This window comes from Streptomyces sp. NPDC055025 (assembly GCF_053608565.1).
Genome location: NZ_JBSGVS010000001.1, coordinates 112,952 through 343,167, shown reverse-complemented (window position 1 = coordinate 343,167; position 230,216 = coordinate 112,952). Strand labels below are relative to the sequence as shown.

General features: G+C 68.8%; 147 protein-coding genes and 19 pseudogenes. 71 read left to right on the top strand and 95 right to left on the bottom strand.

From position 1 onward, the window contains the following. Window positions 1–1,219: 1,219 nt before the first annotated feature. On the top strand, window positions 1,220–2,164 hold the full coding sequence (locus ACWGDX_RS01350) for a hypothetical protein (protein WP_453620986.1): 945 nt from the start codon (window positions 1,220–1,222) through the stop codon (window positions 2,162–2,164). Further along, window positions 2,164–2,439, top strand: coding sequence for a hypothetical protein (locus ACWGDX_RS01345; RefSeq protein WP_453620984.1), 276 nt, complete (start codon window positions 2,164–2,166; stop codon window positions 2,437–2,439). The genes ACWGDX_RS01350 and ACWGDX_RS01345 overlap by 1 nt, the downstream gene beginning before the upstream one ends. 101 nt (window positions 2,440–2,540) lie before the next feature. Here ACWGDX_RS01345 and ACWGDX_RS01340 read toward each other — a convergent pair whose 3' ends face one another. Together ACWGDX_RS01340 and ACWGDX_RS01335 are read right to left on the bottom strand one after the other, a co-directional pair. Continuing rightward, window positions 2,541–2,885, bottom strand: coding sequence for a hypothetical protein (locus tag ACWGDX_RS01340; protein ID WP_453620982.1), 345 nt, complete (start codon window positions 2,883–2,885; stop codon window positions 2,541–2,543). Between the two features lie 257 nt (window positions 2,886–3,142). Then, complete coding sequence (locus ACWGDX_RS01335) at window positions 3,143–4,540, bottom strand: hypothetical protein (protein ID WP_453620980.1); 1,398 nt, start codon at window positions 4,538–4,540, stop codon at window positions 3,143–3,145. 1,075 nt (window positions 4,541–5,615) lie between these two features. Here ACWGDX_RS01335 and ACWGDX_RS01330 point away from each other — a divergent pair. Further along, window positions 5,616–6,131, top strand: a pseudogene (locus ACWGDX_RS01330) (HNH endonuclease family protein); the annotation flags it as partial. Window positions 6,132–6,348: 217 nt separating this feature from the next. On the opposite strand, the gene ACWGDX_RS01325 reads toward ACWGDX_RS01330, so the two are convergent. Beyond that, a complete protein-coding gene (locus ACWGDX_RS01325) occupies window positions 6,349–6,798 on the bottom strand; it encodes a lamin tail domain-containing protein (RefSeq protein WP_453620978.1) in 450 nt (149 codons plus the stop codon). Between the two features lie 474 nt (window positions 6,799–7,272). On the opposite strand from ACWGDX_RS01325, the gene ACWGDX_RS01320 reads away from it, so the two are divergent. Then, window positions 7,273–7,878, top strand: a complete 606-nt coding sequence (locus ACWGDX_RS01320) for an 8-oxoguanine DNA glycosylase OGG fold protein (protein WP_453620976.1) — start codon at window positions 7,273–7,275, stop codon at window positions 7,876–7,878. Further along, window positions 7,832–8,077 (top strand): 8-oxoguanine DNA glycosylase OGG fold protein, encoded by a 246-nt coding sequence (locus ACWGDX_RS01315; protein WP_453621036.1) that lies wholly within the window; start codon window positions 7,832–7,834, stop codon window positions 8,075–8,077. Before ACWGDX_RS01320 ends, ACWGDX_RS01315 begins: the two co-directional genes overlap by 47 nt. A gap of 52 nt (window positions 8,078–8,129) precedes the next feature. On the opposite strand, the gene ACWGDX_RS01310 is transcribed toward ACWGDX_RS01315, so the two are convergent. Both ACWGDX_RS01310 and ACWGDX_RS01305 read right to left on the bottom strand, forming a co-directional pair. Continuing rightward, complete coding sequence (locus ACWGDX_RS01310; protein ID WP_453621034.1) at window positions 8,130–8,819, bottom strand: class I SAM-dependent methyltransferase; 690 nt, start codon at window positions 8,817–8,819, stop codon at window positions 8,130–8,132. Between the two features lie 114 nt (window positions 8,820–8,933). Further along, window positions 8,934–9,386: a hypothetical protein gene (locus ACWGDX_RS01305; RefSeq protein WP_453620974.1), complete on the bottom strand. Its 453-nt coding sequence runs from the start codon at window positions 9,384–9,386 to the stop codon at window positions 8,934–8,936. 231 nt (window positions 9,387–9,617) lie between these two features. Here ACWGDX_RS01305 and ACWGDX_RS01300 point away from each other — a divergent pair, with 231 nt between their 5' ends. Next, complete coding sequence (locus ACWGDX_RS01300; RefSeq protein ID WP_453620972.1) at window positions 9,618–10,862, top strand: helix-turn-helix domain-containing protein; 1,245 nt, start codon at window positions 9,618–9,620, stop codon at window positions 10,860–10,862. 36 nt (window positions 10,863–10,898) lie between these two features. On the opposite strand, the gene ACWGDX_RS01295 is transcribed toward ACWGDX_RS01300, so the two are convergent. The 8 genes from ACWGDX_RS01295 to ACWGDX_RS01260 form a co-directional block, all read right to left on the bottom strand. Further along, complete coding sequence (locus ACWGDX_RS01295; protein WP_453620970.1) at window positions 10,899–13,394, bottom strand: Helicase associated domain protein; 2,496 nt, start codon at window positions 13,392–13,394, stop codon at window positions 10,899–10,901. Window positions 13,395–13,522: 128 nt separating this feature from the next. Beyond that, complete coding sequence (locus ACWGDX_RS01290; protein ID WP_453620968.1) at window positions 13,523–14,152, bottom strand: hypothetical protein; 630 nt, start codon at window positions 14,150–14,152, stop codon at window positions 13,523–13,525. Continuing rightward, a complete protein-coding gene (locus ACWGDX_RS01285; RefSeq protein ID WP_453620966.1) occupies window positions 14,149–15,150 on the bottom strand; it encodes a hypothetical protein in 1,002 nt (333 codons plus the stop codon). The genes ACWGDX_RS01290 and ACWGDX_RS01285 overlap by 4 nt, the downstream gene beginning before the upstream one ends. Further along, window positions 15,131–16,270 carry a nucleoid-associated protein gene (locus ACWGDX_RS01280; RefSeq protein ID WP_453620964.1) on the bottom strand — a complete coding sequence of 380 codons (1,140 nt, stop codon included), beginning with the start codon at window positions 16,268–16,270 and terminating at the stop codon, window positions 15,131–15,133. Before ACWGDX_RS01280 ends, ACWGDX_RS01285 begins: the two co-directional genes overlap by 20 nt. A gap of 590 nt (window positions 16,271–16,860) precedes the next feature. Beyond that, on the bottom strand, window positions 16,861–17,994 hold the full coding sequence (locus tag ACWGDX_RS01275; protein ID WP_453620962.1) for a hypothetical protein: 1,134 nt from the start codon (window positions 17,992–17,994) through the stop codon (window positions 16,861–16,863). Next, entirely contained in the window at window positions 17,991–22,607 is a 4,617-nt protein-coding gene (locus ACWGDX_RS01270; protein ID WP_453620961.1) for a hypothetical protein, read from the bottom strand. The genes ACWGDX_RS01275 and ACWGDX_RS01270 overlap by 4 nt, the downstream gene beginning before the upstream one ends. A 3-nt stretch (window positions 22,608–22,610) precedes the next feature. Next, the gene (locus ACWGDX_RS01265) at window positions 22,611–23,387 is read right to left on the bottom strand and encodes a hypothetical protein (RefSeq protein WP_453620959.1); all 777 of its coding nucleotides are present in this window, start codon (window positions 23,385–23,387) and stop codon (window positions 22,611–22,613) included. A gap of 46 nt (window positions 23,388–23,433) precedes the next feature. Continuing rightward, window positions 23,434–24,915, bottom strand: a complete 1,482-nt coding sequence (locus tag ACWGDX_RS01260; RefSeq protein WP_453620958.1) for a hypothetical protein — start codon at window positions 24,913–24,915, stop codon at window positions 23,434–23,436. Window positions 24,916–26,010: 1,095 nt separating this feature from the next. Between ACWGDX_RS01260 and tap the strand changes: the two genes are divergently transcribed. After that, a complete protein-coding gene (tap, locus tag ACWGDX_RS01255; protein WP_453620957.1) occupies window positions 26,011–28,254 on the top strand; it encodes a telomere-associated protein Tap in 2,244 nt (747 codons plus the stop codon). A gap of 15 nt (window positions 28,255–28,269) precedes the next feature. Further along, the gene (gene tpg / locus ACWGDX_RS01250) at window positions 28,270–28,827 is read left to right on the top strand and encodes a telomere-protecting terminal protein Tpg (RefSeq protein ID WP_453620956.1); all 558 of its coding nucleotides are present in this window, start codon (window positions 28,270–28,272) and stop codon (window positions 28,825–28,827) included. Here tpg and ACWGDX_RS01245 read toward each other — a convergent pair. From ACWGDX_RS01245 to ACWGDX_RS01220, 6 genes and pseudogenes are all read right to left on the bottom strand, one after another. Further along, window positions 28,746–29,052: pseudogene (locus ACWGDX_RS01245) on the bottom strand (hypothetical protein). The gene tpg and the pseudogene ACWGDX_RS01245 sit on opposite strands and share 82 nt — an antisense overlap. A gap of 212 nt (window positions 29,053–29,264) precedes the next feature. Then, window positions 29,265–30,107, bottom strand: a complete 843-nt coding sequence (locus ACWGDX_RS01240) for a hypothetical protein (protein WP_453620955.1) — start codon at window positions 30,105–30,107, stop codon at window positions 29,265–29,267. Then, window positions 30,104–31,015, bottom strand: coding sequence for a sigma-70 family RNA polymerase sigma factor (locus ACWGDX_RS01235; protein ID WP_453621032.1), 912 nt, complete (start codon window positions 31,013–31,015; stop codon window positions 30,104–30,106). Before ACWGDX_RS01235 ends, ACWGDX_RS01240 begins: the two co-directional genes overlap by 4 nt. Window positions 31,016–31,017: 2 nt before the next feature. After that, window positions 31,018–31,245: a hypothetical protein gene (locus ACWGDX_RS01230; protein ID WP_453620954.1), complete on the bottom strand. Its 228-nt coding sequence runs from the start codon at window positions 31,243–31,245 to the stop codon at window positions 31,018–31,020. A gap of 873 nt (window positions 31,246–32,118) precedes the next feature. Next, window positions 32,119–33,039, bottom strand: a complete 921-nt coding sequence (locus tag ACWGDX_RS01225) for a hypothetical protein (RefSeq protein WP_453620952.1) — start codon at window positions 33,037–33,039, stop codon at window positions 32,119–32,121. A 340-nt stretch (window positions 33,040–33,379) separates the two neighbouring features. Then, window positions 33,380–33,859, bottom strand: a complete 480-nt coding sequence (locus ACWGDX_RS01220; protein WP_453620950.1) for an IMP dehydrogenase — start codon at window positions 33,857–33,859, stop codon at window positions 33,380–33,382. 127 nt (window positions 33,860–33,986) lie between these two features. Between ACWGDX_RS01220 and ACWGDX_RS01215 the strand changes: the two genes are divergently transcribed. Further along, window positions 33,987–35,588 carry an ISL3 family transposase gene (locus ACWGDX_RS01215; RefSeq protein ID WP_453620948.1) on the top strand — a complete coding sequence of 534 codons (1,602 nt, stop codon included), beginning with the start codon at window positions 33,987–33,989 and terminating at the stop codon, window positions 35,586–35,588. 120 nt (window positions 35,589–35,708) lie between these two features. Here the strand turns inward: ACWGDX_RS01215 and ACWGDX_RS01210 are convergent, their stop codons facing one another. Further along, window positions 35,709–36,434, bottom strand: coding sequence for a DUF6193 family natural product biosynthesis protein (locus ACWGDX_RS01210; protein ID WP_453620946.1), 726 nt, complete (start codon window positions 36,432–36,434; stop codon window positions 35,709–35,711). A 173-nt stretch (window positions 36,435–36,607) separates the two neighbouring features. On the opposite strand from ACWGDX_RS01210, the gene ACWGDX_RS01205 reads away from it, so the two are divergent. Continuing rightward, window positions 36,608–37,207: a Wadjet anti-phage system protein JetD domain-containing protein gene (locus ACWGDX_RS01205; RefSeq protein ID WP_453620944.1), complete on the top strand. Its 600-nt coding sequence runs from the start codon at window positions 36,608–36,610 to the stop codon at window positions 37,205–37,207. Here ACWGDX_RS01205 and ACWGDX_RS01200 read toward each other — a convergent pair. From ACWGDX_RS01200 to ACWGDX_RS01185, 4 genes are all read right to left on the bottom strand, one after another. Continuing rightward, window positions 37,126–38,055: a peptidase dimerization domain-containing protein gene (locus tag ACWGDX_RS01200; protein WP_453620942.1), complete on the bottom strand. Its 930-nt coding sequence runs from the start codon at window positions 38,053–38,055 to the stop codon at window positions 37,126–37,128. The genes ACWGDX_RS01205 and ACWGDX_RS01200 overlap by 82 nt on opposite strands. A 134-nt stretch (window positions 38,056–38,189) precedes the next feature. After that, a complete protein-coding gene (locus tag ACWGDX_RS01195; RefSeq protein WP_453620940.1) occupies window positions 38,190–38,954 on the bottom strand; it encodes a thioesterase II family protein in 765 nt (254 codons plus the stop codon). 9 nt (window positions 38,955–38,963) lie between these two features. Then, window positions 38,964–40,610: an AMP-binding protein gene (locus ACWGDX_RS01190; RefSeq protein ID WP_453620938.1), complete on the bottom strand. Its 1,647-nt coding sequence runs from the start codon at window positions 40,608–40,610 to the stop codon at window positions 38,964–38,966. 18 nt (window positions 40,611–40,628) lie between these two features. Then, on the bottom strand, window positions 40,629–48,320 hold the full coding sequence (locus ACWGDX_RS01185) for an amino acid adenylation domain-containing protein (protein WP_453620936.1): 7,692 nt from the start codon (window positions 48,318–48,320) through the stop codon (window positions 40,629–40,631). A 640-nt stretch (window positions 48,321–48,960) separates the two neighbouring features. Between ACWGDX_RS01185 and ACWGDX_RS01180 the strand changes: the two genes are divergently transcribed. The 3 genes from ACWGDX_RS01180 (at window position 48,961) to ACWGDX_RS01170 (ending at window position 52,860) form a co-directional block, all read left to right on the top strand. Further along, entirely contained in the window at window positions 48,961–51,135 is a 2,175-nt protein-coding gene (locus ACWGDX_RS01180; RefSeq protein ID WP_453620934.1) for a heavy metal translocating P-type ATPase, read from the top strand. Between the two features lie 140 nt (window positions 51,136–51,275). Continuing rightward, window positions 51,276–52,640, top strand: coding sequence for an MFS transporter (locus tag ACWGDX_RS01175; protein ID WP_453620932.1), 1,365 nt, complete (start codon window positions 51,276–51,278; stop codon window positions 52,638–52,640). Window positions 52,641–52,686: 46 nt separating this feature from the next. Next, window positions 52,687–52,860 carry a hypothetical protein gene (locus ACWGDX_RS01170; RefSeq protein ID WP_453620930.1) on the top strand — a complete coding sequence of 58 codons (174 nt, stop codon included), beginning with the start codon at window positions 52,687–52,689 and terminating at the stop codon, window positions 52,858–52,860. An 84-nt stretch (window positions 52,861–52,944) separates the two neighbouring features. Here ACWGDX_RS01170 and ACWGDX_RS01165 read toward each other — a convergent pair whose 3' ends face one another. From ACWGDX_RS01165 to ACWGDX_RS01145, 5 genes are all read right to left on the bottom strand, one after another. Next, entirely contained in the window at window positions 52,945–53,376 is a 432-nt protein-coding gene (locus tag ACWGDX_RS01165; RefSeq protein WP_453620928.1) for a MerR family transcriptional regulator, read from the bottom strand. Between the two features lie 99 nt (window positions 53,377–53,475). Beyond that, the gene (gene ahcY / locus ACWGDX_RS01160; protein ID WP_453621030.1) at window positions 53,476–54,915 is read right to left on the bottom strand and encodes an adenosylhomocysteinase; all 1,440 of its coding nucleotides are present in this window, start codon (window positions 54,913–54,915) and stop codon (window positions 53,476–53,478) included. Between the two features lie 146 nt (window positions 54,916–55,061). Then, window positions 55,062–55,751, bottom strand: a complete 690-nt coding sequence (gene merB / locus ACWGDX_RS01155) for an organomercurial lyase (RefSeq protein ID WP_453620926.1) — start codon at window positions 55,749–55,751, stop codon at window positions 55,062–55,064. After that, window positions 55,744–57,234 carry an APC family permease gene (locus ACWGDX_RS01150; RefSeq protein ID WP_453621028.1) on the bottom strand — a complete coding sequence of 497 codons (1,491 nt, stop codon included), beginning with the start codon at window positions 57,232–57,234 and terminating at the stop codon, window positions 55,744–55,746. Before ACWGDX_RS01150 ends, merB begins: the two co-directional genes overlap by 8 nt. A 480-nt stretch (window positions 57,235–57,714) precedes the next feature. Further along, complete coding sequence (locus ACWGDX_RS01145; RefSeq protein ID WP_453620925.1) at window positions 57,715–58,182, bottom strand: MerR family transcriptional regulator; 468 nt, start codon at window positions 58,180–58,182, stop codon at window positions 57,715–57,717. 300 nt (window positions 58,183–58,482) lie between these two features. On the opposite strand from ACWGDX_RS01145, the gene ACWGDX_RS01140 reads away from it, so the two are divergent. The 3 genes from ACWGDX_RS01140 (at window position 58,483) to ACWGDX_RS01130 (ending at window position 60,044) form a co-directional block, all read left to right on the top strand. Continuing rightward, the gene (locus ACWGDX_RS01140; RefSeq protein ID WP_453620923.1) at window positions 58,483–59,226 is read left to right on the top strand and encodes a class I SAM-dependent methyltransferase; all 744 of its coding nucleotides are present in this window, start codon (window positions 58,483–58,485) and stop codon (window positions 59,224–59,226) included. A gap of 110 nt (window positions 59,227–59,336) precedes the next feature. After that, on the top strand, window positions 59,337–59,657 hold the full coding sequence (gene fdxA, locus ACWGDX_RS01135; protein WP_453620921.1) for a ferredoxin: 321 nt from the start codon (window positions 59,337–59,339) through the stop codon (window positions 59,655–59,657). Window positions 59,658–59,666: 9 nt separating this feature from the next. Then, window positions 59,667–60,044, top strand: coding sequence for a MerR family DNA-binding protein (locus tag ACWGDX_RS01130; protein ID WP_453620919.1), 378 nt, complete (start codon window positions 59,667–59,669; stop codon window positions 60,042–60,044). 75 nt (window positions 60,045–60,119) lie between these two features. Here ACWGDX_RS01130 and ACWGDX_RS01125 read toward each other — a convergent pair whose 3' ends face one another. Next, the gene (locus tag ACWGDX_RS01125; protein WP_453620917.1) at window positions 60,120–60,458 is read right to left on the bottom strand and encodes a hypothetical protein; all 339 of its coding nucleotides are present in this window, start codon (window positions 60,456–60,458) and stop codon (window positions 60,120–60,122) included. On the opposite strand from ACWGDX_RS01125, the gene ACWGDX_RS01120 reads away from it, so the two are divergent. From ACWGDX_RS01120 to ACWGDX_RS01100, 5 genes and pseudogenes are all read left to right on the top strand, one after another. Continuing rightward, window positions 60,457–61,188 carry a MerR family transcriptional regulator gene (locus ACWGDX_RS01120; RefSeq protein ID WP_453621026.1) on the top strand — a complete coding sequence of 244 codons (732 nt, stop codon included), beginning with the start codon at window positions 60,457–60,459 and terminating at the stop codon, window positions 61,186–61,188. The two genes, ACWGDX_RS01125 and ACWGDX_RS01120, sit on opposite strands and share 2 nt — an antisense overlap. 36 nt (window positions 61,189–61,224) lie before the next feature. After that, on the top strand, window positions 61,225–61,560 hold the full coding sequence (locus tag ACWGDX_RS01115) for a YnfA family protein (protein WP_453620915.1): 336 nt from the start codon (window positions 61,225–61,227) through the stop codon (window positions 61,558–61,560). A 68-nt stretch (window positions 61,561–61,628) separates the two neighbouring features. Further along, window positions 61,629–62,315 (top strand): annotated as a pseudogene (locus tag ACWGDX_RS01110) (IS701 family transposase); the annotation flags it as partial. A gap of 162 nt (window positions 62,316–62,477) precedes the next feature. After that, a complete protein-coding gene (locus ACWGDX_RS01105; protein WP_453620913.1) occupies window positions 62,478–63,584 on the top strand; it encodes a hypothetical protein in 1,107 nt (368 codons plus the stop codon). 492 nt (window positions 63,585–64,076) lie between these two features. Beyond that, window positions 64,077–65,315 carry an MFS transporter gene (locus ACWGDX_RS01100; protein WP_453620911.1) on the top strand — a complete coding sequence of 413 codons (1,239 nt, stop codon included), beginning with the start codon at window positions 64,077–64,079 and terminating at the stop codon, window positions 65,313–65,315. Here the strand turns inward: ACWGDX_RS01100 and ACWGDX_RS01095 are convergent. The 5 genes from ACWGDX_RS01095 to ACWGDX_RS01075 all read right to left on the bottom strand — a co-directional run bounded on the left by ACWGDX_RS01095 (window position 65,234) and on the right by ACWGDX_RS01075 (window position 69,366). Continuing rightward, a complete protein-coding gene (locus ACWGDX_RS01095; RefSeq protein WP_453620909.1) occupies window positions 65,234–66,640 on the bottom strand; it encodes a TfuA-like protein in 1,407 nt (468 codons plus the stop codon). The two genes, ACWGDX_RS01100 and ACWGDX_RS01095, sit on opposite strands and share 82 nt — an antisense overlap. Continuing rightward, the gene (locus ACWGDX_RS01090; RefSeq protein WP_453620907.1) at window positions 66,637–67,809 is read right to left on the bottom strand and encodes a YcaO-like family protein; all 1,173 of its coding nucleotides are present in this window, start codon (window positions 67,807–67,809) and stop codon (window positions 66,637–66,639) included. Before ACWGDX_RS01090 ends, ACWGDX_RS01095 begins: the two co-directional genes overlap by 4 nt. A gap of 102 nt (window positions 67,810–67,911) precedes the next feature. After that, entirely contained in the window at window positions 67,912–68,076 is a 165-nt protein-coding gene (locus ACWGDX_RS01085; RefSeq protein WP_266361575.1) for a hypothetical protein, read from the bottom strand. Between the two features lie 34 nt (window positions 68,077–68,110). Beyond that, window positions 68,111–68,731, bottom strand: coding sequence for a hypothetical protein (locus tag ACWGDX_RS01080; RefSeq protein WP_453620905.1), 621 nt, complete (start codon window positions 68,729–68,731; stop codon window positions 68,111–68,113). After that, window positions 68,731–69,366, bottom strand: a complete 636-nt coding sequence (locus tag ACWGDX_RS01075) for a hypothetical protein (protein ID WP_453620903.1) — start codon at window positions 69,364–69,366, stop codon at window positions 68,731–68,733. The genes ACWGDX_RS01080 and ACWGDX_RS01075 overlap by 1 nt, the downstream gene beginning before the upstream one ends. A gap of 229 nt (window positions 69,367–69,595) precedes the next feature. Between ACWGDX_RS01075 and ACWGDX_RS01070 the strand changes: the two genes are divergently transcribed. The 4 genes from ACWGDX_RS01070 to ACWGDX_RS01055 all read left to right on the top strand — a co-directional run bounded on the left by ACWGDX_RS01070 (window position 69,596) and on the right by ACWGDX_RS01055 (window position 79,453). Further along, entirely contained in the window at window positions 69,596–70,846 is a 1,251-nt protein-coding gene (locus ACWGDX_RS01070; protein WP_453620901.1) for a transcriptional regulator, read from the top strand. A gap of 1,312 nt (window positions 70,847–72,158) precedes the next feature. Further along, complete coding sequence (locus tag ACWGDX_RS01065) at window positions 72,159–72,749, top strand: RNA polymerase sigma factor (protein WP_453620899.1); 591 nt, start codon at window positions 72,159–72,161, stop codon at window positions 72,747–72,749. A gap of 938 nt (window positions 72,750–73,687) precedes the next feature. After that, window positions 73,688–78,433: a DUF6531 domain-containing protein gene (locus tag ACWGDX_RS01060; RefSeq protein WP_453620897.1), complete on the top strand. Its 4,746-nt coding sequence runs from the start codon at window positions 73,688–73,690 to the stop codon at window positions 78,431–78,433. A 9-nt stretch (window positions 78,434–78,442) separates the two neighbouring features. After that, the gene (locus ACWGDX_RS01055) at window positions 78,443–79,453 is read left to right on the top strand and encodes a hypothetical protein (RefSeq protein ID WP_453620895.1); all 1,011 of its coding nucleotides are present in this window, start codon (window positions 78,443–78,445) and stop codon (window positions 79,451–79,453) included. 230 nt (window positions 79,454–79,683) lie between these two features. On the opposite strand, the gene ACWGDX_RS01050 is transcribed toward ACWGDX_RS01055, so the two are convergent. The 3 genes and pseudogenes from ACWGDX_RS01050 to ACWGDX_RS01040 all read right to left on the bottom strand — a co-directional run bounded on the left by ACWGDX_RS01050 (window position 79,684) and on the right by ACWGDX_RS01040 (window position 81,088). After that, window positions 79,684–79,881, bottom strand: coding sequence for an IMP dehydrogenase (locus ACWGDX_RS01050; RefSeq protein ID WP_453620893.1), 198 nt, complete (start codon window positions 79,879–79,881; stop codon window positions 79,684–79,686). A 463-nt stretch (window positions 79,882–80,344) separates the two neighbouring features. Further along, window positions 80,345–80,628 (bottom strand): annotated as a pseudogene (locus ACWGDX_RS01045) (restriction endonuclease); the annotation flags it as partial. A gap of 331 nt (window positions 80,629–80,959) precedes the next feature. Then, on the bottom strand, window positions 80,960–81,088 hold the full coding sequence (locus ACWGDX_RS01040) for a hypothetical protein (protein WP_453620891.1): 129 nt from the start codon (window positions 81,086–81,088) through the stop codon (window positions 80,960–80,962). 288 nt (window positions 81,089–81,376) lie between these two features. Here ACWGDX_RS01040 and ACWGDX_RS01035 point away from each other — a divergent pair, with 288 nt between their 5' ends. Next, a complete protein-coding gene (locus ACWGDX_RS01035) occupies window positions 81,377–81,925 on the top strand; it encodes a hypothetical protein (RefSeq protein ID WP_453620889.1) in 549 nt (182 codons plus the stop codon). A gap of 61 nt (window positions 81,926–81,986) precedes the next feature. Here ACWGDX_RS01035 and ACWGDX_RS01030 read toward each other — a convergent pair whose 3' ends face one another. Next, complete coding sequence (locus ACWGDX_RS01030; RefSeq protein ID WP_453620888.1) at window positions 81,987–82,607, bottom strand: VanZ family protein; 621 nt, start codon at window positions 82,605–82,607, stop codon at window positions 81,987–81,989. Window positions 82,608–82,707: 100 nt separating this feature from the next. Between ACWGDX_RS01030 and ACWGDX_RS01025 the strand changes: the two genes are divergently transcribed. Then, window positions 82,708–82,833: a hypothetical protein gene (locus ACWGDX_RS01025; RefSeq protein ID WP_453620886.1), complete on the top strand. Its 126-nt coding sequence runs from the start codon at window positions 82,708–82,710 to the stop codon at window positions 82,831–82,833. A 1,978-nt stretch (window positions 82,834–84,811) separates the two neighbouring features. On the opposite strand, the gene ACWGDX_RS01020 is transcribed toward ACWGDX_RS01025, so the two are convergent. The 6 genes from ACWGDX_RS01020 to ACWGDX_RS00995 form a co-directional block, all read right to left on the bottom strand. Next, complete coding sequence (locus tag ACWGDX_RS01020; RefSeq protein WP_453620884.1) at window positions 84,812–85,486, bottom strand: HNH endonuclease family protein; 675 nt, start codon at window positions 85,484–85,486, stop codon at window positions 84,812–84,814. Window positions 85,487–85,774: 288 nt separating this feature from the next. Beyond that, a complete protein-coding gene (locus ACWGDX_RS01015) occupies window positions 85,775–87,232 on the bottom strand; it encodes a UvrD-helicase domain-containing protein (protein ID WP_453621024.1) in 1,458 nt (485 codons plus the stop codon). A 134-nt stretch (window positions 87,233–87,366) separates the two neighbouring features. Then, window positions 87,367–88,242 carry a DUF6083 domain-containing protein gene (locus ACWGDX_RS01010; RefSeq protein ID WP_453620882.1) on the bottom strand — a complete coding sequence of 292 codons (876 nt, stop codon included), beginning with the start codon at window positions 88,240–88,242 and terminating at the stop codon, window positions 87,367–87,369. Window positions 88,243–88,411: 169 nt separating this feature from the next. Next, a complete protein-coding gene (locus ACWGDX_RS01005; protein WP_453620880.1) occupies window positions 88,412–88,675 on the bottom strand; it encodes a helix-turn-helix transcriptional regulator in 264 nt (87 codons plus the stop codon). A gap of 1,451 nt (window positions 88,676–90,126) precedes the next feature. Beyond that, complete coding sequence (locus ACWGDX_RS01000) at window positions 90,127–91,182, bottom strand: Dyp-type peroxidase (RefSeq protein WP_453620878.1); 1,056 nt, start codon at window positions 91,180–91,182, stop codon at window positions 90,127–90,129. Between the two features lie 575 nt (window positions 91,183–91,757). After that, window positions 91,758–99,683, bottom strand: coding sequence for an RHS repeat-associated core domain-containing protein (locus ACWGDX_RS00995; RefSeq protein WP_453621022.1), 7,926 nt, complete (start codon window positions 99,681–99,683; stop codon window positions 91,758–91,760). Between the two features lie 881 nt (window positions 99,684–100,564). On the opposite strand from ACWGDX_RS00995, the gene ACWGDX_RS00990 reads away from it, so the two are divergent. Next, window positions 100,565–100,939: a helix-turn-helix domain-containing protein gene (locus tag ACWGDX_RS00990; RefSeq protein WP_453621020.1), complete on the top strand. Its 375-nt coding sequence runs from the start codon at window positions 100,565–100,567 to the stop codon at window positions 100,937–100,939. A 269-nt stretch (window positions 100,940–101,208) separates the two neighbouring features. After that, window positions 101,209–101,931: a helix-turn-helix domain-containing protein gene (locus ACWGDX_RS00985; RefSeq protein WP_453620876.1), complete on the top strand. Its 723-nt coding sequence runs from the start codon at window positions 101,209–101,211 to the stop codon at window positions 101,929–101,931. Here ACWGDX_RS00985 and ACWGDX_RS00980 read toward each other — a convergent pair. Beyond that, window positions 101,865–102,887, bottom strand: a pseudogene (locus tag ACWGDX_RS00980) (IS5 family transposase). The gene ACWGDX_RS00985 and the pseudogene ACWGDX_RS00980 overlap by 67 nt on opposite strands. Window positions 102,888–103,089: 202 nt before the next feature. Between ACWGDX_RS00980 and ACWGDX_RS00975 the strand changes: the two are divergent. The 4 genes from ACWGDX_RS00975 to ACWGDX_RS00960 all read left to right on the top strand — a co-directional run bounded on the left by ACWGDX_RS00975 (window position 103,090) and on the right by ACWGDX_RS00960 (window position 108,878). Continuing rightward, window positions 103,090–103,413, top strand: a complete 324-nt coding sequence (locus ACWGDX_RS00975; protein WP_453620874.1) for a hypothetical protein — start codon at window positions 103,090–103,092, stop codon at window positions 103,411–103,413. A 1,782-nt stretch (window positions 103,414–105,195) separates the two neighbouring features. Then, window positions 105,196–105,522 carry a hypothetical protein gene (locus ACWGDX_RS00970; RefSeq protein ID WP_453620872.1) on the top strand — a complete coding sequence of 109 codons (327 nt, stop codon included), beginning with the start codon at window positions 105,196–105,198 and terminating at the stop codon, window positions 105,520–105,522. 141 nt (window positions 105,523–105,663) lie between these two features. Beyond that, window positions 105,664–106,689 (top strand): hypothetical protein, encoded by a 1,026-nt coding sequence (locus ACWGDX_RS00965; RefSeq protein WP_453620870.1) that lies wholly within the window; start codon window positions 105,664–105,666, stop codon window positions 106,687–106,689. Between the two features lie 239 nt (window positions 106,690–106,928). Continuing rightward, window positions 106,929–108,878, top strand: a complete 1,950-nt coding sequence (locus tag ACWGDX_RS00960) for a hypothetical protein (protein WP_453620868.1) — start codon at window positions 106,929–106,931, stop codon at window positions 108,876–108,878. A gap of 144 nt (window positions 108,879–109,022) precedes the next feature. Here ACWGDX_RS00960 and ACWGDX_RS00955 read toward each other — a convergent pair whose 3' ends face one another. Further along, entirely contained in the window at window positions 109,023–109,697 is a 675-nt protein-coding gene (locus ACWGDX_RS00955) for a hypothetical protein (protein WP_453620866.1), read from the bottom strand. 1,605 nt (window positions 109,698–111,302) lie between these two features. Between ACWGDX_RS00955 and ACWGDX_RS00950 the strand changes: the two are divergent. The 5 genes and pseudogenes from ACWGDX_RS00950 to ACWGDX_RS00930 form a co-directional block, all read left to right on the top strand. Beyond that, a pseudogene (locus ACWGDX_RS00950) lies at window positions 111,303–111,518 on the top strand (transposase); the annotation flags it as partial. Beyond that, window positions 111,518–112,194: pseudogene (locus ACWGDX_RS00945) on the top strand (IS256 family transposase); the annotation flags it as partial. The pseudogenes ACWGDX_RS00950 and ACWGDX_RS00945, both read left to right, overlap by 1 nt. Window positions 112,195–112,456: 262 nt before the next feature. Further along, window positions 112,457–113,215 (top strand): TnsA-like heteromeric transposase endonuclease subunit, encoded by a 759-nt coding sequence (locus ACWGDX_RS00940; RefSeq protein ID WP_453620864.1) that lies wholly within the window; start codon window positions 112,457–112,459, stop codon window positions 113,213–113,215. Continuing rightward, the gene (locus tag ACWGDX_RS00935; RefSeq protein WP_453620862.1) at window positions 113,212–115,617 is read left to right on the top strand and encodes an integrase; all 2,406 of its coding nucleotides are present in this window, start codon (window positions 113,212–113,214) and stop codon (window positions 115,615–115,617) included. The genes ACWGDX_RS00940 and ACWGDX_RS00935 overlap by 4 nt, the downstream gene beginning before the upstream one ends. Window positions 115,618–115,662: 45 nt before the next feature. Further along, window positions 115,663–116,706 (top strand): ATP-binding protein, encoded by a 1,044-nt coding sequence (locus ACWGDX_RS00930; protein WP_453621018.1) that lies wholly within the window; start codon window positions 115,663–115,665, stop codon window positions 116,704–116,706. A 72-nt stretch (window positions 116,707–116,778) separates the two neighbouring features. Here ACWGDX_RS00930 and ACWGDX_RS00925 read toward each other — a convergent pair whose 3' ends face one another. Further along, window positions 116,779–119,121 carry a Helicase associated domain protein gene (locus ACWGDX_RS00925; RefSeq protein ID WP_453620860.1) on the bottom strand — a complete coding sequence of 781 codons (2,343 nt, stop codon included), beginning with the start codon at window positions 119,119–119,121 and terminating at the stop codon, window positions 116,779–116,781. Window positions 119,122–119,371: 250 nt separating this feature from the next. On the opposite strand from ACWGDX_RS00925, the gene ACWGDX_RS00920 reads away from it, so the two are divergent. After that, window positions 119,372–120,535: a hypothetical protein gene (locus ACWGDX_RS00920; protein ID WP_453620858.1), complete on the top strand. Its 1,164-nt coding sequence runs from the start codon at window positions 119,372–119,374 to the stop codon at window positions 120,533–120,535. An 18-nt stretch (window positions 120,536–120,553) separates the two neighbouring features. On the opposite strand, the gene ACWGDX_RS00915 is transcribed toward ACWGDX_RS00920, so the two are convergent. Both ACWGDX_RS00915 and ACWGDX_RS00910 read right to left on the bottom strand, forming a co-directional pair. Further along, window positions 120,554–123,310 (bottom strand): Helicase associated domain protein, encoded by a 2,757-nt coding sequence (locus ACWGDX_RS00915; protein WP_453620856.1) that lies wholly within the window; start codon window positions 123,308–123,310, stop codon window positions 120,554–120,556. 589 nt (window positions 123,311–123,899) lie between these two features. Further along, entirely contained in the window at window positions 123,900–124,034 is a 135-nt protein-coding gene (locus ACWGDX_RS00910) for a hypothetical protein (protein WP_453620854.1), read from the bottom strand. A 356-nt stretch (window positions 124,035–124,390) separates the two neighbouring features. On the opposite strand from ACWGDX_RS00910, the gene ACWGDX_RS00905 reads away from it, so the two are divergent. Together ACWGDX_RS00905 and ACWGDX_RS00900 are read left to right on the top strand one after the other, a co-directional pair. Next, on the top strand, window positions 124,391–125,419 hold the full coding sequence (locus ACWGDX_RS00905; protein ID WP_453620852.1) for a hypothetical protein: 1,029 nt from the start codon (window positions 124,391–124,393) through the stop codon (window positions 125,417–125,419). A 663-nt stretch (window positions 125,420–126,082) separates the two neighbouring features. Then, complete coding sequence (locus tag ACWGDX_RS00900) at window positions 126,083–126,235, top strand: hypothetical protein (RefSeq protein WP_453620850.1); 153 nt, start codon at window positions 126,083–126,085, stop codon at window positions 126,233–126,235. Window positions 126,236–126,894: 659 nt separating this feature from the next. Here ACWGDX_RS00900 and ACWGDX_RS00895 read toward each other — a convergent pair. Continuing rightward, window positions 126,895–127,419, bottom strand: a complete 525-nt coding sequence (locus ACWGDX_RS00895) for a hypothetical protein (RefSeq protein ID WP_453620848.1) — start codon at window positions 127,417–127,419, stop codon at window positions 126,895–126,897. Between ACWGDX_RS00895 and ACWGDX_RS00890 the strand changes: the two genes are divergently transcribed. Beyond that, complete coding sequence (locus ACWGDX_RS00890; RefSeq protein WP_453620846.1) at window positions 127,387–127,740, top strand: pentapeptide repeat-containing protein; 354 nt, start codon at window positions 127,387–127,389, stop codon at window positions 127,738–127,740. The genes ACWGDX_RS00895 and ACWGDX_RS00890 overlap by 33 nt on opposite strands. A 379-nt stretch (window positions 127,741–128,119) precedes the next feature. On the opposite strand, the gene ACWGDX_RS00885 is transcribed toward ACWGDX_RS00890, so the two are convergent. After that, window positions 128,120–128,428: a hypothetical protein gene (locus tag ACWGDX_RS00885; protein WP_453620844.1), complete on the bottom strand. Its 309-nt coding sequence runs from the start codon at window positions 128,426–128,428 to the stop codon at window positions 128,120–128,122. A gap of 84 nt (window positions 128,429–128,512) precedes the next feature. Continuing rightward, entirely contained in the window at window positions 128,513–129,997 is a 1,485-nt protein-coding gene (locus tag ACWGDX_RS00880; RefSeq protein ID WP_453620842.1) for a replication-relaxation family protein, read from the bottom strand. A 286-nt stretch (window positions 129,998–130,283) separates the two neighbouring features. Here ACWGDX_RS00880 and ACWGDX_RS00875 point away from each other — a divergent pair, with 286 nt between their 5' ends. The 5 genes from ACWGDX_RS00875 to ACWGDX_RS00855 all read left to right on the top strand — a co-directional run bounded on the left by ACWGDX_RS00875 (window position 130,284) and on the right by ACWGDX_RS00855 (window position 132,829). After that, window positions 130,284–130,625: a hypothetical protein gene (locus tag ACWGDX_RS00875; RefSeq protein WP_453620840.1), complete on the top strand. Its 342-nt coding sequence runs from the start codon at window positions 130,284–130,286 to the stop codon at window positions 130,623–130,625. A 69-nt stretch (window positions 130,626–130,694) separates the two neighbouring features. Continuing rightward, a complete protein-coding gene (locus ACWGDX_RS00870) occupies window positions 130,695–131,261 on the top strand; it encodes a DUF6233 domain-containing protein (RefSeq protein WP_453620838.1) in 567 nt (188 codons plus the stop codon). 282 nt (window positions 131,262–131,543) lie between these two features. Further along, window positions 131,544–131,732, top strand: coding sequence for a hypothetical protein (locus ACWGDX_RS00865; protein WP_453620836.1), 189 nt, complete (start codon window positions 131,544–131,546; stop codon window positions 131,730–131,732). Window positions 131,733–132,291: 559 nt separating this feature from the next. After that, window positions 132,292–132,501 carry a DUF6207 family protein gene (locus ACWGDX_RS00860; protein WP_453620834.1) on the top strand — a complete coding sequence of 70 codons (210 nt, stop codon included), beginning with the start codon at window positions 132,292–132,294 and terminating at the stop codon, window positions 132,499–132,501. Between the two features lie 100 nt (window positions 132,502–132,601). Beyond that, window positions 132,602–132,829: a hypothetical protein gene (locus ACWGDX_RS00855; protein ID WP_351413975.1), complete on the top strand. Its 228-nt coding sequence runs from the start codon at window positions 132,602–132,604 to the stop codon at window positions 132,827–132,829. A gap of 51 nt (window positions 132,830–132,880) precedes the next feature. Here ACWGDX_RS00855 and ACWGDX_RS00850 read toward each other — a convergent pair whose 3' ends face one another. After that, window positions 132,881–133,177: a hypothetical protein gene (locus ACWGDX_RS00850; protein ID WP_453620832.1), complete on the bottom strand. Its 297-nt coding sequence runs from the start codon at window positions 133,175–133,177 to the stop codon at window positions 132,881–132,883. Window positions 133,178–133,474: 297 nt separating this feature from the next. On the opposite strand from ACWGDX_RS00850, the gene ACWGDX_RS00845 reads away from it, so the two are divergent. Continuing rightward, window positions 133,475–133,900 (top strand): hypothetical protein, encoded by a 426-nt coding sequence (locus ACWGDX_RS00845; RefSeq protein ID WP_453620830.1) that lies wholly within the window; start codon window positions 133,475–133,477, stop codon window positions 133,898–133,900. 324 nt (window positions 133,901–134,224) lie between these two features. Here ACWGDX_RS00845 and ACWGDX_RS00840 read toward each other — a convergent pair whose 3' ends face one another. Both ACWGDX_RS00840 and ACWGDX_RS00835 read right to left on the bottom strand, forming a co-directional pair. After that, a complete protein-coding gene (locus ACWGDX_RS00840; protein WP_453620828.1) occupies window positions 134,225–134,530 on the bottom strand; it encodes a hypothetical protein in 306 nt (101 codons plus the stop codon). A gap of 66 nt (window positions 134,531–134,596) precedes the next feature. Further along, window positions 134,597–134,983 (bottom strand): replication-relaxation family protein, encoded by a 387-nt coding sequence (locus ACWGDX_RS00835; protein WP_453620827.1) that lies wholly within the window; start codon window positions 134,981–134,983, stop codon window positions 134,597–134,599. Between the two features lie 504 nt (window positions 134,984–135,487). Between ACWGDX_RS00835 and ACWGDX_RS00830 the strand changes: the two genes are divergently transcribed. Next, window positions 135,488–135,916, top strand: a complete 429-nt coding sequence (locus tag ACWGDX_RS00830) for a hypothetical protein (protein ID WP_453620825.1) — start codon at window positions 135,488–135,490, stop codon at window positions 135,914–135,916. A gap of 1,007 nt (window positions 135,917–136,923) precedes the next feature. Here the strand turns inward: ACWGDX_RS00830 and ACWGDX_RS00825 are convergent. Then, window positions 136,924–137,124: a hypothetical protein gene (locus tag ACWGDX_RS00825; RefSeq protein ID WP_453620823.1), complete on the bottom strand. Its 201-nt coding sequence runs from the start codon at window positions 137,122–137,124 to the stop codon at window positions 136,924–136,926. Beyond that, window positions 137,121–138,779, bottom strand: a pseudogene (gene mobF, locus ACWGDX_RS00820) (MobF family relaxase). The gene ACWGDX_RS00825 and the pseudogene mobF overlap by 4 nt, the downstream one beginning before the upstream one ends. Before the next feature lie 314 nt (window positions 138,780–139,093). Here mobF and ACWGDX_RS00815 point away from each other — a divergent pair. From ACWGDX_RS00815 to ACWGDX_RS00795, 5 genes are all read left to right on the top strand, one after another. Next, window positions 139,094–139,381, top strand: a complete 288-nt coding sequence (locus tag ACWGDX_RS00815; RefSeq protein WP_453620821.1) for a hypothetical protein — start codon at window positions 139,094–139,096, stop codon at window positions 139,379–139,381. 9 nt (window positions 139,382–139,390) lie between these two features. Next, entirely contained in the window at window positions 139,391–139,642 is a 252-nt protein-coding gene (locus ACWGDX_RS00810; protein ID WP_453620819.1) for a hypothetical protein, read from the top strand. A 36-nt stretch (window positions 139,643–139,678) separates the two neighbouring features. Beyond that, window positions 139,679–140,884 carry a tyrosine-type recombinase/integrase gene (locus ACWGDX_RS00805; protein ID WP_453620818.1) on the top strand — a complete coding sequence of 402 codons (1,206 nt, stop codon included), beginning with the start codon at window positions 139,679–139,681 and terminating at the stop codon, window positions 140,882–140,884. Continuing rightward, window positions 140,877–141,092, top strand: a complete 216-nt coding sequence (locus ACWGDX_RS00800; protein ID WP_453620816.1) for a hypothetical protein — start codon at window positions 140,877–140,879, stop codon at window positions 141,090–141,092. Before ACWGDX_RS00805 ends, ACWGDX_RS00800 begins: the two co-directional genes overlap by 8 nt. Before the next feature lie 148 nt (window positions 141,093–141,240). Then, window positions 141,241–143,298, top strand: a complete 2,058-nt coding sequence (locus tag ACWGDX_RS00795; RefSeq protein ID WP_453620814.1) for a tyrosine-type recombinase/integrase — start codon at window positions 141,241–141,243, stop codon at window positions 143,296–143,298. A 104-nt stretch (window positions 143,299–143,402) separates the two neighbouring features. Here ACWGDX_RS00795 and ACWGDX_RS00790 read toward each other — a convergent pair whose 3' ends face one another. Continuing rightward, on the bottom strand, window positions 143,403–143,888 hold the full coding sequence (locus ACWGDX_RS00790; RefSeq protein ID WP_453620812.1) for a hypothetical protein: 486 nt from the start codon (window positions 143,886–143,888) through the stop codon (window positions 143,403–143,405). Window positions 143,889–144,015: 127 nt separating this feature from the next. On the opposite strand from ACWGDX_RS00790, the pseudogene ACWGDX_RS00785 reads away from it, so the two are divergent. From ACWGDX_RS00785 to ACWGDX_RS00775, 3 genes and pseudogenes are all read left to right on the top strand, one after another. Continuing rightward, a pseudogene (locus tag ACWGDX_RS00785) lies at window positions 144,016–144,834 on the top strand (integrase); the annotation flags it as partial. 199 nt (window positions 144,835–145,033) lie between these two features. Next, window positions 145,034–145,372: a hypothetical protein gene (locus ACWGDX_RS00780; protein ID WP_453620810.1), complete on the top strand. Its 339-nt coding sequence runs from the start codon at window positions 145,034–145,036 to the stop codon at window positions 145,370–145,372. 102 nt (window positions 145,373–145,474) lie between these two features. After that, window positions 145,475–147,379 carry a tyrosine-type recombinase/integrase gene (locus tag ACWGDX_RS00775; RefSeq protein ID WP_453620808.1) on the top strand — a complete coding sequence of 635 codons (1,905 nt, stop codon included), beginning with the start codon at window positions 145,475–145,477 and terminating at the stop codon, window positions 147,377–147,379. A 75-nt stretch (window positions 147,380–147,454) separates the two neighbouring features. On the opposite strand, the gene ACWGDX_RS00770 is transcribed toward ACWGDX_RS00775, so the two are convergent. The 5 genes and pseudogenes from ACWGDX_RS00770 to ACWGDX_RS00750 all read right to left on the bottom strand — a co-directional run bounded on the left by ACWGDX_RS00770 (window position 147,455) and on the right by ACWGDX_RS00750 (window position 151,859). Beyond that, entirely contained in the window at window positions 147,455–147,673 is a 219-nt protein-coding gene (locus tag ACWGDX_RS00770; RefSeq protein ID WP_453620806.1) for a hypothetical protein, read from the bottom strand. 483 nt (window positions 147,674–148,156) lie between these two features. Further along, window positions 148,157–149,323, bottom strand: a complete 1,167-nt coding sequence (locus ACWGDX_RS00765; protein ID WP_453620804.1) for a hypothetical protein — start codon at window positions 149,321–149,323, stop codon at window positions 148,157–148,159. 217 nt (window positions 149,324–149,540) lie between these two features. Further along, window positions 149,541–149,633 (bottom strand): annotated as a pseudogene (locus ACWGDX_RS00760) (NADP oxidoreductase); the annotation flags it as partial. Window positions 149,634–149,705: 72 nt separating this feature from the next. Further along, window positions 149,706–151,190 carry an alpha/beta hydrolase gene (locus ACWGDX_RS00755; RefSeq protein ID WP_453620802.1) on the bottom strand — a complete coding sequence of 495 codons (1,485 nt, stop codon included), beginning with the start codon at window positions 151,188–151,190 and terminating at the stop codon, window positions 149,706–149,708. A gap of 462 nt (window positions 151,191–151,652) precedes the next feature. Beyond that, window positions 151,653–151,859: a hypothetical protein gene (locus ACWGDX_RS00750; RefSeq protein WP_453621016.1), complete on the bottom strand. Its 207-nt coding sequence runs from the start codon at window positions 151,857–151,859 to the stop codon at window positions 151,653–151,655. A gap of 117 nt (window positions 151,860–151,976) precedes the next feature. Between ACWGDX_RS00750 and ACWGDX_RS00745 the strand changes: the two are divergent. Further along, window positions 151,977–152,471: pseudogene (locus tag ACWGDX_RS00745) on the top strand (amidohydrolase family protein); the annotation flags it as partial. A 41-nt stretch (window positions 152,472–152,512) separates the two neighbouring features. On the opposite strand, the gene ACWGDX_RS00740 reads toward ACWGDX_RS00745, so the two are convergent. Then, window positions 152,513–153,124, bottom strand: coding sequence for a TetR/AcrR family transcriptional regulator (locus ACWGDX_RS00740; protein ID WP_453620800.1), 612 nt, complete (start codon window positions 153,122–153,124; stop codon window positions 152,513–152,515). Window positions 153,125–153,280: 156 nt separating this feature from the next. Here ACWGDX_RS00740 and ACWGDX_RS00735 point away from each other — a divergent pair, with 156 nt between their 5' ends. After that, window positions 153,281–154,774 carry an MDR family MFS transporter gene (locus ACWGDX_RS00735; RefSeq protein ID WP_453620798.1) on the top strand — a complete coding sequence of 498 codons (1,494 nt, stop codon included), beginning with the start codon at window positions 153,281–153,283 and terminating at the stop codon, window positions 154,772–154,774. A 409-nt stretch (window positions 154,775–155,183) separates the two neighbouring features. On the opposite strand, the gene ACWGDX_RS00730 is transcribed toward ACWGDX_RS00735, so the two are convergent. From ACWGDX_RS00730 to ACWGDX_RS00710, 5 genes are all read right to left on the bottom strand, one after another. Continuing rightward, complete coding sequence (locus ACWGDX_RS00730; RefSeq protein ID WP_453620796.1) at window positions 155,184–155,435, bottom strand: hypothetical protein; 252 nt, start codon at window positions 155,433–155,435, stop codon at window positions 155,184–155,186. Beyond that, window positions 155,436–155,732, bottom strand: a complete 297-nt coding sequence (locus tag ACWGDX_RS00725) for an LLM class flavin-dependent oxidoreductase (RefSeq protein WP_453621014.1) — start codon at window positions 155,730–155,732, stop codon at window positions 155,436–155,438. It abuts the gene before it with no gap. A 25-nt stretch (window positions 155,733–155,757) separates the two neighbouring features. After that, window positions 155,758–156,264 carry an LLM class flavin-dependent oxidoreductase gene (locus ACWGDX_RS00720; RefSeq protein ID WP_453620794.1) on the bottom strand — a complete coding sequence of 169 codons (507 nt, stop codon included), beginning with the start codon at window positions 156,262–156,264 and terminating at the stop codon, window positions 155,758–155,760. A 580-nt stretch (window positions 156,265–156,844) separates the two neighbouring features. Further along, complete coding sequence (locus tag ACWGDX_RS00715; protein WP_453620792.1) at window positions 156,845–158,452, bottom strand: protein kinase domain-containing protein; 1,608 nt, start codon at window positions 158,450–158,452, stop codon at window positions 156,845–156,847. Window positions 158,453–158,867: 415 nt separating this feature from the next. Beyond that, window positions 158,868–159,365, bottom strand: a complete 498-nt coding sequence (locus ACWGDX_RS00710; protein WP_453620790.1) for a WhiB family transcriptional regulator — start codon at window positions 159,363–159,365, stop codon at window positions 158,868–158,870. A gap of 251 nt (window positions 159,366–159,616) precedes the next feature. Between ACWGDX_RS00710 and ACWGDX_RS00705 the strand changes: the two are divergent. Together ACWGDX_RS00705 and ACWGDX_RS00700 are read left to right on the top strand one after the other, a co-directional pair. Then, window positions 159,617–159,847 (top strand): annotated as a pseudogene (locus ACWGDX_RS00705) (transposase); the annotation flags it as partial. Window positions 159,848–160,070: 223 nt separating this feature from the next. Beyond that, on the top strand, window positions 160,071–160,433 hold the full coding sequence (locus ACWGDX_RS00700) for a hypothetical protein (protein ID WP_453621038.1): 363 nt from the start codon (window positions 160,071–160,073) through the stop codon (window positions 160,431–160,433). A 127-nt stretch (window positions 160,434–160,560) separates the two neighbouring features. Here the strand turns inward: ACWGDX_RS00700 and ACWGDX_RS00695 are convergent, their stop codons facing one another. Then, window positions 160,561–160,785, bottom strand: coding sequence for a hypothetical protein (locus ACWGDX_RS00695; protein WP_453620788.1), 225 nt, complete (start codon window positions 160,783–160,785; stop codon window positions 160,561–160,563). Window positions 160,786–160,961: 176 nt separating this feature from the next. On the opposite strand from ACWGDX_RS00695, the gene ACWGDX_RS00690 reads away from it, so the two are divergent. Beyond that, window positions 160,962–161,120: a hypothetical protein gene (locus ACWGDX_RS00690; RefSeq protein ID WP_453620786.1), complete on the top strand. Its 159-nt coding sequence runs from the start codon at window positions 160,962–160,964 to the stop codon at window positions 161,118–161,120. A 440-nt stretch (window positions 161,121–161,560) separates the two neighbouring features. Beyond that, window positions 161,561–161,965, top strand: coding sequence for a type II toxin-antitoxin system PemK/MazF family toxin (locus ACWGDX_RS00685; protein WP_453620784.1), 405 nt, complete (start codon window positions 161,561–161,563; stop codon window positions 161,963–161,965). 311 nt (window positions 161,966–162,276) lie between these two features. On the opposite strand, the pseudogene ACWGDX_RS00680 reads toward ACWGDX_RS00685, so the two are convergent. The 6 genes and pseudogenes from ACWGDX_RS00680 to mhpA form a co-directional block, all read right to left on the bottom strand. Continuing rightward, a pseudogene (locus ACWGDX_RS00680) lies at window positions 162,277–162,543 on the bottom strand (IS701 family transposase); the annotation flags it as partial. Window positions 162,544–162,597: 54 nt separating this feature from the next. Beyond that, entirely contained in the window at window positions 162,598–162,903 is a 306-nt protein-coding gene (locus tag ACWGDX_RS00675; RefSeq protein WP_453620782.1) for a transposase, read from the bottom strand. A gap of 499 nt (window positions 162,904–163,402) precedes the next feature. Continuing rightward, window positions 163,403–163,699: an ISL3 family transposase gene (locus ACWGDX_RS00670; protein WP_453620780.1), complete on the bottom strand. Its 297-nt coding sequence runs from the start codon at window positions 163,697–163,699 to the stop codon at window positions 163,403–163,405. A 220-nt stretch (window positions 163,700–163,919) separates the two neighbouring features. Next, a pseudogene (locus ACWGDX_RS00665) lies at window positions 163,920–164,042 on the bottom strand (transposase family protein); the annotation flags it as partial. Between the two features lie 114 nt (window positions 164,043–164,156). Beyond that, window positions 164,157–164,471, bottom strand: a pseudogene (locus ACWGDX_RS00660) (transposase); the annotation flags it as partial. A gap of 126 nt (window positions 164,472–164,597) precedes the next feature. Then, window positions 164,598–166,244: a bifunctional 3-(3-hydroxy-phenyl)propionate/3-hydroxycinnamic acid hydroxylase MhpA gene (gene mhpA, locus ACWGDX_RS00655; protein WP_453620778.1), complete on the bottom strand. Its 1,647-nt coding sequence runs from the start codon at window positions 166,242–166,244 to the stop codon at window positions 164,598–164,600. Between the two features lie 192 nt (window positions 166,245–166,436). Between mhpA and ACWGDX_RS00650 the strand changes: the two genes are divergently transcribed. The 6 genes from ACWGDX_RS00650 (at window position 166,437) to ACWGDX_RS00625 (ending at window position 171,855) form a co-directional block, all read left to right on the top strand. After that, window positions 166,437–167,192, top strand: coding sequence for a thioesterase II family protein (locus tag ACWGDX_RS00650; protein ID WP_453620776.1), 756 nt, complete (start codon window positions 166,437–166,439; stop codon window positions 167,190–167,192). 627 nt (window positions 167,193–167,819) lie between these two features. Then, window positions 167,820–168,263: a type II 3-dehydroquinate dehydratase gene (locus ACWGDX_RS00645; protein WP_453620774.1), complete on the top strand. Its 444-nt coding sequence runs from the start codon at window positions 167,820–167,822 to the stop codon at window positions 168,261–168,263. Further along, window positions 168,260–168,439 carry an alpha/beta fold hydrolase gene (locus ACWGDX_RS00640; protein ID WP_453620772.1) on the top strand — a complete coding sequence of 60 codons (180 nt, stop codon included), beginning with the start codon at window positions 168,260–168,262 and terminating at the stop codon, window positions 168,437–168,439. Before ACWGDX_RS00645 ends, ACWGDX_RS00640 begins: the two co-directional genes overlap by 4 nt. Window positions 168,440–168,581: 142 nt before the next feature. Continuing rightward, window positions 168,582–169,940, top strand: coding sequence for a crotonyl-CoA carboxylase/reductase (ccrA, locus tag ACWGDX_RS00635; RefSeq protein ID WP_453620770.1), 1,359 nt, complete (start codon window positions 168,582–168,584; stop codon window positions 169,938–169,940). 2 nt (window positions 169,941–169,942) lie between these two features. Next, a complete protein-coding gene (locus tag ACWGDX_RS00630; RefSeq protein WP_453620768.1) occupies window positions 169,943–170,980 on the top strand; it encodes a 3-oxoacyl-ACP synthase III family protein in 1,038 nt (345 codons plus the stop codon). 8 nt (window positions 170,981–170,988) lie between these two features. Further along, on the top strand, window positions 170,989–171,855 hold the full coding sequence (locus tag ACWGDX_RS00625; RefSeq protein ID WP_453620767.1) for a 3-hydroxybutyryl-CoA dehydrogenase: 867 nt from the start codon (window positions 170,989–170,991) through the stop codon (window positions 171,853–171,855). A 257-nt stretch (window positions 171,856–172,112) separates the two neighbouring features. Here ACWGDX_RS00625 and ACWGDX_RS00620 read toward each other — a convergent pair whose 3' ends face one another. The 16 genes and pseudogenes from ACWGDX_RS00620 to ACWGDX_RS00545 form a co-directional block, all read right to left on the bottom strand. After that, the gene (locus ACWGDX_RS00620) at window positions 172,113–172,631 is read right to left on the bottom strand and encodes a MarR family winged helix-turn-helix transcriptional regulator (protein ID WP_453621012.1); all 519 of its coding nucleotides are present in this window, start codon (window positions 172,629–172,631) and stop codon (window positions 172,113–172,115) included. Between the two features lie 166 nt (window positions 172,632–172,797). Further along, window positions 172,798–173,727: an ROK family protein gene (locus ACWGDX_RS00615; protein WP_453620765.1), complete on the bottom strand. Its 930-nt coding sequence runs from the start codon at window positions 173,725–173,727 to the stop codon at window positions 172,798–172,800. Window positions 173,728–173,732: 5 nt separating this feature from the next. After that, complete coding sequence (locus tag ACWGDX_RS00610) at window positions 173,733–174,431, bottom strand: HAD-IA family hydrolase (protein ID WP_453620763.1); 699 nt, start codon at window positions 174,429–174,431, stop codon at window positions 173,733–173,735. Beyond that, entirely contained in the window at window positions 174,428–175,528 is a 1,101-nt protein-coding gene (locus ACWGDX_RS00605) for a Gfo/Idh/MocA family protein (RefSeq protein WP_453620761.1), read from the bottom strand. The genes ACWGDX_RS00610 and ACWGDX_RS00605 overlap by 4 nt, the downstream gene beginning before the upstream one ends. After that, complete coding sequence (gene rifK / locus ACWGDX_RS00600) at window positions 175,525–176,685, bottom strand: 3-amino-5-hydroxybenzoate synthase (protein ID WP_453620759.1); 1,161 nt, start codon at window positions 176,683–176,685, stop codon at window positions 175,525–175,527. The genes ACWGDX_RS00605 and rifK overlap by 4 nt, the downstream gene beginning before the upstream one ends. Window positions 176,686–176,906: 221 nt before the next feature. Then, on the bottom strand, window positions 176,907–177,740 hold the full coding sequence (locus tag ACWGDX_RS00595; RefSeq protein ID WP_453620757.1) for a shikimate dehydrogenase family protein: 834 nt from the start codon (window positions 177,738–177,740) through the stop codon (window positions 176,907–176,909). Next, entirely contained in the window at window positions 177,737–178,384 is a 648-nt protein-coding gene (locus ACWGDX_RS00590; protein ID WP_453620755.1) for a 3-deoxy-7-phosphoheptulonate synthase, read from the bottom strand. The genes ACWGDX_RS00595 and ACWGDX_RS00590 overlap by 4 nt, the downstream gene beginning before the upstream one ends. Beyond that, window positions 178,381–179,451, bottom strand: a complete 1,071-nt coding sequence (locus tag ACWGDX_RS00585) for a 3-dehydroquinate synthase family protein (RefSeq protein ID WP_453620753.1) — start codon at window positions 179,449–179,451, stop codon at window positions 178,381–178,383. Before ACWGDX_RS00585 ends, ACWGDX_RS00590 begins: the two co-directional genes overlap by 4 nt. A gap of 201 nt (window positions 179,452–179,652) precedes the next feature. Then, window positions 179,653–180,420, bottom strand: coding sequence for an arylamine N-acetyltransferase family protein (locus ACWGDX_RS00580; protein ID WP_453620751.1), 768 nt, complete (start codon window positions 180,418–180,420; stop codon window positions 179,653–179,655). Window positions 180,421–180,607: 187 nt separating this feature from the next. Continuing rightward, the gene (locus tag ACWGDX_RS00575; RefSeq protein ID WP_453620749.1) at window positions 180,608–185,923 is read right to left on the bottom strand and encodes an SDR family NAD(P)-dependent oxidoreductase; all 5,316 of its coding nucleotides are present in this window, start codon (window positions 185,921–185,923) and stop codon (window positions 180,608–180,610) included. Window positions 185,924–185,956: 33 nt separating this feature from the next. Then, window positions 185,957–191,350, bottom strand: a pseudogene (locus tag ACWGDX_RS00570) (type I polyketide synthase); the annotation flags it as partial. A 79-nt stretch (window positions 191,351–191,429) separates the two neighbouring features. Beyond that, complete coding sequence (locus ACWGDX_RS00565; RefSeq protein WP_453621010.1) at window positions 191,430–196,892, bottom strand: type I polyketide synthase; 5,463 nt, start codon at window positions 196,890–196,892, stop codon at window positions 191,430–191,432. Window positions 196,893–197,075: 183 nt separating this feature from the next. Continuing rightward, on the bottom strand, window positions 197,076–208,028 hold the full coding sequence (locus ACWGDX_RS00560) for a type I polyketide synthase (RefSeq protein WP_453621008.1): 10,953 nt from the start codon (window positions 208,026–208,028) through the stop codon (window positions 197,076–197,078). Window positions 208,029–208,120: 92 nt separating this feature from the next. Continuing rightward, window positions 208,121–225,415 (bottom strand): type I polyketide synthase, encoded by a 17,295-nt coding sequence (locus ACWGDX_RS00555; protein ID WP_453620747.1) that lies wholly within the window; start codon window positions 225,413–225,415, stop codon window positions 208,121–208,123. A gap of 323 nt (window positions 225,416–225,738) precedes the next feature. Next, window positions 225,739–226,203, bottom strand: a complete 465-nt coding sequence (locus tag ACWGDX_RS00550) for an alcohol dehydrogenase catalytic domain-containing protein (protein WP_453620745.1) — start codon at window positions 226,201–226,203, stop codon at window positions 225,739–225,741. 349 nt (window positions 226,204–226,552) lie between these two features. Continuing rightward, the gene (locus ACWGDX_RS00545; RefSeq protein WP_453620743.1) at window positions 226,553–227,185 is read right to left on the bottom strand and encodes an FMN-dependent NADH-azoreductase; all 633 of its coding nucleotides are present in this window, start codon (window positions 227,183–227,185) and stop codon (window positions 226,553–226,555) included. 347 nt (window positions 227,186–227,532) lie between these two features. On the opposite strand from ACWGDX_RS00545, the pseudogene ACWGDX_RS00540 reads away from it, so the two are divergent. Both ACWGDX_RS00540 and ACWGDX_RS00535 read left to right on the top strand, forming a co-directional pair. Next, window positions 227,533–227,784: pseudogene (locus ACWGDX_RS00540) on the top strand (metallophosphoesterase); the annotation flags it as partial. A gap of 7 nt (window positions 227,785–227,791) precedes the next feature. Next, window positions 227,792–228,380 (top strand): annotated as a pseudogene (locus ACWGDX_RS00535) (TetR/AcrR family transcriptional regulator). 371 nt (window positions 228,381–228,751) lie between these two features. Here ACWGDX_RS00535 and ACWGDX_RS00530 read toward each other — a convergent pair. Together ACWGDX_RS00530 and ACWGDX_RS00525 are read right to left on the bottom strand one after the other, a co-directional pair. Next, window positions 228,752–228,951 (bottom strand): annotated as a pseudogene (locus ACWGDX_RS00530) (IS5/IS1182 family transposase); the annotation flags it as partial. Beyond that, window positions 228,894–230,063, bottom strand: coding sequence for a helix-turn-helix transcriptional regulator (locus ACWGDX_RS00525; protein WP_453621006.1), 1,170 nt, complete (start codon window positions 230,061–230,063; stop codon window positions 228,894–228,896). The gene ACWGDX_RS00525 and the pseudogene ACWGDX_RS00530, both read right to left, overlap by 58 nt. Between the last annotated feature and the right edge of the window lie 153 nt (window positions 230,064–230,216).

Below are 230,216 nucleotides of genomic sequence, written 5' to 3'. Positions count from 1 at the left end.
GGGAGGGTGACACTTCGTCAATCCCCGTGCGTTGCACGGAGATTGACGAAGTGTCACCCTCCCCGCTGCGCGGGGAGGTCCGGCTCTGCGCTGCGCTTCGAGCCGAGAGTCCCTTTTGCTGCGCTTCAGGGACTTGTGAGCCTGCTAACGCAGGCTCAAGCGGCCCCGGTTCCCAGGGGCTTGAGGTCCGTCCGCTGCGCTCCCGGACCGGGGCCCGCTCCGCGGGCGGCTGGTTGTGAAGGGGCGGGTGAAGTGTTTCCTTCGTGGAGAACTTTCCGGGAATCCGGATTTGGGGTTAGTGCCTCCCCGGGTTGGAGATCGTGATGTTGCTGCGGAGTGTGTGCGAGTGGCGGTGGTGGGGGCGAAGGCTGCGGCGAGGGCGAGGATGGCGGTGATCGCGCCGAGTGCGGCGGTGGGAACGATCAGGAGGGCCGCCAGGTCACCGGGGTGGTGGAGGGCGGCGGTGATGAGGAGGGTGAGGGCGGTGGCCGTTCTGGTGCGGGTTCGGTGGTCCGGGGTCATAGTCGGGCGGTTTCCTCGGGGTTGACGGGGTGCCGGATGGTGCTGGTGACCAGTGAGCCAGAGACCGAATTGTTTGAGAGAGGGTACTTCTCGGGGTTGTAATGGGGTGTGGCACGAGGGGCGCCGGGTCCGGCTGATCTGCAGGTGGTTCGTGAACTCGCCAAGCGGGGCGTGGTGGTGACGGTCAGCTCAGTTGGAGAGCTGACGGCGGGCGGGGGTGCTGCCGTGTCATCGGCGGGCGGGGCCGAGGATCGGTGGTGGACGCGGTCGATCCGGTGGTGGTGGAGAGCGCGGCGGCGCTGGCGCGCGGCATCTTCGGCAGGGACGTGATCGGCGGCTGGCGGTGCTGGAGTGGTTCGCCGAGGCCGGCATGCCCGGGCAGCCGGGGGCGGTGCGTTGGGGACGATCCAGGCGACATCCGTGTCCGTCAGATGTTGAACCGCCGGCTACTTGGACGAGCACAGGGCCGACAAGATCTCGTGCCGGATGGTCCGGCCGGTCCTGCCGCTGTGGCCCTATCGACGCTCCAGACCGGCACCGGTCGGTTCTTACGAATCGAAGGGCGGTCGACTCCCACGAGTTCTGAGGCCTCGCGCTGCCGTGATGTGGATCACAGGAAGATTCGGGGGGTGCGTTGTCGGATCGGGCCCGTGCCGGGACCGAGAGGAGAAGGATTTTCCCCGACAAGGAGACGCCCATGGCCACCGAAGACCTGACGCCTACGCCCAGTTACACCATGGTCGAGGATGACGGCTCTGTCCACACCGACTTGGCGGAGCGGATCAGCCAGTTCAACTGGGATTCGCGTACCGGCGCAGCGGTCATGGCCTTGTTCCCGGCCCACTGGAGCGAGAACACCGGCGATACCGTGACCCTCCGGGAGGACGGAAGCGTCGCTCTCGACGTGGACGGCACGTTCGACCTTCCGGAGCCGTTCGACCGTGTCGCCCCTCCCATGATGATCACCACCACCACCGGCGTGGCGGTGCTCAAGGCCGGCCACCCGGCCAACCAGACCATCGAGTCCGGGTTCCGGTCTCTGAACATGCCGGTCCCTGAGGTGATCCAGGCGCTGAGCGCCCGCGAGGCCGCGCTCGTCGGTGACGGAACCACGATTCGCTCCTTCACGTCGGAGGTGCTGGAGAGGTGGAGCGGATGGAATAAGCCGGTCTCCACCGCCTTGCTCGGCAACTGGGCGGACCCTCTCTACGACCAAGGTCACCTGACCCCTGATGCCTTGGAGAAGCTGAAGTCAGAGGCCAGCGTCATCCACCGGCAGCTCACCCCGGTCTGGCGCCGCAAGGTCAACCACTCGCGGCTGCTGCTGCTTGACACCCCACTCGGCGACGGGCTGACCCTGTACGACTTGGTCTCCGGGCAGGCCGTCCCCGGCACCGGAGTCGAGGTCGGCTTCGAGGACCCGCGCTTGAACACGATCTTGAAGGCCCTCTCCCCGGCCGAGCGAGCGGTGACTCTCGCCCTCGCCACCAATGGAGTCACCACCTGGGCCGAAGCAGCCATGGCCGTTGGTGCTACGCAGCCGGAGATCCAGGGCGAGAAGGTCCGCCGGAAGGTGAAGCGGCTCGCTGCGCGCAGCACCGGCCGCGCTGCGGCGGCCGAGGCGATCACGGTGAGCGACTGATGAGCGCCCGCAACTCCGTCTCAGCCAGCCCGCCCCGGGGTCGGGAGGTGGTGTTGCGGATCGCCCTGCCCAGCGTTCCGGCCTGCACCGCGGTACTCAGCACCGGCAGTGTCGGCGCGGCCCTGGTCCACGGCACCATCCCGTCCCCGCTCGTGTGGCCGCTCGTGGTCCTCGCCCTCGGCGCGATGGCGTACGACGTCGGGCTCCGTGCCCTGCCCGCCGCGTCGGCCGACCGCGCTGCCGGACGGCAGCGCGTTCCTTTTCGGCCTGAGTGAGTCCGGCCCGCGCCGCGCCTACCACGCCCGGGCCCGGCGCTCGCGACGTGTTCCTCGAGCCCGCGGAGAACATCGCGCTCAGCATCGAGCTGGCGCCGTCGTCAGCCGCCGTGGCGAGCGATCCGCCGGCCGATGCCGGTCCAGACCGGCTCGGCCGCTTCCTCGGGCACGGCGCCGGTGAGGCCGTCGAGGTGCTCGACGGCCTCACGGGTGATGTAGCGGTCAGGGTCGGGGGATTGCAGGTAGCGGCGCAGCAGGTCGGCGTCGAGGTCCTGGCGCTGGAGATACGCGGCGAGGGTGCCGACCAGGAGGTGGTTGTGGGCGAGGGCGTCGGTCAGGGCGTACAGGACCAGGCGCTGCCACTGCTTCATGCTGTCGCCGTGCAGGGTCTTCAGGTGCTGGGCGCGGGCGAGGTAGGCGTTGATGTAAGGAACCGGTACCGCCACCGCACCCCTCCCCGCGCGGTCCATCAGCACGCGCGAGGCGTGGGCCAGCCGGTGGTCTCCGACCAACCACCACCGTCCGACGCGCGGGCGGAGCACCGGCGTTCCGGGGGCACAGCCCCCGCAGTCGACGACGATCAGGCGGACATATACGCGGCACCGGCGACAAGAGCCAGCCGCCTCCAACTGCCCTGCCTCGCAGCGGCGGTTACAGCGCGCGATGACGTCGGCTGCGGCAACGGGCGGCTCCTTGACGGCTCTCAGGCCCGGATGCCGTCCTGGGGCGGCGATTCCTGGAAGAAGGCGCGCAGGGGCTCGTCGATGGCGCGTGCGCAGCTGGTGCAGTCGGCTGCGGCGTCAAGACGAGGGGCGAGGTCTTGCGTGTTGCAGGGGGTGAGGATGAGCCAGCGCAGGACGACCTGCCGGACGAGCAGCCTGAGCTTACGCAGTTCGGCGCGCTTCTCTGTCTCCTCCTGGTCTGCGAGCAGGTCTCCGTGTACGTATCTTGAGCGCGCGTTGTACGCCTTCTGGACTCTGCTCTCGACGGGCTCGCGCAGTGAGGTGGGAAACAGGGTGGCTGTGCGGGTCCGGATCCTTTTGCTGATGCCCTCGTTCTTGTCGTCGGGGCTGACCATCAGGGCTTCCAACGCAATGACGTAGTCCAGGTGCAGCTCGTCTATCTCTTGTTCCCACACGCCGTCGTCGTGGTAAGTGCGCTGGTAGGCCTGCAGCAGGTGGCGGGCGGCTCGCTCAAGGCGCCGGGCGCGCTGCTTGGGCAGGCGTCGGCTGCTGGTAATGCCGTCCATGACGGCATCGATCTTCGCTGTCACTGCGGAACAGAAGGCCTGCAGCCGAGGGAGGTCAGCCGAAGCGATGTAGAAGCTTCCTGTATCGCGGACTTCGACTTCTTCCGGACTGCCGTGGCGGTCCTCGTAGACCTGGATGGTGGTGGGCACCTGGTTTCGGTTCAGATCGAAGTACCGGCTGCGCTCGACGCCGAACACCGCGTCGACATGCAGCAGGCCCTCGCTCCACAGGAGCAGTGGCAGCAGCGCCCTCCAGTGCCGTGTTTCCGGTCGCGGACCGGAGAAATCAAACCAGCCCGGGCCTCTGCGGTCCGGCGCGCGTTCGGGGTTCGGTGCGTGGATGAACGGTGCGCCGGCCAAGAGATCGAGGTCGAGCCCGCCCGGTTGGAGTCCCTGGAGGACAGGCATGGGCCCCAGCTGCCTCAGTTCGTCGGCTGTGAAGGCTTGCAGAGTGTGGCTGCCCAGCGGGATCCGTGTCCCCTCGGGGAGTTCGCCGGTCAGCAGAAGCCAGCGCTCCACTGCGGGTGCGGGGGCCGTGCAGAAGGCAACGAAACTGTCCGCGGCCTCCTCCACCGGCACCGGCGCGCCCTGGGCGACCAGACGGGTCGCATCCCCCAGCCTCGATCCTCCCAGCAGCGTGGACCATCGGGGCAGCCAGTCACCGTCGGTCTTGCCGTACAGGTCGCGGTGCTCGGATTTCGGCGCGGCGTTCACCACCGCGTTGATGACGGCTTCGAACGCCGGCTGCGTCGACAGTGCTGTATCGGTGATGGCCTGGGGTATGGAGGGCAGATCGCGCGCCTGCTCGAGCCAGGTAAGGACAGCCTGCCGCAGCTGGGAAATGTCTTCCATACGGCACGAAACTAGCTCACCTCCGCCAGTCACGAGATCCATAGCTGCGGCACCGCACCCTCAGTCCGAGGTCAGCTCCTGCACCAGTTCGGCGCGGGCGCAGGGTTGTCGACGTCTGATGTCCGGCGATCAGCGTAGGTTGATTCCTGCACCGCGGGCCTTCGTTCTGCCCTTAGGACAGAGGGAGTTGGGCGTAGGCGGGTGCGTCGCCGGCGCTTGCCGGCGGCGCACCCGCTCCTGGCTAGACGGCGCTGGAATGCTGCAGGGCTTGACCCTGTGCATAAGAGCGGCTGGCACCCGTAGACGGCGCGTGTCCGGTCCTGACGGACTGGACATCGGCCGACGGGGAACGTTCGATCCTGGCGGACCGAACTGACCAGCAACTCGCTGGCTGCCGTGGAACGCCGGTCGGCACGGGATGTCACGGCGTGGGAGCCGTTGATGGAGCGTGACGGTGCACGCCGCCCCTGGGGACGGCGCGCAGTGGAAGCAGAGGCTCATGCGCTCCTGCTGCGCGACGATGCCAGGAAGTGCAGGACCATGACTTCATCGGACAGTTTCGCTGGCCTGGACGGGCCCGAGCCCGACGATGGGCTCCCTCCCCTGCTGCGCCGCCCCGAAGCGGTGGCGGACCCGCAGCCGGTGACCAGGCTCCGCGGGGCGCGCAAGGCGCTGCTGACGAACCCGGACGTCTCGTTGGACGAGGCGGCGACGAACGTCGTCACCTCGGGCGCGGTGGACCCGGTGCTGCTCCAGGCGCTCGTGGCCGCCGAGCCGGTCAGCCTGCTGACGGCCAAGCGGTTCGTCGGCGGCACGCTGTATGCGACGGCGCCTCACTTCCGCTGCCTCGACCTGGACGTCCTGCCGGACATCATCAACCAGAGGTGGGCGGACCAGCTCCACACGGCCATGGACGTGGTCCCTTCCACGTCTATGGCCGCCGCGTACGAGACGCTCATCAAGCCGGCGAGCGGAATGCCGGTCGCAGTCTTCATCGTCCGCATGCGGGACCGCAAGGCGCTGGCCCAGGCGGTCGCCGACAGCATGCGCCACACGTTCTACGCCCAGAGGGGCGAGAACGACTACACCCAGAGCGTGCTCCAAGCACTGGACAGACGCCGACAGGGACGGCTGCAACACCCGCGCCGAAGTCCTCCTGGAGGAAGCCGTCACCGCCCCCGAGATCGGCGCGAAGTGCGCTCTGACCGGGGGTAGTTGGTACAGCCCCTACGACGACCGCTACTTCGACAGTGCGGGCAAGCTGGACGTCGACCATCTGGTTCCGTTGGCCGAGGCGTGGGACTCCGGTGCCTCCGCGTGGACGGCGAAGGAGCGCGAGGCCTACGCCAACGACCTCGACGATTCCCGCGCGCTGATCGCGGTCTCCGCAGCCTCCAACCGGTCGAAGGCTGACAAGGACCCCACCGAGTGGCTGCCTCCGTACGCCGGCTACTGGTGCACCTACGTCACCGACTGGGTCGCAGACAAGACCCGCTACCAGCTGTCCGTTGACCCCGCCGAGCAGACGGCGCTCGCCGAGCGCCTCGCGGCCTGCCCCGACCAGCCCATCTCCGTCACCTACGCCCGCTGAGACACAGGTCCGGGCCCGCGGCTACGGGGGAAAGCGGCGGGCCCGGACACCCCACACTCCCACACCACCGTCGTCCGTGCGCGGAAGTCGAGCACTGCCGCCGGTCACCGGCACACAGCCGATCGCTTCCGGCCCGGCGGTGCGCTTTGGACCAGGGGCGCCGCCGGGCCGGAGTGCCGCAGGCCAGGCCCGGGGTCACCGGCCACCGGCAGGCGGGTCAGCGGCGCATGCTGCCGCCGTTGCGGTGCTCCCCACGGTGCTGACCCCAGGAGACCTCGTCGACCAAGCGGTCACGGTCGTTGCGCAGGGTCGCCGTGTCGCGGTCGTTGTTCCACACGTAGGTGCGGCGGTCCTGGAAGACGTCGGTGGCGCTGTCACGGCCTTCGCCGGTGTGGACCCGGACCGTGGCCCGGCCCTCCAGACGGAAGTGGCGGAAGGTATAGCGGTGTCCGGCCTTGTCGGTCAGCGTCCAGTGGTCCAGGTTCACCGCCCGGCGGGTGGTGTTGGTGACGTCTACCCACTCCTTCTTCAGGGACCGGTTGGAGCGGTCGTCGCGTCCCGGCGAGTCGTACTGCACGCTGCTGATGACCACATCGTGGTACGGGCGGGCCGGGTGGTCACCCGGGGTGTGTAGTGCGGGTCGGCGGCCGGTCGGCCGCACACCCATACCCTGCCCACCATGCGGAGGGGATGTGGTGGGTACGCGAAGGTCATGACAGTCCCGTCATATTTCTATGACTCTCAGCTGTAACCTCCATGTATACAGCGATCGCGCAAGATTGACGGTCCTTCACCCCGCGAGACGGTACGAGCAACGGCCTCGCCATGACCCGCTGGCGGTGCCGTGCGTCTTCCCTCCGCCATCGGTCACCCGAAAGTGAGTAACAGCGCGGCCTGGTCGAACGGCCCCACGGTGCAGCGGCGTGTGCCCGCCACACCGCAGGCAGGCTGACGAGCCCACGAACGGGCACCGGGGCAGGCAGGAGGCGGCATGGCCCGGGGCTGGTAGCTGGTTCGAACCGCATGCACGCCGTAGACCTCGCTATCTTGTTCAGCGCCCGCCCGCCGGGACGGCTGCTGCGGGACGGCGTTACGGGTGACGGTCGGCGCCCATCAGAGAAAGGCCTCGGGGGAGCAGAACGTGAACAGACAGGACCGTGCGGACGCGGTGGACCGGGAGATGGCCGCACGTCCGCTGCCCGATGCCGCCGCGCGAGCACTGGGCCGCTGGTGGAGTCAGAACGCGCCGGCCTACGCGGACGGGACGCCTGGCGCGCACACGGTCCGCTACACCCCCAGCCGGTGGGCGCAGATCACCCCGTGGCCTTCGGTACTGGCCCCCACCTCCACCGTCGGTGATGCCGCAATCAGCCGGACGGAGGTGGCCCTGGCCGTCGCCGACGCGCTGCAGCGTGAGGCTTTCGCGCAGGCGCTGGTCACGACGTACGTGTGGGGCAAGGGCAAGCGCGGCACCCCAGGCGGCAGCGGCCCGGCCACCCTGCACAAGATCCTTGCCTTCGAAGGCCTCGATACGACACTGGCGGCCGCAGTGACCGAACTGCGCGAGCACGGTCCACAAGAGGCCTACGCGGCACTCCACCAGCAAGTTCCCTGGTTCGGGCCGTCTTTCTTCACCAAGTTCCTGTACTTCTCCGGCGCCGCGCTGCCGCCCGCGCACGGCCCGCGGCCCGCGGCCGCTCATCCTCGACCGCGTCCTGTCCCGGCGCCTGCGCCGGCTGGCCGCTGAGGTCGGCCGGGAGACCGGCTACGACCCGGACGGCTCCATCGCCGCCTGGGTATGGGCGGACAGGAACTGGACTGCCCACCGCTACGGGGTCTACCTCTCCTTCGCCGCCGCCCGTCAGCTGGCCGCCGGCGGCGGCTGGCCCTCCAGTGCAACCCCTGACCTGCTCGAATGCGCGCTGTTCAACGCCGCATGGGAGTAATCGAGTTGATGGCGCAAAAGGCGACTTCCAGACCCAACCGCTTTCCCCCGTCTCAGGAGGGGCGGTAGGCGCTCATCAGCAGTGTGTCGGCGGTGCGCGGTCCGTCGGCAGTGGCGGGTAGCACACTGAAAGTGATCTTGGTAAATCCGGCCTCGGCGAGGAGGTTGGCCCATACACGCTCCTGGAGGACCCACCGGCTCATAGTGATCGTCTCGCCGTCCGCTGTCCGTGCGGAGATGGTGCCGGGCGCCGCTTCGGGCTTGGCGGGCGCTCCGCTCAGATAGTGGGCGAGGGTGGAGTACACGAGACGCCCGCCCGGCTTAAGAGCGATGGCTGCGGCTGGCAGCGTCCTGCGCGGGTCGGTGAAGTCCAGGGCGCCGAAGACGCTGTAGAGGACATCGTAGGTGCCGGGCATCTCGTGTAGGTGGGAGACCGCGTCAGACAGGGCGATGCGCAGGCGTGGGGCGAGGTGGGCGTAGAGGTCGGCTGCCATGGCGTGCTGGGCTGGTGAGGCGTCGACTGCGGTGATCTGGGCGGGCCGGTGATGTGCTGCCAGGTGTGCGGCGTGCCGGGCTGCGCCGGCGCCGAGGTCGCCGACGTGCCGGCCGGTCAGATCTCCCAGGACTTCTGGGCCGGGTCCGGCGTCCTGGTCCCAGCTCCAGAAGAAGGTGTCGGGGACGGCGCGGTCGCTGCTGGCGCGGGCGCGGCCGTAGTGGCGCCACAGGTCCGGGGTGCTGGTGATCACCCGCCCCATCCTGGCGGCCTGCTAGCGGCCGCGGGCTGGTTCGGCTGAACTCTCACCCGGACGTAGTTCTGGCCCCGGCCAGGGAGCCGGGGCCAGAGATTTCGTGCTGGGTCAGTGGGAGTCGTTGCCGGGGTGGCACGGGCCGCAGTCGGCAGCGTCCGCCCACAGAGGGAGATCGACGTCCCATCCGTCTGCCGCGACGATGTGCGCGGTCTTCATCACGGAGCCGTCGTTCTTGAAGTCGACCTTGGGCACGTGATGGAGGAAGTACCCGTCGTTGAAGCGGTCGCACAGCTCGGCGTAGGCCAGGGTGTCCAGGATGATCGTGTGGACGCCGATGTCGACGAGCGTGCTCGGCGCGAGCCCCAGCGCCTCGCCTCTCAGCAGGTAGGCGTACGCCTGGCCGAGGACCCGGGTGGCCATGACCGAGTCGTAGGGGTAGTCGCGCATGAGGAGCCCGACCTGCTTGTTCCACAGGTCGGCCGCCACGACCTCCTGTAAGGAGCGGAACCGGCCGGCAGCCGGAGTCGTGGCCACACAGGATGTGACGGTAGCGGTGAGCATGAGATGCCTCCGTCGGACGGTGCCCCGCGGTTCGGGGCGATTCACCAAGGACACTTCGACAACCGGCTGACATATGATCAATTGCCTTTCTGTGCAAGGTACTTGCATGTCGTGCAAGCGGTCTCGACTGCGGTGCCGGGTGCCCATACCGTGAAGGTCTTCCAGTCGTGCAGCGCGTGGGAGGGGCCTGTGCCCGTTGACCCGCTCTAGAACACCCCGAAAGCACGTGAGTTGGCCGTGCAGCGGCGTCCTGGCGCGCTCATCCGACTCGGCCGCGAGCACCGCGCCTGGACGCTGGCCATGCTCGGGCAGCGGCTTGGCTGCTCGCCGGCCACCGTTTCCCGGCTTGAGCGCAGCAGCAGGGTCGTCGACCTGTCTCTCGTCCACCGTGCCGCGTTCGAAGTCGGTGTTCCGCGACAGGTCTTGGTGAGTTCCCTTGCGCCACCCGTCCCCATGGCATCGGCGGCTACTAGAGTGACGGCCAGTCACGCCGAGGAGGACCCGATGCGCCGCCGTACGCTGCTCACCGCCACGGCAGCCGCAGGGCCCGCCGCGCTGCTGCTGGGGGTTGACCAGGCTCTGGCCGCCACGCCGGCACCGACCGGCAGTGGGCCGCTGGACGGCCGACTGACCACCGCCCGGGAGCTGTACGACAAGGGCGCGCATGCGCGGCTGCTCGCCGTTTTGCCCGGGCTCATCGCGGACGGGCATGCCGCCGCCGTCTCCCGGCGGGAGCTCGATCAGGCGCGGCTGTCTTCTGTGTACAGCCTGGCCGCCGCTGTGCTGAGCAAGCTCGGCTCGTATGAACAGACCCGGCTCACTGCGGACCGCGCCCGTACCTGGGCGGAGGTGTCCGGCTCCCCCATCGCGGCGGCCGCCGCTGCCCGGGAACTGGCGATCGTGCTGCGTCACCAGGACCGCACCCAGGAAGCGCAGCATCTGATGCAGATGGCGGCCGGCAACGTGGAGGCGACCGGTCTTCGGACTGAGGCGGCGGCGTCCGCGTACGCACAGATGCTGTGCACGCTGGCCTACACCGCTGCTCGTGGCGGTCAGCGAGCGGAGGCTTTGGCGATGACCGAGGAGGCCCGCCGCGCCGCCGGGCGGCTGCCGCCGAACACCCCGGCAGGGCGTCTTTTCCCCCTCAGCCCTGCCGCCGTCGACCTCTATGCGGTCGGCGTGCACTGGGCGCTGGGAGACGCGGGAGCCGCGCTGGAGGCCGGGAAGGATCTGCGGCCTGCACAGTTCCCGACTGCCGAGCGCAAAGCGCGGCTGGGTACCGACATGGCGCGGGCCTGGTGGGCATGGAAGCGGCCCGAGCAGACCGCTCACGCTCTGCTGGATGCCTACCGGGCCAGCCCCGGCGAGGTCCGTGACCGGCCCGCGATCCGCAGCATCGTCACCGAGCTGGCCGAGCGGCACCCGCACACCAGCGGCGTCCGTGAGCTGCACACCGCTGTGACGCGGTCGAGCTGATGCCTCTGCGGCGAAGGGACGAGCTGTCTGCGCGTCTTACGGGAGGGCTGCTGGCGAGGTGCTTTCGTCGGTCCAGTCTCCGGTGAACAAGGACGCCACGAGGGTGGCGTCCTTGGCGGGGAGTTCACCGGCGCGGTGCTTCGTGCGGGCTTTCGCGAGCCAGGCCCCGATCTTGACCTGATCGCCGTCGACGGTGATCTCCTCGCGGGCGGTGGGGGCGCGGCCCTCGCGGTGCAGGAAGAGTTCGAGAATCTGCACGGTCTGGGCGAAGGTGCGGCGGGGGCGGCGGACTGCGGTGAGCGGGTGGCTTTGCGGAGTGACGCCGATGACGGTCAGCAGGCTCTGCTGCGGGTGGGCGAGGGTGCTCCAGCCGGTGAGCTGGCGATGCAGCCAGCTGCCGATCTTCACCGAGGCCAGAACGCTGTCGCGGTCGAGCGCGGCCGGGTCGTTGCCGGCGGCGAGGTGGGTGCGCAGCAGGTGGTATTTGCGGTGCCAGTCCGCGCCGTGGGGCAGTTGCCAGTCCGGGTCGATGGCCGCGAGGTGGGCGGCGCGTGCCGGGTCGAGTTCGGCGTGTGCGGCCGCTGAGCGCTGTTCGGCGAGCCAGGCGCCGAGGGGGGTGGTGGCAGGGGCGGCCAGGTGGCCGTGGACGTGGTGGTAGTCGGTTGCAGCGGTGATCCGGGCGCGCCAGGCGGCAGCGTGTTTGTCCCAGATCATGTCCAGGGCGTCGAGTTCGGCGATCCAGTCGGCATCCAGGCGGCCGGTGGTGCGGGCGTCGCGCATGCTGGTGATGAAGGTGCCGAGGGCGTAGCCGTGGGCGTCGGTGTAGTCGGTGGGGACGTCGAGGTGGTGGTGGGCGTCGTGGTAGGCCTGGGCGGCGGCGAGGCCTGCACGGCGGGCGCGGGAGACGGCTGTGTCGTGGGGGTTGAAGGAGGTGAGGTCGAGGGCGCGGGCGATGTGTTCGGGGTGGGCGGTGAAGTCGAAATGCCAGCGGTGCCGGATGAGGTTGCTGATTTCCTTGGGGAGGCGGTTGGCCTTGTCGGGGAGGCGTTCGAGGATGCGGTGGTCGTGGCTGGCCAGGGCGGTGCTGATGGCCCAGACGGGTTCGTAGGCGGTGCCGAGGATGTCGGTGGGGTCGGCGTTGGGGGGGATGTAGACGGGGATGACGAGGCTGGCGGTCTTGCCGCTGACGGACAGGCGCAGGGCGCGGCCGAGGGCCTGGACGCAGCGGACGACGCTGCGGGTGGGGTCGGCGAAGACGATCGCGTCGACGCTGGGGATGTCGACGCCTTCGGCGATGACTTTGGCATTGGCCAGGATGGCGCACGAGGAGGCAGCGAATTCGGCGAAGGTCTCTGCGCGTTGCGCGGAGGGCATGTCGCCGTGGACGAAGAAGACGTCAGGGCTGGTGTCAGGGCACAGGTCTGGGGCGTGGGCGCGCAGGCGGCGCAGGGTGTGGGGCAGTTCGCGGGCGAAGCGTTTGGCGTCCTCGACGAGGTTGAAGTAGACCAGGACACGCCGCTGCTGGTGGGTGGCCATCGCTTTGAGGACGGCCAGGTGCAGGGCGGTGGTGCGCAGGGCGTCGTCTGCGGCGGGCTGCTGGTCTGGGGTCGTGGTGCCGGGGGTGGGCAGGTTGAGGCGCGCGCGCAGGTCGTCGTCGGTGAGGGTGGGGACGATGATGCGGTAGTCGGCGACCCGGCCGTCTTCGATGGCCTGGGCGAGCGGGTATTCGAAGATCTTCTTGCCGTAGACGGCAGGGTTGTCCATCGAGTTGGCGCGTGCCTCGTTGCCCTCCCCCGCTGCGGCCAGGCGTCCGCGGGGGCCGGACAGGTTCGCGGACTCCGCGAGGTCGGGGGCGGCGAAGATGCGGGGAGTGGCGGTCATGTAGAGGCGGCGGTCGGTGCGGATGCGCCCCGTGTCATGCACTGCAGCCCATTTCTTGTCAGCCCGGCCGGCGATCCGGTGTGCCTCGTCCAGGACCGCCAGGTCGAAGGGCGGCACCTGGTAGGCGGTGTGCTGGGTGTTCTCGATCTTGTCGAGGGAGTCGTAGGTGCACACCACCACCAGACCGGGCAGGGCATCACGTCCCTGGCCGACGGCCGCGAGCAGGGAGGCCAGGAGGCGGTAGTCGGTGACGGAACCGACGCGGGCGGCGGCCAGGGCGTCGTGGGCGGCCGCGTCCATGGAGGAGACGATGACAAGCGGTTCGCGATGGCCGTCGCGGCGCAGGGCCAGCGCGGTCTGCGCTGCGAGGTCGAGGGTGGGGACGACGAACAGCAGCCGGCGCGCCAGCTGACGGGCGGCACGACTGGCCACCAGCGTCTTGCCGGTGCCGGTCGCCGCCACGTACAGGCCGCGGGTGCCGGGCCGGCGCAGGTGCTTGAGGATCCTGTCGAGGGCTTCTTGCTGGTCCTCGTGCAGCGGGAGGGGTTTGGGCCGCCGGCCCCGGCGGGAGGGCAGGTCCAGCCCCAGGCTGTGCAGGTCCTGGGCGGTGAACGGCTGCGACACAGCCGCCGGGGGCGGGGACGAGTCCAAGGCGGTCTCCGGGACGGTGTGGGGCAGGCCGGTGGCGGGGGCTGGCTTTGTACTGATTCTGACAGCCCTCCCCCAGCGTCACGGGTGTCTCTGCCGCACCGTGTGTGCAGTGTGCGGGGCGCTGGCTGTCAGGGAGTCTGGGGTGCGGGCGTCGTGGGCTGGGCAGGTGCCGTCTGCACGGTCGCGGGGGTGGTCTGCGCGGCCAGTTTGCGGTAGCCGGTGGCTGTAATGGTGTGCCACGACAGATAGAAGCCGACAACGGCAAGGATCCCCAGAACAGTTGTCGTGCCGAACAACAGGGGCCGATGTTCGACAGGGAACCGCCACAGGGCCAGGTCAGTGGCCAGGGTGAGCAGGATGCTGTTGAGGACCCAGCCGCGGCAGATCCTCAGCCGGGAGCGGGCGTAGTCGGCGCGTGCGGCCAGGGAGGGGAACTCGGCGAGCTTGAGGCGGGCCTGGGCGTAGGCGGCGGACGTGGGGAAGGACTGGGCGCGCAGTCTGCGGCGCGCGGGGGCCAGGGCGGTGTCGGCGGCACGGTCGACGAGGATGCCCAGCGCGTAGGCGGATGCGAGGGCTGCACCGGCCGCGAGGGATGTACCGACCATCGGCGCCAGGCGACGGCTGTTGTCGGAGCCTGCGATGGCTGCAGTGAGGACGCCCAGACCGGTGAGGAAGCCGATACCGACAACGAGGACTTCTACGAACATGGCGGTGGCGGCCACGACCTCGGACGGCTCGGGCTGCGGCGTTCGGGTCACAGGTCTATCCCCCAGATTTCTGCCATGTCGTAGAGCATCGTGTCGGCAAACGGGCCCTCGCCCCACAGGTCGCGCAGAGTGAAGCTGTCGTAATCGAGGCGTTCGAAGATGATGAGACTTTCCGGCTGCGAGGCCAGTATGAACCGGCCGTCCTCGAGGAAGTGGTCGCTGGTCGGGCCGAACTGGACATAGGCGCGGGCCAATTCGGCCCGTCGCTGTTCGGCGAATGCCGTCAGCCGGTAGTTGTAGTCGCTTATATCGTCGGGGATCGCTTGCTGGAGTACTTCGATGACCTCGTGGGAGAGCTCTCTGTCAAAAGAGTGGTGGGCGAATGTGCGATAGATGCGTTCCGTCTCCGCGAGGAGCTTGTTGCCGCGGGTGAAGTCAGGGTGCCGCTCCAGCGCCTCCATCACCCGACCGATCTCTGCCTCATACAGCTCTACCAGGGCAAGTGCACGGTACAGCGGGCGACTGACATCGGAGGGGATCTGCAGGTTGCCAGGGGGCTTGTAGGCCAGGCGGTGGTAGTCGTTGGCCCAGACGTCGACAATGGGGGTGCGGATCTGGATCTCGCACTCGTACGGTTGGCCGTCCGGGTCCGTGAAACCGCCGATGACCGGAACCTGGACGTGGAGCCGGGGATACTCGAAGCGTTCCTCACGGCCCGGCAGCATGCGGCGGTAGTCCTGGACGACGTCGTCGCTGACGTCGAAGGCCTCTTTGACCAGGGAAAGCGCCGGATCGAACAGCCCCGGGTGGCGGACGGTCATCCGCACCCCCACCTTGTCGGTGACGTCGTTCCAAGGGTCGGTGTAGCCCTTGCGATGGATCTTTGCGACGTATCGGCCTACGCCCTTGGTGCGCTGGGCGACGACACAGTCGAACCGGGCGAGGCCGGCGCGTCGGCGTATGTGGTCGGCGGTGCATCGGGCGGCTTCCTCGATCCGGGGCTCCTCCGCGAGGTAGCGGTGGAAGGCCTCATTGACCGTCAGTGTCACGGCTGTCTTCCAGGACGCTGGCGTCTGTCGTCTGTGGAGCCGAGGTCTTCTTCTTGCTGCGGCCGCCCGGTGGCGCCCATCCTTGGGTGTTGGTGACTTCGCCTGTCACGGTGGCCATGGTCCGCCCGTCGTCCAGGGTTTCGAAGGTGACGGTCTCTTGGATGACGTCCAAGGGGGCGACAAGGAAGGCGCCGCTGGCGAAGTCAACTCGCATCTTCTGCAGGCGCGGCTCGATCTGTTCGGTGTCCTTGACGAAGGTCCGGTCGGGGATGCCGTTCTCGGAGAGGTGAGCGAGGAACTCTCTCCTGTGCTCTCCTTTCAGGTGCAGGTCGGTGAACGTCCGGGGGGTGATGGTGTCCGGCGCGCTCTTGAGCTCGGAGAGAATCGCCATGGTGTAGTCGATGCGGGCTTGGGCGTCCTCGGGCTCGCTCAGGCGGCTGTTCACCCACTTGAGTGCGACATCGTGGAACCTTCCGGTCACCTCGGCCGGGTCCTCTGTGTACGTGCAGCCGAGGAACGTGCGGAGGAAGAATCCTGAGATGCGATTTTGGCTGCGCTGTCGGTCAGCTGCCCAGCCCTGCAGCAGGTCCGCCTCGACACCGTCGGCGGTGAACAGGGCGAGTTTGAACACGTTGGCTTTCTGGGTGAGCAGGAGGTCGGCGTAGAACTGGACGTCGAAGGTCCGCCTCCCTTGTTCCCCGACTCGTCGGGCCTGCATTCCGCTCTCTGGCTCCAACTTGATGAGAAGCAGGCCACGTTGCCGGGCCAACAGAACCTGAGCAACCACCAGCAGCCCGCTGGAAGCCGAGCCCGTCTGCGAGTCCTGAAGATGCCGGGCCAGCTGGCAGGAGGTCTCTACAAAATCCTCCTGTCCGTTCATAAAGTCGCGCACCCATTCCGGGAGGGGGGACTTGAGCTCAGGATCCTCTGTCACTGACAGGGCATGAGACTTCAAGATCCCGATCAAGCGTTTTTCCAGCGCGCTTTGGACTTTGCCCGTCAGCTGGCTGGCCTCATCGCTGAGCTCGACCGTGTAGTCCCTGGGATCTTTCTTCGCCCGTGTGGGTACCGAATGCACGATGGCCTGCTCGATGACGAGTTCACCAAAATTCGTACGCATCTCTACCTCGGTGTGTGGCCCGGTGCTCCACGTCGGAGGCGCCGGGAGGGTCGCAGACGCAGCCCCTGGACGGGTCGCTGCGGGATAGAGGCGCCCGCTGGGGGCATCCCCCGCGCGGAAGCGCCATGCACGGCAGGCTCCCCCCCCAGCCGCGTTGCTCACGCTCTGTCATGAGAGAGCGTAGTGGCTGATAACAACTCGTGTCCCCCAAGTCGTATGCACGTGGCTTATTTTGCGCGTGTGGTGGTTGAGACCTTCCGTCCGGAACGCACGTGAATAGGACGGCGTGGGGCCGAGCCGCCGATCGTACGGTAGGGGCAGGAAAGCCGCAGTGGGCTTGCCTTTTGCGGCTCGTAGAAGAGGTGCACCGGGGTTGTGTGCTGCTGGGAGATAGCCAGTTGCTGGCCAAGGACCGGAGTCGATGCTCCCGGGACACGGCCGGAAGTTGGCCAGCTATGCCCCTGCCCTGCGCCATGAGGGCCGGCGTTGCGGCGAGAAAAATTCGCATGTGCCGCCCTTGGCTGGACGAATGCAGTAGGCGCGTCAGCATGACGGCCGGATTTCCGCCCGCGCGGTAGCACGGTTCGGTACTACGGCTGCGGATGGGCATGGCGGTGCGTCACAGTCCCCTGATACGCGGCGGGCGGCGCCCACCAGTCGGTGTCCCGCAGGGTCTGCCGGTCGATACGTTCCTGCGGCACGCGCACTCCCAGTTCCAGCCGGTCGATGACCTCGGCGGGCATGCCGAGGAAACGGGCCAGGGACTGGGCTTTCTGCGCGCGGACCGGCTCCGCAGTCATGTCCGGGCCGACGGGCTGGGCGCGGGCGACGGCCTGCCACAGCGGGTGGCTGATGCCGGCCGTGAGGCCTGCTGCGCGGGCGGCGGTGACGAACTGGTGGGCTGCCTCGATGCCGGCGATGTCGACGTCGCCGGCGTAGTCGATGCGGCCGGGGTGGATACTGGTGAGGTCGTGCAGGCGGGTCAGGTCGGTGACGAGGGCTGATGCGGCGTCTCCCCCGCCAAAGATGACTGCGGCGTAGGGGGCCGGGCTCACGGGGCGCAGTACGTGCCAGGCGGAGTCGAAAGTGGCACGGTTCTCGACCACCAGCAGAGGGCCGCTGGAGTGGAGGACCGCGATGCGCAGGGCGCCGGTGGGGGCTTGGCAGGCCAGGTCTTCGAGGCTGAGGCGTCCGGGGTTGAAAAGAGGGCTGGCAGCCAGCGCGGTGAGGCGCTTTTCGTCGTTGTAGATCTGCAGTGAGCGTTCTTCGCGCGCGATGACAGGCCGCGGCTGGCCCGTGGTGGCCAGAAACCAGCGATTGAGGCGGACGGCGTCCAGGCGCAGGTGGGTGGGCGGGTGGGAGGTGCGTATCCAGGCGGGTGCCCATTGCATGGTGGGGCCCCAGGGTTCGTCCGCGGGATCGAGTGCCTGGTGCGGGGGGCAGTGGTTGGCAGGGACGGCGATGCGGGCGGGCAGGCGTGGTGTGCCTGCGTCCCAGAGTCTGCCTCCGGTGGCGGGGAGTGTGACGAGCCCGGCGTCTGCCAGGTGGCTGAGGGCGTGGGCGAGGCGCGCACGGGTGTTCCACGGGTCGGGCCAGCCGGGGTCGGCCCGGGCCCATAGACGGTGCACGGCGGCTGCCGTCAGGCGGTGGTGGCGAGTGTTCAGAAGGAGATCGGCGAACAGGTCGAGGACGTCCTGGGGCGGCAGGGGTGCGGGCTGGGTCATGGGAGTTCGTCTTCGTCTGTGTGGGCCTGGTCGGTGTGGACGGTCGCGGCGGAGAGGGCGGGCCAGGTGGGCAGGTCGGGATCGGGGCTGCGGTCGGTGTCGCGTTCGGTGGCGGAGATGTAGAGGGTTCCCTGGTGCAGGAGTGGCTGGAGATCGGTGTCGTCGATGCCATAGGGGATGACGATGTTGGCGCTCTCGCGGCGGGAGACCCTCAGCTGGATCATGCCGGGGAAGACGGTGAGGGCGCCTAGGTCGCGGATGCCGGTGAACGGGATGAAGCGGACTCCCAGGGAGGTGGCGATGTCGCGGGCCAGGCGCAGGAAGTCGGGCTTGGTGACCTTGGCGAAGGGGTTGTCGAGCAGCAGGGTGGTGTGGCGGTGTCCGTGGACGGCGGCGCGGCGGGCGGCAAGGAGCGCGGCGAGGACGAGGGCGAAGGTGACGCCTTCGCCTCCGGAGGTTTCCACGGCGAGCCGATCAACGGGTTTGTGCTGGGGATCGAGCGGGTCGGAGGGGATCAGGACGTGGGCGTTGAAGGCGGGGGTGACGGCCTCGACGAGACTGTAGATGGTGGAGTCGGCGTCGAAGTCGGGGCGGGCCAGGTGGGTGTGCGGGTCGAACCAGGTCTGCAGCAGGGACAGGACGGCGGCCTTGCGGCGGTCCTTCTTCATGTCCAGGCCGGTGAGTTTGAGCAGGGGGCGGCCTGCCCAGCAGCCCAGGGCCGGTGTCACGGGCAGATAGGAGTCGGTGACCGTGGCCTGCACGCCGCGCAGCAGTTCCTGGACCGCAGCGAAGGCGGTGCGGCCGGTGTCTTCCACACGGTCGTTGAAGGAGCCAACGGTGTGCCGCAGCAGGGCGCACCGTGTGGTGGCGTTGTGGTGGTGGGTGTCGGCGTCCTGCAGGAGAGCGGTGCGGCGCAGGCCGCGGAGCATGTGGACGAAACTGTCGCCTGAGACGACATCGGGGTCGGCGTCACGAAGTACGGCTTCGAGGTCCTCGAGTTGCCTGTTGGCGAGTGCTTCGCGCTGGCCGAGCCGGTGGTGCAGGCCGGCTACATCGCTTTCCAGTGCGGTGCCGGCGTCCTCCAGTGCGGCGCTGGTGTCAGGCTCGGACGCTCCCGCTGTGGCCAGCTGCCTCAGGCGCTGCACGCTGTCGGGCGCGGGGTCGGAGGGGGGATGCGCGGCAATGTGGAAGGCCCGGTCCTCAAGATCGATGACAGAGGTGAGTCCTCCGCTGGAGGCGGCCAGCAGGGGCAGGCCGACCTGAAGGAGGGCGATGGCCTGGGTGGTCAGGTCACGGGCGGCACGGGCCTGGCTCAGCGCGGCCAGTGTGCTCTCCTGGAGCTGGTCGGCCTGTGTTCGTGCGGTGAGAGCGGTCTCGCGTGCCACGGTGAGCCGGTCGAGGATGTGCTGTGCCTGTTCCGCAGTGGCGGCTTGGTCTTCCGGTTCGACCTGGGGCGTGCGGCGCAGTCGGCTGTGCTCCTCTGCCGCTGTGCTGAGCTCCGTGCGAGCGTGCTGCAGATCGCTCTTCAAAGCTCCGATGGACGCACTGAGCCGGAGGATCTGTTCCTGGGCCTGGGCAGCGGTTCTGGTGTGGTCGTCCGCGCTGTGCTGGGGGTGTTGGGCAAACAGGCTGCGGGCGGCGTCCTGGATGCGCGGAGGTTGCTTGCCGACTTGCTTCTCAAGGGCTTCGGCCTCGGTACGGTAAAGGGCCTGTTCGGCCGCCAGCTGGGGGTCGCCGGCCGCGGTGCTCCAGTGACGGTGGCGCGCGGCAGCGAGTTCTCTGAGTGTGCCAAGGTCGAGGTCTGCGTCTGCCGGATCGATGTGGTCGCTGTCGGTGCAGGTCCCGGCCACGAGAGCGCGGGAGTCGCCGGTCAGGGTGCGCAGTTCTCCAAGGTCGGCGAGGATGCGGTCGCGTTCTTCCTGTGCCCGGGCACGGTCGGTGTGTGCGGTGTCCTGGGCCGTGCGGGCTTCGGCCATCGTGGCAACGGCCTGGTTCTTGTCGTGTTCGGCCCGTGCTGCCTCGTCGTCCACTTCGGTGCGGCGGGCGGCGTGTTGGGCGAGCGGTGCCAGGCGGCCTGCACGCTCGGTGACGTCGGTCAGCTCATGGTGGAGTTCACGCAACTGCTGCTGGGTATCTTCGAGCTGAGCGGCGGCATCGGTGAGCTCGGCATGTGCCTCTCCTCGTGCCCGCTCTGCCTCCGCGCAGCGTGCTGTGAGGGCCTCGACATCATGCGCGACGGTGTGCAGACGGTGCGCGCCGATGCGTTCGCTCCAGTCGATGACCCGGCGGCGCAGGTTCTCAATCTGGTCGTAGCGGGTGCCGAGGTCGTAGCGGTGCTGTTCGCGGCGTTCGGCTTCGGCATGGCGGGCGGCGGTCTGAGGGCGGGCGGCTTGCGGCGACCAGTGGCCCGCGTCGGGCAGGATGACGGTGACGTCATCGGGAAGGGTGGTGGCTGCTTCGAGCGCCTGCGGCATGGCGATGACCAGGGGGGCCTGCAGGTTGGGCTGTGTCTGGCGGGCGAGGTCGATCACCCGGCCCCAGTCATCGGGGATATTGACGACAATGCCGTCGGCCAGGGCCGGGTGCTTGTGTACGACGGCCTCGGCCACCGTGGCGGGCAGTTGGGAAAGATAGGCGTAGGCGCTGCGGGCACCGAATTTCAGGTCGTCGGCGCGACGGCAGATGTCGGCGACTTCTGGCCTGGGCGGGAGCAGGCCGGTGTCTTCCAGGGCGGCTGCGGCCCGTCGGGCGGTGGCCCCCTGTACTGCGGCGTCCAGTTCCCGGCTCTTGGCCTTTGCGGCGGCGAGAGCCAGGAGTTCTGTGATGGCCTGGTCCTGGTCATCGAGTCGGATCGGGTCGTAGTCGAGGAGTGCGCTGCCGCAGAGTTGTTCGGTGAGAGTCTCGGTTTCGGCACGCAGTTCGTTCAACACGTCGTGCTGCGTTGCGAGGTCTGCATGCGCCCGGAAGGCCTCTTCGACGCGCAGTGTGTGGGTCCGGCCGAGATCTGCGACCAGGCCGGTGAGCCGGTCGTGGTCGTCGTGGAGGGTGTCCTGTTCGGCGTGCAGGGCCTCCTGACAGGCCACCGCTGTCTGCAGTACGGCCTGCGGATCATCACTGTCGTTCAGGATGCCCGCGCGGACGGCGTCTTTCAGTGACGCATGGATGCGCTCCAGTTCGGCCCGGCAGCCCTGCAGTCGGGTGTCGGCTTTGGTGTGCAGGGTGGAGGCGGCGAGGAAGTCACTGCGGGCGGTGTCGGTGCGCTCGTCGGCCGCTTCGATCGCGGTGGTCGCGGCGGTTTGTTCCGTATTCAGGCGTTGCTCGTCGCTGGTCAGCCGCTGGGCCAGGGCCAGCGCGGCGGATGCTGCGCGGCGGCGCTGGGGTTCGGCCCCCTGGCTGCGGGCGGCGAGCGCGGCGCGGATGTCCTGCATGCGCCGGCGGAGCGTGTCCTGGCGTACGAGCACGGCCGCGGTGGTGGCCGCCTCGACGCGTAGCTGGGCTGTGGTGAACTCCTGCTGGCGTGCTGTCAGCTGTGTCTGGGTGTGCTGCAGGAGCAGTTGGGCCAGTTGGAGCTTGCCTGCGCTCTGCCGGGCGTGGGCATCGGTGTAGGACGCCAGGGCGCTCTGGAAGGCCTTCTCCGCCTCGGCGTGGGTCCGGTCGTGCCGGTCGTGGTCGGCGGCGCGGTCGGCGGCTTGCCGTTGCAGCAGGTGGCGGGCGTCCAGGAGGTGGTCGACGAAGTGGTAGCGGCTGGACTCCAGGGCCGTCAGGTGGTGACGGTGGACGGTGAGGGCCTCGGTGTGGCAGGTGAGGTTGCTGACCAGCGTGAGCCGGCGCCGGTCGACCTCGAGCTTGTCTGCGTCCTCCCCCAGGTTGGTCAGGGCGACTTTGAGGTGGCTGATCAGGTCCGGTGAGCCGGTTGCGTCGATGAGGCTGTTGAGGAAGGCGCGCGAGGTGTCGTAGGTGAAGACGTGGTCTGCGGCGCCCTCGTCCTGGTTCATGGCAAGCAGCCAGCTCTTGACGAACTCGACGTCGATCTTGAGGGTCTGGCGCAGATAGCGGTCCCAGTCGTTCTGCTTTTCGGTTGCTTCAATGCCTGTACCGGGATGTTTGCCACGCACGCTGAGGATGTGGGTGTGCCATTCGGCGTGGTCCAGCAGACGCTGGCCGCTGCGTAGGGGCAGCGCGGCCAGGGACGGGACCTGGGCCGTGGCCGGCAGGGCCCAGAAGTATTCGGTGACGGGATCGTCTTCGGTGCTTGCGGCCGGCTTGGTCAGGCAGGCGCCGAGGAAGAAGCGCTGTGCTGTGCGTCGTGCGTCAGCTGCGGGAACTTCGACTTCGAGGATGATGTGGGTCGGAGCACCGCCGGGCACATAGTGCTCGATGCGTTTTTCCTTGCCGCGTTTCTTCTGCCGGCGCTGAGCGACCCGGGGCAGGAAGTGGTCGGCCCGGGGAAGCAGTACGTGGATGAGGAAGGCCAGGAGCGTCGACTTGCCGCCGCCGTTCTCCAGGCCGATCACGGCGTGGGTGTGTCGGGACAGGTCCACGGTGAGATCGGGCACCGCGACCTTGTCCCGTACCCGCAGGTTGACGACCCTGAAACCGAGCAGAGGTCCCATGGCTCACTCCCCCGCTTCCGGCACCGCAGCGGACAGTGTCGGTGGTGTGGTGCGGGTGATGGCGTAGGCCTGCAGGTCGGTGAGGAGGTTGTCGGCGAGCATGGCCCGGCAGCGGGCCAGGAACAGGCGGCGGGGGCGGTAGAGGTTGTCGCGGACGGTGGTCCCGCCGGTCTTGACGACCAGACGCTGGCTGTGGAGGAAAGACAGGACTTCGTGCACCAGGTACTCCGCGCTGCGGCGCCCGGCGCGCTTGGCGGTGGGGACATGGCCGGGCAACTGCAGCCAGTGCCACCACAGGGGCGCCTCGCCTTCGGCAGGGTCGGTGGCCTCGCTCTCTTTGTGCTGTGCGTAGTCGGCGATGAAGTCAGCGAGTTGGGTGGCGGTGCAGGTCGCAGTGGCGGCGGAGGGGTCGGTGAGGAGCTCGTCGAAGTCGGCGGCCGACGGGGCGACGTAGGCGAGCAGTGCGACCGGGACCAGCAGTCGCATGGCACGGGCCGAGGCGTGTTCGAAGTTCTTGTTCCAGGGCAGGTCGGCCGCGCGCTGGGGCCAGGCCCACGGCCCGCTGGGGTCGGTGTCCAGGAGCAGGCCGTGGTGCGGGTCGGCCATTGCCACAGAGCAGCCGACACCTTCGAGGATGTCGTCGACGAGATGGCGGAATGCGGCATCGCTGCGGTAGCGGTCGAGCAGGGTGCGGTAGTGGGCCGCCTGTCCGCTGTTGCCGGGCGCGGCGGTCACGTCCAGGGCGAACGCCAGCAGGCGTCCGGCTTCTGTTCCGTCCATGGGGTCCTTTCTGCGAGACAGATGGGTCGTGCAGGCTGGCCGCTGTCTAGTCCGGGCGCGGGATGAGTACTAGCTCGTCCCCATTGATGGCGCCAGCGGGTAGCGGGGTGCCGGGCCGGACGACAACGAGACGGCCGGTGAGGAAGGCGTCAGCGGCGGGAGACAGGTCGTCCTCCACGGTGTTGAAGCCGCCGTAGGCGCTGGTGACGGTGACGGCGAGCACCCAGGGCACGAGGCGGCCAGCGGGGGCATCGAGGCTGTCGAGAACGCCGGAGTGGGGCAGGCCGTCCAGCAGGGTGGACAACCGAGTGGGTGTGGCGATGCCGGCCAGGATGCGGTGGACGGCGTCCAGGACGGCCGGGTCCAGATCGTTCATGGAGTTGCGCAGGTCTCCGATGTCGAAGGGGGCACGGCTGTCTCCGCCGGGGCGGCGGGCGGCGGGCATCATCACGTCTTTCAGGCGCGGCAGGCTGAGCACGCGGGGAGTGCGGGGTCCCAGCAGCCGGACCATCAAAGGCTCCAGGAGGTCGGCAGCGTCCTGGGGCGGCATGTCCAGCAGCGGCGCGAACAGCTGTCCTTGCGGGTTGATGGTCAGTCGGCGCGGTGTGAACAGCTGGCGGTCTTGTTCGGCCTCGTAGGCGGCACGCACTTCGGCGCCGGTCTTCTGCAGCTTGAACAGGGCGATGACCAGGTCACGCAGGGTGCTGCTGAGGCGTTGCAGGCGTGCGTAGTCGGGTGCGTGCAGATGCAGGTGCTCAGCAACGGCGTCTGCGAACTTCTCCTCGGCTTCGACCTGTTCGCCGACGAGAGTGATGATGTCCGTCAGGCGGGGCATGACCTCGCTGGCGTAGTCGACGTCGCGCACGTTGTAGGTGATGCGGCGCAGCAGGCTGTGCAGTTGGGCGGAGAGTCCGTGGACGCTGAGGGTCCGGCGGTCGACGGAGTCGAGGACTTCGTCGTAGTCACGGCGCTTGAGCATGCGTTCGGACCGGTACCGCTCGGCGGAGAGCCGGTCGAAGGGGTCGAAGTCGACGAGGTTCTGGAAGACGTTGATGGCCTCTGGCGTGGCGCGGAGCACCGGTTCGCTGCTCTCGTCGTCCGCAGCGGCGGTGACGAACGCGAAGGACTGCATCACGTAGTGGGCCTGGGCGCGATCGTCGGGGCGTACGTAGCGGTCTGTCATACGGGTCTGCCGGTCGCGTTCGTTCACCAGCAGATCGATGACAGCTTCGGCGATCTCACGATGGATGGCCTGTGGGTCCTGGGGCCGCTGCCAGGCGCACAGGCTGGTGATGTCATCGACGAGGGCAGGGCGGGGCCGGCCGCCGCTGAGCCGGTCGTTCTCGATGACCAGGTGGAGGGCACCCAGCAGCACGGTGATCAGGTCGTAGTCGTCCCAGCCGCGGTGGCTGCGACGCAACGCGTCCAGACGGACGAAGAGAGCGGCTTGGAGGCCTGCCGTGCGGCGCTGACGGACCTGCCACTGGTCCAGAAATCCCTGGAGCTGCTCGTTGAGCTGTACAGGCAAGACGCCCCCTGTCGCGCCCACGCAGGCACACGCCCGCCTGCATGTGACGTACTGAAATGGCCTGCCGACGCGTCAACGGAGAGGTCAGAGATCCGCCCCAACTCCCCCAGCCCGTGACGGTCGCGTGGCAAAGTCCGGTGATCGCGAAACGGCTCAGCAGCCGCTCTTCGCCAACAACTTGCCTTTTTCGAGGAGCTGTTCGGCATCCAACACCGAACTGGGCTCCTACCTCTTCCAGCGGGGCGGCGGCCGCGGGCAAGCGTCACAGCCCGGGCTGGGCGGCTCCTCCCAGGCGACCGGCAGCCCGCCGCAGAGCACTCCCTTGCTGGTGGCTCTCCTGCCACCAGATCCGCGCACCTGGCGCCACCTCCTTTTACCAAGGCCGGCAACATCACGTTTCCCTGGCGGGGAGACCCGCAAAGCACCACGTCACCTCCTCATCTCGCGTCGTTCTCGAAAGCTATCCGCCGCCACTGACAACACCCACTAGAATCCGCCGAATTCGACGAGTCTTGGCCAGTCATCGGTGACTCGAATTCGCATCCCTGTGCAGCTTGGTGGCTGCGGATTCCACCCGCAGGCGTCTCCGTATCCCCTCGCTCTCCCCTTGGGCAGTACTATCCGGCAGAACACAGCCGACCTGCGGAAACGAGAGGTTGGGGCGAGATCACACCCCGCGAGGACCAGTTCCCAGACCGCGGTGCGGGCGTGGCGGTCCTACGTGTCGATCCCTGCCAAATTCAAGCCAGGTTGGAGCGGGCGACAGGCCAGGCTCGACAACCGGCAGTCCGAACATTTATTCCCGCGGGGGAATTTAGAGCATGCATTCGATTGCAGTGCGCATCGGGACACGTGCCGCCGCGATTCCCGGATCCGGTGATACCAGACAAGCCGCAAGAGAACTGGGCGGGGCGAGCTCGTAACGTCGTCCGTCGCGCACAAAGACCCAGAGGGCGTTGACGCTATGGGAGGCAAGACAGGCGGGGTCGGAATTCACGGCTACAAGTACCGACGTACGGACAATGTACGGTGTCCGTACGAAATATGGGCGCCCTTCGTACGCTTCGTGGGATAGAGTCGCAGCGGAGGTGTCCCATGTCCGAGTTGTTCGACGCGGTGGACGCGCTTGTCGCGTCCCGGTCCCCGCTGCCGCCGCCTGCGGAGCGCAAGCGTCTGCGCCAGGCCCACGCCCTCACCCTGGACGAGGTGGCTGCCGCCCTGGACGTGCGCCGGGCGACCGTCAGCGGATGGGAGTCGGGCAGGGCTGAACCACGGCCCCCGGAGCGGGAGGCGTACGCACGTCTGCTGAAGCAGCTCGCGCGGCTCTATCCCGCCCCCGACAGCTCCGCCGCCGCGCAGGAGGACACGACGGTGGTACAGACGCTCACTTCCCCGCCGACCGCAGCGCAGACCCGGCCCACGGACGGCGCGCCAGAGCCCGCGGCCACCACTGCGTCCGCCACCACTGCGTCCGCTCCCGGTGCCGCCGCTCACGCACCGGCCGTTCTTTCGTCTGCGGCGCGTGCCGCCCGGCCGTCGCCGTCCTCACACCGCCCGGACATGAAGAAAGCTGCCCCCACGAGCACTTCCGTGCCCGGCGGCGCGCACGCGCACGGTCCGCTGCTCGTCCTCGACGCCGACGTTGAGCGGCAGGTGACCGGTTACGGCACCGGCGGCCTGATCCTGGCCGTGCCCGCCAAGTCTCTGCCCGTGCTGGTGGAGTGGGCGCTGGCCCAGGCCCAGCTCGGGGCCGAGAAGTTGCACGGCTCGGGCCGGGACGGCGACCCTCTGCTGGTGCTCAGCGCGGCGGCGTGCGAGCGCTACGGCCTGCCCGCCGCGCTGTCCGAGGCTGAGCAGATTGCCGGGCGGCTCGGGGACAGACACAAGGTCCTGGGGCAGCTCGATCGCGGAAACTGGCAGCTCACCAAGCGGGGGTTGGGGCCGTGGGCGCGGATCTACCGCCCCGCTCAGGGCAGCCGTCGCCAGTGCGTGCAGCTGTGCATTCCCTCCTGGCACGCTCTGGACGACCGCGCCTGGGGACCTGCCGCCCGGCTCGAGCCTGCGGACCTGGCCCGGGTGCTGGGGGTGTACGCGACGCGGGTGATGACGCCGGTCGGCTCCATGGCCGTCACCGGCCTGGAGCTGATGACCGCGCTCAACCCGCCGACCCGCGCCAGCGAGCCGGACCAGGACGGCCGGCGGCACGCCGAGCACCGGCCCGGGGCACTGGGCACGCAGCCCCTGGACCCGGCGCCGTGCGAGGCGACCGACGGACATCCCGTCCTGGCCAACCTCCCCCGCTTCCGCGTGCGCGGCCCCGGCGAGAGACTGTTCGAGGAGGCCTACGACTGGGCGCGGGATCTGACCGATGCCGAGTGCATGCAGCGCTGCCTGGTCGGCATCGACGTCAACCTCGCCTTCGGCGCGGCCGCCAACGGCGCCGTCGTCGGCCTGGCCTCTCCGCCCGTGCACGTCACCAGCCCCGTCTTCGATCCAGCCATGCCCGGCTCCTGGCTGGTCGACCTCTCCCATGTCGACCTGTCCCGGGTGAAGGTCGCCAAGCAGTGGCGAGAGCTCGACGCCGCGCTGCTGCCCAGCCCGTTCACGCCGAGTGGCGAACGCCCCACCGGCCCGGCCTGGTACGCCACGCCGACCGTGGCGTACGCCGTGGAGCTGGGCTACGACGTCGCCCCGATCGAGGCCTGGGTGCGGCGTGAGAGCGGCCGGTTCCTGGACGGCTGGTACAAGCGGCTGCGCGACGCCTACGTCGACACCATGGCGGATCTCGGTGTGGGCGAGAAGCTGTCCCCGGCCGAGTTCCTTCAGGCGATGGACGGCTACCGGCAGCGTGATCCTGAGCTGGGGATCGTCGTGGACGCGGTCAAGATGACCGTCAAGGGCGGTATCGGCAAGCTGCAGGAGAAGGCGCGTGGCGGCGGCTGGAAGCCGGGGCAGGCCTGGCCCGCTCTTGCCCGGCCGACGTGGCGGCCGGACATCCGGGCGACCGTCATCTCCCGGGCCCGGATCAACATGCACCGCAAGATGCTCCACCTGGCCGCGGCCACCGGCCAGTATCCGGTCGCGGTCCTCTCGGACTGCGCCGTGTACGCCGCCGACGGACCCAGCCCCCTGGACGTCCTGCCCTACGGTGCCGACGGCAAGACCGTGCCGGGCAGCTTCCGGCTGGGAGTGTCGCCCGGGATGGTCAAGCACGAGGGCACCCAGAGCGTGCTGTGGGGCGCGGACGTGCTCGAACAGCTCGGCGCCGACGGCAAGGTGGCCAACCTCGCCCGCTACATCAAGACCGGCGAGGTCACCGCCAAGGACACCGGAGAATAGGGGGACACAGGGCTGATGGTCACGGTCGCGGAAGAACTCGACAAGGCGGTGCAGGGGGCGTTCACGCGTCCCGTCCCCAAGTCGGCCGGGGCGCAGATGCGCTACCTCGTCAAAAGGCACGGCGGCCGGACGAAGCCGGTCGCCGAGCTGCTCGGCATCAGTCAGCGCACTGTAGAGCGGTACGTGGGCAAGCAGATCAAACACCCCCGCCCGCAGCTCGCCGACCGCCTCGAACGCGAGGTCCGCGCACGCTGGCAGCCGCAGATCAGAGCCAGGGCCAAGCAGGCCGCTGCCTCCACGAGCGGCATCATGATCGATGTCCAGGCCCGGTTCGGCTACACCGCCGCCCCCGGCAGCACCGACCAGGCCCGCGTGCGCCACCTCACCCTCGCCCTGCCGCCCCGTCACGCCGCCCGTCTCCTCGAAGCCCAGGAGGCTGGCATGGACGAGGACGACCTCCGCCAGGTCGCCGCCGAGGCCCTGGGCGAGGTCTACTTCCGCGACAACGGCCGCCGCGCCCACGGCCTGGAAGTCGAACTCACCGACCTCGTCGACCTCCAGTTCGAGCTGTAGCCGGACAGGACAGGCGCAGAAAGGCATCGGGGCGGAGGTGTGACAACAGGGGCATTGCCCGGCCCCGTCTGCAGAGCAGTGCCGGTCTGGATCTCGTCCGCTGTCCAGCCTGTGAGGACAAGCAGCAGGCCGTCCAGCGGACCGCCGACCAGTTCGGCGTAGTCCCTGCCATGCTTGGGGCCGGGGATGGTCGTGGTCCTCGCCGTCGATCCGGCGTCGCGGCAGCTGCTCGTCATCACGGTCCGTCCGTTCAGCCGCGCAGCTGCCGCTGACACCGCGCGGCCGTCGCCACGGGCGTGGTGGCCGCTGGCGCTGGCGTCCCGTGCTCCACAGCTGATCGGCGGCGGGGTCGGGCAGGACGGTCATGCCCGACCCCGTCGCCTGCCGCAGCCATCATTCCCGCGCACTTGGCCCGGAGCGCGTTTCGGCGGGGCGGTTCAGTAGGTCGCGGCCTCACCGACCTGTCGGTGGATCAGCAGTGCGGGCTGGTCGGCGTCTCGCCGCCGGGCGGGGCGGGAGTCGGGGCGGGCAGGGAGGCCGCTGGGGCCGTCGGGCCGTTCGGCGGACGCGCCCAGCAGGGCGCGGATCTTGCGGGCGAAGCCGGGGCCGGGCAGCGGCAGCTCGCTTTCGGGTTCGCGGAGATAGCCGATGGCCACGGCGGTGGGCATGTAGGTCATCAGCTCGGCGACCAGGGCGGACCGGGGGCGGCTGACATGTCTGGCCAGGCGGCGCAGAACCCGCAGGATCGTGGTGATGGTCGTGTCCTCGTGGTGGAGGACAAGTGGGTCACTCAGGTCGTTGTCCCAGTAGATGGAGGTGCGTACGTGGGGGGTGTGCGGTTTTGCCTTGTCGGTCTGCACTTCGTTGGTCTGGGTGTGCCACCAGCGGGCGGTGTGGGTCTCGCCGAGGGAGAGGTGGTGCAGGTAGAGGCAGTAGGCGGCGGCGGGCTGGCCGGCGCCGGCGGCGTACTGCCACCAGAAGCGGGCGCCGTCGTCGGTGTCGGTCAGTTGCAGGACGCAGGCCAGGACCAGTGCGCTGCGGGGTTCGGGGAGTTGGTCGGTGACGAAGGCGGAGACGGCGGCGGTGGGGGTGTGTCTGACCAGGGTCTCGCACAGCGCGCGCAGGTCCTCGGCTGCGGCCGCCGACGCACCCGATACACGGCCCGGGGTGACGGCAGAGAGGATGGCCGGGTCTGCCTCGCGGGGAGGGACGGTCTCGCGGGGCACCGGACGGTTGGGGACCAGTAGTGCCCTGGAAAGGATGTTTTCGAGTCTGGTCATGGGGTGGGTCCTCCGGGTTGGGGCGGCAGCTCGCTCGTCTCGATGGTGTCGTCCAGGAATCGTGTGGCGTGGCGTTCGTCGGACCGTACTGCGGCGACCGGGATGCCGAGGAGATCGGAGACCTTCGCGGGGGTGAAACCGCACATGCGCCGGAGCACCATGACGTCGAGCTGGGCGTCGGGCAGTCGGCTGATCGCCGTGAACAGTTCCAGGTTCTCGGTCAGCTGCGCCGTCTGGTCCTCGATGGAGGTCTGCGCGCGCTGGGAGACGGTGTCGAAGGCTGCCTCCGCCAGCACGGGCCGCTCATCGCGGAAGTCGGCCTTGGCCTTGACGGTGGCGCGCAGGACGCCCCAGGCGTAGCGGCGGATGTCGGGGCTGGCCAGCGCCTCGTCCCAGGCGAGCCAGAGGATGGCGAAGGTGTCCTTTACTGCGGCGTCGCGTGCTTCGTCGGGGAGGAAGGCTCCGGCGTAGCGGCGGTAGTCCTCCTCCACCATGGTGCGCAGTGCACCGTGGTCGATGGGCGGTCCGGAGCGGGCGGTGGCCACGGCGATGGCGCCCTCGGTGGAGCGGTCGACCCAGTCCCGGCTCTTGCCGGCGTCCAGGGCCGCCTGCTTCCAGAGCCGGTGCAGCGGCCAGCCGGGAAGGTCCAGTTGGCGGGCCAGGCTGTGGATGACCTCCCAGCGCGGGTAGTGGCCCACACCGCGGAGGAGTTCGGAGAGCTTGGACTTGGCCAGCGGGACACTGAGGCTGAGCTCGCTGAGGGTGAGGCCGCTCGCACGGTAGCGCTCGCGGGTCGGCTCCAGCCAGGCCCGGTGGGAGCTGCCGACCGTGGCAGCGATCGGGCCGAGTTTGCGGCCGGGGCGGGCCGGGGCCGGCTCGGAAGCCGGCCCCGGCGTGCTGAACGACATCGTCACGGAGCGCCGTCCTCCTTGTCGGGCACCGCCGCCACACGGTGCCCGGAGGCCGTCGTGGCCCGCGAGCGAAGCGCGCGCAGGACCTGGACCACGGTGAGGCCCAGTACCGGGGCCGTCCCGCCGATGAGCGCCGCGTGTCCCATCGCCGTCATCGCCATGCTCCAGCCGAACACCACTGTCATCAGCGCCAGCGCCATTGCCGCCGCTATCAACTTCTTGTCCATCACCAGTCCTCGGTGTCATGCCGCAGTCATCCGGAAGACCACGTCAAAGGGGGGTCCCCCAACGGACGGGTGCCGAGCCGCCGTTGAGGGAGCCTCAGCATGGACCGCCGCAGGCGCATTACGCGACGTGATCAAGGAATCACGGAACATTAGGAGTCGCGGACGGTCACCAGCGGGGCCGGAGACGACCGTTCCGGTGCACGTAGCGCACACCACGGGGCCCGGCGGGTGAAGTTCCCGATTCTCCTTGCAATCCCGCCAGCGACCCCGTCATATGGAGACAGGACACCTCGGTGTCGCCCTTCCATCCGGAAGAGGCCCGGCCCCCGTGCCGAAAAAAAGGGGGCCGTGCCAGCCCGTTCCCGCCCGGCCCGGCATAGAGGCCGGGCGGGAACGGAGCACCCCTTGCAGGGAAAACGACCGTAGCGCAGGCCGCTGACAACACATCCTCCGGCGACGGTCCCGCCTCACCCCCTGGCGGCGCGCGGCGCACCGCATTGACCCGGGCCGTCAGCGCGTCGGCGGCGAGGCCCTGCTTGTTGGCGGTGTGGTCGCCGATCGCTGGTCAAGGGCGAGCGTGATGCTGTGGGCCAACGTCGTGTCCGCCGTCGCGGAGGCCGCGGCCGTCGTACTGCTCCTGGCGGGTGCGGCGCACGTGTGGCACCTGGTAGCCATGTCCGCTGTCTGCGGCGCTGCGGCGGCGTTCTTCACCTTGATCGGCACCTACGGCCAGATCAAGGCGAAAAACGCCATCAAGGACCCCGGGCACGCTGTACGGCCCCGAGGAAATTCCCGACGACGCGCCGAAGTTCCTACGCGACCTCGAAAAGGTTCGAACGCTCGGGCGTAGCGGGAACCCGCCGCCCTCTGGGCTCAGACATTGGCTGGGCGTGGCAGACCAGCAATGTGCAGCCAGGTCTTGGCGGTCTGTCGGCCAGCGGCCTCAAGCTCGGCCGCCGCCCAGCCGTAGTGGCTGTACAGGCGTCGTAGCATCGCCAGGGTCGCGAGCGGAGCGCCAGCACAACGAAGAGCGGCTTCCTGGGGGCTGATCTGCATCTGCCGGTATTCGAAGTGATCGTCCGGTCCGGTCACTGGGGCACCTGGAGCTTCCGCATAGAACATCATCAGGCCGTGAGTCTGCCCATGTGCGATGGCTGAGGTAGCCCGCCACAGCAGAGCGCCCAGCTGGCTGCCACCTGGTGCGATGACATCGCTGGCCATCTCTGTGGTGCTGGGCACCGGATGCGGGCCGAGGTAGCAGGGCCGCACCTTGTCCATGATCTTCCCCTTGACGGAGAAACCGTGGTGTCGGGCAGCACGAAGGATGCGTTCGGTGCGCTCTCTCACGTGTTGGCGAACGGCTTCTGCTTCGGAGGCGTGGTCGTTCCCCAACATCAGCGACTGCTCTTTCAGGCTCTGCAGTCGGTAGTTCATGTAGCGCCGTACCCGCTCCCGGGCACCGATGTCCGGCTCCAGCAGGAACCAAGGCTTGGTGGCGATGTCCAGGGCGCTGCGAGCCACCGTGTGCGAAGCCATCAGGCCACTAGGAGACGTGAACAGCATGCCCAGGCCGTCGAGATGGTCCATGACTGCCGAAGTCGGCGATATGGCGGCCAGATGCGCGTCGTGCACCGGGCGCGCTCCCCACTCGCCCGCCAAGTCGTCGTCCTGCAGTTCAAGCGCGGCCGGCGAGCCCGGCAACGCCCGGCCGCGGTGCCGGGCGTAAGTGTTGTTGAACTCCTCGTGGAGTATTTGCAGGGAGCCGCTCAGCACATGCCACGCATCTGTCGTCACAGCTTCGACGGTAGGCTGCACCCCAGCCACGTGCTCGCGAATTACCGACGCGGATGCGGCAGATACCGACGGCTGCGGAACATCACCGTCGGGGCCGACTTTTCCCCAGAGCAGGTCCGGACCCAGCCCTCCAGCCGGGCACGGTCGGACGACATGGGCGGCGCGGCGAGGGCCGAGCCGTTCGTCACGTAGGCCCCGGGCATCCGCTGGTCCGGCGGCGCTGACGCGCAACATGGGCGAGCGCGCCCCGATCCCCGGCTGCGTCCGCGCCACCCATCCCGCCCCTCCCTCATCCTCAACTCCAGCCAGGGCATGGGCGAAGGGGGTCGCAACCGAGATGTCAGCGGCCGGAGCACGCCGTACGCCTCGCAACGTCTACGTTGCCGCCGCCGACCGGGATCTCCGGATAGTGCTTCTTCACCCAGGACAGAGCCTGCGCCTGCCAGTCGCTGTAACCGTCGGACGAGTCGAAGCACAACGCATCCGCGCCTGCCTCCAGCAGGGCCGGGACGCGCTCCCGATAGTCGTGGGTGTTGATACCCGCGCCCACGCGCAGACGCTTGGCATCGTCCACGACCTGGTTCGGGAAGCGCTTGTTGTCCGCGTAATCGGAACGGAACACCAGATGTTGCAGGTGACCCTCGGTATCCAGCACCGGGAGGCAGTCCAGCCGTTCGTCCCACAGCCGCGCGTTGGCTTCGGAAAGCGTGATGTCAGGCCCGGTATGGGCCAGGCCGGCGACAGCGGTCATCCGGCCACTGACCGGTCCGTCCAGATCATGACGCTGGGGATGGAAGTCCCGGGAGGTGGCTTCGTTCACGTGAAGTGGTTCTGACTCACTTTCCGTGGAGCATGCACGCTGAGTGACGGGTCTCGGGTGAGTCAGCCTTGGGGAAGTTGCCCGGAATCGGCCCGTACCAAATGCGATGTGGCCGACAGTGCGGCCCGTGGAAGAATTAGTGCTCCGGCTGGAGGAGTTGCTGTTCCCGTCGATTGCCGATGTGGCGGTGCTGTCGGTCGCCGTGAACGACGAGGCGGTACGCATAGAGGTCCGAAGCACAGCGGCTGGGGCCATCTGTCCCGGATGCGGGACCTGGTCACTGCGGATTCACAGCTCCTACCTGCGGTTTCCTGCTGATGTGCCCAGCGGAGGAAGACGGGTCGCTCTCTGTTTGCGAGTCCGCAGGTTCCTCTGCCCGGTCATCTCGTGCGGGAGGCGGACTTTCGCGGAACAGCTGCCAGGGTTGACCCGTCGGTACGGTCGGCGGACCGAGCGGCTGCGGTCGACGCTGGCCGCGGTCGGGCTCGCGCTCGCCGGTCGCGCCGGTGCCCGCATGGCGAGCGTGATCGGCGTTTCCGTGAGCCGCAGCACAGTACTGCGGCTGGTCGAAGCGTTGCCCGATCCCGATGTCCCAGCCCCGCGGGTGGTCGGTGTCGATGAGTACGCGACCCGCAAAGGCCGCCACTACGCGACTGTCCTGGTCGACGTCGAAAGCCGGCGTCCAGTCGATCTGCTGCCTGACCGGGAAGCATCCAGCCTGGCCGCTTGGCTCGTGAAACGGCCCCGGGGGGAGGTGGTCTGCCGAGATCGGGCACCGTTCTTCGCCGAGGGGGCCACGGCCGGGGCACCACAAGTGGTACAGGTCGCGGACCGGTGGCATCTTTGGCACAACCTGAGCGAGGCTGCGGAGCGGTGCGTCGCAAACCACCGCGGATGCCTGCAGGTCCTGGCACCGGATCCAGCCCAGCCTGCCCCCGAGCCGAAGAAGCTCGAAGATCCCTCCGGATCGCCCTGGCCAAGGGGACACCGGTTCGCTGACCGCACCCGTGTGAACCACGCGACCGTCCACGAACTGCTGGCCGCCGGGCTCAGCCGGAGGGCGATCGGCCGCCAGCTCCGGATGACCTCCCGCACCGTCAAGCTCCTCGCCGACGCAGCCACCCCGGAGGACCTGTTCCGCGAGCAGTGGCAGGGCCGGCCATCCAAACTCGACGCCTTCAAGCCCTACCTGGATGCCCCCTGGAACCAGGGCTGCACGAACGCCTGGACGGTGTGGGAGGAGATCGTGCCGCTCGGCTATCAGGGCAGCTACCAGCGGGTTCGCGCCTACTTCCGGGAGAAGCGACTCTCGCCTGGCCCCGTCACGTCTCGGCCACCGTCACCCCGCGTCGTCGCCGGATGGATCCTTCGCCGGCCGGAGACCCTCACCGAGACGGAGCACCTTCGGCTCAAGGCCATTCTGGTCCACTGCCCTGAACTCGAAGCCCTCACCGGCCACGTCCGCTCCTTCGGCCAGATGCTCACGGAGCACCAGGGCGAACGGCTGCCGCAGTGGCTCGACGCCGTCCGGCGAGACAACCTCCCCAGCCTCCACACCCTCGCCGCAGGCATCGACCGCGACCGCGACGCCGTGATCGCCGGCCTCACCCTGCCCTGGAGCTCAGGCGTCGTCGAAGGCCACGTCAACCGAATCAAGATGCTCAAACGTCAGATGTTCGGCCGCGCCGGCTTTCGCCTCCTCCGCAAGCGCGTCCTGCTCTACTCGTGAACCGCAGGTCAGATCATTGTGGGCGGCCAGTTGGATTTCCCCGTCCGCGGCCGTCTGATGGGGAACCAACTGGCCACAGGACCGGTGACGGTCAACGACTTGGTTCGCGCTCGTCATCCATCATGTTCCGCGGGTTCCCGCGACGGCCGGACCGAGATCGGTGGGGAGGTGGCGCACTGCCAAGGCGACGGCTTCCTCGGCTGTGGCGGCCTCGCCGAGAACGTCATCGGAGAGCGGATGCCTCTTCACGCGGAAAGGACTGCCACTGTGTGACGGGACGATGGCCACCTCATCGCGGAACGGGTATCCAGTGCAGGAGCTGAAGCCGAGCGTCCAGTGGCTGGAGAATACATAGAGCTGTCGCAACCGTGGTTCTGCATGAGCCGCTTCCACGAGTTCACCGAACCCTGTGAAATCCGGTTCCTTGGCCGCCTCCTCCCGCATTGTGCGCCACTGCAGCTCCACCACCGCGGCCAACCCGCGTTCGTGAGCTTCGGCGCGCTTGCTGGAGCGCAGAAACGACAGCTCCGCCCGCAGCTCCTGCAGGCTCCTGCCCTGCCCCCATGCCGCTCCAGCCCTGACGACATCCGCCAGGTCGGGCGTGGCTCCGGTGATGAGTTCGACTCCGTGACTCCACCCGGAGACACCGAACCAGCGGCTCTCCGCCCCGATGTGAACGGATAGCGGCTTGCGCTCAGGAACCGACGAGGCGATGCCCGCCGAAACGAGTGGGCCCCAATCGCCGGCTACCACTGTGAGATCGGCACCGAGTTCGGCCGCCAGCTGTTCCAGCGCTGCGCCCAGGCTGCCCGCAGCAGCCAGATCAGGGTAAAGGTCAGAGTCCACCTTCATAGTCTGCCGTCGCGACGCCACCAAGAAAACGGCGATCAGACTCGCAGCGAGGCCGTGGGCACGTGACTCCGACTGTCCGTTGCTCACGGCCAGGGGAGCCATTGACATCACACTCAGTCAGCCCTCCACGGAAAGTGAGCCAGAACCACTACTCGTGAATAAAGCCAGTGCTCCCTGAAAGCCGCGTCAACGCCAGCGCGCCGAAGAGCGATCTCGTCGCACGGTACGGCTTCCGCACCAAGCCCATCTACATCCGTCTGCGCTACCTCGGCGCCTCTCCCCTGCCCTTCAGCGAACTCACCGTCCGCGCCGAGGAACTGGCCGCCTGGTCCCCCGGGGTGCGCACCGTCTTCGTCCTTGAGAACAAGATCACCTACCTCTCGCTGCCGCCGGTCCCCGACGCCATCGCCGTCCTCGGCTCCGGATACGCCGCAGCCCTGCTGCATCACCTGCCCTGGCTCAACGACGTCGACCTCTGTTACTGGGGCGACATCGACACCCATGGCTTCGCCATCCTCAACCAGGTCCGAGGACGCTTCCCGCACACCACGTCTCTGCTCATGGACCACGCCACCCTCCTCGCCCACGAGTCCCACTGGGGCCATGAGAAGAGCCAGGCACGAGGCGGCCTGACACACCTCACCCCCGAGGAGGCCCACCTCGACCAAGACCTGAGGACCGGTGCCTACCGGCCGCACCTACGCCTGGAGCAGGAGCGCAACGCCATCACCGCCGTGCGAGAGGCCCTGACGCGGCACCGGAGGTGACACCTGCTATCTGGCCAACCTCCTGGGTACGGGCGCGGCTGCCGTATTCCATGGGACCGCGCCTGCGGCGAGGCGGACAGAGACGCAACTGGGGAGTTGTTGGGAGCGAGGGTGGGACGGATCTGTGATGTCAGGGCCGGGTGCAACAGGTCGAGGACTGCTTGGTGGTAGACGGCGTAGACCTGGGGCAGTTCAGCGAGGTGGGCGCGTTCGTCGAGGCCGTGGAGTCCTTCGTAGGGGACGCCGAAGCCGGCGGTGGCTGCGATGTTGCCCTGGCTGGCCAGCAGGTTGGCGATGTTCGAGGGGCCGGCTGTCTTGGCTCTCGGGTCGAGTCCGCTCTCCTTGGCTGCGTGCAGCGGTGCGGCGGCGGGCTCCTGACCGGGCTGGAGTTGGAACGGGGGCCACGCTGCGACGACTTCGATGACGGTGGGCCGCGGGCCGGGCATGTCCCGGTCGAGGGTGCGGGTCACGTCGTGGAGAAGGCTTCGGGCGTCGGCCTCGCCAAAGGCCGGGGTGAGGCGTATGTCGATGTTCAGGACGCACAGGTGGGGTACTACGGAGAATCCTTCTCCGCTGTGGCAGGCGGTGACCGAGATCTTGGGTGGCAGCGGGAACGGGTCGCCCGGTGCTGGAGGTGGGAGGGGGATGCTGTCCAGGGTGTGGATCAGGTGAGCGGCGCGGGAGGTCGCGCCGGTCGTGGGGTGTCTGGAGCCGGAGTGTCCGGATGCGCCGGATACCGACAAGCGCCCGATACCGCTCAGGACGACGGGGACTCCGAAGGGGGCAAGGGCCTTGGCGATGACGGGGCGGGTGGCGAAGCAGCGGCCCGCACGCAGCCGTGCTGTCATGTTCAGCCCATCCCTTCCTTCCGCGGTACTGGCGCGCGGTCGGCTGCACCAGGCAGGCGGATACCATCTGGGGCGCTCTGCCGGTATCAACGTCATTCCTATCCCTCGTCCTGCTTTCCTGGACCGTACTGGTGTCAGCCGGTGAGGAGGTGTTCCAGTTCCTGGCTGAATCCCGAGGGGCGGTGCAGGTTGAAGAAGTGGTCACCGGGCAGCGTGGTGTGCTCGAACGCACCTGTGGTCTGGGCGCCCCAGCCGGCCATCGCGAATGGAGGCAGTTCCGGGTCATCTGCTGCCGCGTAGGCGCTGATGGGACAGGTGAGGAGTGGCATGGCGGCGAGGGTGTAGGTGTCGGTCAGCTCGAAGTCTGCCCGCAGCAGGGGCAGCAGCAACTGCTGCATCGACTCGTCCGCGACGATCTCGGGCGGGATGCCGCCCATCTCGGCGACTGTCTGCCAGAGTTCGCCGTCGCTCAAAAGGTGGCGGGCGTGTCCGGTGGAGCTGTCTTGAGGTGCTTCCATCCCGGAGACGATGAGCCGGGCGGGGGGCATGTTGTAAGCGAGGGTGAGCAGGCGTGCTGCCTCGAAGGCGATCAGAGCGCCCATGCTGTGCCCGTAGAGCAGGTAGCTCTCGCTCAGGCGCGGGCGCAGGGCCGGGACCAGGGCTCGGATCAGCGGGCGGATGTCGGTGAACCGGGCTTCGTGGGCGCGGCATTCGCGTCCGGGCAGCCGGGCGATGAGGGGGCGGGCCCGGTCGGCCTGTTGCCTCGCGAGACGCCAATAGGCGGCGGCGCCGGCGCCGGCGTGTGGGAAGAGGACCAAGGTGGGCAGGTGGGCGGGTGCCTCGGCTTCGAGGAACCAGGGGTCTGCGTCGGAGGGGCGGGTGTGGGTGACAGGGGGCATGGCGGGCATCTACTTCGTCGCAAGGGTGCTGGCGCGCACCATGAGCTGGTTGGCTTCGTACTGGCTGCGGCATTGGCCGCGCTGTCGTTTGCCGGAGGTGGTCTTCGGCAGTGATTTCGGCGAGACGAGCACGACGTCGTGCGGTGCGCAGGACAGCTCTTGTGAGAGGGTCTCGCGGACGGTGTGGGCGAGTGTGGCGGCCGGGGCGCCGGTGAGGCTGGTCTCCGCTACGACGATCATGTTTTCGCTGGCGGGGAGGGAGAAGGCCATGACATTGCCCATCCGGATGCCGCGGATTTTCTCGGTGGTGAACTCGAAGTCCTCGGGGTACAGGTTGCGGCCACCCACGATGATCATGTCTTTCTGGCGTCCGCAGACGTAGAGCCGCCGGTCGAGGAAGAAGCCGAGGTCGCCGGTGATCAGTTGCCGGGAGTCGTCCAGCACGGGGATGGGGTGCGGGCTGTTGTCCGGGGTCCAGTACTGGCTCAGCACGCCTGGGCCGCTCACCCGGATCGATCCAATGGCACCCTCGCTCAGCGGCGTGCCGCTGTCGTCGGTGACGGTCACCTGGGTGTTGCGGATGGGGGTGCCGCAGTCCACGAACGTGCGCCCGCCTGCATGGTCGGAGGTGGTGCGGACGGTTCCCGCCTCCAAGGCTGTGCGATCGGCGGTGAGGCGCCGGTAGAGCTCGTCGTGGTGTCCCAGGGTGACGCCCAAGGTGGCCTCGGCCAGGCCGTAGGAGGGACACATGGCGGTGGCCGGCATTCCGAACTCGCCGGCGGCCGTGGTGAAGTCGTTGAGGGAGGACGCGTCGATGGGCTCGGCGCCGTTGACGGCGAATCGCAGGTGGGACAGGTCGTAGGCGCCGCGGCGCAGGGTGAGGTAGCGGTGGGCGAGTGCGTAGGCGAAGTTCGGGGCAACGGTGGCCGCTGCCCGGTAGGCGGTCAGAGTCTCCAGCCAGGTCCCCGGCCGGGCGCTGAAGGTCTGGGTTGCCATCGTGCAGGTGGTGTAGCCGTGCACGATGGAGCCGGTCAGGAAGATGATGCCCATGTCGTGGAAGAGCGGCAGCCAGGACACGAAAACGTCGGCGGGGCGCATGCCGGAAGCGGCGAAGCATTCGCGTGAGTTGGTGACGAGCTGAGCTTGGGAGACGGCAACCGCGCGCGGGTGAGCGGTGGTGCCGGAGGTGAACTGCAGCAGGGCGATCTCGTGGGGGGCGGGCATGGGCGGCGCGCTGGCGGGGGTGTGGTGGGCCAGGGCAGCAAAGTCGGCGACCGGCACCGACATGCTGCCCGCCAGGAGGTGGGCCGTCTGTGGGTCGCACACCACCAGGGAGGCCGAGGCGGCCTCGACCCTGCGCTGGGCCAGATCGTGCAGGTGGGCGGCTCGGGTGGAGGGTAGGACGGTGACCGTTGCGCCGGCGCGCCAGATCCCGAACAAGGTGGCGATCAACTCCAGGGAAGTGCGGCCGAGTACGCATACGCGGTGTCCGGGGCCGATGCCGTAGGTGTGGCCCAGTGTCGTGGCGATGGTGTCCGCCCGCTCGCGCAGCCCGGTCAGGGACAGCGATGTGGGGTGCAGTTCGTCGTCCAGGAAGATCAGGGGCCTCTCGCCGGGCTGGGACGCCAAACAGTCGATGATCGACTGGTCTGTCATGGGGGTGGACTCCTCGTTTCAGTGGGCGAGCCAGTGGCGCAGGACGTCGAGGTCGGCCGGGACGCTCAGCGGCGCGGTGTGGCCGAGCAGGCCGACGGTGAGGTCGCGGCCGATCGCGTGGAGCAGGTCCGGGGCCCCGGAAAGGCAGGCCACGATGAGGCGACCGGAGAAGAACCCCGCGACGAATTCCAGGCGTCGGCTCTGCGGGTCGGCGTCGGGCAGGACGCCGGGGTGGTCAGGGCTCAGAGCCAGGCCCAGGCGTTCCCACAATGCGTCGGAGTGTCCGAGGTAGTTGAAGAGCACCGGCGCAGGGGTGGGGTGCAGGGCCCCTTCGTGGCTGCTGGTGGCGAGGAGTTCGTAGTGGTTCCCGGCGGCCGGGGCCTGTCGGCGTTTGTCCCCGACGACGCCGGCCGCCTCGTGGAGCTCCATGGCAGGTAGGGCGGGGACGTCAAGGGGCCAGCGAGTAGCGAGCCTGCCTACGATGCGGGCCGGGTTCAGGGTGGTGGAGGGGATGTCGCGGCCGTGCGAGTCGAGGTCGACGCGAACGGTGCCCGCCCCAGTGCGTCGGGCGATCACCCGGGCAACGGCGGCCAGCAGCATGTCGGGAACGGCTGCGCTGCGCACAAGGGCGGCGCTTGCCTGTTCGTCGAGGGCGATGAGTGCGGGCACCGCGGGAAGCGATTCCTCGGAGGTGAGCGGGGTGAGGGCGGGGAGTCGCTCCAAGCGCTGCCAGTGAGCGAGTTCGCTCTGCACTTCGGGGTTGTCCGCCTGGGCGTGCACCAGTTCCGACCAGGCGGCCAGGGAGTCCGCGGGGGGCAGCACCGCCTCGCCGTTCTCGGCGGCCTGCCGGTAGGCCGAGACGAGGTCCTCGCACAGGATCCGGCAGGAGTAGTTGTCGCAGATGAGCCGGTTGATGACGATGAGCAGCTGCTGGCGGTCGGGGTATTGCAGGGCGGCGACGTGCAGCAGCGGGGCGGTGCCGATATCGATGGAGGACTGCAGGCGCAGGCTGATGTCCCGCACGCTCTGGGCTGCCTCCTCGGGGGCTGCGTGGGTGAGGTCGATCCAGGTCAGCGGTGTGGGCAGCTGGTCCGTGGAGGCGATGTGCGCGGTGTGGCCGCAGGTGGACGCGGTGAAGGACAGGCGCAGCGCTTCGTGGTGGCGTAGCAGGGTGCGCAGGGCCACCTTGAGGGCGGTGCGGTCCAGGGGTTCGGCGAAGTCGAAGAGGAGGACGTAGTTGTGCTCCTGTGGGTGCTTCCACTCCTCGAGCAGGGCCTGCTGTCGGGGGAGCAGGAGGAGGTCGCCTTCTCGGGGCGGGCGGCTGTGGCCTCTCTCGGGAGTGGCGGGGCGGGCGATGGCAGCGAGTGCGGTGATCGTCTGATGGGCGAAGAAGTCCCGGGGGGAGATGACCAGCCCTGCGGCGGCTGCCTGGGCGATCACCTGCATGGCGAGCAGGGAGTCGCCTCCCAGGCGGGTGAAGTCTGCGGTGGGGGGGACGGTGTCCAGGCCCAGCACGTCGGCCCAGATCCGGGTGAGGGTGCGCTGGGCGGCGTCGGTGGTGGCCGAGGGCGGCGGCGTCTCAGGTCCCGGTTGGGGGCGCTTGGTGGCAAGGGCTGTGCTGCGGGGGCCGATGGGGGGCAGGGGTGCGGCTTGCCAGGCATGGTCGTCTGCGGCCAGGCGGGCCACCTGATTCACGTAGGTCCGGAACATCTGGTCGAGGTCTGTGGGGTGGAAGAGTTCCTCGATGAAGTCCCAGTTCAGGACGAGTTGGCCGGCGTACTCGTAGACCTGGTGGTCGATGTGGACCTGCGGGGTGTGCACGATGCTGTCGACCATCGTTCCCAGTCCGGCGGCGGCTTCGGCGAGATCGGCACCCTTGGAGTCGAGGGCGCTGGTGAACACGATGGGGATGGTGGCCCGTTCGGGGCCGTGCAGGCGGGCGAGTTCCCGCAGGACCTTGATGCCGGTGAACTCGTTGTGGTCGAGGTCTGCGGCCAGCTGGGTCTGCAGTTGGCGGGCGCGGTCCGTGAAGGAGACCGTCTGGTCCGTGGTCACGGCCAGCAGGGTGGTGGCCGTGAAGTCGCCGATGACGTCGGCGATCTTCTCGTGGAGCGGCAGGCGCTTGTTGATAGTGACGTTCAAGGTGAACGGGTCGCCGTCGCAGGAGGCGTTGAGTGTTTCTGCGTAGGCGGTGGCCAGGGCTGCCGAGGGGGTGATGCCGTGGCGGGCGGCGCGTTCGCGCAGGGCCTGCCATGTCTCGGCATCCAGGCTGTGGCTGTGGCGGATGAAGTGGGGTTCTGCGACGTCGGCGGGGTCGGCGGCCAGCGGTAGCCGGGGAGCGGGTGGCAGGTCGTGGGCGCGGGCCGTCCAGTATGCGCGGGCCCGCTGGTAGCGGGGGCTGTTCTCGGCGTCGGCCAGGGCGTGCTGGTAGTCGCGGAAGGTCACATCGAGGGTGGGCCATTGCTGGTCGGGGTCGGTGTAGCGGGCGGCGAGCTCGGTGAGGAAGACCGCGACCGTCCCGCCGTCGGCGATCAGCAGGTCAAGGCTGAGGTGGAGCCGGCTGGAGCCGTTCAGCTGGCTGATGCGGACGTCGAACAGCGGGGCCTTGGCGGGGTCGAAAATGATGGTGCTGCATTCGCGGCGTACGCGGGAGAGTTCGGCCTGTGCCTGCTCTTCGTCGAGGGGGCGCAGGTCGGTGACGGCCACCGGGTAGGGGGCTGCCTCGCGCTGCACGTGCCACTGGCCGTCGGCGCCAATGACGGCGCGCAGCATGTCGTGGCGCTGGACCATGCCGGTCAGGGCCGTGGAGAGGCTTTCCGCGTCGAGGTGCGGGGCGTCCAGTTCGACATAGAACGATGCAGCGACGTTGCCCAGTTCGAAGAAGCCGTTGCGGCCCAGCAGGTAGGCCTGCTGCAGGTCGGTGAGAGGGAAGGGGGTGAAGCGGTCTTCGGGGGCCGGGGTGATGGGGGCGAGATGGTCCGCCAGCGTGTCGGTCTGCTGGGGTTTGCGGTGGCGGACGAGGGCGGCGAGGGCGGCGATCGTGGGGTGGGTGAACACCTCGGCGACGGTGATGCCGATGCCCGCCGTGCCGACGGCGCGTACCAGTTGCACCGCGAGAAGTGAGTCGCCGCCGATGTGGAAGAAGTCGTCGTGCACGGAGACGGCGGCCACGCCCAGAAGCTGCTGCCATGCGGCGGCCAGTGCTTCCTCGATGGCGTCGGCGGGCTGTGCGTCGGGCAGCGGGTGTGCGCGGGTGCGGTCGCGGGCGGCGATCTCGTTCAGGCGGCTCACGTCGACCTTGCCGTTCGCGGTGAGCGGGAGGTGGGCCAGGACGAATACGTCGGCGGGGACCATGTAGGAGGGCAGTGCGGTGGCTGCGTGCTGGATGAGGCGGGCGGGCAGGGTGGAGGTGTGGCGGGCGCGCAGCGGCTGGTTGGCCCACGCTGGAGCGCCGTCACCGTCCTGGGGGGCGGGGAGGGTGAAAGCGTAGGAGCGCAGAGCCTGTTCTGCGGCGTGCGGGGTCGGGGTCAATACGGCGTCGAAGGTCCGCAGGGCGCTGTCGGGCCGGTAGAAGAACTCGCAGCCGTAGCTGTGCTGGTGGGCCAGGTTGGTCAGCTGAGCGGGCGTGGGGGCGGCCGTCTCCTTGGTGTGCGGCCCGATCAGGGCGGCGAATTCCGTGAGCGGCAGGCGGGCGTGCGCCGGGTCCTCCAGGCCTTCGGCCCAGGCTGCGTCCTGCTGCAGGCGCTCATTGGGTATGCCGTGCAGGCACACCGATTCCGCTCGGCCCTCGAGGAGTTCGGTGAGGGTGGGCATGGTGACCGCCGTGTTGTTCCATGCCAGTTCGCAGGCCGGTGGCGGCGCTGCGGTGGTGGTGTCGTTGAAGATCACGACGTCGTAGCGGTAGTCGGCCATCTCGGTGTGCGCGGCGCCGGGCCGGGGCAGTACTGCGGCCGGGTGCCCTGTGCCGGTCCAGAACAGGTGAGGGTCCAGGATGAGTTCGGTCTCGGTGAGCTCGCGCTGCTGGCGGCGCCAGCGCAGGTCGGCGGGCATGTCGGCGGGCTGGGCCTGGGCCCGTTCGATGGCGGTGTGGAGGGAGCGCAGCTGCCGCAGGTCCCGCACGTCGCCCAGATAGACCACTCCCCCGGGGCGCAGTGCCGACAGGGCGTGGCGCACGGTGTCCATCAGGTAGGCGGCGGAGGGGAAGTACTGCACGACGGAGTTAATGACAACGCAGTCGAAGTGGGCCTGCTCGATGCCGGTGAGGTCGGTGGCCTCGCGGTGCAGTAGCGTCGCCCGGTCGGCGAGGCCAGCCTCGTGGAGGCGGCTGGACAGGTCGGTGAGGGTTTGCGCGGACAGGTCGGTGCCTACGTACTGCACGCATTCGGGCAGCAGGCGGGTGGCGATCAGTCCGGCGCCACAGCCGATCTCCAGGACGCGTCTTGGGCGGTGGGCCAGGACGCGGCGGGCGGTGAGGTCGGCCCAGTCGGCCATGTCCTCATCGGGGATCATCTCCCCGGTGAAGCTGTCGGCCCATCCGGCGGTCTGCGCGGAGGGGGTCTCCCGCAGCGAGTCGAAGACCTGCTGCCAGTCGACGATCTGTGCGCGGGCCTCCTGTTCGCCTTCCTCCGTGAGTTCGCTGCGCGGGGTCACGAATGCCCGGAGCTGGTTGCCCGCGACGAGGGCGACGGCCTGCTGCACCTCGTGGTGGGCGGCGAGGGTCTGCTCGATCTCGCCGAGTTCGATGCGGTAGCCGTTGACCTTGACCTGGCCGTCGTCGCGGCCGAGGAACTCGATGTTGCCGTCGGGGTGGTAGCGGCCCAGGTCGCCCGTGTCGTAGAGGCGTTCACCGGTATGCGGGTGGGTCACGAAGCGCTGGGCGGTGCGCTCGGGGTCGCGCCAGTAGCCGCGGGCCACGCCTGTGCCGCCGATGAAGAGGCGGCCTGTCACCCAGGTGGGGCAGGGCCGAAGGTGGCCGTCCAGGACGTGGAAGCTCTGGTTGGCGAGCGGCTTGCCGTAGGGAACGGACTTCCAGCCGGGGGCGGGCCCCTCGATGGGGTGACTGATGGACCAGATGGAGGCTTCCGTGGCGCCCCCCAGACTGATGATGTCGATCGGGGTGCTCTTCAGGGCGCGGATACGGCTGGCGAGGGTGACCTCGATCCAGTCGCCTGACATGAGGACCAGGCGCAGCGGATCCAGGGCGCGCAGGGCGGGCTGGGCCTCGGCGTATGTGGTGTACATCTGCATGAGGGCGGGGACGGTGTTCCACACGCTCACCTGGTGCTGGGTGACCAGTTCGGCCCAGCGCTGGGGGTCGCGGCCGGCGTCCGGCTCGGGCAGGACCACGGTGCCGCCGGCGGCGAAGACGCCGAAGAGGTCCCAGACGGACAGGTCGAAGCTGAGCGAGGACAGGGCCAGTACCCGGTCGTCGGGGCCGAGGTGGAAGCGGGTGTTGATGTCACGGCAGGTGTTGGCCGCCCCGAGGTGGTCGATCATGACGCCCTTGGGTTCGCCGGTCGATCCGGAGGTGAAAATGACGTAGGCCAGGTCGGTGGGGCTCTGCACGTCCTGCAGGGGGCCGTCCATCTCGTGCGCCCATGCGCTGGGGTCGGAGACGTCGAGCACGGTGAGTCGCTCGGGCCACTGCAGACGCTCACGCACCGATGTCTGGGTCAGAACGAGATCCACCTCGCCCAGCGCCAGCAGGCGGTGGATGCGCTCGGTGGGGAGGGTGGCGTCGACGGGGAGGTAGGCGGCGCCGGAGTACAGAACTGCCAGGGCCGCTACGGCCTGTTCCCACCCCTTTTCCATGACGATGGCCACCAGCTGGTTGGGGCGGGCTCCGGCGCGGCGTAGTCCGCGGCCGATGCGGCAGGCCATGCTCTCCAGCAGGTGGTAGCTGAGGGTTGCTTCTCCCGCGATCAGGGCCGGTTCGCTGCCGCGGCGGGCCAGGGCGTCGCCGAGGCGGTGCAGGAGGGTGTCGGGGGCTGGCTGGGCGGTGTCGTTCACTGCCTCGTGGTCTGCCAGTTGCTGCGCCGGGGGGTGCACGGTGGTGTGCTGGGTCCAGGCGTCGTCGCTCTGGGCGAGTTGCTGCACCAGATGCCGGTAGGCGTCGAACATGTCGTCGATGAGGCCGGGGGCGAAGGCGTCGTCGACGGAGTCCCAGGTGATGTGCAGGTCGCCGAAGAATTCCAGAGTGAGGCATTCCAGGGTGAGCTGGGGGGCTTGGGCCAGTGTGTAGTGGATGCCGCGCAGCCAGTCGGGGGCGAAGGTGTCGCTGAATCCGGTGCCGACGAAGGTGGAGAAGACGACGGGTGAGATCGCGGAGGCGGGCCCGGTGCGGCGGGCGAGTTCACGCATGACGCGGATGCCGCTGTAGTCGCTGTGGTCCAGGTCCTGCCAGAGCTGGCTCTGAAGGGTGTCCACGCGCTGGGCGAAGGTGGCTGTGGCGTCCGAGTGCACTTCCAGCAGGGTGAGGGTGGTGAAGTCGCCGATGACCTTCTTGACGTGGTCGTGCACGGGCTTGCGGTTGTTGACGGTGACGTTGACGGTGAAGTCGGGCGACTGTGACCAGCGGGCGAGGACGTCGGCGTAGGCGCAGGCCAGCGCGGTTGAGGGAGTGAGTCCGCGGGCGGCTGCACGGTCCTTGAACTGCTGCCACTGCACGGCGGGGAGAATGTGGTGGCGGCGGTTGAAGTGCGGCTCTTTCACTGCGGACAGCGGGCCCGCGAGGGGAAGGCGGGGTGCTGCGGGCAGTTCCTCGAGCCGGTCCGTCCAGTAGGTACGGGCCTGTTCCTGGCGGGCTGTGTCCTCGGGTCGGGTGACCGCGTGCTGGTAGTCGCGGAAGGTGAGATAAGTGGCGGGTGCCCGCAGTTGGGGGTCCTGGTAGCGGACGGCGAGTTCCTCCACCAGGACGGCGAAGGAGGCGCCGTCGCAGATCAAGAGGTCCATGCCGAAGCGCAGAAGGGTCTGTTCGTGGCTCAGGCGAGTGGCGTGCAGGTCGAACAGGGGCCAGCAGTTCACGTCGCGGCGCCGGGTGGTGGCCTGGGTGCGCAGGTCTTGGAGGCGTTTTTGCTGGGTGGCGGCGTCCAGTGCGGAGAGGTCTTCACGGATGATGTGGAAGTCGGGTACTTCGGCGAGGACTTGCTGGCGGCCGTCCTCGCGGATGACGGCCCGCAGCATGTCGTGGTGGGTGATCGCCGCGCGCATCGCCTGCTCGATGCGGTCGATGTCCAGGCTGGTGGTGTCCAGCTCGACGTAGAACGAGGCGTCCACGTTGCCCAGTTCGTGGCCGGAGCTGCGGCCGTGCAGGTACGCCTGCTGCACGTCGGTGAGGTCGAATGGCTCGCAGGCTGCGGCCGGGTCGGCCGGCGCCTCCATAGTGCGGCTGTCCGCACTGGGGCGGGGAGCCTGCAGGAGTAGGTCGGTGAGTCCGGGCACGCTGACACCGTCGGTCAGGGCGGACAGTGGTATCTGAACGCCGAACGCCGCGTCCATGACGGCGCTTATGTGCGTCGCCTGGAGCGATTCGACCAGGAGCGGTTCGTCTTCGGGGATGTTGGCGGTGGGCAGGTGGGTAACGGTTGCGAGCAGGTCCACGAGGCCGACGGCCAAGTAGGCCCGCCTGTCCTCGGTGGGGCCGTCCGACTCGATACCCAGGGCCATCGTGGCGACGGCACGCTCGATCGAAGGCTCAGAAGAGTCGCCCATTTCCATTCCTCCTTCGAGGCCAGGCCCAGGGCCGAGCCTGCTGAATGAACGTGACCGGTGGAGGCGCGAGACGACCCGCGTGGTCGACGCTGCCGCTGGGGCGGGGTGCCGGGGGGCTGCTGCCAGGGCGCGAGTCTTTCCGTTGAACCCGGCTTTAAGTCAACCCTGCTTTGTGGCAAGCCTGAGGGCGTCGCTGGCGGGTGCGGAACAGCGCAAAAAAAGGGGGGGCGCCAAAGGGCTTGACCTTGGAGTCGGGTCCAAACCCTACGCTCGCCTCGATGACACCGATTCCCCATCAACAGGCAGGTGACCGACAGTGAATGAGTTCGCTGCCTCGACCGGCGGCAAAATGACTTTCCCGCCCGAAGCGGACATCGAATCACGCCGCTACCGGGTGATCTCCGGCTGTGTCGAATGCGCCAGTGACTTGACAGCGCTGCGCCGTGTTCCCGGCGTGCGCGATGTACGTGTGCTGTCTGCCACGGGGACTCTCGTGATCGAGGCGCCGGCCACGCTGGACGACGGCGTGCTGCTGCGCACGGCGAGCGCTTCCGGCCTGGTCCTGGAGTCCACGCATCCCAGCGCCGTCAAGAGCCCCGAGGAGACCTCCAAGCGTTCCCGGTGGTGGCTGCGTCCGGAGATGGTTCTGCTGGAGATCGCCGCTGCTCTGCTGGTGGTGGTCGAGATCGTCGGCTGCTACTCCCAGTACGAGAAGATCTCCACGATCATGGCCTACATGGTGGTTGCGGTCGGCATCGTCTTTCCGGCGCGCACTGCGTGGATGATGCTCAAGGCGAAGCGCGTGTCCATCAACGTCCTGCTGATCGTCGCGGTGGTGGGCGCACTGGCGCTTGGCAAAGTAACCGAGGCCGCCTGTGTGGTGGTCATCTTCTCGCTGGGTGTGGTGCTCGAAAGCTATGTGGCCGACCGTGCCCGCAAGTCCATCCAGAAGCTGATGGACCTCAGTCCGGCGATGGCCGAACGGTTCAGCGCTAACGGCACGGTCGAGCAGGTCAAGGTCGAGGATCTCCTTGTCGGGGACATCGTCCTGGTCCGCCCGAGTTCGCGGCTGCCCACCGACGGGACCGTCGTACAGGGCGCGTCGTGGATCGACGCCTCCGCGATCACGGGTGAGTCGATGCCCGTGGAGGTCGAGTCGGGAGCCGAGGTGTTCGGCGGCACGCTCAACGGGAATGCAGCCCTGCGCATCGAGGTCGCCAAGCCGTTCGAGGACACGGTGCTGGCTCGGGTCATCAAGGAAGTGGAGGAGGCACAGCAGAACCGGGGCCAGGCTCAGCGGTTCGCTGACAAGTTCGCCACCATCTACACACCGATCATGATCGGTGTGGCGGTGCTGATGGCCTCGGTGGGCCCGGAGATTTTCGACATCTCCTACACCGAGGCCCTCTACCGGGCGCTGGTCGTGCTCATCGTGTCCTGCTCGTGCTCCCTGGTGTTGTCCGTGCCGGTCAGTGTCGTCTCTGCGGTGGCGCGGGCGGCGAAGGACGGCGTGCTGATCAAGGGGGGCGCGTATCTGGAGCTGCTGTCCAAGCTGAAGTCGGTGGCCTTCGACAAGACCGGAACCCTGACGCTGGGCCGTCCCATCCTCCTGCAGGTGCATCCGCTCAACGGGCGTGACGAAAACGAATTGCTGAGGCTGTCGGCAGCTGTGGAGGCGGGAGCTACTCACCCGATCGCCGAGGCGATCGTGCGGGCGGCCAGGGAGCGCGGCATCGCCGTCTCTCCCGCCGACGACGTCGAGGTCGTCGCCGGGGTGGGCGCCCAGTCTGTCATCGACGGGGCGCTGGTCCTGGTCGGCCGGGTCGGTGACCTGAGCGGCGATCCGGCCGGGCAGGCTGCCTTGGACGCCATTGAAGATGCCGGCGGGACACCGGTCGCCGTCACCGTGCGGGGTCACCTCATCGGGCTGCTCGGCGTGGCCGACGAGCTGCGCCCGGAGGCCGTCACCGCGCTGAGGTCGCTGCGCAAGGTGGGGATCACGCACACCACGATGCTCACCGGTGATCGGCAGCGGGTTGCGACCGCGATCGCGGATCGGGTGGGCATCGAGAGTGTCCGCGCCCAGCTGATGCCCGATGAGAAGAGTGCGGCGGTCGCCTCGATCAAGGAAGGCGGCATCACGGCCATGGTTGGTGATGGCGTCAACGACGCGCCGGCGCTGGCCACTGCGGACGTCGCGATCGTCATGGGCGCGGCCGGCACCGATGTGGCGCTGGAGATGGCCGACGTCGCGCTGATGGCGGACGACCTCAACAAGCTGCCTTACGCGGTCGCGCTGGCCCGGCGGGCGAGCCGGATCATCGCGCAGAACATCGCGCTGTCGCTGGCGGTCATCTTGTTCCTTGTCTTCGCCGCGGTCAGCGGGAAGTTCACTCTCACCCAGGGTGTGCTGATCAACGAGGTCTGGGCGCTGGTGATCATCGCGAACGGGCTGCGGCTGCTGCGGCTGCACTCGGCGCTGCGGGAGGCTGGCTCCATGGACTCCCCCGCCGCCAGGGCAGCCAAGGCGAAGACGGCGGCCACAGGCTCTGTTGCGGCCTCCGTGTCGGAGGCCGACGGGTGCGGCTGTGGTGACAGCTGCGGCACGCAGAGCGTCGCGGCGCCGCTGCCCGTGCCGAAGGTGCTGACTCTGCCGGAAGCCCTGGGTGACGGTGACGGGTGCGGGTGCGGGCCCAGCTGCGGCACGCAGGCCGTGGAGCCCGAGCCCGTGCAGAAGGGGCCGGCGAACGGCTGTGCGGACGCTGCGTGCGGCTGCTCCCCCGAGCCGGTCAGCGGTACCCGGCGGCGCATCTAGCGTCGCCTCTCAAGCGGAGCCCGGCTGCACTCCCCCCGGCAGTCGGGCTCCCGCCCTGCCCTACGGGGGGCGTTGACTTGAAGCCGGGTTCAACGAGAACACTCCCGGGGAGGGCTGCCCGGAACAGGAGACGATTTCCCATGACAACAGATGCAGTTGACCGCCACAGCGCCGTGCACACCGGGCACCATGAGAGCTCAGGGCAGGTCCGCGGGTGGACCCTGACCGTGGTGTGTGTGACCACGTTCATGCTGCTGCTCGATGTGACGGTCGTGAACGTCGGACTGCCCAGTTTGCGCGCTTCTCTGAATGCGAGCTTCGCGCAGCAACAGTGGGTGATCGCCGCCTACACACTGACTATGGCAGCCTTCCTGCTGCCCAGCGGGTCGCTGGCTGACCGGGTCGGACGCAAGCGTGTCTTCACCCTGGGGCTGGCGGTCTTCACCCTGTCCTCTCTCACCGCCGGGCTGGCGGTGGATCCGTGGATGCTCAATGTGGCCCGCGGCATCCAGGGCATCGGTGCAGCCATGCTCTTCTCCGTCGGGCTGGCCCTGCTGGGGCAGGAGTTCCGCGGTGCGAAGGCGCGCGGCATGGCATTTGGGGTGTGGGGGGCGGTGGGCGGGCTGGCCTTCGCGTTCGGTCCGCTGATCGGCGGTTCGCTGACCACCTCGCTGAGCTGGCGGTGGATCTTCCTGGTCAACGTGCCGATCGGTCTCCTGGTTCTGATTCCCGCTCTGCTGCGGCTGCGCGAATCCAAGGACCCGCACGCCCGCGGCATCGACATCTCCGGGATGGTGACTTTCGGAGTGGCGCTGGCTCTGCTGCTGTTCGCGCTGATGGCCGGCAACGCGATGGGATGGGACTGCCCGCCTATCCTGTTCGCTTTCGGGTTCGGAGCGGTATTGCTGGCGTCCTTCGCAGCTATCCAACACCGCAAGGGCACGGCGGCCATGCTGGACCTGAACCTCTTCCGTATCCGGTCGTTCAACGGGGTGGCCTGGGGCACCTTCTGCAACAACGCAGCGAGTTTGGCCGCGGTGTTCCTCCTCATCTCCTACCTGCAGAACGTGCTGGGCTACTCGGCGTGGCAGACCGGCCTGCGGTTCATGCCGCTGACCCTCACCCTGTTCGTGATGGCCCTGCTCACCGGGCGTCTGGGCAGCAAGGTCTCGCCGGGACTGCTGCTGGGCACGGCGATCTCCCTGATCGCTGTCGGCCTGGGTCTGGTCACCCTGGTGAAGCCCGACAGCGCCTGGACGGCTCTGCTGCCGGGCCTGCTGGTGACCGGCATGGGGATGGGAATGTTCAACCCGCCCCGGGCCGCGGTCACCGTCGGCGTAGTGGGCCCGGCCCGGGCCGGGATGGCCTCAGGTGTGGGCCAGACCTTCCAGCAGGCCGGTGTCGCCATCGGTGTAGCAGGTTTCGGCGCCCTGTTCCAGAGCTGCGTGGTCTCGGCGTTCACCGCCTCTGCCGCCGGCCGAGAGCTGGGGGGGGCGCGCGGATGACGTGGCGCACGAGGTGGCCACCGGCAACCTGGGTGACCTGGGCTCTATGGTGCCCGCATCGTCGCTGGACGCCGTACAGGCCGCGGCTCGCATCGCGTACGTGGAGAGCCTGACGGAGGTCGTCCGGCTGTGTGCGCTGCTCGCGGCTGTCGGCGCCGTGCTGGTCTTCACGCTGGTGCGGCGCAGCGATCTGCACGAGAGCGCCCTGGATCGCCTCTGAGAGGAAACCCTCCGGCGGGCAGTAGATGCCCGCCCGGGCGGGGCTGCCGGTGAGGTGATGTCGGGCCCCGCCCTTTTCCGTGGCCTATGCGGATTCGGCGGTCTGCGGCTTCCACACACCGGGCGCCGGGTCGGGGCATTCCTGGCTGGGCAGTTGTTCCACCATGTGCTCGAGCTGTCCGAAGAGCGCGGTGAGCCGCTCGACCTCGGTGCGGACCTCGCCCATGCGTTTGCGTAAGATCACTGCGGCGTCACCGCAGGGGCATGTGCCGGTGTCGCGGATGCTGAGCAGGTCGGCGATGTCGCTCAGGCTCAGGCCCAGGCGCTGGGTTCCCTGGATGAACTTCATGCGGTCGATCGCATCGCTGCCGTAGCGGCGGTAGCCGGCCCCGGTGCGCGGGGCCTTGGGCAGCAGTCCGAGCCGCTCGTAGTACCGGATGGTGTCCGAGGTGGTTCCTGCCAGGCGTGCCAGCACCGCAACGGACATGCCCTGTTGGTTGGGTGTGGTCGATTCCATGGGTTTCAACTCTACTTCTCTCCGCCCGAGTTGCTCTTACAGGTGAACGCCACAGGGCCGGCGGGGCTTCCCCGGACCGGCCCTGTTTTCTGGCTCCTATCAGTAGCGGTAGAGCTCGGGCTTGAAGGGGCCCTGGACCTCCACGCCGATGTAGTCGGCCTGTTCCTTGGTGAGAGTGGTGAGTTCCGCGCCGAGCGCCTCGAGATGGATGGCGGCGACCTTCTCGTCCAGATGCTTGGCGAGTCGGTATACGCCCGGGGTGTAGGCGGACTGGCGGGTGAAGAGTTCGATCTGGGCGATGACCTGGTTGGAGAAGCTGTTGGACATCACGAAACTGGGGTGGCCGGTGGCGTTGCCAAGGTTGAGCAGACGTCCCTCGGAGAGCACGATCACCGAGTGCCCGTCGGGGAACACCCATTCGTCGACCTGCGGCTTGATGGGGTTCTTGGTGATTCCGGGGTAGCGAGCCAGGCCGGCCATGTCGAGCTCGTTGTCGAAGTGACCGATGTTCCCCAGAACCGCCTGGTGCTTCATGGCAGCCATGTCGTCGGCCATGACCACGTCCTTGTTGCCGGTGGTCGTGATCACAAGGTCGGCGATCGGAAGCACGCTCTGCAGGCGGGCCACCTGGTAGCCGTCCATCACCGCCTGCAGGGCGCAGATGGGGTCAATCTCGGTGACCACCACGCGGGCCCCCTGCCCAGACAGGGACTCCGCGGCGCCCTTGCCGACGTCACCGTAGCCGCAGACGACGGCGACCTTGCCGCCGATCAGGACGTCGGTGCCGCGGTTGATGCCGTCGATGAGGGAGTGGCGGATGCCGTACTTGTTGTCGAACTTGGACTTGGTGACGGAGTCGTTTACGTTGATGGCGGGCCACAGCAGGTCCCCGTCGGCGGACATCTTGACCAGGCGCATGACGCCGGTCGTGGTCTCTTCGGTCACGCCCAGGATGTGGGTGCCGATCGTTGTCCACTTGTCAGGGGTGTCGGCCAGGGTGGAGCGCAGCAGGTGAAGGACGGCCGCCCACTCTTCGGAGTCTCCCTCCCCCGTTTCGGGGACGTGCCCGGCGTGTTCGTACTCGGTGCCCTTGTGGACCAGCATGGTGGCGTCGCCGCCGTCGTCGAGGATGAGGTTGGCGCCTGCTTCGCCCGGCCAGGTGAGCATCTGCTCGGTGCACCACCAGTACTCGGTGAGGCTCTCGCCCTTCCAGGCGAACACGGGGACTCCGGCGGGGTGTTCGGGGGTTCCGTCGGGGCCCACTACGACGGCGGCGGCCGCGTGGTCCTGGGTGGAGAAGATGTTGCAGGAGGCCCAGCGCACCTCGGCGCCAAGCGCGACGAGGGTCTCGATGAGGACGGCTGTCTGGATGGTCATGTGCAGGGAGCCCGAGATGCGTGCCCCCGTGAGCGGCTGGGTGTCGGCGTACTCGGCGCGCAGGGTCATCAGGCCGGGCATCTCGTGTTCGGCGAGTTGTATCTCCTTCCGGCCGAAGGCGGCTAGCGCAAGGTCGGCGACGGCGAAGTCGAGGCCGTCCAGGGTGCGGGCGCGGGGCTCGTGGTGTGCCGGTGCGCTGGGTGTGGTGGACACGATGGGACTCCCGTTGTCACGTGGATGAGGGCAGGGGTCGGGCGCCGGCCCGCCGTCCATCGCAGGGTGCGATCGGCGGCGAACGGCGGGGTCTTTCAGCGATGGGGGCCTGTCAGCAGGGGGCCGAACTCGGTCCGGGCGACGGCCAGAGCCTGCTGCTGGGTGAGCACCTGCCCCTGCTGGCGGGTGTCCTTGGCCAGATGGGCGGCCGCCAAGTGGGCGTCGGCGTGGAAGGCGGTGTGCTGGCAGGCGCCCGCGATGGGCCCCGAGCACTGGATCGCGGCGAGGACCACGACCGCAGTGGCCGGCTCCCACGTCCAGTTGCCGTCGGCGTCCCGGGTGACACGGATCTCGGCGCCGGTGTCGGGATCATGGGAGACGATCGTGCCGACAGCGGACGCCATGAGCGGGATGCCGAGTGCGTCGATGGCACACATCGCTCTCAGTGGCGGCCCGTCTTGCAGGCGCACCCGGTGCGGGGAGGGCAGCCCGGACAGCGGGTAGGCGATCTCGATGCGCTCGCCGGCGGCGTCCAGGTGTACGAGGTCGGCCTCAGCGAGTGCTTTGAGGGCCGGCTCGGGGGTGAGGTTGTTGCGGCGGGCCAGGCCGTGGGCGGCGACGGTGCTCGGGCCTTGGCCGGTGGCCAGGAAACTGCGCAGGAGGCGCTGGTGAAGGGTGCGTAGAGCCGGGTCCAGTTGCGCCTGGCTGTGGGCGATGCCGCCGCGGTCGACGGCGCCGATGCCTGCGGGCAGAAGCGCTCTGAAGGAGAGGCTGGTGTCAGGCACGTTCGACCTCCGGCTGTGGCACGAGGGCCGGCTCGGGCAGGGGTAAGGCGTCGCGTGCGGTGGGGTGCTTGGTGTTCCAGCGGCGGGTGAAGTACGAGATCGGGATGATCATGAGGGTGACGCACAGGCCGATCAGCATGACGGAGCCACCCCACTGGGCTCCCCCGTATACGAGGAAGATGAGGTTGATCGCGCACAGGAACACGGCGAGCGGGCGGGCGTAGCGCCCTAGGCGGAGGCTGCCGGGACGGCCAGCCGGGTGCTTGCGGAGCATCAGGTAGGCGATGGGCAGCAGGACGAAGACGATCATGTAGCCGAAGTTCGCTGCAGCCACGACGTCAACGACGTTGGTACCGAAGACGAGCAGGAGCAAACCGATGACGACGGCGTCCCAGGCGATGGAGCCGACAGGCGCGCCTCGTTTGTTGATTTTACCGAAGGCGGCCGGGAGGTGGCCGTCGCGGGCCATCTGGTAAACGGTGCGGGAGGAGCCGATGATGAAGGTCTCAGCGCCCAGGATGAGGACGGCGGTCAGTCCCAGCTGGACAAAGAGTTCGCCGGCGTCTCCCAGAAGGACGTGCCCGGCGTTGGCGAAGACCTCGAAGGGGTCGGCCTGGATGCCGTTGGCGCCCGAGAGCGCGAACATCGCGATCGGCACGGCTGCGAAGGCGACGAAGCAGATGATGGCCGAGGTCGACATCACGCGCTTCATGGTGCCTTCAGGGTTGCGGATCTCCGCGCATACCGTGGAGGCCATTTCCGCCGCGTAGGAGGACCACGTGGCCACGAAGCTCCACTTGGCGATGAGGGCCAGCTGGGAGCTCAGCGAATCGTCGCCGGTGCCGCCGGTCGGCAGCACCGAGGGGAAGACACGGGAGAAGTCGCTGACGTGGGGCCGGACGACGGGGCTCAGGACGACGACCAACACCACGCCGACGGCAACGACGGCCAGCACGGAATTGATCACAGTGGAGAGCTTCAGTCCCAGAGCGGTGATGAAGTAGAGGACCGCGGCGATGGCGAGAGCCAGCAGGACTGGGGAGGCGCCCGGCAGCCACTGATCGCGCAGGAACGTTGCGGCGAGGATGAGGTTGACCGCGATGCCCGGGGTCCAGGCGAACCAGTAGCACCAGGCGGACAGGGCGCCCAGCGTCGGGGAGCCCTTGGCACGTACCCGGTAGGCGAACTGGGCAGTGCCGCCGGCCCGTTCGGGGAAGCGGGAGGCGAGTTCGGCGATCAGCAGGCACTGCGCACCGCCGACGGCGGCGGTAAGGATCCACACCCAGATGGATACGTTGCCAAGCTCCGCGGCCATGGCTCCGAGTGAGACCACGACCATCAGTGAGCCGCCGGTGGCCACCAGGACCGCGGTCGACCACGACGAGGTGACCGGCAGGCCGCTGCGGCCCGGGAAGAGTGATGCCTCCGCTCCCGGGGCGCTTGCGTCTGATTGCTTCCGCCCCCCGCGCCTTTTGGACAGCACTGTTTCAGGATTGTTTCCGACCAATTCATTGCTCCAGCCGGGATGGACGGCCGTGAAGCCGTCGACTGTTAAACGGCGGTGTCTCTGGAACAGGCACGGGAAAGCGGCGCACTCACTCAGTCTGGCAACGGCAATGAGTGATGAAAATCTCGTCACGGAAGCAACGACAGTGATGTGATCCGCGAGACTTCACGGCGGCAGCGCTCGACGCTGCTGAAAGTTAGACGACGTCGGAGAATTTTGCAACCACGCTCCGGGCACGCCCGGACCATGGTTGCCAGAAATCACGCAGGGTCACCACGCGGGCGAAAGTGAAATAACATCGTTCCGCTTACACCCAACAACAGGTAAAAAAGATCCAGAAAAGCGAAGGTCAGATTTAAGCGTGCGTGCCCGCGAATCCGGGACAGAATTGAAACCTCCGCTTACGGGGCCCGGAGTGCACGCCGGGCCCCGCGAGCAGGGACAGTGTTCGGTCGGCTACGAGAGGGTCTGCAGGTCGCAGCAGCCGCTGGCCGCGTCACAGCAACTGTCGGCCGAGGTGTCCTCCAGACCGGCCGCGAACTGCCCCTCAGGGCTCATGTGCGGGCAGTCGCACAAGGCCCGGCAATCGCAGTCCAGCGTCTGGTCGATCAAGTGGAGCCGGCCGTTCAAGGCTGCGATCTCGCGTTCTACGGCGGATCGGCGGGCACGGGCCACGTCGCGCCACATACCTTCACCGGCCATGTTGCTCTGCAGCAGATCCGCGATCTCGGCGAGGCTGAAGCCGATCTTCTGGCAGATCTTGATGGCCGACAGGCGGTGCAGGACGTCCGGAGAGTAGTGCCTGCGACCAGCCACCTTCGCCCCTTCGGGGATCAAGCTACATCGCTCGTAGTATCGCAGGGCCGATGTGGCTATGCCGGCCCTGCGGGCTACCTCGCTTATCGACAGCAACGCGTCGTCCATGACTCCCCCGAGGTGTTGACTTGAAGCTGACTTCAACGGCCACACTACCGTTCGAGAGATCAGTCATCCAGGCCTCGGCTCCAGACAGAAGGGACATGAGACGTCACACCAGCTCGCGATAAATGGGCGATTCGGGCAACCTGCTCGGATTGCTCTCTTTCGTGGCAGCGGTATATGGAAATGGTCTCTTGAGATACCTGGCACAGGCCCTCAAAAGTGCGTACGGCAACGCATCGACACAGCGCTCGGTTTCGTTGCTCCCCAAAACGGGAAGCAAAAATGACTGCTCTGAGGAGTGACGTGGCAAATCTTCTGAAGAAGGCCTACAACGCAACATGGGGGAAGTACGTCTTCGCGGGGATGTACGACAAATTCCTGGCACACGTGGAAAAGCACGGACTGTCGGAGAAGCGCGCCCAGATGCTGGCGCCGGCCTACGGCCGCACGATCGAGCTGGGCACCGGCACCGGTCTGAACCTGGCTCACTACCCCGAGGCCGTTGACGAGCTGATCCTCACCGAGCCCTACCCGCCGATGGTGGCCAAGCTGGAGGAGAAGATCCGCGACAACCCGCGGCGCATCCAGTTGACCGTGGCCGGCGCGGAGCGTCTTCCCTACCCCGACGCCAGCTTCGACACCGTCGCGGCGGCGATGATCCTGTGCACCGTGCCCAACCCCGACGTGGTCCTCAAGGAGATCGAGCGAGTCCTCAAGCCGGGCGGCCAGTACCTGTTCCTGGAGCACGTCCGCAACCGCGACCCGAAGATCGCCCGCCGCCAGGACCTAGTGCAGCTCGGCTGGTACTGGTTCGGCAACGAGTGCCACTGCAACCGGCCCACCCTGGAGACGCTGGCCGGATCCTCCCTGAAGCTCGTCGATCTCGACGAGACCAAGATGCCCGGCGCCTGGCAGTTCATCGAGGCCATGGCCATCGGGCGCGCCGTGCGGCGCCCCGAAGGCGCCGCCCCGGCGAACAACAACCATCTGGTGAAGCAGCCGGTGAAGGTCAGCGCGGGCAAGGCGGACGACGACTGCGGCTGCTGACGGGCACTTCCGGTCACCGGAGCGGTGATGCGCTGCGCCCGGCGGGCGCGAACCTGAACCCGTTCGTGCCCGCCGCCCCCACCGGTTCTGCAGGTTGTAAAGGACGGCCCGTGACCTACATCATCGCCCAGCCGTGCGTCGACGTGAAAGACAGAGCATGCGTCGAGGAATGCCCCGTGGACTGCATCTACGAGGGCAAACGCATGCTGTACATCCACCCCGACGAGTGCGTCGACTGTGGGGCGTGCGAGCCCGTCTGCCCGGTCGAGGCCATCTTCTACCAGGATGACGTGCCCCCTCAGTGGGAGGACTACATCACGGCCAACGAAGAGTTCTTCGTGACCGTCGGCTCGCCCGGAGGCGCCTCCGGGATGGGCGAGGTCGCGGCAGACCCTCAGTGGATCAAGGACCTTCCTCCCCAGGGGGAGTGAGCAGCCGCTGTGACGCATCTGTTGACGGTCGCCGAAGTCGCCGCCCGTTCCAGGCTCAGCGCCAGCGCGGTGCGCTACTACCACCGCTTGGGCCTGCTGACCGTCCATTCCCGCGCCCGGGGAAGCCACCGACGCTTCGAGGAGGCTGTTCTGGACCGCCTGCGGTTCATCCGGTCCGCCCAGCGGCTCGGCCTGAGCCTGGCTGAGATCACGGAGCTGCTCTCGGTGCGTGACGGCATTCCCACAGCCCGCACCGAGCACCTGCTGCGCCGCCACCTGGGCACCCTGCAAGCGGAGATGGTCCTGTTGGACGAGCTCCGCCAGGAGATAACGGGCCTGCTGGCGCAGCACACCGGCACCACCGCCTGCCAGGTCTGCCGGCAGTGAGCATCCACCAACACCGCACGCCCGCGTCCCACCGGCCCAAGGCGGAATCCCGTGCCCACGCGCCCCTGCCAGCCTTCACTCGGTCTCATCGTCCTCCTCCAACTGACCACGGCAGCCAGTGCCGGCCTCGCTGCACTCGCCCGGACGGCCGACGAATGCGCTGCCCGCCTCGCCTTCACCTTCGCGCTGGCCCTCCTCACCGCCACCTTCATGATCATCCGCCGCCGTGACCAGCGCCAGCGCCACACCCTGCACGGCTCTACCCGCGGCAAACCCCCGCACCACCACTGATCTCCACAGAGTGCTCCGGTGGCAGGAACGCCCTGGGAACAGGGCCGCAGCCGCCAGGGAGAGCAGCAAGGATTTGACCTTGAAGATGACTTGAAGGTCTACCGTTGTTCCTGTGAGCACCATGCTGATCTCCCAGCTAGCCGAACGTGCGGGCGTGCGCACCAGCACCCTGCGGTTCTACGAGACGCTCGGGCTGCTGCAGTCCGAACGCACCGCCCGCGGGTACCGCCTCTATGACGAAGAGGCGGTGGAACGGCTCTCCTTCATCACCACGGCCAAGCAGTTGGGTCTGCCGCTGGAGGAAATCGCCGACCTGCTGCGAGTCCGTGAGGCCGGGGACTGCACTGACGTCAAGACGGAGCTGCGGGCGCGCCTGCACGCCCGCATCGATGATGCCGAGCAGCACATCAACGGACTGGGCACCTTCATCACCACACTGCGCCGGGTCGTGGACCACCTCGACGGGCTGCCTTCCCGGCCCGGCCCGTGTGATACGGGCTGCGACGTTCTGCCCACCGTGCAAGAAGGCAATGGCAGTGGTGGACAGGAAGAGGCGCGGTGGCGTGTGGCCCCGGTGGCCTGCAGCCTCAACTCCGCCTCGCTGCAAGAACGCACCGCGCGCTGGCACGGAGTGCTCAAGGACAGCAGGCGCGAACCCATCGACGACGGACTGCGGCTTACCCTGCCCATCGACCGCGCCGGGGCCTTCGCCGAACTGGCCGCCGCCGAGCAACAGTGCTGCCCCTTCTATGACTTCCGCATCCATCTCAATGGGGCCTCGATGCACGTGGAAGTCCGCTCACCTCAGGAGGGTGCGCCAATACTGGCTGAGTTGTTCGCACCCGCGTCCTGACTTCCCCGACCGTCGCAGAGAAGAGATCGCCCCGCCATGACCGTCGCTCGCTCCGCCTTGCTGTTCGCCCTCGCCGCCCTCTTCGAGATCGGCGGCGCCTGGCTGGTGTGGCAAGGCATCCGGGAACACAAGGGCGCCGTGTGGGTGGGCCTGGGCGTCATCGCCCTGGGCATTTACGGCTTTGTGGCCACCTTGCAGACCGACGAAAACTTCGGCCGCATCCTGGCCGCGTACGGCGGGGTCTTCGTCGCCGGATCGATCGCCTGGGGCGTGGTCGCCGACGGATACCGGCCCGACCGGTGGGACCTGGCAGGCGCAGCCGTCTCCCTCATAGGCATGGCCGTCATCATGTACGCCCCCCGCACCCACTAGTAGTGCCTGGTCAGGTTCACTCGCCGGTGGCGTGTCCGTTTGATCGCTTGCTCCGTTGACCTGTTGTGATGGGTGGGGAGCTGGCTGCGGTCCGGTGTGATCTGGAGGACTTCGCGGCGGAGGTGTTCGAGCCGTTCGCGCGGGCGGATCAACGCCGGTGGGGAACGGTCTATCTGCGGGGCCTGCTGCTGGAGGGGCGGCGCAAGTCGGTGGAGCCGATGGCCGCCCGCCTGGGCGAGGACGGCAACCGGCAGGCCCTGGCACATTTCATCACCACCAGCCCGTGGGACGCGGCGCATGTCCGCGCCCGTCTGGCCTGGCGGATGCAGCACGTGATCAAGCCGACCGCGCTGATCGTGGACGACACCGGGTTCCTCAAGGACGGTGACGCCTCGGCGTGTGTGGCCCGGCAGTACACAGGCACCGCGGGCAAGGTCACCAACTGCCAGGCCGGGGTGTCCCTGCACCTGGCATCCGATAATGCGTCGGCAGCTGTCGACTGGCGTCTGTTCCTGCCCGAGAGCTGGGATCCCGCCTCGCCCAAGGCCGATCCGGGCAAGGTGGCCCGCCGCACCCGGTGCGGCATCCCCGCCGATGTCGGCCATGTGGAGAAGTGGCAGCTGGCCCTGGACATGATCGACGAGACCAGGTCATGGGGCGTCGATGTCCCGCTCGTCGTCGCCGACGGGGGCTACGGCGATACGGCGGTCTTCCGGCTGGGCCTGGAAGAACGCGGCCTTGTTCACGAGAGCGGACAGCAGATGTTCACCTATTCGGGAGGCAGCAGAGCACGCCGAGGATTCGAACGGTGATGTTCAACGCCGTGGCTGTGCTTGGGCCGCCGCAGTGGATCCAAAACACGTTGGCCTGTCTGCCACGAAGCTGCGACGATGCCATCTGCTTCTCGCGGAGGGCATTTGTTCGTTTTCGTGTGTGTGGGGTGCGGCGCTGAGGTAACCAACCCACTGTCCCGGGTCGCCCTGCCGGCCCACGCTCATCAGAAGTACGGGAACGGAATTCAGCTCCCAGTGCTGATGGAATCGGGCACGTTCGCCGTGGAGCCGGAGCCTTGGGGACCGCCGTGGCGGAGATGGGAGGAGATCCATCCGGACGAGGCGGTGGCCCGCGGCATCTACGCGCCGGTCCACGTCCTCTCCGACGGCGCCCCCGGCTCGATCGTCATCGCACCTGGCGACGCCCGCGGCACCCTGCTGATCCCGGAGCGGGCCGGCGGCTACTGTTGCGGCCTCGACGAGGCAGACGGTCCCAACATGGCATGTGAGAAGTGCGGCCTGCCCGTGGCGAGCCGAATCGACGACTGCTCACTCTGGCAGGCGGTATGGCTTGCTCCCAACGCCGTGCGCCGCATCCACGTCGACGGCGGCGACTCCGCACCGCTCTCCTGGGCAGAGCTGTTGGAGGAGGGGAAGTGCACGCCTCCGTTCGAGCCGGTCGCCACATGGGGGTCTCGGCTCGGGCCGAACCACTTCTGGTCGTGGAGTCCGCAGTGGGAGGCCGCGGTCGGTCGGGCACTTGCTCACCTGCTAGCGGCCTCGGAGGGCCGGCGGGTAACCGTCCCGGACGGTCTGAGCAAGGAGGTGTTCCAACGCGCCCTCGACGCCTTGTTGCCCGCAGGTCCGCCGGCACGGCGCGCTGTCCTGGCCGGACCAGGACAGCCCACCCCCCACGCGGACACTGACATCGTCCTCGTGCCGACCCATCCGCAGACCGGAGAGACTTGGAAGCCGGCAGACCCTGCCGCTACGGCGTACCCGGTGCCTGTGCCGTTCGGGGTGTGGCTGTGGCTGGCCTTCCCCAAGCCGCACCTGCCAGTTCCCGCGTCAGGCGGCATGCCCGACGGCGTCCTCCGCGACGACCCGCCCGCACCGCGTCCCCGGTACTTGTTCCGGGCCGATCCTGGCGCGTTTCAGCACACCCTGGTCCGGCTACCGGCCGTCCGCAGTTCGTGGTTGCGGGAGATCCCCGAGAACCTTACGCAGCACATGCACGCTGGCCTCTTCTAGCGGACTGCCCAAGGTGCCAGTAGTCGGTCTCCGACTTGCTCCGCAATCGAACAGCGCCGGACAGCGGTGCCTCCCAAAGTGGTGAACATCTGCTGCCCGTTCTCATGAACAAAGCCATACGTACAAGCCAGCAGAGCGCACAAAGGAGGAAGAACCCCCTTCCTACAGGCCCAGGGGCTCAGGGGAACTCACGGAATGTCGCACACCTCCGCTCGCCGGTTCTCGGCTGCGGGCGCTTGGGGGTTCCGTTCTGTGGCCGAGGCGGGCTGCCCCGTTGTTGGCTCCGCGGGTGCCTGTTGGTGCGTCTGCGACAGACGATCTTCGGGGTGCTCTAGAGTCGGGACGACCTTCCCGGTGGCGTCTCGCTGCCGGGATTTCGTGTTCTCTGGGTGGAGTTGGATCTTGCGTAAGGCGCGGTTGCACGACCGGAATCCAGCGGGTCCCGTCCCACGTATCAGCTGGGCGGCCCGGGTCCGGGAGGCAGGCGCCCCCTTGGCGATCAGACCGTACCGGCTGCACTTCGCCGCCCGCCTGCTCTCCTGGACCGGCTCGGCCGTGGCGCCCATCGGGCTGGCCTTCGCGGTCCTCAGGATCGGCGCCGGGCCCGGTGCGCTGGGCGCGGTCCTCGCGGCGAGCGTCGTACCCCAGATCCTGCTGCTGCTCGTCGGCGGAGTCGTCGCGGACCGGCTGCCCAGACATCGGGTCATGGTGTGGTCCAACGTCGTCTGCGCGGCCGCGGAGGCGGCGGCGGTGCTGCTGCTCCTCTCGGGCACGGCCCGGGTCTGGCACCTGGTGACGATGTCAGCCATCTGCGGGGCGGCGGGAGCTTTCTTCACCCCCGCGGCCGGCGGCATCGTCGTGGAGGTCGTCCCCGCCGAACTCCGGCACGCGGCCAATGCCCTGCTGAAGATCGGCCAGAACACGGTGAAGGTGGCTGGGCCCGCCTTGGGCGGCGTCCTGGTCGCCGTGGTCGGCCCTGGCTGGGCCCTCGGCTGGGACGCTCTCACGTTCGCCGCCTCGGCCCTGCTCTTCTCCCGGATCAGCCTCAAGGCCAAGAACGTGAAGGTCCGGACCGGCTTCACCGCCGACCTGCGCGAGGGCTGGGATGACTTCCGCTCCCGCCGCTGGTTGTGGGTGATGGTCTGCCAGGCTGCCGTGATCGTTCCCGTATGGCTGGTCGGCTACCAGCTCTTGGGCCCGGTGTACGGACAGCGGGTTCTCGGCGGCGCCGCCCCTTGGGGTGTGGTGGTGTCCGGCTTCACCGCCGGGCTGGTGGCCGGGGCGGCGCTCGCCCTGATGTGGAAGCCGCGTCAGGTGGGGCTCGTGGTCTGTGCGGGCACCGGTTCAATGGCGGTGCCGCTGGGAGCGATGGCGGCGGCCGTACCGCTGCCCGTACTCGTGGTCTCCACGGCGCTGGCGGGCCTGGGGCTGGCGGTCAGCATGACCGTGTGGGCCTCGTTGGTGCAGGAGAGGATTCCGGCGGACCGGCTGGGCCGGACCCTGTCCTACTCGACGCTCGGGCAGATCCTTCCCGTGCCCGTCGGATACCTCCTGGCCGGTCCCGCCTCCCAGGTGTTCGGTCTTCGCACGACACTGGCGGTGGGTGCCCTGATCGTTGCGGCCGCCGCTGTCGTGCCGCTGGCCATTGCTCAGGTCCGGGGGCTTTGCCTCGCGCCGCTGGTGACCAAAGAGGACGACGGCCCGGTAGTGCCGGCGCGGGCGGAGAGGTAGAACGCTCGGGCGACCTCGACGGCGCCGGCGAAGTCGCGGAACGCCCGGTCCCGGGCTGCTGCGTCGAGCGCGGTCCGGCCGCTCCGTTCGGGCAGCCCCCACCGCTGGACAAGCGATGCGGCGATGCGGTCAGCGCTCAGGTGGGCCGTGGTGCGGTGAGGGTCGGCCGCCTCGACCTCGGCATTGAAGGTGAACGCGGCGGCCACGGCCTCGGCCACCGGGGGGACAAAGCCGAGTAGGTCGCCCGCTTCGGCCACCGTGACCGGCCACACCGTCCAAGCTCCGTCCAGGCGGGCGGAGCGGACGATGATCCGCACCAGCGCTTCCTCCGGTGGGAGCTGGCTCACCTCGTCCTCGGTGAGCCAGTGGGCGAGCTGGTCGCCGGACATGCTGCCCAGCTCCACACCTGCCTCGGCAACGCGCCGTAGAGCGGACCGCTCCACCGCGGCGGCTCGCACCGGGCGGCACACGTCGTCGCCCCCTTCATGCGCGAGGGCAGCCAGGACCCGCGTGCGCCACCGGCTGGGGAACCCCGGGTCGTAGAGCTGCTGATAGTTCAGGAGAGCGAGGCAGTTCACAGACTGCCCGCTTGCTTCCGCGACCGGCCGGAAGGTCGCCTGCCAGTACCGGACGAAGCTGGTCTGCCACGGCTCGCCAGCCCAGGCCCCGGCTGTGCCGGGGGCCGGGGGCAGGCCGGCGGCCACCAGGGCAAGGGCCCGCTCGGCGTCCTCCCGCTTGGCGTCGCAGGGGTGCGCACGGTGCCAGGCATCCGCCCGGTTGAACGCGGGCTGCAACCCCTCCTGCGCCGCGAGTCGGCCCAGGGCGGTCCAGGACCGGCGGGTGTAGGGCAGGGAGCGAGCCAGGTTGGCCAGCCGGGCAGCTTCGGTGTTGTCCAGCTGTCCGTCGGCGGCGGCCCGGGTCAGGGCGGCGCGTAGGTTCACGAGTGCTTCGGACAGTGGGCGGCCGTCGTCGGTGTGGAGCACGGCGACTTCGTCGTCCGCATCCAGAGTGCCGCTGCGGAAGTCCTCGAAGATCCGGCCGATGCCGACCATGCCGTACGGAGCGAGCTCGGCGGCCCGCAGGGCTCCCATGCTGGCGGCGCCGACCACGGTAACGCCGTCGGCCAGTAGAGCCAGGATCTCCTTGTGCCGTACCGGGGCGCTCTGGTGCCAGAGACCGTCGATGATCAGCACCGTGTCGCCGGGGCCGGCTCCGAGCCGCATCAAGTCCCCGTGCCGGACCGGGGGATGCGTCACGGCGTCGGGGAGGACTTCACTGACGCGGGCGGCGGGCACGGTGGGTCCTGAGAAGACGTGAACGCTCACGCGACTGCTTCCTGGGTCGGTCGGGGGATGACGTGCCTGGCGTCGTAGCGCAGGGCCGGGGCCAGCACCTTGACGACGGCGAACTCACGTCGCTGGTGGGGTCCGTGGGTGAGGTCCACGATCAGCGGGGGGTGGCCGGTGACCGCGCTGATGCGGGCCGCCAGGTGCTCGGCCTCGCTTTCGTCCGTGGCGAAGCCGGTGGTGTGCTGCGCGGTGACCTCCGTCCATGGGGCGCCAGGGCTCGCGGCGGGCTTGGGGCCGTGGTGCACGGCGGGCCGGTAGGCGGCCGGGTGGATGTCCTCCCGGCTGCCGGTGATCTGGGTGAGCCGGGACTGAGCCGCTTCTGTGATCGCCCGGGACAGGGCCACGTGGGGGTCCAGGTGGGCGCCGGAGCCGGAGACCAGCAGGGTCGGCTGGTCCTCGCGCCATAGGTAGCAGCTGATGACGGGCACCTCGAACCGGTTCGGCAGGTGCCACAGCTCCAGCCAGGCCCCTGCCGCCCGCACCCGGTCGATCAGGGCGGCACAGTGCTCGTCCTCGACGGTGCCGGGGGCGATGAGACGGCCGTGCCCCGACCCGTCGGTGAGGGCGCTGATCGTGTCGCGCTCGATCAGCTCGGCCAGGGCGTAGACGACGGCCTCGGCGCGCGTGTTGCCTGAGGCGAGACCGTTCGTGGACGCGCTGGGCAGGTGCAGCCGCCACCGGTCGTGGGCTTCCCGGCCCAGCTGCAGGCACGCCGCCGGAACGAGCGTGGGTTCGCCGTCCGGTGCTGATCGTGCCGTGATCCAGTCCAGGACGGTCCGGCCGGTGACCAGAGAGCCGGGGTGGCTCTCCAGGGCGGTGACCGGATAGGGCAGGTCCAGGCCGAGGCCGTCCGCCGGGGCCCGCACTTCGGCGGTCGGGACGGCCCGCTCGCCGTGCCATGCCTCGATCGCTTCCATGGCCCCGGAGACGCGGGCGGCGGCCAGCGTCGCGCCTTTGCCCTGTGCGACGGACAGGGTGCGGGCCAGCGGCCGCACGGCCATGGTCACCGGGACGCCGAGGTCGTCCAGGCCCGTGACGTCGGCGATGCGGGTGATGCCGTACGCCATCAGCAGCGGGCGGATCGCCTCCCAGGTCTCATCGGGATGACGGGTCCTGTGGGTGCCGTCGAAGTACGCCTTGCGCATGGGCTCTTCCCTTCGCAGATGCCGAAGCCCGACCGCCGGGACACCCAGGTCATGAAGGGTGCCCCGGCGGCCGGGCGGGTTCAGCTACCGCCTACGGCGCCGTCAGGCGGACGGCAGCGGGTAGGTGTGGGTGTCGGGGAAGGCGGAGTCCGGCACGGCCGGGTCGCCGCCGGAATTCTGCGGCATGTTGCCCTCGGCGTGCAGCTCGGCCACGAAGTCGGCCGGGTCCACGGCCTGCGTCGTGGCGGAGGGGATCTGCTGGGACATGGTCGTTCCTCCTGGGGTCCGGGGAAGGACGCTGCTACACCGAGAGGTCGGTGAAGCAGATGGTGATCAGTACCTCGCGCGACTGGGAGTCGAGCGGGGTACGCCAGTGGGGGATTCGGCTTCCGTCGAATCCGGTGAGGACGCGGTGGCGGACCGGAAAGGTCTCGCCGCCGTCGGGATACGGAGTGTCGCCGAGGCGGTCGGCCACCTGCTGGGTGGTCAGCCACCGCAGGCGGGGCAGCCAGCCCATCGAGACAAGACCGGGGGTCAGGCCGCACGAAAAGGTGATCGAGCACTTCCCGTCGTCGCGGTGGACATGCATGTAGTCGCCGGGCTCGTAGAACTTCAGACCGAAGCGGATCGGGGTCATCCGGGCGCTGCCCGTTGCCTCCCCTGCCACCTCCGCGAGGCCCTTTGACATGGCCAGCTGGCTGAGCTTGTCTCCCCCGGTGTGGACCCGGCACCGCTGGGGGGAGGTGATCGAGCCGTCCCGCATCACCAGCAGGCCCGGCCTCCGGTTGTGGCGGACGACCGCGTGCGGCTCGCACCGGTCGGCCTCCTCGGCAAGCTCCTCCCAGAGTCCGGGGTCGACCACGTCCTCCGGAACGACCGCCCGTCCTTCCGCCAGCCAGAGCTGACGTGGGGTCATGGCCATCACAGGTCCATGAACGACATCGTCACCAGCAGGCCCGTCGACGTCATTGGCTGGCGCCAGTGCGGCACGTGGTACCCGGCGAACGCCCGGACACTGCCGTCGCTGTACGGGTGGGCCAGGGTCATGAAGCCCTCTGCCTCGGGGAACATGCCGTGTTCGGTGACGACCTCCCCCAGGCGGTCGGGAAAGGCTCCCATCAGGTCGGGGGCCCAACCCATCGGTGGCAGGTCCTCGGTCAGCGCGACGGCGACGGTCACGGTGGACTTCACCGAGTCCGTGTGCAGGCCCTGGAAGTCGCCTTCCTTGTAAAGGACGACGGCACCACCGCGCGGGATCAGCCGGGGAATGCCGGTGGCCTCGCGCAGGGCCATCAACAGGGCCTTGTCATAGGCCAGGGCCTCCAGCACCGGGCCGGGCGGGATGAAGCCGCAGTGGACCGGGGAGGCGAAGCTGCCGTCACGGTGCGCGGCCGTGTGCTCGTGGACGTGGGGGGTGACCAGATCGACCCGACCGTGCGCCTCCTCGACCAGGGCCTTGAAGCGGTCCGCCTCAAGGACACCCGGAACAACAGCCGTTCCCGTCTCCTCCCACGCGGCGCGAGCCGGCAGCCGATCCACGGGTGCTTCGGTGTCCATGATCCCCTCCAGTTGGCCTGTCTGTCCGGGTGGCGCCGTGCGGCCGGTGGAACCCCGACCCGCCGCCGAGACCGTTCCGGCGGCGAGCCGAGGGGGCAGCGGCGTTCGCCCATTGAACTGCCGGGGAACACAAGGAATGAGGGGCCACGAAGGGGTGCGTTTCCCGGCGGGGGCCGCTCCGGGGGGCCAGGATGAGAGCCCCACCCGACGGCGACGGAGGGAAAGTGTCATGGTGGCCCCGGACGGCATCGGCGTCTTACTTCGATCGATCCGCGAAGGTGCCGGGCGCACTCGTGATGAGCAGGCCCAGGTCGTTCAACAGGCCCAGAACGGCCGATGGTTCGACTGGGAAAACATCAAGCGGTGGGAACTGGAGAAGCGGTTACCGGTCCCGGACTGGCACGAGACGATCGCCCGCGCATACGGGCTGAGCGTCGCGGACGTGCAGCGGGCAGTCGCCGCATCGCGACAGCACCGACGCAGCCAGCACAGGGGGAAAGAGGACGTGAAGCGACGTAGTTTCCTCGGGGTGGCGGCCGCAGCCGTGGGTTCAACCGCGTTGCCTGGCATCGCAGAGGCACGCGAGGGTATCGACGGAGCCCTGACAGGCTCCGGAGCTGGCGACCTGGCTTACCTGGAGTCGGCATTCGAGCGGCACCGGGGCGGCTACCACGGCCGGGCGCCCGACGACGTGCTGAGCGAAATGCAGGCGGACCTCGATCTCCTCGGTCAGGTCCTCAACCAGCCCCACCCCGCCGGTGCACGCGCTGATCTCGCCCGCACCGCTGCGGGGATTGCCGGTCTCGTCGCCATCGTCCAGCACGATCGCGGCGACAAGGGGGACGCCTTCCGGTGGTTCGCGACGGCGGAGAAGGCGGCTCTCGAGTCCGGCGACCGCAGGATGACCGCCTGGGTGTTGGCACGGCACGCGATGGTGCCGCTGAACTACGGCGCCCCCGAGGCGGCCGTACGTATCGCCTCCCGAGCACGCAGGGCCGCCGGTCGGACGCCCACCGCCGCCGGCGCATTGGCGGCGGCAGTCACGGCCCGTTCCCTGGCCGCCATCGGTGACCTTCGGGGCGCCCGGCTAGCGGTCACAGACGTGCGGAACCTCGTCGAACGCCTCGACGGACAGGAGACAGCAGACACCTGGTTCGGCTATCCGGGACAGAAGCACTTCGTCCACCTCTCCCAGGCGTACACCCTCCTCGGTGACACCGAAGCCGCCTACTCGGCCCAGGACGACGCCCTCGACCTCACCGATTCCCCATCGGTGATGACCCGGGCCCTGATCGCGATGGACACCGCTGTCTGCCTGCGGCTCGACGGCGACCCTTCAGCGTCTGCCGAGATGGCGGCAGGCATCTTCGACCGTCTTCCGGCCCCCTATCGTGGCGGCCTGATCCGGTCTCGGGCCAAGGCCCTGCACCAGGCACTCGATGGCCGCCCACGGGACCTTCTTGGGCAAGTTCTCGCCTGACAGGCGTTCTGACCTACGGAGCACACCAGGCTCATAAACAGGGTACGGGCGGGCAATTCCGTGGCAGAGTGGGTCAACAGCCCAGCGCCGAATCCCCCCGTTTCAGCGCGGAGCTCGCTCGCGCCTGTGTGACCTCCCGGGCGGGCGCTCGTTCATCTTGGTGGTCCCGGAGCGGGACGTGACCCGCGGGCGCCTGATCGTCCCAGGTCGGCCGGGAGAGGACCAGAAGCTGATCGCGGCCGACACCGCGTGGGCGGGCAAGCGCCCGATGCACCTCGCCGAACGACGAATCCTGGACCCTGCGGAAGGGGGACGACCCGATCACCCCGGTCGGGGGGCTCCCGGCGGTGAAGGGGTGCGAGTACGTACGCGAGCAACTGTTGCGGCGGTCCCGCCCGCGGCCGCGCACCTCCCCGAGGCCGCTGCCCGCCTTCCCGTGGCATGGGGCATGGGGCTCCGGACGGTCCCCGGGCCCTCGCTCCCAGAGTAGCGGCGGCAAGGGCCCGTGCGCTTCTCCGGCCCGCACCGCGCGGACCTCCTCCCACGGCACCCCGGCAGATCGCGCAGGCTCTCGACGTCGCGGGTCCGGAACAGCGGTACCTCGATCCACCGGCGCTTGCCGACCCGGGCCTCCGTGTGGGTGGCCGGGGTGATCCCGCCCGCAGCCACCACGTGCTGCCAGTCGGTGGGGTACGAAGCCGACGGGTTCGCGGATTCTCGGGGGCGATTTCAGGGAACCGGAGGGAGCTTACGTATACAGAGGCAGAGTAGCCCGCAGGTCCCGGGCTGCTGGTGACCACAGCAGCTTGATCAATAGCGGCAGGCCACTCCGGGAATGAACACTCGTCAGGGCCAGGACGTAACCGGCAACGACCTGCCCATTCGCCTGCGCCTGTGCCCTTCAAACGCCAGTGCAAGACCAGCCCAGCACCCAGGCCAGTCAGCGCGCGTCGGGCGCGGAGAACGCGGGCGCGGAGGCTGGCAGTGGCCGTTTGCGATCTTCCTGAACCTGCACGTGTACACGTTTTTCCGCCCTGACCCCTCTACCACTTGATGGATGACGGAGGCCGACAGAAGGCGGCAACGCAGTGACAACAGACAGTACTTGGGCGATCGTCGGCGCGATCGCCTGTGCAGGTGTGGGAATGGGTGTGCGTTCTTGCGCCTACCTACTGCGCGAGTACGCGCGCACCAGGATGATGGCTGATGTGCTGCGGGAACTCGGAGAACGGTGCGGACGGGTTGAAGTAACCGACCAGGATGGAACCACGTGGGAGATTTGCTTGCGAAGTCGTGATCCCGAGTGAACGCCATGTCGCTCCCTGAACCAGGTGAGGACGATGACGCCCGGAGTTCCGATGATTCCAAGACGCTCGAGGACCTCTTCCGTGAGTGGTACCCGAGGCTGGTGGCACAGGCCCTCGTGATTTCCGGGGGACGGCTTGCCTTGGCACAGGACGCCGCTCAGGAATCCTTCCTGCAGTGTTGGAGACGGATGCAGCAGACACATCTCGCAGCCGTGACCAACTGGCCGGCATGGCTGAGAACGACGCTCGTTCACGAGGTGTTGCGCCTCGTGAAGATAAACGCACGGACCGAGGTCGTCGGAGAGGAAGCGTACGCTCGAACCTCAGTGGAGTTCGACTGGGCGGCACTTGTCGACCTGAAGGACGCCTACCGCAAGGTCTGCGAATACGTTGCCACTCTCAGCGATCGGCAACGCGAGGTGATCGCACGCTGCACCATTGCGGGCGAGACCCTTGGCACTGTCGCAGCCGAAATGGGCATCACGGAGGGGACGGCGCGCGCGCATCTGTACCGGGCACGGCAAGCTCTCCGCCCGATCTGGGTGGAGCTCACGGAAATGGGCGTCATCGGTGAGGGCGAGAGGGGGCAAGAATGAGTGGCCAGGAACCGCGTGAGGCAGGACGTGACGATGACCTCACCCCTGTACGCGAGACACTGATCGCAACCGAAAGTGCCCTCGCACAGGTCCTCACCCCTCATGTGGATGTGGAGTCCGCCCTTGCGGCACTGAAGCGCCGCACAGGCACGGGGCCGACCGACACGGGCACTCAAGAGTTGCCGCCCACACACGCACAACTCATTCAGGAGCTGCGTGTCCTGCGCCATGCTGGGTTGGCGGACCTTCGCACAGGCCAATATCCGGCGCTAAGCGCTGCTGCCCTGGCCAGCGGTTTCAGCACCGAACTTAATCAGCCTCACGGAACCGAGACGCTCCTTCGGGAGGCCGTCCACCGCCTCGGCCAGGACACATCCTTGGGCCAGGCAGCGGTGCACAGCTTCGGTCTCCTGCCAGGTCGCCGGAGCGATCGCGCCAGCGACCGGCGCAGGAACGCTGCCACGGCGTATGGGATCTCCATCGAGCGATTCCGTAAAAGCGGAGAGCACCTCGTCGTGGAGCAGCTGGCCCAAGCGGTCCTGGCCGTCCTGCGCGAGCGTCAGCCCGCGCCGGGGACCACAACTCCCCTGCACCCAACCGCCGACGAACCGGGTCCCCCCCCACTTCCCAGCAGCGTGACCAGTACAAAGAGGACGTGACACAGCTTCTTATGGGCGAGTCGGGTCCTTGGCGAAGCGGTGTGGGTGGGCTGCCTGGACGTATTTTATGGCGGTGGTGTCGGCGATTCCGAAGACGCGCATCAGGTGCGCGGGGTCGGCGGTCTCGTGTGCCTCGTCGAGGAGCGGGGCCCGATGTATGCGAGCAGTTCGCCATCCGGCCCGTCGGTCGCCTGGTTTGGTTACGGATTATTCCAAGGTCTACGGCCGTGATAGGACTGTTTGGCTTGATGATCTACGGCTGATACGGGGGGCGGGGTCATGGGTGTCACAGTGCCGGATTGGGCGGACACGCTGCTGGATCTGGTGGGGGTGAACTGGCCCAACGTCGACGAGGACGCCTACCGGGACATGGCGGACGCGTTACGGGAGTTCGCGGACGACCTCGCCGACGACGGTCAGCTCGCCAACAACCACATGGAGCGTTTGCTGTCGTCGGGTCACGGCGAGGCGATGGACGCGCTGAATGAGCACTGGGGCAAGGTCAAGGGCAAGCATCTGAGGGACATGGTGTCTGCGGCCCGGACGATTGCGGGTGCACTCGACATGGCGGCGGGCGCGATCGAGGCCATGAAGTGGAAGGCGGTCGCGGAGCTCGGCATTCTGGCCGGCCAGACGGGTCTCGCCATGGCGCTGATCCCGGTGACCGGTGGTCTGTCGGCACTGCTTGGCGCCGGTGCGATCGCTTTCACGAAGAAGCAGTTGCTGAAGCTCATCACGGGTGCGATGGAGGAGGCGATCGGTCACATCGTGGCGGTGATGACCGAGCCGGCCGTGGCGGCGCTGGAGAACATGGCCGCAGACCTGGTCGTCCAACTGGGGGCGAACGCACTGGGCGTGCAGAACGGTGTGGACCTCGGCCAGACGAAGCAGGCCGGGAAGGACGGCTTCGACCAGGGTGTCCAGGGTGCCAAGGAGGGCATGAACCTCGCCTCCGCCGGAGGCGGTGGTGGCGTAGGCCCCAAAGGCAACGGCTTCCACATCGAGCACGACGAGCATGATCAGGCCGGCACCAGGCTGAACTTGGTGAGCGTCGGCATCCACGGCAAGACCGCCGGCAAGCTGACGAAGGCGAAGACGGCCCAGGGCCGCAACAAGGGCCGGGACGACATCGCCGACGCACTGGACCCCGTCATCGAGAAGGCCATGGGTGCTCTGGTGAAGTCGGCCAAGACCATGGGCGACCACGTCGGCGAGACCCTGCCCCAGGCCGTCAAGCAGATATCCAAGGACCACAAAAACAACGACGACGACACCCGCGAACGCCTCGCCCGCCAGCGCAGGGATGACGATGGCCGGGACGGTGCTGGCGGCGCGGGCGGCGCGGGCGATCACCGTCGTGGCCGCGGTGACGGCGACAGCGCTCGAACGAGGCCGAACGGGCTGCGCGAGGTCCGTGACGACGCGCGTCGCCACTCCATCCCGCTGGACCGCAAGACGTGCAAGTCCGACCCGGTCGACATCGCCACGGGGGAGATGACCCTGCCGCAGGTCGACCTCTCCCTGCCCGGGGTGCTCCCCCTCGTCATGGACCGTACACACCTGTCGAAGTACCGCTACGGTCACTGGTTCGGCCGCAGCTGGTCCTCGCTGTTCGACGAGCGCCTGGAAGCTGACCCCGTAGGAACAGGTGTCGTTTGGGCACGCAGCGACGGATCGTGTCTCGTCTACCCCCGGCTCCCGCGGCCTGGCGATGATCGGGTCCTGCCCACCGAGGGACCGCGGATCGCCCTCGCTCACAGCGGCGTGCACGAGGACGAAACCACCTACACCCTGTCCGAACCCGCGGGGCTCAGCCGCTCGTTCACCGGGAGTCCGTACCGCACCTCCCCGGCCTACTGGCTCACCGAGCTCAGGGACCGCCACGACAACACCGTCGTCCTCGCCCGCCGCCCGGACGGCGCGCCCTCCACGGTGTCCCACAGCAGCGGCTACACGGTCAAGGTGGACGTGGCCGACAAGCGGATCAGCGCCCTGCGTCTGCACACCCCGCAGGGCCCGGTCACCGTCATGTCGTACGGATACGACGCGGACGGCAACCTCGATGCCGTCACCAACTCCTCCGGTACGGCGACGCGCTTCACCTACGACCCCACCGGCCGCATCACTTCATGGACCGACCGCAACGGGTCCGCCTACCTGTACGTCTACGACGCCGCCGGCCGCGTCGTCCAGACCGTGGGACCCGACGGCTTCCTGTCATCGCGCTTCTCCTACGACAGCGAGGGTGGCATTACCCGTTACACCGACTCCACCGGCGCCACAAGCGTCTTCCGTTTCAACTGCCTCCTCCAGGTCGTCGCCGAGACCGACCCCCTGGGCAACACGGTCAGCCAGGTCTGGGACCGCTACGACCGGCTCCAGAGCCGCACCGACAGCCAGGGCTGCAGCGTCACCTACACCTGGGACGAGGACGGCAACCCCACTTCCGTACGCGAGCCGGACGGCTCTCTCGCCACCACGCAGTACGACGAGCGGGGCCTGCCCACCGTCGTGACCGCCGCCGATGGAAGCGTGTGGCGCCGCACCTACGACGACCGCGGCAACAACGTCTCCCTGACCACACCGGACGGGGTCACCACCCGCTACGCGTACGACCCGAACGGCGCCCTCGCCGCGGTCACCGACCCGCTGGGCAACAGTCGGACCTACCGCAACGACGAGGCCGGTATGGTCCTCGCCCACACCGACGCCCAGGGCAGGACGACCATCCTGGTCCGCGACGCGTTCGGCCGGCCCGTCTCCGTCACCGATGCCGACGGCGCCACCACCACATGCACGTGGACCGTCGAAGGACACCTCACCTCACACACCCGCCCCGACGGCGCCACCCAGCGGTGGACCTACGACGGGGAGGGCAACTGCCTCACCGAGACCGACGCCAACGGCGGCATCACGATCTACGAGTACACCCACTTCGACCAGCCGGCCTCCCGTACCAGTCCCGACGGCGCCCGCTACGAGTTCCGCTACGACTCCGAACTGCGCCTCACCGAGGTGCGCAACGCCGCCGGACTGACCTGGACCTACACATACGACACCGTGGGACGCCTGGTCTCCGAGACCGACTTCGACGGCCGCACCCTGCACTACAGCTACGACCCCTCGGGCCGCGGACACAGCCGCACCAACCCGCTGGGGCAGACCGTCACCACCCACCTGGACGACGCCGGCCGCGTCATCGCCCGCGACGTCGAGGGCGCCGTCACCACCTACGCCTACGACCGGTCCGGCCGCCTCACCGAGGCGCACTCCGCCGACTCCGTCCTCGCCCTTGAGTGGGACGCCATGGGCCGCACCGTCGCCGAGACCGTCGACCGACGCACCAGCCGGTACGGCTACGACGCCCTCTCGCGCCGGACCCTGCGGGTCACCCCCGGCGGGTCCACCACCCGCCTCACCCACGACGAGGCGGGCAACCGCACGCACGTAGTCCTCGACAGCCACGGCATCGCGTTCGCCCACGACGCCACCGGCCGCGAGGTGGCCCGGTCCTTCGGCAGTTCCGAGCAGCCCGTGGTCCTCGGCACCGCCTACGACGCCGCGGGCCGGATCCGGGAGCACCGCCTCACCGCCCAGGACCGGACGCTCAGCCGCCGCCTCTACGCCTACCGCGCCGACGACTGGCTGGAGACCGTCACCGACGGGCTGACCGGCAACCGCAGGCATTACGAACTCGACCCGGCCGGACGGCCCCTGCGTGTCGAGTCCCGCGGCTGGAGCGAGACCTACGCCTACGACAGCGAGGGCAATCAGACCTCCGCCCACTGGCCCGACAAGGCCCCGCACGCCGAGTCCCGGGGGCCGCGTGCGTACAGCGGCAACCGGCTGCAATCCGCTGGTGCGCTGCACTACACCTACGACGCGGCCGGCCGCATCGTCGAACGGCGCAAGAAGCGGATATCCCGCAAGCCGGACATCTGGCGCTACGAATGGGACGCGGCCGACCGGCTGACCGCATGCACCACACCCGACGGCACCCGATGGACCTACCGCTACGACCCGCTGGGCCGCCGCACAGCCAAGCGTCGGCACGCCTCCGACGGGACCGTCGTTGCCGAGACCCTCTTCAGCTGGGACGGCAGCCGTCTGGCGGAACAGACCGACTCCTCCACCGGCATCACCTTGACCTGGGAGTACGACGGCCACCGCCCGATCGCCCAGGCCGAGCGCCGCACGACGCAGGACCCCGGCGGCGACCAGGATTCCGTCGACGCCCGCTTCTTCGCGATCGTCACCGACCTCGTCGGCACACCCACCGAACTCGTCGACCACACCGGCGCCACCGCCTGGCGCAGCCGCGCCACCCAGTGGGGCGCCACCGCCTGGAACCGGGACGCCACGGCACATACCCCGCTGCGCTTCCCCGGCCAGTACGCCGACCCCGAGACCGGTCTGCACTACAACTTCTTTCGCCACTACGACCCCGAGGCCGGCCGCTACGCCAGCCCCGACCCCCTCGGCCTGGACCCCGCCCCCAACCCCGCCGGCTACGTCACCAACCCCGCCACCGAGGCCGATCCCCTCGGGCTGGCGCCCTGTATGCAGAACCTGGAGGACATGGCACACAAGATCTCCCAGGTCCTGCCCAAGCGCGGACAAGAGGGACAGACCGTCGCCATCATCGCCACGCGTCACAAGGGGAAGGACGTGCTGATCGTCGCCGGGACAAGCAAGAGCAAACTGACCCCCGCCCAGCGAAAACTGGCCGAGGAGATGGGCCTCTACCCGCTCCCGAACGACCAGTACCTCCCCCCGACACCGCCCAAGGTCCCAGGCGGGCACGCAGAGCAGAACATCATCCACTACCTCAGCCGCCTGCACAACAAAGGCTCGGACGACTGGCTGCCCACCCACGGCGCGGCCATGCGCAGCGTCTGCCCCGATTTCTGCGCCCCCATCATCCGCATCGAGGGCATGCTCGCGGGGCCGACGTACGGTGACGACAAACCCACCCACCGGCGGCAGTTCTACTGGCCCAGCCGCTACACCCCGGACACGGACTAGGAAGAGCACATGAACTACCCCCATGTACCCGTACGGCTGCTCGCGCATGAGTCCCTGCCCGGCATCACCGAGGCACTGGGGAACATGGGCGGCTGGCTTCTGCGCGACGGCGCACACTGGCTCGTGACCCGGCACGAGGGCACGATCACCGCCAACAGGGTCAGCACCGATCGCTCTCAGGTGGTCGCTGCCCGCGCCGCGTGGAGCGACCCGGCTCCGGACGATCCCAGCCTGTACTGCTCGCCGTTGCCCGACGGTGCCTCGGCCATGAGCACCCGGGAGGCCGTCACCATCCAGGAGCCCGACGGAACCGTCCGCTGGGAGCACCGCCACCGGGACTGGCAGCATTCGCCCGGGGCCGCTGGCGCGTGCACGCCCGACCCGGCCGGCCGTGTTCTTCTGGCGACCATGGCCGGACCCCTCGGAGCCGACGGGCTTTCCACGGGCGACATCTGCCGCGCCCTCGACCTGGCCACCGGCGAGGTGCTCGCCGAGCATGTCCTGCCGTCCTTCTCAGCGGCGTATGCCTTCCAGCAGTTCCCGGACGCACGCCCTGAGGTTCTCCTCACCGCTTCCATGGGCCAGGACGGCACTCACTGTCTCCTGGTCGCCTACACGGCTGCCGGGCTCGACGTCCGGGCAGCGGGCACCGCCGAGGAACCCTACGTCGGCCTCGGCGCGGACGGAGCGCTGGTCAGCCAGGACGTCGGCGGCGGATACCTCTGCCGCACGCAGGACGGCGCCGACGACGTGATCATCGAGGCCAGCGATGTTCTCCCGGACGAAAGGGTCTTCGTCGGCTACACCCCGGGCTTCGTCGACGACGAGCGGATTCTGGTCGTGACGGCTGAGGAACAGTGGGCGGAGGAAGGCACCCACCTCCTCCTCGACGCCCGCACGCTCAGGCCCCTCGCCGAGCTCGACTACCCGCAGACGCCGGGAGTCACTGCCGTGCCGCTCGGCGACGGCACGTGGCTCATCCGCAACGAAGAGACAGTGCAGCGCTGGACGACCGCCTAACCCGGATCGCCCTCGATCAGCGGGCAGGGCAGAGGGCGGCTTCGCTCGCCCGGGGCGTCTCGGTCGGCGTCAGTGGTGATCGGCCGTTACCTTGAGCCCGATTGCTACTGCCCTTGGGCCGGTGTGTGTGCAGACCCCATCAGGGGCATCGACGGAGGCCGCCGAGGGGTACGAGTGTTCAATTATCCGGAGCCAGTTTCCGGTTGGTCCCGGACCGGCCGATGTCCAGATCAAGGAGCGCAGTCAGGGCCGTGCCGCTGTTCAGCCAAGAAGATCGACATCGAACTCGACCGCCGCAGCGCCGAGATGCTCTTCCAGGTACGGACCGCCGCGGCCTGGTCCTGGATCGGCTGATTGTGGTGCAGGAAGCTGAGACCACCGTTTCGCGCGAGTGCGATCGCGAGATCGGGCGTGCTGACGGCCTGCATGATCGCGGACGTGAACGGGGACCGCAGCTCGATCGCCGACGCCTCGCCGCGATGTGCCGCACCAGGGGCGTACGCAAGTCAACCGTCCCAGCCGAGCAGTTGGTCCGCGTCCGGTTCGGCAGGAGCAGAAACTCGTTGAACGTCCGTGAGACTTCGGCGATGATCTGTGCCACTCGTTCCTCGGTCTCATCGCAACGGCGCAAACCCCCTGGCCCGGAGGGTGCTTCAGACCACTGTCGCCAACTGCCGAACAGCAAGAGTTTCTTGGCCGGGAGTTCAGAGGTAGACGGGCACGGACGACGGTGACGACCAGGACGTCATCGCTGACGTAGTAGCGGATGACGACGTCGGCACGACGTCCTGGCGGCGGTCCTTGACGGTCTTGAGGGTGGCGTCCGTGGGCCTCCTTCCCGCTTCGTACGGTACGCCCGCATGATCCACCGCAGGCAAGGCTGACACCAATTTAGGAGGGGGCGGTCGGCCTGCGGGGCGGCGGGACGGCCTGGAGCAACTCCCACAAAGGGGGCGTGAGCCGGAGGCCCACATCGCGAGGGTGCGGCGGTGTTTGCACTGGATCACCCAGCGCTGTCCGTAGGGGTCGGTGGCCTTCACGTCGGCCCCGAGGTCACCGCCGCCCCCGACACGGACCGCATCCCGGCAGCCGTCACGGTTCATCAGTTCTCGAACCACGTCCTCGGACCGGGAATGGTGCAGGGCGTCCAGCTGGGACAGCTTGCCCTGAGTTCCGTGAACCAGCCCAAGACATCCGGGGTGTCTCGCAGAGACCGGCAGGCAGAACCAGGCGTCTGGAAGCTGGCCGTCGGTCTGCGCCGACTGGCCTTGTGGGCCCGGTGGTCGGGGCGCTCCCCCAGAGGTTTGAGTAGTTCCCGTCGGTGAGTCCCGCGCAACGTAGCCGGACACGGTGTTCGCCTCAGCCCGGAGGAGCGGGTGGGGTCTGACACGCCATCTCGTGGGTGCGTCTTGGGCAGCGGACGGTGTGGGGTGTTGGTATCGCAGGGCTATGTGGCCGACTGCGACCGATCCGCCGACGTCGCCGATGATCGCGCAGACGATGGCATCACGCGGCCTGCTCGCGCAACTGCTCCAGCCTCTTCGTCATCAGGTACTGGGCCGTGCGCTCCCGAGAGGCGACGGCGGCCGCGCCGATCGGGCTGGCCCGGAACCAGCGGCGGTTCTGCTCGGTCACGTATGCCCGCCCTGCCTCAGTTACGACTCCACTCGATCAAATTCGGCCGATATCTCTGGCGTGAAACGGTCGCCGACTGTGCGAATTAGGCCAACGGGCCTCTTTTTTAGTGCCGTCGATCCCTTGAGGGATTGCGGCACAGATAGCAGATTCCATCCGGTCAACAACCGGGAATCAGCCAACGGATTATTTCGGTCCAGATGTGAAAGGGAAAAATATTGCTTGATATTTGAAGACCAACGAGTGATCGTGGATGTGTCATGTCCACGCAAACCGCTGAGGAGAAACGTGAAGCGAATCACTGGCGCGTCGTTGGCCATGCTGGCCGCGATGGCCTCTGTCGGCCTGTCTGCAGTCCCGGCCGGCGCTGCCGGGCCCCCCTCTCTCGAACCAGTAAGTGTTTCGAAGAAGGGTGCCACGGAAACCATCAAGTTCAACAATGGTTCTGTTTTCAGGTCGGAACCTGCCGCAGCCGCCAGGGGCATGCTTGCGGGATCGTTCGACTGGACCGCAGACTTCCAGATCGGCTTCGAGTCCCGCACCTACACCGCAGTGAACTCGGGGACTCACAGAATTTCGACGGGTGCCGTTTTAAACACCAGCGGACAAAGTCCCGCGAACTGCAGCGGATCCCAGGTGGTACAGATCACGCTCTACCGCGAGGCCTTCCCTAGCGATCAGAGTTACGGCACCAAGAACGTGCCTTGTTCCGGCGGGTCCGCGAGCTGGACCAGCATGCCGGCCGACACCTATTACTTCTACGCCCGAGTCACGGGCAACTGGGACAGCGGCGACACGACCAGCCGTCGGCTGAGCGGTACGACTACCTACCCTTGATCGAACTCTAGGACCCCACGGGTCTGGCACCGCAGCAACTGCGGTGCCAGACTCTGCCCAGTCACCCATGCCGGCGCACGACCGGCCTGGGCGTGGCAGCCAATACCATTCGGTCAGTGTCTCGTGGCCGCCACCACCGGCGGGTCAGTAGCGCGCCAACCACCGCCCCGACCGTATTCAGCAGCACGTCATCAACGGATGAAACTCTGCCAACGGACAGGACGTATTGCGCGATTTCAACACTTACCGACAGCAGCCCGGCGAGAGCCGCCACCCGCCCCGTTCTCGCAAAGCTTTTGCAGCGCATTGGGATGAGGGCGCCGAACAAAAATAGCAAAGCGGCGTTGCCGCCAAGATTCAGCAGTGTTACGTCCGAAAGAGCGACCTGCGGAGAGCTGAAAGAAACGAATATCTCTCTAAATGGAACCAGGCTAATGGTGCTCTGGATTCCATATCCGCGTGACAAAGTAGCATAGAAAAAAGGCAGCACTGACGCAAGGATCAAGCCGTTCAGCAGTACACTTCTTGCTCCCCCATTCCTTGTTCCACTTGCCCCGCGCCAGCGGTGGAAAACCCAAGCAATCCCAAGGCAAACAGGCATCCCGATGAACGTGGCCACGGCCAACTCATCCGCATAAGACCTCCAGACCCAACTCACTCCGGTCTCCTCATCGAGCGTCACCACCAAGCTTCTGCACACTACATGCAATTAGGGGTGCCAGGGCTCTCCATTTCAGCCTAGATGGTGGCTGGCAAGTGACGAAAGCGCTACCCAAGAAGAGATGCCCCCCTGGCTGCGGCAGTTCCACGGCTCGCCCGGTCAGGCCGTGCGCGAACTCCGCAGCAGCCTGACAGACCGGGCGATCCCCGGGCTGCCCGCGCGCCAGTCCACCACCGAGCAGCCCTGAGTGCGGGCCTGGCCGCCGAGCGTCTCCCACGCCTGAACACCGTCGTGGGTACGGAGCCCTGTACGGCGGGCTCAACCGGGGGCGCTCGGCAAAGCAGTGCCGTCTCCGTCTGAGAAGGCCCTTCGGGATCTGCGTCGCCGGATCGGAGTAGTGGCCCTTGAGAGCCTTGTTTCGATGCGCTGGCTAGCCCGTTGGCCCAGCCGGGATCCTCAACTGCCTCGGCCAGAGGGCCGCCGAAGGCATCCTGGCCCCGGCTCTGCCACCAGCCAGGCGCTGGCCCGGGGCGCACCCCGACCCCGGACCGGAGTCAGTGCCTTTGGCGGCGCGGCCGTCGCAGTTGCTGGCCGGGCCGGAGGGGTGTCCGACGTCTGCTCGTGGGCGCGGCGACCGTACGTTCGCGCAAGCACTGAGCCCGTCCGCCGGGCAACGTAAGGCCGTGGCCGCCTGTACTCCAGCAGCAGCCCCGCGCTACTTCGGCCTGCGGCACAAGTGCGCCACCTGGCTGGCGTCCGCACTCGCTGACCTGTTGGCACGTGGCCTGTGCGGAATAAAAGTCCCGTGAAGAGTGACGCGTTTCCCGGTGAGCCACCGGCGCCCGTGCTGTGACTGAGCGCTTCAACCGGCCGGCGAGCGTTCGATCGAGTACGTGAAGCGCCGTGGTCTGCCCAGGGCAGGTTGATGGCGAAGCTCGCTCACGAGTCCGGCAGGAGGAGCCAAACTTCGGAGAAGGTGAGGCCGTGCTCTTTGGTCACCAGCCCGCACGGGCAGCTCAGTGTGATCAGGCGCCAGTCGCAGGCCACTGTCCAAGTACCGTCCGCACCCGCACACCCAGGACAGTGGATGGTGTCGGCCGTCCACACGTCGGGGGCGGGCCTACCGTAATGCCGGAACCGACCCGCGTACTGGACCTCCCACGGCACGGCCGGGGGTGTGAGCGCAGCGGTCCCGGACGGACCCGGGGCAGCCAGGACGGCGAACAGCGCAGTCAGGTCGGGGAGCAGCGCTTCGCCCGCCTCGGTCGGCGGGACCGGCAAGCCGTCTGCCGTGTCCTGGGGAACCAGGTAGCGCGGAGCCGCCGCAGCGGCCGACGGGTTCGGTGCGGCGTACCAGGGCAGGAGGGCGCGAGCGACAGCAGCTAGAAGGGCGGCGGCCGGCGCACTGACGGCACCTGCATCGAGGTGATGGACTGTGGTGCGCCAGATCCGCTGGAGCCGTCGGTCACGGTCCATGGCCCGGGCCCGTGTGCTGCCGGCCCCGCGGGCGGGGAGCGGGGCGGTGAGGCGGGCCAGGACCCCGGCCGCCGCGTCGGCGTCCGCATCGATGGGGCGCCATCCCCCGGCAGTCAGGAACTGCCGGGCCCGGCCTGACTCCCGGGTCAAGGCGCGCGTCAGCAGCTGTTGGGTACCGGTGGCCGTCACGGCAGTGTCCTGCCCGCTCGACATGGCGCCCCCGTCCCGCTGTCCCATCCCCGTATCCGTATCCGTCGCGTTGTGCCCGCGCGCCCGCCCTGAGCAGCAGGAGGCATCACATCACACGATCGTGCGGGCGCCAACGAATACGTGGCGGCTTCCAGCCTGGCTGGTCTCACTCAGCGCCTTCCGTCACCTCGGGAACGGCGGTGTCCCCGATAACCCAGTGCGGAGACCGCTGCAGAGAGGCACCCGCGGCCGACGACCGCTGCGTTTCCCCGCACATCACGCGGCGCCCTTCCGACGACGGCGGCAGGGCGTCCGATGCGCAGGCGTCATTTCGAGACCACGGGGTTCGACGGAGTGGCGGCGCCTATTCTGGAAATCGTGTCGTCAGGGGCTGGCCCAGGACGTATCCCGCCGGGCCTGCCTGATCACTGCGTGGTCCTTCGCTGCGTGACAGCGCGGCACATCGCAGCCGAACGCCGGACACCCGCAGCCGGTGGTCACGACGCCTGAGTTCGGCGCCGCGCACCGCAATCGGCGGTGCGCGGCGGCTCGTCTGACGGTTACAGCGCGGGTTCGTACTCCACGGACTCCTGGCAGTTCCCCGCGATACGGGTCAGGGCTTCCCGTTCGGCCGGGTCGACGGAGAGGCTCCAGCGGAGCTTGGTGGACACCCAGTCCGCCAGGTACTGGCAGCGTGCATCAGCGCGTGGCGGCAGCCAGGCGGCGGGATCCTGGTCGGCCTTCGACCTGTTCGTCTTCGCGGTGACCGCGACCAGACTACGGTCGGCCGCCAGGTCGTTGGCGTACGCTTCCCGCTTCTGCGCGGTCCAGGCGTACGCGCCGGAGTCCCAGGATTCTGCGAGCGGGACCATGTGGTCGATGTCCAGCTTCGACGGGTCCGTGACCGTGACACCGTCGTAGTACGAGTACCACTGCCCTGCGGTCACCTTGCAGCCGGCCCGGACGGTCGGCGCGACCTGTGATTCATCGATCAGTACTTCCGACCGAGTGCTGCAGGAGTCCTTGTCCGCGTCCGTCCAGTGCTTGAACGACGTCCGCTGGTACCCCTCGCGACGCTCTGCGGCGATCGGCAGGAGGCGGATGCCGTCCGCCAGGGTCATCGGGACCGCGATCGGATGCGGGCCGACGCCTGCGGCCGGGGCGGCTGCGGCCAGGGGCAGGGACAGGGCGAGCAGAGCGGCGACTGCGAGGCTCTGCGTGATCTTCATCTTCATGTGCCGTTGATACTGGCGAAGCGGGATGTATGAGGTGTGATTGGCGTGCGTGTCACCCGGGTGAGTGCATCAGTAGTACCGCTTCCGCCTTACCAGGTCGCTGGTTGCTGAGACAGCATGTGCCCGGTTGCCCTCGTCGCTGGGATCGGTTACTCGCCGGTTGGGCAGGACGGCAGCCAGCGCCCTTCTCGCTGCCAGTACGTGGCGGACTGGGTATCCGCCAAGGCGAGCTGGAGTCTGTCGGTCGACCCGGCGGAACGGGAAGCCCTGGCCCGGGCCGCGGGTGGGCTACGAGCCGTCGGGGTGATCGTTGATCCAGGAGAGGCCGCCGATGTCGAGGCAGTTGCGGGCGCGGGTGACGGCGACGTAGGCGAGGCGTGCCTCGGTGTCGTCGATGGGTCCGGGGATGGGGCGGCCGGTGTCGTCGTGCTGGTCGGTGTCTTTGGGTGGGGTGAAGTCGTCTGCGATCTTCACGTTGGGCCATTCCCGGCCTTTTGCTTTGTGCGCGGTGGAGACGGTGACATCGGTCTGCTCTTCGTGGGCGAGCTGGTCGACTGCGGCAAGGAGGGCGTCGGTGCCGTGCTGGTCGATGAGGTCGACGAACGGGCGCAGGTCGCGGCCGGCGGGGTCGCGGCCGGCGTAGTCCTGCAGTTCCCCCCAGGTGGGGAAGAGAGTGAGTTCCGGGTGCCAGGTGCGGCGTCCTTCTTTCAGGTCCCGGGCGGCTTGGGCAAGGGCACGCAGGCTTTCGCCCCCTCCGGTCAGGGCCACGCGGCGGCCGGCCGAGAGGTGTTTCATGACTTCGGTGATCGCGCCCATGTTGGTCCGGCACAGCACGGCATCGGGCTGGGCAATGGGACTGAGCTCGGTCGGGACGGCGGCGGTGCCGGTGAGGCGGATCGGGGCGTCCGCGATCCTCAGCCAGCGGTTGGCTTCTTCAGCAAGGCGGGGGCCGAAGCGAAAGGACTGCGACAGCGTCAGGTGGGTGCCGTCGAAGCCGGTCATGATGTCGCGGGCGCCGCGCCATCCGTAGATGGCCTGGGCGGAGTCCCCGACCATGACGAGCTGGGCGTGGATGCGCTGGGCCGTGAAGACCTGTTCGAGAACGGGGTTGGTGTCCTGGGCTTCGTCGAGCAGGAGGAAGTCGGCGTCGATTCTGGGTTCGGTCAGGGCCCAGATCTTCAGGTAGTGGTCGTGCTCGAAGCGGACAACACCCGCGTCGGGCTGCTGGAGATCGGCCCATGCCTTGCGCGCGAAGGGCAGAACGATGTGCGCCAGTTCGACGTGCGCAGCGTCTCCTTCAAGCCCGCGCAGACGTGGGACGTGGTGGGGGGCGAGGGTGTGGTCAGCCGAGTGGCAGTAGCGGGTCACCGTGCGCAGGACGGCGTGGGAGAGGGCCCTGTGGGAGATCTCCTGACGGCCGATGCGGACGGGTTTGATGATGCCGAGGGCCTGGCCGGTCTTCCAGCCTGGCTGGCGTGGACCGCCCAGGCGGCGGGCATAGCGATGACCAGTTGCGGCGAAGGCAAGGGCGTGGGCGGTCTTGCAGATGACAGTGCGGGGGAAGCGGGTAGCGGCATCACGGGCGATGGACCGGTCGAAGGCAATGTAACGGCCGCGGCGCGGAGTGGAAGCTGCGAGGAGGGCGAGAGTGCTGGTTTTGCCAGTACCAGCGCCTGCCTGGAGGACCAGATGGTCACCGGCGCCAAAGGCCTCTGCTGCTGCCGCTTGTTCATCGGTCGGTTTCAGCGATACCTGTGTGTGCTGTTGTGGGGCAGGGTGGGGCTGCGCTGGTGAGTTGCCACGGGCGTGGTGTCCGGGACGGTGGAGAGGGTGCTCGGCCGAGGGGAGGCCGCTGTTGCCTCTCCTGTACGAGGGGGCGCTCATGCCTGCCTCCGCCGGAGGCGGTGCCGGGTGGTGGCCGGCAGGCGGGGGGCGGTGTGCTGGTGGTGCAGGAGCGGGTCGAAAACTTCCCAGTCGGCCCGGACCAGGTCGGCGGCAGCCGGGGTGGCGACGTGGCTGGGGCAGCGCTGGGTGCGCCAGCGCAGCTGCTCTGCATAAGGGAGCGGGCTGAGGTCATAGACGGCGATGAACACGTCGGGGAGGGCTCGTTGTCCGGTAGCCGGACCGGTGGGCAGGAGGATCCAGGTTCCCGGCGCGGCGGGATCGAGGACGGGGCGGGTACAACGGTGGCGCCTGCGGGTCTGGGCGACGCACTGGATGTCCTCAACCGGACAGGCGGCAAGGTAGCGGCCGTAAAGGAGTTGCATGACAGGCCGGATCGGTTGGCATGCGTCGGGTGTGGTGGCGGGCTCGGTCGGCTGGGGCTGGGCGGAGGCGGGGGTGAAGGCGCCGCTGTCGGTGAGACGCCGGGTGCGCAGGGCGAGGTGGCGCCGTAGTCCCGTCAGCTGGGGTGTCAGTGCTGCGGGAGTGGTACGGGCGGGGCAGAGCAGCCGGTGCGGGATACGGCACCAGGGGGTGCCGTCGCCGGCGGGGTGGGCGATGCCGGAGCTGACGTGCCAGCGGCACGTCAGGGGGACTGCGGTTACGGCGAGTTCGTGGGGATGGAGACCGATGGGCGGGTGGCCGGTGCGGTCGTACCGCTCGACCAGGTTGCCGCAGGCGGTGCAGTGCCTGTTCTGGCCGGCACGCAGGAGACGGCTGGCGCTGGTCGGCGCAATGCCCAGGGAACGGGCCCGGCGCACATGGGTACAGGTGCCGTCCCAGTGACGGCCGGCCGGTGCGGGTGTGGAGTGCATGACGGGGACCGTGCCAGCAGCCGCGCCGTCATCAGGGCGTCACGGCCGCGCCTGTCCCCCGGACGGCCCCCTTGACGGCTACACGTGTGCGATGAGCAGTTGCTGTGTTCGGTTTGCGTCGCTGGTAGGGGTGATCTGCCTGCGGGCGCCGCGGCCGGGTGAGGCCGGTTCAGCCGGTCTGTTTTCCGGGTGGGGTGTGGCCGTTGCAGAGGGTGCCGAAGAGTTCGTCGAGCGGGGCACCGAGGGCGTGGGCAAGGGCATGCCAGGTGGGCAGGGATCCGATGGTGCGGCCCTGCTCGATCTCGATCAGCGTGCGCCTGGACAGGCCGCTGCGGCTGGCGAGTTCGTCGTAGGTCCATCCGCGCTCGCCCCGAAGGCGCGACAGCTCCAGGCGCAGCGCGTCAAGGTTGGGGTCGGGCGGGAAGATCGTCACCTTCCCATCCGAAGGTGCAGACCCCTGCCCCGTCAGTGCAGACCTCTGCCCTATTTGCGCGGGTGGCCCGACCGAGCAAGGGGGCAGGGGTCTGCACTACGGTGTGCCGCCATCACCCCTCTCTCCCCCGCCCCGGCGGGGACCGGGAGCGGGAGTCGGTACTGGCGCGGCTCAGGCAGGAGGAATACGCGCTCCATGAGGCTGCGCACCACACCCACGCCGACGCGACGCACCTGGACCGTCGAACTACGCCCCCACCACGACGGACTGGCACTCGTCTGCACTCAGTGCCCGGCGGACTCACCATTTCCGCCCGGTGCCTCCAGCAGGTCCGCGGCGCTGTCTCATCTGGCTCAGCACGCACGCCGCGATACTCTGCCTGCTTATCTTCGGACCTGTCAGTGCCATGAGTTCCGCTGCCACTGGCATCCCCGCCACCGCGGCTGCACCGGCCCAGTCCTCCTCGTCCTCACCTGCGAACGCAGCGGACGGATTTGGCGGCTCGCCGACGTCTGCGCCGCATGCGCGGGTGCCACACCGCACGCGGCTGTCGTCCCCGACATCCTGCTGGCAGGGGCGGAAGAAACCCGGCCGACGGATACGTCGGTATCTCCGAAGGACTGGGCCCAGCAAGCATGCGCCTCAGGTACACGGGCGCGGGTCCGCGCCATACTGAGCCACCTCGCCGCTGCCTTGCCCCATGAGACGGGCCCCGAGGCACGCCTCCTCGCACTGCAGTGCGCTCTGCGCACGGACAGCTGCGGCCTGGTTCACCTGCCGGCCGGGCTGCTACGCGGACTGCGGCTCGCCGGCGATCCCACGCCGTGGCAGGACCTCGAACAGGCTCACTGGCTCCACCGGCTGCCCGCCATCAACCATGCAGCGTCGCGCAGAACCAGTGTGCGGCTCCTCGATCCGACCGTGCCTTCTCGGTCTCTCAGCCGGACCAAGCGAATGCAGGCCGCCGACTGGGCTCTGCGTATGTCCTGTACACACCGTTTGCGCCGTCTCGACGCAGCCGGGCGCCTGGCCGCCCTCGCCCTCGCTGCCCACACGCCCGCAGGAAACCCGGAGGGGCTGGCAGGGCGGGGCGAGTTGGGCCGGATGTGCGGCCTGCCTCCGCGGGAGGTGCCCCGCACGCTCAGCCATCTCGCCGAGACGGGTTTCGTCGCCGCCTGGCGGATCGCCCCTGGATCAGAGGAACTGGCGTGGAGACTAGTTCCTGCGCTGACGACCAGCCCGGCTGAAGCGCACCGGCCACCGGGCGGTGCGCGCCAAGAAGGCGGCAAAGGCCAGTACCGTGGCCTGGCACTCGTTCCTCCGGCCAGCGGAAGTCCGTCCTGTTCCGCCCAGCAGCTCTGAGAAAACGTGAGAACGACGGTGAACGACTTCATACGAGTACCAGGGCAGCACGGCATCTGCGCGTAGGCAGCGTGCTCTCCACAGAGCTGTCAGACCGGCGCGACAGCATCGAGCCAGGCGTCACCGGGCGGGGGTACGAAGAAGTAGCCGCCACCGGTAGTGAGCAGGTACTTGGCCATCGCCTCACTCTCAAGCCGCTTCTGTACGGCCTCGAACCCCTGGGCGAGGTCCCGCTGAAAGCAGGAGAAGACCAGCCCGGTGTCCCCGTCGCCCCGGTCATAGCTGCAGCTGCGGCGCACGAGGGGAGGCGGATTGCGGCGATCGGGCGCGGCGAGCCGTACATGCGAGTCGAGCGGGGTGAGCCGACCTTTGGGATCGGCGGCGAAGTTCGGCTCCTCGCCGACCGGCGCCCCATCAAGCCACCGCCCGTCACGCCGCCGCCCGATGATGCGCTCCTGCTCGTGCACGGAATCCTTGTCCCACAACTCGGTCGCGAACCGGATGATCCGTACGACCTGATAACTCCCACCCACAGCCCACTGGGGCTCGCCCTGCCCGGCCCGTACGAGAGCCCGCTCGGCGGTCTCGCGCTCCCCGGCCGGATTCCCGAACCCCTCGGTGAAATGAAACGGATTACGAGCCAGCCCACGCCCACCCTCAACGCGATTGGCAGCGCGAAACCCCTCAACCCGCCACCGCACCCGCCACCCGGTGGCGACGCGTAGGAGCCGATCCATGGCTTCTGCTGTATCGCCGGCCCGCTCCCCAGCCACCTGGACCAGCACATCACCATGAGACTGAGTGGGATCCAGCAAATCGCCCGCGAAGGACGGCATGGGCCGAAGCAGCCGGGGCGGCCGACCGCCCACCCCGAACACCCCGCTCCCCAGGGCCAAGGCGGCGGTCAAGTTTTCCGTCTGCACAGAGGCCACCGCATGAGCAAGCACCCGAAGCTCCGCGGACGCTTCCCGGTCCAAAGCGACCACCGCAACCCGCCCCGGCGGCCCATCCCCCAGAAGCGGCCCAGGCAACCGAGTCGCAACGCTCTCCGCATCCGCGCCCCGCCGCCCGAACGCGTAAACGGCCCCGCCCCCAATCCCCAGCCCAACCACCGAGGACCCCGCCACCAGCGCCCTGCGTCGCATCAACTTCCCCCACGGAAACACGGCAACGGACTCGACCACGGAGGAACGAGCAACCGTACTACGACAACACTTCGTGCCTGCACACGGCAGCCATCGCAATCACCTCGATTTCTGATCTCGGGCGATACTGGCTCCAGGCTGCACCTTCGCGGCCCTCGAATATCCTGCGATGCGATCCTCTATCGCGACTCAATTCAGCCGCCCGTCAGAAAAAGTGGAGAGCCTCACCGAAATTTCCACGAGATCTCAACTTTTCAGCGAGGAAAAGAATCAGGTTTCAGGATTCCAGTTCGCGAGGCACCAGAGTGCCGATTCGCCGTTCGATCTCCAAATCCGAGAGATCCCCTCCGATTGCATGCCATCGCGAGATTCTCTTCGCTTCCCCTAGCGACATGTCAAATGCGTCATGCATACAGCCAACTACACCGAATGCAATAGCCCCGAGGTCATCTCTCGGACCGAGCTCCGACACCAGCAGATGCAGGACACCGATGATCGATCCGTCGCGCATCCAGCACGCTTGAAGGGTTCGAGCAACTTTCTCTTTCTTTGCCCTGTATTCCTCTGGACCCATTTCAACTCCCGGGACGCATGAAGTTCACAACGAATTCCGTATGATTCCCGAGACCACCCGCCGCACTGTCCCAGTCGATCGACGCCTCCGTAAATCCGTTCCTTCGGGCAAACTTTCCAGTGAATGTCTCCCAGATAGCATCTTGAGGACTCATCCCGCCGCGCACGGCAGCGTTGAGAGAGTTCAAATTATCGCCCAACGGTCCCGCATTCCAAACCCCGCGGATTCCGTTGACCTTCCTGCCTATACCTTGGAAGGCGTTAATCGCGCCCGTGACCATTGCTGAACCTCTGGGGAGTCCAGAAACGCCCCCGGGTGCACGCACCACCATCTCCAGTACGCCATCCCTGTCCAGTGTCGCTTCAACACCCTGCGTGGCCAGGTCGCCGCCGTAACTATTCTCCCACTTCCTGTTACCGAGAGAGAAGGTTCCGCCGCAGTTGTGGACAAGGACCGGAGTGGCGCCCGCCAGTGCGTAGTACGTGTGAAGGTCCGCGACCGTGAGGTTGTTGACGCTGGCTTTCTGGGTGTGGGAACTGACCGCGGTGATCTGGGTCCAGGTGCCTGTGCTTGTCTGGAGCCACTGGCCCGGCTGGAGCTTCGCTGCTTCGACCCACTCGCGCAGGTCCGGGACCCAGAAGGGGTGGCCGTCCGTGGCAGTGAGTTTGGCGGAGCCGGAGCCGTCGTCGATCGTGATGTCGACCAGGGTCTTGTCGCCCGTGCCCTCGATGAGGGCCGTCACCTCTCTGGCGCCGCTCTCGCCCGTCTCCGGGTCCGTCGCCAGGACCTTGTCGCCGATCCTGACATCCTTGATGGCCTTGCGGGTGCCGTCCGCCATCAGGACCGGGGTGTCCGGCGTGAAGCTGTTGCACGGGCGGAGGAACTTCCCGATTCCGAACCCGACCAGCCCGAAGGCGCAGCCCGTCGCCGCGGCTCGGCCGACCTGGCCCCAGTTGACCTTGCGGCCGGACAGGAGCTGGAGACCCCAGTCCATCGCGCCGTCGAACAGCGCGCCGCCCGCGCAGGCCGCGAGCAGTGGGTTGTTGCCCGAGGGGTCGGTGTAGGTCGTCGGGGAGCTGAGTGCGTACTGGTAGAGGTTGGGGCCGCCGGCGTGGCCGATGGGGTCCTGGGAGATGAAGCGGCCGGTTTCGGGGTCGTAGTAGCGGTTGCGGTAGTAGAGCAGGCCGGTGCCGTCGTTCTCGCGGCCGGTGAAGGTGTACGGGTTGGTGGACGCGGCGCCGGATGCCGTGGGCTGGCCGTAGGGGTCGTAGGTGTAACGGGTGGCGACCGTGCCATCGGGATCGGCCAGGCCGACGACCGTGCCGAGGGCGTCGGTGAGATAGACCTGCGTCCGGCCGTTCTCGGTTCGGGTGAGGTACTGGTCCAGGCCCGAGGCGGCGACCGTGGCGGTGGTCTCGCCCGTGGCGGACTGTTCGGCCAGCGGGTTGGAGCCGTCGGTGAGGAACTTGCGGGTCGTGCCGCCGAGCGTGGTGCCGGTACGGGTGCCGAGCGTGTCGTACGCGAACGTGCTGGCACGTCCGCCGGTCTCGGTGAGGCCGGTCAGTTCACCGCGTGCGTTCCAGTCGTAGGTGCGCTTGCCGTCGGAGGTGAGCTGGCCTTCGGCGTCGTAGGTGAAGGAGCGGCCGTTGAAGGTGGTGAGCCGGTTGTCCTTGCCGAACACCGCTCCCGTTTCGGCAGCGGGGAGGGCGACGCTCGCGAGGCTGCCGGTCAGTCCGGTCTGGAGACCGCGTTCGTCGCGTGTGTAGGCCAGATCACCGACGGAGACAGCGCCGCGGGTGTAGGCGATGCCGGTCGTCCAGCCGGTCTTGTCGTAGCCGGTGGTGCGGGTGAAGCCACCGGGCAGGGACGCGGTCTTCTCCCGGCCCACCGCGTCCAGGCCGAAGGTGACCGCCTGGCCGCCGGTGGTGACCGAGGTGAGGATGCCGGAGGTGTCGTAGCCGTAGCGCGTCGCCGTCCCGCCGGCCGTCATCTCCGTACGGCGGTCCGCGGCGTCGTAGTCGTAGCCCACCGTGCCGGTCGGGCCCGTGACGGTCTTCGTGCGGTCGTACGCGTCATAGGTGAAGGACTGGGTTCCCGCCGCAGTGTCGGTGACAGTCTTGGGCAGGTCGACGCTGTCGTACGCGTATGTCGTCGTGGACTCCGCCTGCCCGGCAAGGTCAACCCCGTACTTGGCGTTCTTGGCCCGGCCCAGCAGGTCGTACTCGGCGGTGGCGACCTGGCCTGTCCGGCTGGTGACCCTGGCCAGCTGACCGGCCGGGTCGTAGGCGAACAGCGCCTGGGCGCCGAGGGGGTCGGTGGCTGACTTCGGGCGGTCCGCCGTGTCGTAGGCCCAGGTGGTGGTGTTGTTCCGGGCGTCGGTGAGGGTGGTGAGGTTGCCGTTGTCGTCGTAGTCCAGAGTGATCGCCCGGCCGAGCGGATCGGTGGCCTTCCGCGCCTGGTTGAGAGCGTCGTAGGTGACCGTGGTGCGCGCGCCGGCCTCGTCCGTCGTCACCACCGGCCGGCCCGCCGCGTCGAGGAACTGGCCGGCCCTACGACCCTCCGCGTCCTTGACCACGGTCAACTCGCCATGCTGATAGGTGTATTCGGTGACCGCGCCGGACGCGTCGGTGACCGTCTCCACCTGCCCGTCGGCAGTGTGGGTGAAGGCCGTGACCCGGTTCTCCGGATCGGTGACGGTGTCCAGGTCACCGTCGGCGCCGTAGGCCAGCCGCGTGGTCTTGCCCAGCGGATCGGTCACCGCAGTGGGCTGATCGAAGGGACCGTCGAAGATAGCGGCCCCGGAGGAACGCGCCTGCGGCGTGCCCGCCAGCTCCTTCACCGACGTCACATAGCCGTTCACGTCGTAACCCAGCTCAGTACGACGGCCGTAGGGGTCCGTGACGGCGTCGATACGGTGGTACGAGCCGCGCTGGTAGACGGTCTTGCGCGCAAGGGTGCTGCCGTACGCCTGGGTGTCGGAGGTGCCGTAGCCGTTCGCGTCGAACTCGACCCGCCGGACCGCACCGCCCGGCTGCGTCACGCTCGCCGCGGTGACACGGCCCGCGCCGGTGCCGCTCGTGGTGTAGTCGAAGGTGTACTTCGCGCCCTCGGTGAGTGTCTGCTCCTTGACCCGGCCGTTCGCGTCGAAGGTGTTGCTCATGTACGTGATGCCGCGTGCGTCCACAGCGGTCTTGATGCGGTTCGAGGTGCCGTCGTAGGTGTAGCGACTGACCTTGCCCGCCGGGTCGGTCACGGTCTCGAGACGGCCCGCACTGTCGTAGGTGTAGCCCGTGGTACGGCCGGTGTTGTCCTTCGCTCCCACGACCCTGTGCTCCGTGTCGTAGGACAGGGACAGCCACCGGCCGCCCGGCGAACTGATCCGGGTGACTTGGCCCCGCCCGTCGTCCAGGCGGGTGATCTTGGTGGTGTTGCCGTGCCGGTCCCGGATCTCTTTGAGCGGGGAGTACTGAGGGAAAAACCACATCGTGCCGTCGCGGAAGTTCAGCTCATAGCCGGCCCTGGGTCTGTTCCATACCATCTTGGAACCGCGGAAGGCCGACGGCGTGTCGATCGGCTCGTAGACGGCGTCGTTATAACTGGTCCCGGCCGAGGTGCGGTCGAAGTGGACCTTGCCGCCGCCCGGCAGATACATGTCTACTTCTTGGAACTGTTCCTCGGAATGCAGGAAGACGTTGTAGGCGAGGTCGCGGCCGATACCGAAGGACCGCTTGTACGTGTCGCCTTGCCAGTAGGACCGGGTGATGTCAACCGATCCACGTGAGTCGTTGACCGCGAGGTCGGTACGGGAATCGGTCAGTAGTCCGGTGGACAGTTCGACGGGGTCACCGGACAGCCAGTCGACCACGTCTTTGACCCAGGAGTCTTCCCAGGGGATCACATCGGCGATGTTGAACATCGCGCCGTGGAAGGCCCAGACCCGTGTTTTCGCGTCCGGCACGACCTGACGCCCGTCCCGGGACACCTGGCCATGGCCGTAGACGTACCAGCCCTTCTTCTTCGGGTCGTAGTCCATGAACTCGACCCGGGTACCCGGCGCTTCGCGCGTGTAGTTCGGGTAGATGACCTGGGCGCCCTCGGGGAACACATAGGTGCCGCCGGGCTGCACGGTGAAAAACACCGGTACTACGCCATTGTCCGGCAGCGGGAACGGCGGCCGGTCGATCGGGATCGCCGTGATCCCCAGCTCCGTGACCGCTCGGCCCTTCTCGTCCCGGACCACGGATCCCTGGGGAATCCGTACCTCGAGGCCCGGGATCTTGGGGGTCTTCAGTACGACCTCGGTCTTCGCGGGGGCGGCGAAGCGCACTGTGTGCTTCGTGTCGAGAGGCGTCATCCACACTGGGAATCCCAGGTCGACGGTCCGGCCCGTCCTGGGGCTTACACGGATGTCGAACCGGCCGTACTGGCGCCGCTCGGTGTCGGCGCTCGCGCCGTCCACCGTCAGGGTGGTTACCTCCGAGCTGAGCCCGGCCAGCAGGAACCTCCCCCGTCCGTCCGTGCGCGCCGACTTCCCGCCCGCGGAGACCGTGACCCCCGCCAGCGGCTTGCCGTCGAGCTTCAGCACACGTCCTGTCAGCGCGGTCGAGCCGGGCGGGGCCCGCAGCATGGTCGGGGCTTTGGGTGCCTTGCCCCGGCGGATGAGCCAGTCGAAGCCGGACAGGTTTTCCTTGTCGGGCTGCCAGGCATCCGGCCCGGCCGGTACGGATCCGGCCTCCGGCGACGCGGAGTCGGCGCTCCTGTCCGCTTTTGCGGGACGTTCCGCAGACACGTTGTCGGCCTGCGTCCCGGCCGGGCGCACCGCCGCGACCGGGGTCAGGCCGAGGTTGAAGGCTCCGGTCCTCAGTGCGGTGGGATTGACCGACAGGGTATAGGCGCCGTCGGCCGGAAGAGCGGGCAGCGCGTAGGTCAGAGCCGTCGTGGTCATGGAGCGTTTGTTTACAAGCCATTTGCCGTCCGGGCCGTAGACGGACAGGGACCAGGAGCCCGGTGGTGTGTCCAGACCGAGAGTGAGTTTCTGGCCCTGAGTCCCGGCGAACGTGTAGTGCCCGTTCTGGCCCGCCGTCGTAATGGTGACGCTTTTGCGTGTGCCGTTGGTTGCCAGGACTCCGCCGTCGGCGTCCGGCACCAGAGTGGCCTTGGTGAGACCGGTGACCGGCTCACCGGGGCGTACGAACACCCGGTGCGTACCCGCCGTCAGGGGTGCGAGGAGATCGGCGTCGAGCATTGCTTTGCCCAGGGACCCGATGTTTGCCTCATCGCCCGCCGGCGTGCGATGGATGAGCGGAGACGTCTTGGTGAGCGTGGTGTCGCTGAAGACAACGGCGGCGCCATAACCTGCCACCGCGTCGACAAGGAATTCGAGTTGCTGCCCGGGGCGGGTGATGGTCCCCGTGAGTGAGGGCGTTCCGGTTGACAAGGTGCCGACCTGGAGCGATGTCGACAGCCACAGTGTCAGGGTTCCGGTCGCGGCCTTGGCCGGTTCGAGTACCAGGGAGTACGCGGTTCCGGGTGTCAGATCCGGCAGATCGTAGGCGGCGGATGCCTTGCTGGACACGCGTCCTACGAGGGTGCCGGTGCCGCCGGCCGGACCGACGAGCCTGATCTCCGTGGACTCCGGAATGGAGTTCGCGGTCACTGCGACGCCGAGGGCAGCGGTGTCCGGCGCGGTGAACGTGGCGCTGACGCGCTGTCCGGCACGGTCCGCCGTTACCTGCGTCTCCGTTCCGTCCGCCGTGAGAGATACCTGGGCCTCGGCGGACAGCGTCAGGACAAGGGTGCCTGCGGCGCCCTTGTTCGGGTCCAGGATCACTTGATAGGCGCCCGTCTCGGGCACGGCGGGGACAGGGATCGATGTGGAAGCGCCGGCTGTGACGTTCACCCCGTCGACAACCGTCGCGCCGGACGGTGCGATCACGGTCACGTCGACGTACTGGGTGAAGGTGTTGGCGGTGACGCCGAGCGCAAGACGGGCCCCCGCCTGCGCCTGGAAGGTCGACTCCGCGTTCTGCCCGATCCTGGTGACGCCGGCGGACACCGGGGTGCCCGTGGTGGAGAGCGCGGCGAACGCCGACGGCCGCGACAGCGTCATCGTCAGCTTGCCGGTACCGATGGCGCTGCTCGGGTTCACGACGATCGTGTACGTACCCGTCGCAGGGAGAGCGTCGCTGTCCCATTCATCCTGATCGCCGTCCGGGACGAGGAAGTAGTCGAGGAGACCGGCGTCCGGCTTGTGGATCTCCACCCGGGTGCCCGTGCCGAAGCCTGTCGCCATCGCGCCGAGGGAGACTCGTTGGCCTGCCTCGGCCGAGAAACGTGCCCGGCCGTCCTGTCCGCTTCTGGCGATGGAGAGTTCGACCGCCGGACCGGTCGGATCGAGGCTTCCTACGTCCGCGTAGCGCGAGGCCGTCACCTTCACCGTGCCCAGCGCCCCGTCGTCCGGATCGAGCACGAGGGTGTACACACCGGACTGGGTCAGGGCATCCAGGTCCAGTCCACCGATCCTCGACCCCGAGACATAGACCTTGTCGACCTCGGCGCCATTGGGCCCGTACAGATTCGCTCGCACGGACTTGCCCAGTCCGGTCGCGTCGATGCCCAGGCTCAGTGAGTCCCCCAACAGGGCAGGGAACGTGAGCAGATGATCCTGTCCGATGCGTGTGAACCCCGCCTCGACTGTGGGGCCGGTGACGTCGAGCACCGACAGCCGGGGGTTGGACACGGTCACCTTCATGGCACCGATGTTGCCCACTCCGGGGTCGAGGACCAGCGCGTACTGACCGCTGACCGGCAGGTCCGACATCTCCCAGTCGCCCACCGGGCCGTTAAAGGAGAAGGAATCCAGACGACGCCCCTGCGGATCTCTCAGTCCCGCCGAGACCAGTGCGTTGAATGTCGACTCCGTGAAACCGAAGTTGAGGTCGTCGCCGGCGTTCGCCTCGAAGACCACCTGCGTCTGATTTCCGGGGGTCGTCACCGAAACCGTCGGCGGGGTCTCGTCCGTCACGGAGGTCTCCGCGGACGACTCGATCTCGCCTCCGCCATCGCCTCGCGTGACCCGGAATTCGGTGGCCGAGGTCGTCAGGCCGTCAGGCGTGGACACTTCGACGGGGCCGGTAGCCGCACCCACCGGCACCACCACGGTCAGGGCGCTGCCGGACCTGGCGGTGATCTCCGCGACGGTCCCCCCGTTGAACCGCACCACGTTGTCGGTCGTGGCCGGCGCGAACCCCGAGCCCGTCAGGACCACCTGGGTACCGGCGTATCCGGATGCGGGCTCGATCTTCGTCACCGTCGGCGCGGGCGCGGCAAGGGTGAAGGACTCCGGGGACTGCGCGGTGCTGCCCGCGACGGTGACCGACACCTTCCCGTTTCCGGCCGCGGCCGGGACCTTGACCTTCAGGCGTGTCGCGGACGCCGACACGACCTCGGCCGTGCTGCCCCCGAACGAGACCGAGTTCGAGGCGGCGGTGGTGGAAAAGCCTGTGCCGGAAAGGGTTACGGTCGCCCCGGCGGCAGCCCGTACCGGTACCAGCGAGAGCACCGAGAGCTGACTGGAGGCGAACCGGTCGACACCCAGGCGGTTGCCAGCCTCGTCATAGCGGTAGCGGGCCGTCTCACCACCCGGATCGGTCACCCCGGCCAGACGCCCGGCCGCGTCGTACGCGTAGACAGCGTTGTCAGTCGCCGCAGCGGCGACGGGTACGTCCGCGGCCGACGGGCTGTCAGCCGGCCGTGCCGGTGGCCGCGGAGCCTGCGGCCCTCTCGTGGCGGCCGATGGTGTTGGCGCGGGATCGGCGGGTGCCGCCTCCGCCGAGACCAGGCCCGCCGACAGGGCGAGCGCCAGCACGCCGACCGTCAGCGACCGCCACCGCGCGGACAGACCTACCCCGAACCGCTCGCCGTGCATACGCACGCGCCCTCCCCAGAGCAACACCAGATGGCCACACCAGAACCACGACGCCCACACTTCCCACGCGGACTGTCACAAGCTACATACATCCGGTCACGACAGCACGCGATTAAGCGAGTTCATGCCAACGTTCAAGATCAAGCCCCCCACGGTTCACGGAAGAAGAGCGCGAGCACCTCCCCCACAGGCCAGCTCGAGCCCCTTCCCCTGCCCCGTCAGCTCCGTACAACCCGATCAAAGCAGTTGGAGGTGACTGCCTCTCAAGCCTGCTGGAGACCACTCGAGCCAGCCATAAGGGATTTATTGACGCGAAGAGGCCGGGCATCTGGCCCGTCAGGAGTCTGATGGGTGTGGGCCCTAGGCAAGGAAGTGAAGTCCGTACTCGGCCGGCTCCAGACCCGGGGCGCCGTCCTGCGAGCAGCGGAACACGCTCGTACGAGGCACGGAGGTGATCCATCGCGGCAAGTTGGCCCCACCTCGATTTTCCCTTAACAAATCAACGAGCCGAAGGATCGGAAGCGACACGTTGTTCTTCTGCGAGCCCTTAAACGACGGGACCGGGCCACACGAAGGAATCCAGCGGGTGTCATCGGCTGCGGCGCCGTTCTTGTTCGGCCGTGGCGGGTGGGCGGTATGGCGTGCGGAGTAGGGTGTTGAGCGTCATTGAAAATGCCTACGAGTGCGGCAGTTTGGGCAGCTTGATGCCGACAAGATCGGTAAGCGTGCCTGCCGACGGATAGGTGCAGATTTGGGGCGGCACCTCGCCACGAAGGACACGCGAAAGGCCCTCCCGGTATCTCTTGGCCGAGCGCCGGGAGGGCCGTGTAGCGCGCGGAGGCGTTGTGCTCACGGTAGAGGCCGACCCGGCGTGGGTCGAAATGCGTTTGGCTGCGGGCGAGTTGATCTGCTCGGCATGCGAGGGCCTGTTGAGCCGGTGGGGCTGGGCACGTTCACGTGTACTGCGGGACGGCACCGGCGGGTTGGCGGTGGTGCGTCCGCGACGGACGAGGTGTGTCAGCTGTGGCATCCCGCACGTTCTCCTTCCGGTGTTCGCACTGGTCAGGCGAGCGGATACGGCAGAGGTGATCGGGGCGGCCCTGGCGGCGAAAGCGTCCGGCGCCGGGGTCCGGGTGATCGCTGAACAGCTCGGCCGGCCGGTGGGGACGGTGCGGGGATGGCTGCGCCGGTTCGCTGCCCCGGGCCGAGGTGGTGCGGCGGTTCTTCACGGTGTTGCTCGTGGATGCCGGGGTTGACCCGACGCCTCCCGGAACGGCCGGCACGGTCTTCGCTGACGCGGTCGCCGCGGTGGTCGGGGCCTGGTGGTCGATGACGTCGAGGTGGCCGGCCGTCGGCACGGTGTCGCCCTGGCTTGCGGCTTGCGCCGTGACGGGCGGGATACTGCTGGCTCCCGCCTGGCCTGCGGAAACGATCAACACGAGTCGCCTCTGACGCCACGCCGGTCACTCCAGTCAGCCTCTGCGCGTGCGTCTGTCGACGCCGTGATCGAGAGACTGGTGGGCGGGTGGCAGGACAGGAAGACCAGACGCGGCTGGAACGGGCCCAGGCGATCGGGCTGTTCCGATACATGCTGATCAGGGAAGCGGCCGACCCGACTCTGTCGCGCCGTCAGCGCGGCGCGCTGGTGCGGGACCTGGCGGCGGTGAACCATGTCGATCCGGACGGCCGGACAGTGCGGATCACCCGGTGGACGCTGGACCGCTGGATCATGGAATGGCGCCGGGGCGGCTTCGACGCCCTGGTGCCCTCGCCCCGGCAGTCCCGGCCCCGCACCCCTCCGGAGGTGATGGAGTTCGCTGCCTCGCTGAAGAAGGAGAACCCGACCAGGTCGGCCGCGCAGATCCGACGGATCATCGCCGCCCAGCTCGGCTGGGCGCCGGACGACCGCACCATCCAGCGCATGATCGTCCGCGAGGGCCTGACCGCCTTGCAGGCCCCGGCCTCTCCCGCCGTCTTCGGCCGGTTCGAGGCCGACGGACCCAACGAACTCTGGACCAGGGACGCCCTACACGGGCCGATGGTCGAGGGCAGGAAAACGTACCTCGCGTTCATCGACGACCACTCGCGGGCCGTGGTCGGCCACCGGTGGGGCTTCTCGGAGGACACCGTCCGCCTGGCCGCCGCCCTGCGGCCGGCCCTAGGACCTGTTTGGGGTTCGGATCATGTGGTTGTGGTGAGGAGCTTCAGCCACATGATTGATCCGCGGAGGTGGAGTCCGGCTTCGTAGCTGTCGGGAGCTTTGTCGTAGCGTGTGGCCAGACCGCGCCAGGTCTTGGTCTTCTGGAAGCAGCGTTCGATGGTGTTGCGCTGTTTGTAGCGTTCGGTGTCATAGGTGGTGGGTCGGCCTCCGGCGGAGCCCTTCTTCTTCCGGTTGGCCCTTTGATCGATTTTGTCGGGGGATGACTGCGCGGATGCCGCGCCGACGTAAGTAGGTCCGGTTGGCTCTGGAGGAGTAGGCCCTGTCCGCGGCCACCGCGCCTGGCCGGGTTCGCGGGCGGCCGGCAGGCCCGGGGACGCGGATCTTGCCCGGCACGGTCCGGAACTGCGTGCAGTCCGCCGCCTGTCCGGGGGTGAGGACGAACGCCGGCGGCATCCCGGCAGCGTCGACCGCCGCATGGACCTTGCTGCTCAGTCCGCCCCGGGACCGTCCGAGCCCGGCGGCAGCCGCCCTGGCCCTGCGGCGCCGGCGCGTAGCGGCACGATCCTCTTGCGGGGCCTCACCTGAACTGCTCGGGCCCGCAGCGGCCGTGACCTGATCACCCGCAGCACCGGCGGCTGCCGGGGAAGCGGAGCCCCCTTTTCCTCGGTCAGTGCCTGCTCCAGCGCGTCCAGGGTCTCTCCCGCCACCGCGAGCCCCGCCGACTCCTGATGCGCCCGCACAATCGTGGAGTCCACGCTCACCAGCTCCAGGCCGACCTGTCCACGGGCCGCCGCTCCGGCGATCAACGCGTCCATCAGGCCCTGGAACACACCCGCCCCGGCCCAGCCGTTGAACCGGGAGCAGACGGTGGACCAGGGCCCGTACCGTTCCGGCACGTCATGCCACCCACTGCCGGTGCGGAACCGCCACAGCACCCCGTTGAACTGGTCCCGCACCCGCCGCGGCAACGGCCCGGTCGCCGCCACCGGCAGATACGGCTCGATCAAAGCCCACTCGGCATCCGCCACATCAAAACGCGCCACAACCGAGTTCTACCAGCGACACCCAGCACCCCACCGAGCCTCGCAAAGATCCGAACCCCAAACAGAACCTAGGTCGTAGACGCGGTGGTGGATCCTCCCCCCGAACCTCGCCCACGTTTCTCCGGCTGTCGGCAGTGATTCACCTCACAGGGGGTGATGCGGTGGTGCCCTCAGTTTTTCCCAGTTCGCCCTGAACCTGCCGTTGGTCAAGAACGGCGCGGATCAGCACGTCCTCCTGATCGCCGGCCCGAAGGAATCAGCTCACTCCGTGATGCGCTTCATCGCGGACGCGCAACGAGACCTGATCCTGGTCACAGCCCAGGAGGACGAGATCGTGGGGGTTCACTTCTCGGTCGACGCGAAGGGACCTCAAGAGATCGTCCAGGTAGGCCAGGAGCACACAGTCTGGTCGTGGATGGACCTGGTGCGTGAGAAACCAACCGCGACCTTCGTCGCCGAGTGCGCCCTGCCGCAAGAGGCAATGCGCATCAGGCAACGGCTCACACTGTTCACTTCGGCGGCCTGACCCTCTCACGGCGCCGGAAACGGCTCGGGAACTCGTCGGCGACGACCGTCCGCATGGTGGCGGACATTGCCCCAGACTCCGGCAGCCGGGGCGGAGTTGCCGGAGCGTCGGCGCCGGGCGCCGCACTCGTGCGGCAGGAGGACAGCTGCCGTGGTGCCGTCTGTCCTGTGCGATGACGAGCCTGCGTCCGACGCGGATCTGGAACTGCTGGCCTGTGTGCCGTGATGCTTCCGTGAGGCCACCCGCGGGGGACGCAGTGTATCTCTGGCCGCGTGCTGGCCGTGTCTGAGCGGTCAAGGAGGTCCACGTCGGCCGGGGTTCTGCGCCCCCTTGTCGTTCTGACTGGCCATGGCGGTCGCCGGCGGTCCCACCGGGGCGAACTCCACCGGGCCCGCTTCGAGCGGTGATTCGTGAGATCAGGTGTCCTGAGACGGCCCCGGAGGACGGCCCGGTCCGGGACCGCCGGTCTGACGAACAGGTGGCGGTGCGGGGCATCGGGCATGATGACCTCTATGCCGGGGGAGACCGACGACTTGTTCGACGACTGCACGGTGGCCTGTGCTCCGGTTGCCGATGAGGCGACCGGCGAGATCCGGCCGCTGTCCAAGCAGTGTTCGACCTGCATCTTCCGGCCGGGTAACCCGTTTCGGAGCACGATGCCGGAACATGGTCGCCGATGCTGCGGCGGACGACGGGCACGTGACGTGTCACTCGACGCTGCCGGGGTCGGCGCCCGCAGGTGTCGAGCCAGCGATCTGCCGCGGCTTTGCGGATACGTATGGTGGCCGGTCGTTGGCCTTGCGGTTCGGGGACGCCTTGGGCCTCATTCGGGAGGTACCTCCGCCCTCGTGAGGACGGTCGGCCGCTTCATCCTGGGCGTTCGCTTCTGTCCGGGCCGGACGGCAGAACTCGCGCAGAACGGTCCGCGGGCCCCGAACTGGCCGAAGGCCGCCCTCCGTTGCGGGGATTGGTGTGTCCCCGTCGGCAAGGGGTTCTGCGCACTGGGCATCTGTCTCTGCTTTACATGTCCTGGCTGGCCGGGCCGCTGGCCACCTCACGGGATCGCCGCCCTGCAGCACCGCGTCCCGGCCGCCTCGCGGCCGCCGCCCACGAGGTATCGCTCATGCTCTGCAGTTCCGGCTGGCACCAGAAGGGCGCGTATCCGCTTACCGTTCCCGGAGCCCGTCGTCCCTCCCGCTGTGCGCGAGCGACCCCGGTGCGCGGCCCCTCATGACCTACGCGCACGCACAGCGCTGAAGTCCATAACCTGCTCCATCGTGCGCAACGTCTTCTCGGCTGTGTCCCGGGCATCTGCCGGAACGTCGCCCCGTTCCCGGACGAGGTCGGCGTAGATGGGCGCGTTGTCCTGTGTGACTGTCGTGTCCACTCTGAGGTGCCCTTTTCTCTGTCTGTCCAAAAGTCCTCCCGGATGGGAACGGCGATCAAGTCTACGAGGCATCCGTGGGGTACCACCCCGGCGATCGGGATGCGGCTGCATCTGCCGGAAGAGGCAGGAGCTGGCGCCTCCTTCCCGGTCCTGCGGGCACCTCGCCGCGGGCGCACAACTGCACGGCGACGGCGCGATGGTGGTGGTCAGCTGTCCGGCGCTGCGTCCTGTACTGCGGTGCTGTTCACCCGGTGCCTCGACGGCGGCCCGGGGGAATCGTCCGAGTGGTCCGGGAGGCAGCCCTCGGCGTTCAGCGGTCACCTCGAACTTTCCGGGCCGGCCACCCCAGCAGCGCCAGGGGCCTCCTGGGGCGTCAGGCTCGTCTCGATCCGGGCGTGGCGCTCGCCGATGACCGGGCAGCCGCCGTCCTTGAGGTCGAGGAGGACACCGAGCCCGACGGGGTCGGGATCCTCAAGGCCGACGTCGGCTCGCGTCTTGAACAGGCGCGTGCCGGGGATGCCCACGGTGCTGAGGAAGGCCGCTGTCGCGGGTTCAAACAGGGTGCCCGGGTGCCACGGGAAGTACACGACGCTGTCCAGGCCACGAGTTGGTCGGTGGTCAGAGTGCTCTTCAAAAAATCACGCCTCAGTTCCGGTGAAGTGGCTGGTGAGATTGCGGCGCTCGCTGTCACGGCGAACATCAAGGCCCGGCCTATGGTCTGACGCACCGCGAACAATCACCCAGCCGATCCGCTCCCATTCTGATCCGCAACGGGCACAGCCTCGGCTGGTCTGCCGATGAACGCCCGGCTCCCCGCGCTCACTTGCACTGACGTCGCGACGCCCTTTTGTACGTTGGGACTTATGGTGAGAACGCAACCGAACGCGGCAGACGGCCACTTGATCCGCATCACAGCCGCATCCGGACTGAAGCTGAGTCCCTACCAGCTGGAACGGTGGCGCACGGCCGGACTGATTCCCCGGCCTGGGCCGGATACACAGGTGAAGATCGGTGACACCAAGGTCTACCCACCGCAGACAGCCGCCCTTGTCGCAGGGCTCCTGGTATGTGCTCCGCACTGCAGATCCATCGACGACCTGGCGCTTCTGGCGTTCTTCAATGAGGTTCCGGTGCCTTTCGATCCAGTGCGCGCAGCCCTGCTTGCGGCCTATTTCCCCCAGTACAGCAAGGGCCGGGAGCGAAAGGACGAGGCATTGCAGCGGATCCCAGCGAAGCACCGCAGCCAGGAGGAGCCCTGGTACGACTGGGCTGAGGCCGCAGCCTTTGTGGATATGGAGAACCAAGCGGCTGTCCGGCAGATGAGGGACAACCTTCGGCGCCGCCGCGACCTGGCGACAGCATCGCGCCACGAGCTCGACGGACGTGTCTGCGGGGTGCTCACCTGGCTGAACGCGCCGGCCCTGCCGACACACGACAGTGTGTTCATGGCGGACCTGCGCGCGGCCATGGCGTTCGCCGGTCCGCCCGAGCAGTCACGCGCTGCGTGGCTGCTCGCCGCGCACTGCCACAGCGAACAGCTCGCAGAGCGGAGCGAAACATCCGGCTCGGAGCGGCTTGACACCTTCTTGGCCGTGACCGAGAAGGAGCTGCGGTCCCTGCGGGAACAGGTGAAAGAGGCTCTGGACGCGATGTGGCACATGGCGACGGAGGGGCGCTGCCGGCGCTTCGATGTGAACTCCCCCTCGATGGCCCGTGGGGCGGGCCGCATGCTGGTGGAGTGGACCACCGTGCGCCGGGCGCACCCTGCGGGGGCGCGTCCCGCCCAGCTGCTGGTAGACAGTCTGCGCAGTCTGTGGTCCCTGTGCTCGACCGACTCTGTCGGAGAGGGCCGTGGCGCGTTCGAGTGCCGGACCCGGCCCGGACGTTAGCCGGCGATGCCGCTCGCGTGCCGTATGCGTGTCAGAGTCAGCGGCTCGCGGAGGGAGCGAGGGGAGTCGGCGACCGGATGCTTCAGCGAAGAGCGCATGGACGCTTCCGTCACCAAGTCTTGGGGCAAGGGCGGCGGACCGCGGCAGGTCGGCTGTGCTGGTGTCGGTGTGGCCGCTGTCAGTGCCGTACGGCAGCATGCGAGGCAAACAGCCCTACAAGAAGCGACGGAGAATAACCCGTGACCGGCGAAGAGCTCAGCACTGTGCTTCCCGTGGATTTCCTCCGCACGGCTATGGCGGGCTGCGGTCTAGACGATCCTGTGGTGCAACTGGCGGCGCAGCAGGTCCAGTCGGTGCGGCCTCGGCATGGCCAGTCAGTTCTCCTGGAGGCTCTGCTGTCGGGTCCGTATGCGCGGGAGGCGTCATCGTGGCTACTGGAGACAGCTGTGGCGGCGGGCGTGGAGGACGGGGATGACTCATCTGGTTTCGGCGGGCGGCTAGCACTGGTCGCGACTGCCCTTGAGCACCCGTCATGCACGGCCGGCCTGCGGGAGAAGATGCTCGAACAGTGCACCGATGAGCAGTTGGGCTTGCTCGGAGGGCCACGTGCTGGTGAATGCCTCGCCGCCGCGGTCGCCGCGGAGCTGGGTGCCCGCAGCGGTGCACCGCTGCCCATGACTCCTCAGCTGCTTCAGGCGCCGACTGTGGCTCAGGCCGTACTGCGGCAGGGCCCGTTGCACACTGTGGTGTTCGAGGCCGCCCGGGACACGCTTCCCACCGCGCCTGATCTAGGGAAGGCGGGCGAGGGATCCGACGCCGACGCCGTGTGGAAGCAGTACAGGCAGGCTTACGAGTCGTGGCAGAGCATGTGGCGTCAGGTGCTCGGGCGCCACCCGCAGCGTCACCGGGAGCTCATAGGGTGGGCTGTCGGCACCGACGCCGAGCGGGCGATCCGCGACGAGTTGCTCGGCAGGCTGCCCTGGGCGGTCGAGCCGGCGCTGCTGGCCGAACTTGCCGAGGCCGACCTCGGGCGTTTCTCCTTCGAGGTGCTGCTGGCCCGCGGGTGCCGCATGGTCCGCGCCGGATCAAACGAGCAGGAGGTCCTGGAGCACTTCGCCACGGACCTGTCCGCGTTGGCGGACGACGAGCAGGTGCTCTTGCGTCATGCCCTGCGCCGCAAGAGCGTCACACTGCTCGACATGGGGTGTCACGCCCCCGTCACCTGGGTGCAGCAGGCGGCCTCAGGGACCTGGCGCCACCTCCTCAACCCCGCGCAGGCCAAAGACGGCTTCCAACCTGTCCATTGGCAGGCTTCCACCGCTTTGCTCACCGATCTCGCCACGCGGTTCGCCGAGACCGCAGCCCGCGCCCTGCCCTACTGGGAGCGCGCGGAGCGCTCTCGGGGGATCACCGCGCGCGAGGTTGCCTGGGTCCGCGACCTGGTACTGCGCCTTCCGAACATCACCGAGGACGTCAAGGCAGGTGTCCGTCCCCTCATTCGTGACGCGCGCGAGCGGCTGAACTACGCTCACCCCGGCCTCCAGCCACGTCACGACGAGCGAGGCGAGATCAAGGAGATCCTCAGCACGATCGAACGTGTTCTCGCCGACCCTGTCCCCGTAACCGGCGCGGAACGCCGCCGGACCGCGCTCGGAGCTCCCGACGAGGTGACGGTGCGCGACCTGGCCCGTGTCCAGACGCAGGAACTGGGCGACTACCTGGACCGGCACGCCGGCGACGATTCCCTCGTGGAGAAAGCTCTCCTCTCCCGCGCCGCCGGCAGCTACCGGTCCCACGACGACTTCGACAGCGTGCTGCGCCGTCACAGCTCCCCCGGCACGGTGCTGCGCCTCCTCACCGAGCGCCTGCGCACCGATCTCGGCGGCGGGCCTTCCTGGCGGGATGCCTGGACCCACCTGGTCCTGGCCAGTCCGGAGGTCGGCCCGGCATTCGCGCGCGCCCTGCCGGCCTGGTCGGCCTTGCGCGCCCGGGGCGACCGCCACGCAACCGCGCACCCTGCGGTGGTCACAGCCGTACGCGAGGCCCTGGGCACCGACCAGGACGCCTGGGACCGTTTCGCGGCCTGCCCCGCCACCAGCTCCGGGCCCACCGCCTGGCTGCGTCTGGGCGACCTGCTGGACGCAGCCGCCGCGGGAGACCCGTGGCCGAAGCCGCCGAGCAGCCGATAAGCCCCCGTAGCGGCAGAAAGACATTTCTTCCCGCCTGCAGTGAGGCGGCGTGCGCTCTGCCCCCTCACTGAGGGTGTGTCCAGCGGCCGGGCCGTGAACGGAGGCTGTCCCGGCACCCGCAGGCGTTGGGCACGACCGTAGCGCCTACCGGTGTGTACGGCGCGCGGGGACCGACGCGTCGAAGACGTCGACGGTGAACTCCGAGGCGCCACTGCCCACGAGATCGACATCACTGTAGCTGTGCAGCAGCGTATGGACTCTCACCCAACGCCCTTGGCCGCTTGCGTTCAGCGCCTCATTGAGCGCACTGCGGACGGGCCCGACACCTGAAGCCAGCTGCCGGCTCGTCCAGGTATGCAAGAGCTTCGCGCCGTCGGGAAGCGCCCACGTGCGGGGCTCGGCGCTGGCTGCTACGAAGACCTCGTCACTAAGCACTTGCACAACCCAATCGACACGGCCGTCGCTTCCGCGTTCGTTCGACATACGGATGCCGAGCCCGATCGTGTAGGCACTCTCGAGGTACTCCTCCAGCTCGTCGTCAATCTCACTGAAGTAGACGGCCGTGCGAACCACCTCGACCGGCCCGACCTCGGTGAAGGCTCCGAGCATGGGTGTGCACTTGGTTCTGAGGTAGTGGTGCGCAGCCATGCGCACCGGCTTCGGGAGGCGCGCCAGCGCCACGTCCAGAGCGGTTTCGTCCCGGTCGGCCAGGAAGCAGTTGAGCGCATCAACCACCTCTCCGGTCAGGTGGAGATCGTCCCCTCCCAGCGTGGTCACTGCCTCCAACTCGTCGCGAGATCCCCTGACAAGGGCGAACACCCTGCTCCGTCCCGGGCTGGTGTGCGCGATGAACGAATGGATCACGTTTTTCTCACATTACGTCTCAAAGCGGCGCCGGCACGCACGTGCCGTCTGCCGCCGGAAGCCAATGGGAAGCCTGCCCGCTCAACGTGTCGCCCGAGCTGCAAGCCCGTGCGCATGGTTTCGAAGACTGGTCGCTGTCAGGCCCGGCACACTTTGGTCCGGGCCCGCATGGCGAAAGCCAGGCTACCGGGCCGCGGGGCACGGTGACAACGCAGCACAAGGGGATACCGCCACAACGAAGGTTGGCCCCCTGGCAGTTGCCGGACGAGGTGTACTGACCCGCAGGGCTGTCGGCAAGCCTTTGATGTGGAGGGACAAGGACGCTCTGTCCTGCACGCCGTCGAGTCTCGCCCCGGAGATTCTCCGCACTGCCGTCCGCTACGAAGATCACGCCCCCTCGGGGAACGACGTGGCCCCAGCGCTATGCCACGCACGTTCCCCACGTCCCCGACGAAGGCGCACCGGCATCGCCCCGATGAACGGGACCTGGTCGAGCAGACGGACCGGGTGACGTCGCCGGGAGAAGCTGAAACGACCGGTATCCGACCTCGAGAAGGGACCGCGAGCCGCAGCGCCGTAAGGCGACGCCCGTAAAGGCTCGTTGCGACGTTCCCGACGAAGGCAGTCGTCTCCTCGGCAGAAGAAACGTGCTCGACTCCGGTGCAGATGACGTCACCGACACGCCTTGATGCCGGTGCTGGAGGCCCATCTCCATGGGCCTCCAGCACCGGCATCAGACCACCACCCCCACCCCATCCGGCATGGGCACATCAATCATCCGTGCCTACAACTCCCCCGCCTCAAAGGACTTACCCGCGAAGTTGCAACACCTCTCATTACAACTAACGCACACCAGGTCAGAAGCTTGATCAAGTTAGAGCCGGTCACATAGCCGCTGCTCAACAGCCCCCACGATTCCTACCCGTTGAACTGCAGCACCCCAGGTCAACGATCTCATGATGTGGCAACTAGACAGGTAACTGACACCTGCGATCGGTCATGGTCACGGCCATGGAGACCCGGTACTGCACCGATCCGGACCGAGCTTCCTTCATCATCGCTCTGGAGGCCGCACGCGACACCGTCGCCGTCATCACTGGCCCCATAGCGGGTCACAGCCCCGGCACCCAAGCCGACCTGGTCGGACACATCGGAACCCGGCTCTTGCAGACCATGCTCCCCAAACGTCGTCCCAGGACCTCCGCCCGCGTGGCAAAGCGCGGTATCTCCCGCTACCACACCTGGAATCAGGATCACCGGCCCCGCGACAGCAGCCCCATCACTGCCATCGACATCACCATCCGTGCCCCCGCTCTCCCAACGTCACTGGACCCGACTCGCAAGCCATCCAGTCCCTGGGAGCAGCTCTGCCAGATATTCACTGCGCGTGCCAACCAACCCATGCACGCTCGTGACCTGGCCGACCACATGGGACTCACTGTGCCTCGGGCCCGTAAGTGGGCGGTTCGTGAGTCTTTGAGTCGTTCTGTGGTCGCCTGATGGTGTGGGGTGGGGGCGAACCCGCGGGTCCGTGGTGCGGGGTCTGCTGGGGTTGGTGGGATGAGCGAACGCAAGCCATACCCCAGCGACTTATCGGACGAGCAGTGGTCGTTGATCGAGCCGGTGATCACCGCGTGGAAGGACCGGCACCGCTCGGTCAGCGGTCATCAGGGCACGTACGACATGCGGGAGATCGTGAACGCGATCCTCTACCAAGGGCGGACCGGCTGCCAGTGGGCCTACCTCCCGCACGACCTGCCGCAGAAGAGTGCGACGTCTACGTGGCCGTCGCGGTCACCGCCGACGGCCACCGCGAGATCCTCGGCCTGTGGGCCGGGAACGGCGGCGAGGGCGCCAAGTACTGGACCACCGTCCTGACCGAGATCAAGAACCGAGGCGTCCGCGACGTGCTCATGCTGGTCTGCGACGGGCTGAGCGCCCTGCCCGACGCGGTCAGCACCGTCTGGCCCCGGACTGTCGTGCAGATCTGCGTGGTCCATCTCATCCGCGCCAGCCTGCGCTACGCCTCCCGCCGCGACTGGGCCGAGGTCGCCCGCGACCTCAAGCCCGTCTACACCGCCGTCAACGAGGAAGAAGCCCGGCAACGGCTCGCCGACTTCGACGCCGCCTGGGGCAAACGCTACCCCTCGATCGCCGGCACCTGGCAGCGGGCCTGGAGCGAGTTCGTGCCCTTCCTCGGCCTGCCCGACGCGATCCGCCAGGTCGTCTACACCACCAACGCGATCGAGTCCCTCAACGCCCGCTACCGGCGGGCGGCCCAGGCGTGCGGGCACTTCCCCAACGAGCAGGCCGCCCTCAAAGCCTCTACCTGGCCACCCTCGCCCTCGACCCCACCGGACGCGGCCGCCAGCGCTGGAACAACCGCTGGAAGTCCGCCCTCAACGAGTTCGACGTCCTCTTCGACGGCCGCCTTACCGCCGGACGGGTGTAGGCCGAACAGCCCACCGAACAACTCGTAGGCCAAACAGACGAATCACACCTAATTCCTGATAGACCCCACGATGGGGGCCCGTGCGTTGTTGATGCTGGGGTGGCCCTGTGGCCTTCTGCAGCCGCGGGTTCCGCGACGGGCCGCATGGCTGTCCGGATCGCGTTGTCTGCCGCTTCGGGGCTGTGATCGTTGTGCTATTGGTCGGGCTGTCCATTGTCTGTGGCGCGCCGCAGGCAGTACGACGTGATGCCAGGGAGGCGTCATGGCACAGGAGTTGCAGGTCCTTCACTTGGACGCCAACGGGGTGCGCCGGAGCCTGCCGGCGGACCGGCTGGCAGGGGCAGCACTGGCGGAGCGGGGCGAAGTGTGGAAGCCAACGCGGCATCCCTCGCAGCGCAGCATTGTCACCTGGTGGTGGGCTGAGACCAACCGTCGGCTTGTGGGGTGCCGTTCGCTGGATCGGCTGGCGACTGCGATGCTGCTGGACTTCCATCCTGGTGTGGTCGATTTCGGTGCCTGGTCGGCGCAGTTGGTCTGGCGGGAGCGGGGGCGTGAGCGGCGTTTGGTGCCGGACTTCTTCGTGCGCACTGTTTCCGGGTCGACGGTGATGGTGGTCGCCCGGCCGGCGAAGGAGCCGGGCGAGCGGTTCGAGCGGCAGATGTCCGTGTGTCGCGAGGCGTGCGGACAGGCGGGCTGGGAACTGGCGACGCCGCAGTTGCCGAGCAGGACGGCGCTGGCGAATCTGCGGTGGGTGTCGCGGCGGCGGCATCCGCGCTTCAGTCATGCGGACGTCGAGTCGGCGCTGGCCGGCACGTTCGCGGAGCCGCGGCCGCTGGCGGAGGGTGTCAGGGGGTGCGGGGTGCCGCGCCTGCTGGCCTTGCCCCGCCTGTACCACATGCTGTGGAAGCGGCGCTTGGGCGTGGACTGGGCTGTGCCGCTGGGGCCTGGGTCACTGGTGGGGCCGATGGCCGTGGGCGAACCGCAGGCGATGGGCCGCCCGTTCGCGGCGGAGCAGCCGTGAACGGGCCGGTGCCCGTGGCGGAGCGGGCGTCGCTGAAGGTGCGCAGCGCGCCGCGTGGGGTGCTGGCGCGCGGGGACGAGGTGCGGTGGCGCGGGGGCCGGTATGTTGTGGCCGGTCTCGACGGAATGACGGTGGTGCTGAGCCCGGTGGGCGGCGGCGGGGTGCCGGCCGCCGTGCTGCTGTCGGTGCTGGCGGCGGCCGACGACTTCGCTGTCCTCGACGCGGCGGGGCATCCCTTGGTCCAGTCGGAGATGCCCGACTTCGCGGAGCTGGAGGGTGTGCCGGCCAGTGCTGCGGAAGCGGCTCGGCGGTGGCAGCGTGCAGTGATCGAGGTCGACACCGGGCTGCCGCTCGGGGCGGCGCCGGGTGCGCGGCCGCGGCCGGCATTCGATCCGGCGACGACGACGCTCATTGAGCGGTACCAGGCCAAGGCGGCCGAGCTGAGCGCGGTGCTGGGCGGGCCGGTGTCCTGGCAGACGGTGCAGGCCAAGCGGCTCGCCTACTGCAAGCGGCGCAGCGTGGTCGATCTCCTGGACGGGCGGAGCACGAAGCAGCGGCGGCTGTACGGGGCGACCGACGCGCTCGTGGTGGAGCAGCTTCTGGTGCTGGTCGACCGCCAGCGGCGACGGGTGGATGCGCCGTCGGACGCGCGGAAGCTGTTCAAGTCGCTGCGGCGGGTGATGCGTGCCGCGCACGGGGAGAGGGTCAAGGTCCCGAAGGAGCCGACCCTGTACAAGCTGCTGGGACGGCTGGGCATCGATGCCAGGGACTGGGATTCTTCCCGGGGTGCGCGTGCGGCAGGAGCGCGGATGGGGCCGCCGTTCTCGGTGACGAAGGCGACGATGCCGGGCGAGCTGGTCCAGATCGACTCGACCGATCTGGATGTGTGGGTGCTGGGGGACGACGGCCAGCCCGCCCGGGTTGAGCTGACGCTCGCGATCTGTGTGGCGACACGCAGCATCATCGCCGCGGTGCTGCGGCCCAAGCAGCCGGGCCGGCGGGGCAGGCGGCGGACGGTCGGCCAGGGCGGCCTGGTGTCGGCTCCACGCGCCAAGGGGCGGGCGACGAAGGCGGTGGACGCCTGCGAATTGCTGGCGCAGGCTCTGGTCCCGGCGCCGATGCGGCCCGGGTACGACGCGGCCGTCCACGCCAGCTTCTCCGACCTGCCGTATGAGGAACTGGTCGCCGTCGACCCCCGGTTCGCGCATGCCGCGGCCCGGCCGGTGATCATTCCCGACCTGGTCGTCATTGACCACGGCACGGTGTTCGCCGGGCGGATTTTCTTCGACGCCTGCGAGTATCTGGGTATCTCGGTGCGGCCGGCCCGCAAGCGCACCGGCCAGGACAAGGCGGTCGTGGAGCGGAGCTTCGGGTCGGTCAAGTCGAAGTTCAGCCAGCACGTGAACAGTTACACCGGTCGGGATCCGGTGCGGGTTCGGCGGACCGTGGACGGCGAGCAGCTGTGGACGCTTGCCGAACTCGACGCCCTGCTTCAGCAGTGGATCGCCCTGGAGTGGCAGAACACGCCTCACCCGGAGCTCGCCGACCCCTATGAGGCATATCTGCCTCATTTGACGCCGAACCAGATGTACGCGGCATGCGTGGCGGTGGAGGGCTATCTGCCGATCCCGCTGACCCGCGAGGACTATCTGCGGCTGCTGCCGACGGCGTGGGTCGGGGTGAGCGAGCAGGGCATCCGCCTGCACAACCGCACCTACGACCACCCCTCCCGGGATCCGCGCAAGGGGCTGAACCCCTACCGGCGGACGCGTTCGGACCTGCGCGGTAAGAGGAAGGGGCGCTGGGAGGTCCGGTACACCCCCAACGACCTGTCCCGGGTGTGGCTGCGTGATCACAACACCAACCACTGGGTGGAGGCCACATGGGTGCACAGCCATGTGATCGGGGCGCCGTTCACACAGTTCCTGTGGGACATCGCCGTCTCCCAGCATCTGGAGCGCGGCGGGCGCACTGAGGACGAGGAGGCCATCGCGCACGCTCTGGCCGAGTTGCTGGAGCGGGCCGAACGAGGGCCTGAGCAGGTTCGGCGGGTGCTGGTGCCGGACGGCTACACGCCGCTGCCCGAACCGGCTCCGCAGCGGGAGTTCGACCCGTACGCGGAGCGTGGTCCCATCGACTGGTCGAAGGTTCCCGTGGGCGTCCCGGACCCGGACAGTGATCCTCTCGGTCTGGACGACACCGGTCTGTACGGCGGGCCGGATGGCAGCGAGGGGCCGGAGATCGACTGGGGGCAGCATGCGATGGCGCCGGATCCCGCACTCGACGCTTGGGCGCGTGCCGGCGGGGCGGGAGGCGAGGAGGGAAGTCTCAAAGAGCGCTACCAGCAGATCTTCGCTGAGTTCGATCAGGTTCAGGATGCTGTTGCTGACGACGCCCCGTGAGGTGGCGGAAGGGGCTGCACGGATGGAGAGGGGAACATCGTGAAGATGGAGCTGACGGTCGAGGAGGAGCGGCTGCTGCGCGACACCGGCGCGGCCGGGCCGTTGCTGCTGGCGCCGCCGACACCGTTGTGGCCGCTGGACTGTTATGCGTGGAGGGCGCTCGCCGAGTCGTCGTTGCACGCCCCGAAGCTGGAGGACAGTGCCCCGGAGGGGACGAAGGTCGGCAGTCTGGACCCGCGGCTGCTGTTCCACGGACACCTGCGCACGGTCAGCACCCCTGCGATCACCAAGGCGCAGCTGCTCGTGGCCGAGCAGATCATGGCCAACCAGCAGCGCCGGTTCGGCAAGGCCGGAATCATCCTGGACGGGCCGCGCGGGACAGGTAAGAGCACACTGCTGCAGGCGATCGGAGTGCACTGGGAGCGGCGGCTGTCGTCGCTGTACGGGCCGGACGAGAACAGGATCCCGGTCATTGCGTTGAGCGTGCCCCCGCCGACACGCGGCAGCATGCGCAACTGGGCCGGCGCGTTCGCACGGTTCCTGGGCCAGGAGCGGGAGAGCGGGGATCCCACCGAGTCGGTGATCCGGGCCATGCGCAACGCGCGGACGCTCCTGGTCCTCATCGACGGCATCGAGCGGCTGCGCACAGCAGCGGACGCGGAGCTGGCCTTCCAATACCTGGACATGATCAGCGAGGAGACCGGGGCGACGTTCGTCTACTGCGGGCGTGGCGCCCAGTTCATCGTCGACCCCCTCACCCGGGACAACGGCACCAAGCTCGATGACACGGAGCAGCTGCGGGGCGACCACATGGTGCTGCGTACGAGCCGGATGGGATTCAGCCCCGAGGAATCGATCGTCTTCGCGCGGGTCATCGACCTGTTCGATGCGGAGCTGGTGCTGTATGGGCACCAGAAGCACGATCTGCGGAAGGTGGCCGAGTACCTGCACACGCGCAGCCGCGGCTACATGCGGTCGCTGTCCCAGTTGATCTGCCAGGCCGCGCAGACCGCGATCCGCTCGGGCGAGGAGCGCATCACGCTGGAGGTGCTGGAGAAGGTGTCGCTCGGCCGTGTCGTGAATCTGTGACCGGCAAGCCGGGCGGGCACGGTGTGGCGGTCTCTGGTGTGGACCGGTGCTCTCGCATACGGCCCGGTGGCGTCACGTCGGCGGCAGGCCGGGGCGGCGGGCTCGGAGGGCGGGGTTCCAGACCATGCGCAGCGCTTCGAGGGCGGAGCGTTGTTCTGGGGTGAGGGCTTCCGGGTGCTTGCGGCACTGGTGGATCCACTGTCCCAGAGCGAAGGCGGGGGTGTCCGTGTAGCGGGGCGGGGCGGGTTCCGTGTGGCGGCGGGGGACGTCGAGGTGGCCTTCGCGGTCGAGGAACTCTGCGGCGTGTGCGAGGCCCGCGTAGAAGGCGTGGCGTTCGGGGTTGTAGCCGCGGTTGAAGAACAGGATGTAGGCCATGGGCGGGATGCCCAGGCTGATCAGCAGTTCCTGCTGGCGGGGCTGGAGTTGGAAGAACTTCACCCGCTGGGCGAGGACCCAGTTCACGGTGGCGTAGTTCCCTGGTCGAGGGATGGTGGAGCGCATGACGGGCGTCCAGCCGGTGGCGGTGATGAGCGTTCTGGCGCGGATGTAGCAGCGTTGCCAGTCCGTCGAAGGGCAGTTCCAGTCCGGGTCGATCGCCTCGAGCGCGTGACGGTGCTCGGGCGAGAGCCGTCCGGTCTTGGCTTTGTGGCGCTGGGTCGCCAGCCAGGAGCCGACCGGATGGCCGCCCCGTTTCTCCTTGACGGGAACGCCGAGGTCGCCGAATTCGGCCGCCTGGGCTCGGGCGTGTTCGAGCATGGACTGAAAACTGCGGGTCGATGTCGCCCACACCATGTCCAGTGCGTCCAGGGCGTGCTTGTGCTCGGCGGGCAGGCGGCCCAGGAGGTGGCGAAGCCGGAGGTTGGTCACGCACTCGCCCAGGGCGAAGCCGTCGGGGTCGGTGTAGTGCGTGGGGACGTCGAGGTGTCCGAAGGAGGTGTGGTAGCGGTGGGCGGAGGTGTGGGACTGCTCCCAGGTGCCGATTGCCGGCACGGTGATCTCCAGGCCGAGTGCGCGGGCGAGTTGCGCGGCCTGTTCGGGGCGGGCGTAGTAGGTGTCGCGGGCGAGGGCCGTGCGGCTTTCCCTGCGGGCGGGCAGGGCGATGCGGTCCATGAAGGAGCTGTCGTGGGCGCGCAGGGCCTGCAGGAGGGTGAGGAGGTTCGCGAAGGCGGAGCCTTTCAGCAGGTTGTCGGGGTCCAGGCCGTGGCGGAGGTAGACGGGGATGACCAGGGTGGTCTTCTTGCCCGCGCCGGGTGGCTGGCGCAGGCCGCGGCCGATGGCCTGGATGGCGTCGATGACGCTGTAGCGGGGAGCGGTGAAGACGACGGAGTCGACGTCGGGCATGTCGACTCCCTCGTTCAGGACCCGCACGTTGGACAGCACCGCGCACGCGCGGTCGGGGTCGGGGTCGGCGAAGTCCTCCAGGAGGTCCCGGCGCCATTCGCCGGGCTGTTCGCCATGGATGACCCGGGACCACAGGTCCTTGATACCCAGTTGTTCGCCGGTTTCCTTCGCGGTGGTCGGCAGGGATGCGGCGAAGGCTTCCGCGATGGCGATGCGGTTGTGGAAGACCAGGGTGCGGCGCAGCCCGTGTTCGGCGATCGCGCGCAGGACCGCGACCTGGATGGCGCCGTTGCGCACGCCGTCGTGGTGGGCGGTGTTGCCGGGGCGGCGGTCGGCGAGGATGTTGTGCAGGTCGGTGTCGTCCACGACGGGCATCACGACCTGGTAGTCGGCCAGGAGGCCCCGCTCGATGGCCTCGGCCATACCCAGTTCGAACACGGTCGGGCCGAAGATCTCACGGTGGTCCATGGTGGCGAGGGGAGCGCGCTCCATGAGCGGGTGAAGCTCGGTGGGGGCCGACGCGGCCCAGACCCGTGGCGTCGCGGTCATGTAGAGGCGGGTCTTGGCGGGGATGGCTGCGTCGTCGTGGATGGTGCCCCAGCCGTCGCCGAACGCGGAGCACGTGCGGTGGGCCTCGTCGATGATCACGAGGTCCCAGGGCGGCAGCCCGTACAGCTCGTGGGCGTCGCGGATGTGGTGGAGGGAGCCGTAGGTCGAGAACACGGTGACCGGGCCGGCCGTGCGGACGGTACGGGCGATGGTGCGGGGGCTGCGGCGGCACAGCACCGCCTCTGTTCTGGCCAGGCCGCTCTCTTTCTGGCCGAGGGAGCACATGGCGAGCGCCGGTCCCGTCCGGCCTGCCTCACGCCAGCGTCGGACGGTCTGGGTCACCAGTGCCTTGGTCGGCATCAGCACCAGCACGGTGCCTTGCGGTGCCAGGTGCTGCGCGGCCTGCTGGGCGACCAGCGTCTTGCCCGTGCCGCATGCCGAGACGACTGTCATCCGTTTTTCACCGGCTGCCGCTGCGGCCTTAATCGCGGCCAAGGCCGCGAGTTGGTGCTCCCGCAGTTCCATGGGCGCCCCGTCCCCTTCTCGGGGCGGCGCCCCTTGCATCGGATCGCGCGGAATGTACTGGCCGACCGGAGATGCCTCGAAGATTTTCGGCCAAGAACACCGCCGCACCGGCGAGAGGGGGCCGTCAGCCCGCACAGATTGACGGCCGCCGGATATACACGGGCTTGCCCGTCCCGGTGTGAGAAGCGGATGCCGTGCCGGAGAAAGACATCACCCTGATACAGAGGTCCAGTGAAAGGGGCATGTGAGAGTGGTTCGTACGGGAGTCGCCGTGGCCGGCCGGCCGCGGCGGAAGAGGTCCTGGCGTCCGGCACAGCGGCTGGCGCTGTCGGTGCGGTTCATCGGCGGGGAGTCGAACGGCTCCTACATCCGGCGCCTGGCGGATGCCAACGGCATCCCCGACCAGGAGTTCTGGCCCATGTTCGGCACACCGCTGCGGAAGGACGGCGTACCGGACAATCCGCGCTACCGCGAGGGGTATCTCAATGCGGCCGCGCTGGACCGGCTCGCCGTGATGACAGGCCGCACGGTCACCGAACTGCAGTCCGCCCTGCCGAACCTGCGCACGAAACGGCTGCTGACCGCAGCGGGCGGACCGGCATGGGACTGGCCCTGGGACACCCGCGGCTGCTTCCTGGTAAGGATGTGCGAGATGTGCGCCCGTATCAAGGGCACGGCGTGGGACTCCTACCTGGCCGCCGACGCGACGTGGCAGGTCTGCGCCGCACACGGGCGGTGGCTGGACAACCGGCGTAACCCCGAAGCCGCGGCCATCGCGCTGTCAGCCGTGCCCGAGGTCGCGAACGCCCACCGCCTGCGGGTGCTGCTGGAGCGCCGGTTGGGCGCGGGCGGGCGGGCCATGTTCGCCGACGCCTACGCCATCACATCGTGCTGGTGGAACATCCCCGTGCTCAACGCCCCGGTATGGCGCACCCGCAGACGGGCACTGGGCAGCGCGGGCCGCGACGAGCTGCGCGTCGCACCACTGGTGTTCTACCCGGAGGCCGTACACCTCGCGTACCGTCTGGCCGCGCGCGAGCGGCAGTGCCAGCGCCGCACGCTTGCCCAGGGCGCGGACCGGGCGTGGCTGGAGAAGATGGCGGTGCTGCTGAAGGAGTGGGGCATCCCCGTGACGGAGGGCCTGGTCGTGGTCGAGGAATGGATGGTGCGACATCCCCCGGCGTCTCCTGGGCCTTTGGGCCGAGCCGGGCTTGAGGAGAGAGAGGACGACGCGGAGCGTCCTGCCCGCGGCCGCTACCGGCGTCTGCCCCTGCCCTCCCCTCACACCGGCCTGGCACAGGATGAGAAGTCGACGTTCGCGGACCACTCCTGTCTGCACTGGCGGCTGGGCGACCTCATCACCACTCAGCTGCAGCCAGCGCCACGCGGCTGGTCCTTGGGCGGCCGCGCCTGACCACTCCCGGACGGTTCACTACGCGTCCCGGACGACGAAGCCGTAGTAGCCGATCACATCACGCAGATGCTTCTGGGTCACACTGTGTAGGCGAACAGCCCAGCTGCGGGCGGTTTCCACGTCGGGCAGTCCACCGACCGAGAAGTGGACGGGCCCGGTGCTCCCCCACGCAGCCTCGCCCGTGCGGACTGCTTCCCCGATCATCATTTGCAGTTCAAAGGCCGTTTCGCCGTGCACCACGACCAGCTTGGTGGTGGAGGTGTCGACCCGCGCGCTCCACCCGTCGGCGCGCTCCAGGACGAAGGCGGTCGGTGTTTTGCCCCGGCGGGCCTTCCGGTAGGTGGCGGCCAACGCGTGGGGGCGGCCGGTGAGATCTGCGACAGTATCCGGCTGGCCGGCTCCCGCCCGCGTCCGGCTCCGGCGTGCCTGTGGGGAAGGTGACTCGCCGGGGGTTTGGCCGAACTCGGCAGCACGGCGGGCCAGTTCAAGAAGCGCGTTCAGAGCGCTGCGTTCGATGGGGTACAGGGTCGCCAGGGTCGCGAGGCGCTCATGGAACCAGGCTCCCAGCGGGAAGGAGCCGGCGGGACCGCTCCTACTTCCCCTCCACGTGACCTGGTGGCCCGCGGGGATGTCCAGGTGACCTTGCTCTGCGAGAAAACGGGCCGCGAAGGGCAGCCCCAGGATGAAATCGTTCCTGCGGCCGACGCCCCGTGCAGGCCGCAGCAGGATCTCGGTGTCAGGTTGCGCTCCGATCTGCAGGAGCAGGTCCTGCTGCTCAGGCGTCAGGCGGAAGAACTCTCTCTCCTGCTTCTCCAGCCAGTGGGCGGCGGCACGGTCGTGCTGCGAACGTGCACGCGTGGCCAGGTTCCAGATCTGGCCCCGGCCGGGATAACGGGCCTTGGCCAGGGCGTAGTAGGACTGCCAGGCGGGCGCCCACGGCGGGTTCCACCACCGGTCGATCCGGTCCAGGGCCCTTTGCACCTCGACGTCCAGGGTCCCGGCGCCGGCGCGGGTGCGGCAGGTACCCAGCCATTTACCCAACGCGTATCCGCCGACCACGGTGGTGGTGGGGACGCCGAGGTGCCCGTGCGTACGGGCGAACAGGCGGGCGTGGTCGAGCATGCCCTGGAGCTGGGTGGGCGGCGTCCAGCTCATGCCGAGGTGTTCCAGCGCGGTGCGGCGCTCGGCGGGCAGGGCGCCCAGCAGGTGGTGAAGCCGCTGGCCGGCCGTCCATCGGCCCAGGCCGAAACCGTCCTCGTCGGTGTAGTCGAGGGGGACGTTCAGGTTGCTGAAGGAGCGGTGGTAGCCGGTGGCGGAGTTCAGCCCCTCGGTCCAGGTCCCGGCGGCGGGGATGAGTACCTTCAGGCCCAGGACTCGGGCGAGTTGGGTAGCGCGTTCGGGCTCGCTGTAGAGCAGGTCGCGGGTGATCAGGGAGTTGTGGCGGGTCGGCGGAGGCAGGGTGACACGGTCCATGAACGACTCGTCATGCGAGCGCAGCGCCTGCAGGATCGCGATCAGGGCAGCGAAGTCGGAGCTTTCGAGGATGTCGGCGCCGTCGCCGGTCTCCGGCAGGTAGACGGGAACCAGCAAGGTGGTGCGCTTGCCCGCGCCCGGGCTCTGGCGCAGCCCACGGGCGACTCCCTGGACGGCGTCGATGGTGCTGTAACGGGGTGCGGCAAAGACGACCGCGTCCAGGTCGGGCAGGTCGACGCCCTCGTTGAGGATGCGGGCGTTCGACAGGACCGCGACGTCCTGCCCGGGGTCGTCGAAAGCGGCGAGCAGGGACCGGGTCTCGGTGTCGTCCTGCTCGCCGTAGACGGCGTGCGACCACAGGTGATCGCGGCGCAGTGGATCGTGGACCTTGGCGGCGGTCCGCGGCAGGGTGCAGGCGAACCCGGTGGCGGCTTCGACACGGTTGTGGAAGGCCAGGATCCGGCGCAGCTTGCGCTCGTGAATGGCACGCACGACGGCGACCTGAACAGCGGCATTGCGCAGGCCGTCGTGGTGCGCGCTGCCGGCGGGATGGGGGTCGTTGAGGATGCTGAGCAGATCCTGGTCCTGGTTGTCGACGACAACGACCACAACCTGGTAATCGGCGACGATGCCGCGCTCGATGGCGTCGGCCAGACCCAGGCGGTAGACGGTGGGGCCGAAGACCTCTTCGTGCTCCATCGTCGCCAAGGGCGGGCGGTCCTCGGTGTCGAGGAGGCCGGCGTCGGCGCGGGCGGCCCAGATTCTCGGCGTGGCAGTCATATAGAGACGAGTGGCCGCAGGTATCAGGGTGTCGTCATGGACGGTGCCCCAGCCCTCGCCGAACGCGGAGCACGTGCGGTGGGCCTCGTCGGCGATCAGCAGGTCCCAGGGGTCCAGGCCACTGGAATGCGCGGCCGTCAGGTGATGGAGGGAGGCGTAGGTCGCCACCACCACCGCCGGCCCGGGCGCCCCCGCCACCTGGGCCGCAATAGTGGCCGGATCGCTGGTCATGGCCAGTTCCCCACGCGACAGGCCGCTGTCGTCCTGGGACAGGGAGCACACACCGATCAACAGGCCCCCGTACCCGGCCTCGCGCCACTTGCGGGCGGTCTGCACCACCAGCGCCTTCGTCGGCACCAGCACCAACGTCGCGCCCCGGGGCGCGAGTTCGGCACAGGCACGCTGCGCGACGAGGGTCTTACCGCTGCCACTGGCGGCCACCACCGTCATCCGCGGCCGCCCCTCCCCCGCGGCCGCCCGGATCGCTGCCAGGGCCTCTTGCTGGTGGGGACGTAACCGCATCGCGCTCCTTCACACGGGTGGCCGTGCCGTGCGTCGAAGGCTGAGGTACCGCAGGAGCATGGCCGGGCAGGAAAAGGCTATAACCCCCGGGCTGCTGCAGGTCACCGGTTCGCGGACAGCACACGACCCCCGCTCCGAGTAAGGCGGTCACGCTCCCCGTCGCCTGCGCGAAACCCAACTCGGCTACCACCTCGCGGCACACCGGCCGCGCGAGAGCGCCTCTCATCTGCGCCGGACCCTCGAAAGCGCACAATGGGTACGGGCGGCCGGCCGGTGGCACCACCGCGACATCGCCGACGCGAACCGCCACTTGGCCGAGGACCGGCGTCAAGTGGCGGGCTCTGCCTGTGGACCATCCGTCCTGGCAGACCGTCTGCTACCGCACCAGGCCCGTGGCCTGTCCACACTCCTGCACCGAATCGCCGACGGCAGCAAGCCGGGCTGGGAGAAGGCCATACGGGTCGTCACGGCCGCCGCGGGCCCAGGCTCCCGAAGTGGAGCGAGGGCCCGCACCTGGGTGGTGCGGGCCCTCGCCGTTCGGGGCAAAGGGCCCCTGGGCGCACAGGCACTCCCTTCGCCGACCCTCTGGTCAGTGCCGGTTGATGGTGACCTGAATCCCCAGCACCCCGAGAAGGGCGAGGCCGACCAGAGGGAAGCCGCCGAAGAAGAGGGTGAGCCCGCCTCCCACGCAGAGGACCTTGAAGATGAACTCGCACCAGTTCAAGGCGTTCCCGGAACCTCGCCCGCGTCCGGAGCCGTCCGGCTCGTGACCTGCCTGATTTGCTGCTGTACGGTCGATTGACACCTAGGAGTACCTCATTCCTGTTGTGGCACAGGCACCAGGGCAGTTCTGCTTCCCGGCTCGCTGCCCTGGTCCTGCGGTCTCCCGCCGCGTTCTCGGGCGAGGACACCATGGTGCAGCCGACTTGACATCCGTTCAGGTATCCTGACGAACGGATTGATCCGCATGTGTCAGTACTCAGATTCCGACAGACCGGTAACAGGAAAGTAGAGACATGAGTCGCAGCACATACGGATCAATCCGTAGGGGATAAAACGTCGAGAAACTTGGGGCATGTAATGGGGGACGGCAAGGTCGAGGTCCGCAAGGATCAGTTGGCGGACCTGCTGAAGGGGGACCTCCCGGACGCGATCAAGAAGGCTCGCGAGCTCCACCAGCGTGGCGGCCCGGAAGTGGTGAGGATCAGACAGTCCTTCATCCGGCTGGAGAAGTTCGCCGGGCTGGTCGAAGACGAGCGGAAGCCGTTGCCGAGGTCCGAGCGCCCGCTCTCCGCACAGATGATCTCGCCGAGAGGCCTGACACTGAAGCTGTACCTTCTGATGCTCTTTGCCGCACAGTGCGAGACCACGGCCGGCAAGGAGTGGCCTGCCCCCTACCCGATCGAGCCGACGGCGGAACAGACCGACTCCTGGCGGGGCCTGGTGGCAACCATCGCGAGGTACGCCGGTCCCGGGGTCCAGGCGGCCTCGGTCCGGACGAACAAGGTCAGGCAGATCGCCGAAGCCATGAAGACGCTGGAGAAGATGGGCCTCCTCGCGTCGGCAACGGGCACCAAGGGCCAAGTTCGCCAGGGCGTCCTCCTGCTGTGCGAGAACGGCAAGAGCAAGAGCGCCGGCGCCGCGAACATCCCGTACACCGTCCCCACCGACAACGAGCCGTTCGTGGAGATCCCCGTCGGGTTCTTCACGAACGGCTGGGTCCACGTACTGACGACCAGTGAGATCGCAGCCCTGCTCATGTGGTTCGACGTGATCAAGTTCAATCCTTCGCTCCGCATTCTTGGTGATGGGTCGACCGTCACGGAAGGCTTCGTTCTCAGCGACATCCGGCACGGCCTCTACGGACTCGGCCGCGACGCGTACGAAACGCACCAGCCACTGGACGCCTTCGGGCTCCTGGACGTGCTCCGCCACTCCAAGCGGCACAACGACGGAAAGTGGCAGAACTTCAAGGACGACAGCAGCGAGATGGTCGCTCACCGAGTCATCCTGCAGACCGCGGCATTCGGGAGAGAAGCCGGCCAGGCCGTTTTCCCAGTACTCCACCGCCGTCACACCCTCGGAGAGTGGCGCCGCCCTCTCCGGTAGGGGAAACCGGCCCTGCGCCAGGGCGCCGCCCGCACCGAGACCCACGCCGAACACCGGACCACGTCAGCCCTCGGGAACGAACGCACCGCACCCCCCTCCGGTCGACACGGCGAAGGGCCCGGCCGGACAGCCGGGGCCCTTCGTCACCCGCAGAGCACACGAGTACTCGCCTGCCTCCTGGCGCGTGTGCGCAAGCAGGAACGCGCAGCCGAGACGCCGTCACCGCATGTCTGCACGACCCTCCGAACGCCCCACAGAACAGGGGTCTCAAAGCCGTAAACCACGCAAGACAGATGGTGTCAGATAAAACGCATTTGCCTACCCGTGCCATCGGTCACTATCAAGCTAGTTATCCCTCTAGTTGCAACATTATTTGGCTAACTACAGCACCGCAGGTCAAGTGCCTTGCCTGTCAGCGTAGTTGATCAAGAAATACATACCACCCCAGCTCAGCGGCAGAACCAAGATTTTCTCTGCCAACTCTAAGCACTGCACGTCAGAGCCATCTGGATGTCGTAACTAGAGAGAGGACTGACACGCAGGCGGGGCGTCCCCGGGCCCCAGGTCGTGCGGTCCGGATGCTCGGAGCGCCGGGCCTGGGTGACGGCGAGCTGAACCGTGCGGTCGCCCGACCGGTCGGCGGCGAGGGTGGGGAAGGGAATCATGGCCCCCATTCTTTCGCGGCTCAGGGCATCTCCGGTGTCCCTTCCCGGAGCTCTGCCGGTCGGTCACCAGTGGTGCGCGCTGTACGAACGGCTGGACCGGCTCCAGGACGCCGCGCCCGTCCTGGAGACGACCGCCAGCGTCTCCCCCTGATCGTCGCCTCGCGCTGCCCCCCGTCGGCTCCGGGCGACCGCCATGAAGCCCGCGGCGGCCGCCTGCACCAGCGGCCTGCCGGGGGCTTCTCGCTGTCAGCGGCGGCCACGGCCGGCCTTTTCCGGTGCGGACGCCAGCGAGCGACCACACCAGGTGTGCAAGATGGGCGTGTTGAGCACGACCATCAGCAGAGGAAGCGTGGGAGGGGACCGGATGCCGACCGGAGTGGCTGTCGCATGCGATGACAATGAGTGTCTCGCGGTCTACCTGAGGGTGGGGACCGGCGACGACGAAGACGCACGGTCCGCCTCCGAGGTCTCGCAGATGACGCGCGACGCCGCCCAGGGCGACGGGTGGGTGGTCAGCTTCGGCTTCCGCCAGCCCGTGATGACGTGTCCAGGCTGCGCGGACGGCCGTGGCCCGGTCCGCGAACGCGGGGAGTGCCGGCGGTGCATGGGCCGCGTCGGTGAAGGGTCCAAGTGCGTGTACTGCCTGCACCATGCGGAGCCCGCGCAGGCCGGGGAGGGCTGAGCGCGCCCGCCACAGACCGGTGGCGGGCGTGGCGCGGCTGTCGTGGCGTCGTTGAACAGCGTGACGCCGTAGCGCCGGGCCCCGGGGATGTCTTCTCCCCCGGGGCCCGTGGCGTGTCCGGGCCCGTGTCAGCAGGCGCCAGTGGCCCGCCCGAGGGCTTCGGTGTCGGTGAGGGTCAGCACCTGCGTCTGGCGAACGGTGCCGTCGCCCTGGACGACGTGGACGCGGCCTCGGTTCAGGCGCCCGTGCTCCTTGGGGACGGGGCCGGCCGCCGGAGCGCACCTGCGCCAGGTGCCGGTGGAAACCCGCCCGAGGATGATGGTGTCGAACTGCTCGCGGCCTTCCGGCCCCAGGACGCTGAGGCTGGGGTCGCTGTCGAAGAGCACGTTCATACGGACCGTGGTGCCGGCGAACAGGACGTCCGTCAGCGCGGTGAACGCCGGGGACACCCTCGGGTCACCCGGCTTGCGGACCGTCTCCCAGTGGCGGGCGAGCCTGCGCAGGGTGGAGTCGCCGTACTCGAACACGATGACCAGGCACGGCAGTCCGACGCCGCTGCCGTGGCGGTCGGCGACGTCGAGGCGGCGCCGGAGCTCGGTGGCGAGGCCGACCAAGGCGTCATGGATGTCGCCGACATCGTCGCGGTACGTCACCGTCGGCAGCTGGTCGCCCCGACCATGGCGGTCCGGGTCCGGGGTCAGGCGGGTGTGACGGTCGCGGTGTACGGGGCCTCCGCCGACGGCGGTGTCTCCGTTCAGGTGCTGGTGACCCGCCAGCCGTCCGTCAGCTTCAGTGCGGACCTGACCCGAGCTGACTTGACCGGCGCAAGGCTGTACTCCGCGAACCTGCTTGACGCGGACCTGACCGGCGCGAATCTGTCTGGAGCAGATCTCTCCAGCGTGCAGAACCTGACAAGGGAGCAGGTCGACTCCACCCGTACCGACAAAACAACGAAACTGACTCCCGGGCTCTGACACGTAACCCCGGGACGCACCAGTCCCGGGCAGGGTGCTCCGCAGGCTTCACGGCTAAGGCGCCCGCTCCACCGCCGGGCCGTGACAACGCACCCGACGACGGCCGGGCGACGGGCAGCGCTCCGCGTCCGCTCCCGGACGGACGAGGACGAATCCCGCGATCGGCCGTTTCCGGCGGCAGTAGTCCCCTACTCTTCATGAATCTCGAAGGGGGTGACCACATGGGCAAAAACCAGTGTGCTGTTGATGACGCGGGATGGGGCGTACGCGAGGACGCGGACGTCGGCTGGGGTCTGACCGGCACTATGCGCTGACGCCTAAACAGCGGGGCCGGACAGGACGATTCACACGACTCCTGTCCGGCCCCGCTTCCATGTTGTCAGCCGACCGCCCGCGATCCGGTCCAGTACGCCAGGTCACCCGCACGGATGCGGCACGACCACCACCGACCGCGCGGGGTGCGGGCCGAGATGGTCTGGCGGGCCCGGCCTGGAGAAGCCGGGCCCGCCGTGCTCAGCGTGCCTTCGGCAGCGTGGCCCTGGCGGGGCAGCGGGAGCGTCTTGAGCTGGCGGGGTGTGGCCAGACGGAGCTGGGCGAGGGTGAGCAGGACCTCGCCGCGGATGTCCGCGCCTGCCTTCGCCGCCGTCTCCCGGGTGGAGACGCGGTCGCGGAACCGAGCGAGCGGCAACGTAGAGCACCGGCTTCGTTAGCGTCGCGTCGTGGCCGCCGGACCCGGGCGGGAGAGGACCTCTACCCCCCTGCTTGCCCGCGCCTACCGGCGACGCCCGAACAGTCCGCGGCCCTTCTTCGCGTCCGCTTCGGCCGCCTCCTTTACCACGGCCTCCTCTGCCTCGCGGCGCGCAGCACGCTCAGCCTGCGCACGGTCGGCGGACTCCTTCGAGCACGGCCCGCACAGCCAGTCCCACTCGCCGGGCCACGAAAACCCCTTGGTCTCCTGCCAGCGTTCGTCGGTGAACTTGGTGCCGCACTGCGTGCACACCGGCCGCTGCGCCTCCCGATGCGCGGCCTCGCGCTCCGCCTGGCGCCGGCGGGCCTCCCCGAGCTGAACCTTGTACAGCCGGTCGCCGTCCGGGTTGTCCAGGGCCTCGGACAGCGTCTGCCACTCATCGTGCCCAAGCCTGCGCCACACCGGACCCGCAGCCCCGGCCGGGTCGGCGGTGATCCGCTCCAGCTCGGTGACAACCACAGGCACCGCCCGGTGGTAGTCGACGGCCGTGAACGCCTCACCCCGGTGACGGGTGCCGCCGAAGTAGGCGCGGGCGGCCTGCTCCAGACGCCGCATCCGGCTCTCGCGCTGCGCGGCGGTCTTCCCGGTGAACACGAACGCCACCGGCACGTACCCCTCCCGGCCGGTCGCCGGATAGATCCGCGACCACAGCCGGAACGCGTGCACCGACGCACCCCCGCGGCGGGCCGCCTTCTCCTTGGTCGCGTCGGTCTTTGGCGCCAGGAGTTCGAACCAGTCGGTGTAGCGGCGCAGCTTCGCCGTCAGTTCGTCGACGGGCTCACTGACGCGGTCGACGTCCAGGAGCATCGCGGGCACCCCGGCGTCCGGCGCGCGCATCGTCAGGTCGGCGTACTGGGTATAGCCGTATGGGAGCTTGTGGGCAATCTCGGTCTGCCAGGACAGCGGGATCCCGAACCCGGCCCCGGTGAGCACGGCGGCGGTCATCGTGACGGCGGCCGCGTGTTCGTCGAAGCCCTCGCCGGTGACCGGCTCACCGTCGTCGTCGAACTCGAGCTTGCGAAGCGCGGAGACCCGGACGTTCCCCGGCAGCAGCTGCCTGGCTTCCTTGTGGCCTCGCTCGGTGAGTACCCACAGCTGGTGTCCTGATTCCAGCCGCGTCTCCACTCGGGCCTTTCCGCCGCCCTTGAGGGCGTTGAGGGTGTCCCTCGTGATCCGGTCGTGCGAGTCGCCGGGACGCAGCATCCGCCACAGGTGTTCAGCGGGAGCCCTCTGGAAGACCCCGAGAGCCTTCAGCACTTCCTTCTTCCTGGTGTGGGTCGGCTTCCATGTCTGCTTCAAAGGCACAGAAGGGTTGTCGAACGCGTCGACAGCTCTGTTCCGCCGGGGCTGACCTGCGGATATGCGCCTGGCGGGCGAAGTGGCCGTGGAGGGGGTGATGGAGGGGCCCGTGGAGGGGGTCTGCGGGACCTGGTCCACGTCGTCCACGGAGGTCGGTCCAGAGATTTCGCGCGGCTTGCGGGCGGGGCCGGGCATGAGATCGGCGGGCACGGTGTCCTCGGTTCCTCCGGTCTGATGGCCGGGACGGTGAGCGTCCGGCCCGTACGCCGATGTGCGCGCGGGCCGGGGCCACCGTGCGGAACCACCCCTGGTCCGCAGCCTGACGATCAACCCAACCGGCCTCCGCTTTTGCCGGGTTGAGCCCCTTGCCCTGCGGATCTGTCCGTGACCGACGTCACGGAAGAAGGCGAACGGGCGGCCGACCGCTGAGCCGGGCAGGGAGGGTCGCCTACGCGATCGGCATGGAGCCCCAGCGCTCATCGGGAGGGAAGGGCTGATGTCCGTCACGGACGTGTGGGTGGGACTGCACAGCGAAGCCCTGGGCGTGCGGATGGTGCAGGCCGACACCATCGAGCAGGTGTGGTGGGACGTGAAGCAGCCCGCGTTCCTGACCGTTGCTCTCCGGAGCGGGCAGGAGGTCCGCCAAGACGTGCGGGCCGGATTCCCGACCGACGACATCGAGGAGGACGAAGCCGCGGACCTCTGCACGACGCTGGTGGAGCGCATCGCCGAAGCCGCCGACATGGGCGATTCCCGCATGGTGTGGATGGCCCGTGACGAGGGCACCAAGGGCGTCGCTTGGAACCGTGGGTCCATGCTCAACCGCAGCGCCCGCTGACGAACGAACATACGCTCCGGGCCCGATCCTCCAGTGGGAGGGCCGGGCCCGGCTGTTTACCGTGGGGCCGTGACGCCGCCCTCTGATGACGCGACCAAGCCGGTGCCAGTGCGCGTCGTGCTGCCCGCCGACCCGGTGCTCGGGCACCCGGAGCAGAAAGTCCTCGCGCGGCTGTGGAAGCGGCGCCAGACGGAAACCGGCTGGGTCTACCTCGTGGGCCTGCCGTCGTACAGAGATCGTGAGGACGGCGGGGTGGAGGCGGCGGAGTACCGGGTGTGGGTCCGGGCTCCCGACCATGTGCGGCCGGTCGACGGCGTCGACTACGACCAGGTCGCCACCGAGCGCCTGGAGCCAATGCCCGCCTCGGTCGTCCGCGAGGTCCTCGGGGAGCGCCGGCCTTCGGGCTGGGTCCTGGCGAAGGTGCGCGACGGGCGGGGCCCGGCCCGGGGTGTGCTGCACGCGCCGGACTGTGAAGAGGCGCCTGCGGGTGGGCCGCTGCTCGGTGTGGAGCAGGCGCTGAACGTCGCGGAAAACCCGGGGACGCGGCTATGCACGCTGTGCGGGTGCGCTCAGGAGCTGACACCTCTGCTGCGCGGCTTCGACCACATCACCGACTCCGCCCCCGACAACTCCTGACCCCTCGCCGCACCGTCGGCGGCCCTGGCGCCCTCACCCGCCGCCCGGGACCTGACCCACCACCTCCTTCCTTGTTCTTCCTGCTGTGGGGCGTCGTCCGGGGGCGTAGAGGGGATGTCAGAGGCCCGACCACGCCCGCCCGGTGGGGGTGACCTGCACGGATGCGGCGGCGTCGGCGAGGCTCGCGCAAGAGATGCCGCTGGAGAAGACGCAAGGGTTGGCGCAGGAGATGCCGCCGCGCGGCGGACCGGAGCGCGGTTCGAACAGCAGTACCTTTGCACCGTGGCAGCCTCGTACGACTTCCCCCAGGACCTGACCGACGCGCAGGACGAACTCCGTCAGGTCCGCGCTGAACTGCAGACCCTCTACCAGCGGGTGCCGTGGTCGGCCGAACCACTGGACGCCTGGGAGACCCACGAGAACGCCTGGCGGCCGTCGTCCCGACCCGCCTCCCCCGGCTGGGACCCCTAGGACGCGACGGAGATCGCCCGGCTACGGAAGCGGGAGCTCGAACTCGCCGGAACGATCGTCACGCACGCGTACTGGAGCGAGTTCGCCCCGGCCAACGTCCTCGCGGCCCGTACCGCGCTCAAGCACCACCACGAGCAGCAGATGGCCGACGCTTCCAGCTAGCCGCCGACCACTTCCCCGGCCGCCGCACTGTCGGTGGCCCCGGCGCGGCGGCCCCGGCCGGCGCGCAACGCCAGCGAGCGCGCCCCGATCCCCGGCAGCGTCCGCGCCGCCCATCCCACCCTCCCACTCCTCAACTCCTGCCAGGGCATGGGCGAAGGGGGTCGCAACGGGGATGTCAGCGGCCCGACCACGCCGTACGCCTGTGGTGACCTGGGCGGACTCCAGGACGCTGTGAGGGCCTGCGCAACATCCACCACAACACCTAGCGCAACCCGGGGCCTTGTGTAGCGGAGCGGCTGGCGGGCGGGCTGGTCACCGCATCGTCCGCGACCTACTCGGTCGGGTGAAGACGCCAGGGTCGGAGAACTTCTGTGGGTTGCGGCGCGTAGTGCCAGGCATGAGGGAGATCACTGACGCGCACGTGGCAGAGCCGGGCCTGGCCGCGGTGGAGGTCGCGGCGGCCGATGGTGAAACCGCGCTCGCGGTCCAGGAGCTGCTCGCCGCGCGGTGCGCGGTCGCACCGGCGGACCGTACGACCCGGGAACCGGGCGAGCCCGGTGTACGGCTGCGCTGCTTCCTGGACTTGCGCCAGGAGCCCGGCTTGTAGCGCTGCGGGCTCCGGCCGCGTCCCGCTGACCTGCCATGGTCGGGGTTGGCGGCGCCGTGGTCGGTCTGGTCATCGGTGGGGGCGGTCGTCCAAGGGGGCGATGAGCGAGCTCCGACCCGGTGACATTACTGACGAGATGCGCCAAGCCGTGGACACGGCCCGGCGGCAGGGACTGCAAAAGGACCTGCGCACCCTCGCGGCCAACATCCGCGCCGACGCCGAAGGCCGGTACACTGGCGCGGAGCCGGGGTGGCAGGCCGGAGTCGAGTGGACGCTGCTGTGGATCGAGAACACCGCCAGTCAGCTGACCGAGGGCAGGCCGTCGTAAGCCGGTGGTGCGAGCGGGCAGCGCGCTGACCTGCCGTGGTCGGGGCTGTGGTCAGGGCGTGTCGCCGGAGTAGTAGAAGCGGCAGCTCACACCCGGGCCCGTTGAGCGGGGCTCACCGGGGCGCGGGTCGTACAGCGACCGCCCGCCGGGGAACTGCCCGAGCTCGGTGGACAGGGCCACCCCGTCGTCGACTTCCACGGTCCGCCATCCGTGGAAGTCCAGCAGCAGGCCGTCAAGCGGTCCTCCGACCAGTTCGGCGTAGGTCCGGTGCGGGAGCGGGCCGGGGTTGGGGTCGTCGTGGTCGTGGCCGTAGACGCGGCCGTTGTGCAGCTGCTCGTCACCATTCATCCGACCAGCCTTCCAGCCGCCACCGACAACGTGGGTCCCGCGCCGACCCCAGCGGTGGAAGGGGCCTCTTCCCCACGGCTATCGCGCGGGAAAGTCGTCGTCGCAAGAAGGCCCACTTCCCCAGAACACGCAGTTCCGGCAGTACGTGTCGGGTAACCTCCGGGCAGAGTGCGCTGAGCTTGGGGGTGGGCGTTGAGATTCACGATCGACACCGAATCCGATTCGTACGAGGACGCAATGCGTACCGTGCGCGCGGCCTATGGAAAGCCGCAGCCCGAGCCAGGTGGGCGGCCGGAGGTGTTGCCAGAGAATGTGGTGTGGAAGCCGCCCGGCCGGTACGACTACCCGGCCTGGACTGAGGAGATGCTGCGGTCCTGGGTGAAGTCGCTACACACCGTGGAGGAACTGGACGTGGTGTGGCGGGTGTGCGCGGAGCCCGGCCCACCCGGCGTCCGGGGGCAAGTCATCGCGGAGTACCTCTCCCCGCATCTGACCGGCAAGCCGGCCCTCACGGCCCTGGGCGTCGTCAGCCGACGGATGAACACGGCCGCCCGCGAGCTGTGGGCCCGGCAGACGCCCTTCGTGATCGACGAAGTGAAGCGCACCCGCACCGTCGACCGGTCGGTGGCCGCGATCCTCCTCGCCGCCCTCGCCGACCACCCCTTGTGGCTCCGGATGCGCCACCACAGCAACCCTCCCGCACTCGGCTCACCACACTCCTGAGCCCAGTCGTCTCCTGCTGGGCAAGCCGTCCTCAAGGGTGGCGTGCCCAGACTCCCCGGGACCGCGCGGCTACCCGCGACGCCTGAACAGCCCCCGGGCCTTCGACGTCTCCGCAGCCGCCACCGACAACGCCCGCGCGGCGGCGGGCCCGGCCCGAGCCTCCTTCATCCAGGCCGGGCCGCCGTGCTCACCGCGCCTTCGGCAACGCGTCCAGAGAGCGGCGTTCCTCCCCCTCGCCGCGGCCGGCCACTCGCCACACCGGCTCATCGGGGCCGTGCTGAGTCAGCTGAGCCAGCGTCGTAGTCGCCACGATGATCCGGTAGTTCACGCCGTGGACGTGCTGGGCGCCTGGTGGAATGCCGCTTCCCAGGTGGCCGGGGCCGCGCAGCGCGGGGCTGGGGCGAAGACGAACAGCAGCGGCGGGAAGGGCCGGTCCAGGGACGGCCCGGCGTAGGTCTCCTGCCAGTGGTTGCGTGGGGCCCGGGCGGCATTGCCGCGTCCGGACGGCGGCGCGTTGCGGTAGGCGTCGTAGCGCTCCAGTTTGGCGAGAAGGCGGGCGTAGGACATGGTGCGGTCGATCTCCACGAACGCGCTGGAGCCGTCGGCCAGGAGGACCACGGCGTCGGGCACCAGGTTCCCGGCCGGGGTGGGATGGGCGACTTCTACTTGCCAGTCGGCGTGGTCGGCTACCTCCGCCTAGTGGAAGGCGATGACGGTGTCGACCAGCGCGAGGCCGTGTTCCCGAAGACCCGTCTTGCTGGCGGCGATGCGCTTCCCGGTGGTCCGGCCGGCCGTCGGTGCGAGTTCACCGGAGGCGGCGGCTTCGGCGAGGCCCGCCGGGGTGCAGTACCAGTAGCTCTGCTGGGCGCGGTGGGTCCGGCCGACCAGGGCCGGGGATTCGGCGAGCAGGTTGCGCAGCGCGCGACGGACGTGGTCGGTGTCCTGCTGGTGCGGCAGTAGCAGTGCCTTGAGCTGGCGGGGTGTGGCCAGGCCCAGCTGGGCGAGGGTGAGCAGGACCTCGCCGCGGATGTCCGTGCCGGCCTTTGTCGCCGCCTTCCGGGCCCGGGACGCTTCTCCAGGCACATCAGTGCTGGGAGACAAGGAGTTGCAACCAGCCGGGGCAGGGCGACAAGGGGTCTGATCAGCGACAACCGACAGACGACGGCTCGGAACTGCGGGGCTGGGAGCGTGGCTTGCCGCAGGGCTCGTTGCGGGGCTCGCTGTCGCAGCGCTGCCCGACCCGGTCGGCGGCGTCGGAGGGAGGGGCGGGAGGGGTGCGGTGGACATCGCGGCCTCGGGATTCTCCGACCGTACGCGGCCGGATCGGTGACAGGTCCGGCCCGCACACGTGAGGCGTACGGGCCCCAGCCACCGTGAGAAAGCACCCCTTGTCCGCGACCTGACGGCCACCGCTCCCGGCTGTCCGTTATGACCCTTGACCACCCCTTGACGAGACGGTTCGTCCGTGACCGACCTCACGAGCAGTGCCCCGCCCCGGCTCCGAAATCTATCCACAGGCCAGGGGCTGCACCGTAGAGAGCGGCCGGGTGCAGCAGGCGCCCGACGTGCGAACAGTGAGGAAGCGTCATGGAGACGACCACGTCGACGGTGCCCCAGCTTGCCCCGGAGCAGATCGCGCGGGCCGCCGACTATGTGGAGCTGGTCTGGCTGTACCAGGACAGCGAGCGGGACAAGGCAGCGCTCGCGGAGTTCCATGCCGACGGCCAGGAGCTGGCGGTGCTGGTCGGTGAGTTCGGCGCGCTGCTGCTGGCCGACTACATCAGCATCGTGCCCGATGAGCACACCGACTGCGAGTCCGGGTATGCCCTCGGGCAGCTGGTGGCCGTGGCAAGCCGGTACCTCAAGCGGTGGTGCCTGGCCGGTGGCGGGGCGCAGGCCGCCTGGATCGCGGCGGGATTCCTGATCGAGTGCATGCAGGAGGTAGACCAGGTCTCCCAGTTCCTTGCCGACGTCCGCGGCAACGTCGACAGTGGGCACGGGCTGGCTGCGGTTTGAGAGGTCGGGACGGCGGCCGGCGACGTCGTCCTCGATGTCGTCGGCCGCACCTGAGTGCGCATCGTGGCGCGCACCTGTGCGATGTGTAGTGCACAACGCAACGCACTTCTCCACCTCCGGTGCGCACCGGTGCGGTTCACACCCGGCCCGGTGCGCACGGTGCAGGGCACTCACCGCACGGTGTTGCGCATCGCCGTGCGGAGTGCGCACCGCACCGCGCACCAATTCACGCAGCGTGAAGGGCTCAAGGGCGGGTGCGGGAGGGAGAGTTCTCCCCTCGGTGCGCAGCATCGCGCACGCATAAGGGAGGATGCCGGCGGTAGCGAACGTGGTCTAGGGAAAACGTCGGAACCTTCGACCACGACAAGGGTTGATTCTCAACTCGACAAGGGGTGCGCACCGGCCCGGCCTCTTTGGACAAGGGGTGCGCACCGGCGGCACCGGCCCTGCGCACCGTCACTCAGCGCATGCGCACCAAGGGAGTGCCGGGCACTCTCGCGGACATCGCGGTGCGCACCGGTACGTCCGGGCGGAGTGCACGACATCGCCGGTGCGTGGGCCGGTGCGCGCGGCGCGGCTGGCCGTGCGCACCCGATGTTCGCGGCGCGGTGCGCGGTGGGCGCACGAACATCGTCGGTGCGCGCACCGGATGAACGGGATGTTCCGTACTCACCGCTGGCGGCCTCGGCGCAGGCGCGCGGACCGCCACGGGTTCGGTCGGCCACCGGGGTACTGCCGCGAGCGGCGCCGGACCGGCGGCGGCTCAGGAGACGGACGCAGTGCCACGCGCAGTCGGGACGCGTCGGCGAGCTGCTGAAGGTGCTTCAGTTGCTCCGGCGTGAGGTACGGCGGGATCGGGTCGACCATGCGGGCCTCCGTGCTTCGGCGGGTCGGTTCCCCGCACCCTCGCCCGTCCCCGCCGCCTCCAGGACGTGGGTGCCGGCCGCGTCCCGGCAGTTGGCTCGACGACTTCGCCGTCCGTTCCGCCGGGCGGGCTCCGGTCTCCCTCAGCGGCGGCGGCCGCCCGCTCCCCTGCCCTGGTCCGGCTGCGTCGGGTGCTGCTGCTGACTGCCCGGGTCGGCGGCCGGGGCCTGGTCCGCCTGGGTCGCCTGCCTCGTCTGGTCCGCCTGCTCTTCGACCGTGCGGCCGCGGGCCTCTGCCGCGTAGGTGAGCGCGGCGATACGGGCGAGGTTCTGCGGCGAGGTCATCCACGTCTCGGGGGCCGTCGTGCGGCCCTCCAGGTACTCCTGCGGCATCGCGGCCTGCTGGTGGGCCTGGAGGCAGCGGCCCGCTGCGCCGGAGTTCGAGCGGCGTCCCGGCCCGGGTGGTCGACGGCGTGCGGCGCGGCCAGCGCTTCGTCCCTTACGGCGGGCGGTGCGGTGAGGGTGGCCCGGATCGTGTTCTGCAGGGCGAGGCTGGCGACCCGGGCCCGCTCGTACCGGGACGACTCCCGGGGCGGCTTCCCATCGGTGCCCGCGATCCACCAGCGGATGGGCCAGGCGAAGTCGGCGGTGTAGGAGAGCTGATCCGGGGCCGGGGTTCGCCGGCCCTTCTGCGGCACGGTCAGCTGACGGCCGTAGCGCTCCAGGGCCCGGTCGGCGATGTGGCTGTCGACGCCAGGCACGTAGGCGCGGCCGCGCAGGGTCTCCATCAGATGCCGACGCGCTTCGGCCAGGACGTGGCGGCGGGAGAAGACCCCGCGCACGGTGAAGACGACTGCGGCGACATCGGCGATGGCGAGCGCGGTGTCCACCAATGGCCCCACCCGGGCCCGGATCGCCGCACCGGCCGCCTGGCACCGCTGAAGCAGCCCGTCGACCATCCGCTGCCCGAACTTCAGGAGCGCGGACACGCGCCACCACGCGAGCAGCTGGTCCAGCGGGCGCGGGGTCTTCTTGTCCGGGCGGGTCTCCTGCGCCGCCCACCACGCCAGACCGTGACGGGCTCGCTCGCCGGGCAGATGACCGTGCTTCTTCACGTACTCATCGGTGATGCCCTCGAGGACGTCCTCGATTCGCCGGCGGCGGGTGGAGGACCAGTCGATGAGCTCCTGGTCGACCCCGGCTATCTCCATCACCGGGCGCAGGCCCGGCGTCACCTCCCGCGGCACGGTCGCCAGCCCGAGCATCTCGCACACCTCGGTCGTCATCTCCAGGGTGTACAGCGCGTCGGCCGCCACGATGTGCTTGTAGAGGCGGACCGTGTCCAGCGCGTACCAGGAGCCGTCCGGGCGCTACACCCGGTTCAGGATCAGGCAGTGCTCATGCAGGAGGGAAAATCCGTTCCTGTTGTCGTAGTGCCGGAACGCCGCGACGACCAGGGCCGGGGCCTTCGCGCGCTCCCGGCCGGACGCCCACCGGACCTCCGCGACCTCATCCTCCAGCCAGCGCAGCGTCTTGGAGACGGTCTGCTTGTGCGCCCGCTCGATGACCCGGCGCGTCCTCTCATCCCCCAGCGCCCACAGCACGACCAGTGACGCCTGCGCCCGGAACACGAAGTCGACGGCGAGCAGCGGGGTCTGTCCGCGCTGCTCGATCTCTTCGACCGGCTGACCGAGGACAGTAGCCAGCCGTGCCGTGGCCGGTTCGGCGCCGTCGTCCAGGAGCTCTCGCTCGATCCGGTCGGCGTCCGGATGCCGGCCCTGACCGAAGACCAGCTCCATCTGTCGCTCGGTGACCGTCTGTCCGACGGTGAGCCCGAGCGCGGGCAGGCCGCGGCCCATCCACACCCCGGGCGGGAGGCCGGCCTTCTCCTGGGCGTCCTTCAACAGCTCACGGGCCGGACAGCGGCCGTCTCCGAAGGCGACCCCGCGTACGTGGTAGCGCCAGGCATTCCGCTTCTGAACCTTCGCGACACTCAGCATCCCGGCAGCGAACACCCGATCTGAACTGCACGAAAGCCCGATCCCGTGGGGGTGGGAGGGTTCACCGGAACTTCACGGCCGATCCCGCCGGACGGGCATCTGCACCAACGTCATGCCCACCAGGCGAACACCACCCGGGGCCATGCAAATGCTGCGCGACGGCCAGCCCCACACGCCTCACACGCCTCAAGAACGCCAAGTAACCGACTCCAGCGGTATTCAGCGCACTCGTCACCACCGACTCCCCACCCGAGCGAGACACCCACCGCCCCCGGCACCGCCGGCGGTTTCGTGCTTCCCAGAGGAGAAACACCTTGCCGACCTACGAGGCCCTGCCCCGCTTCACCGCCGACCTGGACCGCCTCACCCCCGAACAGCGCCAACGCTTCCAACAGGCCGTCACCGTCTTCGTGGACGACCTGCGTGCCGGGCGCTTCCGCGCAGGCCTCCGCATCAAGGGCGTGCGACGCGCGCCCGGCGTCTTCGAACTCACCTGGGACGGAAACGGCCGCGCAGCGTGGCAGTACGGCCCTGAGATGGTCCGCGGTGTGTTGACTGAACTAACTTCGACGTTTTCGCAGGTCAGGACACTTTTCTGTTAGCTTCTCGGCATGCTTGTTCACAGCGGTCCCGGGAGGGATCTGAGGAGCTTCGCCCTGCCCGAATCCGGTCAGCTGCTGGCGACGGGAGACGTCTGGGAGCCGTACCGGTTGGTCGATCAGCACGGTCAGCGGGTCGAGCCAGTCGCCGTGTACTTCAAGGACCTGCTCGCGGCGGACACCCCGGCAACCACACTGCGGTCGTACGGCAACGACTTGCTGCGGTGGTGGCGACCTGTTAACTGCACCATGTCCCGATCGTGAACCAGGCGGATCGCCTGGTCCTTCCAGGAGCGTGGTGTGGTGGAGGACGTAAGACGTGCCCTGATGGAGGGGAAATGCTCGCTTCCCGAAGTCGGCGCCGTGGCCGCTGGGACGACGAGAGACCTTCCGTTCGTCCTGCTGGATGCTGACGGCTGCGAGGTCGGGCCGGTCAGTGCCTACCTGAGGGATCTGATGCTGGGGGACGTCAGCCCGCTGACCTGCCGGAGCTACGGATTCGGGCTGTTGCGATGGCACCGGCTGCTCTGGTTTCTGCAGATTCCCTGGGACAGGGCCACTGAGGCCGAGGTCGCGGCGCTGGTCGGCTGGCTGCGGGAAGCGCGCAACCCGCAGCGGCTCCGCAAGCGGAACAGCGCGTTTCCCCCTCCGGGGTCGGTGAATCTGAAGACCGGCAAGCCATCGCTTCGGGAGGGGTACGCGCCGAGCACGATCAACCACAACCTCAGTGTGCTCAGCGGCTTCTATGCGTTCCATGCGTGGTTCGGCGCCGGTCCGGTGGTCAATCCGGTGCCGGCCTCGCGTGGGCGTCGTCAGGCTCTCGCGCACCGCTCCCCGTTGGAGCCGACGCCGGTGTTCCGGCGGGGCCGACTGCGGCAGAAGGTGCCGGTGCAGACCCCGCGGTCCATACCCGACCACCTGTGGGACGAACTGTTCGCCGGGATGGGCTGCGACCGTGACCGGGCGCTGCTGGAGTTCTACGTCTCCTCCGGGGCCAGGGCGGGCGAGCTGCTGGGCGTCGGTCTGGACGACATCGACTGGTCTGGCCAGCTGATATACGTGATCAGCAAGGGCACCCGTATCCGGCAGCCCGTGCCCGCATCCCCGGACGCCTTCCGCCATCTGGGCAGCTACCTGGCCACCGACGGGTTGCCGGACCCGGGCCAACCCGTGTGGCGCACCCGCCGCGGGGATCCGAGACCGTTGACCTATTGGGCGATGCGACGCGTTCTCCAGCGGGCCAACGACAAGCTCGGAACCAAATGGACCTTGCACGACGCTCGCCACACGGCAGCGGTCAGGATGGCCGGAGACGAACGGCTCACCCTCGCCGAGGTACAGACGATCTTGCGGCACGCTCACCTCGACACCACCGGGCGCTACCTCACGGCCCGCGTGGAGAACCTGCACGACAAGCTCCAGGAGCACTACACCAAACCGCGTCCCCAGCGCACCTTCGCCGCCGGGTACGACCCGGAGAACATCAAGGCGGTGTTCGGTGGCTGAACTCGCGGCCCTGACCCAGCCGAGCCGGAAGGGCATCAGCCGCTTCGTCAGCGCGAACGCCGCCCCCGCTCCAGCCCCCGCAGTCCCGCCGCGTCCCCAGGGCGATCTGGCGAGGGCCTCCATCGAGGAGATCGCGCAGGCGGTACGCACAACAATGGCCAACGAGGTCAGCCGACAACCGTTGGAACCGAAGCCGCGGCGCCCGTGACCTTCTGCACCACCTGAGCCAGTTCCCGGGCGAGACCTGGCAGGAGCGATGGGAGGCCAGCGGGTTCAACCAGGGCGGGAAGCCCGTCTCCGTCCTGCGATCAGCGCCCCGGGACAGGAGCCAGATCGGTACCGGCGCTGCCTGCCTGATGTGTCTGCGGATCATCCAGCCCTCGCTGGAGGCATTCCGATCCAACACCTTCCTCTACTACGGGCAACGCTTCCTCGCTGCCCAAAACGACCCGCTACTGGAGAAGTTCTGGGCCGAGGTGCAGGCCGCGCCGGTGAACCCGATTCACCACGGGACCGCGCTGTTCGACGTCACAGTCGCCCTCACCACGCAGGGCATCGCCTTGGCCGACCTGACCCCCGCAGCCTTTCTGCACTACGCGTGGGAGTGCCGCCGTCAAGGACTGGTCCTGGGAGCACGCGGAGCCGACAGCCGGTTCCCCGGGCACCTGGCCTGGCAAGTCCTCCACACGATGGGCCACTTCCCCTCCCACGGGCCGGCGACGCTGAAGGCCGCCCTGCTCACCGGGCGGTTGACGGTTGAAGAACTGGTCGACCGCTACAAGATCCGCAATGCCGGGGGCCGGCACCTGCTCATCGCCTATCTAGAACGACGCAAACCCGAGCTGGACTACTCGACGCTGGACAACCTGTCCCGTCACCTGGCCAGCAACTTCTGGGCGACCATCGAACAACTCGCCCCCAGCCAGCCCGACCTGCGCATCGACGGCGAGCTCTATCAACGGTGGCGTGAGCGGGTCGCGGTCCGCGTGGACGGCAAAGGACAGCGCGACTTCGACCCCATCCTTCGGGCAGTCCGCGCCTTCTACGCAGATATCCAGGCGTGGGCCGCGGCGGAATCCGAGCAGTGGGCGATCTGCGTGGCGCCCTGCCCGGTCTCCGACGCCGAGGTCTGCGGCTACGGGATCCGCAAACGACGCGTCAAGGAACGCATGGACGACCGCACCCGGCAACGGCAACCGCTGCTGAACACCCTCGTGGAACACCTGGAGAACCGGTACGGCCACCTCCGTGACCTCCTCGCTCAGTCCGCGGACGCAACTGGCGGACGGACCATCACCCTGGAGGGCCGCACCTACCAGCGCCTGTGGAGCCGGGTGGACGAACTCCGCGTCCGGCTTGGAGGACTGGCGAACGTCCGCGTCCGCGACCTGGAGAGCGGCAAGTACATCAACGTCACGCATGCCGAGGACGCCGCTTTCTGGGAGTGGGCGATCGTTGAGGTCCTGCGGCACTCAGGCGTGCGTATAGAGGAGGCCCTGGAACTCACCCATCTCAGCATCCGGCAGTATCAACGGCCCAACGGCGAGGTCATCGCCTTGCTCGTAGTCGCTCCCTCAAAAAGCGACCGGGAACGCGTCATCCCGATGTCCGCCGAGCTGTTCGCTGTCATGGCGGCCATCGTCCGCCGCCACACTGCCGGCGGCCAGACCATCCCGCTCTTGCCTCGTTACGACCCGAAGGAACGGCAGAGCAGCGCACCCATGCCGTTCTTGTTCCAACGCAAGATCGGCACCAAGCACGAGGTCATGTCGGACACCACCGTGGTCAACATGCTGAAGCGCCGCTGCGTCGAGCTCGCCGAACAACACCCCGGTTTCCTTGCGACCAGCTTCACCCCGCACGATTTTCGCCGACTCCTGGCCACGGAGCTGGTGAACAGCGGGCTTCCGATCCACATCGGAGCGGCCCTACTCGGACATTTGAATCTTCAAACGACTCGTGGATACGTCGCCGTGTTCAACGAGGACGTCGTCCGGCACTACCAGGGATTTCTCGACCAGCGCCGCCAGGCCAGACCAACCGACGAGTACCGGCCGGTCACCGAACCCGAATGGCTCGGCTTCGAGGAGCACTTCGACCAGCGCAAAGTCGAGCTGGGAGGATGCGCCCGCCCCTACTCGACACCTTGCCAGCATGAGCACGCCTGTCTGACATGTCTCATGATCAACATCAATCCGAAGATGCTGCCCCGCCTCGACGAGATTGAGGTCGACCTTCTGGCACGCCGGGCCCGAGCCGAAGCAGAGGGGTGGCTCGGTGAGATCGAAGGAATCGACCTCACCCTGTCCTTCCTGCGCCAGAAGCGGGACCAGACCCGTCGGCTCGCCAGGGTCGCGCCGGTCGACCTGGGCATACCCGGCATCGCGCCGCGATCACCGGCGAGGCGAGAATGAGGGGATGTATCTGGCTGCCAAGAGTCGGGGCGACCTCGGCATGCCTGCCCGCAGAGGAAGCCGAGAAGAGCCTCGTGGACATGCGCCACCGTCCCGCACAGGGCTCACACCAGCAGCCGAATCGACGGAACCTCCGCATCCACCGCGATCTCCGTCTTGCAGCCTCCGCAGTACACACTCGTGGGCCGCCGAACGTTCGTCTGGATCGAACCTTCGCTCGACGTCTCCTGGTGAGGGCAGTAGTTGCCGTAGTGCAGGCGAACCCAATTGCTCAACGGCGTTGCGTCGGTGCCCCGCTTTGCATCCTTGAACGGCGCCCACCAGAAGTCCACCACAATCCGCAACGCCAGCCGGTCGTCCTGGCTTGTCACGTCGAACGCAGCGATCCGAGCCGCGGCAAAGTGCTGCCCGTTCCTGCCGCTCCAGCAGATGGCCCGCTCGGCCCCCCGCTCCAGCACGTTGGTGCGTCCGACCCGCTCGCAGACGAAGCAATCCAGGTTCAGCTGGATCGTGGGTTTCCAGAACAACCGATCACGATGAACCTTCTCAAGCCCAGACAGAACCGCGGTGATCTCAAGGCTGCGCAACATCGTGCGATCGTCGCACAGCTGCTACAGCGACATCGCGGGCACCCCGACTTGCAAAGTGCAGAGAAGGTTCCTTTGGGCGCTCGACATCGAGTGGGACCGGGCCGTCCGGGAAGACGCACGGGATTTCATGCTCTGGATGCAACTGGCCGACAAGCCGGTGCGCGTGCGCTGGCGGCGTCGTGACGCCCCTGCGGGCGAAGGCCAGCCTGCCCTGAAAGCCACCACGGCAGCCCCCGTCCCGGGATCTCCGAACCCGGTGACCGGGAAACCCACCATCGGGAAGAAGTACGCCGCGAGCACCCGGGCCCACTGCGAGACGGTTCTGCGGACCTTCTACGACTTCCGCCTCGCCAGCAACTCCGGCTCGCTGCTGATCAACCCGTTCCCGCTGGACCGTTCGCGCCGTCGCGGGCGAGCCAACGCCCATCACAACCCGATGGAGGACTTCAAAGCCCAGCGGACCGGTCGATACCGTCCCCGCGTCCCCGAGCGGATCCCGCGCCGAGTACTGGACGACAAATGCACCGAAGTCTTCGCCGGGCTGCGCTCGCACAGGGACACGGCCCTGCTGGCCTCCTGGGTCTCCACCGGTGCCCGGTCGGAGGAACTCCTGACGAGCCGGGAACGCGATGCGATCCCCGGGCAGCAGCTGATCGGCGTGATCCGCAAAGGCACGAGGGTCTACCAGCAGCTGCCCGCCTCGCCGGACGCGTTCGTATGGATACGGCTCTACCAGGAGGAAGCCTGGGCCAACGGAGTCCCCCGAGGCCGTGACCAGCCACTGTGGTGGACCCTTCGGAGGCCGTGGCGCCCGCTGAACTACCACGCTGCACGCGCGATGTTCGTCCGGGCGAACAAGCTGCTGGGCTCGAACTGGACCCTCCACGACCTGCGGCACACGGCCACCTTCCGGATGACGCAGGACCCGGAGTTGTCCATGGCCTACGTCCAGCACATCCTGGGCCACAAGTACCAGAGCACCCTGCAGAAGTACGTCAACCCCAGCACCGACGAGGTCATCGAAGCCGGGCTCGCCCATCACGCTCGCCAAGAGCACAAGCGGGCCCACCCGTCTCGTCTCCTCCTCCGTCGGCACCCGCCTACAACCCCGAGTCCCTCGGCATCCTCTTCGGAGGGACCCTCGCATGACGACATCGAATCTCACCCTCCCGACCGCCGTCCCGGCATCACCGAACCGAGTGCTGTTCGGAGCCGAGGCGGTCGCACTCCTGAAGCGTTTCCCCGCCCGTCCCCGGCTGACCAGCTGGCCCGAGACGGACGCAACGCGCGAGGAGGTCATCGCTCGTCTCAGGCAGCCGCCGCTCAGGGTCAAGGGCCACTCCACGCAGGACAGCCGGATGGTCGGGGTGCGCATCCTGCTCTCCTGGCTGGAGACTTTCCCCGGCGATACCTGGCAGCAGCGCTGGGAGGCGAGCCCGATCGCCGCCGAACCGGAGAAGTGGTACGAGAAGGTCCGGGAGTGAACACCGACGGTCGACAGGACAACCAAGACGGGCCATCTTCAGGCCGGTCTGCTGGCCCTGCTCTGCGCAGACGTGGTCCGCCCGGATACGACATGGCTCGCCGTGAACTACTCCAGACACCTGCGGCCGGCCCTCGCGCAGTCCCGCGACCCGGAGGGATTCGCCAGCCTGGAAGCCTGGATCCCGCAGAACGTGCGCGTCACCCGGCACGCTTCGGAAGCACTCGCGGCCCTCGCCCAAGTCCTGGCGACCCGGGGCGGGAAGCTCCGGGACATCGTCGTCGGGGACCTTTTGGAGCGGTGCTACGCGCCCGTCGCCTACAACCGCACCACTCGCGGAGTGCGCCTCGCCTATCTCTGGCTCCGCGAACGCGGCCAGTTCCCCCACAACGCCCCCACGACCCTGCTGTTCACCACGCACCGCGCCGGACAGGTCACTCCGGCAGAGCTCGTGGACCGCTACGATCTGAAGTGCCTGCCCATCCGCGGCCTGCTCGTCGGCTACCTCACCGAACGACAGCCCACCCTGGACTACGCCACCCTCAAGAGTTCGGCAGCGATCCTCGCCGGCAACTTCTGGGCCGACCTCGAACAGAGCCACCCCGGCATCGACTCCATCCGGCTGTCGCCCGAGACCGCCTCGGCCTGGAAGACCCGCCTCCCGACGAAGACCGCCCGTCGCAGACAAGCCGACGGAACCGTGATCACGGTGACCGAACCGCGGACCAGCGCCCCCGCGATCAAGATGACGGTGCGGGCGTTCTACCTCGACATCGACGAGTGGGCCCTGAGCGAGCCCGAACGATGGGGACAGTGGGCCTCTCCTCCCCCAGTCACCGAGGCCGAGTGCTCCGTCAAGAAGCTGGAGAAGCGCCAGAAGTCCAAGTCCGACCGGCGCACCCGGGAACGTCTTCCCGTCCTGCAGGCGCTCGTCCGGGTCGCCACTCGCAGGCTGAAAGACGCTACAGCCAGGCTCAACGCGCTCAACGCGGCACCGCTGGGATCCACCTTCACAATCCTCGGCGAGACCTTCACCGTCCCCAAAAACAGCATCCGTCCCGACGGGCACCCCACCGGGGTTCATGACGCCGCAGGCGAGCGTCGCGACCTGGCTTCGGAGGAACGGCGGGCGTTCTGGTCCTGGGCGGCCATCGAGATATTCCGTCACACCGGGATCCGCATCGAGGAACTCCAGGAACTCAGCCACCACAGCATCATCAGCTACCGGCTGCCCAGCGGAGACGTCGTCCCGCTTCTCCAGATCGCGCCCTCGAAGACCGACCAGGAACGGCTCATCCTCATCAGCCCCGAGCTTGCCGACGTGCTCAGCGCGGTCATCTCACGCGTCCGTGACAGCACCGGCCGAGTCCCGCTGATACCCAGCTACGACCTGCACGAGAAGACCTGGAACTCGCCCATGCCCCTGCTCTTCCAGCCCCACGATTTCCGCAGGATGTTCATCACCGAGGCGATCCTCAACAGCCTCCCGCCACACATCGCCCAGGTCATCGCCGACCACAGGAACATCAACACCACGATGGGATACGCGGCCATCTACCCCGTCGATGCGCTCGAAGCGCACCGCGCCTTCATCGCCCGTCGCCGCGACCTCCGCCCAGCCGAGGAATACAGGGCTGTCACCGCTGAGGAATGGCAGGAGTTCCTGTCCCACTTCGAGCGGAGGAAGCTGGCGCTGGGCGAGTGCGGGCGGGCCTACGGAACCGACTGCATCCACGAACACGCCTGCGTCCGCTGCCCCGTCCTGATCGTCGCCCTGGACGAGAAGCCCCGCCTGGAAGAGATCCGCGACAACCTCAAAGACAGGATCGCCGAAGCCGAACGCGAAGGATGGCTCGGCGAAGTCGAAGGACTGTCCACCAGCCTCGCCGCCGCCGAAGACAAGATCGCCCAGATCGAAGCCCAGCAGGAAAAGGAGCAGTCCCCCGTCTTCCTGGGCCTGCCCACCCTCACCCAGCTCACCGTCCGCACCAGCGAAGTCACCAAGTAGCAACCGCGGGACGCATATCCGTCCGGCCCTGCTCACGCTCACGTCATGCGCGGACCACCACCGCTTCCGAAGTCGTCAGCGGAAGTCGTAGTCCTCATCCATGCCGCTGGAGAGCCAGATTTCCTCGGCTCCAGCGAACGAGTGCCCCTCATCAGGCTCCTCCTCATGATCAAGGAAGTCCGGACCCTCGAAGTGGTCCTCGCCGATCATGCACCGACAGGGAAAGATCTCCTGTGAGGGTTCACCGTTGACGAGGCTGTTGACGACATGGTCATGCGAAGGTCCCGTAGGCATGGCCCGATGCTACCGAGCCGGACCAACACCCCCGCCAGCCCCGTCTTCCCGTAATGATCTCCGAGTCGTTAGTTCAGAGAAGGCCTTCCGCACGTCCTCTGGAGGCGGATCGGCGGTCATGACATCCTCACCGGCCCGTGATCACCGTGCGGACGCAGCGGAGGGCTGGTTTCCCGGCCTCGGGAAACCAGCCCTCTGTTGTGTGTTGCGTCTTACGGCTTCGGGGCGTGAATTGCCTTGGTCCGCAGTGGCCTTACTGATGGTGAAGGCACGGGCGGCCTGCCAGTCCTCGTGCAACTGTGTCAGGGAGCGGGGCCGTGGTTTCGCGGGGCAGCAGCTTGGCCCGTGCCCGCTCGGAGACCACGGATTCGAACTTCAGGCTGCCGTCGGTGGCGGTGGCGGTGACGTACTTGTGCTCCAACTAGGTGAGGCAGGCTGCCATCCTGTCGAGCCGAGCCCTCGAACCTCATCCGGAAAGATCGGTTAGGTGGCATCAACTGGGGGCGTGTCTGCTTCACCACTGGTGTCATCAGAGGATGTCTGCCACCACCTCAGGAGGCACCCTCTGACGATGTATCCAAAGGTGTGTAGGTGCATGGGCAGATCCTTTGCCAACCAAGCTGAATTGCCAGCCGCAGCCGCGATGCCGGAGGGACGCTCGTCCAGTGCTGCTCCACTCGGCATCGGCACCTGGCAAAGAGGGGACGGGAAGGGCACACCACCATGCAGCCTCGCTGACCGGTAGCCGTACACCTGGTTGATCCTCTTCTTGAGGCTCGGCCAGTCCCATCCGACTTGCGCATACTCCTCAGGTCTCACCGGAGGGGGCACCGGCAAGTACCTCTCAACGCAGGACATGAAGCGCGCAGTGGCCTTCACAATCGGGACTAGCCGGGAAGCCACAGAGGCCAAATGCACCTCGCCGCCGGCCTCCAGGAGGTCTGCTGCCAGATCTGGCATCTCTTGCTGAAGCAGGTCAGAAGGTACAGCGTCTCTCAGCACTTCCCAACCGGCGATGACCTCAAGTGCCGACACCAGAAAAAGCCAGGCGAGCTCAGGGTCGGTGTCTGCCACCCACAGAGCGTCTCGATACTGGCGAGCAGCTCGGACGAGCGTGACGGCTTCTGCGCGCCCCAGCGTGAAGTATCGATCCATCCAGCCGTCCATGGACTCCATGCTGACTTGCTGGGGAGTGGGATAGATGGGGCGCCCAGTCGCTGTCCAGGCAGGGACGTGGTGGCCGTAGAACTCGGGCGCTCCTCTGGGAGCCCCCTCCTTGAAGCTGCGGACCCGCCCTCCAGATCGCAGACGCATGCCGGCCACCAGGGAAATGATGCAGGCGATCTCGTCATCCAACGTGAGGTTCAGCCACCCATCGGTGTCGGTCTTATCCATCGGCTGCACCTTGAACACGGGAAAGTGATCATCAAGGTACAGCGCCAGTACCGGCGCCATACGTCCGCTCTGAGGCAAGCCGAAACAGTTGGTGATGACGTAAGGATGGCATGTGACCTCAAGATCACCCGTCACGCGCGTATCGGAGTAGAGGAGGAACTCGGCTCCGCCTGTCTGCGGACACCCTCGCTCAACAAAGTGCCGGGCGTTCCAGCTCCACGGAGCTGAGACGTTGAACTGCTCGTTCTCATGCATGAGTTAAACGGTGGGCCTAGCGGGCAACCGCGCACAACGGGTTTGATCGCATCCCGCCCGGCGGATCGCGTAGGGCTGACAGTCCTGCCCCATCCATCACTCGGCCGGAACCCCAGCGTAAGCAGTCCCCCGTCTTCCTGGGCCTACCCAGCCTCTCTCAGCTCACCGCCCGCACCAGCGAAGCCACCGAGTAGCCGCTGCGGGGCCAACTCACCCACAGTCCCGCTCGTTCGAGACCACCGCCAGCTCTGGGCTCGCACCCCACGTCCCGCACCAACCCACGCACGCGTGCCAGGGCTTCCTGGTAGTCGGTGAGTTGCCTGCGCGTCACGATCGTCTTCCTACCGGATCCGCCCCCAGTCGGATCCGGATCGGCAAGCTGTCAGGACGGCACTGCGGGGCAGTTGGTGCCCCGGGGTGGGACTGCAAGGTCGGTGAGGTATCTGTCCACGGCGTCCTCCATACACGGGCCGCTGGTGACGCTGCCGTGGCCGTGGCCCTCGTAGGTGAGGAGCACGCCGCTGCGGCCGAGCTGCCGGGCCACCGAGACCGCCCACGGGTAGCCGGTGGCGGGGTCGTGCAGCGCGTTGGAGACCAGGATCGGCGGGGCACCGTGTGTGTCCAGGCGGTGCTGCGGATTGGCGGTCGGCGCGCCCAGACACGCCGCTGCCATGTGGATCGGCAGCAGGTAAGGCAGGTCAGGCGCGGTCGTGTTCATCATGGCGACGAGCGAGGCGTACTCCTGGTAGTCGCGCACCGGCAGGTGCCAGTCCGAGCAGAAGACCGGGGTGGCCGAAGGCAGGGGCGCTATCGAGGTGGGCGACGCGGGCAGCGGCTTGCTCGCCTCCATCCCCGCGATCGCCGTGGCCAGGTCCGCGTAGTCGGCCTGGTAGAACTTCCGAAACGCGATCTTGTTGACCAGGTCCGAAGAAGACAGCGAGGTGCCCGGCTTCGCCGGGTCCTCCAGCTCGCCGCGCCCGGCCCGGGCCAACAGGCCCTGCCAGACGGCGCGGACGTCGCGGGCGTACAGCGCGCAGTCCGCGGCACCGTCGCACCACTTCACGAACTCCTGGAATGAATCCTCTGCGGTGGCCGCCTCGGACTGCAGGAAGTCACGGGTGGTCGGGACGCTGTGGTCCATGACGCTCTCCAGCACCATCGCGCGCACGCGGCGCGGGTAGGTCTCGGCGTACTGTGCCCCGAGCAGCGTGCCGTACGAGCTGCCGTGGAAGGTCAGTTTCCGCTCGCCGAGGGCGGCCCGGAGGGCGTCCAAGTCCCGGACCGTCTGGGCAGTGTCGAGGTGGTCGAACACTGGGCCGGTACGGGCCCGGCAGTCGGCACGGAGCCGCCTGTTGTACGCCATGGTGGCGTCGAAGTCCGCCTGGCTCTTCAGCTCCGGTGATGGCCGCTTGGCAAGCAGGTCACCGGAGCAGGTCACCGGGTTGCTGCCGCCCACGCCGCGCGGGTCGAAGCTGACGATGTCGAAGCTGCGGCGGACCTCGGGGCTGAACCGGCTGATACGGCGCACCACCATCTCCACACCCGAGTCGCCCGGCCCGCCGGGGCCGAACACCATCGAGCCGACGCGTGCGCCGGGGTCGGTGGCCTTGCGGCGGGCCACGGCCAGGTCGAGTCTCGGCCCGTCCGGGTGGGCCCAGTCGACCGGCACCGAAAGGATGGCGCACTCGGCTCCCGGCTTCGCCGGGTCGTCACACGGTGCCCATCGCAGGGCCCCGGTGGCGGACGGCGACGCGTGGGCCGCGGGAGCGGCGGCGAGGCCGGTGATTACGGCCGTGGCGGCTCCCACCACCATGGCCGTGCCCTGCGCGGCGATGCGCCGCATGGCGGATCTGCCCCTTAACGGCATGGATCCTCCTCGTGAAGAGAGCGGTTGTGTCAGGCGTACGGGCCCGGCCGGGGCACCGTCGTCACGTTAGGTGCATTGCCGCCCATGCGGTGCCCCTGCCAGGGGTTTTTCCGGGTCGGGTCGGGGACCACTCAGGGACGATCGGGGTGCAGGGCGAAAACCGGTCAGGGTCGAGTCAGGGGAAGGGATCCGTCGCAGTCTCAATCGATCTGTCGGCCATGACGCCGGCTTCTGCAAGGAGGGAAACACCGTCGAACTGCTGACTAACAAGCTCAAGGCCGCGGCTCGCCACCCGAAACGACAACACCCCAGACAGCTACTTCACCGACCTAGTCCAGAGAAGGTGTCCCCCACATCGTCTGGCGCCGCATCGGCACCCACGCCATCCTCACCGGCCCCTGACCTACCGCGCACCAGCCCTGGGTCACCATGGCGCCCCCGGGCAGCAAACCAGCTGGGTCCTCAGGGGCGACAGCTCACCAACCGACCAGACCGGGGTCCCCGACACCGCAAGACACCAGCACCCGATCGGTCATCGATCATGACGGTGTGGCAGTCAACAGGCGGAAGATCGCCGTCCCCGCAACACCCCCACCGACGGCCGACAGCCCGGCCGATCTCACGGATCGACGGCCCCTCCCCGCGGTCGGCGATCCACGTTCGGACCACACGCAGGATCTGCTCCTGGCGCTCGGTCGGCCCGCCCGTCACACCGCCCCCGCCCTGCGCGCCGCCGTTGTCGACGCGTCCGGCGCCACCCTGCTCCCCGGCCTGATCGACGCGAAGATGGACGGCCTGGTCCACCTCTTCATCGACCGGCCCGCCGACGCCAGGATCGTGCGCAAGGTCGCGGACGCCAAGGTGTTCGTCACGGCCTGCCTGTGCCTCAACAGGTCGATCAGGGGCGAGACCGGCGCCGATTTCGCCGCCGACAAGCGGGTCAGCTCCCGGCTCAGCAAGGAGTGGCTGGACACCCTGCGGCACGGGAGCCTCAACCACTACCCGGAGGGCGACTTCGGCGACGTGCTCGGGAGTGTCCTCGCGCTCCACCGGGCGGGGGTGGACATCCTGGTCGGCACCGACGTCTCGGTGGCCGTGCGCTACCCCGGCGGACTCGCCCTCGGCGCCAGCGTCCACCACGAGTTGCAGCTCCTCGTCCGGGCGGGGCTCACGCCCGTCCAGGCCCTGCGGGCGGCCACGTCCGTACCGGCCCGCCGCTTCGGCCTTACCGACCGGGGCCGTATCGCCGAAGGCCTGCGCGCCGACCTCCTCCTGGTCGACGGCGACCCCACCAGCCCCGGCGCTGACCCGCCGCCGTCTCGTCAGCGGTTGGGGACGAGCGCGCCCCAGCCGCCTTCGAGGAGGTCGAAGGCGCGGATGACAGCCTGGCGGGGGTCCTCGTGGTCGCGGGCGGTGCGGGGAGCCTCCAGGGCGAAGTGGGCCAAGGCCTTGCAGGCGGGATCGTGCGCGGGCAGGCCGCTCTCCTCCGCGATGACCTGGGCGAGGGCGCCGGTGTGGCGCAGCCATATGGCCTGTACGTAGTCCCGCAGCGCAGGGGTCCTGTCCACGAGGTCGGAGAAGGCGGCGAAATCGGTGTTGCCGTCCGCGAAGCGCATGCGATGGCGCAGCGCGTGGTCACGCAGCGCCCCCGGGATCGACTCGCCCGGGGGGCGCTCGCGTACCGCGGCGAGCAGGCCGGCCTCCTGATCGGCGTCCTCGTCAAAAACGAGGGCCTCCTTGACGGGGAAGTGCTTGAACAGCGTGGTGGTGGACACGTCGGCGGCGTCCGCGATCTCGCGGATGCCCACATCGTCATATCCGCGCTCCAGGAACAGGCGCACCGCGGCGTCGCTGATGGACCGGCGCGTGGCGGCCTTCTTGCGCTCACGGCGCCCCGTCGGCGCTGCCGGGGCGGGGAGGTCTGTCTGAGACATGGTTCCGAGCATACGCCAAAGGTTATGCGAATACAAAAGTGCAACTGTTGCACTTAGTGAGTCGGTGTGCTCTTCTGTTCTGGCGGTCGGCGAAACCTCGCCCCGCCCCCTCGTTCAGTCCCCGCCTTCCTCCATCCTGGAAAGGAGTCATCAGCCATGTCCGCAACCACACCCGCCCCCTCCATCCCGTCGGCCCCGCCGAAGAACGTGCGCTGGGTGATGCTCGGCATCATGCTCGCGATGCTGCTGTCGATGCTCGACAACATGGTCGTCAGCACCGCGATGCCCACGATCGTCGGCCAGCTCGGCGGCTTGAAGTACATCTCCTGGGTCGTGACCGCCTACACCCTGATCACCGCCATCACCACCCCGATCTGGGGCAAGTTCGGTGACCTGTTCGGCCGTAAGTCCATGTACCTGGCGTCCATCGCCGTGTTCATCGTGGGCTCCGCCCTGTGCGGAGCGTCCCGGTCCATGGGCGAACTGATCGCCTTCCGCATCGTCCAGGGGATCGGCGCCGGCGGTATCGGCGCGGGCGCCTTCGCGCTGATCGGCGTACTCGTACCACCCCGTGAGCGGGGCAAGTACCAGGGCATGACGGCCTCGATCCTGGCGATCGGCACCATCGGCGGACCGCTGCTGGGCGGATTCATCACCGGCCACTTCGACTGGCGGTGGGCCTTCTACATCAACCTGCCGCTCGGCCTGGTCGCCCTCGTGTGGCTGTGGCTGAAGCTGCACGTTCCCGCGCCCCGTATCAAGGCGAGGATCGACTGGGCGGGCATCGGCCTGCTGACCCTCTCCATCACCGCGATCGTGATGGCCGCCACCTGCGCGGGCAGCACCTACGCGTGGGGCTCCTGGCAGATCCTGTCGCTCGGCGCCGTCGCCGCGACCGGGCTCGCCGCCTTCATCGCCGTGGAGAAGCGGGTCAGCGAGCCGCTACTGCCGCTGACCGTGTTCACCGGACACCGCAACTACCCGCTGTCGATGGTCCTGACCCTCGCCGCCGGTGTGGTCATGTTCGGCGCCGGCCTCTACCTGCCGCTGTTCCAGCAGGACGTCCAGGGCGCCTCGGCCACCGACTCCGGTCTGCTGATGCTGCCGATGATGATCCCCGCTGTGATCGTCTCGACCCTCGCCGGAAATTACATGTCCGCCACCGGCCGGTACAAAATCTTCCCCGTCGCCGGCGCCGCCTTCCTCACCGCCGGGCTCGGCCTGCTGGCCACCATGGACACCGGCACCTCGACACTGCTGACCAGCCTGTACATGATCCTCGTCGGGACCGGCCTGGGCGCCACCATGCAGATGGCCAGCACCATCGCCCAGAACAGCGTCTCCCTGCGCGACATGGGCGCCGCGATGGCCTCGTCCAACCTCTTCCGTACCCTCGGCGGATCCCTCGGCGTCGCCGTCTTCGGCTCACTGTTCACCCGCGCCGTCCAGGCCCACCCGCCCACCGGCGCCCAGGACGCCTACCTCACCGCGGTCGCGAACGGCACCGGCCACATCTTCCTCACCGGCGCGATCATCTGTGCCCTGGCCTTCATCGCCTCGCTCTTCGTCATCGAGGTCCCGCTCAAGAAGGCCGGCCCGCCCGCCCCGGCGGAGAGTGCCGCTACCACTTCCCTCACCACGCTCGGCTGACACCACAGGCCCCACAACCTCGCCCGTTCCCTCTGCCGCCGCCAACCGGCTTCAGTCTCGGGAACGGGCGAAGGCTTGGCACGCAGCACTTCGGACGGACACGAGCGGATGCGCACGGTCAGAGGTCGGCGATCATCCAAGTAGACGTCACGGCAAGGAGAACATGGGGTAATCGTGGGCAATCGCGCTCTCGTACTCCTCCCCGCCAGGATGGATCGGCACCCGCTTACGCGCCTGCCGCGAAGGCTCCCCGGTAGGCCGCGGCCGGGTGGCGGTCGTTGAGGTGGGCGTCGGCGGCGAAGAGTTTCGTGCGCAGGGTGCCGGGTGTGTAGGCGCTCTTGGCAAGGCCGCGGCGGCGCAGTTCCGGCAGGAGCTTGTCGATGACCTCCTGGTACGAGCCGGGGATGTGTCAGTTGGTGACGTTGATGCCGTCGACGCCCGCCGCCTGCCACTCCTCCAGGACGTAGGCGACCCGGGCGGGCGGACCGACCACCCGGTTACGGCGCGTCAGGATCCGCGCCAGGTCACCGACCACGGGGTTCTCCTCGGTGACGCCCATCCGCGTCCAGTCCAGGACGGCCTGGCTTCGCGTGGTCCGGACCTCGGAGAGCGGGATGTCGAGCAGGTACGGCGTACCGTCCGGACGGTTCCCGTAGTTCATCTAAATGAGATAACCCCCCGGGCTGATGAACCTCTCCAGGTGCGCCTCCCGCGCCCGCGCCTCCTCCTCGGTGTCACCGATCACGAAGGTCAACGCCTCGAAGAACATGATGTCCCCGGCGCGCCGGCCCGCCTCGACCGCGAGCGCACGCGTCTCCGCGATCGCCGCCCTCGCGACCTCGGGCGTGGGGGCGGCGATGAAGACGGCCTCCGCGTTCCGGGCGGCGAACGCCTTGCCCGGTCCCGAGGCCCCGGCCTGGAAGAGCACCGGTGTCCGCTGCGGGGACGGCGAGGGCAGGTGCGGCCCGAGGACGCGGTAGCGCTCACCGACGTGATGGATGCGGTGGACCTTCGAGGGGTCCGAGTAGATGCCCCGCTCCCGGTCCTTGAGGACCGCGCCCCCGTCCCACGACCCCTTCCCACAGCTTGTAGACGACGTCGACGTACTCGGCGGCCCACCGGTAACGCTCCTCCTGGTCCGGCAGCCGGTCGAGGCCGAAGTTGCGCGCGGTGTTCTCGACGGCACTCGTGACGATGTTCCACGCGACGCGGACACGGGAGATGTGGTCGAGCGTGGACACCTTGCGCGCGAAGTCGAAGGGATGCTCCTGGACGATCGAGCTGGTGAAGGCGAGACCGAGATGTTCCGTGTGCACGACCAACGCCGACGGGAGGACCGCCGGGTCGTTGCTCGGGATGTGCAGCCCTTCCCGTACGTTCCCACTGAAGTCGCCGTCCGCCGGGCCCTGTACGCCGACCTGGTCCGCGAAGAAGATGCCGTCGAACAGCCCCGCCTCCAGCCGCTGAAGCGGGTCAACCGCGGTGGGCATAGGGCATGAACGCTCCCGGCCCCGAGCGACCTGAGGCACAGGACGGGCCACGACGAGGCCGGGCCGTCGGCCACAGAACGAAGCGCTCACCGGCTTGGTGCGTCCCGGCTCTCACTGCGGCTCTGGCTCTGTGTCCTCGGCTTCGCTGTACTGCAGAAGCAGCGCGATCAACCGCCTCCGGCGCGACGGTCCATCTGCCGGCTGATGACTGCTGCCAACCGTTCGGGGTCCAGGTAGGGAAGCTGTTCGCCGTCGGTTGCTGGCTTCGGCGGCTGTTCGTTTCGGCCGCTCGGTGAGACGCCGTCCCGGTTGCCTTCTTCGGATGTCGGAGGGTCCGTCGGCTGAGTGGTCCGGGGCGGGCGGCTCAGTGTCCACTCTCCCCTTTTCGGGTTTGCTGGGCTTCAGCTGTCGTTGTGCTGGCCGTTCTGCAGCGCGTGCTTTCCTGTCCTCGTCGGGGTAGAGGTGGAGGTTCCGCCGGCCGTGGACGCGGTCCTTGTACGCGGCGGCGGCCTCGATTGAGGTTGACCCTGACCATTGACCGCGTCCCGACGATGACGGCAGGTGGTTCGAGCGCCGTGTTTCAGTGCAGTGCAGCGTGCCTCTGCCAGTGGGCGAGCTGGTGGCGGCTGGTTTGGGTGGCCGGGTGGTCGGTGCCAAGGACCCGGGTGCGGTCGGCTGCCACCAGGGCCATCAGGCGGGCTGCCTCGGCCGGATTGCCGGCTTCTCCAGTGAGGCTGGCGTGGTCATGGCGGCTGCGCAGCGTGTCGGGGTTGTCCGGTCCCACCACCCGGGCGCAGTGCGCGGTCACATCGGCCATGAGCCGCGCCGCCTGCGCCGGATCACCGGCCTTCCCGACGTAGAGGGCGTGCCAGTAGCGGCTGCGCAGCGTGCCGGGGTTGTGCGGTCCCACCACCCGGGCCGTGTTGGTGGCTACGTTGGCCATGAGCCGGGCTGCCTGTGCGGGATCACCGGCCTCCCCGACGTAATGGGCGTGCCAGTGGCGGCTGTTCAGCGTGTCGGTGTGGTCCGGTCCGAGCACCCGGGCGTAGTCGGCGGTCAGGTCGGCGAAGAGCAGAGCTGCCTGTGCGGGATCGCCCTCATCCCCGGCGTAGCGGGCGTGGTTGTAGCGCATGGTCAGCGTGCCGGGGTGATCGGGTCCCGATACCAGGGCACGGTATTCGGCCAGGTGTCGGACGTAGTTCACTAAACCCCTTGAGAGTTCCTCTGGTGAGAGGGCTGCGCCGACGCGTTCGGCCGATGGGTGTGCGGCCACCTCGTCCGGCTGCACCGCCACGATGGGCGCACCCGGTGCGGGCGTCTGCCGACTCTTGATCAGCCTGGTCACTGCGGCGGGCCACGGCACGACTCCCGGGAACTCCTCCGGCGGAGTCCACCGGTCTGCGATCGTCCCGGCGAGGGCGGCCAGGGTGGGCCGCTGGACGGGATCCTTGTTCAGGCAAGCGGCGACCAGGCCTCGCAGCGGCCCGGGCACGCCGTCGATGCGGGGCTCGGTGTGCATGACGCGGTGCAGCAGCATCAGGAGACTGCCTTCACCGAACGGCCCAGTGCCAGTGGCGGCGAAGGCGACAACCGCGCCGAGCGCGAACACGTCACTGGCCGGGCCCACCGTTACGCCCTCGACCTGCTCCGGTGACATGAAGCCAGGCGTGCCGATTACCCCGGCGCCGGTCAGCGCGGTGGCGTCGATGGACCGGGCGATGCCGAAGTCGATCACTCGCGGGCCGTCCTCGGCCAGCAACACATTCGCGGGCTTCAGGTCCCGGTGCACGATGTTGGCGGCGTGGATCGCCTGCAACGCTTCCACCAGTCCGGCCACCAGCGGCCACAACAGTGCCTCCGGCAGCGGGCCGCCCGCTTCTACCGCCTCGGCCAGGTTCGGCCCGGGCACGTAGACGGTCGCCAGCCACGGCGGGTCGTCATCCGGGCCAGCCGCCACCACCGGCGCCGTGAAGGCACCGCTCACCGCCTGCGCAGCGGTGACCTCCTGCCGGAACCGGCGCTTGAACTCCGTCTGCTGCGCGTAGTACGGGTGCACGATTTTCACCGCCACCGCCCGTCCGGCCAGCGAGCGGCCCAGGAACACCCGGCCCATACCGCCCGCGCCCAGACGGCCCCGCAGTACGAACCCTCCGACCCTGGCCGGATCCCCGGCCTCCAACGGCTCCATCCTTGCCCCATCCCCCCGCTATCCCCGCGCGACACCATGCGTTACGGGCAATAGAGCAGGATCCCGCCGGACGGGTGGTCCGGGAATACCAGCCGACCGGATGCCGCAGCGGCCACTGACCGAGCGCACACAAGGGTGCGGGAAGATGCCGTAGGCCCACCCGGGGATTGCGTACATGAGGGTGGCTGCGACTGCGGCCGCCGCCCAGCTCTGCCAGAGGTAGAGGCCGTGGCGGACGAGGAGGAAGATCCCGGTGCCCGGCAGTACGGCCGCTGCTGCGATCGCCGTGCTCGCCCAGCGGGGGTGGTCGTGGAGGAATCGCGATGCCAATGCGGCGTACATGTCCGCGATCGCCAGAGTGAAAGTGGCCAGAGCGGCCAGGGCGGCGGCGGGCGGACCATAGTCCGGGCGTCCGTCAGGGCCGATCGGCGGGTCGAGCTTGCGGAAGGTCATCGTCGGCGTCCCGGTTGGTCGGTCCGTCGTGGTGCACCGTAGCGGTCGGGGCCGGGTTCAGACGCCGGCGGTGGTCCGCAGTCGGCGCCGCATGCGGCGCCGGGGGCGCCGTGTGAAGCCGGTGCGGCGGCATAATTCTGCTGCCTTGCACGATGTGCACGGCTTCTCCTTGGCGCGGATGTGCCGACGGTATGCGGTCGGGGTGCCGCAGGGGCGGTTCTCCCGTTGGTGGCCGCGGCCACTCCATCCGGGCGGCACGCTCGGCGGTCGTCTCGCCGCCCCAGGTTCCCCACTCCCGGTGAGCGCGTGCCCGGCTGCGGCACGCCTGAGCGAGCGGGCAGTCCTCGCACAGCTTCTTGGCCAAGTCGGCCTGGGCGTCGTCGTGGAAGACCTCGGGATCGGTGGTGGTGCAGTTCAGGACGGTGTCGTCCTGGTGCGGGAACGCGACGGCGGTGGTCACGGGCGGCCACCGATGATGCGGGTGGCGAGCAGCAGCAGGAGGTAGTCGCGCTGGGCGCGCGTCGCGTCCAGGTCGCGGTAAAGAGCCTCCAGCTTGGGGTCGGTGATGGTCGAGGCGGTCGGGCGGGCGGTGGCTGGAGGAGGAACGCGAGATCCTGCGCAGGGCGGCGAAGTATTTCGCCGGGGAGACGCGCTGGTGAACCGCTTCCAGTTCGTTGCCGACCACCACCGCCGCTACGGCGTGAAGCGGCTGTGCACCACCCTCCTGGGCATCGCCCGCTCCAGCTTCTACTACTGGCGTCGGACGGCCGCGGACCGGGCCGCCGGCAGGCGGCCGACGCCCGCCTCGCCGCCCGGATACGGGCCCTGCACCGCGAGTCGGACGGCACCTACAGTGTCCCCTCGATCACCGCCGAACTCCACGACAAGGGCGGGCGAACCCACCACGAGCGGATCGCACGGATGATGCGCAGCATCGGCCTAGCAGGCGTGCGGCTGCCTCACAGGCACCGCACCACTGTTGCGGACCCGGCCTCGGCGAAGGCCCCGAACCTCGCCGGCCGCGGCTTCACGGCAAGCGAGCCGAACACGAAGCACGTCGGCGGCATTACCCACTCTCCCGCTGGACGGCGGGAAGTCCTCGTATCCGGCTACCGTCACCGACCCCGCCTCACGGCACCTGACCGGCCAGGCGATCGCGGACCACATGCGCACCGGTCTCGTCATCGACGCCCTGGCCGCCGCCGAACGGACCCGCGGCAGCCTCTCCGGGGCAGTCATGCACACCGGCCACCGGGCCCAGTACACCAGCCGTGCCTTCCCCGACGGGTGGTGTCAGGCCGGCGCACGCCAGCATGTGAACGCGATCGGCTCCAGCACGGACAACGCGCCCGCCAAGTCCTTCAACCCGACGTTCAAACACAAGACGCACCAGGACCGCAGGACCTGGCCCAGCGAACACGAGACCCACCTCGACACGTTCCACCGGCCCAAACCGCACAACCCACATCCAAAATTCCGGAACAAGGCCCAGGAGCCCCTTACCCTTCATTCCGCCCGTCGTCCATGAGCTCGCGGCCGCGTTAGACGCCCAGCCGGGCGTATCGCTGTGCGAAGGCGACCCTCGGCTCGATCTTGCTCGCGCCACCCTGGAAGACGCCTGGCGCGAGGCCTACTCGGCCTCATTCCACAGCAGTTCAGGGTTGATTGTGCATTTTGCCGGACACGGGACGGACGAACATGTGCCGGGAGGCGGGCAGCACCATCACGAACGCCCAAATCCCGTGCCGTCGACCGGTGTTGGGGTTGATCCACTGCTCCAGGAAGCCGTAGTCGATCTGAGCCTCCGAGCCCGGCTCGACGTTCTCCCGCAGAACGGTGACCTTGGAGGGGCCGGCCTCGTCGGGCAGGTTCTCGTGCACCCATCGGCGGAACGAAGCCAGCCGCCGCCTGCAGCTTACGTTCGTCGCGCAGCCGCTGGTGGATCGTGGTCACCGTGCAGGTGTTCAGTAGTTCCAACACGTAGTCGCGATGCTTTTCGATCTCCGGCCAAGTCAGTTGGTTCAAGCGACTGTTGGCCTGCTCGGGAAACCAGCTCTTGATCAGTTTCGCCCAGTCGGGCTCGCTCATCAGCGGGCCGCCCGGCGTGATCCCGGCCGCCTCGGCCGGCGCCAGGTACTTCCTGATCGTCTTGCGGTCCAGCCCCAGCGACGCCGCCAGCTGCGTCTTCGAGCGGCCCGCGTACCAGTGGACGTAGATCTCCACGATGTGCGTCACGGTGAATGTTCTCCTTGCCATCCGGATCGTCCGTCGACCTCCCGGCTCACTGGTCAAGGGACACCAGCGACTCCGAGTAGGCCCGGACCCTCAACCCGGCACCGGTATGCCCCAGGGGATCTCCACCACTTCGCAAGAAGGACCTATCGGTCGAACAAACCGCCCGACACGGGGAAAGATCTTCAACCCGACACCGTGACCGGCATCCCCGTCCACGACAGACGTCCCCCTGGGGAACCTCCGTCACCAGGACCGGGAATTACGGCGACAACATCACGCAGAACACGGGGAATTGGGCCGTCGCTGACAGGGCAGAGTAAGCTGTGACCTGCGGCCACCGCGTGATCGGGTGGGCGCACCCGTCTCCACAGTGCGTCAGGGGCGCGCAGGTTCGCCTACCGTCCCGTGTCAGGAGGACATGTGCAACGTGGCGAGGTCTGGTGGGTGGGGTTCGACGAGCGGCGACTGTTCGTACTGCTGTCGGTAGACGACGCGTCCGGGATCCGGGCGATGCAGGTCGTCGCGCCGGCGGGCTTCGACATCAGCGATCTGGGCGTCGAAGTGCGAGTTGGCGCCATGGAAGGGCTGCCCTTTGAGGGCGTGCTGCGGTTCGCGTTCACGCGTCCAGGCTTTATCCCTTGCACGTGGCTGACCACCGTGGCCCGGGATGACCTGATCGAGCGGGCAGGCGTCCTGCCCTCCGCGAAGCTCGGCGAGATTGAGGATGCCCTCCGTCTTGGCGGACAAGCGAAGGAGTGGACCCCGGCGACAACCGCGAAGTTCAGCGAGCTACGGGACGCCCTCCGTCTCGGCGGCCTCGGGTAGGCGAAGAAGGAACCGACGCCCCCGAGGGTGTGGTCGATCTCGTCCGGACGATCGACGCTGGCCTGTCTCCTCGGCACCCCTGACCAGCGGCCGTTTCTCGACTGCAACTGACTGACGGCTCATCAGGTGACGGCAGTTCGTGACCGGTCGTGCGACGGGTGTAGTGGCAGCGTTTCGCGGTGGCTTGGTGGCGTCGTCTGTAGCGGGACCAGATCAGTGTGCGGGCGGGATGCCCGTGGCGCGCTGGGCTGGGAGGGAGAGCTTCCAGGAGTCTCCGGATTTCTGCCAGGGTGAGGGGCGCGAGGGCGGGTTCATCGTTTCTTCGGCCCCCCTTTCGAGCTCGGCGGCGGCCATGACGCCAGGAAGGCATGCGCCAGCATGGCCAGGGTGATGTGCCGCATCCAGCCGGTGCGGCGGCGGACTTCGTACTGGTCGAGGCCGCATTCGTTCTTCGCTGCCTGGAAGGCCTCCTCGATGGCCCAGCGCATCCCGGCCGCGCGCACCAGGTGCTCGATCGTCGTGCCGAGCGGTGCGTGGGCGAGGTAGTAGGCGATCTCCTCGGGCTTGCTGATGCTGCGGCTGTCGGCGTACACCTGAACGGGGTCTGGCGCTGATCCTGCGACAGTATCGGGTCAGGTTCTCAGGAGGATCCTGACGCGGAGGAGATCGAGCTTCGCGCGGCCGTAGCCAGCGCGCTTGAGGAGCCTGGCTCTGGTGACTCGGCCCTCGACCTGGCCGGAACTCCAGTGGCTGGAGAGCCCCGCTGTGACAGCTTCCTGGTCGCGTTCGAGGCCGTCGACGAACTGGTGGAGATGAGGCAGGCCGTCACCTCGGACTTGCGAACACGCCCGACGGTGGCATCCAGTTCGGGGCAGGAGGCTCGGATCTCCTTGAGCCCCTTGTAGCTCGCCCGGACGCAGGAGAACCGGATCGATCATGATCCATCGCAGAGCCCGGCGGGGCTTGGGCGGTGTCCACGGCAGTGGCGGCGGAACGGGTGCCGAGCTTGAGCTGGCGGATGCAGGCGCTGAGCGTACCTCGGTCTCCGTTGAAGCCCTGGTCACGGACCTCACTGAAGAGCTGGGAGGCGTTGCGGCAGCCTTCGCCGTACCGCCCGTGGAGATACGTCTTGTAGTCGTCGAGCTTTGTGCGACGTTGGGTCACTTTGACCAGCAGTCGCTGAACGTCGGGGGTCCGGGCATAGCGGCGGACGGCGTAGTAGTCCGGGCTCGAATCGCGGCTGGTGCCGCGTAACGACCTTCCCCGCGAACGGAGTTGCTGAACGGCGCAGTGGCGCCGGATCATGGTGGCGACGATGCGGCGTGGTCGGCTGCGGGAGTCGAGCATGCCGTCCGGCATCGGTGGGATCACCTCGCCGCCGATACCTGCTTCGCCGTTCGGCTCACGTGCTCGGAGGCACGAGTAGTGGCTGGTCACTCACTTCTCCACGGCCTGGGCGAGGTTGTGCCGGACGTGCCACGCATCCGCGACCTGAACCGTTTGCGGAGCCGCCCGCCTGGCGGCCTCCGAGTAAGCCGAAGCCCGGTCACGGCATACGGTCTCCACCTCCGGATGGTCGGCGAGCCCGCGAGCGACCGGCTCGGCCTCACGGCCGGGCAGCACGTCGACAGGCCGACGGGCTTCCAGGTCCACCAGCAACGTCGCGTAATTGTGCCGCTTGAGCAGGGTGAACTCGTCGACTCCCAGGATCCGCACCGGTCCCGGGCCGGCCACCTCGGCAGCCCTTAGGAGTCTGATGAGCGTGTCCCTGGCCACCGGCATGCCACGGCGGACCGCCGGCCGGGCCCCCGGCCTGCCGGCCAGGACTTCCGCGACCAGGGTCAGCAGCGCTCTCAGTGGCGGGGGGGGGGTATCTGGCGTGTGGGCTGGTCAGCCCAGTGATCTGCTCAGCGAACGTCACCGCCGGGCAGCGGGGCGCACCGCACTTGAACCGGCGTATCAACACCTCGATCACCACCGGGACACCGCCGATCGGCGCATCGGCCAACCGCCGCACATAACTGCCGTGCACCCGCCCGGACGCGGTCCCGTTGCGAGGGCACCGTACCGGCAGCACCCCGCACCGGACCCTGATGCCGAGCACGTCGGCGCACCGCTCGACCGCCTCCACCACCACACCCGATAGATATGGCAGCACCCACCCCAAACCCCCTCATCCCACGCCGGTCCCCCGCCGCACGCCAGTCGAGGTGGTGCCCTTCTTGAGGAAACCGGTGTCGGCGAGGATGAGGATCCCGTCGGGCTCGCCGAGCCGTTCGGCTACGTAGTGCTGGAGGTCGTCGGCGTCCCAGCGGGCACCGTTGAGACGCCGCTGAAGGCGGTCGGGGGTGCGGTGTCCGGCGTATTCGGCCAGCTGCCAGCCGTTCGTGCGGCCGACCGGGCCCAGCAGCCCGCGGATGTGGTCACGCATTCCGCGACGCCACTCGACACGCTGGAAGCGGTGGCCGGTACGCAGGAACGGTTCCTCGAGTTCGTCGTTCCAGATCTCAACCGCACGCTCGTCGATCACGCCGGGAGGCCGCTCGGACCGCTGCCACCATCGGCGTCGGCTGCACACGATCGACGGGCGGCCCTGGAAAGAGAACACGGGCCGGCAACCAGCCCACCACACTCACCCAAGCCGCCCCTGACCAGGGGAAACAGCGAAGTGTTGCTGGAGCACCAGGCGGGCCCGCAGGTCGTCCACCAGCGCCGCCGCTGCCCCCAGGCCTGAGGCCGCCCCATACACGTGGTAGTCCGGACGGATCAATACCGCGTCCGCCCCGTGGCGAGCCAGGAAAGCGCGGTGGACGCCACCCACGTCGGCCACCGACATGTTCTGCGGCGTCCCGTCCTCGGGCAGCAGCGTCACCACGTGCGTGCCCAGATCCGTGAGGAATGCCGACTGCTCCGCGTCGAGGTCGGCGTCCGCGCCCTCTGCCAGCATCAGGACGAAGCCGCGGCCGACCACATCGTCGAAAAGGCCGGTGCCTCCGAGGCCGCGTATCCGGCCCTGGGGGACCACCTCGCCCGCCGGGGATATGGGCGACCCGTCCACTCTCCGGTGAAGGAGCCCCTCTGTGAGGGGCGACGCCGGGTCCGGGACCGCCGGACCGCGGCCGCGGCGGCCCGCCAGGATCGTGGAATCGCGCTCGGCCGCGGCCACGGGGTCCGTCACGCAGATCACCCGGCCCAGCTGGACCGAGGACAGAATCGACTTGTGTACCTGCGCGCGGCGTTCCTCCGTGTAGGTGTCGAGAAGCGACTCCGGGGCGAGGCCGCCCATGACCAGGTCCAGCTTCCACACCAGGTTGACGACGTCGCGGATGCCCGAGCACATGCCCTGCCCGGCGAACGGCGGCATCAGATGGGCCGCGTCCCCGGCCAGCAGTACCCGCCCGACCCGCCACTGCTCGGCCCAGCGGGACTGGAAGATGTACGTGCCGCTGCGCAGCAGCGTCGCCGTGTCGGGGGTCACCCCGTAGGGAGCGAGAAGCCGCCAGGCAGTCTCCTCCCGGTTCAGGTCCGCGGCACGCTCGCCGGGCAGCCGCATGAACTCCCAGCGCCGATGCCCCGGACCGCTGCCGACCAGGGTGGTAGGCCTGGCAGGGTCACAGATCTGGACGTTGGTGGGGACGAACTCGCCCGGCTCGTGCAGCTGCACATCGCACAGCAGCCACTCGTAGGAAAAGCCGAGATCGGTGACCGGCACATCCAGATGGTCCCGGACGAAGCTGTTGGCACCGTCACAGCCCACCACCCATCTGGCGGTGTACCTCTGGGCTGCGCCGTCCTCGTCCTCGGCCGTCACCACGACCCGGTCGTCCTGCTCCTTGATTCCCACCACCTGGCGGCCCTGTACCACAGTCACTCCGGGCAGCCCGGCTGCCCGCGAGGCCAGCAGTTCCTCAAGGGCGGGCTGGTGCATGGTACTGGCGTCAGGCCACCCGTACGGGCCTTCTGTGCGAAAGACGATGTCGAGGAGGACCTCACCGTCGGCGGAATGCCACTGGTAACCGGTGGCGGGCTCGGTGATCCGGCCGAGGCTCGGGCCCGTCCCGCAGCCGGCGAGCAGCCGTGCCGTCTCGCCGTCGAAGCTGGTCGCCCTGGGCAGGGTGTAGGGGCGTCGGCGCCGTTCCAGGACGATGGTCTGTCGGCCGCGCTGTGCCAGCAGGATCCCGAGAGTGGACCCGACCGGCCCATTGCCGACGACAATCACGTCCACATCTGTCTCGGGGCTCGCGCCGGCGGGCTGCTTGTGCGGTGACGTCTCGGGCACGGGAAACCCCTCATCGCAGGGTGGCTGGCGCAGGCACAACTGCCGAAATCGGAACGGCGCAAGACTAACCATCCGTACCGGCGTTCCGGCCGATCGAGGGCTTGGGACTATCAGATCTGGGGATACGCGGTTCCACCTGCGCGAACCTAGGCTTCCGATATTCCCTCACCAACCACGAGGAGCTCGTCCGGCATGCATCAAGCAACGGCGCAGTTCGAGCAATGGGTGAGTGTCTCGCACCCCGCGCCGCGGAGCAATGTGCGGCTTGCGTGCCTTCCGTACGCGGGCGGCTCCGCAAGCTTCTTCTTCCCGGTGTCCAAGGCGCTGCACCCATCGGTGGAGGTGCTGGCCCTCCAGTACCCAGGTCGGCAGACCCGGCTCCACGAACCGAGGATCGACAACATCCCCGAGTTCGCGGACCAGATCTTCGCCGCGCTGCGGCACCTGGACGACAAGCCACTGGCCCTGTTCGGCCACAGCATGGGCGCTGTCCTCGCGTACGAGGTGGCGCTGCGCATGCAGGACGCCGGGCTGCCTGCGCCGGTACGGCTGTTCGCGTCGGGTCGGCGGGCGCCGTCCCGCTATCGCGACGAGCGGGTGCATACGGCGAGCGACGCCGAATTCGTGGCCGCGCTCAGGGAGCTCAGCGGAACCAACGAGATGCTGCTCGGCGACCCGGAGGTGCTGGCGATGATCCTGCCGGCCATCCGCAGCGACTACACCGCCATCGAACGGTACCGGCACGAGCCCGGCCGACGCCTCGACTGCCCGGTGACCGTGCTCACCGGAGACAGCGACCCCCGGGTCTCCCTTGATGAGGCCGAGGCATGGGCCGAGCACACCACCGGGGCGAGTGAAACGGAGGTCTTCCGGGGCGGCCACTTCTTCCTCGTAGACCACGTGGCCGAGGTCATCGGCCTGGTGGCCCGGCGGCTGGGGCCGTTCTGAAAGACCTCCGCGACGTCGCGGCACCTGACACGCTTCCCCGCTGCCCCAAGTGCATGCGAGGAACCCCCGACTCACCGAACGCACCGCTCCAGGACCTCGGCAGCGCACGGCGAAAGCACGCACCGAACACCGCGCCGCTCCTTCTCGCCCCGGAGGTCACAAGAGAGGCCCCCGAGCCCGCAGACCAATCCGACCCTTGACCGGGAGAGAAGCCGAGATGCCCCTCGCCGCCCCCGCGCCGACCGTCGGACGCGCTTCGGTCTGCCCGCGGTCACCGGCGAACCACTTGCGGGCGTCCTCGTCGGCCCATCGGCGCCCGGCTCAGCAGGCTCAACCGGTGGGAGGCGCCGGCCCTCGGCGCCGGCATGAACTCGCGGGGTGTCGTCGAGGTGATCGTGGCGATGACAGGCCTTCGTCCCGGCGTCCTGAACACCGAGACGTACACGATCGTCGTTCTGGTTGCCATCGCGACGTCCCTGATGGCGCCGCCCGTCCCGCGGTACGCGATGGCCCACGTCGAGGAGACCGCCGGGACCATGCTCGGAATGGACACCCTGACAGCCGCCTCCATGGGGCCCCGGACCACGGACCGGATGCGGTTCGGACCTTTGAACGGCGAGGTGACACATGAGCACGATGCTCCTACTGAACGGTCCCAACCTCGGCATCCTGGGCCGCCGCGAGCCCAAGATCTACGGCACCGACACCCTGGCCGACATCGAGCAGGCGGTCGCCGACGAGGTGAGCGGACAGGGCTGGAAGGTCCTGTCCCTCCAGCGGGAGTCGGAGGGCGATCTGGTGAGCGCTGTCCACGAGCACGGGCCCGACAGCGTCGGCGCCGTGGTCAACCCTGGCGCCCTGATGATCGCCGGCTGGAGCCTGCGGGACGCGCTCGCGAGCTACGAGCACCCGTGGATCGAGGTACACCTCAGCAACGTGTGGGCGCGGGAGCAGTTCCGGCACGAATCGGTCATCGCCCCGTTGGCCTCCGGCGTCGTGGTGGGCCTCGGCGCGTTCGGCTACCGCCTGGCGGCCCGAGCCCTGCTGCACGTGACCGGCGCGGTCCGATGACCAGGCCGACGCCGGACCGGCGCGCCGCCGGCGCGGACATCACTGTGCCGTGCCGCTTGGTCTCCTTCGCTCAAGACCTGGTCGCCCCGCCCGTATACGGCCGCGAGCTCGCCGACACGATCCCCGGCGCCACGTTCGAGCTCGTCGACGTCCCGGGGCACTCCGGGTACCTGTGAGCCCGCGATGAGCGCGCCGCCCCTCGACGTCCGTGGACGGCAGCAGATGGCAGCAGATGGGTCCTGTACGCGGGTGAGGGCCGAGCCCGACACAGAAAAACCGATCGTTCCACCAGCCTCACACGGCTTGACGAGGAGCCCGATGATGTCACTCTCCGATGCAGTACGCGCCGGTGCCGGCCCGCAGGAACTGGCCGCCGCGGAAGTACCGGCGGAGTTCCTCGCCGCGCACCTGCGGATCGAGGACGAGAAGACCTTCGAGGGGATCGAAGGCGACCGCGACGTGCGCGAGACCCTCCACGTGGGCACGGTGCCGATGCCGGAACTCGCGCCCGACGAGGTGCTGATAGCCGTCATGGCCAGCGCCATCAACTACAACACCGTCTGGTCCGCGACCTTCGAACCGTTGTCGACCTTCGGCTTCCTCCAGGCCTACGGGCGCCAGGGCGGCTGGGCAAAGCGGCATGACCAGCCCTTCCACGTCCTCGGCTCGGACGCCGCCGGAGTGATCGTCCGCACCGGTTCCGGCGTGCGGCGCTGGCGGGTCGGTGACCACGTGCTGGTCAACGCGGCCTGTGTCGAGGACCAGGAGGCGTCCGTCCAGGCCGACGGGATGCTCAGCGAGAACCAGCTCGCCTGGGGCTTCGAGACCAACTACGGCGGCCTCGCCCACTACACCATCGCGCGGGCCAGCCAGCTGATCCCCAAGCCGGCACACCTGACCTGGGAGGAGGCCGCCTCGGTCCCGGCCTGTGCCGGAACCGCGTACCGGATGCTGGTCAGCGACCGCGGCGCACGGATGAAGCAGGGGGACGTGGTCCTGATCTGGGGCGCGTCCGGCGGACTGGGAGCCTACGCCGTTCAGTTGGTGAAGAACGGCGGCGGCATCGCTGTCGGAGTCGTCGGCTCCGAGGAGAAGGTGCGAGTGGCGCGCGCCCTCGGCTGTGACCTGGTGATCAACCGTGAGGAGTACGACTTCGGCGGTGACGCCGACGACGAGCCGGCGGTCGCGGTGGCGCAGGGAAAGCGGCTGGGCCGGCTCATCCGTGACGGCGTGGGCGAGGATCCGCATATCGTCTTCGACCACGTGGGCAAATCCACCTTCGGTATCTCGGTGTTCCTCGCGCGGCGCGGAGGCACCGTGGTGACCTGCGGTTCGAGCACCGGCTACGAGCACCGGTTCGACAACCGCTATCTGTGGATGCGGCTCAAGCGCATCATCGGCAGCCACGTGGCGAACCTCCAGGAACAGGTCGACACCGCACGACTGTTCAACCAGGGATCGCTGGTGCCCGCACTGACCTCGCTGTTCCCGCTGGAGAGGGCCGGCGAGGCGACCCGGCTGGTGCAGCTCAACCAGCACATCGGCAAGGTGGGCGTGCTCTGCCTGGCCGACCGTCCGGGCCTGGGTGTGACCGACCCCGAGCGGCGCGCCCGGATCGGCGAGGACCGACTGACCCTGATGCGCGCGTACGCGCACGACAGCGCGCGGGCGGCGTGACCATGGAAAGGGAACAGGGGTACGTCACATCCGTGCTGGGGACCGGCTCCTACCTGCCCGAACGGGTGGTGACCAACGAGGAGATCGAGGCCCTGGTACCCGGTGCCTCCGCCGAGTGGATCGCCGACCGGACCGCCATCGTCGAACGGCGGTACGCGGCACCGGACCAGGCGGCGTCCGACCTCGCCGTCCACGCCGCGCGCGCCGCCTTGGACCAGGCCGGACTGGACGCGGACGGCATCGACCTCATCATCGTCGCCACGACAACCGGTGACGCCCCGATCCCCTCCACCGCGTCACTGGTGCAACTGGCGCTCGGCGCCCACCGGGCCGCCTGTTTCGACATCAACATCGCCTGCACCGGGTTCGTCACCGCGCTGTCCATCGCCCGCGCGTACGTGGCGCTGGACCCGACGACGAAGGTCCTGGTCATCGGCACCGACGTGTGGACTCGGTTCATCGACTTCAACAACCGGGCGACCAGTGTTCTGTTCGGGGACGGAGCCGGGGCCGCGGTCGTCGGCTCCGTCCCGCATGCCCCCGGCGACCCGGAACGCGGCCTGCTCAAGGTTGAGTTGATGAGCCGGGCCGACGCCCACGAGCTGATCAGCATGCCGGCCGGGGGCAGCCGCCGTCCCGCCTCCGTCGAGACGGTCGCGGACGGTGGCCACCTGCTGAGCATGCAAGGCCGGGGGGTGCGCGACTTCGTCCTGGACAACGTCCCCGGCCTCATCACCGGGCTGCTCAAGCGCTCCGGCCACGATCCGGCCGATGTGCGGCACTTCGTGCCGCACCAGGCCAATGGCCGGCTGGTGGCGGAACTGGCCGAGGTCAGTGGTCTGGAGCGGGCGGAAACCCATCTGACGTTGCGTCACAGCGGCAACCTCGGTTCCGCGTCGGTGCCGGTCGCACTTGACGCGGCCAACCGTTCCGGCGTGCTGCGGGACGGCGATCTGGTGCTCCTGGTGGGCTTCGGCGCGGGTATGGCGGCCGGTGCCGCCCTGCTGCGCTGGACCGTGACCGAGGGCGGGACTCGATGAAAACGACGGTGGAACGACTGGGCGTGATCGGTGGCGGGACGATGGGCGCCGGCATTGCCGAGGTGAGCCTGCGCGCCGGGGTGGAGGTGACGGTCCTGGTCTCCGCCCCGCACCGGATCGAGGACACGGTCGGACGGCTGACGGCCGCGTTCGCCCGCGCGGTGGCCAAGGGCCGGATGACGGTGCCGGAACAGGCCGCGGCCATGGCCCGGTTGCGGGTCACCGCCAACGTCGAGAACCTCGCGGACCGGCAGTTCGTCGTGGAGGCCGTGACCGAGAGACTCGATGTGAAACAACGGGTGTTCAAGGCGGTGGACAGGGTGCTGGCCGACCCTGCGGCCGTCCTGGCCTCGACGACCTCCAGCCTGCTGGTCGGCGATCTGGCGGAGGCCACCGGTAGAGCCGGGTCCGTGGTGGGAATGCACTTCTTCAATCCCGTACCGCTGATGCCCCTGGTCGAGGTGGTGGTGACGGACCGCACCTCGCAACAGTGCGCCGCGTCGGCCGAGTCCTTCGCCAGGGACACCCTCGGCAAGGAGGTGATCCGCGCCGCGGACCGAAGCGGGTTCGTGGTCAACGCCCTGCTCGTGCCGTATCTGATGGCGGCGGTCAGGATGTACGACCAGGGCATCGCCGACGCCGACGACATCGACCGGGGAATGGTGCTGGGCTGCGGACATCCCATGGGTCCGCTCGCGCTGCTCGATCTGATCGGGATCGACACGATCACCGACGTGGCCCGCTCGATGGCGGAGAACTCCGACGGCCTGATCCCCGAACTGCCCCCTTTGCTCACCCGGATGGTCCGAGAGGGCAGACTGGGCCGCAAGACGGGCCACGGCTTCCACCGGTACGACGAGTCCTCCGGATCCTGACCCGACGACCGACCCGATCACGGTCCGGCCGGGCACGACCTGACCGACTGCCACTGGGCCCTGTCCGGTCGATCTTCGTGGATCAGCCCGGGGCGGCTGGTGGAGGGGGTACCTCCCGTGCCGTTCCGGCTACGGGGGAACATCGCGAGGCGGAGGATCGTCATCGTCGATGGACCGGACGTACTCGGGCGACTCCGACAACGCGGCGACGTGCCGTGCCAGGCGTTCCGGACCCACGAAGATCCGCCGGACAGGGCCTAGCGTTGCCAGGGAAGGTCGGCACCCGCTCTGTCCGTCTGGAGTCCATCGGTGACGATCTGCATGATCGCGCCGAGGAACTCCTGCTGCTGGGGGGTGAGCCGGTCGAACAGGGCATGCTGCACGACTGTCGCATAGCCCGGAGCGGCCCGACTGAGGGCCTCCAGGCCCTCCTCTGTGAGCACCGTGAACTTGCCGCGTTGGCCGGAGGGAGCTTCCTCGCGCCGTACCAGGCCGTTCTTCTCCAAACGTGCGACGGCGTGCGAGAGCCGGGGTCGGGTGATCTTCGCGTGCATCGCCAGCTCCGTCATCTGCAGCCGCTGGTGAGGGGACTCCGCGAGGCTCACCAGGAGTCTGAAATAGCTATGAGGCATATTCACAGTGCGCTGCAGTTGGCGGTCCATGCGGTCCTCAAGGAGCGTGGCCGCGTGGACATAGAAGCGCCAGATGCGTTGCTGCTCATCCGTGAGCCATCGAAGCTTCGCGGTGGATGAGCATGCCTTCCTCGTATCCTCCACTTTACGCACAGACTCCTTGAATCTTTAATGAATTCATACACATTTCCTAATATCGCTTTAGTCCCCTATGTGCCTCGGCGGTCCATTGGGGCAGAGTTCGGTCGGTTCGGCTCCGTGGACGGCTGCGACGCCGCGGGTGCCTCCGCGGAGCCGGGAGCAGGGCGACCTACAGCAGCGGTACGGCTCCGTCGGTGGCGGCTCGGGCAAGGAGGACCGCGCCCTGGAGGGAGGAAAGGCCACCCAGGCGCGCCGGAGCGACTGGTGGGGCAGGGCGGCCTGGACGCGAGAGGGATGTCAGGTGGCTCGCTGTGCGGTCGACCAGGTTGTCGACGCCTGCCGCAAATCCGCCTCCGATCACAGCGAGGCTGGGGTGGAGCAGTTCGGTGACCCCCATGATGGCAGTGGCCAGGGCCCGGCAGGTGCCGTCGATCGCGGCTGTAGCCCACGGGCGGGCGGTACGGAGTGCTTCGCGCAGCTCTTCGTAGGTGACCGGCTCGCCGTGGAGCTCGCCGGCCCGTGCCAGAGTGGCCGGCCCCGAAGCTATCGCCTGGAGGCAGCCCTGGCGGCCGCAGACACACACGGGGCCGCCCAACGCGACGACCAGATGGCCCAGTTCGAAGGAGCCGCGGCCCGGACCGGGGCACAGGCGGCCACCCAGGACCAGGCCGCCGCCGATGCCAGTACCGACGCCGACGTAGAGCAGATCGGCGCAGTCGGCCGCCGCGGCCTCGGCGAGGGCGGCCACGTCGCCGTCGTCAGCCCATGCGACGGCCGCTCCGGGCACGAGGGCGCGTAGCGCGGGGCCCAGGGCGAGGCCGGTCCATGACGGTCGGCTGGGCCAGGAGATGACCTGCTCGTCCGGGCCGACCGTGGCGGGGACGGCGACCCCGGCGGCCTGGAAACCGTCTCCTGTGCGGGCCGCCAGGGTGGTGATGCCGTCCGACAGCAGGGCGAGGTCGCTGTCCGGTCCATCTTCGTGGTGCGGCCAGGAGAACATGTGCTCCTCGGTACGGCCGTCCGCTGACTCGGCGCGCAGGGCGACCTTTGTGCCCCCTATGTCGATGCCCAGATGCCACGACGGCGGTGAGACTGTCATCCGTCTCAGTGGCCGGGGACGGCCGGGCAGAGAACGAGCAGGTCGGCGGGGCGTTGCAGGACGATGTCAGGGCTGGCGGCGAGCAGTCCGATCTCGTCGTGGCAGCCCCACAGTGCGGCTGCGGCGGTGACGTCGGCGCCGTGGGCGCTGGCCAGGTCGGTGGGGGCGTCGCCGATCATGATGGCCCGGTCCGCGGGAACGTCGAGGAGTTCGAGCGCGCGTCTGACGATGTCGGGAGCGGGCTTGGGCCGGGGCACCTCGTCGGAGCCGATGACGTGGGCGAAGTACGGAAGCAGGCCGAGGACGTCGAGCAGGGACCGGGCGCGCTCGCCTGCCTTGCCGGTGGCGATGGCCAGCCGGAGGCCGCGCTCGTTCAGCATCCTCAGCACATCGGCAACACCGTCGTACACCTGAACGTGGTGGGCGAGCCGGTAGCTCTCACGGACGAAGGGCTCCTCCATCTCCAGCGGAAGGCCCATGATCCGCATGATGTCGGGAAAGTAGCGGCCCTGATGGCGCTGGTACTCCTCGAAGGGCGCCTCGCCTGGGCCGACGACCTCGGCGTAGGCGAGGGAGAAGGCCTCGCCCATCACCGCGAAGCTGTCGACGACGACTCCGTCGAGATCGAAGATGACTGCTTGTCTGGAGACTGGGGAGTGCTGTTCGAAGGTCGTTGCCGCGTGGTGTTCCGACCTTGTGATCATGCGGTCCTCACCTCCTTGTGGGGGGTGAATTGGGGTGCGTGGTCCGCAGGTCGAGCGGCGCGGGCCGATGCGTAGAAGCTTTCGACCAGCTGGACGGTGTTACGGGCCTGGGCGACGGCCACGCCGCGTCGGCCCGGGTCGGCCAGGAGCCCGGCGAGGCCGTCGAGCTGGCGTCTGTACTCGGTGCCGATCGGCTCGTCGGGCAGCGGGATCTGCTGTGTGGTGCCTTCCCGGGTGAGGGTGAGCACCCGTTCGGGGGCCCGGTTGGGACTGAAGCCGAAAACGCAGTGCAGCCGTGCCGTTCCGTTGCTGCCCTCGATGGTGATGACGGAGGTGTCCAGCGCCTCGTGCGAAGCCCAGCTGGCTTGTAGCGAGACCGAGATGCCGTCCTCGCGGAGCAGGAAGCCTCGGGCGGTGTCCTCGACGTTGCCGGCCGGGACGTCGGTGGGCTCTTCCTCGCGCCAGGCAGCGGACCAGGCACTGCTGTTGACGAAGTCGTCGGAGACCGAGCCGATCACTTGGGTGACGGGGGCGGGGCCGAGGAGGTAGGTGAGGACGTCGAGCAGGTGCCAGCCGAGGTCGACGAGGACACCGCCACCGGACTTGCTGCGCTGGGTGAACCAGCCGCCGGGCTGTGGCACGCCGCGCGCCCTCACCCAGTCCAGGGTGACATGGCGGATCCGGCCGACCTGGGGCAGCAGCCCGGCAAGCTCTTGGACGTCGCCGCGGTGGGCGGCGGCGCTGCCGGCGAGCAGTATCCCGCCGTTCTGTTCGGCCGCGGCGAGGGCGTCGGCCTCGGCGGTGGTCAGGCAGACCGGCTTCTCCAGGAAGACGGAGATCCCGCGGCGGAGCAGGGCGGCCGCTACCTCGGCGTGCAGATGGTTGGGTACCGCGACGACGGCGATGTCGACCGTGCGAGGAGCGAGGGCGTCCATGGTGGTATGGGCGGGCAGGCCCATCGCTACGGCGGCTGCCCGCGAGGCCGGGTCGGGGTCGACGGCGGCGACCACCTCGAAGCCCTTGTGCTCGCTCAGCAGTCTGAGCCACAGCTCGCGGCCTGCCCAGCCGAGTCCGACGACGGCAGCGCGGACCTTCATCGTGCGGCCACCGCGTCGGCGATGATCTCGGCCGTGGTGTGGAGGGCTTCCTCGGAGGCGAGCAGCACCCGGTGGTGCAGCCAGATGCAGTCGGTGCTGATCGCCTCCGTGTGCGGGCAGGTTGCGGCGAGCCTGTCGACGGTAGTGTCGGGCGCGGCCGTCTCCCAGAACGCGTCGGTGCGGTAGATCGCCCGGAAGGCGGCGAAGGCAGGCAGCCCGGACCCGACGAGCGTGTCGACGAGGGCGTTGCGGCCCTCCTCGGAGATACCGGGAATCCGGAACATGGCCATGTAGTGAGAGTTCCGGTCGGCGCGCGCATCGCCCCCCTGGGGTACGACGCCGTCGATCTCGCCGAGCAGCCGGGACAGCAGTGTCCAGCGCTGATCGCGCAGCGTGAGCTGGGCGTCGAGGCGGCTCAGCTGGGCGCGGAGCACGGACGCGGAAAATTCGTTGAGCCGCATGTTGGTGCCGGCAGTCTGGTGCATGTAGCGGCGGTCGGTGCGCGGCCGGCCACAGCTGTGCCGCAGGAAGGCGGCCTCGTACGTCTCCTCGTCGGGGAAAAGCAGTGCACCACCCTCGCCGGCGGTCATCAGCTTGCCGTTCTGGAAGCTGAACGTGGCGACCGTACCCAACTCGCCCACCCGCTTGCCCTGCCAGCGGGCACCGTGCGCGTGGGCGGCGTCCTGCAGCAGGGGCACGCCGGTGTCCGCGGAAAGCTTGTCGAGCGCGTCCATGTCAGCGATGAGCCCCGCCATGTGCACGGGCATGATCACCCTGGTGCGAGAGGTGATGGCGGACGCCGCGGCAGCCACGTCGATGTTGTACGTGTCGAGATCGACGTCGACGGGGACGGCGACCGCGCCGAGCCGCTGAGCGGCCTGGGACGAGGAGATGAAAGTGAAGGCCGGCACGATGACCTCCGTGCCCGGACCGACACCCAGACACTGCAGCGCCAGCTCCAGGGCATGGGTGCCGTTGGTGACGGCCAAAGCATGCGGGGCACCATGGAAGTCGGCGAACTCACTCTCGAAGGAGTCCACCTCCGACCCGCCCATGCGCCACCACTGACCCTGCTCCAGGGCCCGGATCAGGCCGGTGCGCTCGCCGTCGTCGTACTGCGGCCAGGAGGGAAACTCTGGTGCCGGTCGCGCGTTCATGTATCTCCAAATCTCCACTTCGGACATTTCTCGGCCGATGGCCGACGGACGGCATAAAGCGGGCGGGGCACGCGGCCGACCGCAGGTTCCACCTCGAGGATCAGACCCAAGAGTGCGACTTTCACGGTAGGCACCGCGCTCACCACGCCACATCCCCCGGTCTGGTAGCCGTCTGCCGGGGTGTGGGTCGGCCGGACGTGGGATCGTGGCGGGTGTGTGCGTCAGCCGGTCCTGGGTGCGCTCAGGCCGAAGAACGCGCAGTAGGAGTCCACTTGACCGTTCAGCATGTGGATGCCGTGGTGGACGTGGTGGCCGAGGGCGGCGGCCTGCCGCAGCAGGGGCGTCTCGTGGGGTTTCATGATGATGTCGCCCACCACCGCCGCGGGCGGGAGGGCTTCGGGCGCGAACGGCAGTGGGTCGCTGGATCGCAGTCCGAGCGGGGTCGCGTTGACCGCGATGTCGCTGTCATGCAGGGGCAGTTCGGCGACGGCGTGGATTCGGCCGGGCCAGTACGTGGCGAGTCGGCCGACAAGCGTGTCCAGTTTGGCCAGGTCCGGGTCGGTCACGGCGATCCGGTCCGCGCCGGCCGTCAGCAGCGCGCACGCGATGGCGCTGCCCGCCCCGCCGGCCCCGGCGAGCGCGACCCGCTTGCCTCGTATCTCATGCCCGGCGCGGGCGAGGCCGGTCACGAAACCGGAACCGTCGAAGTTCTCGGCGAGCCAACTGCCGTCGGTCTCGCGGCGCAGCACGTTGGCCGTTCCGGCGATCTTGACGGTATGGCTTTGCCGGTCGGCGAGCTGGGCGGCGTCCGCCTTGTGCGGGACGGTGACGAAGATGCCGTCGAGGTTACCGATCCGCTGCAGGCCGCGTACGACCCGTTCCAGATCGCCAGGGTGGACCTTCACCGGCACCAGCACCGCGTCGACGCCCTGTTCGGCGAAGAGCGGGTTGAGCAGGCCGGGGGACCGGACCTGCTCGACCGGGTCGCCGATCACCGCGTACAAGCGGGTGGTGCCGCTGATCGGGACCCGCGGCGGGGTGGCGGTGTCGGTCATCGCGGGTTCCCGGGGCCGGCAGAGGTGACCTGCCGGGCAGCCGGCCGGATGGCCTCTGCGAGCAAATCGGCGACGGTGAAGGCCAGTTCCATGGACTGTTCCTCATTCAGGCGAGGGTCGCGGGCGGTACGGTAGCGGGCCGACAGGTCAGCCTCACCGAGGCCCTGTCCGGTCGATCTCCGGCCGCCGCCGGGGGTGCCTCGCAGGTACGAGGGGAGGCCGGTGTGCGGGTTCGCCGGCTCCTGTGCGTACGCCCGGCGGGCGAGCGTCATCGCGCGAGCCGCGTGCCCGTGGGCGCGGGCAAGGTGCGGCGACATACGCTTCAGGAGACCGAGGTTGGCTCGCAGGTGCGATTCGGTGGTCTCGGCGAAGGTTTCCGCGCGGTCCCCGCTCTGCGGCGGGAATGCCTGGCCGCGGGCGACCGCCGCGAGCTGCTCGGAGAGCTGTACCGTCTCGGACTCGGCCACGATCGGGGGCGCGGTGCGCAGCGGTTCCACCGCTGTCCGGGCCCGGACCGGGTCCGGCCACTCGGGCTGCTGCGCCGCGGGTCTGTCCAGGGCCGCGGCGAGGCGGTCCGCGAGCCTCGGCTCCCGCGTGTTCCCGCCCCGGACCTCGCCGTGCGCTGCCTCTGATGTGCGCGTCATGCCGGCGGGACTCCCGTTCCGTGGAAACCTGCCGGCTCGATGAGTTGCCCGAGTGGCTGCCGTGGCATGCGCTCCAGGACCTCGGCGACGACCTGTTCGGACACGTCGTGGACCAGCTCCGCTCCCCCGAGCCCGTCGAGGACGAAGGCAAGGCCTGTGAGCGCCTTCTTGTCCCGGCGCATCAGGCGGATCAGCTCGGCCGTCCCGATCTCCTCGGGCAGCGCGGTGGGCAGGCCGTAGAACTCGACGACCTCCCGGTGCTCCGCCACCCGCTCGGGACCGATCCGGTCCAGGGCCCCGGCAAGCAGGCCCGCGAAGATCGTGCCGATCGCGACGGCCTCGCCGTGCCGGAGCGCGAAGCCGCCGGCCAGCTCCAGGGCGTGGCCCAGGGTGTGGCCGTAGTTGAGGATGTGTCGCGGGCCGGTGTCCCGCTCGTCGGCCGAGACGACGCCGGCCTTCAGCCTCACACTGGCAGCGATGCGCTCCGCGAGGCCGAGCCCTCGCAGGTCACCGGCACCGATGAAGTGGCAGCGGGCGATCTCACCCAGGCCGTTGAGCATCTCACGCCGGGGCAGGGTGGACAGGTAGTCGGTGTCGCACAGTACGGCGGCGGGCTGCCAGTAGGCGCCCACCAGGTTCTTACCGGAGGGCAGGTTGACCGCCGTCTTGCCGCCGACACTCGCGTCGACCTGGGCCAGCAGCGTGGTCGGCAGATGTACCACCGGCACGCCCCGGTGGTACAGGGCGGCGGCCAGGCCGACGACGTCGGTGGTGGTTCCGCCCCCGCAGGAGACGACCGCGTCGTTGCGTGTGAGGCCGAAGCGTACGAACTCCGCGCACAGGGCCTCGACGGTGGCGAGGTTCTTGTCCGGCTCACCGTCCCGGGCGGGCAGCAGCACGGTCTCCACTCCCGTGTCAGGCACCCATTCCGCGGGCCGGGCCGACACGACGGCGACCCGCCGGGCGCCGAGGCCCTGGATCACCTCGGCCAGCGTGGAACGCACCCCAGGGCCGATCAGCACATCGTAGGAACGTTCGCCCAGGTGGACCGGTATCTGTTCTCTCACTCCGCCTCACTCTGTCCTGTGGAAGCAGGTGGCACGCCGGGGCGGCCACCCCGCCGGGGTCTTCAGGAGACGGTCCGCCGTCTGAACCCCGGGCGCGACCGAGGCCGCTGACCGGAGGTCCGGCTGTGCACGGCGGGGTCGGCTGAAGCCTTCGCGAGCATCTCCGGCCTTTTCCGCAAGCGGTCGTGGTGGTTCGTCCGCTCAGCTCCAGTAGGTGCTGACGATCTTTTCGAGCTCGCTCTCGTCCCGGATGAGACGAAGCCGCTCCTCGCCGTCCTCAACGGTGAGGAAGAGGTTCGCGGTGAGCGTGACCTGCCCGTTGTCGATGACCCGTCGGCGGCGCCGCGGATGCGCCGCCATCTCCTCCAGCGGCAGGGCGTCGCGCCAGCGGGCCCAGTCCGCGGTGGTACGCGTCTCCGGCAGGAAGCGGTAACTGTCGCGCCAGTCTTTGGCGCGGGTCTTGTACTCGAGGAAGTAGTGCTTCTCCCGACGGGTCAACCGGAACTCGATGCCGTCCTGGACCGCGGTCTCTCCGGAGAACGGCAGCGGCTCCACGATGGAGATGCCCGCGTGCCCGGCGTCGGCGAGCCAGTCCACACCGTCGATGGTGACGCGCATGACCATGTGCTCGATGTCAGGGCCCCACACTCCCCCCGGCAGGAGGGTGGCCGCGGCCAGCACCTGCACGTCGAAGCCCAGCTCGACGAGGAGCCGATGGAACATGAAGTTCAATTCGACGCAGATGCCGCCCCGGCCGCTGAGCACGATCGTCTCGAAGGCCGGGTCAAGGTCGAAGGACGCCTGGGCCAGGCCGAGGGCGTCGCCACTGCTGTTCAGGTCCAGGGCGTAACCACTGTCGTAAGGGATCCGCATCTGGTGCTCGCGGTGGATCTTCCGCAGGGTCGCCAGGCTTGCGTCGGGCGTTCCCGAGAAGCCGAGGTACTCCAGATACTTGTCCTTGTCGAACATGCCTTATCTCCTTGGGTGTTCGTCGTCGGCGAGTGGCGGAGGGGGTAGGTCGGTGACCGGTGCGCCGGCCGTGCCGCGCACCGGTCGTGGAAGTTGAGATCACGTGCCGGAGTTGCCCCGGTCCGACGTACGATCAAATCCTGGCTTGACGTCCGCGTTGCCGGATTCCGGCAGGGAGGCGAGTCGGTCATTGATCTCGCACCATGCGTGGAGTATCCGGCGAGTCCACGTGGGATTCGAGGCGTTCCAGCAGCTCCTCGGCGGCCAGTTCCGCGGTGGGGTACTCGAAGGCGAAGGTGGCCGGGATACGGACGCCGGTGAGCGCCGACAGCCGGTTCCTGAGTTCGATGGCGGTCAGAGAGTCGAAACCGATGTCGAAGAAGGAAAGGTCCGGTCCGATGTCGTCCGCAGACACGTGGCCGAGGATCGTGACGACCTCGCGCTGGACCAGGTCGACCAAGATCTTTCCTCGCTGGTCCGGGGACGCCTCGGCCAGCCGATCTGCGAGCGTGTCGGCCCCGGTCGCCCCGTCACGGGCGGGCCGCCGGCTGACGCGGATGAGGCCGCGCAGCAGTGGGGGGACGGATGCGGAGTCGGTCTGGTCCCATATCGCCTCGAGTTCCATCTTCGTCAGGACCTGAACAGCGTCACGGTCAAGCAGCGCGAGGTCGAACAGCTCCATGCCCTCTTGCTCCGTGAGTTCGGTGCTGTTCCAGCGGTCGAAACGCTTCAGCTCGACCTCAGCGAGTTTGTCCAGCGCGTCCGATCCCTGCCCCCACCATCCCCACACCAGTGAGGTCGCCGGCAATCCGGAAGCATGACGGCGTACAGCTAGCGCGTCGAGGTAGGAGTTCGCGGCAGCGTAGTTGCCCTGACCCGCCGAACCGAAGATCCCCGAAAGAGAGGAGTACAGGACGAAGGCCGCGAGGTCGAGATCGCGCGTGAGTTCATCCAGAATGTGTGCCGCATCGGCCTTCGGGCGGAGCACCGCGTCGAGCTGTTCGGGCGTCAGGGACGTCACCACACCGTCATCCAGCGCTCCGGCTGCGTGGATCACGCCGGTAAGGGGGGTGTCCTTGGGAACCGAGGCCAGAAGCGCGACCATGGAGTCTCGATCGGACACATCGCACGCTACGACTCGGACGAGCGCCCCGAGCCCCTCGAGTTCGGCTTCCAACTCGGCCGCGCCCGGTGCGTCCGGTCCCCTCCGGCTGACCAGGACGAGGTTTCTGATCTTGTGCTTGGAGACCAGGTGCCTGGCCGCCAGACGACCCAGCCTACCCGTACCGCCGGTGATCAAGACCGTGCCCTCGGGGTTCAGTGGACGGCCATGGGCATCGGCGGGGGCGGCCTTGACGAGCCTCGGCACCGCCACCGCGCCTCTGCGAAGTGCCGCCTGAGGCTGCCCGGACGCGAGTACATCGGGAAGGCGCAAGGCCGACGCCTCCGTGCCGTCCGTGTCGACCAGGAGGATGCGGCCCGGGTTCTCGGACTGTGCCGAACGCAGCAGGCCGGCAGCCGTCGCAACGGCCAGATCGGGAGCCGGGTCCCCGTCCTGGACGACCGCACCCACCTGTGTGAGAGCGACGAGAGGAGTGTCCTGGAAGGCGGGTTCCGCGAGCCACGCCTGGACGACCTCCAGCACTCGCCCGGTGAGGTCCCGGACGGCGGCGAGGTCCGTACGTCCGTTCCCGGCCACATCGAGGACGAACATGCCGGGGGGCGTTGCGGCCACGGCACGAACGTCCTCGGCAGTTGTCACGGGTACGACGTTCAGCTCGTCATGCACGCTCCTGACGGAGATGGGCTCCCAGGCCACACGGAACATCCGCTCCTTGGACGCACCTGAGCCGACACGCAGCAGTTCCGGGACCACCGGTCGCAGGACCATCGAGTCGACGGCGGCCACAGGTGCGCCGAAGGCGTCGGCCAGGCGCAAGCGGATCGTGTCGCGGGCGAGCGGTGTGAGGTGAACCCGCAGTGTGGAGGTTCCGACGGCGTGCAGTCTGACGTCGCGCCAGACAAATGGCAGAGCCAGCTTCGGGCTCTCGCCGGCCATATCGGTGCGGAAGGCACAGGCGTGCATGGCCGCGTCCAGGAGGGCCGGGTGCAGCCCGTAGTCATCGCCCTTGCCCGCTGCCTCGGGCAGTGAGACCTCGGCGAACACCTCCTCGCCGCGCGTCCACGCCCCGCGCAGGCCCCGAAAGGCCGGACCGTAGCCGTATCCCGCCTGTGCCATGCCGTCGTAGGCGGAGGCGAGTACGTCCGGGTCGACGGCGGTGGCGCCGGGCGGCGGCCACTGGGTGAGGTCGAAATCGGCCCCACCCTCCTCCGGCACCAGGCGCCCGGAGGCATGACGGGTCCAGCTCCCACGTGGACCGGCTTCCTCCCAGCGGGAGTGGATCTGGACGGTGCGGTGGCGGGATTCGTCAGGCTCACCCACCCACACACGTACCTGGACACCGCCGCTCTCGGGCAGCAGCAGGGGGCGCTCGATGACCAGTTCGCCGACCAGGCCGCACCCGATCTCGTCGCCGGCGCGGACCGCGAGTTCCACGAAGGCCGCTCCGGGCACGAGGACGACTCCGGCGGCCGCGTGGTCGGCGAGCCAGGGGTGCGTGCGCAGCGACAGCCGGGAAGTGAACAACACGCCGTCCGAGCCGGGGATTTCGGTAACCGCGCCGAGCAGAGGATGGTCCGCCGCCTCGAGACCGAGGCCTGGCGCGTCCCCACCGGAGTCTGCCGGATCCAACCAGTAGCGCTGGCGCTGAAAGGCGTACGTGGGCAGATCTACGGGCCGCTCCGTACCGCGGCCGAGGACGGCCCCCCAGGAGACCTGAACGCCGTGGGTGTGCAGGTGGGCCAGCGAGGCGAGGAACCTGCGCGGGCCGCCGTCGTCGCGGTGCAGCGACCCGGTGACGACAGCGGGTGCCTGGAGCTCCTCCAGCACGTCCTGGACGCTCGACGCCAGCACAGGGTGGGAGCTGACCTCGATGAACACTCCATGCCCATCACCGGCCAGGGACCGAATGGCCGGGTCGAACTGCACGGTCTGCCGCAGGTTGCGATACCAGTACTCGGCGTCCAGCTCCGTGGTGTCCTGGAGTCGCCCGGTCACCGTGGAGTACAGCGGCACGCGCGAAGGCCCGCCGGAGACCCCGGTAAGTGCCTCAAGGAAAGGGTCGCGCAGCACATCCATCTGTGAGGAGTGTCCGGCGGCGTTGGCCCTGTGAATCCTGCGGGCGTGGATGCCCTCGGTCTCGCACCGGGCGAGCAGCTCTTCCAGGGCGGGCAGTCCACCGGTCACGACCACCGAGGAGGGTCCGTTGACTGCGGCGATCTCCAGGCCCGGCAACTCCTCGACCAGCACGGAGGCGGCCTTGACACCGGCAACGAGGGACGCCATGCCTCCGCGTCCCGACAACTCGGCGCGGATAACCTTGGCCCGGTAAACCACGAGGCGGGCGGCGTCCGGAAGGGACAGCGCACCGGCAAAGCAGGCAGCGGCGATCTCGCCCTGGGAATGACCCACGACCGCGTCCGGGACGACCCCGCACGCTTCCCACAGCGCGGCAAGCGACAGCATCAGTGCCCACGACACCGGCTGCACGACGTCGATGTCTTCAAGGGACCGGGCGCCCTCCACCTGCCGCACCACATCGAGCAACGACCAGCCGGTCAGCGGGTCAAGCGCCTCGGCGCACTCGGCCATGCTGGTCGCGAACACGGGCGACGCCTCAAGCAGTTCCCTTCCCATGCCCGCCCACTGCGCGCCCTGGCCGGGGAACACGAAGACAGTCCGGCCTACGACGCTCTCGGCCGTTCCCCCGACGACACCGGTCGCTGACTCGCCGTTGGCCACGGCGTCCAATGCGGTCAGCGCCTCTTCCCGGTCCTCGGCGAGCACGATCGCACGGTCGGGGTGAAGACCCCGGCTCCGCACCAGCGACCGGCCGACGTCGAGCAGGTCCAGCTCTTGACGTTGCCTCAGGAACGAACCAAGGCGCCGGGCCTGACCGGCGAGACCCGCCTCGCCACGGGCCGAGAGGACCAGTGGCACAACCGAGTCGCCCAGCACGCGCGCCTTCTCGTCGGACGGGTTCACGGATGTCTGCTCGGGCGCCTGCTCCAGGATGACGTGCGCGTTGGTGCCGCTGACGCCGAAGCCGGAGACCCCCGCACGACGAGGACGGCCGATCTGGGGCCACTCGTGCGCCTCGGTCAGCAGCTCAACCGCTCCAGCAGACCAGTCGACCTGAGGCGTGGGCTCGTCCACGTGCAAAGTCCGCGGCAGCACACCATGCCGCATGGCCATCACCATCTTGATCACACCAGCGACGCCTGCCGCATGGCCCGCGTGTCCAAGGTTCGACTTCACTGAACCGAGCCACAGCGGCAGTCCGGGGTCACGGCTCTGACCATAGGTGGCGAGCAGGGCCTGTGCCTCGATCGGGTCGCCCAGGGGGGTTCCGGTGCCGTGCGCCTCGACGATGTCGACATCGGCGGACGACAGACCAGCGGTAGCGAGTGCCTGGCGGATCACCCGCTGCTGCGAGGGCCCGTTCGGCGCGGTGAGTCCGTTGGACGCGCCATCCTGGTTCACCGCAGTGGCCCGTACGACGCCGAGAATCTCATGTCCGTCACGGATGGCATCGGAAACCCGCTCCAACAGCAGGACGCCCACGCCCTCGGCGGAGTTCGTGCCATCTGCGGATGCCGCAAACGCCTTGCACCGGCCGTCCTTCGCAAGAGTCCGCATACGCGAGGCCAACACCAGGCCGGCGGGAGTGCACATCACAGTGGAGCCCCCGGCCAGCGCCAACGACGACTCGCCCGAGCGCAGGGACTGCACTGCCATGTGCATGGCTACCAGGGACGACGAGCAGGCCGTGTCGATAGTGACTGCGGGCCCCTCGAACCCGAGAGTGTAGGAAACCCGTCCCGACAGGACGCTCGCCAAGCCGCCGGTCATCAGGTAGCCCTCGAGCTCGTCGGGGACGCTGTGGAAACCGGTGGCGTAATCGTGCCCGCCCACGCCGGCGAACACGCCGACGTTCTTGCCACGCAGAGCAGCCGGGTCTATGCCCGCCCGTTCGATCGCCTCCCACGACGTCTCCAGCATCAGACGCTGCTGCGGGTCCATGACCAGCGTCTCGCTTTGTGAGATGCCGAAAAAACCGGCGTCGAACTCGCCCACGTCGTGCAGGAACCCGCCGTCCCGTACATAACTCGTGCCGGCCCGATCGAGGTCCGGGTCGTACAGGTTCTCAAGATCCCAGCCCCGGTCGGTGGGGAATGCGCCGACTGCGGAACGACCATCGGCGATCAACTCCCACAACTCTTCAGGTGACGACACCCCACCGGGGAACCGGCACGCCATGCCCACGATGGCGATCGGTTCAGTCAAGCTGTCGCGGATCTTCTTGTTCTCGTTCTCCAGCTGCTCGTTCTCGATCAGTGAAGCCCGCAGCGCTTCGACAAGCTTTGCCTCTGAGCTGGTCATTCCCTGTCTCCATTCGTTCCGGTCGCGCGTCCGCTACTGCTTCCGGGCTTTCCTCATCGCGCGCTCGACCAGGTCGTCAACGCCCATCTCCTCGATCAGCAGCTTGCCGTCCTGCTTCGGTTCGGCGGTGTCCGGCGCTGTGGCACTTTCACCACCGGGGCTCGCCACCAGTTGCAGGAGTTTCTCCATGAGCCCGAGTTCCTGGAACCGGGACAGAGGCGTGGTGACCAGGACCCTCCGGATCTCGTCCTCCCGGCCCGCCGACTCGCCAACGGCCTCGGGGCACAGTTCCGCGAGCAGACGGCGCATCAGGCTCCGGGGGGTGGGATGGTCGAAGACGATCGTGGCAGGGAGGCGGATCCCTACGAGTCCGGTGAGTCGGTTGCGGAGTTCAACGGCCAGCATCGAGTCGAAGCCGACCTCCTGGAAAGCCCGGTCGGGGTCGACCTTGCCGGGTGTCGCATGGCCCAGAACCGCAGCGACCTCGCGCCGGACCAGATCCAGCAGCATCTGCTCTCGCTGGACCGGGAGCCTGGCGGCCAGCTGTTCAGCGAGGCCGCCCCGACGGGAGGCCACGTGCCGAGCGGTGCGACGGCCGGCACGCACGAGGCTCCGCAGCAGTACGTGTACGGGTTCGGACGCGGCTTGGGCGCGCAGCGCGGCGTAGTCCGGCTTGGCCGCCAAGAGCACCGCGTCGTCCGACTGCAGCGCCGCGTCGAACAGCGCCAGACCCTCCTGGCTGGAGTGTGCCATCAGGCCCTGCGGGGCCATCCTCCGCTGATTGGCCATGCCCAGGTTCCCGCTGGTGCCGGTCTGGTCCCATACCCCCCATGCGAGGGATGTCGCGGGCAGGCCGGAGCGGTGGCGGTGGAGGGCGAGGGCGTCCAGGGAGGCATTGGCGGCGGCGTAGTTGCCCTGACCGGGGTTGCCCAGGACCCCGGCGGCGGAGGAGAAGAGGACGAACGCCGCAAGATCGATGTCCCGGGTCAACTCGTGCAAGTGCAGTGCGGCATCAAGTTTCGGCCGCAGGACGGTGTCGACACGCTCCGGCGTCAGGGCGGTGACCACACCGTCGTCGAGGACTCCGGCGGTGTGAACGACCGCGGTGAGCGGATGTGCGTCCGGTACGGCGGCCAGGAGCGCCGCGACAGCGTCCCGGTCGGCGGTGTCGCACGCGGCGACGGTGACGGTCGCACCGAGGCCGGTCAGTTCCTCGTACAGCGCCGCCGCCCCCTCGGCATCCGGTCCGCTCCGGCTGGCCAGCAGCAAGTGCCGTACACCGTATTCGGTCACCAGGTGCCGGGCGACGAGACTGCCCAGCGTCCCGGTGCCGCCAGTGACAAGGACGGTGCCCTCAGGGTTGAGCCCGCGCCGGGGACCTTCGGCAAGCCGGACACGCCGGAGCCGAGGGACGAAGGCCACACCGCCGCGCACACGGACACGGGGCTCACCCGCGGCCACCGCGAGCCGCACGGCGTTCACGGCGTTCACGGCCTGCACGGCCTGCACGGCCGCCGGGTGCTCCGAGGCCGCCGCACCGCCGCGGTGCCGCCCGCCATGGTCGCTCTCGACAAGGACGATACGGTCCGGGTGCTCCGACTGCGCCGAACGCAGCAGACCCGACACAGCGGCTACGGTCAGATCGTCCTCGGCATCCGGGACGATCACAACGAGACGGCTGTGCGCCAGGACCGGTACTGCCAGCCAAGCCTGGACAACGGCCAACACGGCGGCGACCGCCTCACGCGGACCGGCGGGCGCGTGCCCGGCCTCGTACACCAGCAGGCCCGGTACCGCTGGACCGTCCGCCGCGAGGGCAGCAACATCTTCGGCACCGACGACGGTCACTGTAGTGCCGGCGTCCTTGGTCATCTCCCCCGGGGGAAGGGGAAGCTCGGCCCAGTCGACCTGGAACAGGGCGCCAGAGGCCGACGCATCCGCGATCTCTGCGCTTTCGGGCGAAAACGGCTCGGCGACAACGGCATCAGCGGTCAGCACCGGCGCCTCGGAGGCGTCCACCAGCTCAAAACGGGTCACCCCTGTGGTGGTGTCACGGGCCGCACGTACCCGTACCGCCGCCGCACCAGAAGCCAGCAAGGCCACCCCGCTCCACCGGGTCGCGATCACGTCCTCATCAGGAAACGCCGTTCGGACCGCTGCGTCGAGCAGCGCCGGGTGCAGGCCGTAGCGGTCGGCGTCGCCGACCGCCCTGTCGAGGGCCACATCGGCGGCGGGGCTGCCGGCAGGCCACGTGGCGCCGGAAGCGGACGGGGTCACCGGGCCGGGCACCAACGTGCCGTGTGCGTGGCGTGTCCACACCGCGTCCAGGCCGGCGTTGTCCGGGCGGGAGTACACCTCAACCGGCCGCCGCCCCTGCCCATCGGCCTCCCCGACGGTCATCTGCACGGCTCTGCCGCCCCGCAGCGGCAACAGCACGGGCCGCTCCACGGTCAGCTCCTCGACCACCGCACTGCCCACCTCGTCACCGAACCGGATGGCCAGCTCCACCAACACCGCACTCGGCACGACAATGACGTCACCGACGGTGTGATCACCCAGCCAGGGGTACGCGTCCACCGACCACCGCGAGGTGGTCATAAAACCGCCGGAGTCCGGCCGGCCAACGACCGCCCCGATGAGCGGATGATCGCCGGCGGCTTGTCCGAGCGCGACAGCGTCGACAGCAGGAGCGGAGCGCAGCCAATAATGCTGGTGATCGAAGGCATACGTCGGGAGATCGACCTGCGAGGCACCGGCACCGGCACCGGCACCGGCCAGCAGCATTGCCGCCCAGTCCACAGGCACGCCCCGGACAAAAAGCTCGGCCATCGAGGTGAACAGCCGGCCCAGGCCTCCCTCCTCACGACGCAGCGAACCACCGACCACGGCCTCTGTGTCGGCCTGGTCAACGATCTCGCTGACCGGCTGCACCAGAACCGGGTGAGCGCTCGACTCCACGAACACCGAGTAACCCTCACCCAGCAGGTCGGCGATCGCGGGACCGAAACGGACCTGGCCACGCAGATTCCGGTACCAGTACCCGCCGCCCAGGACATCCGCCTCCTTTACCCACTCGCCCGTCACAGTCGAGTAGAAAGGAACCAGCGGCGCCTGGGCACGGATGTCGGCAAAGGCGGTTGTCAGTACGTCCTCGATCGCCTCAACATGCCGGGTGTGGGAGGCGTAGTCCACCGCCACCCGGCGCACCCGCACACCCTCCGCGGCAAGGACATCGAGAGCTTCATCGAGAGCCTCGGCATCACCGGCGATCACCACCGAGGACGGACCATTGACCGCCGCCACCTCCACCCGGCCCGCCCACCGCTCCAGCCACCCGGCCACCTCAGCCTCGGACAGCGCCACCGACGCCATACCACCGCGGCCCGCCAGACTTGCGGCGATCACCTGACTACGTACCGCCACCACCTGGGCCGCGTCCTCCAGCGACAACGCACCCGACACACACGCCGCCGCTATCTCACCCTGCGAATGACCCACCACCGCATCCGGCACCACACCCACCGACGACCAGACGGCGGCAAGGCCGATCATCACAGCGAAGCTCGCAGGCTGCAGCACATCCACGCGCTCCAGGAGACCGGCCGGAGCATCCCCTCGCAGCACATCCACCAGCGACCAGTCCACCCACCGCTCCAACACCGCCGCGCACTCAGCGATCCGCTCCGCGAACACCGGCGACGAATCGAGGAGTTCGCGACCCATACCGGCCCACTGCGAGCCCTGCCCCGGAAAGACGAACACGACCTTTCCGGCCCCGCCCAGAGTCGACACGCTGCCAGTGACCACACCGGGATGAGACTCACCCCGCGCCAGCGCACCAAGCCCCGCCAACGCCTCCTCCCCGGAGTCGGCCACGATCACCGCACGCTCGGACAACATCGCCCGCTGAGCGACCAACGCACCCGCCACGTGCGGCAGTGGCACCTCACTCGACTCCACAAAGGACGTCAACCGCTCGGCCTGGCCCGCCAGGGACCCGGCACTCCTCGCCGACACCACCAGCGGCACCACACCATCGCCGACGTCCACCATCGGCTCAGGCACAGACTCCACCGGCGTCACGGGCTGCTCTTGCGGGGCCTGTTCCAGGATCAGGTGCGCGTTGGTCCCACTGACACCGAAGGACGACACACCAGCACGGCGCGGCCGACCGGTGTCAGGCCACTCCCGGGACTCGGTCAGCAGCTCGACCGCGCCCGCGGTCCAGTCCACCTTCGCCGACGGAGCATCGACATGCAGCGTCGGCGGCATAACCCCGTACCGCAGCGCCTGCACCATCTTGATCACACCAGCCACACCCGCCGCGGCCTGGGTATGACCGATGTTCGACTTCAACGACCCCAGCCACAACGGGCGCTCGGGTTCCCGGTCACGGCCGTACGTCGCCAGCAGCGCCTGCGCCTCGATCGGATCACCCAGAACCGTGCCCGTGCCGTGCCCCTCCACCACATCCACATCCGCCGTCGAAAGCCCCGCATTGGCAAGCGCCTTACGGATCACGCGCTGCTGCGACGGACCATTCGGCGCCGTCAACCCGTTCGACGCGCCGTCCTGATTCACCGCGCTGCCACGGATCACCGCGAGCACCCGATGCCCGCGCCGCCGAGCCTCCGACAACCGCTCCAGAACCACCACCCCGACACCCTCGGCCCAGCCGGTGCCATCCGCGGCATCCGCATACGACTTACACCGGCCATCCAAGGACAGTCCGCCGTGGCGCGAGAACGTCTCGAACGCCCCCGGCGTCGCCATCACCTTGGCCCCGCCCGCCAGCGCCAGCGAGCACTCCCCCTGCCGCAACGCCTGCGCCGCCAGATGGATCGCGACCAGCGAGGACGAACACGCCGTGTCCACCGTCACCGCCGGACCCTCAAAACCGAACACATACGACACCCGGCCTGAGGCCACACTCGACGCCGCCCCCGTGCCGATACCCCCCAGCTCGGAGTGCACGTTGCCACCCGCGAAGTAGTCGGTGCCCATGACGCCGGAGAACACCGCGACCTCTTGGCCCTTCAACGTCCCCGGGTCGATCCCGGCCTGTTCCAACGCCTCCCACGAGGTCTCCAGCAACAACCGCTGCTGCGGATCCATCGCCAGCGCCTCACGCGGCGAGATCCCGAAGAAACCCGCGTCAAACTCCCCCGCCTCATACAGGAACCCACCCCGGGGCACATAGGAGGTGCCGGCCTGGCCCGGGTCGGAGTCGAACGAGCCCTCCACATCCCAGCCACGATCGGACGGGAAACCGGACACACCGTCCCGGCCCTCGCTGACCAGCCGCCACAAATCCTCCGGACCCGCCACACCACCGGGCAGACGACACGCCATACCCACAACCGCAACCGGCTCCCCGGAGGCCGCCAAGAGCTGGCGGTTCTGCTTCTTCAGCGAGCCGACCTCTTCGAGCGATGCTCGGAGCGCCTCGACGACCTTTTCATAAGGAGCACTCACTTGAAATCCCCAACCGTCAGGTGCCGCAGAGTCACTTGTCGCCGAGCGCCAGCTGCACAAGATCGTCGACGTTCAAGTCGGCGATCGCGGTCTCATCATCGGCGTCGTCCACCATGCCGATCGGCGTTTCGTGGTCATTGAGTTCAACCAGCCTGACCAGGGCGTCCAACAGTCCAGCCGCCCGGACCCGGGCGAGTGGGAGCGATGCGAGCCCGCGCCGCAGCCGTGCCTCGTCCACGTCCGGGCCGGCCGTGACGCCGTCGGGGAACACTTCGCGGTGGAGATAGCGGGCGAGGGCGAGCGGGTTGGGGTAGTCGAAGACGATGGTGGCGGCAAGCTTGAGGCCGGTCGCCCCACGAAGACGGTTACGCAACTCGACCGAGGTGAGCGAGTCGAACCCGGCATCCTTGAACGCCGTCTCCGCCCCGACCTTCGCGATCCCCGCATGACCAAGAACCATCGCCACATGACCACGCACAAAATCAAGCAGCAACGCTTCCTGCTCCTGCGATGTGAGCCCCGCAAGCCGGACAGCAAGACCGCCACCACCATCCCCCACCCCTGCCTGCCTGTCCCCCGCCCGCACCCGCCGCCGTCCGCCATGCACCAGACCACCCAAAAGCCCTGGAAGACCCCCACCGGCCACAGCATCAGCGCGCAGCCTCCGCAGATCCAGCTTGATCGGCACCACCAGAGCCGCGGAAACCCGCAGAGCCACGTCGAACAACCCCATCCCCTCCGCGGGCGCGATAGGCAGGATGCCGCCACGGCTCATGCGGGCCTGGTCGACCTCACCCAGGTGGGCGGTCAATCCGGTGCTCTGCTCCCACAGGCCCCAGGCCAGCGACACCGCAGGCAGGCCCGCCGCCCGCCGCCGGTGAGCCACCGCGTCGAGATAGGCATTGGCCGCCGCGTAATTGCCCTGCCCCGCCGCACCGATCAAACCCGACGCGGAAGAGAACACCGCGAACACCGACAGATCCATGTCCCGCGTCAGCTCGTCCAGATGTCCGACGGCCGCCACCTTCGGCCCGAACACATATGCCAACCGTGCCGGCGTCAGCGCGCCGATCACACCGTCGTCCAACACACCAGCGGTGTGGACAACACCGGTCAGCGGATGCTGCGCCGACACAGAACCCAGAAGCGCGGCCACCGCATCCCGGTCAGCGACATCACACGCCGTCACAGTTACCGATTCGGCACCCAACTCGCCGAGTTCGGCGGCCAGCTCCCGCGCCCCCTCGGCCTCCAGACCACGCCGGCTGACCAGAACCAGATGCCGCACACCGTGCTCAGCCACCAGGTGCCGGGCCAACAACGCACCCAGCGAACCCGTACCACCCGTAACCAGAACCGTCCCCTCGGAGTCGAAGACGGCGGGGACATCAGAGATGTCGGGGACGGCGGCACCGCTCGTGTCACGGACCAGACGTGGCACGGACAACACCGTGCCCCGCACAGCGACCTGGGACTCACCGGTAGCGAGCACAGCAGCGAGGACCGGCCCCATTTCGACGCCGGTGACATCAAGGCCGGAACCGGCAGCAATGTCGAGCAGAATGATCCGGTCGGGATTCTCGCTCTGGGCAGCCCGGACCAGACCCCACACAGCGGCACCGGCCGGATCGGTGACATCGCCGTCCCCACCAGCCGGCACCGCACCCCTGGTAACCACCACCAGCTTGCCGCTCTCAAAAGCCGGGGCCACCAGCCAGGCCTGAAGCACACCCAGCGCCCTGCCCGTCAGGGCGAGCACCTCATCGGCGTCGTCAGCCCCGTCCCCGTAGGCCTCCAGGACGGCCACGGCCGGAGCATCGACGGCCAGGGCGGCCACATCTTCGGCGGTGGCGACCGGTACCCACGACGGCACCATCTCCGGATCCAGGCCAGACACGGGCAGTTCGGCCCACTCCACCCGGAACAGGGAGCCGTCCTCGCCCGCCGCACCGGCCACCGCCCCCAACCGCTCGGCGGAGACCTCCCGGAACACCAACGAGTCCATGCTCAGGACAGGTTCACCAGTCTCATCGGCCGCCTGCAACGACAGCACATCCGGCCCGGAAGACACCAGCCGCACCCGCAACGCCGAAGCACCAGCCGCATACAACACCACATCGTTCCAAGAAAACGGCAGCACAGTCCGCGACCCGCCCACCCCACCAGCAACCTCATCCGGCCGAACAAGCCCCCTGGCATGCAGAGCAGCATCAAACAACGCGGGATGAATACCGAACCTGACAGCATTGTCCCGCTGCTCGTCAGGCAGGACGACTTCCGCAAAAACCTCCTCACCCCGCCGCCACACCGCACGCAGCCCCCGAAACGCCGGACCAAACGCATAACCCCGACCAAACATCTCCTCATAAAACCCACCGACATCGAGCGGCACCCGCTCCGCACCGACCGGCGGCCAGACCGAGACATCAAAGCCGGCCATACCCGTACTCCCCGCCAAGACCGACCCCAGCCGGCCAGTAGCATGACGGGTCCACACATCACTGCCGTGATCCCCGGCGGTGTCCTCAGACGCCGAGTACACAGTGACAGCACGGCTACCGTTCTCCTCCAGGCCACCGACCGCGACCTGGACACGGACACCACCCCGCTCCGGCACCACCAGCGGCGCCTCGATCACCAACTCCTCCACCACACCGCAACCAACCTCGTCACCAGCACGAACCGCCAGCTCCACCAGACCCGTACCCGGCACCAGCACAACCCCACTCACCGCGTGATCGGCCAACCAGGAATGCGTCCGCAGAGACAACCGCGACGTACACAGGACACCACCGGTCTCCGGCACCGCCACCACCGCACCCAACAACGGATGATCAACACCCGCCTGACCAAGCGCAACAGCGTCAACAACAGGAGCAGAGCGCAGCCAATAATGCTGGTGATCAAAGGCATACGTCGGAAGCTCAACGTGTGAAGCACCAGCAACCGGCAGCGTTGCCGCCCAGTTCACGACCACACCCCGAACGAAGAGTTCGGCCATCGAGACCAGCAACCGGCCCAGGCCGCCCTCCTCACGACGCAGCGAACCACCGACCACGGCCTCTGAGTCGGCCTGGTCGACGATCTCGCTGACCGGCTGCACCAGAACCGGGTGAGCGCTCGACTCCACGAAGACGGTGTGGCCGCCGGCCAGCAGGTCGGCGATCGCGGGACCGAAACGGACTTGGCCACGCAGGTTCCGGTACCAGTAACCACCGCCCAGGACATCCGCCTCCCGCACCCACTCGCCCGTCACCGTCGAGTAGAAAGGAACCAGCGGCGCCTGAGCACGGATGTCGGCGAAGGCGGTTGTCAGTACGTCCTCGATCGCCTCCACATGCCGGGTGTGGGACGCGTAGTCGACCGCCACCCGGCGCACCCGCACACCCTCCGCGGCAAGGACATCGAGAGCTTCATCGAGGGCTTCGGCATCACCGGCGACCACCACCGACGCCGGACCATTGACCGCCGCCACCTCCACCCGGCCCGCCCACCGCTCCAGCCACCCGGCCACCTCAGCCTCGGACAGCGCCACCGACGCCATACCACCACGACCCGCCAAATCACCCGCAATCACCCGACTGCGCACCGCCACAATGCGAGCAGCATCCTCCAGCGACAACGCACCCGCCACACACGCCGCGGCGATCTCACCCTGCGAATGACCGACCACCGCATCCGGCACCACACCCACCGACGACCAGACGGCGGCAAGGCCGATCATCACAGCGAAGCTCGCAGGCTGCAGCACATCCACGCGCTCCAGGAGATCGGCCGGAGCATCCCCTCGCAGCACATCCACCAGCGACCAGTCCACCCACCGCTCCAACGCCGCCGCGCACTCAGCGATCCGCTCCGCGAACACCGGTGAGGAATCGAGGAGTTCGCGACCCATACCGGCCCACTGCGAACCCTGCCCCGGAAACACCAGCACCGTCCGCCCCGAGGCGGAGGCCGGCGACAATCCGCCAGTGACCACACCAGGATGGGACTCACCCCGCGCCAGCGCCTCCAGACCCGCCACAGCCTCACCCCGCGAGCCGGCCACAACCACCGCACGCTGGGACAACACCGCACGCTGAGCGACCAACGCCGCGGCCACGTCCGTCAGGGGCACCTTCTCGCCGGACTCCACAAAGGACGTCAACCGCTCGGCCTGGCCCGCCAGGGACCCGGCACTCCTCGCCGACACCACCAGCGGCACCACACCCTCATCGGTCCCCGCCGGCCCAGGCCCGACAGGCTCCGGCACTGCGGGCTGCTCTTGCGGGGCCTGTTCCAGGATCAGGTGCGCGTTGGTCCCACTGACACCGAAGGACGACACACCAGCACGGCGCGGCCGACCGGTTTCTGGCCACTCCCGGGACTCGGTCAGCAGCTCGACCGCGCCCGCGGTCCAGTCCACCTTCGCCGACGGAGCATCGACATGCAGCGTCGGCGGCATGACCCCGTACCGCAGCGCCTGCACCATCTTGATCACACCAGCCACACCGGCCGCGGCCTGGGTATGACCGATGTTCGACTTCAACGAACCCAGCCACAACGGCCGGTCCTCGGGCCGGTCCTGCCCGTACGTAGCGATCAGCGCCTGCGCCTCGATCGGATCACCCAGAACCGTGCCCGTGCCGTGCCCCTCCACCACATCCACATCCGCCGTCGAAAGACCCGCATTGGCAAGCGCCTTACGGATCACCTGCTGCTGCGACGGACCATTCGGCGCCGTCAGACCATTCGACGCGCCGTCCTGATTCACCGCGCTGCCACGGATCACCGCGAGCACCCGATGCCCACGCCGCCGAGCCTCCGACAACCGCTCCAGAACCACCACCCCGACGCCCTCGGCCCAGCCGGTGCCATCCGCGGCATCCGAGAACGCCTTGACCCGGCCGTCGACGGCGAGGCCGCCGTGGCGCGAGAACGCCACGAACGCCCCCGGCGTCGCCATCACCGTGGCCCCGCCCGCCAGCGCCAGCGAGCACTCCCCCTGCCGCAACGCCTGCGCCGCCAGATGGATCGCGACCAGCGAGGACGAACACGCCGCGTCGACCGTCACCGCCGGACCCTCAAAACCGAACACATACGACACCCGGCCTGAGGCCACACTCGTCATCGCCCCCGTGCCGATAAACCCTTCCAGTTCCGTCACGCTGAAGGCGTACCCCTGTTCCATGACGCCGGAGAACACCGCGACCTCTTGGCCCTTCAACGTCCCCGGGTCGATCCCGGCCCGTTCCAACGCCTCCCACGAGGTCTCCAGCAACAACCGCTGCTGCGGATCCATCGCCAGCGCCTCACGCGGCGAGATCCCGAAGAAACCCGCGTCGAACTCCCCCGCCTCATACAGGAACCCACCCCGGGGCACATAGGAGGTGCCGGCCTGGCCCGGGTCGGAGTCGAACGAGCCCTCCACATCCCAGCCACGATCGGACGGGAAACCGGACATACCGTCCCGGCCCTCGCTGACCAGCCGCCACAAATCCTCCGGACCCGCCACACCACCGGGCAGACGGCACGCCATACCCACAACCGCAACCGGCTCCAACTTCTCGGCCTCAAGCTCCAGCACACGCTGATGGGAACGGCGTGCCTCTGCGAGGGTGCGCTTGAGATAGTCGCGAAGCTTGCTTTCATCTGCCATCGGGGTTCAGCTCCTAGAGGCTGTGACAGTCGGCGGTTGCTAGTTGCCGAACTCGGTGTCGATCAGGTCGAAGAGTTCGTCGTCCGAGGCGGCATCGAAGTCGAGCTCCTCCTCAGCGGGCGGGGTTCCGTTCGCCAGCGACCAGGAGGCCAGAAGGCCCTGAAGCCGGGCTGTCACTTGGGCGCGGACCGAGTCGCCGGCGGGCGTCCCGACCAAGATGGCATCGAGCCTGCTCAGTTCAGCCAGCAGCGGATGCGTTTCGGCCACGGATTGCGTTGTGGTCCCGAGTTCGCGGTGGAGATAGCGGGCGAGGGCGAGCGGGTTGGGGTAGTCGAAGACGATGGTGGCGGCAAGCTTGAGGCCGGTGGCCCCACGAAGACGGTTACGCAACTCGACCGAGGTGAGCGAGTCGAACCCGGCGTCCTTGAACGCCGTCTCCGCCCCGACCTTCGCGATCCCAGCATGACCGAGGACCATCGCCACATGACCACGCACAAAATCAAGCAGCAACGCTTCCTGCTCCTGCGATGTAAGCCCCGCAAGCCGGACAGCAAGACCGCCACCACCATCCCCCGCCCCTGCCTGCCTGTCCCCCGCCCGCGCCCGCCGCCGTCCGCCATGCACCAGACCACCCAGAAGCCCTGGGAGACCCCCACCGGCCACAGCATCAGCACGCAACCTCCGCAAATCCAGCTTGATCGGCACCACCAGAGCCGCGGAAACCCGCAAGGCCACGTCGAACAACCCCATCCCCTCTGCGGGGGTGAGGGGCAGGATGCCGCCGCGGCTCATGCGGGCCTGGTCGATCTCGCTGAGGTGGGCGGTCAGGCCCGTGTTCTGCTCCCACAGGCCCCAGGCCATCGAGACACCGGGCAGGCCGGCGGCCCGCCGATGGGCCATGAGCGCGTCAAGGTAGGAGTTGGCAGCGGCGTAGCTGCCCTGGCCTGCGGAACCGAGCAGAGCGGCCGCGGAGGAGAAGACGGCGAACGAAGCGAGTTGCGGAGCGAGTTCACGGGTCAGCTCGTCCAGGTGACGGACGGCGGCGACCTTCGGGGCGAAGACTCCCTCGATACGTTCCGGCGTCAGCGCGCCAATCACACCGTCGTCCAACACACCAGCGAGGTGAACGACACCAGTGAGCGGATGCTCGGCAGGTACGCCCGCCAGAAGAGCCGCCACCGCGTCCCGATCGGCGACATCACACGCGGAGACCGTCACCACCGCACCCGACTCACCAAGCTCCGCAACCAGTTCGGCCGCACCCCCCGCACCAGGACCGCGGCGGCTGACCAGCAACAGATGCCGCACACCATGCGCCTCGACCAAGTGCCGAGCGACCAGAACGCCCAGAGAACCGGTACCACCCGTAACCAGAACCGTCCCCTCGGAGTCGAAGACGGCGGGGACATCAGAGATGTCGGGGACGGCGGCACCGCTCGTGTCACGGACCAGGCGTGGCACGGACAACACCGTGCCTCGCACGGCGACCTGGGACTCACCGGTAGCGAGCACAGCGGCGAGGACCGGCCCCATTTCGACGCCGGTGACATCAAGGCCGGAACCGGCGGCAATGTCGAGCAGAACGATCCGGTCGGGATTCTCGCTCTGGGCAGCCCGGAGCAGACCCCACACAGCGGCACCGGCCGGATCGGTGACATCGCCGTCCCCACCAGCCGGCACCGCACCCCTGGTAACCACCACCAGCTTGCCACTCTCAAAAGCCGGGGCCACCAGCCAGGCCTGAAGCACGGCCACGACGCGGGTGGTCAGGCCGAGCGGGTCCTCGCCGTCTCCGGACGTCGCCGCGAGGACGGCGACCGGCGGCAGAGTCTCGCGGGCGGCGAGCGCCATCACGTCGTCGACAGTGGCGAGAGGCGCCCAGGAGGCGGGAGCGGCGGCACCCTCGGAGGCTGGCAGCGGCGCCCACTCCACCCGGAACAGGGAGCCGTCCTCGCCCGCCGCACCGGCCACCGCCCCCAACCGCTCGGCGGAGACCTCCCGGAACACCAACGAGTCCATGCTCAGGACAGGTTCACCGGTCTCATCGGCCGCCTGCAACGACAGCACATCCGGCCCGGAAGACACCAGCCGCACCCGCAACGCCGAAGCACCAGCCGCATACAACACCACATCGTTCCAAGAAAACGGCAGCACAGTCCGCGCCCCGCCCACCCCACCAGCAACCTCATCCGGCCGAACAAGCCCCCTGGCATGCAGAGCAGCATCAAACAACGCGGGATGAATACCGAACCTGACAGCATTGTCCCGCTGCTCGTCAGGCAGGACGACTTCCGCAAAAACCTCCTCACCCCGCCGCCACACCGCACGCAGCCCCCGAAACGCCGGACCAAACGCATAACCCCGACCAAACATCTCCTCATAAAACCCACCGACATCGAGCGGCACCCGCTCCGCACCGACCGGCGGCCAGACCGAAACATCAAAACCGGCCATACCCGTACTCCCCGCCAAGACCGACCCCAGCCGGCCAGTAGCATGACGGGTCCACACATCACTGCCGTGATCCCCGGCGGTGTCCTCAGACGCCGAGTACACAGTGACAGCACGGGTACCGTTCTCCTCCAGGCCACCGACCGCGACCTGGACACGGACACCACCCCGCTCCGGCACCACCAGCGGCGCCTCGATCACCAACTCCTCCACCACACCGCAACCAACCTCGTCACCAGCACGAACCGCCAACTCCACCAGACCCGTACCCGGCACCAGCACAACCCCACTCACCGCGTGATCGGCCAACCAGGAATGCGTCCGCAGAGACAACCGCGACGTACACAGGACACCACCGGTCTCCGGCACCGCCACCACCGCACCCAACAACGGATGATCAACACCCGCCTGACCAAGCGCAACAGCATCAACAACAGGAGCAGAGCGCAGCCAATAATGCTGGTGATCAAAGGCATACGTGGGGAGATCGACCTGGGTGGCGGCGGCAATGGCCGGGAGGACACCCGCCCAGTCGACGGGGACGCCCCGGACGAAAAGCTCGGCCATCGAGACCAGCAACCGGCCCAGGCCGCCATCGTCACGACGCAGCGAACCACCGACCACGACACGAGACCAGACCGTGTCATCCGCCTCGTCCACGATCTCGCTGACCGGCTGGACCAGGACGGGGTGAGCGCTCGACTCCACGAACACCGAGTAACCCTCACCCAGGAGGTCGGCGATCGCGGGACCGAAACGGACCTGGCCACGCAGATTGCGGTACCAGTAACCACCGTCGAGGACACCCGCCTCCTTTACCCACTCGCCCGTCACCGTCGAGTAGAAAGGAACCAGCGGGGCCTGAGCACGGATGTCGGCGAACGCCTCACCCAGGATCTCCTCGATCGCCTCAACATGCCGGGTGTGGGAGGCGTAATCCACCGCCACCCGGCGCACCCGCACACCCTCCGCGGCAAGGACATCGAGAGCTTCATCGAGGGCTTCGGCATCACCGGCGATCACCACCGAGGACGGACCATTGACCGCAGCCACCTCCACCCGGCCCGCCCACCGCTCGATACGCCCGGCCACCTCAGCCTCGGACAGCGCCACCGACGCCATACCACCCAGGCCCGCCAAATCACCCGCGATGACCTGACTGCGTACCGCCACAATCCGGGCAGCGTCCTCAAGCGACAACGCACCCGCCACACACGCCGCCGCTATCTCACCCTGCGAATGACCCACCACCGCATCCGGCACCACACCCACCGACGACCACACCGCCGCCAAACCCACCATCACCGCAAAACTCGCCGGCTGCACCACATTCACCCGCTCCAACACCCCAGCCGGAACATCCCCCCGCAACACATCAACGAGCGACCAGTCCACCCAAGGCTCCAACGCCGCCGCGCACTCAGCGATCCGCTCCGCGAACACCGGTGAGGAATCGAGGAGTTCGCGACCCATGCCGGCCCACTGCGAACCCTGCCCCGGAAACACCAGCACCGTCCGCCCCGCGACCGCGGCCGGCGACAATCCGCCAGTGACCACACCAGGATGGGACTCACCCCGCGCCAGCGCCTCCAGACCCGCCACAGCCTCACCCCGCGAGCCGGCCACAACCACCGCACGGTCGGAGAGCAGCGCCCGTCGTGTCATCAGCGTCGCCGCCACGGCGTCCAGCGGCGCGGTCTCGGACGTCTCCGCCGTCTCAAGGAACGAGGCGAGGCGTGCGGCCTGCCCTGCCAGGGATGCCGTCGAGGCGGCGGACACAACCAGCGGAACCACTCCGGCGGTCGATGCGGCCGGCGCCGCGGGCTGCTCCTCCGGTGCCTGTTCCAGGATCAGGTGCACGTTCGTGCCGCTGATGCCGAAACTTGAGACACCGGCGCGGCGCGGCCTGCCCTCCTCCGACCAAGCGCGGGCCTCGGTGAGCAGTTCGACCGCGCCCGCCGTCCAGTCGACCTGGGGCGTCGGCTCCGTCACGTTGAGCGTGGGCGGCATGATGCCGTGTCGGAGCGCCTGCACCATCTTGATCACGGCGGAGACACCGGCCGCGGCCTGCGTGTGACCTACGTTGGACTTGAGCGAGCCCAGCCAGAGCGGGCGCTCCGGGTCCCGGTCCCGGCCGTACGTGGCGAGCAGGGCCTGCGCCTCGATGGGGTCGCCGAGCTCCGTGCCGGTGCCGTGCGCCTCCACGACGTCGATGTCGGCCGCGGCGAGGCCACCGTTGGCGAGCGCCTTGCGGATGACCCGCTGCTGCGAGGGCCCGTTGGGGGCGGTCAGGCCGTTCGAGGCGCCGTCCTGGTTCACGGCCGAGCCGCGGACGACGGCGAGCACCCGGTGGCCGCGCCTGCGGGCCTCCGAGAGGCGTTCCAGGACGACGATGCCGACGCCCTCGGACAGGATGGTGCCGTCGGCACCGGCCGAGAACGCCTTGACCCGGCCGTCGGCGGCGAGGCCGCGCTGGCGCGACATGCCGCGCAGGCCGATCGGTGAGCCCATGACGGCGACACCGCCTGCGAGGGCGAGCGAGCATTCACCCTGACGCAGTGCCTGGGCAGCGAGGTGGATGGCGACGAGGGACGAGGAGCAGGCCGTGTCGACGGTCACCGCGGGGCCCTCGAAGCCGAACACGTACGACACCCTGCCGGAGGCCACGCTACCGGCGGTGGCCGTCGTGACGAAGCCTTCGAGTTCGTCGGGCATGTTGCTGAGGGAGTCGACGTAGTCGTGGATGGAGACGCCCGAGAAGACACCGATGTTGTCGCCGCGCGCGGAGAGGGGGTCGATGCCGGCCCGCTCCAGGGCCTCCCACGAGGTTTCGAGGAGGAGCCGCTGCTGTGGGTCCATGGCGAGCGCCTCGCGCGGCGAGATGCCGAAGAAGCCGGGGTCGAACTGGGCGGCGCTGTGCAGGAATCCGCCCTTGTGGACGTAGGCCGTGCCAGGCTTGTCGGGGTCGGCGTCGAACAGGCCGTGGAGGTCCCAGCCGCGGTCGTCCGGGAGGGCCACCATGCCGTCGCGGCCCTCGGCCACGAGACGCCAGAGGCTGTCGGGGTCGTCGACGCCGCCGGGCAGGCGGCAGGCCATGCCGACGATGGCGATGGGCTCGTCGGGCTCGGCGGGGACGGTGGGGGTGGCGGTGGCGGTGGCACCGGCCGTGTCGTCGCCGAGCTCCTCGCGCAGGTAGCGGGCGAGTGCCAGCGGGGTGGGGTAGTCGAAGATGAGGGTGGCGGGGAGCTTGACGCCGGTGGCGGCGCCGAGCCGGTTGCGGAGTTCGACCGCGGTGAGCGAGTCGAAGCCGATCTCGCTGAACCCTCGTGTGCCCTGGGCGAGTTCGGCGGCGTTGAAGCCGAGGACCGCGGTGGCTTCGGCCTGCACAATGCCGAGCAGGACGGCTTCCTGTTCGGCCTCGGGCAGTCCGGCGAGGCGCCGGAACAGGTCACTGCTGTCGCCTGCGCCGGCGCGTGCGAGGCGCCGGCCACTGCGCACCAGGCCGCGCAGCAGGTGCGGGACGGTGCCGCCGGAGGCCGCGTCGGCACGCAAGGACCGCAGGTCGAGCTTGATCGGTACGAGCAGGGTGTGTTCGGCTCGCAGGCCGGTGTCGAGCAGGGCGAGGGCCTCGGCGGGGGTGAGTGGCAGGATGCCGCCGCGGCTCATGCGGGCCTGGTCGATCTCGCTGAGGTGGGCGGTCAGGCCGGTGCTCTGCTCCCACAGGCCCCAGGCCATCGAGACACCGGGCAGGCCGGCGGCCCGCCGATGGGCCATGAGCGCGTCGAGGTAGGAGTTGGCAGCAGCATAGCTGCCCTGGCCTGCGGAACCGAGCAGAGCGGCCGCAGAGGAGAAGACCGCGAACGAAGCGAGTTGCGGAGCGAGTTCACGGGTCAGCTCGTCCAGGTGACGGACGGCCGCGACCTTCGGGGCGAAGACTCCCTCGATACGTTCCGGCGTCAGCGCGCCAATCACACCGTCGTCCAACACACCGGCGAGGTGGACCACACCAGTGAGCGGATGCTCGGCAGGTACAGCCGCCAGAAGATCCGCCACCGCGTCCCGATCAGCGACATCACACGCGGAGACCGTCACCACCGCACCCGACTCACCAAGCTCCGCGACCAGTTCGGCCACACCCCCCGCACCAGGACCCCGGCGGCTGACCAGCAACAAATGCCGCACACCATGCGCCTCGACCAAGTGCCGAGCGACCAGAACGCCCAGGGAACCGGTACCACCCGTAACCAGGACGGTGCCCCCGGGGGCGAAGGCGTACGCACTCTCGGTCTTGGTCTCGGCACCGGCGTCGGCGTCGACGGCGGGCTCGGTCTCAACGGCGGCGGGCTCGGTCTCAACGGCGGGCTCGGTCTCGACGGCGGCCGCGCGTACCAGACGCGGGGCGGACAGGGCCGTGCCGCGGACGGCGACCAGCGGCTCCGCCGTGGCCAGCACGGGCCCCAGGACGGGACCCGCTCCGGCGGAGCCGGCGGGGTCGAGGTCGACGAGCACGATGCGATCGGGGTTCTCGGCCTGGGCGGCCCGGACCAGACCCCACACAGCGGCACCGGCCGGGTCCGTGACGTCAGCGTCGCCGCCCGCGGGCACCGCACCCCGGGTCACGACGACGAGAGATACGGCGTCCAGGGCAGGTGCGGCGGCCAGCCACGCCTGGACCACGGCCACGACGCGGGTGGTGAGGCCGAGCGGGTCCTCGCCGTCGCCGGACGTCGCCGAGAGGACGGCGACCGGCGGCAGGGTCTCGCGGGCGGCAAGCGCCATCACGTCGTCGACAGTGGCGACAGGCGCCCAGGAGGCGGGGGCGGCGGCGCCCTCGGGGGCTGGCAGCGGCGTCCACTCCACCCGGAACAGCGAGTCGCGGCTCTCCCGGCCGGCCGCGCCGGCGCCGAGCTGCTCGGCGGTGACCGGCAGGGATACCAGCGAGTCCATGGTCAGGACGAGGTCGCCGGTCTCGTCGGCGGCCTGGAACGAGAGCGCGTCCGGGCCGCTCGGGGCGACTCGTACGCGCAGGGCGGAGGCGCCCAGGGCATGCAGGACGAGACCGTTCCAGGCGAAGGGCAGAACTCTGCGGTCGTCGTCGGGGTTGGCGAAGGCGTTGGTGTGCAGGGCGGCGTCGAGCAGGGCGGGGTGGATGCCGAACCGGTCGGCGTTCTCGCGCTGCTCGGGCGGCAGGACAGCCTCGGCGAACAGTTCGTCGCCGCGCCGCCACACGCCGCGCAGGCCTTGGAAGGCCGGACCGTAGGCGTATCCGCGGGCGGCCAGATCCGGGTAGAAGTGGTCGATGGCGACGGGCCGCGCGCCGGCCGGGGGCCAGACGGCGAAGTCGACGGCGGGCGTCGTGCCGTCGGTCCAGGCGGCGTTGGAGAGCAGGCCGGTGGCATGCCGGGTCCATCCCCCCTGTCCTGCCTCGTCGGAGGTCTCCTCGCGGAGGGAGTAGACATCCACGGTGCGCGAGCCGTTGGGGCCGGCGCCGCTGACGGCGACCTGGATTCGGACGCCGCCCTGCTCGGGCAGCACGAGCGGTGACTCGATGACGAGTTCCTCCAGGACACCGCAGCCGAACTCGTCGCCGGCTCGGACCGCCAGATCGACGTAGATGGTCCCGGGTACGACGACCGCGCCCGCGATGGCGTGGTCCGCGAGCCACGGGTGGGTGCGCAGGGAGAGTCGGGAGGTGAGGACCAGACCGTCGGACTGTGGCAGCGGGACCACCGCGCCGAGCAGCGGGTGGTCGGTGCCGGTCAGGCCGAGCGAGGCGGCGTCGTCGGCGGTGCCGGTCAGCTGGATCCAGTAGTGCTGGTGGTCGAAGGCGTATGTCGGGAGGTCGATGCGGCCAGCGTCGGCTCGGGCCGCAAGGACGCCGCTCCAGTCGACGTGGACGCCTCGGACGAAGAGCTCGGCCATTGAGGTGAACAGGCGGCGCGGGCCGCCGTCTTCACGGCGCAGGGAGCCGGTCACGACGGCGTCGGCGTCGGCGCCGACCACGATCTCGCTGATCGGCTGGACCAGGACGGGGTGGGCGCTGGACTCCACGAACACGGTGTGGCCGTCGGCCAGGAGGTCGGCGATCGCGGGACCGAAGCGGACCTGCCGGCGCAGGTTGCGGTACCAGTAGCCGCCGTCGAGGACACCCGCCTCGCGAATCCACTCGCCGGTCACGGTGGAGAAGAATGGCACGGCAGGAGCCTGGCCGCGGATGTCGGCGAAGGCCTCGCTCAGGATCTCCTGGACGGCTTCGACATGCCGGGTGTGCGAGGCATAGTCGACTGCGATGCGGCGCACGCGTACGCCTTGGTCCTCCAGCGCGTCGAGGGCCTCGTCGAGGGCTTCGGCGTCACCGGCGATCACCACTGACACTGGACCGTTGACCGCCGCGACCTCGATCCGGCCGGCCCACCGCTCCAGACGCTCGACGCCCTCTGCCTCGGACAGCGCCACCGACGCCATACCGCCACGGCCCGCCAGACTTGCGGCGATGACCTGACTACGTACGGCCACGATGCGGGCGGCGTTCTCCAGGGACAGCGCGCCCGACACGCACGCGGCGGCGATCTCACCCTGCGAGTGACCGACCACCGCATCCGGCACCACACCGACCGACGACCAGACGGCGGCAAGGCCGATCATCACAGCGAAGCTCGCAGGCTGCAGCACATCCACGCGCTCCAGGAGATCGGCCGGAGCATCCCCTCGCAGCACATCCACCAGCGACCAGTCGACCCACCGCTCAAGCGCCGCCGCGCACTCAGCGATCCGCTCCGCGAACACCGGTGAGGAGTCGAGGAGTTCGCGACCCATGCCGGCCCACTGCGAACCCTGACCCGGAAAGACGAGAACGACCTTTCCGGCCCCGCCCGGCGTCGACGCGCTGCCGACGGCCACCGCGCGTGCGGCTTCGCCGCGCGCCAGCGCGCCCAGGCCCGCCAGGGCCTCCTCGGGCGAGTCGGCCATGACGACGGCGCGCTCGGCGAGCGTCGCCCGGCCGGTGGCCAGTGCGGCCGCCACGTCGGCGAGCGCGACCGTGCCGGACGCCTCGACGAACGAAAGCAGACGCTCCGCCTGGCCGGTGAGCGAGGCGGCCGTGGCCGCCGACAGCACCAGCGGCACCACGCCGTCGACCGCTGGAGCCGGAGAGGGGCCGGAGGCGGTTTCCGCGGCGGGCTCTTCTTCCAGCGCCTGCTCCAGGATCAGGTGGGCGTTCGTACCGCTGGCACCGAACGAAGACACACCGGCCCGGCGCGGCCGGCCCGCCTCTGGCCACGCGCGGGCCTCCGTCAGCAGCTCCACCGAGCCCGCCGTCCAGTCCACCTGCGAGGTGGGGGCGTCGACGTGCCGGGTGGCGGGCATGACACCGTGCCGCAGCGCCTGCACCATGTTGATCACCGCGGCCACGCCGGAGGCGGCCTGGGTGTGGCCGATCACCGACTTGACCGAGCCGAGCCACAGCGGCCGGTCCTCCGACCGGTCCTGGCCGTACGTAGCGATCAGGGCTTGCGCCTCGATCGGGTCACCAAGAACGGTGCCGGTGCCGTGGCCCTCGACCATGTCGATGTCGGCCGTGGTGAGGTCGGCGCTCTCCAGCGCCTTGCGGATGACGCGCTGCTGCGCGGGTCCGTTGGGCGCCGTCAGGCCGTTGGAAGCGCCGTCCTGGTTGAGGGCGGAGCCGCGGATCACCGCGAGGACCCGGTGTCCGTTGCGGCGTGCCTCCGACAGCCGCTCAAGCAGGATCACACCTGCGCCTTCGGCCCAGCTGGAGCCGTCCGCGCAGGCCGCGTACGACTTGCAGCGGCCGTCGAAGGCGAGGCCGCGCTGCCGGGCGAAGCCGACGAACCCGCCGGGGGTCGCCATCACGGTGGCGCCGCCGGCCAAGGCCATGGAGCACTCGCCCCGCCGCAGTGCCTGGGCGGCCAGGTGGATGGCGACCATGGAGGAGGAACACATGGTGTCGACGGTGACGGCGGGGCCTTCGAGGCCGAGTGTGTAGGCGACCCGTCCCGAGGCGACGCCGCCCGCGGTGCCGAGGGCGCGCTCCAGGCTGAGGAAGCCTTCGAGGCCGCTGAGGTCGGGCGCGTAGTCCTGGTGGACCATGCCGGCGAACACGCCGATGTCAGTGCCGCGTACGGAGTGCGGGTCGATGCCGGCTCGTTCGAGGGCCTCCCAGGAGACCTCGAGGAGCTGCCGCTGCTGAGGGTCCATCGCGAGCGCCTCGCGCGGCGATATCCCGAAGAACGCGGCGTCGAATTGGCCGGCGTCGTGCAGGAACGCGCCCTCGCGGACGTACGTCGTGCCGGGGTTGTCCGGGTCGGGGTGGTAGAGGCCCTCCAGATCCCAGCCGCGGTCCTCGGGGAAGGTGGTGTAGACGTCGGTGCCGTCGGTCACCACCCGCCACAGGTCCTCGGGGGTGCGTATGCCGCCCGCGTACCGACAGGCCATCGAAACGATCGCGATGGGTTCGGCCGAGGACTCGGAGAGACGCTGGTTCTCCTGCTGGAGCCGCGTGTTCTCCTTGAGCGAGGCACGCAGTGCGTTGACGATCTGCTCGTCCGGTGCCGTCATCTCGGTAGGTCCTCCGTCTTTGTCGCTGTCGGTAAACCAAATGTCGGTAAGTCGGCTGATCAGTTGGTGCCGTTTCCCAGGGCGCGCTTTACGAGGTCGGCGACGTCCATCACGTCGATCAGGTCGGCGTCGTCCTCAGCGGCGGGCATCACCGGGTCCGGCTCGGGAGTCGTCACCCCGGGGGCGGAGCCGGCCTCGGGACCGACGAGGCTGAGCAGCGTGTCGAGAAGGCCGGCCTCCCGGAACCGGGCGAGCGGGACCTGCGCGAGTACGCGCCTCAGATCGTCCTCCCGCGTGTCCAGGTCGTCGCCGCCCGTTTCCGTCAGCAGTTCAGAGCGCAGGAAACCGACGAGGGCGTCCGGGGTCGGATAGTCGAAGATGAGGGTCGCGGGCAGTCGTAGACCGGTGGCCACGTGCAGGCTGTTGCGGAGGTTGACCGCGGCGAGCGAGTCGAAACCGACCTCTTGGAAGGACTGGAGCGGGCCGATGCTGTCCGTGCTGCTGTGTCCGAGGACGGTCGAGGCCTGTCCGGACACCAGCCGGAGCAAAAGACGGTTCTGTTCCGACTCGGGGACGTCGCGGAGGGAGTCCACCAGGGATGAGGTGATGCTGATGTTCTCGGCATCGGGCTGGGAGGCGCGCAGGGCGGCGGCGGCCTCGGGAAGGTCGGCGAAGAGCGGGCTGACCCGTACAGAGGTGAACGCCGGGATGAACGCCTCCCAGTCCATGTCGACGACCGTCGCGGCTTTCTCCCGCGCTTCCACGGCCTGTTCGAACGCGGTCATCGCGATCTGTTGGGTCATCGGCAGAACACCGCGGCGGCGCAGCTGCGCGAGGGTCGCCTCGTCCATGGCGGGGCCGATTTCGTCGAGGGCTCCCCAGGCGATCGAGGTGGCCGCGAGTCCTCGGCCGCGGCGCCGTTCGACCAGGGCATCCAGGACCGCGTTGGCCGCGCCGGAGACGCCCTGGCCACCACCGCCCCAGATTCCGGCGATCGAGGAGAAGACCACGAAGGCGTCGAGCGGGGCCCCGCCAGCGTCGGTGCCGGTGCCGGTGCCGGTGAACAGTTCGTCGAGCCATATAGCGGTGTCGACCTTGGCCGCGAAGACCTCGGTGAGGTCGGCGTGGCCGGTGTCGGCGATGTTGCTGGTCCAGGCGGTGTCGGCGGCGTGCACGACGGCGGTGAGCGGCTGCTCCTCCGGGGTCTCGGCGATGAGTCGGGCGAGCGTTTCACGGTCGGCGTCGGCGCAGGAGACGACTGTCGTGTCCACCCCGGTGGCCGCGAGCTTGTCCAGCAACTTGGTGACGGCGTCGGCGGGCGCCTGAGCCGTGGTCGTGATGATGAGACGGCGCGCGCCGGACCGGGCGAGCCAGAGCGAGGCATGTGCGCCGAGGGCCTCGGCGCCGCCGGTCACCAGGACTGTGCCATGAGGCTGCCAGCCTCCGTCGGCGGGCGCCTCGGGTGCGGGCTTGCGGGTGAGCCGCCTGCTGTAGACGCCGGAGCGGCGTACGGCGAGCTGGTCGTCCCCCGCTGCGCCGTTCAGCGCGCCCACGAGATACCGCGCGGTGCGGGCGTCGGCGGTTGCCGGTAGGTCGACCAGGCCGCCCCACCGATCGGGGTGTTCAAGGGCCACGGCGCGGCCCAGGCCCCAGAGCGCGGCCTCGCCAGGATCGGTAACGGTGTCCTGGATACCGGTGTTCACCACGCCCCGGGTCAGACACCACAGTGGCCCGTCGACGCCCGCGTCTCCGAGGGCCTGAATCAGCGCGAGGGTCCTGGCGGCGGTGACAGTGGCGTCCCGCGTGCCGTCGAGGGCGAGCAGGGAGAGAACTCCTGCCGGCTCGTACTCGGCTCGGATGCCGCTCAACTGCTCGGTGAGCCCCGTGCGGGTGAAGGTAGAGGAAGCGATCTCCAAGGGCACGATGTCGAGTCCCTGGGCACCGAGCGCCGCGAGGAGCTCGGCCACCTGGGAGCCGGCCGTGGAGTCAGCCGGGAAGCCGGTCGCGCCTTCGATCGGGCATCCCGGCGGCAGTACGGCGAGCCAGCGGCCCGCGGGTACTCCCGACACCTCCCGGTCCAGGGGCCGCCAGGTGATGGCGTAGCGGAGGCGCTCAGCGCTGAACCGCTGCCGGCGCCTGCCACGCCAGTCCGCCAGCACCGGCACGACAGTGCGCAGGGCGTCTCGCAGACTGGCGGAGTCCGAGGCGAGCAGTCCGGCGAGCGAGTCCGCGTCGGTCTGCTCGACGGCGCTCCAGAAGTCCGCGTCGGTGTCCTCGCCCGAGGCGCCGCTGTCGTCGGCGTCATCGGCATCCTGCAACCAGTAGTGACGTCGATCGAAGGCATACGTCGGGAGCTCGACCTGCGAGGCACCGGCACCGGCACCGGCCGGCAGCATTGCCGCCCAGTCCACAGGCACACCCCGGACAAAAAGCTCGGCCATCGAGGTGAACAGCCGGTGCAGGCCGCCCTCGTCACGGCGCAGCGTGCCGCCGACGACAGCACGCAGCCGGACCGTGTCATCCGCCTGGTCCACGATCTCATTGACCGGCTGCACCAGAACCGGATGGGCACTGGCCTCCACGAACACCGTATGACCGCCGGCCAGGAGGTCGGCGATGGCGGGACCGAAACGGACCTGGCCACGCAGGTTCCGGTACCAGTACCCGCCGCCCAGGACATCCGCCTCCCGCACCCACTCGCCCGTCACCGTCGAGTAGAAAGGAATCAGCGGGGCCTGCGCACGGATGTCGACGAACGCCTCACCCAGGATCTCTTCGATCGCCTCCACATGCCGGGTGTGGGAGGCGTAATCCACCGCCACCCGACGCACCCGCACACCCTCCGCTGCAAGGACATCGAGAGCTTCATCGAGAGCCTCGGCATCACCAGCGATCACCACCGACGCCGGACCGTTGACCGCCGCCACCTCCACCCGGCCCGCCCACCGCTCCAGCCACCCGGCCACCTCAGCCTCGGACAGCGCCACCGACGCCATACCACCCCGACCCGCCAAACCGCCCGCAATCACCTGACTGCGCACCGCCACAATCCGGGCAGCATCCTCCAGCGACAACGCACCCGACACACACGCCGCCGCTATCTCACCCTGCGAATGACCCACCACCGCATCCGGCACCACACCCACCGACGCCCACACCGCCGCCAAACCCACCATCACAGCAAAACTCGCCGGCTGCACCACATCCACCCGCTCCAGCACCCCAGCCGGAACATCCCCCCGCAACACATCCACCAGCGACCACTCCACCCACCGCTCCAACACCGCCGCACACTCCCCCACCCGCTCCGCGAACACCGCCGACGAGTCCAGGAGTTCACGGCCCATCCCCACCCACTGCGAACCCTGCCCCGGAAACACCAGCACCGTCCGCCCCGCACCCACCGCGCTGCCAGTGACCAGACCGGGATGGGACTCACCCCGCGCCAGCGCACCAAGCCCCGCCAACGCCTCCTCCCCGGAGTCGGCCACGATCACCGCGCGCTCGGACAACATCGCCCGCTGAGCGGCCAACGCACCCGCCACGTGCGGCAGTGTGCCCGCGTTCTCCCCGACGAACGACACCAGCCGCTCCGCCTGCCCCACCAGCGAACCAGGACTCCGCGCCGACACCACCAGCGGCACCACAACGGGCGCAGCGGGCAGCTCCACGCCGCTCTCTGCCGCCGGCGCCTCGACGGGTTCTTCGGGTGACTCCTCCAGGATCACGTGGGCGTTGGTGCCGCTCGCGCCGAAGGAGGAGACGGCGGCTCGGCGCGGCCGGCCCGTGTCCGGCCATTCTCGCGCCTGTCTGAGCAGTTCGACCGCGCCGGCCGTCCAGTCCACCTGCGGTGTCGGCTCCTCCACATGGAGCGTCGGCGGCATAACTCCGTGCCGCAGCGCCTCGACCATCTTGATGACGCCGGAGACACCCGCCGCTGCCTGGGTGTGGCCGATGTTGGACTTCAGCGAGCCGAGCCACAGCGGACGGTCGGCGGGCCGGTCCTGTCCGTAGGTGGCAAGCAGTGCCTGGACCTCGATCGGGTCGCCCAGGGATGTGCCGGTGCCGTGGCCCTCGACAATGTCGATGTCCTTCGTCGACAGGCCCGCGTCGGACAGAGCGCGCCGGATGACGCGCTGCTGGGAGGGTCCGTTGGGAGCGGTCAGGCCGTTCGAGGCGCCGTCCTGGTTGACGGCGCTGCCACGCAGCACGGCCAGGATCCGGTGGCCGTTGCGGCGGGCCTCCGACAGGCGCTCCAGGACGATTACGCCCACGCCCTCGGCCCAGCCGGTGCCGTCGGCGGTCGAGGAGTACGCCTTGCATCGGCCGTCGGCGGAGAGACCGCGCTGGCGGGCGAACTCCACGAAGGCGTCCGGGCTGGACATGACGGTCGCACCGCCCGCGAGGGCGAGCGAGCACTCTCCGCGCCGTAGCGCCTGGGTCGCCAGGTGCATCGCCACGAGGGACGACGAGCAAGCCGTGTCGATGGTCACCGCCGGCCCTTCGAAGCCGAACACGTACGACACGCGTCCCGACGCCACGCTCGACGAAGTGCCGGTCATCACGTAGCCCCGGACGTCCTCGGGGATCTGCCGCAGCCGGGTGACGTAGTCGTGGTGGACGATGCCGGTGAAAACACCGATGTCACGGCCCCGGGCGGAGAGGGGGTCGATTCCGGCCCGCTCCAGGGCCTCCCACGAGGTCTCCAGGAGCAGCCGCTGCTGCGGATCCATCGCGAGGGCCTCGCGCGGCGAGATCCCGAAGAGTCCGGCGTCGAATTGGGCGGCGTCGTGCAGGAATCCGCCGACGCGGGTGTAGGTGGTGCCAGGGTGGGTGGGGTCGGGGTGGTAGAGCTTGTCGACGTCCCAGTCCCGGTCCTGCGGGAAGCCGGAGAGCGCGTCGCGCTCCTCGGCGACCAGTCGCCACAGTTCCTCGGGGGTGTTGACGCCGCCGGGCAGGCGTGTGCTCATGGCGATGATGGCGATCGGCTCGTTGGAGTCCGCGAGCACGGCAGGTCCGGATCGGACGACTCCAGCCGACAAGTTCGCGGCTTCCTCACCGAGCAGTTCGGTGCGCAGGTGCCAGGCGAGGGCGGAAGGGGTCGGGTAGTCGAAGGCAAGGCTGCTGGGGAGGCTCATGCCGGTGAAGTCGTGCAAACGGTTGCGGAGTTTGACGGCGCTGAGGGAATCGAAGCCGAGGTCCTTGAAAGGCTGCTTTTCGTCGAGGGCTTCAGCGCTGGTGTGGCCGAGAACGACGGCCGCGCTCTCCTTCACAAGGTCCAGCAGGACGCGCTGCTGTTCGGTGGCTCCGAGCGCGGCGAGCCGGTGGGCCAGCGATCCGCTCTCGGCGGCCGGACGTCCCACAACCCGTCGGACGAACGGACCGTCCTCCGTCGCCCGTCCCTCGCGAAGAGCGGGGGTGCCGACCGCGGCGGCGACAACGGTGCTGTCCATGCGGCCCAGGGTCAGTGGTCCGAGCGCGGCGACCGGTTCGCCCGTGTGGTCGGCGAGCTCCACGAGGTGGCGTCCACCCTCCACAGGCGTGGCCCGCAGCCGCAGGGCGGTGGCGCCCTCGGCGTACACGGCCAGGTCGGCGCAGATGGTGAGATCGCGCTCACTCTCACCGGTGCGGCCGGCCAGGAGGCGAAGGACGGTGTCGAGGAGTGCGGGATGGAGGGTGAACCCCGCGGCCTCATCGACGAGTTCCGGAGGCAGGGAGACGTCGGCGAAGAGCTGGCCGTCCTGTTCCGCCAGGCCGTGTATGCCTCGTACCCCGCGGATGTCGAGGAGGTCCGCCGGGGCGTCGGCTCCGGTGGCCGGCCAGGTGCGCAAGTCGAAGGATGGCGTGGGCAGGCCGGGCCGGAGCAGTGCGCGGGCGTGGCGCGTCCAGGTGCTGTCCTCGTCGCCGGCCCGCCTGCTGTGGACGACGACCGGGCGCGGCCCGTCCCGGCCGGGGACATCGACGTGGACACGGAGCTGGAGGTGGCCGTGTTCGGGCACGGTCAGCGGGGTGTCGACGATGATCTGCTCGACGGCGCCGCTTCCCGCCTCGGTTCCGGCGTGGACCAGCAGGTCGAGGAGTACGGCGGCCGGAACGGTATCGGTGCCGGGATCAAGAAGCCGACCGAGGGCACGCCGGTCGAGCCGCCCGGTGAGCACCACACGGGTGCCGCCGTCGCTGACCGGGCCGACGTGGTCGTCGTCGGGGATCTCGACCGCCGTGCCGAGAAGCGGGTGCCCGGTGGGGCGGGCGCCGAGCGCCTCGGCGTCGATGACGGTGGTCTCGGACTCGACCCAGTACCGCTGGTGCTGGAAGGCGTACGTGGGCAGATCGGTACCGATCGCCGTGGCCGGGGTGCCGAGGAGAGCAGACCAGTCGATGTCCGTGCCGCGGACATGCAGTTCGGCGAGTGCGGTGAGGACGGCGGTCTCCTCTGAGCCGTCCTCGCTCAGGGTGGCGAAGCAGCCCCGGTGGTCCGTGCCGAGAGTGTCGAGGGCGAGGGCGGTCAGGCCGCCGCCGGGTCCGACCTCCAGGAGGGTTTTGGCGCCCTGGTCGCGCAGCGCGGTGACCGCGTCGGCGAACCGCACGGCATGGCGCACTTGGTCGGCCCAGTACTCCGGGGTGGCGAACTGGCCGTCCTTCGCGGGGGCACCGGTGAGCGTGGAGATGAGGGGGATGGCGGCTGGGCGGGGACGCAGCCGGGCAATGACAGCTCGGAACTCGTCGAGCATGGGGGCCATCAGTGGCGAGTGGAAGGCATGACTGACCTTCAGGCGTTTGGTCTTCCGGCCCTGTTCGGCCAGTCGCGCGGCCACGTCGAGGACGGTGTCCTCGGCACCGGAGAGCACGATGGCGCCGGGTCCGTTGACCGCGGCGATCGCGATCTCGCCCGTGGCCCCCTCCAGCAGTGGTGCCACCTCGGCCTCGGTCGCCTGTACGGCGACCATTGCGCCGCCCTCGGGCAGGGCCTGCATCAACCGGGCGCGGACCGCGACCAGTTCGCCTGCCTCCGCCAGGTCGAGGACTCCGGCGGCATAGGCGGCGGAGATCTCGCCGACCGAGTGTCCGGCGACCAGGTCCGGACGTACACCCCAGGAGGCGAAGAGCCGGAACAGAGCGGTCTCCAGGGCGAAGAGACCTGCCTGCGTGTACAGGGTACGGTCGAGCAGTGCGGCCTCCGCCGTGCCGGGCTCGGCGAACACCACCTCGCGCAGCGGACGCTCCAGATGACCATCCAAGTGTCGTTCGACAGCCTCGCACGCGGCGGTGAAGGCGTTCCGGAAAAGCGTGTGTCGCTCGGCGAGTTCGCGGCCCATGCCGGCCCACTGGCTGCCCTGCCCAGTGAAGAGGAAGGCCAGCTTGCCCTCAGAGGGGCTGCCGGTGACGGTGCCGGCAGTAGGCGTGCCGTTGCCGAGCGCGCGCAGCGCGTCGGCAAGCTGCTGCCGGTCGGTGGCCAGCAGGACCGCCCGGTGGTCGAGCTGGGCACGAGTGGTGGCCAGCGCGTGCGCGGTGTCGGTAAGGGCCGGCTCAGGGCGTGCCTCGACGAAGCGGGCAAGGCGCCCGGCCTGGGCGCGCAGAGCCGCCGCTGTCCGGGCCGACACGGGCACCGGCACGGGCACGGGCAGAAGAGCGGAACCTGACGATACGAGATCTGTGGCGGGTGCCGCATCGGCAGCATGCACCTGGTCGGAGGCGGTCGCCGATCCGATGCCAGCTGCCAGTTCGTTCGTCGCCGCCCGGCCGGAGGCCTCAGCGTCCTCCACCGGCGCCTGCTGGATCACGATGTGCGCGTTGGTGCCACCGATGCCGAAGGACGAGATGCCGGCGCGCCGCGGGTGCCCGGTCTCGGGCCACTGGCGAGTCTCCGCGAGCAGTTCCACCGCGCCCGTGGACCAGTCCACGTGGGTTGAGGGCCGGTCCACGTGCAGCGTGCGGGGCAAGACGCCGTGCCGCATCGCCATCACCATTTTGATGACGCCTGCCATACCGGCCGCGGCTTGCGTGTGCCCGATGTTGGACTTGACCGAGCCGAGCCACAGCGGGCGGTCGGCGGGGCGGTTCTGCCCGTAGGTAGCGAGCAGTGCCTGCGCCTCGATCGGGTCACCGAGGACCGTTCCCGTGCCGTGGCCCTCGACCGCGTCCACATCCGATGTCGACAGACCGGCGTCGGCGAGCGCCTTGCGGATCAACCGCTGTTGTGAGAGTCCGTTCGGCGCCGTAAGTCCGTTGGACGCACCGTCCTGGTTGACCGCGGTGCCCCGGACCGTCGCGAGGACCTGGTGGCCGCGGCGGCGTGCGTCGGAGAGCCGTTCCACGAGGAGCACGCCGACGCCCTCGGACCAGCCGGTTCCGTCCGCCGCGTCGGCGAAGGCCTTGCAGCGGCCGTCCTGGGAGAGGCCGCGCTGCCGGGAGAACTCGACGAAGGTCTCCAGGTTGCCCATGACCATCACGCCGCCGGCGAGGGCCATGGAGCACTCTCCCCGCTGAAGCGCGCGGGCCGCCATGTGGAGGGCGACGAGCGAGGACGAGCAGGCGGTGTCGATCGTGATGGCCGGGCCCTCGAAGCCGAACTGGTAGGCGATCCGGCCTGAGATGACGCTGCCGGAATTGCCGGTCAGGCGGAGGCCTTCGATGCCGGACGCGTGGTGCGTCCGTACGGTGTAGTCGTGGCTGTTGACGCCGACGAAGACGCCGATGTCCTGCCCGGCGAGCCCGCTCGGGTCGATCGCGGCGCGTTCGAACGCCTCCCAGGAGGTTTCCAGGAGCAGCCGCTGCTGGGGGTCCATCGCGAGCGCCTCGTTCGGTGAGATCCCGAAGAAGGCGGCGTCGAAGCCGGTCGCGTCGTCGAGGAACGCGCCGTGCCGTACGTAGGTCTTGCCGACGCTGTCAGGGTCGGCGTCGTAGTGCCGGTCGATGTCCCAGCCGCGGTCGTCGGGGAACTCTCCGATGGCGTCGACGCCTTCGGCAACCAGCCTCCACAGGTCTTCAGGGCTCTCCACACCGCCGGGGAAGCGGCAGGCCATCGCGACGATGGCGATGGGATCGTCGGAGGGGGCAGCCACGGTGGCGGTGGTGTGCTCCTCAGCGCTCCGCTCCTGGCCGTCGCCCCACTGTTCGTCGTCGCCGAAGAGCCGTGTACGCAGGTGGTCGGCGAGCAGCGTCGGCTTCGGGTAGTCGAAGACGATGGTGGAAGGGAGACTGAGAGCGGTCGCGGCCGCGAGCCGGTTGCGCAGCTCGACGGTGGTCAGCGAGTCGAAGCCGGCGTCCTTGAAGGCACGGTCGGCGCGGATGGCGTCAGCGCCGGAGTGGCCGAGCACCTGGGCGGCGTTCCGGCGGACGAGGTCCACCAGTGCCTCTGTGCGCTCCCGCTTGCCCAGGCGGTCGAGCCGCTGACGCAGGGAGTCGGTTACGGCCGTGTGCGAGGACGCGGCCGCCGGCCGAGAAGCAGGCGCGAGGCCGCGCAGCAGCGGGGCCACGGGAGTTCCGGCGCGGGCGGATGCCCTCAGTGCGGGCACGTCGAACCGGGTGGCCACGAGCGCGGCAGGGGCCTCGTCGCCCGCCCGCAGGGCCGTGTCGAGGAGCGCCATGCCCTCGGCGGGGGAGAGCCCGACCATGCCGAGGCGCCGGGTGCGGTGCAGGTCTGTGGCACCGAGGTGTCGGGTCATGCCGCTGGCGTCGTTCCAGTAGCCCCATGCGAGGGATGTCGCGGGCAGGCCGGAGTGGCGGCGGTGGAGGGCGAGGGCGTCCAGGGAGGCATTGGCGGCGGCGTAGTTGCCCTGGCCGGGGTTGCCCAGGACTCCGGCGGCGGAGGAGAAGAGGACGAACGCCGCAAGGTCGATGTCCCGGGTCAGCTCGTGCAGGTGCAGCGCGGCATCAAGTTTCGGCCGCAGGACGGTGTCGACACGCTCCGGCGTCAGGGCGGTGACCACACCGTCGTCAAGGACTCCGGCGGTGTGAACGACCGCGGTGAGCGGATGTGCGTCCGGTACGGCGGCCAGGAGCGCCGCGACAGCGTCCCGGTCGGCGGTGTCACACGCGGCAACGGTAACGGTCGCACCGAGGCCGGCCAGTTCCTCGTACAGCGCCACGGCCCCCTCGGCATCCGGTCCGCTCCGGCTGGCCAGCAGCAAGTGCCGTACGCCGTATTCGGTCACCAGGTGCCGGGCGACAAGACTGCCCAGCGTCCCCGTGCCGCCAGTGACAAGGACGGTGCCCTCAGGGTTGAGCCCGCGCCGGGGACCTTCGGCAGGCCGAACACGCCGGAGCCGAGGAACGAAGACCACACCACCGCGCACACGGACACGGGGCTCACCCGCGGCCACCGCAAGCCGCACAGCCTGCACGGCCGCCGACTGCTCCGAGGCCGCCGCACCGCCGCAGTGCCGCCCGGCATGGTCGCTCTCGACAAGGACGATGCGGTCCGGGTGCTCCGACTGCGCCGAACGCAGCAGACCCGACACAGCGGCTACCGTCAGATCGTCCTCGGCATCCGGGACGATCACAACGAGACGGCTGTGCGCCAGAACCGGTACTGCCAGCCAGGCCTGAACAACGGCCAACGCGGCGGCGACCGCCTCGCGCGGGTCGGCGAGCGCGTGCCCGGCCTCGTACACCAGCAGATCCGGTATCGCTGGACCGTCCGCCGCGAGGGCAGCAACATCTTCGGCACCGACAACAGTCACCACAGTGCCGACGCCCTCAGTCACCTCACCCGGCGGAAGGGGAAGCTCGGCCCAGTCGACCTGGAACAGGGCGCCAGAGGCCGACGCATCCGCGATCTCTGCGCTTTCGGGCGAAAACGGCTCGGCGACAACGGCATCAGCGGTCAGCACCGGCGCCGCGGTAGCGTCCACCAGCTCAAAACGGGTCACCCCTGTGGTGGTGTCACGGGCCGCACGTACCCGTACCGCCGCCGCACCAGAAGCCAGCAAGGCCACCCCGCTCCACCGGGTCGCGATCGTGCCTGCGGGGAGGATCGTCCCGAGCGCTGCGTCGAGCAGCGCCGGGTGCAGGCCGTAGCGGTCGGCGTCGCCGACCGCCCTGTCGAGGGCCACATCGGCGGCGGGGCTGCCGGCAGGCCACGTGGCGCCGGAAGCGGACGGGGTCACCGGGCCGGGCACCAACGTGCCGTGTGCGTGGCGTGTCCACACCGCGTCCAGGCCCGCGTTGTCCGGGCGGGAGTACACCTCGACCGACCGCCGCCCCTGCCCATCGGCCTCCCCAACGGTCATCTGCACGGCTCTGCCGCCCCGCAGCGGCAACAGCACGGGCCGCTCCACGGTCAACTCCTCGACCACCGCACTGCCCACCTCATCACCGAACCGGATGGCCAGCTCCACCAACACCGCACTCGGCACAACAACAACGTCACCGACGGTGTAATCACCCAGCCAGGGGTACGCGTCCACCGACCACCGCGAGGTAGTCATAAAACCGCCGGAGTCCGGCCGGCCGACGACCGCCCCGATGAGCGGATGATCGCCGGCCGCTTGTCCGAGCGCGACAGCGTCAACAGCAGGAGCGGAGCGCAGCCAGTAATGCTGGTGATCGAAGGCATACGTCGGAAGCTCAACGTGTGAAGCACCGGTAACCGGCAGCGTTGCCGCCCAGTCGACGGGGACGCCCCGGACGAACAGTTCGGCCATCGAGACCAGCAACCGGCCCAGGCCGCCCTCCTCACGACGCAGCGAACCACCGACCACGGCCTCTGAGTCGGCCTGGTCGACGATCTCGCTGACCGGCTGGACCAGAACCGGGTGAGCGCTCGACTCCACGAACACCGAGTAACCCTCACCCAGCAGGTCGGCGATCGCGGGACCGAAACGGACCTGGCCACGCAGATTGCGGTACCAGTACCCGCCGCCCAGGACACCCGCCTCCCGCACCCACTCGCCCGTCACCGTCGAGTAGAAAGGAATCAGCGGGGCCTGAGCACGGATGTCGACGAACGCCTCACCCAGAATCTCTTCGACCGCCTCAACATGCCGGGTGTGGGACGCGTAATCCACTGCCACCCGGCGCACCCGCACACCATCCGCGGCAAGGACATCGAGAGCTTCATCGAGGGCTTCGGCATCACCGGCGATCACCACCGACGCCGGACCGTTGACCGCCGCCACCTCCACACGGCCCGCCCACCGCTCGATACGCCCGGCCACCTCAGCCTCGGACAGCGCCACCGACGCCATACCACCCCGGCCCGCCAAACCGCGCGCAATCACCTGACTGCGTACCGCCACCACCTGGGCCGCGTCCTCAAGCGACAACGCACCCGCCACACACGCCGCCGCTATCTCACCCTGCGAATGACCCACCACCGCATCCGGCACCACACCCACCGACGCCCACACCGCCGCCAAACCCACCATCACCGCGAAACTCGCAGGCTGCACCACATCCACCCGCTCCAGCACCTCAGCCGGAACATCCCCCCGCAACACATCAACGAGCGACCAGTCCACCCACCGCTCCAACACCGCCGCACACTCAGCGATGCGCTCCGCGAACACCGCCGACGAATCGAGAAGTTCACGGCCCATGCCGGCCCACTGCGAACCCTGACCGGGGAACACCAGCACCGTCCGCCCCGAGGCGGAGGCACCAAACGAACTGCCGGTGACAACACCGGGATGGACCTCGCCCCGTGTCAACGCACCAAGCGCCGCCGCCGCCTCAGCACGCGAACCCACCACCACGGCACGCTCAGACAGCATCGTCCGTTGAGCGACCAGCGCACCCGCCACGTGCGTCAGCGGCACCTCTTCGCTCGACTCCACGAAGGAGGCCAGCCTCCCCGCCTGCCCTGCCAGGGATGCCGTAGAGGCGGCGGACACGACCAACGGCACCACACCATCGACGACGTCTACCGTCGACTCAGACGCTACGGGCTCCACATTGACGGGCTCCGTCTCCGGGGCCTGCTCCAGGATCAGGTGCGCGTTGGTCCCGCTGAGACCGAAGGACGACACACCAGCGCGGCGGGGCCGGCCGGTTTCTGGCCACTCCCGGGACTCGGTCAGCACCTCGACGGCACCCGATGACCAGTCCACCCGCGACGATGGAGCATTGAAATGCAGCGTCGCCGGCATCACGCCGTGCCGCATCGCCTGCACCATCTTGATCACACCAGCCACACCCGCCGCGGCCTGGGTATGACCGATGTTCGACTTCAACGACCCCAGCCACAACGGGCGCTCGGGTTCCCGGTCACGGCCGTACGTCGCCAGCAGCGCCTGCGCCTCGATCGGATCACCCAGAACCGTGCCCGTGCCGTGCCCCTCCACCACGTCCACCTCAGCCGCCGAGAGACCGGCCGACGCCAACGCCTTACGGATCACCCGCTGCTGCGCAAGACCATTCGGCGCCGTCAGACCATTCGACGCGCCGTCCTGATTCACCGCGCTGCCACGGATCACCGCAAGGACCCGGTGCCCGTTGCGCCGCGCCTCCGACAGCCGCTCCAGGACCACGACACCGGCGCCCTCGGCCCAGCCCGTACCATCCGCGGCATCCGCGTACGACTTGCAGCGGCCATCCGAGGACAGTGCACGTTGGCGTGAGAACTCCACGAACGTGGAGGGGTCCGCCATCACCGTCGCACCGCCTGCCAGCGCCATGGAGCACTCGCCCTGGCGCAGCGACTGGACCGCCAGGTGCATGGCCACGAGGGAGGATGAGCAGGCCGTGTCCACGGTGATCGCGGGGCCCTCGAAACCGAACACGTACGACACGCGCCCGGATGCCACGCTCGACGCCGTGCCCGTCTCGCCGAAGCCCTCGACCTCCGCCGGAGCCGCACCCGACAGCCCGTACCCCTGTCCCATCAGGCCTGAAAAGATCCCGACGTCACGACCTTTCCACGTGGTGGGGTCGATCCCGGCCCGCTCCAGCGCCTCCCACGAGGTCTCCAGCAGCAGCCGTTGCTGCGGATCCATGGCAAGTGCCTCACGCGGTGAGATCCCGAAGAACCCGGCGTCGAACAGGCCCGCCTCGTGCAGGAACCCGCCCTGCTCGACATACGACGTGCCGGTCTTCTCCGGGTCGGCATCGAACAGGCCGTCCAGATCCCAGCCTCGGTCCTCCGGGAAGCCGGACACACCGTCCCGGCCCTCGCTGACCAGCCGCCACAGGTCCTGGGGGCTCGCCACACCGCCCGGAAGGCGGCACGCCATACCCACGATCGCAATCGGCTCCGCGGGGTCGGCGGCCCCGGTCCGATCCTTGTCAGCCGTCGCCTCCGTGACCATGTCGTGCAGACCCAGGATCCTGGCCCGAAGGTGTGCGGCGAGGGCCTCGGGAGTCGGGTGGTCGAAGGTCACGGTGGTGGGCAGGCGCAGCCCGGTCCGTTCGGTCAGCCGGTTGCGCAGCTCGACGACGGCGAGGGAGCCGAGGCCGAGATCGCGGAAGGACCGGCCCGCCGGGGTTGGTTCGGTGCTCGTGCGGGTGCGGACGGCGGCAGCCTCTTTGCGGATCGTCTCGCCGAGCAGCGCGAGCTGGGCCCGCTCGTCCAGGTCGGCCAGGCGCGCGCGTAGGGCGGCGGTGATCGTCTCGTCGGCCTGGGCGGTGGCGCGGGGCTCCTGTTCCGTCAGAGTGTCGAGTAGCGTCCGCACTCGGTCGCCGGGGTTGATGGTGCTCGGCCAAAGCGCCAGCAGGGTCGGGGATCCGGTCTCGATCAGCGCGTCGAAGGCGGCGGGGCCCTCGTCCGGCCGGCCGAGGGCCAGCAGCGAGCCGGGCAATCCGTGCAGTCGGCGGTTGCGGACCACGGCCTCGGTGAGGGCGGCGGTGACCACCGTCGAGGCGAGGCCGTCGGACCGCGCGCCCACCAGTGCGGCAGCGTCGGTCACCACGACGAACGCGGCGAGATCGTCGTCGGCGGTGAAGTCATGCAGCGTTCGGGCGAGTTCGGGATCATCAGCGGTGTGGACGACCGCGGTCACTGGACCGGCCCTGGTCAGCGCCTCGTACAACTCCGGCGAATCCGAGCCGTCGGCCACGACGCGGACGATATCCACCCCCTCCGGCAGTGGCTCGTCCTGGCTCCACTGGTCGTAGGTATTCGTCGCCTGGACGAGCACGAGGTGTCGTGTTCCGTGCTCGGTGACCAGGTGGCGGGCGAGGACCGAGCCGGTCTTCGTGTCGGCACCTGTGACGACCACGACGCCGTCAATCCCCGGCGTGGCAAGATCCGGCCTGTCGGCGACGGGGAGGCGCACGAGCCTGGGCCGCATCAGTTCCCCGTCCCGTACGGCGAGCTGGGGCAGGCCCGAGGAGACGGCGGCGATCAGCGCCGCAGCGTACTCGGACTCCGGGGTGCGGGCTTCGACGTCGACGATTGTCAGCGGCGCGCCGTCACCCCCATCGGCCTGTGCGGCCCGTGCGGCTGCCCACAGCGCGACTTCGGCGCCATCTGGCGTCTCGTCCCGGTCGGTGACGCCCATCGCGCCCCGGGTAAGGACGACGAGCCGGGACCCGGTCTCCTTGCCCCCTCCGGCGCAGGCCGGCGTCAATGTGTCCGCGTCCGCCTCTGCGAGGACCGTCACGTCGGTGGCCGCGTCAGGGGTGGTGCGTGACGTCGAAAGGTCAGCGTATTGCCGTACGTCGGCGACGCCGGCCTTCCGAAGAGCGGCGACCAGGCCGTCGGTGACGGCGGTCCGACCGACCACTGCCCAGCGCAGCTCTTCCGGCGCGTCAGGGGGGACTGCCACCCTGCTCCAGTCCCTCAGCATCAGTCCCTCGTGGTGACCGTCGGCGGCGTATCGCAGCCGGGCCGGCAAGTCAGCGAGGAGGCGCCGGACGACCTTCCCCGAGGCGGTCCTGGGGATGGTCCGGGCCTCGTATACGCGCTCGGGGATCTTGTACTGGGAGAGTTGGGTGCGGCAGTGGTCGAGCAGCCGGGCGAGGTCGACGCCGGCCGGACCAGGGACAACCCAGGCGACGGGGACCTCGCCGAGGGTGTCGTGGGTAACGCCCGCGACCGCGACGTCGGCCACGCCCTCGGCCACGCGCAGGGCGGCCTCGATCTCGTCGGGGTGGATGTTCTCACCGCCGCGGATGATGACATCCTTGAGACGGCCGCAGATGGTGAAGTAGCCGGCTTCGTCGCGCCGGGCCAGGTCGCCAGTGTGGAACCAGCCGTTCTGTAGGACCTCGGCGGTGGCCTGTGGGTTGTTGTGGTAGCCCACCATGACGTTCGGCCCGCTGACCCAGACCTCGCCCTCGTGCCCGGCGGGCACGTCCTGCCCGGTGCGGGGGTCGACGATCCGGACTCCGACACCGGGCGCGGGAAGGCCACAGGAGCCCTCGACCACGGGGCCGTCGGGCGGGTTGATGGTGATGGCCCCGCAGGTCTCGGTGCTGCCGTAGGCGTTGACGAGGGGGATGCCGAAGGTCTCCTCGAAGGAGCGGCGCAGTCCGGGGCCGGTGACGGCACCGCCGACGAGGCCGACCCTGAGATCGGGCAGAGAGAGGCCGGTGCGGCGGGCCCTGCCGACCAGGTGGTGGTAGGTGGTGGGGACGCCGGCCAGGAAGGTGGACCGGTTCTCGCGTAGGGCAGTCAGAATGTCGTCGGCCGAACTGCCGTCCATGATCCGGGCGGTGGCGCCGGAGACAGTGACGGACAGGACGCAGGCAATGTGAGACAGGCTGTGGAAGAGCGGCAGTGGCCACAGCACGCGGTCACGCTCGGAGAGGCCGGGCACGGGAATGTAGCAGGACGCAACAGAGTAGAGGCAGTTGCGCTGGGTGGAAAGGACGCCCTTGGGGCGGCCGGTGGTGCCCGAGGTGTAGAACATCCAGGCCACCTCGTCAAGGCCGAGGTCGTCCGGGGCATCGTTGACGGGCTCGGTGGTGGCGAGTTCCTCGAACGGTATGGTGCCCGGGGGCAGCATGTGCCCGGCACCGGCGCCGAGTGCGCCGGCCACGACGACGGACACCCCGCGGGTCGCACGGGGAATTGACTGAAGGAAAGTTTCTGCGTGTGCAGTGCCGGTGAGGGCGAACGCCGCTGCGCTGTCGGCCAGAAGGTATCTGATTTCCGCCGGGGCGGCCTGCGGGTTGATCGGTACGCCGATGCCGCCGGCCCGTACCACGGCGAGGTAGCCCTCCACCATCGCCACCGAGTTGCCGAGACACAGAGCCACCCGGTCGCCGCGCCGGACACCGAGGCCGACCAGGTGACCGGCCAGTCTCCTCGTCCGTGCGTCGAGTTCCCTGTAGGTGACCGCGTACCGGTCGTCCTCGAAAGCGATCTTGTCCGGGAACCGGCCCGCGTTCTCACTCAGGATGACCGGTAGCGGGGTGATCAGGTCGGGAAGCACCTCGGCTCGAACTCCTAACCGGCTATCGGGGATGGCCAACTACTGTTCGGCAAGCGTGTATGTCTATAGGGGTGAGTCAGCTCGACCGTGTGATGGCCGGCTTACGAGCTTGCGCTGTCTTGGACCGGCCGGCGCAGCCTGAGCGGGGCCGAAAGACTCCAGATGGTCCGCGAAGGTCGAGGACTGACCTGCATGACACTAAACAGGACGGCCTTCGCGGGGCATCCCCTGCTCTGGTAGGTCCCGGTCGAAGGTATGAGAGCGTGGTGGTGACCCGTGCTGTAGCTCGATGATTGTTTGAACTCACGGCGGAGGGATCGCGGTGTAGGGGTGGCGGCGCAGGGCGAAATCGTCCACGCCGATCACTCGCGGGACCGCCTGCTGCGGCAAGCGGCAGGCGCCGCGGATGACGCAGCGCGGTACTCCGGGAAACGGGCACGGCCAACAGACCTGCCAGGCGTTCGGCCGCCCGGCCGTACCACTCCCGCGCCACCTGAGAGATCTGCCCGGCAGTGCGCCACGACCCGGTCCCCGGGGCGCCACCGGTTCACGCCAGGGCCGGTGCGCAGCACCACCCCCGCCAGGTCCGAGCCCAGTACGTGGTACGGCAGGTCGTGGCGCCTGGCCTGCTCAATGAGGCATCCGCAGCGCTTGAGGAAGCCGAAGGCCGGCACGGGCCCGAAGATCAAGGACCACACGGTGTTGTAGTTGATCGCGTCGCCATCACGACGATCAAAGCCTCGCCCGGACCCGGCTACGGTGTCGCGACCTCCGCACCCGCGGGGACTTACGGGGATCCTTCGCCTTCGAGCCCATCCCTCGAACATCGCGGTGTCCTCCGGCGCACCACACTGCCCCGGTAGTACTACGGCAGACGCACACCCGCCACATCTCCCGATGTGAGCTCCTCGGAGAAAAGAGCGCTGATGATCTCGTTCATAGGCTGTCTTCTTCTTGTGGTTGCGTCATCGGCCCGCGCCGGTCGTATGCGGCAGGGCGCGGGCCGCCAGGCCACCGGGGCGATGACCTCGGCCGCACGGTCGGCGAGGAAGAAGTGGCCGCCCCGGAAGACCTTCGTCCTCGGCCGACTGGCGATGCGCTTCCGCCCGCCCGCGGTCTCCAGCGGGTTGCGGCAAGCGGGTGCGAACTCCTAAGAGATCTGCGGGCGTGCAGACATCAGCCGGCGAGCTTCTTGAGCGTCTCATAGGCAGTTGCCAGGGACTTCTCCCCCAGCGGCTTGAGCTCCGCCATGGCCGGCACGACCGCGGCCTTGGTCAACTCGGCGTGCACAAACGTGAGGTTGTCCGCGAGACCGATCGCCTTCAGGATGTCCCGCAGGTAGGGCTCCTGGTGGTCCTGGCCCTCGCGCGGGGTGCCCGGAGCATAGGAGCCGCCGCGCGCGGTCACCACGATGACCGACTTGCCGCTGAGCGGACCGGAATCGGCCCCCGGGAGGATCGAGTGGGCCGGGCTGACCAGCAGGTCGATCCAGGTTTTGACGCTTGACGGGACCGTGTAATTGTACATCGGCACGCCGAGCACGATCGTGTCGGCGTCGTGCACCTCAGACACCACCGTGTCGACGAGCGCCTTCTCCTCGTCCGTCTGACCGTGATCGCGGCTGGGGTCCAGAACGTACCCGTGCACGGGATGGGTGAGGTAGGGGATGGGCTGGGCACCCAGGTCGCGGTAGACGTAGCCGGCGTCAGGGTGGTTTTGCCGCCACTGGGTCGCGAAGTACGAGGTCAGCTGCCGCGACGTGGAACCCTCATGGCGGATGCTCGCATCGATGTGAAGAAGAGAAGACACAAAAACCCCTGAATCTGCTGGGCAGTTCGTCAAGACCGCAGTTGGTCCGCGAAAATCGAGAGCTGACCTGCACGACGCTAGACAGTGCGGTCTTCGCGAGGTATCCCCTGGTCTGGTAGCTCCTGACCGAAGGCATGAAACCCATGAAGATGGCATGTAGGTTTGGCATCATGCGCGGCTCGACAGGCATCTCCCAGCACCGAGCTTGGTCTGGGCCCGCCGCTGTACTGATGGGCTCCTGGACTACAGCTGGCTCGGGCAGCGCATTCCGCGGGAAGTGATCCGCCAGGTACAGCTCAGGGTCGGGTGTCCTGCGGTGGGCCAATGTGTTTCGTGGTGCCATTCGGCTGTCGGACGGGGTGAAGGCGGAGTCGACGGACGGCCGTGGACGCCTGCTCGCCATCAGCGACCCGCATGTCGGCTACGCAGAGAACCGCGCCCTCGTGGAGAAGCTTCAGCCCACGTCGGACGAGGACTGGCTGCTGGTCTCCGGTGACGTCGCCGAAACCGTCGCCGACATCCGCTGGACCCCTGAACTACTGGCCGGCCGCTTCCGCAAGGTGATCCGGGCACAAGCAGCAGCGTCGTGGCAACACCCTCCAGCGCATCCAGGACGTCGCACTCGAACCGTTCGCCGAGCAGGACTACGGGAAGACGTCCCTGAGAGGGATCGCCGAGCGGCTCGACGTCACCAAGACAGCTCTCTACGACAACTTCAGGACCAAGGAAGAGATCATCGTCAGCCTCTTCGAGGATGTGGAGCAGCCGGTCCAGGACCTGATCGAGTGGGGCAGGGACCAGCCGCACACCCTGGATGCCAAGCAGGAGTTCGTACGGCGCTACGGCGTGGCCTTGGCCGGCGCGGAACCGCTCTTCCGGTTCATTCAGAGCCAAGTGACGGTACGGAAGCCGCGCATCGGCGACACCTCCAAGGACCGGATGCGCGACCTCAGGGGCATCCTCATCGACCGGGAGGCTCCGCCTCGTCGACCAGGTCCGCTGTGTCAGCGCCAGGTCGCGCTACACGCGGGGATGTTCGTGATGCAGCACCTGGAAGGCAACTCGCAGTAGAAACGCGAGGCCGTTCCGGAGGTCACCGGACCTGGTCGTCCAGGCACGCCGCGGCACCCGGACGAGCTGGGAGACACCCCGAGGACACGGGAAACGGACACGGAGAACGGAAGCCGGAACGTGACCGGCGCTACGTGCACCGGCGTTCGCGACTGCGGGGTCAGCCGGGATGGATCCGTCGGTCCGCTGCCCGTCACGAACTGCCCGGTCAGGGAAGAGTCATGGACTTGATGTGATCGCCTCGGCTACTACCAATGTGAGGGATACGGGGAGGCTGACAGGGGTCTAGTTTGGTCTGTGGTTCAGCTCTCATCACTCAACGCCCCAGCCAGGCCAGGGAAGCACCATGGTCACGGCCTTCTGTAACGTGTTTTAGGGGTTTTCCTGACGAGCGGCGGCAGTGGTGACCCACTCGCTCGCGCCAATGGCCAACGGCACGGCGTGAACGTGCAGGTCATCACGGAGCCGGCTGGTCGCACCCTGTGGCTCTCACCCGCACTCGGCAAGTGTGCCGTCCACGAGAACATAGTCGGCGTCTGTCTCGCGCAGGACCTTCAGCAGGACCGGCGCCTTGTCGGCCAGGTGCCCGACGACGGTGGTGACGTACGCGTGGGCGGTGCCGACTACGCAAGAGCGATCACCGCACGCTTGGACAGCCGGAATGCGCAGCGTCGGTCACCCGCACGGGTGACGATCCTACGGTCCTGCCGTCAACCGTCCGGAGGCCACCCTGAAAACCCTCAATATTGGTCCAGACCCTGGCCAATTCTACACGTGAGGAGATCTGCAACTTGTAGAAAATTTTCTTCAGATGGTAGGCCACAGTATGAGGAGATATAAAAAGGTATTTAGCCGTCTGGGTGTTGGTCATTCCTTGCGCTACCAATTGAGACACCTTGGCTTCAGTCTCGGTGAGATTCGCGATCGCCGTCGGCGGGGTTGCGCGCCAACGGGACTGGTGGTGCCTAACACCGAGATCCCACAGTCTCTTCTTGATTCGCAAGACATCGCGCGGGGCTCCCGCCTCGATATAGGCGTCAGCGCTCTGCTCGAAAATTCTTATAGCCTGGTCCCGTTGCGACCGCTCACAGGCTAAGAACTTTCCGATGTCTTCTACAGCCGAAGCTCGCGCCCAGGGGTGGACCTGCGTCTTTGCAGCGAGCCGCAGATCGACCAGGTTTCGCTCGAATAGACTTTGCGTGTGGAGGGCTGATGCGGCCAGCACATGGTGCTGCGGGTTCATTTCAGCCAGTTTCCGAGCTAGCTTCACTGCTTTGTGTGCCGTTGACTTCTGGTCGAATTTCAGCGCCAGCCGCACGATCCAGGGGGCGGCGGCCGACTGTGACAGGAGTAAGTTCCTGCTGACCGGGCCAAAGTCAACGAGTTCCTCGAGGACTGGTGCGACTCCCTCGGCTCCCCTTTGGGCTTCGCGTATCCGCACGTTTACCCATGCGCACTGTCCCGCCAGCATGGTGAGACGCCCCATGAACGCGTCGTCGACTATCATCTGCATGTGCGACGAAGCCGCATTCACTTCCGCACGCCGCAAAGCGGTCAATGCCAGAATGAGGTGACTCGCGATACGGATTTCACAGTTACCCTCGACTTGCGTACCCTCGACTTGCGCAAGCACCTGGTCACTCAGGTCCGCTGCTGCGTCCAGGTCTCCGGTCATGAAAGCCAGGTGTGACCGGGCCAGCGAGAGTCCGACCGGGGAGATCACCGGGTCGAAGAGACTGCTATTCGGATTCTCTGGATGGTAGAGAAGTTTCGTTACGCGATCGAATTCCCCTCTCCTTGTCAGCACGAAAGCCAACCACATTCTAGTACGCAGGTCACAGCCGCATGAAGAGTCAGCAGCCGTCTTGGCAGCACTTTCTTCAGCAAGATGCAGACTGCGGTCGGACCAGCCATTCAGCCAGAGAGCTATCGACTGTCGGATGAGTTGACATTTTGCGCA

Bases quoted from the DNA above. Each gene is read 5' to 3' on its own strand.
- ACWGDX_RS01275 (WP_453620962.1), bottom strand. From the start codon at position 17,994: ATGACCCAGCCCGCACCCCTGCCGCCCCAGGACGTCCTCGACCTGTTC.
- ccrA (WP_453620770.1), top strand. From the start codon at position 168,582: ATGATGTCACTCTCCGATGCAGTACGCGCCGGTGCCGGCCCGCAGGAA.
- ACWGDX_RS00940 (WP_453620864.1), top strand. From the start codon at position 112,457: ATGGCACAGGAGTTGCAGGTCCTTCACTTGGACGCCAACGGGGTGCGC.
- ACWGDX_RS01240 (WP_453620955.1), bottom strand. From the start codon at position 30,107: ATGACCAGACTCGAAAACATCCTTTCCAGGGCACTACTGGTCCCCAAC.
- ACWGDX_RS01265 (WP_453620959.1), bottom strand. From the start codon at position 23,387: ATGGACGGAACAGAAGCCGGACGCCTGCTGGCGTTCGCCCTGGACGTG.
- ACWGDX_RS01145 (WP_453620925.1), bottom strand. From the start codon at position 58,182: ATGGACGACGCGTTGCTGTCGATAAGCGAGGTAGCCCGCAGGGCCGGC.
- ACWGDX_RS01080 (WP_453620905.1), bottom strand. From the start codon at position 68,731: ATGGCCATGACCCCACGTCAGCTCTGGCTGGCGGAAGGACGGGCGGTC.
- ACWGDX_RS01075 (WP_453620903.1), bottom strand. From the start codon at position 69,366: ATGGACACCGAAGCACCCGTGGATCGGCTGCCGGCTCGCGCCGCGTGG.
- tap (WP_453620957.1), top strand. From the start codon at position 26,011: ATGTCCGAGTTGTTCGACGCGGTGGACGCGCTTGTCGCGTCCCGGTCC.
- ACWGDX_RS01305 (WP_453620974.1), bottom strand. From the start codon at position 9,386: ATGCTCACCGCTACCGTCACATCCTGTGTGGCCACGACTCCGGCTGCC.
- ACWGDX_RS01020 (WP_453620884.1), bottom strand. From the start codon at position 85,486: ATGAAGATGAAGATCACGCAGAGCCTCGCAGTCGCCGCTCTGCTCGCC.
- ACWGDX_RS00765 (WP_453620804.1), bottom strand. From the start codon at position 149,323: ATGCATGAGAACGAGCAGTTCAACGTCTCAGCTCCGTGGAGCTGGAAC.
- ACWGDX_RS01125 (WP_453620917.1), bottom strand. From the start codon at position 60,458: ATGGTGCTCACAGGAACAACGGTAGACCTTCAAGTCATCTTCAAGGTC.
- ACWGDX_RS01065 (WP_453620899.1), top strand. From the start codon at position 72,159: ATGTCGCTCCCTGAACCAGGTGAGGACGATGACGCCCGGAGTTCCGAT.
- ACWGDX_RS00595 (WP_453620757.1), bottom strand. From the start codon at position 177,740: ATGACCGACACCGCCACCCCGCCGCGGGTCCCGATCAGCGGCACCACC.
- ACWGDX_RS00930 (WP_453621018.1), top strand. From the start codon at position 115,663: ATGGAGCTGACGGTCGAGGAGGAGCGGCTGCTGCGCGACACCGGCGCG.
- ACWGDX_RS01115 (WP_453620915.1), top strand. From the start codon at position 61,225: ATGACCGTCGCTCGCTCCGCCTTGCTGTTCGCCCTCGCCGCCCTCTTC.
- ACWGDX_RS00720 (WP_453620794.1), bottom strand. From the start codon at position 156,264: ATGCCCACCGCGGTTGACCCGCTTCAGCGGCTGGAGGCGGGGCTGTTC.
- ACWGDX_RS01025 (WP_453620886.1), top strand. From the start codon at position 82,708: ATGCCCCCCTGGCTGCGGCAGTTCCACGGCTCGCCCGGTCAGGCCGTG.
- ACWGDX_RS01175 (WP_453620932.1), top strand. From the start codon at position 51,276: ATGACAACAGATGCAGTTGACCGCCACAGCGCCGTGCACACCGGGCAC.
- ACWGDX_RS01195 (WP_453620940.1), bottom strand. From the start codon at position 38,954: ATGCCCCCTGTCACCCACACCCGCCCCTCCGACGCAGACCCCTGGTTC.
- ACWGDX_RS00575 (WP_453620749.1), bottom strand. From the start codon at position 185,923: ATGACCAGCTCAGAGGCAAAGCTTGTCGAAGCGCTGCGGGCTTCACTG.
- ACWGDX_RS00810 (WP_453620819.1), top strand. From the start codon at position 139,391: ATGCTTGTTCACAGCGGTCCCGGGAGGGATCTGAGGAGCTTCGCCCTG.
- ACWGDX_RS00850 (WP_453620832.1), bottom strand. From the start codon at position 133,177: ATGAATGGTGACGAGCAGCTGCACAACGGCCGCGTCTACGGCCACGAC.
- ACWGDX_RS00905 (WP_453620852.1), top strand. From the start codon at position 124,391: ATGGGGGACGGCAAGGTCGAGGTCCGCAAGGATCAGTTGGCGGACCTG.
- ACWGDX_RS01170 (WP_453620930.1), top strand. From the start codon at position 52,687: ATGGTGCCCGCATCGTCGCTGGACGCCGTACAGGCCGCGGCTCGCATC.
- ACWGDX_RS00770 (WP_453620806.1), bottom strand. From the start codon at position 147,673: ATGCCTACGGGACCTTCGCATGACCATGTCGTCAACAGCCTCGTCAAC.
- ACWGDX_RS01200 (WP_453620942.1), bottom strand. From the start codon at position 38,055: ATGACAGCACGGCTGCGTGCGGGCCGCTGCTTCGCCACCCGCCCCGTC.
- ACWGDX_RS00700 (WP_453621038.1), top strand. From the start codon at position 160,071: ATGCGCACCGGTCTCGTCATCGACGCCCTGGCCGCCGCCGAACGGACC.
- ACWGDX_RS01120 (WP_453621026.1), top strand. From the start codon at position 60,457: ATGCTGATCTCCCAGCTAGCCGAACGTGCGGGCGTGCGCACCAGCACC.
- ACWGDX_RS00590 (WP_453620755.1), bottom strand. From the start codon at position 178,384: ATGACGCGCACATCAGAGGCAGCGCACGGCGAGGTCCGGGGCGGGAAC.
- ACWGDX_RS01230 (WP_453620954.1), bottom strand. From the start codon at position 31,245: ATGGACAAGAAGTTGATAGCGGCGGCAATGGCGCTGGCGCTGATGACA.
- rifK (WP_453620759.1), bottom strand. From the start codon at position 176,685: ATGAACGCGCGACCGGCACCAGAGTTTCCCTCCTGGCCGCAGTACGAC.
- ACWGDX_RS01190 (WP_453620938.1), bottom strand. From the start codon at position 40,610: ATGACAGACCAGTCGATCATCGACTGTTTGGCGTCCCAGCCCGGCGAG.
- ACWGDX_RS00730 (WP_453620796.1), bottom strand. From the start codon at position 155,435: ATGAACTACGGGAACCGTCCGGACGGTACGCCGTACCTGCTCGACATC.
- ACWGDX_RS00580 (WP_453620751.1), bottom strand. From the start codon at position 180,420: ATGTTCGACAAGGACAAGTATCTGGAGTACCTCGGCTTCTCGGGAACG.
- ACWGDX_RS01235 (WP_453621032.1), bottom strand. From the start codon at position 31,015: ATGTCGTTCAGCACGCCGGGGCCGGCTTCCGAGCCGGCCCCGGCCCGC.
- ACWGDX_RS01335 (WP_453620980.1), bottom strand. From the start codon at position 4,540: ATGGAAGACATTTCCCAGCTGCGGCAGGCTGTCCTTACCTGGCTCGAG.
- ACWGDX_RS00675 (WP_453620782.1), bottom strand. From the start codon at position 162,903: ATGATCGATCCGGTTCTCCTGCGTCCGGGCGAGCTACAAGGGGCTCAA.
- ACWGDX_RS01055 (WP_453620895.1), top strand. From the start codon at position 78,443: ATGAACTACCCCCATGTACCCGTACGGCTGCTCGCGCATGAGTCCCTG.
- ACWGDX_RS00605 (WP_453620761.1), bottom strand. From the start codon at position 175,528: ATGAAGGTCCGCGCTGCCGTCGTCGGACTCGGCTGGGCAGGCCGCGAG.
- ACWGDX_RS01090 (WP_453620907.1), bottom strand. From the start codon at position 67,809: ATGCGCAAGGCGTACTTCGACGGCACCCACAGGACCCGTCATCCCGAT.
- ACWGDX_RS01280 (WP_453620964.1), bottom strand. From the start codon at position 16,270: ATGCGTACGAATTTTGGTGAACTCGTCATCGAGCAGGCCATCGTGCAT.
- ACWGDX_RS00615 (WP_453620765.1), bottom strand. From the start codon at position 173,727: ATGACAGTCTCACCGCCGTCGTGGCATCTGGGCATCGACATAGGGGGC.
- ACWGDX_RS00610 (WP_453620763.1), bottom strand. From the start codon at position 174,431: ATGATCACAAGGTCGGAACACCACGCGGCAACGACCTTCGAACAGCAC.
- ACWGDX_RS01085 (WP_266361575.1), bottom strand. From the start codon at position 68,076: ATGTCCCAGCAGATCCCCTCCGCCACGACGCAGGCCGTGGACCCGGCC.
- ACWGDX_RS00790 (WP_453620812.1), bottom strand. From the start codon at position 143,888: ATGTTGCGCAGCCTTGAGATCACCGCGGTTCTGTCTGGGCTTGAGAAG.
- ACWGDX_RS00825 (WP_453620823.1), bottom strand. From the start codon at position 137,124: ATGACCTCGCCGCAGAACCTCGCCCGTATCGCCGCGCTCACCTACGCG.
- ACWGDX_RS00630 (WP_453620768.1), top strand. From the start codon at position 169,943: ATGGAAAGGGAACAGGGGTACGTCACATCCGTGCTGGGGACCGGCTCC.
- ACWGDX_RS00740 (WP_453620800.1), bottom strand. From the start codon at position 153,124: ATGTCTCAGACAGACCTCCCCGCCCCGGCAGCGCCGACGGGGCGCCGT.
- ACWGDX_RS00715 (WP_453620792.1), bottom strand. From the start codon at position 158,452: ATGGAGCCGTTGGAGGCCGGGGATCCGGCCAGGGTCGGAGGGTTCGTA.
- ACWGDX_RS00780 (WP_453620810.1), top strand. From the start codon at position 145,034: ATGACGACATCGAATCTCACCCTCCCGACCGCCGTCCCGGCATCACCG.
- ACWGDX_RS01350 (WP_453620986.1), top strand. From the start codon at position 1,220: ATGGCCACCGAAGACCTGACGCCTACGCCCAGTTACACCATGGTCGAG.
- ACWGDX_RS01180 (WP_453620934.1), top strand. From the start codon at position 48,961: ATGGTTCTGCTGGAGATCGCCGCTGCTCTGCTGGTGGTGGTCGAGATC.
- ACWGDX_RS00795 (WP_453620814.1), top strand. From the start codon at position 141,241: ATGTGTCTGCGGATCATCCAGCCCTCGCTGGAGGCATTCCGATCCAAC.
- ACWGDX_RS00550 (WP_453620745.1), bottom strand. From the start codon at position 226,203: ATGTTCGAGGGATGGGCTCGAAGGCGAAGGATCCCCGTAAGTCCCCGC.
- ACWGDX_RS00755 (WP_453620802.1), bottom strand. From the start codon at position 151,190: ATGCCGTTAAGGGGCAGATCCGCCATGCGGCGCATCGCCGCGCAGGGC.
- ACWGDX_RS00645 (WP_453620774.1), top strand. From the start codon at position 167,820: ATGAGCACGATGCTCCTACTGAACGGTCCCAACCTCGGCATCCTGGGC.
- ACWGDX_RS00640 (WP_453620772.1), top strand. From the start codon at position 168,260: ATGACCAGGCCGACGCCGGACCGGCGCGCCGCCGGCGCGGACATCACT.
- ACWGDX_RS00925 (WP_453620860.1), bottom strand. From the start codon at position 119,121: ATGGAACTGCGGGAGCACCAACTCGCGGCCTTGGCCGCGATTAAGGCC.
- ACWGDX_RS00860 (WP_453620834.1), top strand. From the start codon at position 132,292: ATGAGGGAGATCACTGACGCGCACGTGGCAGAGCCGGGCCTGGCCGCG.
- ACWGDX_RS00875 (WP_453620840.1), top strand. From the start codon at position 130,284: ATGTCCGTCACGGACGTGTGGGTGGGACTGCACAGCGAAGCCCTGGGC.
- ACWGDX_RS00830 (WP_453620825.1), top strand. From the start codon at position 135,488: ATGGAGACGACCACGTCGACGGTGCCCCAGCTTGCCCCGGAGCAGATC.
- ACWGDX_RS00855 (WP_351413975.1), top strand. From the start codon at position 132,602: ATGAGCGAGCTCCGACCCGGTGACATTACTGACGAGATGCGCCAAGCC.
- ACWGDX_RS01010 (WP_453620882.1), bottom strand. From the start codon at position 88,242: ATGCACTCCACACCCGCACCGGCCGGCCGTCACTGGGACGGCACCTGT.
- ACWGDX_RS00990 (WP_453621020.1), top strand. From the start codon at position 100,565: ATGCGTTTGGCTGCGGGCGAGTTGATCTGCTCGGCATGCGAGGGCCTG.
- ACWGDX_RS00900 (WP_453620850.1), top strand. From the start codon at position 126,083: ATGGCCCCCATTCTTTCGCGGCTCAGGGCATCTCCGGTGTCCCTTCCC.
- ACWGDX_RS01060 (WP_453620897.1), top strand. From the start codon at position 73,688: ATGGGTGTCACAGTGCCGGATTGGGCGGACACGCTGCTGGATCTGGTG.
- ACWGDX_RS01070 (WP_453620901.1), top strand. From the start codon at position 69,596: ATGGTGGCCCCGGACGGCATCGGCGTCTTACTTCGATCGATCCGCGAA.
- ACWGDX_RS01270 (WP_453620961.1), bottom strand. From the start codon at position 22,607: ATGGGACCTCTGCTCGGTTTCAGGGTCGTCAACCTGCGGGTACGGGAC.
- ACWGDX_RS01165 (WP_453620928.1), bottom strand. From the start codon at position 53,376: ATGGAATCGACCACACCCAACCAACAGGGCATGTCCGTTGCGGTGCTG.
- tpg (WP_453620956.1), top strand. From the start codon at position 28,270: ATGGTCACGGTCGCGGAAGAACTCGACAAGGCGGTGCAGGGGGCGTTC.
- ACWGDX_RS00995 (WP_453621022.1), bottom strand. From the start codon at position 99,683: ATGCACGGCGAGCGGTTCGGGGTAGGTCTGTCCGCGCGGTGGCGGTCG.
- ACWGDX_RS01185 (WP_453620936.1), bottom strand. From the start codon at position 48,320: ATGGGCGACTCTTCTGAGCCTTCGATCGAGCGTGCCGTCGCCACGATG.
- ACWGDX_RS01325 (WP_453620978.1), bottom strand. From the start codon at position 6,798: ATGGGTGTGCGGCCGACCGGCCGCCGACCCGCACTACACACCCCGGGT.
- ACWGDX_RS00915 (WP_453620856.1), bottom strand. From the start codon at position 123,310: ATGCGGTTACGTCCCCACCAGCAAGAGGCCCTGGCAGCGATCCGGGCG.
- ACWGDX_RS00735 (WP_453620798.1), top strand. From the start codon at position 153,281: ATGTCCGCAACCACACCCGCCCCCTCCATCCCGTCGGCCCCGCCGAAG.
- ACWGDX_RS01050 (WP_453620893.1), bottom strand. From the start codon at position 79,881: ATGCAGGCCGTCAGCACGCCCGATCTCGCGATCGCACTCGCGCGAAAC.
- ACWGDX_RS00650 (WP_453620776.1), top strand. From the start codon at position 166,437: ATGCATCAAGCAACGGCGCAGTTCGAGCAATGGGTGAGTGTCTCGCAC.
- ACWGDX_RS00965 (WP_453620870.1), top strand. From the start codon at position 105,664: ATGGTGAGAACGCAACCGAACGCGGCAGACGGCCACTTGATCCGCATC.
- ACWGDX_RS01000 (WP_453620878.1), bottom strand. From the start codon at position 91,182: ATGCGACGCAGGGCGCTGGTGGCGGGGTCCTCGGTGGTTGGGCTGGGG.
- ACWGDX_RS01345 (WP_453620984.1), top strand. From the start codon at position 2,164: ATGAGCGCCCGCAACTCCGTCTCAGCCAGCCCGCCCCGGGGTCGGGAG.
- ACWGDX_RS00890 (WP_453620846.1), top strand. From the start codon at position 127,387: ATGGATGTCGCCGACATCGTCGCGGTACGTCACCGTCGGCAGCTGGTC.